Source organism: Streptomyces sp. B8-7 (genome assembly GCF_058833805.1).
In genome coordinates this window covers 977,128-1,207,813 of the sequence record NZ_JBYRRL010000001.1, presented here as the reverse complement: position 1 = coordinate 1,207,813, position 230,686 = coordinate 977,128, and the positions used below count along the sequence as shown (strand labels likewise).

The following is a 230,686-nucleotide window of genomic DNA, read 5'->3' as shown; positions in this document are numbered from 1 at the left end:
TCCGGCCGCCGGTCAGCCGGCCCGGGTGAAGACCGCCACGGTGCGGGCCGGGACGGTGAAGGTGCCCGACCGCTCCGCGTAGGCGGAGGTCTTCACGACGGTGTCCGAGCCGCACGCCTGCACCGGGTGCAGGCGGTAGCCGGTGCCGGCGAGGCCCGCGATGCGCTGCTGCTGCTCGCCGGGGGTCGCGTTGAAGACGACGACCAGGTCGCCGAGGCGCATGGTGATCACGCCCGGGGTCTCGTCCGTGCCGGACAGCGGGAAGGTCAGCCGGGCCTGGACCTGCTCGGCGGTGCCGAGGGAGAAGGCCCGCTCCGTCGTGCGGATCCTCAGCAGGTCCCGGTAGGCGGCCGAGGCTCCCCGGATCTGCTCGCAGCCGACCTTCACCGTGCCCAGCAGGGGTGTGGCGTAGGGCCATTTGGCGGCGTTGTCGGCGGCCGGGGGCAGGCCGCGTCCGAAGCCGTTGCCGTCGGCGCAGTCCCAGTGGACGGCGTTGAACCAGTCGCCGCTGTCGTAGGAGTTGCGGTCCAGGGACTTCGAGCGCAGCAGGTCGGTGCCGGCCTGGGAGAGCGCCGGGCCCTGCGAGAGGGCGGCGGTCGCCATGGCGAGGACCTGCATCCGGGCCCGGTCGTCGGCGCTCACCGTGGCGGGCAGCTTGAACGCGAGGGCGTCGAAGAGGCTCTCGTTGTCGTGCGCGTCGGCGTAGGCGAGGGCGTCGCCGGGGGCGTCGGCGTAGCCGGCCGGGGAGCCGTTGTAGTCGACCTCGGAGCCCTTGACGTGCCGTCCGGCGGTGTCGGTGAAGCGGTAGCCGGCGAGGTTGCCGGACAGTCCGACCTTGATCAGGTCCTGGTAGTGCAGGAGCCGGGTCCGCTGCTCCGCCTCGGTGCCGTTGGCGGTGGAGGAGTTGGGTTCGTTGTACAGGCCGGAGGCGAAGCCCTGGACGCCGGGGTCGGCGTCGAAGGGGCCGCCGCCGCGCACCGCGTCCCGGGCCCGGTCGGAGAAGGTGGCGATGCCGGTGCCGGCCATGTTGCGCTGCGTGGCCTGGACGAAGCGGGCGTCGTCGGCGACCTCGCCGAAGTTCCAGCCCTCGCCGTACAGGACGATCTTCCTGCCGTCGACACCGTCCTCGGCCGGGGTCAGGGCGTCCAGGGCCTTGCGGACGGCCAGGATGTTGGCCTTCGGGTGGTGGCCCATCAGGTCGAAGCGGAAGCCGTCGACCTTGTACTGGCGGGCCCAGGTGACCACGGAGTCGACGACGAGCTTGCCCATCATGGCGTTCTCGGTGGCGGTGTTGGCGCAGCAGGTGCTGCTGGCGACCGAGCCGTCGGCGAGCAGGCGCTGGTAGTAGCCGGGCACGATGCGGTCCAGGACGGAGGTGCCGGCCTGGCCGGCGGCCGCGGTGTGGTTGTAGACGACGTCCATGACGACGCGCAGGCCGTCGTCGTTGAGGGCCTTGACCATCCGGCGGAACTCGACGGTGCGGGCGGTGCCGTCGGGGTCGGTGGCGTAGGAGCCTTCGGGGACCGTGTAGTGGTAGGGGTCGTAGCCCCAGTTGTAGGCGTCCTGGGCGGCGGTCCTCGCCACGCACTCCTGCTGCCGGTCGGAGTCGGCGGCGTAGGAGGCCGGGTCGCAGTCGGGGGTGGCCTGGTCGGCCTTCTTCTCAGGGATCGTGGCGATGTCGAAGGCGGGCAGCAGGTGCACGTAGGAGGTGCCGGCGCGGGCCAGCTCGCGCAGGTGCCTGGTGCCGGCGCTGCCGCGGTCGGTGAAGGCCAGGTAGGTGCCCGGGTGCCGGGCGGTGCGGTCCTCGACGGAGAAGTCGCGGATGTGCAGTTCCTGGATCTGGGCGTCCTTCAGGGGGACGGCCTTCGGTTTGGTGTACGTGGTCCAGCCGCGCGGGGCGAGCGACCGGTCGGCGAGGTCGACGGCCAGGCTGCGCTCGGAGTCCGCGGTGAGGGCGACCGAGTACGGGTCGGTGACCTTGTTGGTGACGACCCTGGCGACGCTGGGCGCCCACACCGTCACCACGTACCGGTAGGGCTTGTTCCGCCACGAGCGGGGGCCGGTGACGGACCAGACGCCGGTGCCGGCGTCGCGCCGCATGGCGACGGTGCGGCCGCCGATCTCCAGGGCGACGCGCTGCGCGGTCGGCGCCCACACCGACAGGGTGGGCCGGCCGTGGTGGAAGACCGGGCCGAGCGCGGCGCGGGTCGCGTCGTACAGGTCGTCCAGGACGCCCGCGGTCTGCACGCCGGTGGCGGCGAGTACGGCGCCGCCCGCAGCGCGCTGGCTGACCACGAGCTGGCCGCGCAGGGCCGCGCGGACCCGGTCGCGGTCGCGGGGGTCGACGGACCAGGCGGTGTAGTCCCCCAGGTGCGGGAACCTCTCCTTCTGCGCGTCGGTGAGGCCGGTCCGCGCAAGGCGCAGCCAGCGCTCGTCGGTGCTGGTCAGGGTCCCGTTCTCCACCCTGATGGAGCCGGTGCGGGAGAACAGCAGCTGGGTGGAGGCGGCGGCGTCGGAGCCGTTGAACACGAGGGTGTCCCGGTCGATCCAGACCGCCTTGGCCGAGGCCGGGTCGAGCGCGGCCGCGGAGCCCTCGGGCTGCGGCAGCAGGTGGTCCTCCACGCCGCTCAGCAGCCACACCTCGTGGCCGCTCGCCGTGAGGTCCAGCGACTGGTCGGCGGGCAGGTCCTTCTCGTCGCCCTTGTGGACGATGTAGCTGAGGCTGGTGGCACCCTCGGTGAGCGGCACCTCGAAGACCGCGCCGTACGCGTCGGTCGTCACCGGCTCCAGGGGGTTCGACCACTCGGTGGGCCGGGCTGCGCCGGTCCAGGTGTGCAGGCCCCAGCCGTCGTAGTCGCCGTCGGCGCGGTGGTAGTGCAGCACGGCCCGGGAGGTGTCGGGGGGCGGGTAGGCGTCGGCCGGGCGTTCGGTGCGGACCGTCTCCTCGCCCTGCTCGACCCAGATCTCGCCGGTGGTGGTGACGTCGATCGAGCGGTCGGCGGAGACGTCCTTGCCGCCGTCCTTGTCGATCACCAGGAAGCCGACGTCCGAGGCGCCCGGCTTGAGCCTGACCCAGGCGAAGGCGCCGTAGGCGTCGCGGCCGGTGAAGGGGTGGCTGTCCGGCCAGTTCGTGCCCTCGCCGTCGGCGAGGTCGCCCCAGGCGTACAGGCCCCAGTCGGTGTAGTCGCCGTCCGGACGGTGGTAGTGGACGACGGCGTGGTCGCGGGACGAGGCGGTGGGGACCTCCTCGGCGGGCGGGGTGCCGGTGGTGGAGGCGGCGGTGGCGGAGGCCGTGCGCCCGGCGGCGTCGATCACGACGGCCTTGTAGCGCAGGGCGGTGCCGGGCGGCACGTCCGCGCCGATGGTCTGGGTGACCCGGTAGGGGGCGTGGTCGGCGGAGCCGAGGGTGCGCCACGTTCCGTTGCCGACCTGCGCGGCGAACACGACACGGCTGAGCTGCCCGCCGGCCCCGGCGCCGGGCACGCCGGCGGTGATGTCCACGGTGCCGGTGGCGCCGGCGGCGGGCGCGGTCAGCGTGAGGGACGGGCCGGCGGCGGGCCGGGCGGGGCGGCCGGCGGCCCGGTAGACCACCGCGGAGCCGGCGGGCACGGTGACGGTGACCTCGCGGGCGGCGTCGGAGCGCAGCGAGCCGTCGGTCCCGTACACCGCGTCGAAGCGCATGTCCGCGGAGCCGGTGGCGAAGGTCGCCGACCGGTCCCCGGCGGCGTTGTTGACGGCGACGACGTACTCGGTGCCGGTCCGGGTGTCCGTGCGGGAGAAGGCGTACACGCCGGGCCCGTCGTCGGCGTGGCGCTCGGTCTGGACGCCGTCGGCGAGCGCCGGGTGGGCCTTGCGGAGCCTGGCCAGGGAGCTGATCAGCCGGTAGAGCGGGGCGCCGGTGTCGTACGCGTCCTCGGCGTGGGTGCGGTCGGTGCCGAGCTGGTCGTCGTCGAGGTAGTCGGCGGTGCGGGAGGCGAACATCGTCTGCCGGGCGTCCTTGTCGCCGCCGGAACCGGTGAAGCCCTGCTCGTCGCCGTAGTAGACGACCGGGTTGCCGCGGCTGAGGAACATCAGCTCGTGCGCGAGGCGGTCCTTCTTCAGCAGTTCCGCGTCCGAGGCGCCGGGGTTGTCCTGTTTCAGGAAGGTGCCGATGCGGCCCATGTCGTGGTTGCCGAGGAAGCTGACCTGCTCGTAGGCGTTGGCCTTGTCGGTGGTGTACTTGTAGTCGTCGCCGAAGACCGCGGCGAGCCTGCGGGCGCTGCCGCCCTGGGAGGCGTACCGGCGGGCCGCCTCCTGGAACGGGAAGTCGAGGGTGGCGTCGAGGCGGCCCCGGGTGACGTACGGGGCGGTGACGGAGGTGTCGGCGGAGTAGACCTCGCCGAACATGAAGAAGTCGTCCCGGCCGTGGCGGGCCGCGTAGGCGTCCAGGGCGGTGGCCCACTGGGTCCAGAACTCCATGTCGACGTGCTTGACCGTGTCGATGCGGAAGCCGTCGACGTCGAAGTCGCGGACCCAGCGCTGGTATATGCGCTCCATGCCGCGGACGACCTCGGGCCGTTCGGTCCACAGGTCGTCGAGGCCGGAGAAGTCGCCGTAGGTGGAGTTCTCCCCGGCGAAGGTGGAGTCGCCGCGGTTGTGGTACATGCGCGGGTCGTTGAGCCAGGACGGCACCTTGAGGTGCTTCTTCGCGGCGGGCACGGTGGGGGTGCGCGGGAAGGAGTCGGTGTCCACGGCGGGGAAGCGCCGGCCGCCCGCCGCGTAGTCGGCGTCGTCGAAGGGCGTGCCGTTCTTCGTCAGGTAGGGGAAGGCGCCCTTGGAGAGGTAGCCGTAGGACTTCTCCTCGTAGTCGACGACGTCGGCGGTGTGGTTGGTGATGACGTCGAAGAAGACCTTCATCCCCTTGGCGTGCGCCTTGTCGATGAGGGTCTCGAGGTCCTTGTTGGTGCCGAAGTGCGGGTCGACCCGGGTGAAGTCGGTGATCCAGTAGCCGTGGTAGCCGGCCGAGGCGTCGGCGCCGGTGCCCTGCACGGGCTGGTTCTTGAAGAGGGGCGCCATCCAGATGGCGGTGGTGCCCAGTCCCTTGATGTAGTCGAGCCTGCGGGTCAGGCCCTTGAGGTCGCCGCCCTGGTAGAAGCCCTTGTCGGTGGGGTCGTAGCCGGTGGTGAGGCGGGAACCGGTGAGCCCGCCGCGGTCGTTGCCCCGGTCGCCGTTGGCGAAGCGGTCCGGGAGCACGAAGTAGAACTGCTCTCGGGTGAGGTCGTGCCGTGCGGGCGCCGAGGCGAGGGCCTTGTCGGACGGGGGCGGCGGCGGGGCCGCGGCCGCCGCGACGGGCAGGGCGGGCACGAGGGCCGCGCACAGGGCGGCGGCCGTGACGGCCGCCGTTCTCTTGCGTATCACGTGGGTGCTCCCAGGGGTACGGGAAGAGGGGCCGCCCCGGCGGGGCGGCCCGGTGACGCCGCGGGGCGTCGCCGGTGCAGCGGCTCCGACTGCGGAGCCGGCCACGGCACGGGCCGCGGACTCAGCTGCGGAAGGTGTCGTCGAGCACGACCGTCCCGGAGGCGGGAACGGTCGCCGTGCGGTTGGCTCCGGACTCCCAGGTGACGTTGCCCGCGGAGTCCTTGCGGAGGTACTTGTAGGCGAAGGAGGTGCCGGCCGGCAGGGTCACGTCGAGCTTCCACACGGGGTAGGCGGCCGGGTCCAGTCCCAGTGCCGCGGACGGCGACCAGCTGCCGAGCTCGGGGCGGTCGCCGGTGACGTAGATGTTCTGGCCCCAGCTCGTGGTGGCGTCGACGTTGAACGAGGCCGCCGCGGTCTGCTGCCCTGCGCCGCAGGTGGTGGCGTTCACGTGCAGGGCGATCGCGGTGTCCGCGCCGAGGGTGGCGGTGAAGCGGCCGGCGGAGTCCACCGTGACGGGGGTGTCCTTCTGCACGTCGCAGTAGGTGCCGCCGGGCAGCGAGGTCTGGAAGGTGCGGGTGAGGGCCGAGCCTTCGTGGTTGATCGCGACGTACGCCTTGGTGCCGCGGCCGAAGGCGATGGCGTCGTTGCCGTTGTCCCACCAGTCGGTGACGCCCTGGCCGCGGGCGGTGTTGCGGAAGGCGACCATGGAGGAGATCTCACGCCAGGCGTGCTGGCACTTCCAGCCGTCGGTGTAACAGGCGCCGACCTGGTGGTTGCCGGGCGCGCCGGCGTCCTTGTCGCTCCACTCGTAGCCGGAGTGGACGTCCGGGGAGCCGTAGGGCCAGGCCAGCATGAAGACGGAGGCCAGGGTGTAGTCCGCGCCGTTCTTGTAGTTGAGGGTGTCGCCGCCGCGCTCGGTGTCGTGGTTGTCGACGAACACGGCCGACGCGCCGGAGGGCATGTACCCCCAGCCCTCCCCGAAGTTGCCCAGGTAGGCGAGCTTCTCGTTCTGGAAGACCCGCTTGAGGTCACGGGCGTAGCGGAACTCCTGGACGTCGCCGTTGCCGAGGTACTCGCTCGGGGAGACGGCCTCGCCGGCGCCGTGGATGACCTCCTGCTTCCAGTAGATGCCGGGGTCGGTCAGCCGTGACCTGACGGCGGCGAGGTCGGCGGCGGGGATGTGCTTGGCCGCGTCGATGCGGAAGCCGTCCACGCCGAGGGAGAGCAGGTCGTTGAGGTAGCCGGCGATCCGGCCGCGTACGTGGTCCTCGCCGGTGTCGAGGTCGGGCAGGCCGACGAGTTCGCAGTTCTGGACGTCGGCCCGGTTGTGGTAGTCGGAGACGACGGACCGGCAGTCGTCCATGTCGGCCCCCGAGTAGAGGCCGGGGTAGTCGTACTTGGAGAACGTGGTGCCGCCCGTTCCGGTGCCGGAGGCGTTGGCCATGTGGTTGATGACGCTGTCGACGACCACCTTCACACCGGCCGCGTGGCAGGTGTTCACCATGGCGGCGAAGGCGGCGCGGTCGCCGAGCGGTCCCGCGATCCGGTAGCTGACGGGCTGGTAGGCGGTCCACCACGCGGAGCCCTGGATCCGCTCCTGGGGCGGGGAGACCTGCACGTAGCCGTAGCCGGCCGGGCCGAGCCGGGTGGTGCAGGCGCCTGCCACCGACGCGAAGTTCCACTCGAACATCACGGCGGTGACGTCCTTCGTGCCGGGCGGGGAGGCGTGCGCCGAGCCGGGTATGAGGAACGCTGCCGCCGCGGCGAGCGCCAGGGCGCCCGAGGCGGTTCTGCTGCTGGGCATGGGGGAGTTCCTTCTCCGTTGAAGGCGGTGCGGGGAGCCGCTGAAAGTTCTTGCTGAAATCCGACGGAAACCTTGCGGCAGCGCAGATGTTAAATGCTGCACGTCCGAAAGGGCAGGGGTCGGGCGGAAGTTGCAGCAAGAGATTGCACCCGCCCCAGCCGCCGGAGAACCGCGCGACCAGCCACCCACCCGAGGGCGCGGGGAACCGCGCGACCAGCCACACCCAGCCCGCACCCGACCACCCCGACCCACCCCCGAGGGGCGCGGAGAACCGCGCGACCAGCCACCCACCCGAGGGCGCGGGGAACTGCGCGACCAGCCACCCACAACCCGCACCCGACCACGCACACCCGACCACCCCCGAAGGGGCGCGGGGAACTGCGCACGCCCTCCCGGCACCCCGCACCCCGCACCCCGCACCCCGCACCCCGCACCCCGCACCCCGCACCCCGCACCCCGCAGGGAATACCGCAGGGAATACCGCAGGGCCCGCCCCCCGGAAGACCGGGGAACGGGCCCTGAGGACGCCTCGATCCGATGCTCAGGCCGAGGTGAACCACACCGTGGTGTCGGAGGGCACCTTCACCTCGCCGTCCGCCTCCTCCACGCCCCCACTGGCGATCAGCACCCGCCCGTACAGCGGAGTCGCCACCGCCTCCCCGCTCGTGTTGGCGACGCAGACGAACTCACCGCGGCGCAGCGCGAGGACGCCCTCGGGCGCCCGCAGCCACTCCACCGAGTCACCCGCGCCGAGGTCGGGCTGCTCCCGGCGGACCGCGAGAGCGGCCCGGTACAGCTCCAGGGTGGAGCCGGCCTCACCGGTCTGCGCCTCCACGCTGAGCTCGGCCCAGCTGTCGGGCTGGGGCAGCCAGCTGCCGCCGCTGCCGAAGCCGTACGAGGAGCCCTCGCGGGTCCAGGGGATCGGCACCCGGCAGCCGTCGCGGAAGCCGTCCTGCCCGGCGCCGCGGAGGTACGCCGGGTCCTGGCGGACCTCGTCGGGCAGGTCGACGACGTCCGGCAGGCCGAGTTCCTCGCCCTGGTACAGATACGCGGACCCGGGCAGGGCCAGCATCAGCAGGGTGGCGGCGCGGGCACGGCGCAGGCCCAGGGCGCGGTCACCGGCGGTGCGGATCTGCGTGCCCAGGCCGGGCGGGTTGGCGAAGCGGGTGGCGTGCCGGGTCACGTCGTGGTTGGACAGCACCCAGGTCGCGGGGGCGCCCACCGGGCGCATCGCCGCGAGCGTGCGGTCGACGACCTCGCGGAGCTGCCCGGCGTCCCATTCGGTGCCCAGGTACTGGAAGTTGAACGCCTGGTGCAGTTCGTCGGGGCGGACGTAGTTCGCGGTGCGCTCGACGGTCGGGGTCCAGGCCTCGGCGACGAAGATGCGCCCGCCGGCGTCCCGCCCCCGCCCGCCCGAGGCGGCCCGCGCCCCGGGCGCCGCCGCGGCGGATCCGCGCGTGGCGGATCCCTCCGCGCCCGGTCCGTCGGGGCCGAGGGCGTCGGCGTACTCGTCGAGGATGAGCCGCCACTGCCGGTAGATGTCGTGCACACCGTCCTGGTCGAAGAACGGCATGACGTCGCTGCCCAGCAGCTTCAGCTGGTCGTGGGAGCCGAGGTCGGGCAGTCCGGCGGCCTTGACCATGCCGTGGGCGACGTCGACACGGAAGCCGTCGACGCCCATGTCGAGCCAGAACCGCAGGATCGAGCGGAACTCGTCGCCGACGGCGGGGTGCTCCCAGTTGAAGTCGGGCTGCTCGGGGGCGAACAGGTGCAGGTACCACTCGCCGGGGGTGCCGTCGGGTTCGGTGACCCGGGTCCAGGCCGGGCCGCCGAAGATGGACTCCCAGTCGTTGGGCGGGAGTTCGCCGTCGGTGCCCTTTCCGGGGCGGAAGTGGTAGCGGTCGCGCAGCGGGGATCCGGGGCCCTCGGCGAGGGCGCGCTTGAACCACTCGTGCTGGTCGGAGGAGTGGTTGGGCACCAGGTCGACGATGATGCGCAGGCCGAGCGCGTGCGCGTCGCGGATCAGCGCGTCGGCGTCCAGCAGGTTGCCGAACATCGGGTCGACGGCGCGGTAGTCGGCGACGTCGTAGCCGGCGTCGGCCTGCGGGGAGGCGTAGAAGGGGCTCAGCCACACGGCGTCGACACCGAGGTCGCGCAGATAGGGCAGACGGGAGCGTACACCTTCCAGATCGCCCATGCCGTCGCCGTTGCTGTCGGCGAAGCTGCGCGGATAGACCTGGTAGATCACCGCGTCACGCCACCAGTCGCCGCGCCGTGCGACGGTGGCGAGGGCGGAGTGCGGTGCCGGGTCGGCGGAATGCTGGCTCATGGCGTCCTTGGCTAACTGGGTCGATGTCATGGGGGCTTCGGGTCCGGGTACCGGGGCGGCCGCGGGGCAGCGGGGTCGGATGGCCACCGCGGCCGCCCGCCCGCGCGGTGCCGCGCGGGAGTCCGGTCGGGGGCGGGTGTCCGCACACCGGCCGGGTGCGGACACCGGGGCGGTCAGCCCTTGGTGCCGCCCGCGGTGAGTCCGGTGACCAGGTTCTTCTGCACGAGGTAGAAGAACGCGGACACGGGTATCGCGATCAGCACCGCGGTGGCGGCCATCAGGTTGCGCTGGGCGTCGTGCTCGCTGACGAAGCTCTGCAGACCGACCGCGAAGGTGTACTTGGTGTCGCTCAGCATGAACGTCGAGGCGAAGGCGACCTCGCCGAAGGCCGTGATGAAGCTGTAGAAGGCGGCGACCGCGAGGCCGGGCTTGGCCAGCGGCAGGATCAGCCGGAAGAACGTGCCGAACGGGCTCAGCCCGTCGACCCGGCCGGCCTCGTCGATCTCGAACGGGATGGTGTCGAAGTAGCCCTTGAGCAGCCAGGCGCAGTACGGCACCGCGGTCGAGCAGTAGACCAGGACCAGACCGAGGTAGGTGTCCACGAGCTGGAGGCCGGACAGGATCTGGTACATCGGCACGATCAGCACGGCGATCGGGAACATCTGGGTGACCAGGAGCACCCACATGAACTTCTTGTAGCCGGGGAAGCGCATGCGCGAGACGGCGTAGCCGGTGGTGGCGGCGATCATCACGCCGATCACCGTGGTGCCGAGCGAGACGATGAGCGAACTCTTCATCCAGTCGAAGAAGTTGGTCTCGGTCAGGACGAACGAGTAGTTCTCGAACGTCATCTTCCCCCAGATCCGGCCGGGGTGCAGGTAGTCGTCCTTGTCCGGGCCGAGGGAGAGGAAGACCAGCCAGGCGATCGGGAACAGCGCGATCAGGCTGCCCGCGACGAGGACGCCGTGGGAGGCGAGCGAGGCCGTCAGGCCGCGGTCGCCGCGGCGGCGGGCGCCGGACGGGGCGCCGGTCGCGGGCCCGTCCTCGGCCGGGCGGGCGGAGGTCTCGACGGTGGTGGTACTCATGGGGCTCCTGCCTCAGATCGCGAGCTGCTGCTCGTTGCGGTTGAGCCAGCGGCGGTAGAAGGAGGTGAAGACGATCAGGATGGCCAGCAGCAGGATGCCGTAGGCCGCGGACTGCGCGAAGTCGCGCGGCTGCTGCCCGAAGCCCAGGTAGTAGGCCCAGGTGACGAGGATCTGCGCGTCCGGGGCGGTGTCACCGAACAGCAGGAAGATCACCGCGAACTGGTTGAACGTCCAGATCACGCCGAGCAGCACCACGGTGGAGCTGACCGAGCGCAGGCCGGGCAGGGTGACGTAGCGGAAGCGCTGCCAGGCGTTGGCGCCGTCCATCTCGGCGGCCTCGTAGAGCGAGGAGTCGATGGACTGCAGGCCGCCGAGCAGGGAGACCATCATGAACGGCACACCGCACCAGGTGTTGACCATGATCGCGGCGAAGCGCTGCCAGAAGGTGTCCTCCAGCCACAGCGGCGCCGGCAGGTGCAGGGCCTCCAGGGCGGAGTTGACGACGCCGCCGTCGGCGAGCATGAACCGCCAGCCGAAGACCGTGACGAACGTCGGCACCGCCCACGGCAGGATCAGGACGAGCCGGTAGAAGGTGCGGCCGCGCAGCTTCTGGTTGAGCAGCAGGGCGAGACCGAGGCCGATGGAGTAGTGCAGCGCGACGCAGACGGCCGTCCACACGATCGTCCAGAGGAAGTGCGACCAGAAGCGGTCGTACGCCGTCGGACCCCACAGGATGTCGGCGTAGTTGTCGAGACCGATGAACTTGTACGTCGCCGCGATCTCGTTGGCGCCGATGGTGCGCGCGGTGTTGAGGCTGTTGGCGTCGGTGAGCGTGAGATACAGGCCGTACGCCAGCGGGTACAGCACGAGCACGCCGAGCACGACCGCCACCGGCGTGATCATGGCGTAGGCGTACCAGTGCTTCTGGTAGGCGTGCTTCAGGCGCTGGCCGGGGCCGCGCCCTGGTGCGCGGTCACCTCGGCGCTTGCCGGTCGCTCGGTCGATGGCGACTGTCATGGTTCGGCACCTTCTGGAGGTTCAAGGCTGGAGGTTCGAAGCTGGGGGTTCGAGGCTGGAGGTCGAGCCGGGGGGTTCGAGCCGGGGGTCAGGCCGGGGGTCCAGACCGCGGGTGCGGGCGGAGGGCGGTGCACAGGCCGGTGGCCGCCGGAGCGCTCCCGGTCACGACGAGGTCGTGACCGGGAGGCTCCGGCGGCCGCGGACGGTCACTTGCTGAAGTCCGGCACCAGCTTGGCGATGGCGGTCTCGGCGCTGCTCAGACCCTTGTCCAGGGACTTCTTGCCGCCGGCGATGGCGGGCAGCTCGGTGTCCAGCGGGCCCCACAGGGAGCTGTACTCGGGCAGGGCCGGGCGCGGCTGGGCGGCGGCGAGGACCGTCTGGTAGCCGGCGATGCCCGGGTCGGCCTTGACCTGGTCGGTGTAGGCGTCGTCGCGCGTGGGCAGCGTGGAGTTCTTCAGCGCGATGGTCTCCTGTGCCTTGGCCGAGGTCATGAAGTTCACGAACTTCAGCGCGGCCTTCTGGTGGGCCTCGTCGGAGCCGGCGTACACCGAGAGGTTGTGGCCGCCGGTGGGGGCGCCGGCCTTGCCGGAGGAGCCGGCCGGGACGGTGGCGATGCCGAGGTTGTCCTTGTCGGCGAACGCGGAGCCCTGGTAGAAGTTGGTGATCTCCCACGGGCCCTGGATGATCGCGGCGACCTTGCCGTTGACGAACGCGTCCTGGATGTGGGCGTAGGCGTCGGCGGTGGTGTCGGCCTTGTGCAGGCCCTTGCCGTCGAAGAGGTCCAGCCAGGTGCCGTAGGCCTTCTTCGCCTCGGCGGAGTTGACCGTGATCTTCTGGGCGGAGGCGTCGACGGTGTCGGTGCCCTCGCCGTAGAGGAAGGACTGGGCGTAGTAGGCGCTGGTGGAGCCCCAGTAGCCGTCGACGCCGGTCTTCGCCTTGATCGTGGCGGCGGCCTTCTTCAGGTCGTCCCAGGTCTGCGGGGCCTCGACCCCGGCCTTCTCGAAGAGCTCCTTGTTGTAGACCAGGGCGAGGGTGTCCGTGGTGAAGGGGACGCCGTAGGTCTTGCCCTCGTACTTGGCCTGCTCCAGCAGGTTGCTCTTGAAGGCGGCCTGGTCGGCGAGGGCGTCGGTGCCGTCCAGCGGCAGGAAGAAGCCCTTCTTGGCGAAGGCGGGGGTCCAGCCGACCTCCGAGCGCAGCACGTCCGGCGCGCCCTTGGAGCCGGCGGCGGTGTCGAACTTGTTCTGCGCCTGGTCGAAGGGGACGTTGACGTACTTGACCTTGATGTCCTTGTTGGCCGCCTGGAACTCCTCGACCAGGGCCTTGTACGTCGGCGCCTCGTTGGTCGCGTTGGAGGTGTCCCACCAGGTGATGGTGACCGGGCCGGAGGCCTTGTCGCCGTCTGAGCCGTCACTGCCGCCGCAGGCCGTCGCCGCGAGGGCGAGGGACGCCACCAGCGCGCTGGCCGCTATGCCACGCCGCATGAGTTCTCCTTGAGGGTGAAAGCCCGTGTGGTGCAGGGGGCGGTCCCGTCCGCTCCTGCTCGCCGACTGCGCCGTTGCGGCGGCCGGGCGACTGGAACGTAACAGCGATGTAAGCGGCTGGAAAGACCTTGCAGAAAAAAAATGCAAGACATCTCAGGCGTTACCCCGGCGTGACGTGTTCTCGATGCTCCCGAGACCCGGTATTGCCTGCGATCGGCGGGCGGAGGAACACTTGTGCAAGACTCTGCAAGGTCTTGCCGCACGCTCACGAGGGGACCCCATGCCGCAGCAACCACCGGTGCGCCGGTCAATCGCCCGCACCCGGCGTCCGGTTGGTGTGCAAGGCGACATTCGACCGGTACAGTCCACTGCCGTGACCACACGGCTTGCGGACATCGCTGCGCAGGCGGGGGTGAGCGAAGCGACCGTCAGCCGGGTCCTCAACGGGAAGCCGGGCGTCGCCGCCACCACCCGCCAGTCCGTGCTGGCCGCCCTCGACGTCCTCGGCTACGAGCGCCCGGTCCGGCTGCGCCAGCGCAGCGCCGGCCTCGTCGGGCTGATCACGCCGGAGCTGGAGAACCCGATATTCCCGGCCCTGGCGCAGGTCATCGGGCAGGCACTGACCCGCCAGGGCTACACCCCCGTGCTGGCCACCCAGACCCCGGGCGGCTCCACCGAGGACGAGCTGACCGAGATGCTCGTCGACCGCGGCGTCGCCGGCATCATCTACGTCTCCGGCCTGCACGCCGACACCACCGCCGACACCCAGCGCTACGAGCAGCTGCGCGGGCAGGGCGTGCCGTTCGTGCTCGTGGACGGTTTCTCGCCACAGGTGCAGGCGCCGTTCATCTCCCCCGACGACCGGGCCGCGATGCAGCTGGCGGTCACGCACCTGGTCTCGCTGGGGCACACCCGGATCGGTCTCGCGCTCGGCCCGAAGCGGTTCGTGCCGGTGCAGCGCAAGATCGAGGGGTTCGTGCGCAGCATGCAGGACCAGCTCGGCCTGCCCGCCGAGACGGTCGAGACGGAGCTGATCCAGCACTCGCTGTACACGCTGGAGGGCGGCCAGGCCGCGGCGACCGCGCTGATCGGCCGCGACTGCACGGCGGTCGTGTGCGCCAGCGACATGATGGCGCTCGGCGCGATACGGGCCGCCCGCCAGCTCGGGCTGGACGTGCCGCAGGACGTCTCGGTGGTCGGCTTCGACGACTCCCCGCTGATAGCGTTCACCGACCCGCCGCTGACCACGGTCCGCAAGCCGGTTCCCGCCATGGGCCAGGCCGCGGTGCGCACCCTGCTGGAGGAGATCGGCGGGACGCCCGCCCCGCACAGCGAGTTCGTCTTCATGCCGGAACTGGTGGTGCGCGGTTCGACCGCTTCCGCCCCGGGGGACCGCGTACGCCCCTGAGACGGCGAAGCCGGGCGAGGGCACCGACGACCCGACCGGTATCCGATCGGTATGCTGCCGGTATCCGACCGATACCGGAGGTGCGCTCGTCACCCGTCCGAGGGATGATCGGTGGGGTGAGGATTGTCTGGCAAACTCTCCTGCCATGGGATTGCCGTGGGTGCAGTGGGGGCCATCGATGCCATGGACACCATGGGTGAGATGACCGTGACGACGACGGAAGGCCGCGACGAGGCCGCTTCGCGGGCGGTCACGGACGCCACCGGGCAGAGCCTCCTGCACCGCATGCGCACCCCCGGGCGGCCCCGGCTCTGGTTCGAGATCCTGCTGATCGCGGTGAGTTACTGGACGTACTCACTGATCCGCAACGCGGTCCCGGAGCAGCGTGCCGAGGCACTGCGCAACACCGACTGGCTGTGGAAGCTGGAGCAGCATCTCGGCATCGCCGTCGAGCAGTCGGTGAACCACGCGGTCAACGGCGTGACTTGGCTCATCGTCGGGATGAACTACTACTACGCCACGTTGCACTTCGTGGTCACGCTGGGTGTTCTGGTGTGGCTGTACCGCAGTCACCCCGGCCGGTACGCGGCGAACCGGCTGGTGCTGTTCGCGACCACCGCGGCGGCCCTGGTCGGTTACTACCTGTATCCGCTGGCGCCGCCCCGGCTGATGAACGGCACCGGCTTCGTCGACACCGTGCTGGTGCACCAGACGTGGGGCTCGATGGCCTCCGGCGACCTGAAGAACATGTCGAACCAGTACGCGGCCATGCCGTCGATGCACATCGGCTGGTCCGTGTGGTGCGGCCTGACGATCGTCGCGCTGGCCTCCGCGCCGTGGGCGCGCGTCCTCGGCCTGCTCTACCCGGCCGCGACGCTCGTCGTCATCGTCGCCACCGCGAACCACTTCTGGCTGGACGCGGTGGGCGGCCTGCTCTGCCTCGCCTTCGGCTACGCGGTGGCCCGGCTCTGGTACGGCACGCTGCCGTGGCGGCTGCCCCGGCAGCCGGCGGCTAGGGGTTCCCGTAGAACCGCTCGTCCACGACCGCACGAGCCAGCCGCGTAGTACGCCGGTAGGCGTCCAGCATGTCGCCCACGTGCCCCGGCCCGTACCCGAGGTAGCGGCCCACCGCGGCCAGTTCCCGCGCGTCCGCGGGAAAGGTGTCCCCGGCCCGCCCGCGCACCAGCATCACGGCGTTGCGCACCCGCGTCGCCAGCACCCACGCCTCGTCCAGCACGACCGCGTCGTCCTCGGTGAGCAGGCCCGCCGCCCGGGCGGCCGCGAGCGCCGCGCGGGTGCGGGGGGTGCGCAGCCCGGGCAGTTCCGCACCGTGCCGCAGCTGGAGCAGCTGCACGGTCCACTCCACGTCGGACAGGCCGCCGGGGCCCAGTTTGGTGTGCAGCCTGGGGTCGGCGCCGCGCGGCAGCCGCTCGGACTCCATCCGCGCCTTCAGCCGCCGGATCTCCCGTACGGCGTCGTCGGCCAGGCCCCCGGCCGGATAGCGCAGCGGATCGACGAGCTCGACGAAGCGCCGCGCCAGGTCCGGGTCCCCGGCGACCGGCTCGGCGCGCAGCAGCGCCTGCGACTCCCACACCAGGGACCACCGGCGGTAGTACGCCTCGTACGACTTCAGGGTGCGCACCAGCGGACCCGTCTTGCCCTCGGGGCGCAGGTCGGCGTCGATCAGCAGCGGCGGGTCGGCGCTCGGCACCTGCAGCAGGCGCCGCATCTCGGCGACCACCCGGTGCGCGGCCTCGGAGGCCTCCCGCTCGCTCACCCCGTCGCGCGGCTCGTGCACGAAGACGACGTCGGCGTCGGAGCCGTAGCCCAGTTCGTGCCCGCCGAAACGTCCCATGCCGATGATCGCGAAGCGGGTGGGCAGGGTGTCGCCCCAGCCCGCGCGGACCACGGCCCGCAGGGTGCCCGCCAGCGTCGCCGCGGTGAGGTCGGAGACGGCACCGCCGACCAGGTCGACCAGGGTGCCCGGATCGGGTTCGGCGGGCTGCGCCTCCGTGCCGTAGGAGCTGACGATGTCCGCGGCGGCCGTCCGGAACAGCTCCCGGCGGCGCACCCCGCGTGCGGCGGTGACGGCCTGCTCGCCGCTGCCGGCCCGCCCGACCGCGGCGAGGATCTCCTGCTCCAGGTGTGCGCGGCCGCGCGGGGCGAGCCCGCCGTCGCCGTCGCCGAGCAGGGCGACCGCCTCGGGGGCCCGCATCAGCAGGTCGGGGGCGAGCCGGCCGGCCGACAGCACCCGGGCGAGGTTCTGCGCGGCCGCGCCCTCGTCCCGCAGCAGCCTGAGGTACCAGGGCGTCTTGCCGAGCGCGTCGGACACCTTGCGGAAGTTCAGCAGGCCCGCGTCCGGGTCGGCGGAGTCCGCGAACCAGCCCAGCAGCACCGGCAGCAGGGTGCGCTGGATCGCGGCCTTGCGGGAGACGCCGGAGGCGAGGGCCTCCAGGTGGCGCAGGGCGGCCGCGGGGTCGGCGTAGCCCAGGGCGACGAGCCGTTCGCGGGCCGCCTCGGGACGGAGCCGGGCCTCGCCGGGGGCGAGCTGCGCGAAGGCGTCGAGAAGCGGCCGGTAGAAGATCTTCTCGTGCAGCCTGCGCACCACCCCGCTGTGCCGGCGCCAGGCGCGGTGCAGCTCGCCGACCGGCTCGGTGCGCAGCCCCAGCGAGCGGCCCAGGCGCCGCTGGTCGGCCTCCTCGGAGGGCACCAGGTGGGTGCGGCGCAGCCGGTGCAGCTGGATGCGGTGCTCCATGGAGCGCAGGAAGCGGTAGGCCTCCCCCAGCTGGACGGCGTCCGCGCGGCCGACGTAACCGCCGGCGGCGAGGGCCTGCAGGGCGTCCAGGGTGGAACCGCTGCGCAGGGACGCGTCGGACCGCCCGTGCACGAGCTGCAGCAGCTGCACGGCGAACTCGACGTCGCGCAGTCCGCCGGGACCGAGCTTGAGCTCGCGGTCGATCTCGGCGGCGGGGATGTTCTCCACCACCCGGCGGCGCATCCGCTGCACGTCGGCGACGAAGTTCTCCCGCTCGGCGGCCTGCCACACCAGCGGGGCCACCGCGGCGACGTACTCCTCGCCCAGCTCCGGGTCGCCGGCCACCGCGCGGGCCTTGAGCAGGGCCTGGAACTCCCAGGTCTTGGCCCAGCGCTGGTAGTAGGCGAGGTGGCTGCTGAGGGTGCGGACGAGCGGGCCGTTGCGGCCCTCGGGGCGCAGGTTGGCGTCGACGGGCCAGATCGAGCCCTCGACGGTCGTCTCGGAACACACCCGCATCAGGTGCGAGGCGAGCCGGGTCGCGGCCCGCAGCGCCTTCGCCTCGTCCGCCCCGTCGGCGGCCTCGGCGACGAAGATGACGTCGACGTCGGAGACGTAGTTCAGCTCGTGCCCGCCGCACTTGCCCATCGCGATCACCGCGAGGCGGCACAGTTCCGCCTCGGCGGGTTCGGCGGCGCGGGCGAGGGCGAGCGCGGCACGCAGCGTGGCCGTGGCGAGGTCGGCGAGTTCGGCGGCGGTCTGCGCGACGTCGGTCGTGCCGCACACGTCGCGGGCGGCGATGGACAGCAGGCAGCGCCGGTACGCCACCCGCAGCGCGACCGGGTCGTCGGCGGCGGCCAGGCACCGCTCGAACTCCTCCACGCCCGGGTGCAGGTCCCGCGGCTCGTACGTGACCAGCTCCTGCCAGTCGGCCGGGTGCCGTACGAGGTGCTCGCCGAGGGCGGCGGAGGCGCCGAGCACACCGAGCAGGCGGTCGCGCAGCGGCTTGGCCGAGATCAGCGTGTCGAGCAGTTCGCGGCGGTCGGTGGGGGCCGGCTGCGCCTCCAGCAGCCGGACCAGGCCGTGCAGGGCGAGGTCGGGGTCGGCGGTGCCGCCGAGCGCCTCCAGCAGGACGGGGTCGCTGCGCACGGCCGACAGCTCGGCGCTGTCCAGGAGCCGTTCGGCCGCGGAGGGGTCGGTGAAGCCGTGCCGCAGCAGCCGTGTGAAGGTACTGCTCCTGCGCCCCGGCGCCGTCATACCCGGCCTCCCTGTCCGCTGCGGTGTGCACTTCTCGTGGCGGTCTGCGTAACGGTCCTCGTGGCGGTCCGTACGGTCCTCGTGGCGGTCCGTCCCGGTCCGGACCGAGGTCGTCCGTTCGAGCCTAGCCGCTGATCGCGCGGCGGGCGCCGGTGACTTCCCCGCACGGCCGGGTCCGGGCGGGGAGGACCGGCCCCGTCCCACGCGCGTCCGCCGGCGGGCGCCGGGCACTCGCCCCCGGGGGCGCCCGGCACGGTCCCGGGGTCCGGTACGGCAGTCCCGCCGCGAGCACCGCCGTCGCCGCGCCCGATCCGGGCGGCACGGTGCGGCCCGGCCAGCACCGGCAGCGGGGCGGGGCGGGGCGGACGCGGAGTCGCACGCCGCGGGAGCCACCGGGACGACGGGTCACCCGACGCGGGCGCAACCCGGAGCAGCGGGGTCACCGGAGCGGCGGCGTCACACGACGCGCGGGCGTGACCGAGGCGGCGGGGCGTGACGTTTCCCACGCGGCCGGACGCCCAAGGAGCCGACACGCCGGACAACCGGGCATCGGAAACCCGGAGAGCCGGGCCCCTGGAATCGGGACAGTCCATAGGGATGCCGACGTAACTCCCCCGCCCGGCCGCGACGGTGCGACCGCGATGCCGTGGGCCACGGGTCCGGCTGAGGTAGCGTCGGCCGTCCACCTCCGGAGTGATCAGCGCCGTCGGCCGGTCACCGGCCCCGACGGTGCCGGACCGCGTGCCGACGGCGGGCCCCGGGCCGGGGCGGGCACACGTGCGTGCCCCGGCGACACGCACGTCGAAGGAGAGACCCACGCTCCCCGTCCGCCGCATCACAGCCCCGCCCCGTTCCACCGAGCCGACCCCGCCGGCCCCGGAGTCCGCGGCGGGCGGCACCGCCGCCGGGCCGGCGGCCGGGACCGGCAGACCGGGCCTGCGACCGGACATCCAGGGGCTGCGGGCGGTCGCCGTCACCCTCGTGGCGCTCTCCCATGCGGGAGTGACCCAGGTGAGCGGCGGCTATGTGGGCGTGGACGTCTTCTTCGTCATCTCCGGCTTCCTCATCACCTCCCTGATGCTCCGCGAGCACGCCCGCTCCGGGCGGATCGCGCTGGGCCGGTTCTACGCCCGCCGCGCACTGCGCCTGCTGCCCGCCTCCACACTGGTCGTGCTGGCGACCCTCGCCGGCTCCTGGCTGTTCCTGGGCCCGCTCCGCTTCGCGGACTACGCCGAGGACGCTGCCGCCTCCGCCTGGTACCTCGTGAACTTCCGGCTGGCCGAGGCCGGCACCGACTACTTCCACGCGGACGTGCCGCCCTCGCCGTTCCAGCACTTCTGGTCGCTGGCCGTCGAGGAGCAGTTCTACCTGGTCTGGCCCGTCCTGCTGATCGTCGCGCTGAAGCTGTTCCGGCGCCGGGCCCTGCTGGGCGTCCCGCTGCTCGCGCTGGCCGCGGGCTCCTTCGCGGTGAACCTCCACCTCACCGAGACCTCTCCGTCCTGGGCGTACTTCGCCTCCCAGGGCCGGGTCTGGGAACTGGCCGTCGGCGCCCTGCTCGCCCTGGCGGCGCACCGCCTGCCCGACATCCCGCGGCCGGCCGCCGCGGTGCTGAGCTGGGCCGGTCTGGGCGCCATCGCCTGCGCGGCCGTGGTCTTCGACGAGAGCACCCGCTTCCCCGGCCACCACGCCGTCGTCCCCGTGTTCGGCGCCGCCGCCGTCCTCGCCTGCGGCGCGGCGGGCGGGCGCCACGGCGCGGGCGCGCTGCTGTCGCTGCGGCCCGCGGTCTGGGCCGGCGGCATCTCCTACGCCTGGTACCTGTGGCACTGGCCGCTGATCCTGATCGTCCCGGCGGCCGCCGGGTTCGGCGGGCACGACGGCCCGCTGCGGCTGATCGCCGCGCTGTGCGGCATCCCGCTGGCCTGGCTGACCCTGCGCCTGGTCGAGAACCCGATGCGCTTCCACCGGGCGTTCAGGGCCCGCGCGGGCCGCGGTCTCGCGTTCGGGCTGGGCCTGTCGGCGGTCACCGCGCTGACCGCGGTCGTCGCCGCGCAGTTCCCGCCGGGCCTCGCCTCGGGCTCGGCCCGCCCGGACACCCGGGACACCCTGCACGGCGTGTCCGACCCGGGCGCCGCGCTGACCCGGCTGCTGGAGCAGCGCGTCGACAAGCTGCCCTCCAACCTCGAACCCAGCATGCGGGACGTGGCGTACCGGCGGTCGGAGGTCTACACCGACGACTGCGCCCTGACCACGACCGACACCGTGCAGACACAGCCCTGCCTGTACGGCGACACCGACGCCGAACGCACCGTGGTCCTGTTCGGCGACTCGCACGTCGCCCAGTGGTTCCCGGCGCTCGACGCGATCGCCCGCGAACGCCACTGGCGGCTGTACTCCTTCACCAAGAACGCCTGCAAAAGCTCCCGGATCACCACCGAGTACAACGGCGGCCCGTACGACACGTGCGACACCTGGCGGGCCGTCACGCTGGACAGGATCCGGGCGATCGGGCCGGAGCTCGTCATCACCTCCAACTCCAACTCCGCGAAGCTGTGGGGCGGCGGCGACACCGCGAAGGCCTGGGGCAAGGGCCAGGCCGAGACCTACCGCGCGCTCCAGCGGGACGGCACCCGGGTGCTGACACTGCTGGACACCCCCTGGCCGAAGAACAACGCCGTCGACTGCGCCGTCGCCCACCCGGACGACCTGGGCGCCTGCGCCCGCGACCGCTCCGAGGCCGATCCCAGGCCCGACGTCACCCGGGCGATCCGCGCCGCGGCGAAGGCGGAGAACGTGACGACCATCGACCCCTACGACTGGGTCTGCGCGCCCTCCGGAACCTGCCCGGTCGTGGTCGGGAACACCATGGTCTACCGCGACTACGGGCACCTCGCCGACGCCTACGTCGAGGCCCTCACCCCGGTCGTCGAGGACGAACTGCTCCGCCTCGTCGGCGCCGACCTCGCGGGGCGCCGCTGAGCCGGCGCCCCGCGCAAAGGGGCCGGCGGCCCTCCCGGCCGCCGGCCCCCTCCGTACCCGCTCGCCGATCCGCTCGCCGTACCCGCGCCGCGCCCGCCCGGGATCACTCCCGCGGCTCGGCGCGCCCGCCGGCTCACAGCACCGGCAGGTTCTTCCGCAGTTCGAAGGCGGTGACCTCGGAGCGGTACTCCTCCCACTCGCTCCGCTTGTTGCGCAGGAAGAAGTCGAAGACGTGCTCGCCGAGGGTCTCGGCGACGAGGTCGCTGCGCTCCATCAGGGTCAGGGCCTCGCCGAGGTTCTGGGGCAGGGGCTCGATGCCCATCGCGCGGCGCTCGGCGTCGGACAGGGCCCAGACGTCGTCCTCGGCGCCGGGCGGCAGTTCGTAGCCCTCCTCGATGCCCTTGAGGCCCGCCGCGAGCAGCACGGCGTAGGACAGGTAGGGGTTCGCGCCGGAGTCCAGGGAGCGGACCTCCACCCGGGCCGAGCCGGTCTTGCCCGGCTTGTACATCGGGACGCGGACCAGGGCCGAGCGGTTGTTGTGGCCCCAGCAGATGTAGGAGGGGGCCTCGCCGCCGGCGCCCGCGGTGCGTTCGGAGCCGCCCCAGATGCGCTTGTAGGAGTTGACCCACTGGTTGGTCACGGCCGAGATCTCCGCCGCGTGGCGCAGCAGGCCCGCGATGAAGGAGCGGCCCACCTTGGACAGCTGGTACTCGGAGCCGGACTCGTAGAACGCGTTGCGGTCGCCCTCGAACAGCGACAGGTGGGTGTGCATACCGCTGCCGGGGTGTTCGGAGAACGGCTTGGGCATGAAGGTGGCGTGCACGCCCTGCTCCAGCGCGACCTGCTTCATGACCAGCCGGAACGTCATGATGTTGTCGGCCGTGGAGAGGGCGTCGGCGTAGCGCAGGTCGATCTCCTGCTGGCCCGGGGCGCCCTCGTGGTGGGAGAACTCCACCGAGATGCCCATCGACTCCAGCATGGTGATGGCCTGGCGGCGGAAGTCCATGCCGACGTTGGTCGGGGTGTGGTCGAAGTAGCCGGAGTTGTCGGCGGGGACGGGCCGGGAGCCGTCCAGCGGGCGGTCCTTCAGCAGGAAGAACTCGATCTCCGGGTGGGTGTAGAAGGTGAAGCCCAGGTCGGAGGTGCGGGCGAGGGCGCGCTTGAGGACGTAGCGGGGGTCGGCGAAGGACGGGGAGCCGTCGGGCATCAGGATGTCGCAGAACATGCGGGCCGTGCCGGGGGTCTCCGCGCGCCAGGGCAGCACCTGGAAGGTGGACGGGTCCGGCTTGGCGATCATGTCGGACTCGTAGACCCGGGCGAAGCCCTCGATGGCGGAGCCGTCGAAGCCGATGCCCTCGTCGAAGGCCTGCTCCAGCTCGGCGGGGGCCACGGCGACGGACTTGAGGAAGCCCAGCACGTCCGTGAACCACAGGCGTACGAACCGGATGTCGCGCTCCTCCAAGGTCCGGAGCACGAACTCCTGCTGCTTGTCCATCTTCCGCTTCCCCATCCTTGCTGGTCAGGCCGCCTGCTTCCGCGCCACGAGCGGCGGTCGGGCACCTGAGCATCCCACCACAACACCATTTCATGCGCGTTGCGGCACATGATCGTCCGGCCGGCGCCGGACTGAACGCCGCAGGACGCCGGACGGACGGCACACGACCCATCCTGCCTGCTCGGACGGGCCCGCGTCAGCGCCTGCGGCATGCCGCGCGAGCGGCCGCTCCGGCCGGTCGCTCCGGCCGGCCGCGGAGCTTCCCTACGAACAGACTGTCGCATCCCCTGGCGATCAGGCGACCCGACCGTCCTCCGAAGGTGCCGGCGGACCCGCCGATGGCCTGGACGGGCAGGGGCGGCGCGCCCTCCGCGGGCGAGGGCCCGCTGATGCGCGGCATGACCGCGGACGCGGAACCGGGCAGGCTCCGCACGCTGGCCGGGCGTGCGGCGGAGGTCTCCTTCCCGCGGCTGACGACCGCGCGTCACCGGGGGGGCGTCGCAGGGGCCGAGGGATGCCTGGAGGGGCGGACGGCGGCCGTGGAGCGGCACCTCGGGCAGGGCATGGCGGGGAGCCGGAGGCCGGGGACGGACCTGACGGCGGCCTGCCTGCTCACCCGGCCGCGGGGCCGCGGCCGGGTGGCAGGCCGGCCGCCGCACCGCGGGCCCCGCCCCGGCCCTGCCCCGGCCCGGCCCCGCACCGGCCCGGCCGCGCCCCGGCCCCGACCCCGGCTCGGCCCTGCCCCGGTCCCGGTCGGAGCGCGTAGGGCGGGTGGGGTGGGCCACACTCCACCGGACCCCCATCGCGTCGGTCTGACGATTACACTGGGCGCGTGCCTCAACTTCGCCTCGCCCTGAACCAGATCGACTCCCGCGTCGGCGACCTCGCCCGGAACGCCGAGTCGATCCTCACCTGGACCCGCCGCTCCGCCGAGCGGGGCGCGCATCTGGTGGCCTTCCCGGAGATGGTGCTGACCGGCTATCCGGTCGAGGACCTGGCCCTGCGCTCGTCCTTCGTCGAGGCGTCCCGCACGGCCCTGCGCGCGCTCGCCGCCCGCCTCGCCGAGGAGGGCCTCGGGGAGCTGCCGGTGATCGTCGGCTACCTCGACCGCAGCGAGCAGGCGCAGCCGAGGTACGGGCAGCCGGCCGGCGCTCCGAGGAACGCGGCGGCGGTGCTGCACGGCGGCGAGGTGGTCCTCGTCCTCGCCAAGCACCACCTGCCGAACTACGGCGTCTTCGACGAGTTCCGCTACTTCGTGCCGGGCGACACGATGCCCGTGCTGCGGGTGCGGGGCGTGGACGTGGCGCTCGCGATCTGCGAGGACCTGTGGCAGGACGGCGGCCGGGTGCCCGCCGCCCGGTCCGCGGGGGCCGGCCTGCTGCTGTCGGTCAACGCCTCCCCCTACGAGCGGGACAAGGACGACACCCGCCTGGACCTGGTCCGCAAGCGGGCCCAGGAGGCGGGCTGCACCACGGCCTACCTCGCCATGGTCGGCGGTCAGGACGAGCTGGTCTTCGACGGCGACTCGATCGTCGTGGACGCCGCCGGCGAGGTGATCGCGCGGGCCCCGCAGTTCGCGGAGGAGTGCCTGGTCCTGGACCTGGAGCTGCCCGCCGCCGCGGCCGGCGCGCCGGAGGGCGTGGTCGACGACGGGCTGCGCATCGACCGCGTGGTGCTGTCCGAGGAGCCGGTGCCCGCGTACGAGCCGCAGTACACCGGCACCTACGCCGACCGCCTGGACGACACCGAGGAGGTCTACTCGGCGCTGGTCACCGGCCTGCGCGCGTACGTCGCGAAGAACGGCTTCCGTTCGGTGCTGGTCGGTCTGTCCGGCGGCATCGACTCCGCGCTCGTCGCGGCGATCGCCTGCGACGCGGTCGGCGCGGAGAACGTGTACGGCATCTCGATGCCGTCGAAGTACTCCTCCGAGCACTCCCGGGGCGACGCCGCCGAGCTGGCCCGCCGCACCGGCCTGAACTTCCGTACCGTCCCGATCGAGCCGATGTTCGACGCGTACATGGGCTCCCTCGGGCTCACCGGTCTCGCCGAGGAGAACCTCCAGTCCCGGCTGCGCGGCACGCTGCTGATGGCGGTCTCCAACCAGGAGGGCCACATCGTCCTCGCGCCCGGCAACAAGTCGGAGCTGGCGGTCGGCTACTCGACGCTGTACGGCGACTCGGTGGGCGCCTACGGCCCCATCAAGGACGTCTACAAGACCTCGGTGTTCCGCCTGGCCCGCTGGCGCAACCGGGCCGCCGCGGAGCGCGGCGAGACCCCGCCGATCCCCGAGAACTCGATCAGCAAGCCGCCGAGCGCCGAGCTGCGGCCCGGCCAGGTCGACACCGACTCGCTGCCCGACTACCCGGTCCTGGACGCGATCCTGGAGCGCTACGTCGACCACGACGAGGGCGCCGACCGGATCGTCGCGGCCGGCTACGACCGCGCGCTGGTGACGAAGACCCTCCGCATGGTCGACACCGCCGAGTACAAGCGCCGCCAGTACCCCCCGGGCACCAAGATCTCCCCGAAGGGCTTCGGGAAGGACCGCCGCCTCCCCATCACCAACGCCTGGCGCGAAACCACGTAACCACGCACCCCACCCCAGGCACCCCCACCCCAGGCACCCCCACCCAACCGGTGTGCGGAGGATTCCGGCCATGGCACAGGGCGGAGCGGCCCGATCCGTGGCCGGAATCCTCCGCACACTTCCCACCCGGGGCCCGGGCCCGGGGCCCGGGTCAGGTTGCGGGGGCCAGGCGGAGGCGGGCGGCTACCGGGAGGTGGTCGCTGCCGGTGTCGGGGAGGGTCCAGGAGCTGACGGGCTCGATCCCGCGGACCATGATCTGGTCGATCCGGGCCATCGGGAACGACGCCGGCCAGCTGAAGCCGAACCCGCTGCCCGCCGCGCCCTGCGTGGAGCGCAGCTGCGAGGTGACCGCGTTGAGGGAGCGGTCGTTCATCGTGCCGTTGAGGTCGCCCAGGAGCATCACCCGGTCGAGCGGCTCGTCGGCGATCGCCTCGCCCAGCGCGTCGGCGCTCTTGTCACGCTGCCGGGCCGTGAACCCGGCCTCCAGCTTCACCCGCACCGACGGCAGGTGGGCCACGTACACCGCGGCCTGGCCCGCCGGGGCGGCGACCGTGGCGCGCAGCGCGCGGGTCCAGCCCAGCTGGATGTCGACCGGCGTGACCGAGCTCAGCGGATACTTGCTCCACAGTCCGACCGTGCCCTGCACCGAGTGGTACCTGAAGGCCGACGCGAGCGCCTTCTCGTACACCGGGACCGCCGCCGAGGTCAGCTCCTGCAGCGCGACGACGTCCGCGCCGGAGGCGGCGACCTCCCGGGCGGTGCCCGCGGGGTCGGGGTTGTCGGCGTTGACGTTGTGCGTGGCCACCGTGAGGTCGCCGCCCGCCGCGGACTTGTCGCTGAGCAGCCCGCCGAAGAGGTTCAGCCAGATCACCGACGGCAGCAGCAGCGCGATCAGTGCCGTCGCCGACCGGCGCACCAGGGCGAGCGCCAGCAGCACCGGCACGAACACCCCGCACCACGGCAGGAACGTCTCGCCGAGGCTGCCCAGGTTGCCGATCGCGTTGGGGATCCGCGCGTGCAGCACCATCACCAGGGCCAGCAGCACCGCGAGGGTGGCGACGACGACGCCCCGGCGCCAGATCCGCGGGTCGCCGCGCCAGCCGTCGACGAGCCGGTGGGTCAGGCGCCGGAGCCGAGAGCTCTGACGGCCGGAGTCCGAGCCGCCGTTGTCCGTCTCCGTTGCGTACGCCTGCTGCGCCATACTGTCGCCTCGCTACCTGCCGTGCACACCGTCGTCCCCCGCGTCTACGACCCTAGGGGATGATCGGCTCCGTCCTTGCTGTGCAGGACGGGTGCACGGGCCGGGGGAGTTCCCCTTGTAACGAAACGCGCACATTCGCGCCCGGCGGAGGACGGCGCCCGCGGTGCCGCGGCTCTCCGCGGAGCGGTCTGGCCGTGGCGGGGGCGAGGTGCCACCATGGAGGTGATCCGGGGACGCCGTCAGGGCGCCTCGAGATGACGTAAGGAGCTGTTGCGATGACGCAGCTTTCGGCTGCCCGGCCCGTGCCGAAACCTTCCGGCGCCGGCAACGCGCTGTACGGCGGCAAGAGCACCCGCCGCATCACCGTCCGTGACATCGCCCTCGCCAAGGAGCGGGGCGAGAAGTGGCCCATGCTGACCGCCTACGACGCGATGACGGCGTCCGTCTTCGACGAGGCGGGCATCCCGGTGATCCTGGTCGGCGACTCGGCCGGCAACTGCCACCTGGGCTACGACACCACCGTGCCGGTCACCCTGGACCAGATGGCCATGCTGTCCGCCGCGGTGGTGCGCGGCACCCGGCGTCCTCTGGTCGTCGGCGACCTGCCGTTCGGCTCGTACCAGGAGGGCCCGGTGCAGGCGCTGCGCTCGGCGACCCGGCTGGTGAAGGAGGCCGGGGTCGGCGCGGTGAAGCTGGAGGGCGGTGAGCGGTCGCACGAGCAGATCCGGCTGCTGGTGGAGTCCGGCATCCCGGTGATGGCGCACATCGGCCTGACCCCGCAGTCCGTCCACGCCATGGGCTACCGGGTGCAGGGGCGCGGTGAGGAGGCGGCGCAGCAGCTGCTGCGGGACGCGAAGGCCGTGCAGGACGCGGGCGCGTTCGCGGTGGTGCTGGAGCTGGTTCCGGCGGAGCTGGCCGCCGAGGTGACGCGCACGCTGCACATCCCGACGGTCGGGATCGGCGCCGGGCCGGAGACGGACGCGCAGGTCCTGGTGTGGACCGACATGCTCGGGCTGACCGACGGCCGGGTGCCGAAGTTCGTGAAGCAGTACGCCGACCTGCGCACCGTGATGGGTGACGCGGCGCGGGCGTTCGCCGAGGACGTCGTCGGCGGTGCGTTCCCGCTGGAGGAGCACTCCGTCCACTGAGCCCGGGCGAGGCGTGGCCGGGCCCGGGTATCCCACGAGCCCGGGGCCGGCCCCCGCCTCCGTGAGCCATGACCCTCCGTGAGCCGTGACCCTCCGGGTCTCGTCCTCCGAGCCACTGCGGCACGCCGCGGCCCCGCCGATCGTCCCCCGTCGGCGGGGCCGCTGCCGTGTCCGGCCTCCGGCCGCTGCCGACCGCCGGTGGCCGACGGCCGGGGGCCGACGGCCGGGGGCCGACGGCCGGTGGCCGACGGCCGGGGGCCGGGGGCCGGGGGCCGGGGGCCGACGGCCGGTGGCCGACGGCCGGGGGCCGGGGGCCGGGGGCCGGGGGCCGACGGCCGGTGGCCGACGGCCGGGGGCCGGGGGCCGGGGGCCGGGGGCCGGGGGCCGACGGCCGGGGGCATGCGGCCCGTGGGGCGGCGGGCGGCGGGCGGCGGACGGACGGAGGGTGGCGCGCGGCGCGCGGCGGACGGACGGAGGGTGGCGCGCGGCGGGCGGCGGACGGACGGAGGGTGGCGGGCGGAGGGCGGAGGGCGGGGCGCGGGCGGACGGGGCGCGGGCGGACGGGCGGCGCGCTGTCGGTGGCCGGTCGGTCCGGCCGCCGGCCGACCCCCGACTCCCGACTCCCGGCTGCCGACTGCCGACTGCCGACTGCCGACTCCCGACTGCCGGTCGGCTGTCGGTCGGCTGTCGGTCGGCTGTCGGTCGGCTGTCGGTGGCGTGTCGGTGGCGTGTCGGCGGGGCCTGGCACCGTCGTGGCCATGACGCGAACCGAGACCACGCCCGGAGGGCCGGGCGCCGCCGTCACCGTGCGGGGGCTGATGAAGCACTACGGCGAGACCAAGGCGCTGGACGGCGTCGACCTTCAGGTGCGCGAGGGGACCGTGATGGGGGTGCTCGGCCCGAACGGCGCCGGCAAGACCACGCTGGTGCGCATCCTGTCGACGCTGCTGAAGCCGGACGCCGGACAGGCGACGGTGGCCGGCTACGACGTCGTACGGCAGCCACGCCAGCTGCGCCGGGTGATCGGCCTGACGGGGCAGTACGCCTCCGTGGACGAGAAGCTGCCCGGCTGGGAGAACCTCTACCTGATCGGCCGGCTGCTGGACCTGTCCCGCAAGGACGCCCGGTCCCGCGCGGACGAGCTGCTGGAGCGGTTCTCCCTGACGGACGCGGCCAAGCGCCCCGCGTCGACGTACTCCGGCGGGATGCGGCGCCGCCTCGACCTCGCCGCCTCCATGATCGGCCGGCCGGCCGTGCTGTTCCTGGACGAACCGACCACCGGCCTGGACCCGCGCACCCGCAACGAGGTGTGGGACGAGGTGAAGTCCATGGTGGGCGACGGAGTGACCGTGCTGCTCACCACCCAGTACATGGAGGAGGCCGAGCAGCTCGCCTCCGAGCTGACGGTCGTCGACCGGGGGCGGGTGATCGCGGGCGGCGCCATCGACGAGCTGAAGTCCACGGTCGGCGGGCGCCGGCTGCGGATCCGGCCGGCCGACCCGCTGCGGGCGCGGCAGCTGGCGTCCGCGCTGGACGGGCTCGGCATCACCGGTCTGGCGAGCACCGAGGTCGACACGCACGGCGGCTCCGTGCTGGTGCCGGTGCTCAGCGACGAGCAGCTCACCGCCGCGGTGGGCGCGGCCGTCGCGCTCGGCATCACCCTCACCTCCGTCACCACCGAACTGCCCAGCCTGGACGAGGTGTTCCTGAGCCTCACCGGCAAGCGGGCGAGCGTCCCGCCGTCCGCCGAGTCCGCCGACGCCCGCGAGGAGGTCGCCGTATGAGCGCCGCCACAGCCACCACCACCCCCGCCGGCTCCGCCGCGCCCCCGGCCGACACCCGCATCACGCTGCGCGGGCACCTGCGGCACACCGGGGCCCTGGTGCGGCGCAACCTGCTGTGGATCCGCCAGGACCCGGAGTCGATGTTCGACGCGCTGCTGATGCCGGTGGTGTTCACGCTGCTGTTCGTGTACGTCTTCGGCGGCTCGATCGGGCAGGCGCTGGGCGGCGGTCAGGACCAGTACGTGCAGTACGTGATCCCCGGCATGGTCGCGATGATGAGCATGACGCTGTCGCAGGGCGTCGGCACCGGCTTCAGCCAGGACTTCAACAGCGGCGTCATGGACCGCTTCCGGTCCCTGCCCATCGGCCGCGGCTCCGTGCTGTTCGCGAAGATCGCGGTGGAGCTGGCGCGGATGCTGTTCGCGACGGCGGTGCTGATGCTGGTCGCCGTGCTGGTCGGGTTCGAGATCACCAGCTGGCCGGGCACCCTCGCGGCGGTCGGCCTGGCCTCGCTGTTCGCCTCGTCGATCATGTGGGTGTTCCTCACCCTGGGCGTCACGCTGAAGAACGCGCAGTCCGTGCAGGCGATGGGCTTCCTGGTGCTGTTCCCGCTCCAGTTCGGCTCGTCGATCTTCGCGCCGACCCGGTCGATGCCGGGCTGGCTGCAGTCCTTCACCGACTACAACCCGCTGTCCACGCTCGCCGACGCGGCCCGCGGCCTGATGATCGGCGGACCGGTGGCCCACGCCCTGTGGATGACGGTGGGCTGGTCGGTGGCGATCACCGCCGTGATGGCGCCGGTCGCCATCCACAAGTTCCGTACCAAGAGCTGACGGAGCCGGAGCACGGGGCCTGAGCCGGCCGGCCCGGTGCGCTCACAGCAGGGCGGCGGCCTCCTCGGGGGAGAGGCCGCCGCCCTGCGCGTACGCCGCGGCGTAGGCGGCGTCGTCCACCACGGCCCGTACGGCGGACTCGGCGCGCTCGCCGACGGCACGCTCCACCAGGGACGGCACGTGCCCCGGCGGCATCGCGGCGTCGGCGGCGCCCAGGCAGCGGGCGGCGTCGGCGCCGCGGAGGCCCTGCTCGTGCCCGGCCAGGGCGAGCGCGGCGACCCGCAGATAGCCGGCCCGCATGCTGGGCTGCATGGCCTCCGACAGCGGGTCGGCGGCCTTCTCCAGCGCCTCTCGGATGCGGTCCAGGCTCTCCGTGTGGCGGCCCTCCAGGGCGTCCAGCCAGGCTTCGGCGCCCAGGATGAACGCGTCGAAGACGACGAACCGGGCCAGCCGGAACTCCTCGCGCAGCAGCCGCAGTTGCTCCCGCGCCTCGGCGGTACGGCCGGTCACCGACAGCCACGAGGACAGGAACAGCCGGGCGGCGGGCATGCCCTCGTTGAGGGAGCCGTCGTCGGCGTCGATCACCTCGCGCAGGATGCGCTCCCCGCGCTCGGTGTCCCCGGCCTCCAGCAGGGCGCTGCCGAGCCGGGCGGAGAGCACCGCCATGTGGGTGTGGGCGCCGAGCTGCTCGGCGTAGCCGGCGGCCTCCCGGTAGTCGGCGGCGGCCTGTTCGAACTCGCCCCGGCGCTCGCGGGTCTCGCCGCGGGCGGAGAGCGCTTCGGCGTAGCCCCAGTCGTCGCCGAGCCGCCGGAAGATCGCCAGCGCCTCGTCGGCGTCGCGTTCGGCGCCGGCGGCCCATTCGCTGCGGTTGGCACGGAAGTTGGCGCGCATCTGGAGACCGGCCGCGAGTTCCCACTCGTAGCCGGGCGTGCTGCGGCAGGTGTCCACGCAGGCGTCGAGGAGCGAGTACACGCGCTCCACGTCGCCGCTGAGCATCACCGCGTAGAACCACAGCATGCCGGGCAGCCGGCAGGTCTGCGGCTGGCCCGGCTCGTAGGCGGCGGCGATCAGCCGCAGCTTGGCCTGCGCGGGCGGGCTCTGCCAGAAGTCCAGCTCGGTCTCCATGCAGGACAGGTGCGCCAGGTGCACGCCGCGCCGGGCCTCGGTGAGCGCCTCCCCGGCGAGCGGCGGCGGCGTGGCCGTCAGGCGCTCCCACACGGGTGCGGCGCGCCGCAGTGGCTCGGCGAAGGGGTCCGGGCCGAGCGGCATGACCTCGGTGCACCAGTGGCGGATCTCGTGCCGCAGGTCGCGCATCTGCCAGTACATCACCAGCGACAGCACCAGGCTGAGCGCCTCCTGCTCGTCGCGTTCGGCGACGGCGTGCCGCAGCGCGGTGCGCAGGTTCTCGTACTCCAGCTCCAGCAGGGCGATCGCGGCGCGCTGGCCGGAGCCGCGCAGCAGCGGGTCGGTGGTGCGGGCGAGTTCGCGGTAGTGGACGAGGTGGGCGCGGGCGGCGGCCGCGCGCTGCCCGGCCTCCTCCAGCCGCTGGCGGGCGTACTCGGCGACGGTCTCCAGCAGCCGGTAGCGCATCCCGCCCGGGCCCGAGGGCGCGGCGACGACGAGGGACTTGTCGACGAGCTGGCCGAGCACGTCGAGGGCGGCGGGGCCGCACACGGCCTCGGCGGCGGCGAGGTCGCAGCCGCCCGCGAACACCGACAGGCGGCCGAGGACGTCGCGTTCGCGGGCGTCGAGGAGTTCCCAGGACCAGTCGACGACGGCCCGCAGGGTCTGCTGGCGGGGCAGGGCGGTGCGGCTGCCGGTGGTCAGCAGCCGGAAGCGGTCGTCGAGGCGGTCGGCGATCTGCCGCAGGCTGAGCATGCGCAGCCGGGCGGCGGCCAGTTCGATGGCGAGCGGCAGGCCGTCCAGGCGGCGGCAGATCTCGGCGGCGGCCTCCGGGTCGTCGTCGGGCCGGAAGCCGGGGCGGGCGGCCGCGCCGCGGTCGGCGAGCAGCCGCAGCGCGTACGGCTCGGGCAGCGGCTCCAGGGGCCGCAGCCGCTCCCCGGGCACGCCGAGCGGCTCGCGGCTGGTGGCGAGCACGGTCAGGCCGGGGCAGCGGGCGAGCAGGTCGACGGCGAGCCGGGCGGCGGCGTCGACGACGTGCTCGCAGTTGTCGAGGACGATGAGCATGCGGCGTCTGCCGCAGTGCTCGGCCAGCCGGTGGACGGCGTCGTCGTGGTGGTCGGACACGGCGGCGCGGATGGTCTCGGCTCCGGCGCCGTACAGCACGGTCTCGCGGGCGCCGATCGCGGTGAGCACGGCCTCGGGTACGGCGGCCGGGTCGTCGACGGGTGCCAGCTCGGCCAGCCACACCCCGTCCGGCGCCAGGTCGGCCGTGCCCTCGGCGGCCTCCTGGGACAGCCGGGTCTTGCCGGCGCCGCCGGGCCCGAGCAGGGTGACCAGCCGGTGCTCGGCGAGGTCCTCGCGCAGCGCGGCGATGTCGTCGGCGCGGCCCACGAACGAGGTGAGCCGGGCCCGCAGGTTGCCGCGCGGGCGGGCCGCGGCGGGGGCGGCGGGGGCAGCCGGGGCAGCCGGGGCGGCCAGGGCGGGGGACGAAGAAGGCGGGGCCGGCGGGGGCGGCGGGGCGTCCGTGGTGAGCAGCTCCTGGTGCAGGGCGCGCAGTTCGGGTCCCGGGTCGGAGCCGAGGGACGTGGCGAGCAGCCGTCGTACGGCGTCGTAGGCGGCCAGTGCTTCGGCGGGGCGGCCGGTGTCGCGCAGCGCGCGCAGCCGCAGCGCCTGGAGCGGTTCGTCGAGCGGGTGGGTGTCACACAGGGCGGTCAGCTCCGGCAGCGCCGCGTCGGCGTCGCCGAGCGCGAGGGCGGCGCCGAGCCGGGCGCGGACCGCGTCGAGGTGCAGTCGGTCGCAGCGGGCCGCGCGCGCGGTGCGGTCGGGCAGGTCGGCGAGGGCGGGGCCGCGCCACAGGGCGAGGGCGTCGTCGAGGACGGCGGCGGCCTTGGCGGGGTCGCCGTCGGTGAGGGCGCGCCGGCCCTCGCCGACCAGCCGTTCGAAGCGGTGCAGGTCGATGTCGTCGGCGGCGGCCGCCAGCCGGTAGCCGCCGTCGGCCGAGACGACGGCACCGGCGCCGAGGGTCCGCCGCAGCCGCCCCACGAGTGCCTGGAGTGCTCCGGGCGCGTCGGCGGGCGGGTCGTCCTCCCACACCTCCTCCACCAGCAGCCCGGCCGGGGCCACGCGGTCCGGCCGCAGCGCGAGCACGGTCAGCAGGGCGCGCAGCCGCACCCCGCCGACCGGGACGGGGGTGCCGTCGGGACGGATCGCCTGGGTGGTGCCGAGGATGCGGTAGCGCACGAGGCCCATTCTCCCCGGTCGGCCACTCCGCTCGGCACGGGGTTTTCCGGGTCCGCCGCCTCCGGGCGGGGCCCTGCGGGTGCGAGTGAGGCTTCCGCGGGTGCGGGTGAGGCGTCCCGCGGCCGCGAGCGGGTCGGGGCGGCAGGCGCGAGGCAGGAGGGGCGAGGCAGGCGAGGCAGGCGGCGCGAGGCGGGCGGCACGAGGCAGGCGGGGCGGGCGGCGCGAGGTAGGCGAGGCGGCCGCGGGACGCCTGGCGGGCAGCGCGAGGCAGGCGAGGCAGGCAGCGCGAGGTGGGCGAGGCAGGAGGGGCGAGGCAGGCGAGGCAGGCGGCACGAGGCAGGCGAGGCGGGCAGCGCGAGGTAGGCGAGGCGGCCGCGGGACGCCTGGCGGGCAGCGCGAGGCAGGCGAGGCAGGCAGCGCGAGGCAGGCGAGGTGGGCGGCGCGAGGCAGGCGGGGCGGCCACGGGACGCCTGGCGAGCGGCGCGAGGCAGGCGGGGCGAGGTGGGCGGGGCGGGGCAGGCGGGGCGAGGTGGGCGGGGCCTTCCCGGAGGGGCCGGGCGCCGGGTGGAGGCCCGCAGAGCCCGGGGCCGGGGACGGGCCCGGGCGGGCCGGGCGGTGGGCCCGGTGGCGGCGGACGGGCAGGCGGCGGGCCCTGCCGCTCGGCGGACGGGCGGGGCCGGCCGGGGCCCGGAGGCTCGCGCACCGAGAGACGGACGGGCGGGTTCCGGGGGACGGGGCGGGAACCCCGTTCCGAGGGGTGGGGCGGGGAACCCTTCGCCGTTCGTGTGACGTTGTCACGGTGCGGCCGGTACGGTCGGGCAGGCCCGCCGCCCGGGCGTGCCACCCGAGCACGAGAGGTTCCCCCGCCATGACGACCGCCACCAGCCGGCACAGCGACCGGAGGATCAGTCCCGTCTTCATCGGGATCGCGGCCGTGACGGCGGTGACCGGGTGGGCCACCTGGACCGGCTTCGCGGAGCAGCCGGGCGTCGCCGTGTTCCTGTTCGTGACGGCGGCGTGGATCATGTCGCTGTGCCTGCACGAGTACGCGCACGCGCGCACCGCGCTGCACAGCGGGGACATCTCGGTGGGTGCCAAGGGCTATCTGACGCTCAACCCGCTGAAGTACACGCACGCGCTGCTCAGCATCGTGCTGCCGGTGCTGTTCGTCATCATGGGCGGGATCGGTCTGCCCGGCGGCGCGGTCTTCATCGAGCGGGGCCGGATCCAAGGCCGGTGGCGGCACAGCCTGATCTCCGCGGCGGGCCCGCTGACGAACGTGCTGTTCGCCGTGGTGTGCACGGCCCCGTTCTGGCTGGACGCGCTGGACGGGGTGCCGCGCGACTTCCGGTTCGCGCTGGCCTTCCTCGCGCTGCTCCAGGTGACCGCGGCGATCCTGAACTTCCTGCCGGTGCCGGGCCTCGACGGCTACGGCGTGGTCGAGCCCTGGCTGTCGTACAGCGTGCGCCGGCAGGTGGAGCCGCTGGCTCCGTTCGGTCTGCTGATCGTGTTCGCGCTGCTGTGGATCCCGTCGCTGAACGGCGTGTTCTTCGACATGGTCGACGCGATCCTGCGCGGGCTCGGCATCAGCGACTTCGACACCTACTGCGGCTACGACCTGTACCGGTTCTGGCGCGGCTCGCAGGAGCTGTGCTCGGTCGGCCCCTGACGGCCGGCCTCTGACACTCCGGGGCCGGCGGTCAGTCCGTGACGGGCTTCCCGGCCGCCCGCCCGCGCCGGAAGTAGTACCAGGTCATGTTGGACGACAGGCCCGCGATCAGCACCCAGACGATCCCGAGCAGGCTGCCCTGCAAGAAGGAGACGACGGCGGCGGCCACGGCGAGGACGCAGACGGCGAGGGCGTAGTAGGCCAGACGCCGGGCCGGGGCGGCCGGGAGCAAGCGGGGCATGGGGGTCGGCTCCTGTCGGGGGACACTGCTGCTGTCCACCAGTGTCCCCCATCGGCTCAGACGTCCGTGACGCGGAGTCCCGCGTGCGCCTTGTAGCGGCGGTTGACGGAGATCAGGTTGGCGACCAGCGACTCCACCTGGTGGGCGTTGCGCAGCCGGCCCGCGAAGACCCCGCGCATGCCAGGGATGCGGCCGGCCAGCGCCTGGACGGTCTCCACGTCGGCGCGCTCCTCGCCGAGCACCATCACATCGGTGTCGATGCGCTCGGTGTCCGGGTCCTGGAGCAGCACCGCGGACAGGTGGTGGAACGCGGCGGTGACCCGGGAGTCCGGCAGCAGCGCGGCGGCCTGCTCGGCGGCGCTGCCCTCCTCGGGCCGCAGCGCGTAGGCGCCCTTCTTGTCGAAGCCGAGCGGGTTGACGCAGTCGACGACGAGCTTCCCGGCCAGCTCCGCCCGCAGGGACTGAAGGGTCGCGCCGTGGCCGTCCCAGGGCACGGCGACGATCACGATGTCGCTGCGCCGGGCGGTCTCGGCGTTGTCGGCGCCCTCGACGCCGAGGCCGATGTCGTCCGCGGCCGACCGGGCGCGCTCCGCGGCGCGCGAGCCGATGATCACCTTCTGGCCGGCGCGGGCGAGCCGCAGGGCCAGGCCCTTGCCCTGCGGGCCGGTCCCGCCGAGCACGCCGACGACCAGCCCGGAGACGTCGGGCAGGTCCCAGGGGTCCTTGGCGGGCGCCTTCTGTACAGCACTGTCGGTAGAGGTCATGGGCCGACTCTACGTCCGGTAGCGCGGCACCCCGCCGGTCGGGCGGGGCCGGTCCGCGGGCGGCCGGGCACGGGCGGGCCCGGCCCGGCCGGGGGTGCCCGGTCCGGGCGAAGGAACGGCGAACCGGGTGTCGCGGGCGGCCGGTTGCGGCAGGATGCGGGCGCATGGACGCCGTACGGGTCGCGCTGCTGCGCGACGTGCTCGCCGGGACGGAGTGGCCGGCCGCCACCCGCGGTTTCGCCGGGGTGCTGCGCGGGTCGGTGGTGGCGCACGGGGGCGGTCTGCTGCTCGTGGGCACGCCGTCGTACGAGCCGTGGCACCTCGCCGCGCATCTGGCGGACGAGTCCGCCTGGTCGGGCACTCCGGAGCTGGCCCCGACGCTGGTCCGGCACGGGGCGCGCCCGACGGATCCGGCGCACCTGGCGGTGGGGCTCGGCCGGATCGAGGCGGCCGGGCGGGGTCAGACGCTGCTGGTGGTGGCGCCGGAGACGGAGCCTTCGCTGCTGGAGCGGGTCCACGGGGCCCGGCGGGCGGGGGCGACGGTGCTCGCACTGGGGCCGGGCGGCGGGGGCGAGCTGGCGGCGACGGCCCACGAGTGGCTGCCGGTGCCCGAGGGGGCGGAGCTCGATCTGGACAGTGTGCAGCACCTGGTGAGCGCGGCGGCCGGGGAGAACGCCGGGCCGCCGCAGCGGGGCCGCCGCTTCCGGGACCGGCTGTCCCGGCTCGCGGATCTGCTCACCGCACCGCCGCCGTCGCTGTGGTGAGGACGGGGCCCCGTGTGACCCGGTCCTGAGCGGCCGGACGGGAGACGGCGCGCGGACGGCCGCACAGCCACGTACGGCCGCGCCACGGACGCGCAGCCACGGACCCGGTGCCACGGACGCGGTGGCACGGACGGCCGCGCAGCCCGGACGCGGTGCCACAGACGCGCACGGACCCGGTGCCACGGACCCGGTGCCACGGACGGCCGCGCAGCCCGGACGCGGTGCCGGGAGAAACCGGTTGCACCGGTCGCCGCGCCCCGCAGATCATGACCGGTCGTGACCGACGACTCCCCCGCCTCCGCGGGCGGCGGCAGGGTGTGCTCAGCGTGGTGCTGCTGGTCAACGCGCTGACGCCGGAGCCGGCGGTGTGGCCGCTGTACCTGGTGGCCGCGCTCTCCTCGGCGCTGGGGTCCGTGCAGCGGCCCGCGCTGGACTCGCTGTGGCCGCGGATCGTGGCGCACGAGCACCTGCCGGCCGCGGCCTCGCTGAACTCGCTGCGCTGGACCGTGGGCGGGGTGGCGGGACCGGCCGTGGCCGGTGTGGTCGTGGCGTACGCCGGGCTGGGCTGGGCGTATGCGGCGGACCTGGCGACGTTCGTGGTGTCGGTCGCCCTCGTCGTGCCGCTGGCCGCCTCCCCCGCCGCCCACGAGGCCGCGAAGCCGTCGCTGAGGGCCGTCGCGGAGGGCGCCCGGTACGCCTGGAGCCGCAAGGAGCTGCTCGGCACCTATGCCGTCGACCTGGCCGCGATGTTCCTGGCGATGCCGCTGGCGGTGCTGCCGTTCCTCGCGGACGAGCTGGGGGCACCGTGGGCGCTGGGCCTGATGTACGCAGCCGTACCACTGGGCTCCCTGCTGGTCAGCGTGACCAGCGGCTGGACCGGACGGATCCACCGGCACGGGCGGATGGTGGTGCTGTCGGCGGCTCTGTGGGGCGTGTCGGTCGCGGCGGCTGGCCTGTGCGGGAACGTGTGGCTGGTGCTGCTGTTCCTGACCGCCGCAGGAGCCTGCGACATGGTCAGCGGCATCTTCCGCGGGGTGATGTGGAACCAGACGATCCCCGACGAGCTGCGCGGCCGGCTGGCCGGGATCGAGCTGCTGTCGTACTCGGTCGGGCCGACGCTGGGCCAGGTCCGGTCGGGCGGCTTCGCCGCCTGGTGGGGGGTGCGGGCGTCGGTGTGGAGCGGCGGCCTGCTGTGCGCGGGCGCGGTGGGCCTGCTGGCGCTGTGCCTGCCGAAGCTGATGACGTACGACGCCCGCACGGACCCGCACGCGGCGCGAGTGCGGGAGCAGCGGGCGGCCGCGGCAGCCGCCCGGACCGGGCGCGCGGCTCGCGACGCGGCGGACACCGGACCGCGGGAGGGCGACCAGCCGCTGGCCCAGGCCTGAAGAGCGGGGTCTGAAGAGCGGGGTCTGAAGGGCGGGGTCTGAAGGGCGGGGTCTGAAGGGCGGGGTCTGAAGGGCGGGGTCTGAAGGGCGCGGGCCCGAGGGGCGGTCGCCGTCACGGCGGCCGGTCCTCGGTGCGGGAGCCGATTCCCTGGCTCGGAGAGCGGTGCTCGGCACGGAGAGCAGTGCTCGGCGCAGAGAGCAGTGCTCAGTACGGAGAGCGGCGCTCGGCACGGAGATCAGTGCTCAGCGCGGAGAGCGGTGTTCGGGCCGTGGCCCGGACGATCTGGCCGCGTCGCGGAGTTCAGGCCGCGACCCGGACGTCCGGGCCGCGTCGCGGGGGTCCGGGCCGCGTCGCGGGGGTCAGTCCTCTTCGCGGGCGGGCGCGTCGTGCCAGCGCGGGTCGTTCTCCCACTCCAGGTTCCGCTCGCGGGCGGTCGCCATCGCGTGCTCGGCCTCCGCGCGGGTGGCGTAGGGGCCGAAGCGGTCCTTGGCGGGGCACTCGGGCCCCTCCTCGACCTTCTTGTGCTCCAGGCAGTAGTACCACTCGCCCGGTTTGCCGACGGTGCGCTTCTTGAACAGGGCCATGGTCCGGCTCCTTTCGCCACGGACATGGTCCCCCATGACCGCTGTCTTAGACTCGCTGGCATGTCTGGCCAGTCGCTGCTCGTACCAGGGGAGCTCTCTCCCACCCGTTCCGTGCCCGGAAACATCCGCCGGCCCGAGTACGTCGGCAAGCCGGCGCCGACGCCGTACACCGGTCCGGAGGTGCAGACACCCGAGACGGTCGAGGCGATGCGCGTCGCGGGCCGGATCGCGGCCCGTGCGATGGCCGAGGCCGCGAAGATCATCGCACCCGGTGTGACCACGGACGAACTCGACCGGGTGGCGCACACCTACCTCTGCGACCACGGCGCCTACCCCTCCACACTGGGCTACCGGGGTTTCCCGAAGTCGCTGTGCACCAGCGTCAACGAGGTGATCTGCCACGGCATCCCGGACTCGACGGTGCTGCGCGACGGCGACATCGTCAACCTGGACGTGACGGCGTACATCGGCGGGGTGCACGGCGACAACAACGCCACCTATCTCGTCGGTGACGTCGACGAGGAGAGCCGGCTGCTGGTGGAGCGCACCCGCACGGCGCTCGACCGCGCGATCAAGGCGGTCAAGCCGGGCCGGCAGATCAACGTGATCGGCCGGGTGATCGAGTCGTACGCCAAGCGGTTCGGCTACGGCGTGGTGCGGGACTTCACCGGGCACGGCATCAACAGCTCGTTCCACTCCGGCCTGGTGGTCCCGCACTACGACAGCCCGCACGCGACGACCGTGATGCAGCCGGGCATGACGTTCACCATCGAGCCGATGCTGACGCTCGGCACGCACGAGTACGACCTGTGGGAGGACGGCTGGACGGTCGTCACCAAGGACCGCAGGCGCACCGCCCAGTTCGAGCACACGCTGGTGGTCACCGAGACCGGGGCGGACATCCTCACCCTGCCGTGACGGCGGCCGGACGGCGCCCCCGCCGGGCCCGGGGCGGCGAACCCGCCGGGCCCGGGGCGGCGAACCCGCCGGGCCCGGGGCGGCGCAGGGCCGCTCCGGGACGGCATCGGCCGTCAGCGGGTCAGCGGGTCAGCGCTCCAGGACGACCCGTCCGCCGATCTCCACCCAGCCGTGCGGCTGGGGCGCGGTGAGGATCTGGGAGCCCCTGCCCTGGGCGACGTTCAGGGCGCGGCCCAGCCGTGCGGTGAGCAGCAGCGCGGCCGCGCCGGTCGCCTCGTCCTCGTCGATGCCGTCGTCGCGGCCGGGGAAGGCCCGGGCCCGGACGCGGCCCGCGGCCTCGTCCTCCCACGCCCAGGCGTAGATCCACTCGCCCTTCGGCGGTACCGGCAGGGCGTCCACCTCGGCGGCCGAGGCGTACTGGCGCAGGGTGCGCGGCGGCGCCCATTCGGCGCGGGCCTCGATCCAGCTGAACTCGCCGTCCTGCCGGGCACCCACCTCTCCGGCGGGGGTGCGCAGTTCGGGCACGTCCAGCAGCCAGGCGGTGCCGACGCAGGGGTGACCGGCGAACGGCAGCCGCAGGGTGGGGGTGTAGATGTCGACGGCGCCGCGCTCGGGGTCGTCGACGAACACGGTCTCGCTGAAGCCGAGTCCGGCGGCGAGGGCCTGCCGGTCCGCGCGCCCGGGCAGCAGGGAGCCGTCGCGGACGACGCCGAGTTCGTTGCCGTATCCGCCGTTCGGCGCGCAGAAGACGCGCAGCACGTCGTAGTCAGTCACCGGGGCATTGAACCACCGGGCCGGGCCGCCCGCTCCGGGACCACCCCCCAGACGCGCTTTACCTCCCCTTGACCATTGCTTGAGATCGGCTTGAAAGTGCCGTGATCGGCCCGTGCCCGCACGCCGTCGATGAGAGCTGAATCACCATCCGCGTGGGTAGCACTCAGGTAAGCCTCAGATAAGTTAGGCAAGCCTACTCATGGCCCGTGACCCCGGTCACGGCCATTTTCCGCCACCTCATGGAGCCTGTATGCGTGCCGCCCGCCTCACCGTCGTGACCGCCGTCGCCACCGCGGCAGCCCTGACCGCCGTCACGGGCTGCACCGAGAAAAGCGAGGACGGCGAGAGCTCGGACCGCGTCATCGGCGTCACCGCGAAGGACGACGCCTGCGAGCTGTCGACGAACGAGGTGCCCGCCGGACACATAGAACTCGCCATCGAGAACAAGGGCTCGAAGGTCACCGAGGTCTACGTCCTCTTCCCCGACGACCGGGTGGTCACCGAGCGCGAGAACATCGGCCCCGGCACCAAGCAGCGGGTCACCGCCGAGGTGAAGGCCGGCGAGTACGAGATCGCCTGCAAGCCCGGCATGAAGGGCGACGGCATCCGCCAGTCCCTGAAGGTCACCGGCGGCGGCGCGGCCGCCCCGCGCGACGCACGCCTGGACAAGGCCGTCGCCGACTACCGCGCCTACGTCCGGGCCCAGGCCGACGAGACGCTGCCCGAGGCGGAGAAGTTCGCCCAGGCGGTCAAGGACGGCGACCTGGACGCCGCCCGCAAGGCCTACGCCCTCTCCCGTATCGGCTGGGAGCGCACCGAACCGGTCGCGGAGTCCTTCGGCGACATCGACCCCAAGGTCGACGTGCGCGAGGACGGCCTGGAGGACGGCCAGGACCCCGCCACCGACTGGACCGGCTGGCACCGCCTGGAGAAGGCCCTGTGGCAGGACAAGAAGATCGGCGACCGTGAGAAGGAGCTCGCCGACCTGCTCATCAAGGACCTCAAGGAATGGCAGGAGCGCGTCGGCGAGGCCGAGATCACCCCGACCTCGATGGCCAACGGCGCCAAGGAGCTGCTCGACGAGGTGGCCACCGGCAAGGTCACCGGTGAGGAGGAGCGCTACTCGCACACCGACCTCGTCGACTTCAAGGCCAACGTCGAGGGCGCCCAGAAGGCCTACGAGCTGCTCAAGCCGGTCGCCCAGGAGAACGACAAGGACCTCACCGCCGAACTGGACAAGCAGTTCGCCGCGCTGAACACCTTGCTGGACGACTACCGCACGGACAAGGCGTCGTACGAGTTCACCTCGTACGAGAAGGTCGGCAAGGCGGACCGCAAGAAGCTGTCGGACGCGGTGAACGCGCTCGCCGAGCCGCTGTCGCAGCTCGCCGCCGCCGTCGTCGTCAAGTGAGCGAGGGGGAAGCAGCCATGACCGACACCACCGACACCACCGACACGAACAGCACCCAGCCCGCCCCGTCCCGGCGGTCGCTGCTCGGCTGGGGCGGCGCCGGACTCGCGCTCGGCGCCGCCGCGGCGGGCGGGGCGGTCGCCGCGGCCCGCGGCGGCGGCGACCCGGCCGACGACGCCTCCCCGGCCGCCGCCGACATGGGCGCCGCCATCCCCTTCCACGGCGCGCACCAGGCCGGCATCTCCACCCCCGTCCAGGACCGGCTGCACTTCGCCGCGTTCGACGTCACCACCGACGACCGCGAGGCGTTCGTCCAACTGCTGAAGGACTGGACCGAGGCCGCCCGCCGGATGACCGCCGGCCAGCCCGTCGGCGACGGCGGCTACGGCGGCCTGCCCGAGGCTCCCCCGGACGACACCGGCGAGGCCCTCGGCCTCAAGCCCTCCCGGCTCACCCTCACCATCGGCTTCGGCCCGTCGCTGTTCGAGAAGTTCGGCCTCGCCGGCCGGCGCCCCGAAGCCCTGGTCGACCTGCCGAAGTTCGCCGGCGACAATCTCGACCGGAACCGCAGCGACGGCGACCTGTGCATCCAGGCCTGCTCGGACGACCCCCAGGTCGCCGTGCACGCGGTCCGCAACCTGGCCCGCATCGGCTTCGGCAAGGTCGTCGTCAAGTGGTCCCAGCTCGGCTTCGGCAAGACCTCCTCCACCACCCCCGAGGCGCAGACCCCGCGCAACCTGATGGGCTTCAAGGACGGCACCCGTAACATCGCGGGCACCGAGACCGACCGCCTGGACGAGTTCGTGTGGGTCGGCCCGAAGGACGGCAGCGACTGGATGACGGGCGGTTCCTACCTCGTGGCCCGCCGCATCCGGATGCACATCGAGACCTGGGACCGCACCTCCCTGCAGGAGCAGGAGGACATCTTCGGCCGCGACAAGGGCGAGGGCGCCCCGGTCGGCAAGGCCAAGGAGCGCGACGAGCCGTTCCTGAAGGCGATGAAGCCCGACGCGCACGTGCGGCTCGCCCACCCCGACAGCAACGGCGGGGCGACCCTGTTGCGCCGCGGCTACTCCTTCACCGACGGCACCGACGGCCTCGGCCGCCTCGACGCGGGCCTGTTCTTCCTTGCCTACCAGCGCGACGTGCGCAAGGGCTTCATCCCCGTCCAGCGCAACCTCGCCGGCGACAGCCTCAACGAATACATCCAGCACGTGGGTTCGGCCGTGTTCGCCGTCCCGCCCGGCGTCCGCGACAAGGACGACTGGTGGGGCCGGACGCTGTTCGCCAAGGAGGCGTGAGCGGTGTTCTCCAACTACCTCATCGGCCTGCGCGAGGGCCTGGAGGCCAGCCTCGTCGTCTGCATCCTCATCGCCTACCTCGTCAAGACCGGCCGCCGGGACGCCCTCAGGCCGGTCTGGGGCGGCATCGCCATCGCGGTCGCCATCGCCCTCGCCTTCGGCTGCGCCCTCGAGTTCGGCTCCCAGGAGCTGACGTTCGAGGCGCAGGAGACGCTCGGCGGCTCGCTGTCCATCGTCGCGGTCGGCCTGGTGACGTGGATGGTGTTCTGGATGCGGCGCACCGCCCGGCACCTGCGGTCCGAACTGCACGGCAGACTCGACTCCGCGCTCCGGACGGGCACGGCCGCACTGGTCGCCACCGCGTTCCTCGCCGTCGGCCGCGAGGGCCTGGAGACCGCCCTGTTCGTGTGGGCGTCCGTGCGCGCCGCCGGCGACGGCACTCCGCGCCCGCTGGTCGGCGTCGGACTCGGCCTCGCCACCGCGGTGTTCCTCGGCTGGCTGTTCTACCGCGGCGCCCTGCGCATCAACCTGGCGAAGTTCTTCACCTGGACCGGCGGCATGCTGGTCGTGGTCGCCGCCGGCGTCCTCGCCTACGGCGTCCACGACCTCCAGGAGGCCGACATCCTGCCGGGCCTGACCAACAAGGCGTTCGACGTCTCCGGCGCCGTCCCGCCCGACAGCTGGTACGGCACCCTGCTCAAGGGCGTGTTCAACTTCCAGCCCGACCCGACCGTCCTCCAGGTCACGGTGTGGCTGCTGTACCTGATCCCCACGCTCGCACTGTTCCTCGCCCCGGTAGGGTTCGCCTCCGGGAAGGGGAAGGTGAAGGAGCCCGATGACCAGGGATCGCAGCCGTCCACGGCGTCGTAGCCGCGGCCGGAGCACGCTCACGGCGACGCTGGCCGCGCTGTCGCTGACCGCCGCCGGCGGCTGCGTCGTGGTGCACGGCGAACGCGAGGTGCTCCCCGCGGCCACCGAGTCCGAGGCCGCGAAGGCGCTGCGGGACTTCACCGCCGCGTACAACGCCGCCGACCGGTCCTACGACGGCTCACGCGACGCCGGCCACGTCACCGGCGCGCTCGCCGACATCGACGCGGCCCGTCTGCAGGCGGGCCGCGCCAACCACCCCGGCGGCAACCCGGCGCACACCCCGCTGGAGCTGACGGACGCGAGGTTCACCGTCGTGGCGAAGGCCGGCTGGCCCCGCTGGTTCGTCGCCGACGCCCGGGGCAACAAGGGCGGTGACGCCCGCTGGCTGCTGGTCTTCACCCGCGAGCACCGGGACGCGCCGTGGGCGGTGGCCTACCTGACCCTCGTCGCGCCCGGCAAGGTCCCCGAGTTCGAGACGGACCCGGACGGCCACGCCCAGCCCGTCCCCGCCGACTCCGCCGAACTGGCCGTCGCCCCCAAGGACCTGAGCCGCGCCTACGTCACCTACCTGGAGGAGGGCGGCCGCACCTTCGCCGACGGCACCCACACCTCCGGCTGGCGGGAGCTGCGCGAGGGCAACGCCCGCCGCCCCGGCCTCGTACGCCAGTACATCGACGAGCCGCTCACCGGGGGCGCCTACGCCCCGCTCGCGCTGCGCACGGCCGGCGGCGGGGCCCTGGTGTTCTTCGCCTCCCGTCACTTCGAGAAGCAGACCGCCGCGGCGGGCGCGTCCGTGCCCGCCCCCGACGACGACGTGCTCGCCCTCACCACCGGGGAGATCAAGCAGTCGCTGACGATGGAGTTCGTGTCGAACGGTGCCGTCCTGGACCCGGTCGGCGGCACGGACACACCGCTGGAGATGCTGGGGCGCATCCAGGGACTGACCACCGCGAAGGGCGAGTAGCGCGGCGGAGCGCCCCGGTGGGCGCCGCACGGCTCGCGGGGCGGCGCCGGGCTGGGGAGCCGGGTGGCCGGGAGCCTTTCGCGCAGGCCTGTCGAGGGGCTCGGCGCGCGCGGCACAGGGCTCGGCGCGGCCCGGCCGGAGGGTCAGTGGTGCAGGGGCCAGGCGGAGGTCTGGTGGCCGCCGCCCGGTTCGCCGGCCGCGTGGCGGGCGCACGCGTCCGTGAGGTGCTCCAGCAGGGTCAGCGGCTCCGGCGGGGCGTGCTCCGGGCCGCGCACCCAGTGCACGGTCCGGCCGTCGTCACCGGGCAGCCTGGCGGGCGGGACGAGCACGTAGGAGCCGCGGCAGTGCCAGCGCAGGCCCGGATGCTCGTCCATGGTCTCCGGATGGCAGTCCAGCTCGCACGGCCACCACTCGTCCTCGTCCTCGGGCGTGCCGCGGGTGAGGGTGAAGAAGTACATGCGGCCGTCGTCGCTCTCGGCGACCGGGCCGACCTCGACCCCGTCGGCGAGCAGCCCCGCGAGGGCCTCCCGGCCGGCCTCCAGCGGCACGTCCAGGACGTCGTGCGTCATACCGGTGGCGGTGACGAAGTTGGCCTGCGGCTGGTGCCGGGCCCAGCGCTCGACCTGGGCGCGGTCGGTGGTGGACTGCGTCTGCCAGGCGAACGACACCGGGTGCCGCGCGGGCGTGGGGCAGCCGACGCGGTCGCACGAGCAGCGGTAGCCGGGCGCGGGGTGCGCGGCCGGCGCCAGCGCCAGGCCGGCCTCGGCGGCGGCGAGCAGCAGGGCCTCACGGCCGCCGTCGCCGGCGGTCCCGTCCGGGCCGCCTCTGCGCAGCCACTGGGAGAGTCTGCCCCGCAGGCCGGTACGGCCACCGGATTCCGCGCTCATCTATCCCCTCGCCTCGCTGTGGTGCGGACAGCATGCCTCATGGTCCCACCATCCTGCGCGGCGGGGGGCCGGAGCCGACAACCGGGCGGGGAACGGGCGAGACCTACCCCACACCGGGATCGGCGTCGATGGCATGCTTTGCCGGGTTTTCCATGACGTGTCCGGCGACGGCGGGGAAGGCCGCGCCGGGGAGGTTCGAGGGGCGGGAGGTTCGAGCGGTGGGAGGTTCGAGGGGCGGGACGTTCGAGGGGTGGGACGTTCGAGGGGCGGGACGTTCGAGGGGCGGGAGGGCATCACGTGCCGCGCCGGGTGGTGCGGCCGGATGCCGCGGGGGCGCGGGGAGGCGTGACGCGGCCGGCGGTGGCGGGCAGGGCAGAGGAGTCGCGTGACGCGGGCGGGCGGGGTTGGGTGCGGCGGCGTGGGGCGGGCGGTGTGGGGTGGGCGGCGGGGTGATGCTGGGCGGCGTGATGGGGCCGGGCGGAGGATCGTTCACCACGGTGTCGTTCATCACACTGTTCGAGCTGAGAGCATAGGCCGGTGGAGTACGGCTCGAAGCAGAACCAGAGGCAGAACCAGAGGCAGGACCAGAGGCGGTACCAGAGGCAGGGTCGCGGGCAGGTTCCCCGGCAGACTCCCGGGCGGATTCGCCGCAGCACGGAGGCGGGGACGGAGGCGGGGACGGAGGCCAGGACGGAGGCGGGGACGGAGGCCAGGACGGAGGCGGCGGACAGCGAGGGGCGCATGGCCGAGGGGGGAGCCTCGACACCCGGTCCGCCACGGGCGGCCGCGCCGGCGACGCGGCCGCCCGCCCGTACCGCGCGCCGCACCGGACTGCTGGTCACCTTCATCCTCGGCGGGCTGACGGCCACTCCCCCGCTGGCGATGGACATGTACCTGCCGTCGCTGCCGGAGGTCACCCGCAGCCTGCACGCGCCGGCCGCGACCGTGCAGCTGACGCTCACCGCGTGCCTGGCCGGCATGGCGCTCGGACAGCTCGTGGTCGGCCCGATGAGCGACCGCTGGGGCCGTCGCCGCCCGCTGCTCGCCGGACTCGTGGTCTACGTCGTCGCCACCGCGCTGTGCGCGGTGGCGCCCACCGTGGAGACGCTGGTCGCCTTCCGGCTGGCGCAGGGTCTCGCGGGCGCCGCCGGGATCGTCGTCGCGCGGGCGGTGGTGCGGGACCTGTACGACGGCATGGCCATGGCCCGCTTCTTCTCCACGCTGATGCTGATATCAGGCGCGGCCCCGATCATCGCGCCGCTGATCGGCGGGCAGGTCCTGCGCGTCACCGACTGGCGGGGCGTGTTCGTCGTCCTCACCGTGATCGGCGTCCTGCTGCTGGGGCTGGTGTGGACGCGGCTGCCGGAGACGCTTCCGCCCGGGGGACGGCACAGCGGCGGCGTCTCCGAGACGCTCCACGCCGTCCGCGGACTGCTGGCCGACGGGCCCTTCACCCGCTACATGCTCGCCGGGTCCTTCGCCTTCTCCGCCCTGTTCGCCTACATCGCGGCCTCGCCGTTCGTGGTGCAGGAGATCCACGGCGCCTCGGCGCAGACCTTCAGCCTGCTGTTCGGGCTGAACTCGGTCGGCCTGGTCGCCGCCGGGCAGTTCAACGGCAAGGTGCTGGTCGGACGGGTGCGGCTGGAACGCGTGGTGGGTGCCGGCCTCGCGGTCGTCGTGCTCGCCGCGACCGCACTGCTGCTGATGGCGCTGGGCGCGTTCGGCGAGACCGGGCTCGCGCCGGTCGCCGCGGCCCTGTTCGTGCTGATGACGGCGATGGGCTTCGTGCTGCCCAACACCCAGTCGCTGGCACTGATGCGCACCCGGCACGCGGCCGGGTCGGCGTCCGCGCTGCTCGGTACGTCCTCCTTCCTCGTCGGCGCGGTCGCCTCGCCGCTGGTCGGCATCGCCGGGGAGGACACGGCCGTACCGATGGCCGTCGTCCAGCTGACCGCGGCGCTGGTCGCGGTGGGCTGCGTCGCGGGCCTGTCCTGGCGGAAGGGCACGGCCGACACCCCCGGGGAGGAGAGCTGAGCACGCCGAGACTCCGCACGGGCACGCCGCAGCGGGCCGGGCTCGACCCGGCGCAGACCGACCGGCTCGTCCGCGAGGTCCGCGACCTCACCACCGGGGAACGCCCCTGGGCCGCGGGCGCCGTGGTCGTCGCCGGACGCGGCCCGGTACTCGCGGTGGCCGAGGCCGCGGGCTGGGCCGTCCGGTACGCGGGCTGGGACCCGGTGGCCGGCCGGGCCGTCGAACTGCCACCGCAGCAGCGGGTCGCGATGACCGTGGACACACCGTTCGATCTGGCCTCACTGACGAAGCTGTTCACCTCGGTGGCGGCGGTGCAGCAGATCGAACGCGGCACCCTGGGCATCGACGCGCTCGTCGGGGCGTATCTGCCGGAGTTCCGCGGGGCGGCCCGGCACGGCGTCACCGTGCGGCAGCTGCTCACCCACACCTCGGGGCTGCGGCCGGAGCTGCCGCTGTACGACTGCGCGGACCGGGAGGAGCGGCTGGCGCTGCTGCGGGCCGAGGAGCCGACGGCCGCGCCGGGCGACCACCGGTACTCCGACCTCAACATGCTGCTGCTCCAGCACGTCCTGGAGCGCATCACCGGGCGCGGCCTGGACGTCCTCGTCCACGACGGCATCACCCGGCCGCTCGGCATGACCGCGACACGTTTCGGGCCGTGCCCGGATGCGGCGGCCACGGAGGACCAGCGGCGGCCCTGGGCGAAGGCGGACCGCGGGATGCTGCGCGGCGAGGTCCACGACGAGAACGCGTGGGCCCTGGGCGGCGTCGCCGGCCACGCGGGCCTGTTCTCCACGGGCGGCGACCTGGCGGTGTTCTGCCGGGCCCTGCTCGCGGGCGGCTCGCACGGCCCCGCGCGCATCCTCGGCCCGGATTTCGTGGAACTCCTGCTGGCCCCGCCCGGACTGGGCTTCGCCCTGGACCAGCCGTGGTTCATGGGCGAACTCGCGGGCCGGGGCGCGGCCGGGCACACGGGGTTCACGGGGACGTCCCTGGTCCTCGACCCGACGACGGACACCTTCCTGGTGCTGCTGGCCAACACGGTGCACCCCCGCCGCCGTCCCCCGGACAGCGCCCCCCGCGCCGCGGCGGGGACGCGGGTGGCACGGGCGGTGCGAGGGGTGTGACGGGCCGGCGGGGCCGGCACGAGGCAGCACGCGGCGCCCATGTCGGGGAGCGGCGCTCGCGTTGGGGAGCGGCGCTCGCGTCGGCGTGTGACGCTCGTGTTGGGGTGCGGCGCTCGCATCGGAGAGCACTGCTCGCGTTGAGGAGCGTCGCTCGCATTAGAGAGCGGTACTCGCGCTGCAGAGCCGCGCCCACACCAGAGAGCGGTGCTCGTATCGGAGAGCGGCGCTCACACTAGAGAGCGGCATTCGCGCGAGAGCAGTGCTCACACTGGAGGGCAGTGCTCGCGCCGGAGAGCAGTGCTCGCGCCGGAGAGCAGGGTTCACCTCTCAGAGCGATGCTCACACCAGAGAGCGGTACTCGCTTTATGGAGCGGCGCACACCCTTGCGAGCGGTGCTCGCGACCGAGAGCACCGCCCCGCTTGGCAAGGAATGCTCGCGCAGCGCAGCGGCGCTCGCGTTGAGGAGCGGCGCTCGCACAGCCGAGCCGCGCTCGCGCAGCCGAGCAGTGTTCACACACCCGGGCTCGTTCGCGGCGCCGGGAGCGGCGCGCCCGCACAGCAGGCTCAGCCCGCACAGCAGCCTCCACCCGCACAGCAGCCTCAGCCCGCGCAGCATCCTCCACCCGCACAGCGGCCTCAGCCCGCACGCACTCCGTCGCCCGCCGCTCCCCCGCCGGCCTCGTAGAATCGCCGGGTGAACGCCCTCGCAAGCCCCGCCGAAACCCTGCGCGCCTCGCTCGCCGGGCTGCTCGACGGTCTTCCGCCCCGACAGGCCGCGCAGGCGGTCGAGCGGCTGATCGCTAACTACCGGGGGGCCACCCCCACCGACGCGCCGATCCTGCGGGACCGGGCCGACGTGGCGGCCTACGCGGCCTACCGCATGCCGGCGACCTTCGAGGCGGTGGTGTCGGCGCTGGAGGCGTTCGCGGCGGCCGTGCCCGGCTGGGTGCCCGGCAGCCACGTGGACGTGGGCGGCGGCACCGGTTCCGCGACCTGGGCGGTGAGCGCGACCTGGGACGGGCCGCGCGAGGTGACCGTGCTGGACTGGGCCGAGCCCGCGCTGGTGCTCGGCCGGGAGATCGCCGCGGCCAACCCGGCGCTGCAGCAGGTGCGTTGGCAGCGCTCTCGGATCGGAGCAGCGCTCACCATCGAGAGCACTGATCTCGTCACGGTCTCCTACGTCCTCAACGAGCTCGCCGCGGCCGACCGTACGGCGCTGGTGGACGCGGCCGCCGAGGCCGCGCGGGCCGTGGTGATCGTCGAGCCCGGCACTCCCGACGGCTACGCCCGCGTCATCGAGGCCCGCGACCGTCTGGTCTCCGCGGGCTTCCGGGTCGCGGCGCCCTGCCCGCACAGCGCACCCTGCCCGATCGTGCCCGGCACGGACTGGTGCCACTTCTCGGCGCGGGTCAGCCGTTCCTCCCTGCACCGGCAGGTCAAGGGCGGCTCGCTCGCGTACGAGGACGAGAAGTTCGCCTATGTCGCCGCGACCCGGCTCCCCGCGTCCCCGGCGCCGGCCCGCGTCGTGCGGCGGCCGCAGATCCGCAAGGGCCAGGTACTGCTCGACCTGTGCGAGGCCGAGGGGCAGCTGCGCCGCACCACGGTCACCAAGCGCCACGGCGACCTCTACAGGGCGGCCCGCGACGCCGGCTGGGGCGACGCCTGGCCCCCCGCGGGCTGACCTCCACCACAGCGACACCACCACAACGACACCACCACACCGACGCCACCACACCGACGCCACCACACCGACACCGCCGCGCCCACACCCCGCGCCGGCCCCCTCGCACCGAAGCCGCCGCCGTTGCAGCTCCGCCCCCGGCCCCTCCGCCCTCACCGCGTCCACGCGGTACACCCGGTCCACGGGGTACGCCCGGTCCACGGGGTACGCCCGACGCATCCCTCCACCCTCCGTCCTGCGCCCTCCACCCTCCACCCTCCACCCTCCGCCCTCATCCAGCCCATCCGCTCCATCCGCTCCATCCGCTCCATCCGCCGCATCCGGGCTCCGGTCCGCCCCGGCCCGGTCCGCCCCGCCCCGCCCCGGCCCGGTCCGCCCTGCCCCGGTCCGGCCGCCGCAAGCCGTCCGTACGGTGAGCGACACGGTCCCGCATTCCGGACCCTCACGTACGCTGCGGAGCCATGAACGCTGTGGAGACGGGCAAGGCGCCGGCGCGGACGGCGGTGGTGACGGGCGCGGGTTCCGGGATCGGGCGCGCGGTCGCCGTGGAACTGCTGGCGGCGGGCTGGTCGGTGGCGCTGGCGGGCCGCAGCCCCGGCACGCTCCAGGAGACGGCGGCCCTCGCCCCCGACGGGGGCCCCTGCCTCACGGTCCGTACGGACGTGTCGGAACCGCAGGACGTGGCGGCACTGTTCGCCGCGACGGTCGAGCGGTTCGGGCGGGTGGACCTGCTGTTCAACAACGCGGGGACGTTCGGACCGGGCGGCGTGCCCGTGGAGGACCTGCCGTACGAGGCGTGGCGGCACGTGGTGGACACCAATCTCAACGGGGCGTTCCTGTGCGCGCAGGCGGCGTACCGGCAGATGAAGGAGCAGGACCCGCAGGGCGGCAGGATCATCAACAACGGCTCGGTCTCCGCACACGCCCCGCGCCCGCACTCGGTCGCCTACACGGCCACCAAGCACGCGCTGACCGGACTGACCAAGTCGCTGTCGCTGGACGGGCGGCCGTACGGCATCGCGGTCGGACAGATCGACATCGGCAACGCGGCGACGGACATGACGGCCCGCATGCAGACGGGGGCGCTCCAGGCGGACGGCCGGGTCGTGCCGGAGCCGGTGATGGACGTGGCCGATGTGGCGCGCACGGTGCGGCACATGGCGGAGCTGCCTCTGGCGGCGAACGTGCAGTTCGCGACGGTACTGGCCACCGCGATGCCGTACGTGGGCCGCGGCTGAGCCGTCGGGGGGAGCGCTCGGCGCATCGCGGAGCGCACGGCCGGCGCACTCACGGAGCGCGCCCGCTCCGCGCATCTCCCAACCGGATTTTGAAACTCCGCCCCGTTGCGGCCGGTAGGAGACATATGCTCAACTCTCCTCCACACGAGCTTCACAGTTGGGGCTCGGTGCCTCCGGCCAACGCGAGGGGGGAGGCGGCAGCTGTTCCACGGCGCCGGGTGGGGGTGGACCCCGTCCGGGACGACGGGGTACGCACGGGCCCGTGGAACGGCTGCCGCACCGACCGGCCCCTGCGGCATGCAGGGCCCGGGGCCATCAGGGATCCGGGGCTCCCGGGGCTCAGGCCTGGCCGGTCTCGAAGCGGGAGATCCGGCCGTCGCCGGTGACCTCGAAGTGCCAGCGGGTGCGCATCTCGCCCCAGGTGTCGTTGCGGTAGCTGGCGAGAAGGTCGCGGCCCTCGTTCGACTCGCGGTCGACGTCCAGGTGGCCGTGGGAGGTGAAGATCTCCCGGTCGATCCACTCGGTGAGGTCCCGGTCGGAGCCGTCGTCGGACATGGTCGCGTCGGGCGTGAGCAGGTCCATGAACCTCGCGCGGTCGCGCGAGTTGACGGCGGTGACGAACGCGCGGACGGCCGGGTCGCTGAGCTTGGCGGGCTGAATCGTCATGCGGTCACCCTCACACCGGGCCGTCGGTCCCGCCACCGGAAGACCGCGCCGGCACCCGCGCTCCCCGCACCGGCGCCACCCGAACGGCCGTGCGGACCGGCCGGAGTGCGGGCCCGGTGGGACGGTGGAGGGACGACACCGCAGCGGGGGGCCGTCTCTCGGGAGTCATCGTGATCTGTTTCGACCGACGTGATCTGGGACTGCTGCTGTTGCGCCTGGGCGCCGGCGGGGTGCTCGCCGCGCACGGCGCGCAGAAGCTGTTCGGCTGGTTCGGCGGCCACGGCATCGAGGGCACGGGCCGGTTCATGGAGTCCGTCGGCTACCGGCCGGGCCGGGCCAGCGCCACGGCGGCCGGGATGGCGGAGGCGGGCGGCGGCACGCTGCTGATGCTCGGCCTGGCCACCCCCGCCGCGGGCGCCGCGGCGGCCGGGGCGATGGCCGGAGCGGCCACCGTGCACGCCCCCAACGGCTTCTTCAACCAGAGCGGCGGCTACGAGTACGCGGCCACGCTCGGCCTGGCCGCCACCGGGCTGGCCGTCGCCGGCCCGGGCCGCCTCTCCGTGGACCACATGCTCGGCCACGTCGTCGACCGCGGCTGGATGGTCCCTACGGCCCTCGCCGTGACGGCGGCGGCCACGGCGATCGTGGTCGGCGGCCGCAACCGGCAGCTCCGCAAGGACGAACAGGCCGAACAGGAGGCGCTGTTCGACGAGCAGGAGGCCCTCTTCGGGCCGTGACCCAGGCCCTCGGCGCGCCCCCCGGCACCCCCTCTCCCCCTCGGCGCGCCCCCCGGCACCCCCTCCCCCCTCGGCACCACACTCTCGCCCCTCGGCACCCCCTCCCCCCTCGGCACCACACTCTCGCCCCTCGGCACCGCCCCGCGCCCCTCGGCTGACCTCTTTCGCCTGCCGGGCGCGGCCCGGTGCGGCCCGAGGTCCTCAGGCGTCCAGGGAGCGGCCCGCGACCCGCGCCAGATGCCGGGCGAAGGTCCGCCCGGTGTCGGGGGTCAGCGTCCGCAGCGCCACCATCGCCGTGATCACCACGTCGCACAGCTCCGCGCTCACGTCGTCCCAGGTGTGGGTGACGCCCTTGCGGGGGTTCTGCCCGGTCACCCCGATCACCGCCTGCGCGACCTCGCCCACCTCCTCCTGGAGCTTCAGCAGCCGCAGCAGCAGCCCCTCCTGCCCACCGTGCGCCGAGTTCCGCTCCAGCCAGGCCCAGAGGGCGTCGATGGTGTCCCACAGCTCCGCGACGGCGGGGTCCTCGTGTGTCATGACGGGCAGCCTGCCACGGCCGGGGCACCGGCACGCCCCCGCGCGGGCGGCGGTGGTCCCGTCCGGTCGCGGTCCGGCTCCCGCCCCCGCAGGCCGCCTCCCCGGGGCGTGCCGGACAGCAGGGCCCGACGCTGAGCGCGGCGGGGCGTCCGGTCGCCCGCCGGCCAACCTGGCACCCGGCCTTGAATAGACGCGACGACTGGTCTAGTTTTCTTGCTTAGACGCAACGGGCAGTCTCGTCTCGCGTCCGTCCCACCTCACGCCCCGCCTCCCCGGGTCGCACCCTCCGCATCACTGACACCACGTGCCGCACCGGCACCCGCAGCCACCGCCACCGCCACCGCCCCACTCACCCCACCCGCACCCTCCGCATCACACCCACCTCGACCAACTCCTCCAACTTCCTCCAACTCGTCCGCCTCACCCGCCTCACCCGCCTCACCCACCCGCATCGCTCTGCCCGATCGGCTCCCTCGGCTCGATCGGCTCGCTGCGCCTTCACCCTTCAGCCCGAACAGCCAAGAGAGGCCACTTCCGTGGGCAATTCAACAGTCAGCGCCGCCGCCCCGCCGGGCACTCGCGTACGGGGGAACGGCCTGGCCGTGTTCAGCGTCGCCTTCGCCTTCTGGATCGTCATGGCGGGCACCACGGCGCCGACCCCCCTCTACCCGCTGTACGGCGAGTCCTTCGGCTTCACGCCGTTCACGGTCACCGTCGTCTTCGCGGTCTACGCGCTGGGCGTCGTCCTCGGCCTGCTGGTCTTCGGGCGCCTCTCCGACCAGGTCGGACGCCGTCCGGTCCTGCTGGCGGCAACGCTCCTGTCGGCTCTGGCCGCGGCGGTGTTCATCCTGGCGGAGAACGTCGGGGTCATGCTGGCGGCCCGGGTCGTCTCGGGCTTCTCCGCCGCGCTCGTGACGGGGGCGGCCACCGCCTCGCTCGCCGAACGGCTCGGCCCGGACAGCCGCGTCAAGCCCGCCACCGTCGCCCTGTTCGCCAACATGGGCGGCCTCGCCTGCGGCACCCTGCTCGCCGGGGTGCTGGCCGACGTCGCCCCCTCCCCGCTGCGCACGCCGTGGGTGGTCATGCTCGTCCTCGCGGCCGTCGGGGTCCTCGGGGTCGCCCTGCAGGGGGAGAGCTCCACGCACCGGGCCGGCCTCACCCTGCGGCTGCAGCCGCTGCACATCCCCGGCGAGATCCGCTCCGACTTCCTGCGCTCGGCGATGGCCGCCGGGGCCGGGTTCGCGGTGCTGGGCGTGCTGACGGCCGTGACCGGCCTGTTCCTCGGCGGCGTACTGGAGATGACGAGCCATTCGCTGACCGGCTTCGTGGTCTTCCTCGCCTTCGCCTGCACGGCGTTCGGGCAGTTGCTCGTCAAGCGCCTGTCGCCGGGCTCCGCGCTGCCCGCGGCCTGCGCCGGGCTGATCGCCGCGGCCGGGCTGATCGCCACCGCCATGGCCACCGAGACCCTGACCCCGCTGATCGCGGGCGCCGCGGTGAACGGCCTGGCCACGGGCATCGCCGTCGGCCACGGCATCGGCAGCATCACCACCCGCAGCGCGCCGCAGCACCGGGGAGCGTCGGTGTCGACGTTCTTCGCGATCCTGTACTCGATGCTGGCCGTCCCGGCGATCGGCGTCGGGGTGCTGATCCGTCAGACGAGCCTGCGGCCGGCCGGGGAGACCTTCAGCGCCGTCGTCGCGGCGCTCTCCCTGGGCGTCCTGCTGAGCCTGGTCCGGACGAGGAAACCCGCCTGAAGGGCGGTCCGGCGCACGCGGCCGGCGCCGGGACCGCTGTGCCAGAATCGGTGCCCTGAGGAAGTGAAGGGTGAAGAACCATCGATACCACGCGTAAGCCCGCCCCGGACCGCGGGCAGCGGCCCGTCGTCAGCCGGACGGGTCCGCGCCGCAGCGAGAGCGTCCGGCTCGCCGTCCTGCACGCCGCGGACGACCTTCTGGTGGAGCGCGGTTTCGCCGCGCTGACCATCGAGGGCATCGCCCAGCGGGCCGGAGTGGCCAAGCAGACGATCTACCGCTGGTGGAAGTCGAAGGTCGAGATCCTGCTGGACACCCTGATCGACGACGCCCGCGAGGCCCTGGCCTGGCAGGAGGGCGGGGCGGGCGCCGAGGAGGACCTCGCGTCGCACCTGCGGCGGGTGGCCGACTTCTTCCAGGAGCCGTCCGGCCAGGTGCTGCAGGCCCTGCTGGGACAGGCCCAGCTGGACAAGGACACCGCGGCCGCCCTGCGGGACGGGTTCCTGCGCGAGCAGCGCGAGCACGACATCGCCGGCCTGCGCGCACTGCTCGACCGGGCCGGCCTCCCGGCCCGGGACGACCGGACCGTCGGCCACCTCGTGGACGTCCTGCTCGGTCCGCTCTACTACCGCGTGCTCGTGTTCGGCGGCGCGATCGACAAGGACCTCGTGGACGCGACCGCACGGCTCGTCCTGGCGCTCGCGCAGGACGAGCCGAACTGAACTGCTCCACTGTTCAACGAGAATACGGTGACGAAAGCGGGAGTGGCCCCCGGCCGAATCAGGCCGGGGGCCACTCCCGCTTCCAGAATCAATGCAGTGTGATGCAACCGAGCCGAATCCCCGAAATGACGGCTTCGGTACGCGAAGCGGCACCAAGCTTGATGAAGATGGAGTGCAGGTGCACCTTGACGGTCCGTTCGGAGATTCCGAGCGCACGTCCCACCATCCTGTTGGAGTGGCCCTCCTTTATGCCATCGAGAACCTGACACTCCCTCGGCGTCAACAAAGAAACCGGAGACTCGCCACCCAGACCCGGAACAGCCGCAGTCCCCTCTGAAGCCTTCCGGTGATCACGAGAATCCTTTAAGGACATCATTCCCCCAGTGCATGCAGGACGATTGCGTCTTGCGAAATCATCGTATCCCTCGAACGGAAAGCGAATCCAGCTGTGTGACATAAATCATGCAGCCTGGTTTCGCCCTGGTCGCCCGCTCTTCTTTCGGTGAACGAAAGTGTACGTTGCACAGACGTAACTGGATCCGAGATGGCAGAGGCAATGGAGTCGGGGCGGGGAGAGGTCCGGGCAGCCCTCGGCGCCGCCCATTCCTCTCGGGGAGGCGCACCGCAATGACTTTGCAGTGCAAACCAAGAGGCCGCAGCTCCCGCTCCCGCCCGGCGAGACCCCTCTCCCTTCTTGCGGCGCCCGCGTCGCCGGGGCCGCACCCTCGGCGCGACCCCGGCGACGGGCCGCACCCTCGGCACCCACCCGCCCCCGGCCCGCGGCCGGCCCCGCCCGGCCTCCTTCCGGCCCCCTCCCGGCCGGCCTCGCCCCGACGTGCACTCCCGCCGCGGCCCCACCCTGGCACACAGCGTCGAACCGGCGCACCCGGCGACCGCCCACCTCGCGCGCGGAAGCAGAGGATCTTCCCCCTGTCACCTTCGCGATCTGCGACGACGTCATCGCCCAGGCACGTCGGCAGGAGGCCGCGCGGTGGCCGAAAACCACCTCAGGAACGGCGCCCGGCACGCCGTCCCGCACGGGCCGCGAGCGGGGCGACGCCCTGGGCACCCACAGGCCCGCACCGGCACCGGGCCCGCGAACCCCCTGCGGACCGTCCGGGGCGAGGGCCGCCCCGAGGGGGGGAACAGCGGCGACCGGGGTGCTTCTCGCGGCGTTCCGAATTCCAGGACACGGATCACCGAAACAGGATGCCGCACCTTTCCCCACGGCCGGGGATTTACCGATACCATCGTTCCCAGTAGTGAACTCAAGATTGTTTGAGCATTCATTCAGAAGCTTCCGTGACCGTCGCCTGAATCTTTGGAGTCAGGCACAGAGAACACCCGGGAACAGGCGCGGACAGAAAATTGAAGAAGAGAGCAGATGTCTTCCCTCCACTCATCACCCAAACATCCGAAACCTTTCGGCCGCGACATCGGAGAACAATGGCCCAGTGATTCAACAGGCAAGCCGGAACATCTCCTCGCGGCCGGGCGGCACACCGCCCGGAAGACTCCGCGGGCACAGTCGCACCGCCGCCGTGGTCACCGCACAACGCTTGCCGGATTCGCATGCCTCCCGCACCCGCGCTACCACATCCCGCATTCGGGTCGTGCGCCGGAGTTCACCACCCCGCCCGCATCCCGTGCGGCGCGTGTCAAACCGGCGCTCCGGGACGGCGGTGCGAGTGATCCGTGCGGGGACGGCATGACACGGGGAAAGCGTGCCGTGACTCCGGCATATCCCGGGACGGCCGACGTCTCCGAACACGCACCCGCAATTCCGGACGAAGCGGCGAAAAGGACGTCCGGTTTACCGTGGTGGACCGACTTTCTCGGACAGGGCGGCCGGGAGCGACGCCTGCGCACGGCACGTGTCGAATGGTGTCTCGATTCACGCCCCGAAGCGCGCCGCTACGCGGACGGCGGTTTCTGCCCCGGCCCCCGCGCCGATATGCTGAGGGCCGCCGGACCGTACCTGCCCGGCGGCGTCCCGACGCACGCGTACGGCAGCGGGACGTGTACAGCCGGTGCCCGGCCGTCCCCGGCGGGAGCACGCGATCCCGCCATCCCGCCGACGCTGCCGCCGCACGCCGCCCCGGGCGCGGCGTGCCCGCGGACGCACGAGCCGGATGGCACGCCGACCGCGGAGACCACGCCCGGGGGGACGCATTGAGTGACACCGACGCCGCCCACGGCAGCCCCGCACGCCGCGAGCTGCCCGAGGACGAGGAACCCGTGCCGCTCCCGCCCCACGTCGACGTGCGGCTGCTGCCCGCCCTGGACGCCCTGCTGGTGGAAGGGAGCGTCACCGGCGCCGCCGAACGCCTCGCGCTGTCCCCGCCGGCGATGAGCCGTGCCCTGTCCAAGATCCGGCGGGCCCTCGGGGATCCGCTCCTGGTACGTGCCGGGCGCGGCCTCGTGCCCACCCCCAGGGCCGTGGAACTCCGGCCGAAAGTAAGGGCGTTGATGCGAGAGGTGGAGACACTGCTCGCGCCGCCGCGGTCCACCGCGCTCTCCGAGGTGGACCGGACCCTGACGATCGTCGCGGACGAGGCGTACGCCGCGGTCCTCGCGCCGCGGCTGCTGGAGCGGGCGAGCGCGCACGTCCCGCTCGCCCGCTTCATGTTCACGGCGGAGAACGCGCGCGGCAGCCAGCCGCTGCGGGAGGGGACGGTGGACCTGGAGGTGGGCATCATCGACGAGGCCTCGGTGGAGCTGTGCATCGAACCGCTGTTCCAGGACCGGTTCGTGGGTGTGGCGCGCAAGGGGCATCCGCTGCTCGACACCCCGGTGACGGCCCGGTCGTACGCGGCCGAGCGGCACATCAGCGTCTCCCGCAAGGGCCGGATGGCCGGCCCGATCGACGGGGGGCTGCGCGGACTCGGTCTGTCCCGCTGCGTCGTGGCCGCGGTCGCGGACTACGGCGAAGCCCTGCTGATGCTCCCGCTGAGCGACCTCGTGACCGCGATCCCTCACTCCCTCGCCGAGAACGCGCGGAAGTCCGTCGGCATCGCCGTCTTCGAGCTGCCCGTCGAGACCGCGCCCATCAGCATCTGCCAGGCCTGGCACCCGCGTCACGAGGCCGAGCCCGTGCACATGTGGCTGCGGCAGACCGTGCGCGAGGTCCTCTGCGGTCCGTCACAGCCCGTCTGACCCGGCCGGGACCGCGCCCCGCCGGAGGGCCGGGCCGCCGAGCAGCACCTCGACGGCCCGGTCCACCGGCGTCGGTTCTCCTCCGCCGGCTCCCGTGGACGCCGCGCCCGCACCGCTCACACGGCCGGCGCCACCGTTGCCGCTCAAGTCCTTCCCGTTCAAGTCCTCGCCGCTCAAGTCCTCGCCGCTCAAGTCCTCGCCGCTCAAGTCCTCGCCGCTCAAGTCCTTGCCGCACATGCCGTTGCCGCACATGCCGTTGCCGTTCGTGCCGGCGCCGTTCACGTCGATGTCCAGGACGGCGCCCAGCAGCAGCCGGGCGACCAGGGCCGGCGGCAGGTCGTCACGGACGTCCCCCTCGTCGGCGGCCCGCGCCAGCAGGTTCGCGAGGCGCCCGAGCACCTCCTCGCGGCCGGTGTCCCCGGCGCCGCCCGCGGTCCGCCACACCAGCGCCCGGCCGCCGCCACGCGCGGTGAACCGGACCAGGGAAGCCAGCAGTTCGGCCAGCCGCTCCACAGCACGCGCCCCCGGCCGCCCGCTGCGGGCCAGCAGTCCGTCCAGTTCCGTGCGCGCGGACCGGGTGACGGCACTCAGCACGTCCTGCTTGCCGCTCACGTGGCGGTACAGGGCGGCCTTGGTGATGCCGAGGCGATCGGCGATGTGCCGCATGCTCGTGGCGTCGTACCCGCGCTCCACGAACAACGCCGTCGCGGCCGTGAGGACGTCCTCACGGCCGCGACGGCGGCGGGGCGCGGCCGGTGACGGCCGGTCACGCACCGGTGCCCCGGCACAGCTCCAGCAGGGCGTCGGCCATCGCGCCGCCGTGCGCGCCGAAGGCCCGCGCGTAGCGGTCGCGGACCCCCACCTCGCGCCCCGGGTCGACGCGGGAGCCGCCGTCGCCGGTGCGGATGCCCTGAATCGTGCGGGACACCTCCAGTCGCTTGCGGAGCGTGTCGATGAGGGAGGCGTCCAGGGCGTCGATCTGCTCGCGCAGGGACGCGATGGGGCTGTCGTCGGGCTGGGTCATGTCACTCCGTTCGTACGGGAGGGCCGGGGCGTTCGAGGGGTGCGGAGGGTGCGAGGTGCGCGGGGCGTTCGAGGGGTGCGGAGGGTGCGAGGTGTGCGGGGCGTGCGAGGTGTGCGAGGTGTGCGAGAGGTGCGGGGTGTACGCGGTGCGGGAGGTGTACGAGCCCAGGAACCGCAGTCCCGGCAGGCGCAGGCGGAGCCCGCCGAGGGCGCGGGCGACCGCGGGCCGGTCGGCGGGGCCCGGGAGGTCGGCCCACACGATCGTGCTGTGGTCGTCGTAGGGCGTCAGGTGCAGTGCGGCCCCGGCCGGTGCCGCCCAGTCGGCCAGTGCCGGCAGCGACGCCCGGCCCGTGCCGTCGTCGAACCGGCCGATCAGTGCGGTGTACCGGGCCGCGGGGTGCGCGCCGCCGTCCGGCCCGGTGCACGGGTGCGGGAGGTCGGCGCGGACGTGCGGGGCGCAGGTGCACAGTAGGAACCGGGTGAGGGCCCCGCCGGGTGCGTCGTGCAGCCGGGTGGCGGCGGCGTGCAGGCCGTAGCGTCCGGCGGTGAACTCGGCGGCGACGGCGGCGTCGCAGCCGCCGTCGCGCACCTGGCGGGCCCCCTCCGCGGTGGAGGAGGCCGTCCGGAGCCGGGCGCCCGGCAGCCGGGCGGCGAGCCAGTCCCGGACCTGGCGCAGGGCGTGCGGATGTCCGGCCACGCTGCGGATGCCCGTCAGCCGTGTGCCGGGACGGACCAGGAGGGCGAACTCGACCGGGAGCCGCACCTCCCCCAGCACCCTCGCCGACGGCGCCGCGACCAGCGCGCGCAGCGTGTCCGGCACCGGGCCCGCGACCGAGTTGTGCAGCGGCAGCATCACCGCGTCGGCTGCACCGGAGCGGGTGTGCTCCAGACCCTGCGCCGCGGAGGCGACCGGCAGCAGGCGGGCCCCCGCGGACCGGGGCAGAGCACGCAGGGCCTGCTCGGTGAAGGTCCCTGCGGGCCCGAGGTAGGCGAGGCGCGCCTGGCGCGGCGGGGTCGGCGCGGCGGACGGCGGACGCGTCCGCGTCGCGGACAACGGCGCAGGCACGGACGCGGACGCAGGCACAGGCACGGACGCAGACGCAGGCACGGACGCAGGCACAGGCACAGACGCAGACGCAGACGCAGACGCAGACGCAGACGCAGGCAGGGTCACGTCACGCCGTGGCGACGGCCGCGTCGACACTGGCCGCGAGGGCGCTCTTGGCCCGCCGCAGCTCCTTGTCCTCCAGGAGACCGGGCGCGAACGCCGCGGCGTCGACGGTGACGGTCGCCGCCGGACGGCCCGCCTGCTCGACGACGACGGTGGTGCGGACCGGGATCCGGGCGGGGTCCGACAGGTCGGACGAGTCGACGGTGAGCCGCAGGACGGCCGGCACGGGGAAGAGGAAGTTCGAGAACGTGGTGTTCATGGAGTTCAGGACGATGTAGTAGCGCTGCTGCGGCCAGCGCGCCGTGACGTAGCGCTCGATGACCGCGAGGAACATCTGGCGGGCCGCCTCGACGGCCACCATGCCCTGCACATGCACGCGGTCCTGCACGTCGACGAGGAGTTCGTTGTGGTCGTGCAGGCGCAGCTGCGCCTCGTAGGTGACGTCGTCGAGCCGGCTGAGGCCGGCCACCAGGACGTTGTCCTCGCGGGCCTTGTGCAGTTCCTGGCGGGCCGCGACCGGGCCCGTGGTGTGCACCAGCGTGACGCGGTCGGCCAGCTGCCGCCGTGCGACGGCGTCCTGGAGATAGGAGACCTCGTACGCGCCGATCCCCTGCCCGGTGACGATGCGCACCGGGCCGTCGACGGTGTCGAGGTCGCCGGCGTCGAGGGCGCGGGAGAGCTGCGAGAAGGTGTCGGCCCCGGCGGCCTCGGCGAAGTCACGGAACCGGTCGCCGACGACAAGGCGGGAGGTGACTGCAGTGCTCATGGGATATGCCTCCAGGTTGGGACACCGCGGTCTCGCCGTCGCCGCGGATGTCCCCTCAGCGTGGGGTCGGCCCCCGGGTGCCGGTAGTCGCCTGTTGGGCATAGGACCGCACGCCTAGGACCGGGCGTCTAGGACCGGGCGTCTAGGACCGCGTGTCTAGTACCGGGGGCTTAGCCGTATCGGCCGACTGCCGCGCCCGCCGCGACCCGCGAATCCTGGAGCGCACACGCATGTCCCGGGGACGCGCCGTCCCCCACGCCCCGGCCGAAGGAGCCCTCCGCCCATGACAGTTCTCGATCCGCCCGGCGTCGGCGGGGACCCCGCGGCGGCGATGCTGCCCGCGGCGTCGCCGCTGACCCTCCTGGACGACGAGTCGGCCTCCGGGGCCGTCGACGACACGACACTGCTGGAGCTGTACCGGCAGCTGGTCCTCGGCCGGCGCTACAACCGGCAGGCGACGGCGCTGACGAAGCAGGGGCGGCTCGCCGTCTACCCGTCGACCACCGGCCAGGAGGCCTGCGAGGCCGGCGCCGTGCTGGCCCTGGACCGGCAGGACTGGATCTTCCCCACCTACCGGGACACGCTGGCCCTGCTGGTGCGGGGCGTCGACCCGGTCGAGGCGCTGACCCTGCTGCGCGGCGACTGGCACAGCGGCTACGACCCGGTGGTCCACCGGGTCGCCCCGCTGAGCACCCCGCTCGCCACCCAGACCCTGCACGCGGTGGGCCTGGCCCGGGCGGCGCGGCTGAGCGGCGACGACGTGGTGGCGCTCGCGATGGTCGGCGACGGCGGCACCAGTGAGGGGGACTTCCACGAGGCGCTGAACTTCGCCGCCGTGCAGCGCGCCCCGGTGGTGTTCTTCGTGCAGAACAACGGGTACGCGATCTCGGTCCCGCTCAGCAAGCAGACCGCGGCCGCGAGCCTGGCCCACAAGGGCGTCGGATACGGCATGCCGGGTGTCCTGGTCGACGGCAACGACGTGGTGGCGGTGTACGAGACGGTGCGCCGGGCCGCCGAGCGCGCCCGGTCCGGCGGCGGCCCCACCCTGGTGGAGGCGGTGACGTACCGGCTGGACGCCCACACCAACGCGGACGACGCCACCCGCTACCGCGACGCCGCCGAGGTCGAGCACTGGCGCCGCCGTGACCCGGTCGACCGGATGGAGCGCCATCTGCGGCTGCGCGGACTGCTCGACGACACGGGTCAGGAGCGGATCGCGCAGGAGGCGGAGGACATGGCCGCAGGGCTCCGCGCCCGGCTGGCCGGGGAACCCGCTCCCGACGCCCTGGATCTGTTCGAGCACGTCTACGCCCGCAGGACCCCACAGCTGGAGGAGCAGCGCTCGCTGCTGATCCAGGAGTTGAACGCCGAGACCGAGGCCCGGGGCCCCGTCGCGTCCGCCGCCCCGGCCGCGGGCGAGGACACCGCCGCCCCGGGCGAGGACACCGCCGCCGCAACCGTCGAGGAGACCGGACCGTGACCACCACCGTGGGCCCAGCGCCCTCACCGGCCGCCGCCGCCCGCCCGGCGACGACCCTGTCCCGCGCCCTGAACCGGGCTCTCGGCGACGCGCTCGCGGCGGACCCCCGGGTGCACCTGCTGGGCGAGGACATCGGCACGCTGGGCGGTGTGTTCCGGGTGACCGACGGGCTCGCCGCCCGGTTCGGCGACGAGCGGGTCGCGGACACGCCGCTCGCCGAGGCGGGCATCCTCGGCACCGCCGTCGGCATGGCCATGTACGGGTTCCGCCCGGTCGTGGAGATGCAGTTCGACGCGTTCGCGTACCCGGCGTTCGAGCAACTCGTCAGCCATGTGGCCAAGATGCGCAACCGGACCCGCGGTGCGCTGCCGATGCCGCTGACCGTCCGGATCCCCTACGGAGGCGGCATCGGCGGTGTGGAGCACCACAGCGACGCCTCCGAGGCGTACTACGCGCACACACCGGGTCTGCACGTCGTGACACCCGCCACCGCGTCGGACGCCTACGGGCTGCTGCGCGCGGCGATCGCCTCCGACGACCCGGTCGTCTTCCTCGAACCCAAGCGGCTGTACTGGGCCAAGGGCGAGGTGGACCCGACGGCGCCCCTGCCGGAGCTGGGCCGGGCCGCGGTGCGGCGGGCCGGGACGTCGGCCACTCTCATCTCCTACGGTCCTTCACTGCCGGTGTGCCTGGAGGCGGCCGAGGCGGCGCGGGCGGAGGGCTGGGATCTCGAAGTGGTGGATCTGCGCACGCTGGTGCCCTTCGACGACGCGACGGTGTGCGCGAGCGTCAGGCGTACCGGCCGCGCGGTCGTCGTCCACGAGGCCCAGGGGTTCGCCGGTTTCGGCGCGGAGGTCGCCGCCCGGGTCACCGAGCGCTGCTTCCACTGGCTGGCCGCTCCCGTACTGCGCGTGACCGGTTTCGACATCCCGTATCCGCCGCCGATGCTGGAGCGCCACCATCTCCCGGACGTCGACCGCATCCTGGACACGGTCGCGCGCCTGCAGTGGGACGACGGCGACGACGAGGGGCGTGGGACCCGGTGACCGCAGCGGCCGCACGTACCGAACGCGCCGAACACGCCGAACACACCGAGCACGTCGAGCACGTCGAACGCATGGAGCGCATGGAGCACATGGAGCACATGGAGCACATGGAGCGCGCGGAGCCCACCGAGCGCACCGAGGCCACCGAGCCCTCCGAGCACGTCCGGGAGTTCGCCCTTCCCGACCTGGGCGAGGGACTCACCGAGGCGGAGATCGTACGGTGGCTGGTCGCCACCGGTGACCGGGTCGGAGTGGACCAGCCGGTGGTGGAGGTGGAGACGGCGAAGGCGGTCGTCGAGGTGCCCTGTCCCTACGCCGGCGTCGTGACCCGGCTGTGGGCCGCGCCGGGCGAACTGCTCGACGTGGGGCGTCCGCTGCTGTCGGTGGCCCCGGCGGCGGACGGCACCCGTACCGGGGCGGACGCCTCGCCTCCGGAGGCGGACGCGCAGGCTCCCGCAACCGGTCAGGCCTCCCCCGCGTCGGAGAACTCCGGCAACGTGCTGGTCGGTTACGGGACGTCGGCACCCGCCGCGCGCCGCCGCCGACGGCGTCCGGGCGCTCCCGCGGCACCGGCTCCGGCGGACGGCGCGTCGGCCCCGGTCGCGTCGGCCCCGGTCGCGTCGGCCCCGTCGCCCGCGCCGGCTCCGGGGGCCTCTCCGGGCGGGCCGGTGCCGGTGATCTCCCCGCTGGTGCGCAGGCTCGCCCGGGAGCGGGACGTGGACCTGCGCGGGGTGCGGGGCAGCGGCCCCGGCGGACTCGTCCTGCGCGGGGACGTCGAGCGCCACGCGGCGGAGGCCGGCCGGCCCGCGGGCACGCCCGCCGCCCCGCGGTCCGCGACGCCTGAGCCCGAGGCCAGGGGCACCTCCGGTGCCGCCCGGGCCGCAGGCGCCCTGCCGTCCGCCGCCGTGCCCCGGCACGGCGCCCCGGCCGCGCCCGAGCCCGTACGCATCCCGCTGCGGGGGCTGCGGCGGACGGTCGCCGAGAAGCTCGCGCGCAGCCGCCGCGAGATACCCGACGCGAGCACCTGGGTGGACGTGGACGCCACCCTGCTCCTGGACGCCAAGCGGCAGTTGGCGCCCCGCCCCGGCGGGTCCGAGGAGCCCGTTTCGCTGCTCGCCCTCCTCGCCAGGATCTGCGTCGTCGCGCTGCGCCGGTACCCGGAGCTGAACGCGACCGTGGACACCGGGCGCCAGGAGATCGTCCGGCTTCCCTCGGTGCACCTCGGCTTCGCCGCCCAGAGCGAGCGCGGCCTGGTCGTGCCCGTCGTCCGGGACGCGGACCGGATGGGACTGGCCGAGCTGTCGGCGGAGCTGAGGCGGCTGACGGCCGCCGCACGCACGGGCACGCTGGCCCCCGGCGAGCTCACCGGGGGAACGTTCACGCTCAACAACTACGGGGTGTTCGGCGTCGACGGGTCCACGCCGATCATCAACCACCCCGAGGCGGCCATGCTCGGCGTGGGCCGCATCCTGCCGCGGCCCTGGGTGTGCGAGGGGGCGCTGGCCGTCCGGCAGCTGTGCCAGGTCTCGTTCACCTTCGACCACCGCGTGTGCGACGGCGGCTCGGCGGGCGGGTTCCTGCGTCTGGTGGCCGACCTGATGGAACAGCCGCTGCGCCTGCTGGACTCTGTCTGAACGGAGCCGGGCCGGGGCCCTCGGTCGTGCACTCCCGGTGGGACCGGACGACCCCGGGGACGGGCCGGCGGCCATGTCCCCGGGGTCGTGCGGTCTCACCGGTTGCGGAACTCGTGCAGGGTGACGTGTTCGGGCTCGGCGGCGGCGATGTGCCGGGCGTCCGCCGGGTCGCTCAGGGGCTGTGCGGGGGTGAGACCGGTGAGGCTGCGCCGGGCCAGTTTCTGGTAGGTGGCGGTGCCGTTGCCCTTCCAGGTGATCTCGTCCGCGGTCAGTTCGCGTACGACCTTGGCGGGGCTGCCCGCCACCAGGTGGCGCTCGGGCACGTGGAAGCGGGACTTGACGAAGCTGCCCGCGCCGACGAAGGCCCTGGGGCCGACGACGACGCCGTCCATCAGGACGGACTTCATGCCGATGAGGCTGTCGCGGCCGACCCGGCAGCCGTGCAGGACGCTGCCGTGGCCGACGTGGCCGTCCTCCTCGACGATCGTGTCGGCGCCGGGGAAGCAGTGCAGGACGCAGCAGTCCTGGACGTTGGAGCCGGCCCGCAGTTCGATGCGGCCGAAGTCGGCGCGCAGGCTGGCGAGCGGTCCGACGTAGACGTCGGGGCCGATCACGACGGACCCGATCAGCACGGCGTCCGGATGGACGAAGGCCGTCGGGTGCACGACGGGAACGGCTCCCTCGAAGGAGTAGACCCTTGCCATGGTCTGTCTGTCACCTCTCGTTCGGGTCGGTGTCCGTGCGGGCGGCGGCGGGGCGCACCGGTCAGGCGGACAGGGTGGGGGTGTCGGGGGACGGTGCCGCCCCGGCCGTACCACCGTCGCCGCTGCCACCGCCGTCACCGCTGCCACCACCGTCACCGCTGCCACCGCCGTCGGTGCGGCCGGCACCGTCCAGGCCGTGCAGCGGGTCGTGTCCGTGGATCCAGGCCAGGTCGTCGGGCAGCCCGGCCAGCCGCTCGTTGCGGGCGTCGGCCGCCGGCCCGTCGGGCAGCTGGAAGCAGTCGGCGTTCTTGCGGGAGCCGGACTGCAGCAGGCGGGTACGGGGCCGGCGCAGCCGCTCGTAGGCGCGCAGCGCGTCCCGGGCGGTGTCCGCGCCGGCCTCGCCGAGCAGCCGGGCCAGCACGACGGCGTCCTCCAGGCTCTGGTTGGCGCCCTGCCCGTGGTGCGGGAGCATCGCGTGGGCGGCGTCGCCCAGCAGGGTGACGGCGCCTGCCGTCCAGGTGCGCTGCGGTTCACGGTCGTACAGGGCCCAGCGGCCCGGCCGGTCGCAGGCGGCGAGCACCTCGGTGACGAAGGGGTGCCAGGACGCGAAGGCGGCGACGAGTTCCGTGGTGCTGCCCTCGGTCGACCAGGACTCGACGGTCCAGTCCCGGTCGGGCACGACGGCGAGGAAGTTCAGGGCGCTGCCGTCGGCGACGGGGTAGGCGATGAAGTGCCGTCCGGGGCCGAGCCACAGCCACAGGACGGGTTCGGCGAGTTCGGGGATGTGGCGCAGCCGGTCCATCGGGACCAGGGCGCGGTATCCGCTGGTTCCCGAGAACACCGCCTCGTCGGGGCCGAAGAGGCTGTGCCGGACGGCGGAGTGGATGCCGTCCGCGCCGACGACCGCGTCGGCCTCCGTCCCGGTGCCGTCCGCGAAGTGCACCACGGCGCCGTCGGCGGTGTGCTCGACTCCGGTGCAGCGCTCGCCCAGGCGGACGGCCCGCGGGTCGAGTTCGTGCAGGACGTCGAGCAGGGCCTGCTGGACGGCGGCGCGTTCCACCGTCCAGAACGGGGCGCCGAAGCGCTTCTCGTAGCTGTCCGCCAGCTCGTGCACCACCATCGGCCGGCCGGTGCGCCAGTGCCGGAAGTCGGCGCGGACCGGCCGCGCCGCGCGGCCGGTGAGCCGCGCGGCGGCGCCCAGGTGCCTAAGCGCCTTGTGGCCGTTGGCGCCGATGGCGACGCCCGCGCCCTGGTGGGTCAGGGTCTGGGTCTGCTCGTGGACGGTGACCTCGGCGCCTTGGCGGCTCAGTCCGATGGCGGTGGCCAGACCGCCGATCCCGCCGCCTACGACGGCCACCCGCGGGCGTCGCCTGCCGGCCATGTCATCTCCTCGTTTCCGGGTCGGGGGGTGTGCGTGAGTGGTCAGAGGGGTGTGTGAGGGTGGTCAGGGGTGGTCAGGGGTGGTCAGGGGTGATCGCGAGGGTGATCGCGAGGGTGCTGGGGGGCCGGGCGCCGGCCGTCACGGCGCGGGGACGACCTCGGTGAAGGAGCCGCGGTGGAAGACCAGCGGCTCGTGGTCGCGGTAGGCGGCCCCGAGGACCCGGCCGACGACGAGGACGTGGTCGCCGAGCGTCTGCGTGAGATGCAGCTCGCACTCCAGGCTGCCCGGCCCGTCCGGCAGCACCAGACAGCCGGTGTGCTCGCCGGTCCCCCAGGCGGCCGCCTCCTCGACGGCGGGCCGCCGGCCGGCGGGCGCCGTCAGGGTGTCGACGAGTGAGCGGGCCCGGTGTCCGAGGAACGACACGGCCCACTGTCCGCTGGACTCCAGGCGGCGCAGGAAGGTGGAGTCGTCGCGCAGGCACATGGACACCAGCGGCGGCTGGAGCGACACGGAGGTGAAGGAGTTCACCGCGATCGCGTCGTGCCGCACCCCGTCGGGGGTGTCGTACCGGGTGGCCACCGCGCACACCCCGGTGACGAACTGCCCCAGGATGCGCCGGAGTTGACGGTCGTCCAGGGAGGCGGCCGCCGGGTGCGGTTGCCGGGCGTCCATCAGGACACCTCACGACCCGGCCGGGGGTTTCCGATGACGGTGGTGTCCTTCGGGTTGATCAGGTCGGGGGCGGTCCAGCCGTGCTCGTCGTACTCGGACAGGCACTGGTCCACCAGCTGCTTGTACTGGTCGAACCGGCCGGACGCCTGCTGGGCGTGCAGCGCCTCGAAGCGGATCTGCTCGTGGTTGCCGGCGTAGTTCATCTCGTACAGCTCCCAGCGGGCGCCGAACTCGGTGCCGACGGCGTCCCAGGCGAGCTTCATCAGCTTGACCCGGTCGATCGCCTCGACGCCGAGACCGCGGACGTACTGGTCGAGGTAGGGGCGCACCTCCGGGTTGGACCAGTCCGTGGCGTGCGAGTTGTTGTAGATCAGGGCGCTGCCGAGGTCGCGGAGGAAGATCTCGCGGACCTTGGGGAAGATCGAGGAGGACAGCACCCGGAAGGCCAGCGCGGTCTCGCCGTTGGGGGTGACGGTGCCGTCGGACCACTTCGTCGGGTTCTCCGCCATGGAGTCCACCAGAGCCCAGAACATGTTGCGGTAGGCGAGCACCTCGCCGAGCCGGCTCTGCACGCCGCGGAACTCGGAGGTCCCGGTGGTCTCCAGCCCCTTGGCGAGGAGTCCGGTCATGAAGTCCATCTTGACCGCGAAGCGCACACAGGCGTGGAACATGGCCCGGTAGAAGAACCCGGAGCCGTAGAAGAAGTTGTTCGCCTTGTCGACGTCGTAGCAGAAGACGTTCTCCCAGGGGATGAGCACCTTGTCGAAGACGAGGATGCCGTCGTTCTCGTCGAGGCGGCTGCTCAGCGGCTGGTCGAAGGGGCTGCTGACGGTGGCGGCGGCGTACTCGTACGACGGCCGGGAGATGATCTTCAGGCCGGGGCTGTTGGTCGGGACGATGAAGTAGGCGGAGAACTCCTTGGCGCCGTCCGGGATGCGGCCGTAGGAGCCGATGAAGATGTGCTGGGTGAGCGCCGCGCCGGTGCCGACGACCTTGGCCCCGGAGACGACGAGGCCGGCGTCGGTCTCCTTGTCGACGGTGAGCATCACGTCCTTGAGCTCGGTCAGGCCGCGGTTGCGGTCGATCGGCGGGTTGACGATGCCGTGGCCGATGAACAGCACGTTCTCCTGCGCCTTGCGGTACCAGGCGGAGGCGTTGTCCTCGAAGGGCGCGTAGTGCTCCCGGTTGGAGCCGAGCGTGGACAGGAACGCGGCCTTGAAGTCGGGGGTGCGGCCCAGCCAGCCGTACGTCATGCGCGCCCACTCCTCCATGGCGCGCGCGGACGCCCGCAGGTCGCCCGAGGTGTAGGGGGCCTTGAAGTAGGGGTGCGTGAAGCCGCCGTTGCCGGTGTCGGTGGGCACGACGAGTTTGCTGTTGCGCTCCGGGTCGTGCAGGGCGTCGAAGAGCCGGGCCACCATGCGGGCGTTGTTGCGGAAGGCGGGGTGGTCCGCGACGTCGGTGACCTTCTCCCCGTAGATCCTCACCTCGCGGCCGTCGCGCAGACTCTCCAGGTACTCGTCCCCGGTCTGCGGGCGGGAGACGGAACCGGGCGGGTTGGCGGGGCTGTTCATGACGTGTCACCTCTCGGGGCCGGCTTGCTGGGCAGGCGCGGATGCGGCATCTCGGTCACAAGTGCCCTGCGCCGAGGGGAATCCTTCAGCAGGAAGCCGCGCCCCGGCAGTCGGCCACTGGGGCTAGTGCCGGGGTATTAGGCCGGTCCTTCTAGGGCGGCCCTTCTAGACCCGTTCTGCTACGCCGAAGGCCCACTGCAGGCGCGCGGCCGTCCCGTGCCAGGCTGCGCTCCAGTCCGCTCCGGCCTGATGTCCCTGCCTCTGGAAGGCGTTGAGTCCCCATGGAGAGCTCCGTGGCACGCGACACGAACCGTCCCGGCCGCCCCCGTACCCCGTCGTGGCGGTCGCTGCCCGCGGCGCAGCAGCCCGAATGGCCCGACCGGGCGGCGCTGGAGGCCACCGTACGGACCCTGTCCCAGGCGCCGCCCCTGGTGTTCGCGCGGGAGTGCGACACCCTGCGCGAACGGCTCGGCGAGGTCGCGCTCGGCAAGGCGTTCCTGCTCCAGGGCGGCGACTGCGCCGAGACCCTGGACAAGGTGAGCGCGCAGTCCGTGCGGGGCAAGCTGGAGATCCTGCTGCAGATGTCCGCGGTGCTCACCTACGCCGCCGCGGTGCCGGTGGTGAAGGTGGGGCGCCTGGCGGGCCAGTACGCCAAGCCGCGCTCCCAGCCGACCGAGACCCGCGACGGCGTCACCCTGCCCTCGTACCGCGGGGACGCGGTCAACGGCCTGGAGTTCACCCCCGAGTCCCGCACCCCCGACCCCGCTCGCCTCGAACGCGTCTACCACGCCAGCGCCGCCACGCTGAACCTGCTGCGCGCCCTGGCCTCCGGCGGCCACGCCGACCTCGACCGGGTGCACGAGTGGAACCGCGACTTCGTGGCCCTGTCCGCGGCGGGGCGCCGCTACGAGCGGCTGTCCGACGAGATCGACGCGGCGCTCGCCTTCATCCGCGCCTGCGGCATGGCCACCACGACGACCCGCACCACCGAGGTGTTCGCCAGCCACGAGGCGCTGCTGCTCGACTACGAGTCCGCGCTGGCCCGCACGGACTCCGACACGGGACGCCGGTACGCGCTGTCCGCCCACATGATCTGGATCGGTGAGCGCACCCGCGGGCTGGACGGCGCGCACGTCGAGTTCGCGTCCCGGGTCAGCAATCCGGTCGGCGTCAAGCTCGGTCCGGACGTGGCCGTGGACGACGTGCGCGCCCTGCTGGACCGGCTCGACCCGCAGCGCACGCCGGGCCGGCTGACCTTCATCTCCCGGATGGGCCGCGGCCGGGTACGGGACGCGCTGCCGGCGCTGGTGGAGGCGGTGCGGGCGGAGGGCGGCCGGCCCGTGTGGGCCTGCGACCCGATGCACGGCAACACCTACACCGCGCTCAGCGGCCACAAGACGCGGCGCTTCGACGACATCGTCGACGAGATCACCGGCTTCTTCGAGGTGCACCGCTCGCTGGGCACCCACCCCGGCGGCATCCATGTGGAGCTGACCGGCGAGGACGTCACGGAGTGCGTGGGCGGCGGCGACGCACTCGGCCACGAGGACCTGCACCTGCGCTACGAGACGGCGTGCGACCCGCGTCTGAACCGGGGCCAGTCGATGGACCTCGCCTTCCGGGTGGCGGAGTGGTACGGCGCCGAGCGGCGCCGCCTGGCCGGCCGTCCCGTCGGGCAGCGGCCCGCCCGCCCGGTGCTCGCCCCGGCGTGACCCGCCCGGCCGGTGCCGGCCGGGCGGCACCGGCCGGGCGGTCGGCCCGGAGCCCGGCCGTGGCGGGCCCCACCACCGCTCGCCGCTCACGCCGGCGGCACCCCGCGCGCCCAGGACACCGGACCGGACACCCGACACCCGACTCCCGGCATGCGACACCCGACACCCGACACCCGACACCCGACATGTGACCAACGGACCAAAGGACCGACGCCGTGCGCCACTTCGAGGACTTCCCCGCAGGCAGCACCCACGAGTTGGGGGCCACCCGGCTCACCAGCGAGGACATCATCGGCTACGCCCGGGTCTACGACCCGATGCCCTTCCACCTGGACCCGGTCGCGGCACGCGAGTCACCCTTCGGCGGCCTGGTGGCCAGCGGCTGGCACACCGGAGCCGTGGTCATGGGCCAGTTCGTCCGCACCCTGCTCGCGGACTCCGCCTGCCAGGGCTCGTACGGCATGGACGAGGTGCGCTTCCTCGCTCCGGTGCGGCCCGGCGACGAGCTGAGCGGCCGGGCCACCGTGGAGACGGCCTCACCTCACCCGCGGCGCCCGGGGACCGGCACGGTCACCTTCGCCGTCGAGGCCCGCAACCAGGAGGGAACGGCCGTGTACCGGATGCGTACCCGGCTGCTGTTCGGCGCGCGCAGCACCGCGGACGCGACGGCCTGACGAGCGACCGGCGCCCGGGCGACCGGCACCGGGCGACCGGCGACCGGGCGACGGACGGACCACGAGCGGGATGCCACGCCACGGGCCACGAGGTACGAGCCGAGCTACCAGCCACCAGCCACCAGCCACGAGCCACGAGCCACGAGGGGGACGCGACAGGACAAGCCACGGGCAGACCGGACCGGATGCCGGGAGCAGGTGACCGGGACCAGGGCCCGGGACCGGTGAACGGGACGGGCTGACCGGCAGGACCCCCGCTTCCCCGTGACCATCCCCCGCTGCGGGGAAGCGGGTCGAACGCCCCGGCGGTGCACCGCCGGGGCGTTCCGCGGCGCAGGGCGGGAGGAGCCGGGGGCGGGGCATCGCCTTGATCATACGCACCGTTGCGTCTAATCTTTGACGGGCACCCTCTCCACGGCACGACAGCACAAGGAGAACGGCCATCAACGGGCAGCAGGACAGGGGCGAACAGCCCACGGCGCCCCCCACCCACCGCACCAGAAGGGGTCCGCGCCGCAGCGAGGCGGCGCGCGCCGCCGTACTGCGCGCCGCGGACGACCTGCTGGTCGATGTGGGGTTCCAGGCGATGACGGTGAGCGCCATCGCCGAGCGCGCCAACGTCGCCAAGCAGACGATCTACCGGTGGTGGCGGTCGAAGGCGGACATCCTGCTGGACGTGCTGGCGGAGGACCTGCGGGACGGCGCCGCATGGCCGGCAGCCGGCACCGAGGACGCCCGCGGCGCCCTGGAGAAGCACCTGGTCCACATGAACACGCTCTTCCCGCACTCCGCCACCGGCCAGGTGCTGTTCGCGCTGATCGGGCACGCCCAGCAGGACGCCGCTACGGCCGACGCCCTGCGCGGCGACGTGCTCAGCCGGCAGCGGGCGCACGACGTGGCCCGGCTCCGCACCGTCCTGGAGCGGCCCTCGGCGCCGGGGTCCGCCCCGGAGGAACCCGAGGCCGACCGGATCCTCGACCTGACCGTCGGCCCCCTGTTCCACCGCGCGTTCATGACCGGAACCCCGTTCGCCCCGAACCTGCTGACGCGCCTGGCCGCGGCGACCCTGCCGCCGCCGGACGCCGCCGAAGCCCCCGACCCGCCCGGCACCGCCGGCACCGCTCCCGAAAGGGCCCTGTGATGTTCCGTGCCCGCCGCACCCGCTACACCGCCACCGTGCAGTCCGTCTCCCGGATCGCCCCCCGCATGACCCGCGTCACGCTGGGCGGCACGGGGATGTCGGCCTTCCGGTGCGAGGCGCCCACACAGTGGGTGAAGCTCTTCGTCCCCGACCCCCGTGACGGGCAGCAGGTCGGGCGTGCCTACACGGTGCGCCGCCACTCCCCCGCCGAGCAGAGCATCGAGATCGACATCGTGCTGCACGGCAACGGGCCGGTCGCCCGCTGGGCCGAGACGGCCCGCCCCGGCGAGGAGGTCTCGTTCGGCGGGCCCAAGGGCTCCTACGATCCGCCGCAGGGGGCCGGGTTCCACCTGCTGGCCGGCGACGAGAGCGCCCAGCCCGCGGTGCTCACCATCGCCGAGAGCCTCCCGGCCGGCGCGCGCGGCGCCGTCTACCTGGAGGTCGAGGGCCCGGAGGCGGAGACCGCGGTCGGCTCCCCGGCCGACCTGGACGTGGTCTGGGTGCACCGCGCCCCCGGGCAGCCCAAGGGGCGGGCGCTACGGGACGCCGTGCTCAAGGCACCCGTGCCGGACGACCGCGGTCGTGTCGCGGCCTGGGCGGCGGGCGAGTCCGGCGCCGTCCGCGACATCCGCCGCCACTTCGCGGACGGCCTCGGCCTGGACCGCCGCCAGGCGTACGCGAAGGGCTACTGGAAACTCGACGAGCCCGACCACCGCGACCCCCAGGCCTCGGACTGACCGGCCCGGGGCCGCGGGCCGGCCCTCCCCGCACCGCCCCTGCGGGACCGCCGTGCGGTCCTCGCGGGCCGGACGGGCCACGGCTCACGCGCCCCGTTCCCCCTCCGCGCGGTGCCGCCGGGGTGCTGCCGGGCGCCGACCGCACTCGGCCCAGACCGTCTTCCCGCCGGGGTGGTGGGGCTCGCACCCCCAGGCGTTGGCGAGTGAGCCGACCAGGAGCAGACCGCGCCCGGACTCGCCGTCCCCGCCGCCCGGTGCCGGTTCGGGCAGGCGGTCGCCGCGGGCGTCCGTGACCTCGATGCGCAGGGTGCCGGCCGTGAGGGTCAGGACGAGGCGGGCGTCGCGGCCCCGGACGCGGCCGTGCAGGACGGCGTTCGCGGTCAGCTCCGCGATGAGCAGCGAGGCGGTGGCCGCCTCGTCCCCGTCGGTGCCGGTCCTCGGACAGCCCCACTGAGCGGCGAGCCAGCGCTCGGCGGCGTGGCGGGCGGCGTGCGCTCCGCGCCTGCCGGCGGGGAACACGAGCCGGAAGTGGTGGGTGGTGGCGTTCGGTTCACCGGTGACGGTGGCGGTTTCCTGGATCACCTCACCGAGGGTGACGGAGTGGCTCTACCGTGTGGAGGACGTGGGGCGGTACCGCGGGCGGCTGTCCCGGTTCGACGGGCGGGACGTACGGGCGTACGGCCGTGACCTGGCCGGGCGTTCGCCGGTTCGCCCCTGGTGCGACGGAAGTGGGCGGTGGTACGGGATGGCGGCACAGGCGGGTGGTTCGGGCGTTCCCACCGGGGCCGAAGCGGACGGCACGGACGAGGTCGCGGATCTGTTCCGGGCCCTCGGGCGGCAGATCAGGGTCGCGCGGTTGCGGGCCGGGATGAGTCAGAGGGAGCTGGGCGACCGGCTCGGGTACAGCGAGGAGACGATCTCCTCCGTGGAACGGGGGCGGCGCACCCCGCAGCCTGAACTACTGCTCGCAGTGGACGAGTTGCTGGGATGCGGCGGGCTGCTGGCAGCCGCGGCGGAGGACGTGGAACGGGCGCTGGCGAGGAGGAGGGTACGGCACCCGGAGTGGTTCCGGGACTACGCGCGGCTGGAGGCGGAGGCGGTCGAGCTCCACGACTACAGCGCCCTCGCCGTCCCCGGGCTCCTGCAGACCAAGGCCCACGCGCAGGTGGTGTTCCGGACACGGCGACCCCTGCTGGACGTCGAGACCGTCGAGCAGCGCGTGGCGGCACGGTTGGGCCGCCAGGAGATCTTCAAGTGCTGGCCGCCGCCGTTCACGACGTTCACCATCGAGGAATCGGTGTTGCGCCGCCCCCTCGGCGGGTGGGACGTTCATTACGAGCAACTGGAAGCGCTGCTCAGGTTCGGCAGGCTGCGCAGTGTCGAACTCCAGGTGCTGCCGATGGCACGCAAGGAACACCCTAGTCTGGGCGGGCCGTTCATCCTGCTCACGCCGAAAAGCAAGCCACAGGTGGCCTATCTGAAGGTCCAGCACATCAGCCGGCTGATCACCGACCCGGACGAGGTCCGTATCCTTGCCGCACGCTACGGCAGCATCAGGGCGCAGGCGCTCACGCCGGAAGAGTCACTGACCCTGATCGAGAAGATGCTGGGAGACCGATGAACGCCGAACAGCCCGCAAGGCTGGACTGGTTCAAGAGCAGCTACAGCAGCGGCGAAGGGGGCGCCTGCGTCGAGGTCGCCGCCGACGGGGCGGCCGTCCGGGTACGGGACTCCAAGGAACGGGGCGGTCCGCAGCTCGCGTTCACCCGGGCGTCGTGGGCCGGGTTCGTCACGGACCTCGGGCGGGACTCGGCCGTCTCCGCCTCGGTCCGGCACAGCGCCTGGTAGTCGGCCGGCTGCGCCGGGGCGGACGCCGGTCGCCTCGGAGACGGAGCGCGGCAGGCGTGCGCCGGGAGGTTGCCTGCCACGGCGTCAGGTGTGCTGTCCGGCGGATCAGGGCGGGCCGTCCGCCGGCCGGCCTCGACGACCGGTTGCCTCACCGTCCGGGCCGGTTCGGGGCGCAGGCTTCGCCCTGCACCGGCCGGGGGCCGGTGCAGGACCCCGGCCGTGCCTTGCGGGCCCGGGTGGTGGTGTTCGCGTCGTCGCGCGACGCCGCCACGGTGCCACGCCACACCTGCCGGGCAGGCTCTCCGAGGCTCCATCCGGGTGTTGCTGACGCCGTGCAAGGTTGGTCGGAGTGCGTCCGCCATCCCCCCGGTGGATGGTGGAGGCATGCGCCCCCGCCATCAGCCCGAGCACACCGTCTCGCGCGAAGACCGGCTCGTCACGACAGGGAAGCCTTCTCGACGGCCGTGCCGCCCTTCTCGGGCCGCCGCGATCGGCGGCGGAAAGCGCTGAGCGCTTGATTCCTTCTTCGCAGAGAGGCAGCAGGTGAATGTCAGTCGCCGAGAAGGGACCCGCGAACGCGTCACCCCCCGATCCCCTCGCGATCCTGCGGAGCCGCCAGTACGCGGCCCTTCTGGTGATGGCCGCACTGATCGGCGTGCCGGTGTCCGTGGCGGCGTTCGGATTCCTCGCCCTGGTCGGCGAACTCAAACCGCTGGTCTACACGGATCTGCCCGAGGCGCTCGGGCTGGACGGGACGCCTGCGTGGTGGCCGCTGCCGCTGCTCGCCGTCGGGGGACTGCTGGCGGGCCTGAGCATCCGGTACCTGCCGGGACGCGGAGGCCATGAGCCGACCGGCGGGCTCTCGGTGGCGGGACCTCCCCCGCTCCTCGAACTTCCCGGCGTGGTGTTCGCCGCTCTGGCGACCCTCGTCTTCGGGGCGGTCCTCGGGCCGGAGGCGCCACTGATCGCCCTGGGCAGCGGGCTGGGCGCGGCCGCCGTACGCCTCGTCAGACGGGGCGCACCGGACCAGGCGCTGGCGGTGATGGGCGCGGCGGGCAGTGCCGCGGCCATCAGCGCCCTGCTGGGATCGCCCCTGCTCGCCGCGTTCCTGTTGATGGAGGCCTCGGGTCTCGGAGGGGCGATGCTGGGCCTCATCCTGGTGCCCGGCCTGCTCGCCTCGGGCATCGGGGCGCTGATCTTCATCGGTCTGGGATCCTGGACCGGGCTGGGGACCTACTCGCTGGCGCTGCTCGACGTGCCGGAGGCGACGAGCCCCACCGCCGCCGAGTTCGGCTGGGCACTGGTGGTCGGGCTGTCGTCCGCCTGCGCGGGCGTCGCGATCCGGTGGCTCGCCGTCCGGCTGAGAGGACACGTCGCCGGCCGGCGGGTGACGGTCACGGTGCTGCTGGGCCTCCTCGTCGCGGGGCTGGCGATCGCATACGCGGAAGGCACCGGCAAGCCGGCCACCGACGTGCTGTACTCGGGCGAGACCGCGCTTGATCCGCTCCTCAGACACAGCGCCGCGTACTCGGTGGGAGCGTTGTCGCTGCTGGTGCTGTGCAAGGGTCTTGCCTACTGCGCGTCGCTCAGCTGCTTCAGAGGGGGTCCGATCTTTCCCGCGATGTTCGTGGGAGGTGCGGGCGGCATCCTGCTGTCCCATCTGCCCGGACTGACGCTGGTCGCGGGATTCGCCATGGGCATCGGTGCGATGTGCGCGGCCATGCTCAGGCTTCCGCTCACCTCGGTCCTGCTGGCCACCTTGCTGCTCGGGGCGCAGGGACTCACCGTCATGCCGCTGGTGATCGTCGCGGTCGTCGTCTCGCACGTCATGTCGGCCAGACTCACCCCGCCCGTCCCGGAGCCGAGCGGGGGCGAGGCACCGGGCGGACGGCAGTCCTGAGCGGGAGGGCGCCCCGCGCACCGCGCGAGACGGTGGCGGAGCTTCCCCCCGGACCGCTGGTGCTACTCGTCCTCGGTACTGAGTTCGAGCCCGAAGGCCTCGCCGATGCTGCGGGCCGCGGAGACCACCCGGGCGCTGCCCACCACGGGGGCGATCGCCACGAGCGTCCCCTGGATCTTCTCCAGGGGCACGCCGAGTTCCGCTGCGGTGCCGATGTTGAGGAGGTACGAGGGAGCGGAGGCGTCCATCGCCACCAGGGCAGCGATGCGGGCCAGCAGATACGTCTCCTGGTCCAGCCCTGAACGCTCGAACGTGTCGAGGTTCATCTGGATGAGCGTCTCGAACACGGGTGCGTCCGCCTCGGCGAGGGCGGTGACGCCTTCTGCCCCTGTCTTTCCGTCCGACATGGCCGGGTCTCCTTTCCGGGCGGTGTGACGGCCCCTTCAGAACACCCTGGTTCGTCGGGGACGGCCTCACCCGGGAGGGGTGATCGGCCGGCCGTCGGCGCGGGGCGCCTTCCCGGGAAGCGGCGGCGCGGAGCGGGGCTGCGACGGCGAGGCCCGGGCGCTGCCGTGGGCCGGCGAGGTGACGGTCGTCCGCTGCCGGCCCACGGCCTGCCCGGCCGACCGCCGATCACCGGGCAGGCCGCCGCCCGTGCGCGCCGGTGCCCGTGGCGAGCCGGTGCCCTCACAGGACCGGGACCACCAGAACGGACGAGAGCACGTCAGGACGGATCAGGACGGATCAGGACGGACGACGGAACCGGCCCGGACCGCGGTCCCCGGCTCGGACCTCCCCCGGAGCGGGTGATGCCCGTGCGGGGAGACCCGTACCCCGTACCCCGGCCGCGCGGATCCCGAAGTGAACCGTCTGATCACCCATTCCGTTGTTGCGGAACGGGAATCGGCGATCCCGGTTCCGCAGCTGCGTCCGGCAGGTCCCTGCCGGCCTCCCACTCGGGCGGCCCGGCACTCCGGCGCCGCGATCCGGTGCGTTCTCCCCCGGGACCGGGGACGTTCCGGCGGGCGGTCCCGTGCCGCCGAGCAGGCGCGTGCCGTGCGGTCCCGCGCCGGCCGGCGGGGCGACGGTGCCGCCCTTCCATGACCGCAGAAACGACCCAGGTGACCTCCATGCCTTCTCCCGAAACCCTCGGAAACCCCGAAACCCTCGAAACCCTTGGAAGCCTCGAAACCCTTGGAAGCCTCGAAACCCTTGGAAGCCTTGAAAGCCTTGAAAGCCTTGAACACCTCGAAACCATCGACGCCGTGCGCCGCCGCTTCTTTCCCGTGCGGCTCCCCGGCGCGCGCAGCGGGGTCGGCCGGTGCGTCGACGAAGCGACGTTCCGGGAGGCGGTCGGACGGATCTACGCGACCGTCTTCCCCGACAGGGACGCCTACCCGTACCGCCCCAGGTCGGAGGAACTGGTCGGGGAGTACCGGAGGCTCCACCAGGAACGGATCCTCATCGAGGACGCGGACGGGACGTTGATGGGATGGCTGAAGGGCCGGATGGCCGACCCCGACACCTTCTACCTGGGCACGAGCGGAATGCTGCCCGAGTACCGCTCGCAGCGCGTTGCGGCCCTCTGCTACAGCAGGCTGCTGGAGTACCTGCGGGCGCTCGGCTACGAGCGTGTGACGTCCGAGCACCACCCGAGCAACCGCACTGCGATGATCTTCCAGCTCAAGCACGGGTTCAGCATCGAGGGCATGAGCCTGGACGAGCGCTGGGGACCGATGGTCAGGATGGTGCGCTTCTTCGACGAGGACCGTCAGGACGAGTTCGACCGGCGGTTCGGCTTCGAGCAGTACCCGAAGGGCGTCTGACGGTGCTCTCCGCCCCGCACGGCGCACCTCTGCCTCATGGCCGGAACCCGAGCCGCCGGCAGGACGTCCGCCGCCGCCCGTGAACGGGCGGCGCCCCCGGTACGGGAGTCCGCACCCCGGCGCGCCCGGCACCAGGCGCCCGCCCACTCCCCCCACACACTCAGCAACCCGATGAGGAAGCGTGCACATCACCTACCTGCTCGCCACCGGCAGCAACGCCGTCTACGACGGGAAGTACAGCCAGCGCGGCCGCTACAGCACCTACGGCCAGCAGAGCTTCGTCCTCGACCTGGTGGGGACGATGAGCAGAGCGGGCCACACCGTGCGGCTCGTCGTCGACGCTCCCTCCCGGTTCGCACTGACCTCGACCCTACGCGGCATGGACTCCGTCACCTTGACGCAGGAGGTCGACCCGGCGGGCAAGACCGATCTGATCCTGGTCGACGACGTGCCCGACGAGATGCTGATGCAGTTCGACGAGCACATACCGGCGTTCAGGATCGTCCACCACGCGGGACGCCGCTCGTCCGACTACCTCGTCTCGCGCTGCGCGCGCTTCCTGTGCATGACGGAGAACGCGCTGTCGTTGCAGGGCAGGTACCTCCCCCGCGACCAGGTGGTCCTCGCTCACCAGGGCGTCGACCTGGAACGCTTCCCCGCCGTCCTCGCCAAGAGCCCGGGGAGGCGGCCGCGGGTCCTGCTCTACTGCCGGCTGGACTCGGGGCGCGAGGCCCTCCTCGGCCGGATCATCGAGAACATCGACCGTGAGGAGGTCCTCCTGTACGTGGCGGGCGACGGTCCGGGGTTCTGGGAGACCAGCGACCGCTTCGGCAGCGAGATCATCCTCATGAACCACGTGCCGTGCGCGTCGATACCCAACCTGCTCGGGGAGATGGACGTGGTCATCTCCCTCGGCCGCGGTGCGATGGAGGCCATGGCGACGGGGATACCCACCCTCTGCGCGGGCCACCGCTACGCCGGTCTCATCACGGCGGACAACATCGCCTCCCTCATGCGGTACAACCTCACCGGCATCGCCGGCGAGCGAGACCCGTCCCTCGTCATGACGGACATCCGCGAGGCGCTGGACAGTGACCGGCACGGCGTGCGGGCGCTGGCGGAGGCTCGGCTGTCGGCCGACGCCTTCGTGGAGAGCGTGTCCGAGCTGTACGCACAGGTCGGCGGATGACGGACGGAGCAACGGGCGGGACGGCGGACGCGGCGGGCAGGACGGCGGACACGGCGGGCAGGACGGCGGACGCGGCGGGCGGGACGGCGGGCGGGACGGCAGACGCGGCGGGCAGGACGGCGGGCGGGACGGCGGGCAGGACGGCGGACGCGGCGGGCGGGGAACGCACGCCGGGTCTGCTGGCGTCCCGCGGCCCACGGCTCTACTACGCCGGGTTGACCGTCTCCCAGGTCGGCACGAACACACAGCTTGTGGCGGTGGGCTGGTTCACGTACCAGCTCAGCCACGACGCGCTCGTGCTCGGCGTCGTCACCGCGGCACCGATCTTCACGATGCTGCTGCTCAGCCAGGTGGGCGGCCTGGCCGCCGACCGCTTTCCGCCGCGCCGGGTCCTGATGTGCACGCACTCCCTGCTCGCCCTGCTCACCCTGCCGCTCGGCCTGTTGGCGCACAGTGGCTCGCTGGCGGTGTGGCACCTCGTCGTCAGCGCGCTGTGCGTCGGCGGCATCAACGCGGTCGGTCTGCCGGCGGAGCAGGTCTTCGTCTCGGAAGTCGCGGGGGACGCGCTGCTCAGCAAGGCGGTGACGCTCAACAACGTCGTCCTGAACCTGTCGTTGGTCGTCGGCTCCGCAGCGGCGGGACCCCTCATGAGGGCGGTGGGCCTGGGCGGGGTGGTCCTGCTGAACACGCTCTCCTACCTGACGATGCTCACGGTGCTCCTCCTCGTCCGCCCGTCGCACCCGCGCGTCCGTCCCCGACGGCCGGGCAGACACCTGCGGGTGCGGGCCGCCTGGGAGTACGTGTGGCACAGTCCCGGCCTCACGCTCCTGCTCCTCGTCATCGGCGTCGTCGGCCTCTTCGGCACGAGTCTCCCCTCGCTGCTGCTCGTGCTGTGTTCCGGCGAACTCACGGCGCAGGCCGGGGCGTACGGCATCCTGCTCGCCGTCCTTTCGGTCGGTTCCCTCGTCGGTGCCTGGCCGGCCTGGCGCACCAGGGCCGCGCTGGGCACGGTCCTGGTGTGCAGCCTGCTGCTCGGGATCCTGGAACTCGCCACGGCCGCCATGCCGTCACTGCCGGCCCTCGCCGTGGTGCTGCTGCCGGTGGGAGCGGTCTCCCTCGTCCTGCGGGCGGGCCTGCTCAGCCTGGCGCAGCTCCAGACACTGCCGGAGTTCCGTGGCCGGGTGCTGGCGGTCTTCCAACTCGTCTACCGCGCGGGCTGGTTCCTCGGCACGCTGATCACGAGCTGGCTGGCGCAGACGCTGGGCCCCCGTGCGGCGATCGCGCTGGGCGGGGCCGCGGTGACGCTGCTCGTCGCGGTGGTGGTCCTGGTGATGGCGGCGTTCCGCGCCCTGTCGGTGTCGCTGGTCGCACGGAGCGTTCCCCGCATCAGCATCGCCCTCGTGCCGGTGCCCGAGGGCCGCCACCGGCGTCCTCCCCGCCACCTGACCGCGGACTCGTCATGATCCTGGCCCAGTCGGCAGATATATTTCGTGGCTCGATATATGCTCGTTGCGTGACACGACAGAATCCGTCCTTGACGGAACCGCAGTACTTCATCCTTGCCGCGCTCCTGGACGGCCCGTTGCACGGCTACGGCATCATCAAGGCAGCCGAGCAGGCCACCGACGGGCGGCTCCGGATCGCTGTCGGCACCCTCTACGGCGCGCTGGAGCGGATGGAGCGGGCCGGGCTGGTGACCGCCGACCACGAGGAGATCGTGGACGGGCGGGCGCGGCGCTACTACCGGCTCACCGAGGACGGCGCCGAGGCACTCGGCCGGGAGGCCCTGCGGATGCAGCAGGCGGCGGCCCTCGTCATCGGACGCTCGCGGGATGTCGGAGTGGCCCCGGCATGAACCGTCTGCTCCTTGCGGCCTACCCGAGGTCCTACCGTTCCCGGCAGGGAGAAGAGGTGCTGGCCTGCCTGGCCGAGGCGTATCCCGGCCGCTCCTGGCCCCCGCCGCGAGAGGTCGCCGCCCTGGCGCGCGCCGGGGTGCAGGCCCGTGCCCGTGCCGTCGTCGACGACACGGCCCGGCCGTGGTGGCTCGACGGCATCCATCTGACCGCGCTCGTCCTCGCCGCACTGGCGCTGGTCCCGTACCTGCAGGACGTGTGGCACTGGGCTCTGCACATCGATCCCGGCCGGCATGCCATCGCCTTCCGCTTCTCCGGCTGGTACCCCTGGGCGCAGGGTCCCGGCACACGGACACGGCTCCTGCCCTACGGGCTGCTTCCGCTGGTCTGCCTGATCGCCCTGCTGCGCGGCAGGCCCTGGATCGCGCTGCCGCCCGCGGCAGCGATGATCTACGCCGGTGCCACGTTCGGCAGCACCACGCTCTTCGGCGACGAGGGCAAGGCGGGTCTGGGCTACTACGGGCTGGGCGCCCCGATAACGGCCCACGACCTGGTGCTGTCGGGGGTCCTGTGCACCGCCTGCGCCGTGCTGGCGGTCTGCCGTCCCAGCCGGCTGCGGCGCCGCTCGTACCGCTGGCTGGCACCCCTCGTGCTCGCCATGTCCGTGGCCGGGGGCCTGCACGTCATCTCCGTCAGTCCGGTCTTCCAGCGCGGCCTGTTCGCCCTCGAAGTCGCCGCACTGTTCGCCGCATGGGTGGCGACGGCCGCCACCGGGGACCACCGGTGGCTGATCCCCGTCGCGGCGTTCGCGTTCATCCACACACAGGCGATCGTCACCCGGCCGAACGGGTTCATGCAGTCCCTGCCGGACCTGGTGGTCCTCCTCCTTCTGATCGCGCCCCTCCCGGCCCTGGCGATCACCGCGCAGCGCCGGCAGAGCCGGGCACTCCTGGAGTAGGAGCGGATCCCCGCCGAACGGCCGGGCCCGTCGGCCCACCGCACGCGGCGACAGACGCGTGACCGGACTCCCCACGGAAGAAAGCAAGCGATGACTCAGCGAGATCCCTCGACCCTGCCCACGCACCGGCCGGACGGCCCCGGCCCGGCCCCACAGGCCCCGGCCGGCCCCGGCCCCTCGGGGACGACCCGGCCGTGGACCCCGGCTCTGCTGTGTTTCCCGGGGCTTCTGGCGGTCTACCTGCTGGCCGTCTGCACCCCGTTCGGGCAACGGGCGGAGAACGCCCTGTTCGATCTCGGTGAGAGCGACCGGAGGAGGGCATGGATCTATCCCCTGTCGGGGTCGGCCTACGGCTCGACGCCTCTGCCACCGCTGGAATGGAGCCACGTCAGCACCCTGATCGCGGGCCTGGGCGTCATCGCGGTCGTGACCGTGGTGCGCAGGTGCTGGTGGCAGGGGTGTGCGGCGGTCGGGACCGTGGTGGTCACCATCGGGGGCAAGGGGGTGCTCAAGACGGTCCTTCCCCGCCCGGACCTGGTGAACGCGAGAGAGTCACTCATCGAGGGGAGCTTCCCCAGCGGGCACGCGGCCATCCCCGCCGCACTGACCCTCGCCGTCGTCCTCGTCGCGTCCCCCCGCATCCGCCCCTACGTCACCGCGATCGGCGTGCTGTGGCTCGCCTGCATCGCCGCCGCCGTCCAGGCCCTCGGTCATCACCGGCCCAGTGACGTGCTGGGGTCGACGCTGCTGGCCTGCGTCTGCTACATCCTCGCGGTCCGGCTGCTGCCCACCGCCGCCGCACCGGGCATCGTGCGCAGCCCCCGCGCGCTGCCGCCCGTCGCTCTGACGCTGTCCGCGGCCGTCGCGCTCGCCGCCGGCGCACGCAGCGACTCCCTCGTGCTCTCACTGGTCGACGCGGCCGCGGCCTTCGTGTGCGCAGCCCTTCTCTGGTACGTCGCGACGCAGGGGCCCGTGCCCGCACCCCGCCGCGCACACCCCCGCTAGCCGGTCGGACCCGGCCGGCCGGACCGGACCGCTCCTGCCGTCACGGTGCGGTGGCGTCGCGGACCGCGGGAAGTCCGCCGTCAGTGCGGGAAGTCCGCTGTCAGTGGGGTGTGCCAGAGTCTGCGCATGCTCGAGATCGTGGTGAAGACGGAGAACCGGGAGCGGCACGTCCGTGTGTCCGCCGAGGAACTGGCCGGTCTGGTCCGGCGGATCGGCGCTGACGGTGACCGGTTCCTGGTGTTGCAGCGGATACCCGACCTGCCCGACGTCTTCGCCCAGGTCTGGCACCAGGCCGGCGGCGACTACACGCTGGAGCACCGCGACGGTGCCGCCGACCGGCACGTCCATACGCGGGCCGACGGTCCGGAAGCCGTGACTGCGGCGATCAGCGGCTGGGCCCGCCAGGCACCCGGCTGGGACGCCGGCCTGGCCTGGTCGCCGCTGGACATGGGTCCCACCCGCGAGGTGCCGCCGCTCGACCTCGACGAGGACGAGCGCGCGGAGTTGGAGAACCGCGTCCGCGAGGTACTGGTCGGCGGGTACGCCTCCCGCGCCGGACTGGCCGAGATCGCTGAGGAGTATCTGGTCACCCAGGACCGCCGGCCCGTCTCGCGCGAGCAGGCGGAGGCGCTGGCCGACCGGATGTGGCTGGAGCGGGTCGCGGAGCAGGCCAGGTGGCAGGGCGAGACCGACCCTGAGCGGCTCACCCGCGCCTTCACCGCCCTGCGGGAGGCCGGCATCACGGCCCGCGAGAACTTCACCTGCTGCCGCAGCTGCGGCCAGTCCGAGATCGGCGATGAGGGCGAGCCCGACGCCCGCGGCTACGTCTACTTCCACACCCAGTGCACGGATGCCGCCGCAGCCGGCCACGGACTGACGCTCCTCTACGGCGGCTTCGACGGCTCGGCCCGGACCACCGCGGCCATCGGCCACGAGGTCGTGACCGCCCTCGAAGCAGCCGGCCTGCAGTTCGAATGGGACCATGACCCCGGCCGGGCCATCACCGTCACCCCCCTGGACTGGCGCCGCCGCCTGGTCGGCTGAGCCTGGTCCCATCACCGCCGGTTGACAGCGAGGTCCGTTCCGAAACTCCGTGGCCGGCCCGCCGCAGGGCGCGTCATCGTCGTCCGGCCTTGCGCGGCGCTCGCGTCGGGGTGGGCTGAACCGGGCTCCGCGCGACCGCGGAGCCGGGGCGTGCATCGCTCGGGCCCGGGGAGCCGGGAGAAGGCGAGGTCCGGGCAAGGAGGGCACGCCCTTCGGAGCCGATCGGGGAGACAGGTGGGGAAACGGCCGAGTCCCGCCTGGAGCCGGCCGGCGTGGACAACGGGCTCACCTGGCCTGACGGATGCAGCCAGGCGGCTGCCGCTCCGTGGTCGTGTCCGGTCTCGCGCGGCCCGGGCCCCTCCGGCCCGACCGTGTGCGACGCCTCGGCGGCCGGCGCCGGCCGGCCCGTCACCGAGACGCGTGCTGCCCCGCTCTCCAGGAGCGACCTGAGGAACTCGTCCCGAACCGCCGAGCCCGTCTGCCGCATCTCCGGCACTGCTTGTCGCGTGTCGGACGTCAGGGCGGCTCGGGCCGTACCGCGGTGGTACTCCGCCGGCCCTCCGCTCATGTCGGCTCTCATCCCAGCGGCCGGCCCCGACGCGCCTCTCCCCAGGGAGCCCTGCTCCCCCTGCGGCCCGCGGGCGAAGCGCGACGATGCCTCGGAGGAGGGCCTCGCCGCCGAGCCGGCCTGTTGCGCGGCGGACCTCTGCAGTTCCCGCTCGTACGCGTTGCCGGCGTAGTCTCCGGCTATCGGCAGCAAGCCCTTGTCGTACGCCCACCGCAGACCGCTGCTCTTCCTGATCTCGCGGAGAACCGCGTCCTCGAAGGCCTTGCGGTCGTCTTCCGACAGGGCGCCGATCCGAAATTCGAGCCTGCTGAGCCTTTCTCCCCTCTTCCTCTCACGTGCGGAGTCCCTGTTCGCCGGCCCCGCGGAGACGGGCGGCATCTGCTGCTGAGGCGTCGTCGGCCAGCCGGGCACCCACCCGTTTCCGGCCGGACCGGGGCCGGCGGTCTCCAACCCTGCGGCGGACGAGGTGTCCTGGCCACGCCGCAGCGACCGCAACCACGCCCTGAAGCGACGCATCAGGTCCAGCATTCTCCGCCGGGTGCCGCGTTCCGTCCCGAGCAGCTCCCGCGCCAGTTTCCCCGGCGCGGTCAGCCGGTTCCTGCCGTCCTGGCGACGCGGGCCGGCATCGGCCATGATGCCCCTCTTTCAGGGTCGGAAGTGCTGACGCGGTGGACAACGGGCCGCCGGGACGAACGGTTCAACGCCCGGCGCTCCCCGCGTCGCCCGCATGCGCCGTGTCGGCGGGCCCGTTTCACCGGCGGCGCGGGCCGGCCGCTCCGGCCGCGTCCACGGGACAGCCGCGTACGCGACGTGCGACGGAGGACTGCCCGCACCGCCCGGCCGACCGCACCGGCAGCGCGCCGCGCTCATGGGCGGCGGGAGACGCCGTGCTCACGGCGGATGACGCTGCGGGGCTGCAGTGGTCACACCGGCTCGGTGGTCACACCGGCTCGGTGGTCACACCGGCTCGGTGGCCCGCCGTCGCCCGTCCGGGCCGTCGGCGTCCTCGGCATCCAGGTCCCGCAGGCTCGCGCGCACGTCGCCGGCCTCCGGATGGGCGGCCTCCTCCAGCAGCACGAGCGCCCCGCGCCAGGCGGCGCGGGCCGCGTCGCGGTCGCCTGCGGCCCGGTGCGAAACTCCGAGGTGCCGCAGGACGTCGGCCTCCAGATAGCGGTCCCCGATCTCCCGGAACAGCCGCAACGACACCTCGAAACACGCGATGGCCGCCTCGTACCGGCCGAGGTGGTGATGGGCGCAGCCCGTGGTGTCCTGCGTCGACGCCTCGCCGTAGTCCTCGCCGATCTCCCGGCAGAGGGCTATGCCCTGCTCGCAGTGCTCCAGGGCCCGGTCGTACTCGCCCATCAGGATGTACGTCCAGGCGACCTGGTTGAGGACGCCGGCCTCACCGCTGAGGTCCGCCAGGGCCCGGTACAGCTCGCGGGCCCGGTCGTAGTGATCGAGCGCGACCGTGTGCGCTCCCGTCTTGTTGGCGCGGTGGGCGAGGGCGCGATGGGTGTGGGCCCGGCCGTGCGCGTCACCGGTCTCCTGGAACAGCTCCAGTGCGCGCGCCTGGTACTGCAGTGCCTGATCGGTGTGGTTGAGCTGCGCGTGGGCCATGCCCAGCCCGCACAGGGCGTACGCCTGGCCGACACGGTCGCCGACGGCCCGCGCGGCTCTCAGCGCGACGCTGTTGATCTCCACGAGGTCGTGCCAGAAGCCGAGACGGTTGAAGTACACGTCCAGGGCGTGGGCGGTGCGCCAGGCGTGGTCGTCGAAGCCGTGGGCGGCGGCGTGCTCGACGATCGCCCGCAGGACATACCGTTCGGTGCGCAGCCACGAGGTGGCGTCCTTCCGGTCGTCGAACCGGAGGGGCGCGCTGCCCTGTGCGGCCGGCTGCGGGGAGAGGGCCTGGCGGAAGGGGCCGAGGACCGAGGCGCAGTGGTGGGCCGTGTGCAGATAGTGGTCATGCAGTCTGAGCAGTGCCTGACGGCGTTCGCCCTCGGTGTCCTCGGTCCCGGCGAGTTCGGCGGCGTAGGCGCACAGCAGGTCGTGGAAGGCGAAGCGGCCGGGCTCCCGTTCGGTGAGCAGGCTGGCCCCGGTGAGCTCGGCGAGCAGGGCGCGGGCCCGGCGTGGGGGGACACCGGCCAGGGCCGCCGCCGCGGCGGTGCTGATGTCGGGGCCGGGATGCAGGGACAGCCGGCGGAAGAGTTCCGCCGCCTCGGGCCGCAGCGCGTCGTAGGACCACGAGAAGACGGCCCGGACGTCGGTGCCGACATCGCCGCCGGTGAACGCGTCCAGGCTGCCGTGACTCTCCCGGAGTTCCCCGGCGATGTCCGCGAGCCGGAAGCCGGGGTGGTGGGCGGCGCGGGCCGCCACGATGGCCAGGCTCAGCGGCAACCGGGCGCACAGGCTGACGATGTCGTCAACGGCAGCCGGCTCCGCCTCGATCCGCTCGGCGCCCAGCCGCCGGGCCAGCATCTCGCGGGCCTCCCCGGCCGTGGGCAGGCTCAGCGTGAGCGAACGGGCGCCGTGCCCGGCCACCAGACCGCTCAGCCGTCTGCGGCTGGTGATGACGACCAGGCAGCCCGAAGGGCCGGGCAGCAGCGGCCGTATCTGTTCGGCGTCACGGGCGTTGTCCAGCACGATCAGGACGCGGCGGTCGGCGAGGACGCTGCGATAGAGAGCGGCCTGTGCGTCGAGGCCGTCCGGGACGGCGTGCTGGGCGACGCCGAGCGCGACCAGGAACGCGCTGATCGCGTCGGTGGGGTCCATCACGGAGCCCCTCCGGTCGTATCCGCACAGGTTCACGTAGAGAGTGCCGTCGGGGAAGCGGTGCGCGATCCGGTGGGCCCAGTGCACGGCCAGGGTGGTCTTCCCGGCCCCGGCCATCCCGTCGATGAGGGTGATCACTGTGGTGTGCGGCTGGCCCTCGTCGGGCAGGAACTCCGCCACACGCTCCAGTTCGGCGCAGCGTCCGGTGAACGTGGGCAGATCGGAGGGAAGTTGGGAGAGACACACCGCCGTCCCCGCCGGGCGCACCGGCTGCTGGTCCCCTGGTTCCCCGAGACCGGCCCCGGCACCGCCGGCAGCGTGGACGTCCGCGGCGGCGATACCGGACGCCGGGGCGTCCGTGGCCCCGGCGCCCGCCGCCGGCCCCTGCCTCGCCGGCCGGGCGGGGGACGGATCCCCGGCCAGCAGCCGTGCGTGCACGGCCTGCAGGGACGGGCCCGGTTCGATGCCCAGTTCCTCCACGAGAGTGCGGCGGGTGCCCGCGTAGACCTCCAGCGCCTCGGCCCGCCGCCCGCACCGGTACAGGGCGATCAGCAGCAGCTCGCACACGTCCTCGCGCAACGGGTGGGCGTCGCGCAGTGCCACCAGCTCCGGCAACACGTCCGTATGGTGGCCGAGTTCGAGCTCCGCGCGGAGCCAGGACTCCCGGGCGCCCAGTCGCAGCCCCTCCAGGCGTGTGCGCTCGGCCTCGGCGTACGGCCCGGGGATCCCGACCAGCGGAGGGCCCTGCCAGAGGGCCAGCGCGGTGCGCAGCAGCCGGGCGGCGGCGGGGTGGTCGTCCGCGGCGCGCCGGTGTTCGGCCCGGCGCACGTGGTCCTCGAACTGGTGGAGATCGATGGAGACCGAGTCGCTCCTCAGGACGTATCCGTCCCCTACGGACACCACGATCCGGGGTGTCTCCCCCGGGGCCCGGTCGGGCTCCAGCAGCTTGCGCAGGCGCGAGACGTAGGTGCGCAGCACCGAGACCGCGCCGGGCGGAGGCTCGGTACCCCACAGGCCGTCGACCAGGTCGTCGAGGCCGGCCACCCGTCCGCGGGACGTCAACAACACAGCGAGAACGGCTCGCTGTTGGGGTGCTCCCAGCGCCAGCTCCGTGTCACCGAGCCAGGCCCGCAGCGGTCCGAGCAGCGAGAAGCGCAGGGAGTGCGCAACCGATGGGTCTGTGGCCTCCACGGCACGGACCATAGCCACCGGCGCGCTCGGGTGTCAGCCGGAGCGGGCTCGCTCCCGGTCGCCTCGCACCTCGGCATGCACCGGAACGTCGTGGTCAGCAGGGGTTCCGGCGGTTTGCTCACCCGGGGGACGTGACGGAACACACGAATCCGCAACGGGTGCACCTGCGGCATGCCCGGGTGCCGCCGCCGCGTCCGTCCCGGCCCCGTTCATGACGTTCCGCACCGCCCATGAGGTCGTCTCGGCCTCATGGACGGTGCCGGGCGGGCGGCGGCGTCGAGGCCGTCGGTCAGTAGAGTCCCAGGAGTGAACACCCCCTACGAAGACTCCCTGCGATTCGATGTGCTGGGGCCTGTCCGCGCATGGCACGGCGAGCAGGAGCTGGACCTCGGTTCGCCGCAGCAGCAGGTGGTGCTGACGGCACTGCTGCTCCGACGCGGGCGCCCCGTCACGACCGGAGAACTCGTCGACGCCGTCTGGGGTGAGGAGCCACCGACGGCTGCCCTGTCCGTCCTGCGCACCTACGTGTCGCGGTTGCGCAAGACGCTGGAGCCCGGTCGTGACGCGGCCGGGTCCCCGCGCGTGGTCGTCTCGGTCGCGGGCGGATACCTGGCCCGCGTCGCCGACGGCGCCATGGACCTGGGCCTGTTCGAGCGGCGGGTCGCCGAGGCGGAGACGTTGCGCGCCGCGGGCGAGGAGGCCGCCGCCGCGGACCTGCTGCACGCGGCGCTCGGCGGATGGCAGGGAACTCCGCTGGCCGGACTGCCGGGGCCGCTGGCCGAGGCCGAGCGTTCCCGGTTGGCCGAGGTGCGGCTGACCGCGCTGGAGACCCGCCTGGAGCTCGACGTCCGGCTGGGGCGCCACCGTGATGTGATCGCCGAGCTCACCTTGCTGACGGGGGAGCATCCGCTGCGGGAGCGGCTGTGCCGGCTGCTCATGCTGGCGCTGTACCGATCGGGGCGTCAGGCCGAGGCGCTGGCGCTCTACCGCAGGACACGCGCCACCCTGGCGGCCGAGCTGGGTGTCGAGCCCGGCGCGCCGCTGAGGGAGTTGCACGACCTCATTCTGGCGGCCGACGTGTCGCTGGCGGCCGACGTGCCGCGGGAACGGGCGGACGCGCCGCGGGAGCGGGCGGACGCGCCGCCGGCCGTCGCGGGTCCTCAGCCCACCGTGCACGCGGTCCGCCCTGCGCAACTGCCCGCCGGTCTGCCCACGTTCACCGGCCGGCGCGACGAACTCGACCGGACCCGCGCCCTGCTGCCCCCCGACGGCGTCCCTCCGGCGACCGTGGTGATCAGCGCGATCGGCGGCATGGCCGGCGTCGGCAAGACAACGTTTGCCGTGCACTGGGCCAACGAGATCGCCGACCGCTTCCCCGACGGACAGCTCTACGTCAACCTGCGCGGTTTCGACCCGGCCGGCGCGATCACGCCGCCCGGGAAGGCCGTCCGCATCTTCCTCGACGCGCTCGGTGTCCCCCCGCAGCGGATACCCGCCGGCATCGACGCCCAGGCGGCGCTGTACCGCAGTCTGCTCGCCGGCCGGCGGGTGCTGATCGTTCTCGACAACGCCCGCGACACCGACCAGGTCCGCCCGCTGCTGCCCGGCTCCCCCGGCTGCCTGGTCATCGTCACCAGCCGCAACCAGCTCACCGGCCTGGTCGTCAACGACGGGGCACATCCTCTGACGCTGAACCCGCTGACGCCCGCCGAGGCACACGACTTCCTGGTCCGCCGCCTCGGTGCCGCACGGGTGACGGCGGAACCACGGGCGGCGGACGAGATCGTCGCGCACTGCGCCCGGCTGCCCCTGGCGCTGGCCGTCGTCGCCGCCCGGGCCGCCACCAATCCCGGCTTCTCCCTCAGCGCCATCGCCGGAGAACTGCGTGACAGCCACGGCAGCCTCGACGCCTTCGCGAGCACCGACCTCAGCACCGACGCGCGGGCCGTCTTCTCCTGGTCGTACCACTGCCTGTCCGCCCCGGCCGCCCGGCTGTTCCACCTGCTGGGCCTGCACTTCGGCCCGGACATCTCCACGCCCGCCGCGGCCGCCCTCGCCGGGCTGTCCCTGCGGGAGACCCGCAGCCTGCTCGTCGAACTCACCCGCGCCCACCTGGTTACCGAGCACCGGCCCGGCCGCTACACGCTGCACGATCTGCTGCGCGTCCACGCCGCCGAACGCGTCCTCACCGAGGAGACACCGCAGGAGCGGGACCGGGCCGTCGACCGGCTCCTCGCCTGGTGTCTGCACACCGCGGACGCCGCCACCCCGCTTCTCATTCCCCACGTCGTGCGGCAGGCTCTCGAACCGATGCCCGCCTCCTGCCGGCCTCTGGAGTTCACGACGCGCGAGCAGGCCCTGGACTGGTTCGAGACCGAACGCCAGAACCTCGTCGCCGCGGTGCACCAGGCGGCCGACTCCGGGCGGCTGAACACCACGTGGCAGCTGTCCGCCGCCCTGCAGGGGTTCTTCCACCTCCGCAGCCATCTGCACGACTGGCTCGACACCAGCCAGGCGGGCCTGACCGCCGCACGCAGTGCCCTCGACCGCGAGAGTGAGGCCTGGCTCCTCTCGAACGTGGCCAGCGCTCTGACCGGCCTGGGCCGGTCCGGCGAGGCGTTCGACCACTACCAGCAGGCTGCGGTCCTCTGCCAGGAACTCGGGGACACGTACGGCACGGCCAGGACCGTGGCCCGACTGGGCAAGGTCTACCTGGAGACCGGCCAGCTCGACAAGGCCGTCCGGTACAGCCGCCGAGCGCTGGCCGCCTTCCGGGCCAACGGCAGCGCCTGGGGGGAGGGAGTCGCCCTGGTCAACCTGGGCGACGCCTACCAGCAGCTCGGCCGGTTCGACGACGCCATCGGCTGCCTGGAGCAGGCGCTGCCCGTCGTGCGCGCCATCGGAGGCCGCTGGGTCGAAGGCATCGCGCTCGACGTGCTCGGCACGGTCAACCACCGGCTGCACCGGCACGAGGAGGCGATCGCCCGCTACCACCAGGCCCTCGCAGCACATCGGGACGTGCGCAACCGGTCGGGAGAGGGCAGCACCCTCGCCGGCCTCGGCGACGTCCTTCTGGCGGCCGGCGAGCCGGAGGCGGCACGCGCCGGCTGGCGGCAGGCCCTCGCCCTCTTCGAGGAGTTCGGCCATCCGGACGCCGGGAGTGTCCGGGAGAGACTCCGCCGCCTGGACGAGTGAACGCCCGGCGGGCGGCCGGATCCGGCATCCGGCCGGATCCGGCCGGATGCCACGACCGGACCACGAGTCCGGCCGCGCCCCTGCGCGGTCACCGCGAGAACCTGCCGCCGTGGACACCCCGGCCGGGAACCCGCCGTGACCCCGACCGGTCACGGCGCGTCCGGCCCGCGGACGGCCGCGGGTTCTCCACCTCCGCTCCCCGTGTGCCTCTTCACGCCGCTGTGACGGGGCGTCAGCCCGCCTCGCGGTAGGCGCGGCCGCGGGCGTTCGCGGTCGTGCCGTCGTAGAGGCCGGTCGGACTGGTCCGGGTGGACAGGGTGAACCACGCGTAGCGCTCCACGAAGTCCAGGCTCTCCAGCATGGTCGTCGACGCCTCGATGAACGCGGTCTGCTCCTGCTCGCCGGGGTAGCGCGGGGTGCCCTGGGAGAAGTCGACGAGGCCGTACTCGGTCAGCCACACCGGCTTCCGGTAGCGGTCGTGGACGGCCTGGAGGTAGCCGCGCAGGTGCTCGGTGGCGTCGGGGCCGAAGTCGGCGCCGTACCAGTGCACGGGGATGAAGTCGACGCGCAGACCGCGCTCGGCGGCCCCCTGCATGAACCGGTCCAGCCAGCCGCCCTCGACATCGCCGTCGGCTGCGACCGCCGGGGCGCCCAGGCGCAGGCCGGTCCGCTCCAGCCGGGGCCACAGATCCAGCGCCTGCTCGGGGCTGATGCCGGCCTGGGCGGGTGAGTCGGGCTCGTTGAAGCCGAGGAGGTGCGTGCCCTCCGCGGCGGCGCGGCCCAGCTCGTCGTCGGTGACCGAACCGGGTCCCCAGATCATCGGGACGTACTCGACGCCTTCCGGCCTGGCGACCTCGCCGGTGGAGGAGGTCCAGTTGAAGTACCAGGAAGCACCGGAGTCGGCCAGCGCCTGGGCGGCGCCGTCGACGGGGTTGAGGCTGACGCCCTTGCCGCTGTCCAGCACGGGGGCGGCGGGGTCGGGTCCGGGGCCTTCGACGGTGGAGGCGGGTCCGGGGGTGGGCGTGACGGAGGGGTCCGCCGCTCCCTGGAAGGTGACGGTCATACCGGTGCACCGGCCGCACTGGCGTACCACCTCGTTGCCCGGCTCGGCGTCGTGCCTGGACCATGCGTACGCCTTGGGGCACTCCTGCGTGAGCGCCTCGCTGTAGGCGGTCTTCGCGTCCCGGTCCGGGTTGACGCACACCAGCGGCCTGCCCGTCGCCTGGTCCGTGGTCAGGTTCCCGGGCGGGCAGACGGCCAGCAGGTCGCCGGGGCAGCCCACCGCGGTGCACTCGCCGCCGCTTACGGGCGGTGTCACGCCGTCAGGGACGATCGTGACGGTCGACGAGACGGCGTTGACGTAGCTGACGTTGTACCAGGGGGCCTGGGCGTCGGCCGGATCGAAGTTGAACTCGGCGAGGCTGACCGGCTGTTCCCCGGTGGAGCACCGGTCGGCGTACGGCCCGCAGTCGCCGACGGCACAGTGGAAGGTACTCCCTTCCTCACCACTGCACCCCTGACGGGCGAAGAACTTGCCGCGCCAGTGCCCTGCGCCCTGCTTCTCCGGGACGGTGACGGTGGCGGACCCTCCCGGGTCCAGCACCGGCAGCCCGGTGAGCGGGGCGGAACCGTCGGCGTTGACCGTGGCACCGATCCAGATGCGTTCGGACATCTCGTTCCGGAAGGTGAGGGTTCGCTCACCGGTGGCCGCGACCCCGGTGATGTGGTCGCTTCGTTCCGGGCGGCCGTCGAACGGGGCGAGGACGGCTGCGGCCACGGCCGTCACACCGGCGACCACGAGCAGGGTCAGAACCAGCAGGAGCGGACGTCTGGACATGGGCGTACGCATGGGCATGGGCATGGGCATCCAACGCGCCTCTCGGTCGGGCTTGTACGTGATCGGTGAAACGGGAACCGGCGATCAGGGACCGCGGGATCGCCTGCGGGGCCACGACGGACGGGCGCGGCGGACGGTTCACCGGGTGGCCCGGGGGAGCCACCGCCTTCGGCGCCGCACCTGCGGCCGGCGCCGGCCGGCCGCAGGTGCGGCCGGAGCGGTCCGCGGGTCGTCACCGCCCCCTCGGCAACCCGTCACAGCTGCCGCGAACAGGAGGATTCTGAACTGTTTCCCTCCGCTGTCCGTTGCGGTGCGCGGGGACCGTCGTGACACCCGTCCCGTGCCCTTCGAGCCACGGCGGGCCCGACGACCCGACGGCCCGACGAGACCGAGCAGTCGACACCACAGGAGCAGGAGCGGGAGAGGGATGGACATGAACCGGGGTGAAGAGGCGGACCGGCCGGCGGCAGAGGACACACGCCCCTGGTCCGGGGAACCGGCGGATCCGGGCCGGCCGGGCTCCGAGGAGAAGGCCGCGGAGCCGTCGCGCTCTCCCCTGCCTGTGGTCATCTCCGGTGACGGCTCCGTCGAGATCGACGGTGTGGCCGTGCCGGTGGTGGCGGGTGAGCCGGTCGACGTCGCCGTCCTCGACACGCTGCACGGCTACGCGCGCAGCCGGGACGCCCCCGTGACGGCGGCCGTCTCCGACCCGTCCGCGGGGTACGTGGCGATCGTCGAGGTCGCGCCGGACGGCTCCAGCAGGCTTCTGGAACAGCATCACGCGCACGAGCCGGCCGGGCCCGCCGGACCCGGCCGGCGGCAGGAACAGCACGAGCCTGCCGGGCCGTTCGCAGCAGCCGGGCCCTTCGACCTCGACCAGGACGGCGAGGGCGAGGCCGCCGTGCTGCCGCAGCCCGCGGGGCCGCGGGTCACGACCCCCGCCCCGAGGCCGGACACCGGCCGGGACGCGCGCCGCACGAGGGCACCGTCCCAGTCCGACGACGAGTACGAGGGACCCGGACTGCTCCAGAGGCCCCTGGTCGTCGGGGCGACGGGAGTCGTCGTGGCGGCACTCGTCATCGGCTCGCTGGTGGCCCTGGGCAGCGGCGGTTCAGGGGACGGGCAGAACCAGGCCGCGGGTGCGGGGACCGAGGCGGACAGGTCGCCGGTGAACCTCCAGCCCCTGCCGAGCCATTCACCGTCGGTCTGGCACCTTCCCCCGGTCTCGCCCCCCGCCTCGCCCTCCGCCTCGCCGTCCGCCTCGAAGCCGGCCTCGCCGTCCGCCTCGCAGAAACCGAAGCCGAAGCCGAAACCGAAGCCGAAGGGGACACCGAAGTCGGAGTCGGCCCCAGCCCCAACCCCTGCAGACAAGACGTCGCGGAAGACCGGTGATGCCGGCTTCCCGACCGGCCCGGTCCTGATCAAGAACAAGAAGTACGGCTTCTGCGTCGACCTTCCCGGCACGGGCAGGGGCAAGCCGGACGCCAGGGTCCAGGACGGCGTCTGCAAGGCGTCCGGCGGCGACAACCAGCGCTGGACCCTGGAGCGGCGCTCGAAGGGCGGCGGCACCCGCGGCGCCGACCTGTACCTGATCCGCAACGCCAAGGACGACCTCTGCTTCGACCTGCCGAACTACGGCCCCGCCCAGGCGAGGACACCGGTGACCGAGTACCACTGCGACGGCACCGGCAACGACAACCAGCTCTGGTGGTTCGACGAACGTCCGGACGGCACGTACTGGATCCGCAACCAGAAGAGCGGGGACATCTGCCTGGACGTGGCGCGGACCGACAGGGAGACCGCGCACGCCATCGCCACGGTGTACGGATGCAACGACCTCGACGACCACGAGTGGAGCTTCATCGAGACCTGACCGGGTGGGCGCGGCGAGGCCGCCGGACAGCCCCGGCCAGGCGAACGCCCCGGACCTCCCCGTCACCCTGCCCCCGGGTGACGGGGAGGTCCGTTCAGCGGAGCCTGATCTTCACCCTCGTGCTCTCACGGGGCTGGGGCCTTCGCCGTGCGGGGCGAACGGGTCCTTGGCGTCGACGGGAGGGGTCTCCTTCGCACGGTGGTTGCCGGGCTTGCAGCCGGCGAAGGGCCCCGTCGGGTCGCGCAGGGCGTTCATCGCCGGAACCAGATGGTCCCGGTGCCAGTCGGCGGGGCCGCACATTCCGGAACCGGGACCGGTCAGTTCCCCCCAGGCGAGCCACAGGCCGTGGAGCTGGGCGACCGCTTCCGGATGCTCCCACCAGCGGGAGCACCAGGGGGCCGTGGAGGTGACCTCTCTGCCGTAGACCGGCAGCAGCACATGGTGCGTCCACAGGGTCAGCTGCCGCAGGGCCCGCCCGTACTCGTGCCCCTGCAGGTAGAGGATGAACCTCGGTGCGGGGGGTGGTTCAGCGGGCGGCGGCTCTGCCGGGGAGGGTTCCCGGGGCTCTTCGGAGGAGGGCTCCGGGGACACCTCGGTCCCTTGTTCCTGCTCGGCGCCGGGGACATCGACCGTCATGGTGCTCCTGAACGGGTGTGCGTCGGAGACTGCCTCGAACGCTTGCCCGCATCGTGGTGGGTGATCGGGGACAGCGGCTCGTCAAGGGCCGCGCGGGACAGCGCTGACACAAACGTGCACGGGCCCCGCACGGTTCAAAGCCGGCGGGGCGGCCGCACGCGTGAACCGGTACGGCCCGATCCGCGTAGTGCTGTCCGGCAACCCTGGACACCAGGGCGGAGAAGAGAGGGTGAGATGGATACCATCAGGGACATTCTGAGCCTGAACAGTGAACCCGAGTCGGCTTCTCAGGCTCGTGCGACATCCGAGACGTTCATCGCCGACACGCTCAGGCAGTACGGCATGGAGAACGAGTCGACCGTGGGCCACGGCGTCATGGCCGCCATCAACACCATCCGGGTGTCCGCCGGAGAGCACGGCGCCCGCGCGGTCGATCAGGTGTTCACCAATCCGGACATGGTGCCCTACTACCTGGTCCGCTCGGACGACCCGAACGCGGCGCAGGCCCACCAGACGATCGCCCAGGCGGAGCTCTCCTACTGGCAGCAGGAGCACCGGAACAACCCCACGAACGGCACCAGGATCGCCACCAGGTTCGGGGTGGCGGAACGCGTCAGGTTTCAGGAGACCTTCGGCCAGCTGAGGGACGCGACACAGCAGTTCCAGAGCAACTACGCCGCGCAGCAGGACTTCGCGCAGCCGCAGAACCCCACCGCGTACTACGCCCAGTCCAGCAGTCCCGCCCCCGGGCAGTCCTCCTCCGCAGCAGCCCCGTCGGCCTCGGGCAGTACACACCGCAACAGGCACCAGCAGCACCAGCAGCAGGGCAGCTCGGGGCAGAAGAAGCGCCGCAAGTAGGGCGACTGGCAAGGGCTCGGGCATGGGCGGGTTCGTCGAGGCACGCGCCCGCCGGCACGCTGTGGCCGCGCCGGTGGCAAGGGGCCGCCTCGACCCGCCGTGGGAACACGCGAACGCGGACAGACTTCCGCCGCCCCGGACGCAGGGGCGGCGGAAGTCTGCGCCGGTTCCTTCGCCTTCGCGGTCGGCCGGGTCAGCCGCAGACGCCGTCCTCGCGCCACACCGCCCAGGAAGCCGGGTCGTCCGGTACGGCGCCGGTGGAGTAGAAGGTCGCGGTGTACGGGCGGCCCGCGAAGGAGACCACGTCACCGGGGGCGTACGACGAGGTGGAGCTCCACTCGGACGGGCAGGTACCGCTCTCCGCACCGCCCTCTCCTCCTCCGCCGCCCTCTCCCCCGCCCGTGCCGTCTCCCCCGCCGCCGCCGTCTCCCCCGCCGGTGCTGCCGGAGGCGCCGGGGTCGCCGGTGCCGCCGGAGGCGCCGGCGCCGCCAGTGCTGCCGGTGCCGCCGGCACTGTTCCCTCCGTCGCCGGTGTCCACGAACCTCCAGGTGATGCCGTCGACGACGCCCACGTCCAGGTCGGCGAGTCTCCGGAAGGCGGGCTTGCTCAGGTCGATGTGCTCCGCCGAGCACTGGTGGCACTTGTCCCTGACCGGCACGGTGATCGTGCTGCCGTGGTAGGTGACCTCGACGAGCACGCCCTTGCAGAGGTCGTCTTCGTTCGGGTTGGCGGCCGTCCACAACTGGGCGGACACCGCGACGAGTTCCTCGGTGGACGCGTCGACGTCGGTGCCGCAGGCGCCCGTTCCCACGTTGTCGTACCAGGTCATCCTGCCGGTTCCGGACTCGCTGACGGGGATCGCGGACAAGTCGCGGCCGAAGCCGAACAGCCCGACCCCGGCGGCGCCGAGCAGGGCACCGGCCGACAGACCGGTCGTGACGGCGCGTTTCAGAGCATGCTGCATACATCTTCCTCGGGACGTGGGAACAGGGGAACAGAGGAACAGGGGACAACCGCGCGTCGGGAGCCGGCGGGACAGCGCGGGCGAGAACGGGCACGCACCCCGTACGGTTCACCGCACGAACCCCGTACGGTTCACCGCACGAGCTCCGTACGGTTCGACGTCCGAGTTGCGCGGCGCCACCGCGCGGACGGGCGGCGGCCGGGGCCGCCGCCCGGGGAATCGTGGGCGCGCCGGGGCGGACGGGCGGGCTTCGCGGTGCGGCCGGTGCCGCCCGGGGGAAGGGTACGGGCGAGGGGACCGGGCCCGAGGCGCGCCGGGTCCGGCATCCCCCGGGCGTCCGAGCGGCCGCTTCGCCATGGAGGCCGCCCGGGGGCCGGGCGTGGCAGCCCGGCAGGGTTCCGCCCCGGGCCGCCGCCGGGCCTCAGCCCCAGGTGGCGCTGAACTTGGCTCCGTAGCCCTGGTGGTAGCCCGCCACGTTGGGGTGGAAGGTCACGGTCGGGTCGGACGGGTCCACACCGTTGATCCACGGGTCGTCGCCGCACGCCTCGTGCCCCTCGAACTGCTCGCGCATGTCGACGAAGTGGACGCCCGCGTCGACGGTCGCGGCCCGGGTGCCCTCCGCCAGCGCGTCGGCGAGCGCGTTCATGTCGGTCCGCTTGGCGGCGCTGAGGTCGACCGGACCGCACGAACCGGTGTCGGCGAGCACCCGCGGATAGCCGAACACGAGGACCAGGGCCCGCGGCGCGCGGGCCCTGATGTCGGTGTACAGGGCGGTCAGTTCCCCCACCATCTGGTTCTTGGCGTAGTACGACATCCACTGCGTCGCCGTCTTGCAGTAGCTGTCGTCCTTGGTGAGGCACGCCTCCGCCACGGAGGCGAACTGGGCGTCGTTGCCGCCGACCGTGACCGTGACGAGGTTGGTCTCCTCGCTCAGGGCGGGCAGCTGCTTCTTCTGCACGTCGGCGATGGTCGCACCGCTGCAGGTGACGTCCCTCAGAACGTAGTCGGGGTGCGTGAACGCGTACTGGTTGGGATAGTTGCTCGGACTGCGCAGGCAGTCGTTGCTGAGAGGGGTGTACGGGCCCGCGCCGACGCCGGACGCGTACGAGTCCCCGAGCGCGACGTACCGGCCCATGGGCCGCTCCGGGGCGGAGGTGCTGGCCGCGGTCTTCGTGGCCCCCATGGGAACGCTGACCGCGGCTCCCGTGGCGGCGACCACCACCGCCGCGGCGACGGCCGACTTCAGTTTGCTCATGGCTTCCTTCTCGATCGTCGAGCCTGAGTCAGGCTCGGCAGCGGCCGGACCTGGGAGGTGCTGTGCTCCGCGCCGCTGTCCGCGGACCCGCCGGGAGACATCCGTCGGTGCCGGTCCCGGCGAGGAGGCCGCCCGGAGGAGAGGAAGTGGTGCGGCCTCGCCACCTCAACGGGATGAGCGGCCCGTCGGTTCACTGCACGGACGCGGCCAACTCGGCCTGGAGCACGTCTACTTGTGCCACCTGCGGTTGGTGTCGTTGACCTCCAGCTCCGCCGCCGTCAGGTCCACGTGCAGGGGGATTCCGGGGCGGCTGCCGACCTTGATCAGGAAGTTGCCGAGTCCGGGCGGGTCGGCGCGGCGGCCGCCCGCGGCATCCCATGCGGGTGGGGTGGACCAGTCGGCCAGCAGGCGTTTCTCCGCCTCCGTCAGCTCCACGACCTGGGCCAGCTGCGGCATCTCGGCCGGGGGCAGGCCCGCGCAGACCACCATGCCGGCGCGTTCGACGAAGCCCTTGGCCTTGGTGCGGTCCTCCTCGGCGGACAGGGCGAGGAGGTCGTCGATGCTGTGCGTGACCATGGCCAGGCCGACGCCGCGCTGCCGGTCGAGGCGGGTGAGGGCGTTGACGCGGTCGACGAGGCCCCGGCCGGCCTGGAGGACGCGCCACAGCTCGTCCATGACGAGGAAGTAGTTGCGCTGTGGCTCCAGACCGGCGTCCGCGAGCGCGTGTGCCGCGAAGACGCCGCCGAAGCCGTAGGACCAGCAGGACAGCAGGGCCGCCGCCTGGAGCAGGACCTCGCTGTCGTCGATGCCGCTGACGTCGAAGCAGACCGGGCGGTCCAGCTTCATCGCCTCGGTCGTCGGGCGGGCGAAGGTGCCGCCCAGGCGCCCGTCGCCCAGCAGGGCGGTGAGCGACGCCTCCAGGTTGTCCGTGATGTCCCGGTAGCGCGTGATGTCACCCCGGTCCAGGGCGACCGAACGCACCGCCTCAGGGGCGTCCTTGATGACCTGGAGCAGGTCGCCGAGCACGGGTGCGCCCCGCCCCGAGCCGACGGCGTGGCGGTCGTCCAGGACGTTCAGCGCCGCCGAGAGGATCGTCTCCTCGCGGTCCGTCGGCGGCGCCGAGCGCAGGATGGTCACCAGGGCCGAGACCATGTGGAGGCGGCGGCCGTGGATGTCGGCGAGGAGGCGGTGGCGGGCGTCGCCGGTGAGCCGCGCCGCGGCCTGGACGGACTCGCCGGGGTCGAGGACGTTGAGGTTGCCGCGGCCCCGGCCCAGGCTGATGACCTGGCCGCCGATCGCCCGGATCAGGTCCGCGTAGTCGGGCTTGAGGTCGCCGAAGATCAGGGGGTGGACGCCGTAGCCGGAGAGGCCGAGTGCCATGCGCCGTACGATCGTCGACTTGCCGAGGCCGGGGCGGCCCAGCACGAACATGGACGGGTTGGCCAGCAGGCCGGTGCGCATGAACCATGACACGGGGTCGCAGCACACCGTGGCCCCGGAGTCCAGGTCGCGGCCCAGCGGCACTCCGACCATGGGGGTTCCGGCTCCGGCGCCGAACGGCCACAGGCCGCAGACCTGGACGGTGGTGCCGCGCCATTCGGGTGCGGGGTCGACGTAGCCGACCATGCCGCCGCCCGGGCCGGGCCAGCCCCTGGGCGTCGGGCGCGGCCGACGGGGTTCCCTGGTCGTGCGTGCCATCGAGTCGGTGCTCCTCTGTATCCGTGGTGTCCGTGGTATCCGTGGTGTCCGTGGTATCCGTTGCGTCCATCGGGTCCGTTGCGTCCATCGGGTCCGTCGGTCCGTCGGTCCGTCGGGTCCGTCGGGTCCGTCGCCCTGCGTTCTGCGTTCTGCCTCCGCCGCCCTACATGGCGTCCCGCACGGTCTGGGGCAGCGCCGTGTGCAGCGGCAGTACCAGCCCCAGCGGCAGCGCCGCCGCGAACGCCGCCGCCTGGGAGCCGTAGACGGGCCGTACGGCGATCCGCGCGGCCGGCGCCAGGTTGTCCACGGCCGCGGCCGCCGTCGTCAGCTCCTCGGCGGAGTTGACGGTCGCCGTGACCAGCAGGCCGAAGCGGATGACCCCGTGCCCCTGGGCCTGTTCCTCGGTCGTCCGGCGCGCGGCCGTGACCTCCGCGTCGTCGCGGGCCTGGCCGATCTGTGACTGCTGGGCGGTGAACAGGGCGTTCTTGTAGTCCTGTTGGACGACGCGGGCGCTCTCGGCGCGGGTGTGCGGGCGGAAGAGGAGGGTGACGCGCTTGCGGGCGATGTCGCGGCTGGGCTGGACCAGGCCGGTCAGGACGTTGGAGAAGACCTCGCCCTGCGGGGCCTCGGTCATGGCCCAGGTCATGCTGAACGCGCCGTCGTGGCGGTAGTGGTCCCAGGCCTCCTGGGCCGCCATGGGACCGGCCTCGTCCCAGGTCAGGCCGGTGCCGCCGGTGGCCCGTGCCTCCTCGACCAGGGACGCCACCGTCGGGTCGTAGGCGACGCGTACCGCCTCGGCGAGCTCGGTCGCGGTCATCGGTACGGCCGTGCCGGCGCCGGTCATGGCCAGCCCGGCGGTCAGGCCGGGCAGACGGGTGCCGATGTGGACCGCCATGTCCTCGGCACTGCGGCGGGGTGAGCCGGGACGGGCCGCGCCGGAGTACGTCAGCGCGATCCGTGTGGCGATCTGCGCCGAACCGGCGGGATAGGCGGCCAGTACGTCCCGGAGCATCGATCTGGCCAGGTCCGGGGCCCCGGCGACGGAGTTCGCGGCGATCTCCTGCTGCAGCCGGACTCCGGAGTCGGGGGCGGTCTCCACGGTGACGCTCACGGCGACGAGGCCCGGCTCGGCGCCCAGGGTGGAGAGCCACTGGCCCCAGTGGGCCACCCAGGTGTCGACCTGCTGCTCGTCGACGAGGGCGGCTCCGTCGGCGTCGCAGGAGATGACGACGGCGTGGTGTCCGGTCGCCGGGATCGTGAGCACGGCGAACGGGCGTCCGTAGCCGTCCTGCGCCTCCGTCAGTGCGGACTCGGCGGCCAGACCGGGCAGTGTGCAGGTGCCGTGGCCGGCCCGGCCCGTCGGGCCCGAGCGGTACAGGTGACCTCCGGAGGAGACGGTGCGCCACCAGGCCAGGCGGACGGCGCCGCGCTGCATCAGCGTGCGGCCGTGCCGGTCCCGTACCGCGAGCGGGGCCGTGAGCACCGCCAGCGCCGAAGCCAGGCCCAGCGCCGCCCACAGGGAGATCAGCGTGGCCAGGACCACGGCGATCAGCCCGGCGAACAGCAGCAGGGTCGCCCCGAGGGACAGGCCTCGCAGGCCGGAGGTCCGGGGCTTGCGGAAGTTTCCGTAGGTGCGGGGCCGGGGTGCTTCAGTGACTGCCACGGGGCTTCTCCTGATGGTCGTCGGCTGGGTGACGGGCCGGCACCGGCACGGGGGCCGCCGACTCCTCCTGGTCGTGCGGGTTCGGCTGACCGGCGTCCTCCGGGTGCGCCGGCCGGGCGGGGCCGCCCGGGACGCGCTCGGCGTCCGGTGCGCCGCGGGGCCCGTCGGCGCCCCGCGCCGGGCCCGGACCGCGGGCGGTGCGTACGCCGGCGGTTCCCGCCCCGTCCGGGCTCAGCGCGGCGCCGGACACCGACCGGCCGGCGGCCAGGCTCCGCAGGTGCGGTACGGGCAGCGCCCCGGTGGCCGCCACCGGGGCGCCGGCCGCGGCGGACGCCCTGGTCGCGCGGCCCGTCCCGGATGCCGCGGCCTGGACGACGGGGGCGGCGAACCGCATCAGCGCGGGCAGCGTCAGGCAGGCCAGCGTGATCAGTACGACGCCGGAGACCATGGAGACGATCTCGTTTCCACGAGTCCGGCCGTTCATCGAGAACGCGGCCGCGTACACGACGGCCGCGGCCGGTTTGTACAGCACGAAGGCGAGCAGCCAGCCCACGGACCGGCGGAACCAGACCCGGCCGCCGGCGGTGCCGCTGGCCGCCGCCGCGAGGGGCAGTGTGCCGGTGAGGATCACCAGCATGGCGATCCGTGCGATCATCAGCGCGATCTGCGCCACGCTCCCGGCGATCACCAGCACGGCCATGACCAGGACGAGGAACGACGTATCCGTGCCGCCCAGCGCCAGCATGGCCGAGGTGCGTCTGTCGAACTCGGCGACGCAGCTCGCCACCGGATCGCCGGTGGCGCTGATCTGCTCGCAGCCGGTGGACCTGTCGATGATCCAGACGCTGAACCGGTCGCCCGCCACGGTCAGCAGACTGACCGTGGCGACCCCGGCCGAGGAGACCACCACCAGGTTGAGCAGCCCCTGGAGTGCCTGCCGGGCGGGCTCGCCACGGCGCTGCCAGGCGATGTGTCCGGCCGCGACGAGCAGGCAGAGCACGGCTGCGAAGGAGGTGAACCAGAGGGTGGATCCGCGCAGGAACGCCACCGGGCCGCCGGTGTCGCTCAGGTCGGGCGTGCCCAGGTTCATCCAGACGCCGCCGAGTGCCTTGACGATGGTGCTCGCCGCCTGTGCGGCGCTCTCGGCGATGTCGTCGAACGCGCTGTCGCCGAGGTCCTTCGGGGCTGTGCCCGCCCCGTCCCCCACGCAGTAGCCGCCGATCGTCGGGGCCACCCAGCCGAAGTCGCAGCCGGCCATCACACGCCTCCCCACTCGGCGTATCCGGCGAGGGAGCCGACCGGGGTGGGGGCGGCCGGGTCGGCCGGGTACTCCAGCTTCCAGTCGCCGTCCTGCCACAACACGGTGGTGGTGGCGGCCTGCATCCGGCCGTCCGGGAACCGCCACACGGTCTGGATCACCGCCGTCGTGTCGTTGTACGTGACGAATCTGAAGCCGGCGATCTGCCCGTGCACGGCACCGCCCTCCTCGTCCGGGGACGCCGTCCGTTCCGCCTCGGTCCGGTCGGCGATGTAGGTGTCGCGGCCCGCGCCGACGGTCTGGGTGCGGGTCACCTTCAGCCAGTCGTCGGCGGCCAGATAGCGCACGCTGATCTGGCTGGTGGCCAGCAGGGCGCCGACGGGGGTGTGCGCGTAGCAACGCGCCGCGTCCCCGTCGGCCGCGGCCGGGCCGGCCGCCTCCGAGGAGGGAAGGGCCACGGCTTCGTACAGGGTCCAGGTCACGCCCGCGGGCGCGGAGGTGGGCACGTCCTCGCGTTCGTCGGCGAGTCGGGGGCACTCGGCGCCGTCGGCGGCGGGCGTGGACCGCGGCGCACCGGCCGTGGGGGTGCCCGGTGCCCGCGCCGTGGTGGAGCCGTCGTTGCCCGAGGTGTCCGATCCGACGGCTATGGCCGCCCCGATGACGGCGACGAAGCCGATGAACGCGGCGGCGAGGACGAAGCCGCTGCGCAGCCACGGGCTGCGCGGCTCGTCGGCCGCCGCGCGGTTGCCGGGTTCTGCCATGTTCCTCCCCCATCCTCGTGAGTTGTCAGGAGACGAGACGTCCGGTGGGACGTCCGGTGGATCTCGGGGCCGGGCCGCGAAAGCGGCGTCGTCCGCCGGAGGGCGGGGCGGGGCTCCCGCAACTCGCCCTAGACGAGCGCCCCGACGATCCCGGACGCGGAGCCGACGAGCAGGCACGCCCCGAGGACGAACCCGAGGCCGCGGGCGTGCTCGCGGCCGCCGCCCCGCGAGTGGTCGATCGCCATCCTGGCGGCGACGCCGAAGATGCCCGCGACACACAGGGCGGTGACGCTCCAGGCCACCCACTTCAGCACCGTCAGCAGCCCGTCGGCGCCGGGCGGCGCCTCTCCCCCGCCGACGTCCGGCACGCCCGAGGGTCCGGCGGACGCCGCGGCGAGGTCGGCGAGGTCGGCGAGAGCGGTCATGTGGGGTGAGGCGTCCAGAGCGGCCGCCAGCAAGCTGGACAACGGGGTTCCTCCCGGTAACGGAAACGGGCCTATACGGGCCGGGTGAGTCGGGTCAGGTCGCGGGCCAGCGGGGCGCACTCCCCGGGAAGGTGGGCCGTGGGCGACTCGCCGAGCCGCCAGGGCTCCACCCACGGGATCTCCCACAGCCGGGGCACCGCGCCGGAGACCAGCCGCACCAGGTTCCGCAGGACCTTGGGGCGTCGGCCGGGGGCGTCGGCGACGACGACCAGGCCGAGCAGATCGATGCCGGTGACCATGCCCGAGGCCCACTGCTGCGCCGCGTTCTGCGCGGCCCTGACGCCGTTCGCGCTGGAGCGGGCGACGAGCACGACCGACCGGGAGCCCCCGGACACCGGCCAGGCACGGCCCGCGTCCCGGCCACCGGGCACGGCCCGCTCCAGGGTGCTGACCCCCGCGCCGCCGTGCACCCCGACCCACCACCAGGCGTGTCCGGCGTCCGACCGCGGTCGGGCGACGGGCAGCACCTGGTCGGGCCGCGGCACTCCGGCACCCTGCGGTGCCGCCGGGCCGGTGAGGTCCGCCGACACCTCCTGAACCGATCGCCGGGGTTTCCCGTTGAGGCCCCCGGAGGGGCGCGGCTGCGGCAACCAGGGATTGACATCCGGCACATCCCCCGCCACGGCATCTCCTTCACCTACTGACGCAACAGCCCAAACTTATACACACGTTGCCAATAGTACGCAAGTAGTGATTTTTCAGAAACACCGCATACAGGGCGCGTTGCACACGTTCCGGGTGCACGGTTCTCCGAAACGCATGGATTCCTGGGGGGTTGGACATGAGCGGCCGGGCCGCACAGGCGAGAACGGCGATGCTGGTGACGGGCTGCGCCCTGTTCGGGCTGCTCGGCTCCGTGATCGGTCTGTCGGTGCTGGGGGCCGCGGAGCAGGAACAGGACGCGGCCCCCGTAGGCTTCGCCACCACGCTCGACTCCGGGCGCGTCCCGGCCGGGTTCGTGCCGTGGATCGAACGCGCGGCCCGGCAGTGCGCGGAGGTCAGCGCTCCGCTGCTGGCCGCCCAGATCAAGGCGGAGTCCGGCTGGAACCCCTCCGCGGTGAGCCCGGCCGGCGCGCGGGGCCTGAGCCAGTTCGTCCCCGGCACCTGGGCCACGTGGGGCGTGGACGCGGCCGGCAGGGACGGCAGCCCCCGGCCGGACGGCGTGGCCGACCCGTTCACCCCGGGCGACGCCATCATGACCCAGGCCCGCTACGACTGCTGGCTCGCGGACAGGGTCAGGAGGACGAACGCCGGCGGCGATCCCACCCGGCTGATGCTCGCCGCCTACAACGCGGGGCCCGGCGCGGTCGAGCAGTTCGGCGGCGTTCCTCCGTACCCGGAGACCCAGGCCTACGTCGCCTCGATCATCGCGTCGATGGCCGACCACACCGGCGGCGAACCGGCCCGGACCGGCACCGCGTTCGGCGAACGGGTGGTGGCGGCCGCCAGGAAGTGGCTCGGCACCCCCTACTCGTGGGGCGGCGGCGGGCCGGAGGGCCCCGGGCGCGGGGTCGCGCAGGGTGCGAACACGGTCGGCTTCGACTGCTCCAGCCTCGTGCAGTACGCGGTCTACCAGGCAGGCGGCGGCGGAATACTCCTGCCGCGGGTCTCCCAGCTCCAGGTCACCGCGGGCACCCCGGTGTCCCGCGACGAGATGCGGCCCGGTGACGTGATCGGGTTCAACCTGCACGGCAGTTACGACCATGTCGGCATCTACATCGGCCGCGGGCAGTTCGTCCACGCGCCGAAGACCGGCGACGTGGTGAGGATCAGCAGCCTCGGCGAGCCCTACTACGCCGGCCGGCCCCAGAAGGTGCGGCGCTTCGGATGACCCGCAGGGACTGCCTCGGCCTGTCCGCTCCTCCCCGGCCCGTCCGCGGTCCGACACCGCGATGCGCAGTGCCCGGTCACACGCTCCGTCCCGGCCGACGCGTCACGCCGTCAGCCGGGAACCGGACACCACGACGAGCGGCCCACCCGCGCAGACCGGTCGGAGGACGCTGGAAGCGCGCAGCTCACAGCCGTCCGGCCGGACAAGAGAAGGGAGACCTGCAATGACCCTCTCCGGTACGCGAGGTGCACCGGGCACCACCGCGGTGGTCGCGGCGACGCTCGCGTTCGTCCTCGCCGTGGGCGGCTGCGGCTCCGGCGGCGGGCGGCGCGACGCGGCCACGACGCCGTCGGCTCCCGACGCCACCGGCACCGGCCCGTATCCGGCCCCGTCCGGCCCCGGCGAGGCCTCGCCCCTGCCGACGGGCCCCGGGGGCACCCCCCGGGGAAGCACCACCCGGCCCGGCGACGTCGACCAGAAGGACGCCGACGCGGTCGGCCGGGGCGCGCTCACGGTGATGTGGACGTTCGACACCGTCGTCGACGGCGGCCCCCACGACGCCGGTGTGCGCGCCGCGGACGCGGGCTGGCTGACCCCGGCGTACGCAGCGCGGCTGCGTGCGCACCGGCCCCGCTCGGTGCCCGGCGCCCGGTGGCGGGAGTGGGCCGGTCACCGTGCCTCCACCGTCGTCACGCTGAAAGAGGCCGAGGACGCCGCGATACCTCCCGACACCGGCACGGAGGCATGGCGGCAGTGGGCCGTGACCGCCACCCCGCGCGGCCGCGACCGGTGGACGGGCGAGCCCGCCACCGTCGTCGCGTATGTGCGGCTCACCCGCGCGGCAGCCGGCCGCGCGTGGCGGGTCGCCGACGTCACCGTCCGCTGAGCGGTCCCGGGCAGCGAGGCACGTCCCCGCGCCGCTCGACGGCCCGGCCCCGACCGCCCGACGGCCCGCGCCTCACCGGCACCCCGGACCGCCGCCCGACGGCCCGGCCCCGACGGCCCGGCCCCGACACCCGGAGACAGTTCATGCACACGCCGCACGAGTCCACCGACGTGCCCGCCTGGCCGGTCTACACCCTCGCCGTGCACGACGACGGCCGGGTCGTCGCCTCCGGCCCGCTGGTCCCCGTCACCAGGCACCCCAGCCGTACCTCGGCCGTCGGCACGGTGGCCGCCGCGGCCACCAGGCTCGGCCGTCCGGTGCGGGCCAGGGCCACCGAGCCGGACGGCACCGTATGGCACCTGGCCGTGTCGCCCGACGGCGCGGTGAGCGAGCTCCCGGGCGGCGGACAGCGTGCGAGGGCGCCGAAGAGAGGCGACGGCAGGCCTCCGGCCCACCCGGCGAGGGCCGCCACCGCCCCGGCCGGAGCACCCGGGGTGGCCGAACCGGATCCGCGCACCGGGCCCGACGCGTACGCCGAGTCGCTGGCCCTGATCACGGAGCACCTTCAGGCCGGCCGTGTCGACCGGGCCGCGGAGCTCGCCGCGCTGCTCGACGAACAGGCGGCCGGCGCTCTCGGTGTCTCCCACCCCGACGCCCTGGGCATCCGCGAGGTGCGGGCCCGCGTCGCCGTCCTGGCCGGAGACGCCGGCGGCGGCGTGCGGCTGTTCCGCGACGTCGCCGAGCGCTGGCACTACCGGGGGGACGGCGAGCGGGCCGAGGCCGCGGCGGCTCGCGCCGAGACGGTCTGGCTGCAGATCACCGACCTGGACACGGCGCTGTCGGCCGGGATCGGCGTGGTCCGCCTGCGCAACCAGATCCCGGGTGAGGACGGCAGCGCGCTCACCGCCGTCCTGGAACACCAGGCATGGCTGGCAGCGGCCCGCGCGGCGGGCGGCGAGCCGCTGCCGCGCGCGCACCCCGCGGAACCGCTGCCCCGAGCGCTTCCCGCGGCGGACCGGTCCGCCGCGGCGCGGGGACGGCGCCCGATGCCGTCCTGGGAGCGCCCCGCACAGGACGCCGAGGCGGCGAGATGAGTCCGCGGCGCCTCACGCCGCGGGCGTGGACCACCACGCGGGCTTCACGCCGACCTCCTCGTCGGGAGCCGCGACGACGCCCAGGGCCATCCGCAGGGCCCGCACCGCGTGGTACAGGCGTGACTTGACGGTGCCCGGCGGGATACCGAGCACGTGGGCCGCCTCGCGCGTCGACCTGCCGGTGTAGTAGGTCTCGTACAGCACCTCGCGGTGCTTGGGTGACAGCGCCTTGAACGCGTCCCTGAGCACCACCGAGGACAGCAGCCGGTCGACGTCGTCGCGCTTCGCCAGCAGTTCGTCCAGCCAGACGGTGCCGTCGACCTCCTGGGGGCGGGCCATGCGCAGCCGGTACTCGTCGACGACGAGATTGCGGGCCACCCGGAACAGCCACGGCCGCAGGGGCTCGCCGCTCTCCAGGTCCTGGGTGCGCCAGCAGCGCAGGAACGTCTCCTGCACCACGTCCTCCGCTCTGTGCTGATCGCCTCCCAGCAGCCGCAGCACAAACTTGTACAGATCCCCGGCCTGCCGGTCGTACAACGTGCGCATCGCTCGTTCCCGGGCGGTGACCGCTCCCGTGGAACCCATGACGGTCCAGCTCAAGGTCGCACTCCCTCGTCCTGTGACCTCGTGACGGAGGTCGGGTTTCGAGGCCGTGGTCAGCGGCCTCGATTCGCGGGGAGTCTTGCGAGGGGAGTTCCACGTCGTGTTGACGGGCGATTGACGGCACGAGCGGCTCATGGCGGCGCGATGCCGGGCCGCACAGGGTGGCGGCGGGGCCGCACACGCCGTGGCACTGGGCCACCGCCGCCCTGCCGAGCTGGGGTTTCCCGCTCAGACGGCTCCGTTGACGTGGGGGGCCGGCGCGGCGGTCAGGGCGTGCATACGGCGATTGACGAGGTGCGGCACCGCGGTGTCCGTCACGGCCGGCCCGTCCTGGTGCGGGTGCACGGGCCACACGGCGAGCAGGGTGGCGAGCAGGGCCCGGCCGTGGTCGACGGCGGACGGCACGTCGTCGTTCAGCAGCCACGCCGCGACCGCGCGCGTCAGCTCCTCACGGGCCCGGGGGTCGCCCTGCCGGTGGCGGATCCGGGCGAGTTCGATGCAGGTGGCCGTGGCGAGGCGGTGGTTGTCGCTCCGGTGTGCGACGAACGCCTCCAGGGCGTGCGCCTCCAGCGTGTGGGGGTGCGAGGGGCCGAAGGCGCGTGCGGTGTGCTCCCGCAGCCGGAAGGCGAGCGCCGCCGCCCGTTCCCGTGCGCCGCTGTCCAGGGACCGGCGCACGAGCGCGACGAGTTCGGCGAGCTCGGCCGGGATCTGCGCGTCCCCGGTGACGGGTCGTGGCCCGGCCGGGTGCGCGGGCCCGGCCGGAGCGGCACCGGCGGGCGAGGACGGTCCGGCGGCGGACGGCGCTCCGCCCGCGGACAGCGGCTCACCGGCGTGCGCCGGCCCGGCCGCGGACGCCGGCCCGGCCGCGGGCGGTGGCGGTCCGGCGGCGGGACGGGGCTCCGCCTCGGGCCTCTCGTCGCGCTGCTCGTGGCGGAGGACCCGGCTCGAACCGTCGGGGGCGACCTCGACTCGGGTGGTGCAGCCCTCCTGCCGGTCGAGGATCGCCGCCTCCACGGGCGCGCCCAGAGCCTGCGCCCGACGGTGCATCGCATCGAGCACGGCCACGTGAACGGGCCGGCCGTCCGGTACGGGCAGGGGTGCGCCGTTGACCAGCGCACTGCCGTCCGGGCGTATCAGCACCTCGACCGCAGCGGAGGAGGCCGGCGGCCGCGCAGCCGGGCCGTCGTGTGCGTCCTGGTCCCGTCGGGTGCGTGTGCGCCACACTGGCCGGCTCCTTGCTGGGCTGGTCACGACGAGGGCGTGGGCCGCGGGCTGAGAGAGGGGTACGGCGACTCGTACGGCATGTCGACGGAGTTGGAGTACAGGACGAAGCCCGACCTGACGCCGATGACGTAGCTCTGCGCCCGGTCGTTGTCCGGTACGCCCTTCGCCTGCCTGACCGCGTCCAGGCCACTGTCGTACGCCGCCAGGGTCAGGTCCAGGGGATCCCCCTCGGCCTCGTTGCCGGCGACGAGCGTGTCGATCTCCGCGGCCAGTGAGCACATGTACCGGGACTGCGCCTTGATCGAGTCCGCGGCGTCCAGGCCCGAGGTCTTGCCGTTGTCGTCCGCGTCCTCGCCGAACTCCTTGAACTTGTCCGGGGGCACCTGGGAGATGCCCTCGGCCCCGTCGGGGCCGACCAGCTTCTCGTTCCACCCCGACTCCAGCTGGATCTGCGCGGCGACGACGATGGAGCCGATCTGCGGGCACTCGTTCCCGGCCTCCTCGACGAGCGTGACGTACGCGGAGGGCACGGTGGCGGAGTTCAGCTGCCCCTTGCCGTCGCTCCTGAACGCGGCGACGACCTGGTCGTTGTCCAGCCCCCCTCCGTCGCTGTCGTCGCCGCAGGGCAGGAGGTTGATCTTGCAGAGAAGCATCAGCGGCCAGAACACGAACCCGAGGAGGCACGCGACCAGCGTCCCGATGGCGAGGACGACGAGGAGGACGAAGGCGATGCACCCCAGGACCGGCGCTCCGGCCAGTCCGGCGAAGAGCACCGTGTTCCTGGTCCTGTCCTTCTGGGCCTGCTCGTCCTCGCCGGCAGCTGCGCTCACGTCCCGTCACACCCCTTGCGTTCGCCCGCACGACCCGGGTCCCCGGCGGCCTTGAACCAGGTCACCGGTTTTCCCGTAGTGGCTGCCCGACGGATCACCGCGAGCACCGCACGCCGCAACGGACACGGCGCTCCATCAGTTCAATCCGGGATCCGCCGCAGTACGCGAACGAGGGGAAACGAGGGAAGGGGTGGACGCGCATGGGCGTCCCTTCGGCGACGTCCGCCGGCTCGCAGATGTGGGTCCGCGGACCGGTCGCACAACAGGCCGCGCCGCCACCGGCCGCACCGGCGCGTACGGCACCGGCCGCACCGTCGCGCCCCGCGGCCCGGACCGCGCTGCCCGGGCCCCCCGCGCCGGCCGGAGGAGCGCCGTCGGCGTCCCCGGGCCACCAGGTCGCCTGGGTCACCGCGCACGGGGGCTCCGGGGCGAGCACGCTCGCCCGGGTCCTGGGCGGCGCGGACCTCGGCCGTCGGTGGCCCGACCCGGCCAGGGGTGAGCCCGGCCGGGTGCTGGTGGTGGCACGCACCCACACCGCGGGCATGAGGGCGGCGTCCCAGGCACTGAACGCACTGCGCAAGGGGGAGCATCCCGCGGGAGTGCAGCTCCTGGCCGTCGTGCTGGTCGCCGACGCGCCGGGACGGCTGCCGCGCCCGCTGGGCCGACGCGTGCGGGTGCTGCGTTCGGCGGCCGAGGTCCACCGCGTTCCGTGGGTCCCGGCCTGGCGCCTCGGCGAGGAGGCCGGCCAACTGCCCAGGGCGGTGCGCGTGCTGGCCCGAAGCATCGCGGCTCGGGCCGGGCAGGCGGGGAGGGCGAGGTGAAGCCGTCGGCCGGCTGGATCACCAGGGCGGGCATCAACCCCGACGACTTCGGCCCTCACGGACCCTTCGACCCGCAGCCCCAGGCCGGCGAACTGCTCGGCTACCTCTCCTGGATGGTGTCGGCCGCCTCCGTGGGGGGCCTGGTGGTCGTGGGCACCCAGATGGCCCTGCAGCTGCGCCGCGGCGAAATGGGCGAAGGGGCGACCTATTTCAGAGGGGGCTTCTTCGTCATCGGCGCCTGCGTCCTCGGCACCTCCGCCGCACCGATCGTCAATTTCCTGCTGTAGCCGGCTCCCAGCCGGCCGGACAAGCCCCTGCTCGCTTCCTGCAACACCTTACGGAGAATCCCATGAAGGACACCCTGCACCTCCTCCACCTGGCCGGCGGGAACCATCTGGCGAACGGTGACGTCCCGCAGCCGACGAAGAACGCCCCGGGTGTACTCACCGAGAAGGTGAACCTCGTTCTGGGCATCGCGGCGTGGGCGGGTACCGCCGCCGGTGTGGCGGGTGTCCTCATCACGGGAATCATGATGGCCGTGTCCATGAAGCGCGGTGAGGGGTCGGAGCACCTCAGCCGCCTCGGCATGGTGGCGGGCGGCTGCGTCCTCGTGGCCACCGCGGGGCCCGTCGTCGAGTTCCTCTTCGCCTAGGGCGTGTCTCGCCCCAGAACCCGACCGCAGGAGAGGCCCGTCGACATGTTCGGCACAAAACGAAAAAGAGGTCCGGTGGACGGGCCTTTCTACAAGGAGCAGGGCTGGATCAATGCGGCCCTGTTCCTGGGATTCATCGTGGTCATGTCGCTGATGGCCTTCGTGAACGACACCATGGGTCCGGACAGCGGCACGGGCGAGGACGGCTCGGCCGGAAGCCGGGAGACGCTCGCCGGGCTCGGCGGTCCGCTGTCTCCCGGCGACCCGCAGCGGGTCCGGCAGGGTCCGGGTGGCCGCGCGGAGAACTGCCGTACCGACGACCGGGACACCGCGCGTCCCACCGCCGCGCCGACGGACGTGCGGTGGCGCAAGCTCGTCGCCGTCATGGTGCCCACCTCGCCGTCGGCCGGCCCGCTGCGCACCGAGGCCACCATGTGGTGGTGCTTCGCCCACACGCCCACGGGGGCGGTGCTGGCGGCCCACGTCATTCCCGTCGAGTTGAGCGGCGCCGCCTGGCGCATGGTCACGGAGCAGCAGGTGGTGCCCGGCGAGCCGCGCGACGCGTTCGTCGACGGCAAGGCGAGGGCCGACGAGACGGACCTGGAGGAGCGCGCCATCGGGCGGTTCGCGGGCTACTCCCTGGCGTCGTACTCGGGCGACTCCGCGACCGTACGGCTGCTCCTCACCAGTCCCACCGGCGGCTACCTGTCGACGTCGGTGTCCGTGCGCTGGCGGGAGGGCGACTGGAAGGTGGCGCTGCGGCCCGACGCGTCCCTCTACTCGGCCGTGAGACGGACAGCGGATCCCGACGGCTTCGTCATGTGGGGAGGGTGACATGCTGCTGGCTGCTCAGGGCGAAGGGTGCGACGGCGGACTCGATCTCCTCGGCATGTTCGACGATCCCATCGGCGAGATGATCGAAATGGTCGCCAAGATCGTGATCAAGGGCGCCATCGGGATCTTCAGCGCCGTCGGAGACATCGATTCCATCAACAAGGGCGCGTCGAACAAGATCGGCGGCGCGACACAGTGGATCGTCGTGTACCTCGCGTGCGGCTCGCTGCTCGTCGCCGCCGTCAAGATGGCGCTGGAGCGGCGCGGAGAACCGGGCACGACCGCGATGAAGGGCGTCCTGCGCGTCGTCGTGGTCTCCGCGGCCGCGACCGCTCTGATCGACTCGTTCGTCGGGCTCACCGAGCGGTACCACGACTACTTGTTCGACAGCACCCTCGCCGCCCTGATGTCCGGGGTCAACTGCCCCGGCAGTGCGGTCATCCCGGACATGCTGCTGCTGGTCATCGGGTGTCTGCTGATCCTTGCCGGCATCGTCCACGCGATCCTGATGTGGGTCCGGCTCGGCGTGATGATCATGCTGATGGGCACGCTGCCCCTGGCGGCCGCCGCCTCCATCACGGACTGGGGCGGTACCTGGTGGCGCAAGCACATCGGCTGGATGATCGCCTGGCTGCTGTACAAGCCCACGGTCGCTCTCATCATGTACTCGGGGGCCGTCATGGTCGACAAGTCGGAGGGGTACAGCAACGCCGACACACAGCTCGCGGGAATGGCCACCCTGCTGTTGTCGGCCGTCGCCCTGCCGGCGCTCATGAGACTGGTCGTCCCGGCGACGGCCGCCCTCGGCGGCGACTCGGCCGGGTCCGCCGCCATGGGCCTGGCCGGCGGCCTCGCCTCCGGAGCGGTGGCGCTGGCCGACTCGGGCGGCCGCAGCGGCAGCGGCGGCGCCGGCGGTGCCTCCGGGTCCCGCGGCCCCTCGGGGGCGAGCGGCGGTGACGGCGCGCCCGGCGGAGCGGGCCGCCGTGGCGCAGGCGGCGGGACCTCGTCAGCGGGCACGTCCGCAGAGGCGGGAGCCGCGGCGAACCCCGCCCTCGCCGCGATGACCGTGGTGGGGAAGATCGCCAAGGGTTCCGTGAACGTCGCCCGGAGCGGGATCGAGGGCGCCGACGGGGAACAGGGCAGCGGCGGCGGCAGCAGTGGCGGCAGCGGCGGCCGCTGAGCGTCACCGGACCGGGCGGGGCGGGGCCTTCCTCCGCGCCCGGCCCGCCGCCCGGCCCCCGGTCCACGGCTGAGGCCGCGCCCCCGGACTGATCGACGGGCGCGGCCGGGCCCTCCCCGGCCGTCCTCGCGTTCCATCCAACGGAAGGGAAACACGTACAGCCATGTCCACCGAAACCGCCACCGCTGACCCGACGTACGGGAACTGGCGCAGGCCGAGGCGGCCCGGCCTCGGTCCGTTCGGGCTCGTCGGCACCATCGGGCTGTTCGGCGGGCTCGTCCTCGACCTGTTGGTGTCGCTGATCTCACTGCACGTCACCCTGGTCGTGCTCGTCATCCAGTGCGTGTTCCTGCTCCCGCTGGCCGTGCGCACCCAGGACGGGCGCAACGTCTACCAGCTCACCGCCCTGCGCATCGGCTGGTTCCGGCGCAGGGCCAAGGGGGTGACCACCTATGTCTCCGGTCCGCTGTCGCAGCGGCCGGGCGGCAGGTTCCGCCCGCCGGGACTGCTCAGCCGGGTCAGGGTGACGGAGGGCAGGGACGCCTACGACCAGCCGTTCGGCGTGCTGCACCACCCCGGCAGGAACCTGTACACCATCGTGCTCGGCTGCGAACCCGACGGCGGATCCCTGGTCGACCCCGACCAGGTCGACAACTGGGTCGCGGCATGGGGCCACTGGCTGGCCCGGCTGTCCGGCGAGCCGAACCTGCGCGGGGCCTCGGTGATCGTGGAGACAGCCCCCGACACCGGAACCCGGCTGGCCAACGAGGTGCTGCCGCGCATCGACCCGGGCGCCCCGGCGGCGGCGCGGGCCGTGATGGAGGAGGTGGTGCAGCGCTATCCGACCGCCTCCTCGGAGATGCACACCTACCTCGCGCTGACCTACGGGATGCCGGCCGGGCAGAAACGCAGGAGCGAGGACATCATCGCCGACCTGGCCGTCCGCATTCCCGGCCTGCTGGACGGAGTGGTGAGGGCGGGCGGTGGGCCCGCCGCCCCCTTGTCGGCCGAGAACATCGCCGAGGTCGTCCGGGTGGCCTACGACCCGGCCGTGGCGGCCGACGTCCTCGAAGCCCGTGCCGTCCACGGCGGCACCGGCCTGGACTGGGACGACGCCGGTCCCGCGGCGGCCGTCGAGAAGGTCAACGCGTACCAGCACGACTCGGGGGTGTCACGGACCTGGATGCTCACTCTGGCACCGCGCGGCACGGTGCGCGCCCAGGTGCTGCGCGGCCTGCTGGAGGACGCGCCCGGCACCCGCCGCAAGCGGGTGGCCCTGCTGTACCGGCCCATCGACCCGGCGACCTCGGCGCGCATCGTCGAGGCCGACCGGCGGGCGGCCCAGTTCATGGCCACCTCCCGGCGCGGCATGGTGCAGGCGCGCGCCGTCAACGAGGTGCGCGCCGCCGAGCAGACGGCGGTGGAGGAGGCCACCGGGGCCGGCCTGGTGGAGTTCTCGCTGATGGTCACGGTGACGGTCGACTCCGACGCCGAGCTGACGGAGGCGAACATGACGGTGCGCAATCTGCTCGCCGGAGCACGGCTGTTGATGCGCCCGGCCGACCGGATGCAGGCGGCGGCCTTCAGCTGCACACTGCCGGTCGGGATCCTGCCGTGGGAGCACACGCTGATGCCGCGCGAGCTGAAGGAAGCGCTGTGAGGACCGAGGAGACGGGCGGCAGGGGCAGGGGCGCGCACCAGGACGACCTCGCCCCGGTCGGGTACCGGGACGAGGACCCGGACCACAGGTCCCCGAGGAGCGGGAAGAAGAAGAGCGGGAAGAACAGCGGGAAGAACAGCGGGAAGAACAGCGGGAAGAAGAACAAGCCCGGCCGGCCGGCCGGGGAGCCGCTCGCTCCCGTCCGCGGCTGGTCCGGCCCCGGCGGCGGGCAGGTCGCCCACCTGGACCCGCCGTCGATGTGGCGGGCCACCACCGTGCAGGCCTGCGGGCTGTGGCCGTTCGCGGCGGGCTCCGGCGCGCCCATGACCGGCGTCCCGCTGGGACAGCACCTGTTCACCGGAGCCACCGTGTGCGGCGACCCGATGTCGTGGTTCACCCGCGCCCACTACATCTCCAATCCGTCGCTGTTCATGCTCGGCATGCCGGGCCTGGGCAAGTCCACCCTGGTCAACCGTATGCTCATCGGTCTGGCCGCCACCGGCGTGGTGCCGCTGGTGCTGGGCGACCTGAAGCCCGACTACGCCGACACCGTGCGCGCCCTGGGCGGCCAGGTCATCTCCATCGGCCGCGGCGTGGGCGGTGTCAACGTCCTCGATCCCGGTGCCATGGGAGCGGCCGCCCGGAGGATCGGCGGCGAGGCGGGAAGGGTGCTGGACGCGGAGACCCACGGCCGTGTGCTCAACATGGTCGCCGCACTCGTCACCATCGTGCGCGACCGCGCCATGGACGACCACGAGCAGTCCGTGCTGTCCGCCGCCCTGCACCATCTGCGCGAACGCACACCGCCGGGCCGCGCGCCGCTGCTGCCCGACCTGGTGCGGGTCATCGCCGAAGGCCCCGACCGGGTGCGGGCGGTGACCCTGGACCGCGGGGAGGAGACCCGCTACCGCGACGCGGTGGATCCGCTGCACCGTTCGCTGCTCGGCATCCTGGACGGGCCGTTGGGGGACACGTTCGCCTCCGAGACCTCCACCCGCATCGACCTCGGCTCGACCGCGGTGTGCATGGACATCTCCCGGATCGGGGAGGCGGACACCCAGCTCACGGCGGCGGCGATGCTCGCGGCCTGGTCCGACGGCCTGGGCACGGTGGCCGCCTCGCACGCGCTGGCGGACGCCGGACTCACGCCCCGGCGCTGGTTCTTCACCGTGCTCGACGAGCTGTGGCGGCCGCTGCGCGCGGCCTCCGGCATCGTGGACCGCATCGACGCGCTGACCCGCCTCAACCGCACCCTCGGCCTCGGCGACGCCAAGATCACACACACCCTGAAGGACGCCGAGGCGCTGGGCACCGACGCCGACCGGGTCAAGGCGCGCGGCTTCGTCGAGCGCGCCGGCATGGTGGTGTGCGCGGGGCTGCCCCGCCAGGAGATGGAGGAGCTCGGGCATGTCGTGGGCCTGTCCCGCCGGGAGATCGAACTGGTCTCCTCCTGGTCCTCGCCGCCGGGCTGGGCCGCGAGCGGGGACCGCGAGGAACCGCCCGGACGCGGCCGATTCCTGATCAAGGTCGGTGGCCGGCCCGGCATCCCGATCCAGGTCGCCATCACCGACACCGAGCGGCGTCTGCACGACACCAACAAGCGGTGGGCGGCGAACAGGCCCGCCGACGGCTCCCGGCACGTCGGCTTCTCCGAGTGACCCGTGGCGGACGACAAGAGGTGAACCACGTGAACGCAAGTGCGGCCGGTGCCGGAAGGCGCACCCGGTGAGCGGCAACGCGGCCAAGGGCCGCATGTACGGCGGCGAACTCGTGCCGTGGGCGGTCGTGTCGGTGTCCGGCGTGCTCCTCGTGCTCTTCGGGAGCGTCTGGCTGGGCGGGACGCTGGGCGCCGCGGTGACCGGGGCGGGCTGGCACCCGCCCGAGTTCGGCCTGTCCTCGTTCGGCACCCTGCTGACCGAGGGCCCGGGCACCCTCTGGCCGGGGGCGTCGTCGGTCGGCGTGACGGCCGGGATCGTCCTGCTCCTCTGCGCCGTCGTCGCACTGTGCGTCGTGGCCGCGCTCAGGGTGATGAGCCACCTCTCGCGGCCCAGGGGACTGGCCGGCCGCCGTGAGCTGGCCGCCCTCGCCCCGGCCGGCGTCGCGGCCCGCGCCCGCGACCTGCGCCCCTCGCTCAAGGGCCGGAAGGAGCTCCACCCCGACGAGACGGGCAACCTCCTCGGCGACCTCTCACCCGGCGGCCCCGAACTGCGCTCCTCCTTCGAGGACGTGGAGCTCGACCTGATGGCGCCGCGGGCCGGCAAGTCCACCGGTATCGCCGTCCCCCGCGTGCTGCGCGCGCAGGGTGCGGTGCTGCTGACCTCCAACAAGTCCGACGTGTACGCCGTGACCCGCGCCGCACGCGAGAAGGCCGGCCGGGTGTGGACGTTCGACCCGCAGGGCATCGCCCACGCCCCCCGCGAGATGTGGTGGGACATCCTCGCCGACTGCCACACCATCGAGGGCGCCCGCCGGCTGGCCGGGCACTTCGTGGCGTCCGTCAACGACGACCAGTCCAAGAAGGACTTCTGGATCTCCGCGGCGCAGAACACCCTCACGGCGCTGTTCCTCGCCGCCGCCCGCGGCAGGGCGTCCGTGCTCGACCTGCTCGCCTGGCTCGCCGACCCGGCCGACCGCACGCCGGTCGATCTGCTGCGGGACGTCGGCATGGTCGCCATGGCGGAGCAGTTGCAGGGCACGGTCCGCGGTGCGGTGGAGACCCGCGACGGCATCTACGAGACCGCCCGGCAGTGCGTGGCCTGTCTGCTCGACCCGGAGATCGTGGCCTGGGTGACACCCGACCCGCGTCTGCCGCAGTTCAGGCCGCACGAGCACGTGCTCGGCCGGGACACCCTCTATCTGCTGTCCAAGGACGGCGGCGGCTCGGCCGCGGGCGTGATCGCGGGCCTCGCCGACGCGACCATGAGGGCGGGCGTGGTCGCCGCCGAGCGCATGGGCGGCCGGCTCGATCCGCCGATGACGGCGGTCCTCGACGAGGCCGCCAACGTCTGCCGCATCTCCGACCTGCCGGACCTGTACAGCCACTTCGGCTCGCGCGGCATCAACGTCGTCACCCTGCTGCAGAGTTACCGCCAGGGCAGCCGCGTGTGGGGCGAGGCGGGCATGGACGCGATGTGGAGCGCGGCCACGGTCAAACTGCTCGGCGCGGGCCTGGACGACGCCGACTTCGTGGAGAAGATCTCCAAGCTCGTCGGCAACCACGACGTGCGCACCCCGTCGGTCTCCAGGAGCAAGGAGGGGACGTCGCGGTCGTACTCCTACCGCCTGGACCCGGTCCTGCCCGCGGACCGCATCCGCGCCCTGCCCAAGGGCACGGCCCTGTTGCTGGCCACCGGTGTGCGCCCCGCCCTGATACGGCTGCGCCCCTGGTACAAGGAGCCGGACGCCGGCACGGTCTCGGCAGCGGCCAGGGCGGAGACGGCCGCCATCACCGAACGGGCCGCCCGCTCCTGGTCCGGCGGCCCGGCCGCGGCGGTCGAGGACTCGGCGCGCAGATGGCAGCGGGAGGCGGTCACCCCGCCGAGGCCGTACGGAGGGTAGGGGCACCGCGCGGCTTCAGGGCCGCCGCGCCAGCGTCGCCGTACGCAGCAGCCACTCGGCCGGGCCGTGTCGTACGCGGCGCAGCAGGCGGCTGCTGACGGTGAGTTGTGCCGCGTACAGGACGACGGCCCCGGCCAGGACCGCCGCCGTGCCGTGGCGGCCGTACCGGGCCAGGCCGTAGCCGGTGAAGACGAACGCCCCCACCAGTGACTGGGTGAGGTAGTGGGTCAGGGCCATCCGCCCGGCCGGCGCCAGGACGTCCCCGAGCCGCCGGCCGGGGCCGGTGCGCAGCAGAAGCAGCAGGCCGCAGGCGTACGCGGCGGTCAGGGCCGGGGCGGTCAGGACGCCGACGGCCGATCCGACGTCGTACCAGCGCGCGTCGAGCGGGCCGTTGCGGCACACCGCCGTGAAGACGCCGCCGGCCAGCCCGGCCGGCAGTCCGCAGCGGAGGATCCGCGTCATCCACGGGCGGTACCGGTCCGTCTCGGCGAGCACCCTGCGGCGGCCTGCGGCCAGTCCGGCGAGGAGTGCGGCCAGCATGTCGGCTCCGTAGAGGATGTTCCAGCCCAGCGCGTCGCGCAGCGACCGCAGGCGGGCCCCGACGACCGCACCGGGCTCGCCCCGGTGGGCCGTCACCCACTCGTGCACCACGGCCGTGACGTCCTGCGGACGCAGCGGCTGGGCGTAGGCGACCGTGAGCCAGCCCCAGGCCAGCAGGCAGGCCGCGGTGCCGGCGACGAGCCAGGCCGCGGTCCGGAGCAGGGTGGGTGACGCGGTGTCCCGGACGGCGAACAGTACGAGACTCAGCACCGCGTACACCGTCAGGACGTCGCCGGAGAACAGCAGCACGCCGTGGGCGAGGCCCAGCAGGAACAGGCAGCTCAGCCGACGCAGATGCCGGGGCGCGAAGGGGGCGCCGGCGTGCTCGGCCGCGGCCCGTTGCAGGGTGAAGCTGTATCCGAACACGAACGAGAACAGCAGGTAGAACTTGCCCGAGGCCAGAGCCGTGACCAGCCACGCGGCCACCTGGTCGACCTGTGACAGGACCGGCTCCCCGCCCGCCCCCACCCGCGGCCCGGCCATCGCCTGCACATTGACCAGCAGGATGCCCAGCAGCGCGAACCCCCGCAGGACGTCGACCTCCCGGAGACGGCTCGGCGACGGCGCTGCGGCCGGGGAGCGGGCGGGTGTGCGGGACGAGAAGAGCATGCGGGCCTCCCTGACCGGCGACTACGGCTCAGGGGGGCACGACGGCACGTGCCCGGGGACGGTTCAGTCGGGGACGTGACGTCGAGAGCATGACATCGGGGGTGTGACATCGCGAGCACGACGTCGGGAGCGTGACATCGGGGGCACGACGTCGGGGGTGTGACACCGCGAGCACGACGTCGGGAGCGTGGCGTCGGGAGCGCCCGGTGCCGCGTGACGGAACTGAACCCTCCGGCCACTTCGCACGTTGCGGCCTGGCAGCAGGGACCCGATCACCGCCGTCGATCCGACCGGATCCGACCGGAAAGGCTGCCGCATGCGGATCTTCCACCGTCCGCCGGGACGTGCCCGGCACGACGCCCCCCACGAGACCGGCACGCTCCACTCCGGCGGGGTGGGCGTCCGCACGCAACCCCCGGCCGGCCCGGACCGTGCCGCGGCCGTCCGCAGCAGCGCCGCGCGCGGGCGCAGAACGTGGTCCCGTGCGATCCGCGACCACGTCGGCCGTGTGCTGCAGACGGCGGACGGACCGCCCCCGGCGGAGTTCCTCGCCGCCGAGCGGCTTCTCGCCCGGCTGCGTCCCTGGGTGGTCACCCGGGACAGCATCGAGCCCGACATCCGCTGGTACACCCACGCCCGTGTCGTCGCGCCCGGCCTGTGCGAGGTCCTCGCCCTGGATCTGGACGACAGTGTGCTGCCGCTGACCGACGACGCGCTGGCACCCCTGGGCGGCGTCGTCGATCTGCGGACGCAGGCGCTGGACAGCCTCCGCGCGCTTCCGGTGGACGGCCGCACGACCCTGCACGGCCCGGAGGGCCTTCGCTTCCACGTGGTGACGGGCGGCTCCTTCTTCACCTCCAGCCGTGTCCTGACGGCGGACGAACTCGCCCACCACCTCACCGGGCGCGGCCTCGGTCCGGACGGCGCTCTGGTGGCCATGCCGAACCGTCACCAGCTGGCCCTCTGTCCCGTCGACACCGTCCACGGCACCGATCTGCTCCCGGCGCTCCGCTGCATGGCCGCCTTCACCACCGACCGTTTCGAGGACGCGGTCGGCCGGGTCAGCCCGGACGTCTACTGGTGGCACCGGGGTACGCTCACCCGGCTCGTCCGGCAGGACGGCGGGGAGCCGGAGTTCACGCGGAACGCGGAGTTCGAGGTGCTGCTGATGCGGCTCGCCGGCAACGGCGCCACGGGGCGCCTGTGATGCCGGCCGGGAAGGTGCCATGCCTCGGGACGGGTGCCGGGAGAGCGGACGGTCAGGAGCGGACGGTCAGGAGCGGACGGTGGCGGACTCCTCCCCGGGACGCGTCGTGGGACGGGCGCCGGTCCGTCCCTTCGAGGCGAACGCGGAGCCCGGCAGGGCAAGAGGCACGAGCAGCCGGGCGACGGCCGGGATGCGGGCCGCGCCGTGAAGGACCACGCAGCCGAGGAATCCGCCGAGCGTGTTGACGAGGAGGTCGGTGGTGTCCGTCAGACGGGCGTTGTTGCACACGACGTACATGAGGAGCTGGGTCAGCTCGATGGAGAGGCTCACCGCGGCCGTGACGGCGGTGACCCGCCCCACGGAGCCGACCCGGGCGGACATCACGGGCAGCAGCATGCCGAGCGGGACCATGAGGATCACGTTGGCGAGGATGCTGGGGTCGGGGCCGGGCGCCGGTGTCCAGTTGATCTGGTCGGTCCACGGCATGAGGTTGGCGTACGGGCCGTAGGTCACCGTGACCGGGAAGAGCGTGAGGGCGAGGACGCCGGCGGCGTACGCGGCGGCCAGCAGGCGGGTCACCGCGTGCCTTCCGGTCCAGCCGGCCCGGCCCTGCCGTGCGCGGACGGCCACCAGCACGCCGAACGCGGCCAGCAGCGGCCCCAGCACGGTGGGGGCGGCGATCTCGAAGTTGATGTCGTCCATGGGAGTCACTCCTCGGTGTGGCGGACGGGGGTGCCGGCGACGTCCGGCGGCCGGCCGTCTCTCGCCCGCCGCACCCGCCCCGCCTCGACGGCCTGGAGGCGGGGCGTGCCTCATCGAAGCGGAGGTCGCCGCCGGACTGCCGGTCTCCGTGGGCACGGTGAAGACTCGTCCGGGCCGTGTCCGGTGCAAGCGCCCCGCCCGCAGTCGCGTCGGGATCGCCGCGTGGGCCCGGCGGCCGGGCATCGTCGATCCGCGGGGGCTCGGCCTGCTTCGACCAGGCTGACGGAGAACAGGGATCCCCCGGGGGCCCCCGGCGGTTTCCGGCGGTCGGGCACCACGGGGATCGACCGGCTGCGGCCGGGAGCTCAGCGAGGCGCCCGGCCGCAGTCCGCGGGTCAGCGTGCGACATCGAAGGTGGCGGCGCGCGGCACGAACGTCGTGTCCCCGTCCGCCGCCGTCGCCAGAGCCGAGACGTACCAGGTGCCGTGGGCCAGTTCGGCCGCCTCCTGCTTCGTGGCCTTCAGCGTGTAGGTGCAGTGGGCCGTCTCGTCCGAGGTGCTCTCGCACCTGGCGGTCTCCGCCGAGCGCAGCTCCGCCTCGGTCGGGTCCAGCTTCGAACTCGCGGGCCAGACGAGGACCTTGAGGTTTCGGATGCCGGAGTCGTCGCTCACGTCCACGGTGTAGGTGAACGAGCCCGCGCCGTCGTCGGACGGAGCCGCGTAGCGGGCCGAGCCGTTCTCCATGGTCGGCTCCGTGGAGGACGAGGCCAGTGCGAGACCGCCGGCGGTCACTCCGGCGAGGGCCGCGGCGCCGATGAGCGAAGAGATGAGAATGCGCTTGGGCATGGAAGATCCCCTTGGGTTCGGTGAAGAGGCGGAGAGGTGAAGAGGTGGAGAGGCGGAGAGGTGAAGAGGCGGAGAGGTGAAGGTGCGGAACGGCGTGGAGGCGCTGACAGCTCGTGGGAACCGCTGTCGGAACCGGTCTTGGAGGTGGTCGTTCAGGCGGTGGCCGACCGCGCCGTCGATGGGATCGAGCCTATGGCCGCGGACGTGGCGCCGTCCTCACGCTGCGGGACGATCGGCGCCTCGAACCACGGCTGCAGGCTCTGCACCCCAGGTAAGAGACCGGAATCCGCCTTCAGCCGGAGTCGGGCCGCTCACCTGCGGCCTTAGCCTTGATCCGGCATGAATCGAACCGATGACCGGCTGCTCCCGGTCCTGCTGATCTGCGCCCAGGCCGTGGTGTGGCCCGGGTCGTCCCTGGTGCGCGGGGCCGTTCCGCCCGCGTCCGCCCTCTTCGTGGCGGCCCTGGTCGCCGGAGTGGTGACGGCCGCGCTCGCCCTCCGCCGTGTCCGCCCGGTGGCCGCCCTCGTCGCGGTCGCCGCGGCCTGTGCGCTGGGTGCCGGGCCCCTGCCCGCCGGGGCGACGGCGGTACTCGGCACCGCGGGTGTCGCGCTGGGCCTGTTCACCGTGGCGACCGGACGCGACGGCTTCACCGCCGTGCTGTGCGTGGTGGCGCTGTCCGCCTGGCAGCTCCTGCAGGGCATCAGCCTGCACGGACTCAGCGACCGGGACGGACTCGACGTCGCCCTGACCGCGGTGCTGTACGCCGCCGCGTGCGGCGCCGGCCTTCTCGTACGGCGCAGAGGGCTCGCCCGGAGCGCGGGCGAACAGCTGCTGAAGCGGGCCGAGTCCGAGCGCCACCGGCTCCCGCTGGCCGAACGGCGCCGTATGGAAAGGGAGTTGCACGACGTCAGCGCCCACCATCTGACGGCCGTCGTGGTCACGGCGGGGGCGGCCCTCGGGCTGCGCGAACGTCGTCCGCACCTTGCCCGGGAAGCCCTTGGGTTCGCGATCGAGAAGGGCGGCGAGGTCACTCGGGCGCTGGGCGCGGTGCGGGCCCCGGCACCCTCCCGAGACGCCCTGCCGTCGGCGGAGGAACGGCTGCTGGACCTGGTCGCGGGGTTCCGGCGCCTGGGCCACCGGACGGACTGCGGGATCGACCCCCTGCCGGACGGCGCCGTCGCCGACGCGGCGTACGGCATCGTGCGCGAGGCCCTGACCAACGTGGCACGGCACGCACCCGGAGCGCGGACCAGGGTGCGGGTCCGGTACGGCGACACCCGCACCGATGTGGTGGTGACGAGCGCGGCACCGCCGGCCGGTGCCGCGGCGCACGGTGCGGGGCTCGGCGGGGGCCGCGGCCAGGGACTGCTGCGGTCCCGGGCCCGGGAGGCGGGCGGCACCCTCACCACCGGCGCGACGGCGGACGGCGGCTGGGAGGTCCGTGCGGTCCTGCCGGGCAGGACCGCCGGCCCGGTGGGCCGTCCCGTTCCGCGAAGGCACCGCCTGGCGCAACTGACGGTCGCCGTCGGTCTGGTCGTACAGCCGCTGCTCCCGGCGCTGGTCATCCGGGCGCAGGACGCGTCGAGCGGGACGCCGGTGTCCGCGGGCGCGCTCTTCGCCCTGCTGACCGCGGCGCAGACGGTCGCACTGCTGTGGCTGCGCCGGGCACCCCGCGCGGCCCACGGCGTGCTGCTCGGTCTGCCCCTGCTGTGGCCGGTGGCGATGGCCGTGGGCGACTACACCGGTCCGGTGGCCCTGCCGCCCGCACTGAGCCTGCTGGCGACCTGTGCGGCGCTCGCGGCGGACGCGGCCCGTACGGCCGCCGGTCCGTCCCGTGCCGCCGAGCACCCGCGCGTGCTCCTTCCGGCCCGCCCGCCCCGGCCGCGGTCGGCCCTCCCGGGCGCCGCCGTGGCGGCGCATGCGGCGGCCGCGTCGGCAGCCGTCCTGGACCGGGGTACGACCGTCCCCGTCTGGGCCGTCGCAGCGTGGGCGACGGGCGCCGCGTTCCTCGCGGTGGGCGCGGCCCGCTGGGCGGGGAGCCTGCACGGGCGGGGCGCCCGGGCCGGCCTGGCCACGCGGAACGAGCGCCTCGCCGCCTTCACCGAGGAGGCCGTCCGGGACGCGTGGGCCGAGCGGCGCAGGATCGCCGCCGGACTGGAGAGCACCGTGCTCGCCCGCACCGCCGACATGGTCGCGGAGGCGGAGGCGGGCCGGCTCGACGCGACCGCCGACCGCGCCCGGGAGGCCCTGGCCGCGATGCGCGCTCTGCTCGACACGGTCCAGAAGAGCGAGAACGGGCCCGAGCTGCGCCCGCAGCCCACCCTGCAGGCGCTCGACCTGCTCGCCCACCAACTCCGGGCCACCGGCCGTGACGTCGAGATACGACTGACCGACCGGGTACCGGGACGACTGCCCACCGCCGTCGACCTGGCCGCCTACCACGCCGCCGAGACGGTGCTCACGGCCGGCGGCGCGGAGCCGGCGGTGCTCGAACTCGACGCGGACGCGGACACGTTGACACTCACCGCCACCGGGGTTCCCCGAGTCGCCGACCCCGCCGTCTCCCAGCGGCTGGCCACGCGGGTCTCGGCACTCGGCGGCACCCTGACCACCGGCCCGCGGGGCACGGTCCACCTCCGGCTGCCGCTCGCGCCGGACAACCGGGACGACGAGGAGAGAGAACGATGAGCCTCAAGGTGCTGGTCGCCGACGACCAGGGCATCGTACGGGCGGGGTTCGCCGCCGTGATCGACGCCGAGGAGGACATGACGGTCGTCGGCGAGGCCGCGGACGGCGCCGCCGCGGTGCGGCTCGCCGAAGAGCTGGCACCCGACGTGGTCGTCATGGACGTACGCATGCCCGAACTGGACGGTATCGCCGCCACCCGCATCATCACCGGCCGCCGGGACGCGCCCAGGGTCCTCGTCCTGACCACCTTCGACCTCGACGCGTACGTCCTCGAAGCGCTGCGCGCCGGCGCCTCGGGCTTTCTCCTCAAGGACGTGCACCCCTCGGAACTGCTGCAGGGCATCCGGGTGGTGGCGGCCGGCGAGAGCGTGCTCGCCCCGTCCACGACCCGCCGCCTCATCGGCCACTACGTGTCCCGGCCGGGTACGGGGGTCCCGGCCGGGAGCACCCCCGAGCTGGACAGCCTGACCGGCAGCCAGCGGGGCGTCCTCACCCTGGTGGCGTCCGGCCTCACCAACGCGGAGATCGCCGAGCAACTCGGCATCACCGTGGGCACCGTGAAGTCCCATGTGAACGCGGTGCTCCGCAAGCTCGGCCTGCGCGACCGCGTACAGGCGACGATCCTCGCCTACGACCTCGGGCTGGCCCGCCCGAACCCACCCGGCACCCACCTCTGACCACCTCGACGCAGCCAAGGAGCCCCACCCCATGACCGGCCGGTCCTTCTCCCGCAGCCTGCGCCGCACCCACGGCGAGGCCGCCGTCCTCGTCTATCTGGCGCTCTGTGCCGTCCTGCTCGGGTGGGCGCTCGTGGTGACCCTGGGCGACGACTCGGGTGAGTCCATGGCGGGCGTCGTCCCGCTGCTCGCCACCGCCCCGGGCAGCCTCGTCCTCCTCGTGCTGCCGGACGGCCCCGTGTGGTTCGTCGCTGCCGTCGCCGTCGGGGCGGAGGCCAACGCCGCGGTCATCGGCTGGTGCGCCCGCACCCTGCGCCGCGACGACCGTCCGGACCCCGGGGCCTAGGTGTATTGCCCTGTGAGGTTGGGGACGCGGCTGGCGGGTGGTTTGCCCTTCAGCGCGGTGTGTCCGCGGTGGTGATTGTAGGTGTGCAGCCACTGGGGGAAGGCGTCGCGTCGTTCCTGTTCTGAGCGGTAGGGGCGGGCGTAGGCCCATTCGTCGAGCAGGGTGCGGTTGAGGCGTTCGACCTTGCCGTTGGTCTGGGGCCGGTAGGGCCGGGTTCGTTTGTGGGTGATCCCGGCCGCTGCCGGCGTGTCGCGCCAGGCGTGGGACTTGTAGCAGGAGCCGTTGTCGGTCAGGACGCGCTCGACGGTGATCCCGACGCCGGTGAAGTAGGCGTGGGCCCGGGTCCAGAAGGCGGTGGCGGTTTCTTTCTTCTCGTCGGTGAGGATCTCGCTGTAGGCGAGGCGGGAGTGGTCGTCGACGGCGGTGTGGATGTAGCTGTAGCCGGCGTTCCGGCGGTTCTTGCGGCCGGCCTGGCGGCCCAGGGTCTTGTGGCCGCCGCCGTCGGGGATGTTGCCGAGCTTCTTGATGTCCACGTGCACCAGTTCGCCGGGACGTTCGCGTTCGTAGCGGCGTATGTTCCGGCCGGTGGCCCGGTCCAGGTGCGTGAGGCGGGCCAGGCCGTAGCGGGTCAGGACCCGGTGGACGGTGGAGGGCACCAGGTCCAGCAGGTGCGCGATGCGGGCCGGTCCCCACCGGCGCAGGAGCCGGATCTTGATGATCCGGCGTTCGGTGCGGGTCGGCGTCCGCCGGGGGCTGTGGTGCGGGCGGGAGGAGTGGTCGGCCATTCCGGCCTCGCCCAGGGCCCGGTAGCGGGCGGCCCACCGCTGGGCGGTGGTGGGCGAGACCTGGAACCGCTCGGCGGCCCGCCGCAGCGGCCAGCCGTCCTCGACCACACAGCGGGCCAGGCGCAGGCGTCCGGTCTCGGTCAGGGGTGCATTACGGTGGGGCACGAGGGCCTTTCTGGTCGGTGTAGACGTCGCAATCCACACCGAACCCGGAAGGCCCTCACCCGTTCAAGCAGTCCCAGCCGAGACCTCCATCACCCGTCCACAACCTCCCGGGGCGATACACCTAGGGCCGCGGCGCCAGGTCCCGGCACCACCTGCGGGAGGCTGCTCGTCCTGCCGGGCCGGGCAGGCGTCACGCCGATCGGCCTGCCCGGGCGGGGAGACCCGTACCCCGCGCCCCGGCCGCGCGGACCTGCGGGACGAGCGCCCCGCCACGCCGAAGGGGGACGGCTGACCGGCTCAGGACTTCGGGCACGTGGAGCCTTGGACGGACTCCGGGATGTACACGCCGTTCTTGCACGGCACGACCTGGAAGATGAAGAGAGAACCCTGGGTGCCCATCATGTAGACGCGTCCGCCGTACCCGATGTTGATGAGGCTTCCGGTGGTCGTGGCGGAGTGCTGGGTGCTTTCGGCGAGGGTCTTTCCGGTCTTCTCGTCCAGCCACACCAGGGTCTCCTCGTAGTTGGAGTCCTCGGCGAGGGCCTTCGCGGGGCTGTTGTCGATGACGTTCTGCGTGAGCAGGACCCGCTGGCCGGCCGGCCCGACGGCGGCGAAGTAGTCGCCCATGGTGATGTCGTCCCGTTGCCACTTCACCTTCATCTTGCCGGTGTCCTGGTCGATCTGGACGGCGAAGATGCCCGGCACGAGCCAGTCCTGCATGAAGAACAGGCCGTTCTCCGGGTCGGTGGAGAAGGCGGCGGCGGACGTACTCGTGCTCATGCCACGAGCGGGCAGTTTCTCGCCCCACGGGCACAGGCGGCTGGAGTCGTTCGGATCGTCCTGGCTGACCGCGAACGCGCAGATCGGCACCTGAGTCGAGGGTGCGGCGTTGGCGTTGGAGATGATCCACTTTCCCACGACCGCGGGAGCGTCACCCGCGCCCTGGCCGTCGAGCAGATACTTCGGCGCCCAGGAGGTGTCCTCGGTGAGTTTCCGGGTCTGCGGGTCCCAGCGCAGGCGGATGATGGTCTCGGTCCCGTCGAGGTAGGCGTAGATGTTGTCCCGCCAGGTCGTCACGATCGGACGGGCCACGACCGCCTGGCTCAGCTCGGTCGTGGTGACGACGTCCAGAGTCTCCGGGTCGAGGACGGCGGCCGTGGTCTTCGGGTTGGCTTCGGTCGCCCCCGGGCACGACGACAGGGCGTAGTTGCCGTAGGTGTCGCAACCGGACGCGCGGTTCTGCGACTTCAGCAGGATGTGGCCCTTCTCGTCGGGCAGGAAGTGGAAGCCGTCGAAGTTGGCGTCCTTCTGTGCGCCGTCGAGCATCGTCACTTCCCGGTGGGCGAGCATCGCGCCGGACGTGGGGTTGAGCCGGTAGACGTGCGGGCCGAACGCCGCGTAGACGCCTTCCTTCCCGACGGCCATGCTCGGAGCCGGGTTGAACTGGCCGTTGGTGTTGATGTTCCACAGCGGCTGGCGCCAGATCTCCCGGCCGGTCGAGGGGTTGAACTTCGACACGTACGGTCCGGGAGCGTACGTCTCCAGTCCGGAGGTTCCACCGATGAGGTAGGCGTCGTCGGGTCCTCCGAAGGTGACGAAGACGATGCCGCCGGGGTAGTTCGTCTCGGACTTGTACATGAAGACCTGGTTGGGCCCCTTGGAGTCACCGGTCCATGTGGCACACGGATAGACGCCGCTGTGGATCGAGTCGGTGTGCTCCGGTGCGCCGATCACGGGCGGGTAGTTCACCATGTGGTTGGCGGGGTCGGCCGCATAGCTCTTCATGCAGTCGACTTCCCTGGGGATGGCGTTCAGGTCCCCGACGAGCGGCCCGGTGTTGGCGAGGGGGCTCTCCGGGAACCCGCTCAGGTTGTTGGCGATCTGCGGCGTGGCCCCCTTGAGCAGCGGCACGAGGATCAGCACGAGCAGTACGGCCACCGCCACGACGAGTTCCAGGACCGGCTTGATGACGCGCCAGACACGGTGCAGGAAGCGCTTCACTTGCCCACCCCTTCCGTCACCGTCGGGACTGGCCCGACGTTCTCGGACCGCTCTGCCGTGACCGGGTGACGCCTGCGGAAGACGAGGACGAGGCTCGCGAGCAGCAGCCACACGACGAACGCCGCCCACCACGTCCACTGCCCGAGCGCCCCGGTCGCCGGGTTGAGGACGCCGCTCACCCAGAAGGGACTGGTGAAGGTGAGCACGGACGGAACGGCGGCCACCAGGGCCAGCCAGCCGAGCCAGCGGCCCATGACGCGGGTCTCCAGGATGACCTTGCCCACGGCGAGGAAGAACAGCGAGAACAGGCCGCCGCCGAGTGTGAACAGCACGGTCGCGGCGGTGAACAGCGCCGGTACCGTGTCGGCCTGCGCGGGGCTGGTCGTGAGCAGAATCGAGTAGGTCAGCGCGTACCCCACCATCAGCAAGCCCGAACCGGCGCTCGCGGCGACGAGCGTGACCGCCGAACCCCGTACCGCCCCGCCCTCCGCCTCCCGCAGGACCTTCCACAGCGCCCCCAGGAACCACAGGAACAGTGCGATTCCCAAGGTGTTGAACAGCACCTGAGCCCTCATCCCGTTCACGTTCTGGGAGAAGAAGTCATTCGCCGTCTGCGCGTTCTCGATCGACGGGTAGGACGGGGCCCCGGAAGGGTCGGTCGTCATGAACGCGATGAAGGCGGCCACGAACATCAGCACCGCGAGCACCCCGCTCGCGGCACCCATCTCTTCCCAACTACGTCGCTCGTCCAAGACCGTTCCTCCCGGCATCGTCATGGCCAGCCCTGAATGGCCACCATCGGGCAGCCCCGGATCTGGAGTCCGGGCCCGAACGATGCAGCCGTCACCACCGCTACAGAATGTACGCAGGTCATCACTGACGGGCATATTCGCTGATGCGTACGGGTGACATGGAAGGGTAGGGGCCGGAGAGAGACGGGCACCGAGCCTCGACCGGAGGCCGGGGATCCGGCGCACCCGGGTGGCGAAACGGCGGGACTGCGCCGGAGCGGGCGCGCCGGGGAGTCTGCCCGGCGCAGCACCCGGGTGCGGGTGTCTCCTGGCGGGGTGGGGTCAGCGGGCGGAGGCGGTGGCGAAGGTCTCGCGGACCGTCGCTCCGTCGGCGCCCCGGGCGAGCAGGGCCTGCAGGAGGATCCGGGCCTGGTACGGGCCGAGGTCTCCGGCGCCGATGAGTCCTCGTCCGAGGAGGTCCTTCTCGGAGCCGGGGAAGCCGTACGTGTCGGACAGGACGGGTCCGTTGCCGATGCGCGAGGCGAGGACCACGGGGATGCGGGACGCGAGCTCGGTGAGCCCTTCGACGAGACGCTCCGGGACGTGGCCGACGCCGAAGGCCGCGACCACGAGCCCGTCGCGGCTGCCGTCCCACAGGCCGAGCAGGGTGCCGTCGTCGCCGAGGGTGACGGTGCGGAGCCCGACGCGCGCCTCGCGGGTGGGGGCGCCGACGAGCGGTCCGCGGCGAGGCAGCCCGCCCACCCCTCCGCACCCGGTGCTCCGCGATCCGCGCGATCGGGCCAGGAGTTGCGTCAGTCGGTCATCATGGCCGTGCAACGAACCGCACGGGTTCAGACAGCACGCGCGCTGCCGACTCCAGGTCCGCCAGCCGCCTTGCCAGCGTCGACTCGGCGAGCCTGGGCGGCAGCGCATCCGCGAACTTCAGTCCTTTGACCGCCCGCTCGTCGACCTCCGGCAGGCACAGATGGTCCGAGGCGGCGACCGAGACCTGTTTCCAGGCGTCCGGGCTGAGGTCCTCACGCAGCCGGATCCAGCAGTCGTTGATCTGCTGGGCAGGTACGGCGACCTCAGCGAGCGTCGCTGCGAGTGTGGCGTTCGCCCGATGGCCGGCCCATGTCCACCACCTCACGTGTCCTCCGGGACCGCGGGTGATCACCGTGCCTCCGGGGTGCACCCCTTCCATGACGTGCTCCCGTGCTTCGACCAGGTACTTCTCGGCTCGTGCCGTGAGGTCCACCGGCGGGTTCGCCCCGAGAAGCACGTCCCGTACGGCGCGCGTCAGTTCGAAGGAGATGCCGAGGCCGAGCCCGGCTCCGCTCCACTTCGCCCGGCCACCGCCGTCGACGGGTTCGACGAAGCACCGCTTGCGCTTCCAGTCGATGTACGTGACCTGCCAGCTCCGCCCGGCCAGGAGCAACCGACGTGGCCCGTCGATCCGTTCGGTGAGCAGGCTGGGATCCGTTCTGCCGATCTCCCGACGCCCTTGCACCACGGTGAACTGGGGAGGCGCGGTGAACACCGCTGTGAGGTTCATGAAGTGCCGGTGCCCGAAGCGCCGTTCCGCCTCGGGGCCGATGAACAGGAGTCCGCCGTCCTGGTCCAGGTAGCCGTTGTCGACCAGGTGCCGGACGATCGGCTCGGCGGACTGCCCGAACGGGCCGAGGCCGTTCCACCACTCCTGCCAGAGACGGTCCCCGACCTGCGATTCCTGCAGGCACAGCGCGAGAAGCTGCTGGGCCACGATGTGCCGCGGCTCCGGCGGGGCGACGACGGGCTCCACCCAGCCGCGGGACCACTGCAGGAGGAGGGCCGAAGCACCGAGGAGTCCGTCGCGGTCCAGTGCGAGGAAGAGGCAGTTGCGTGACGTGCCGGGTCTGCGTCCGGTGCGGCCCAGCCGTTGCAGGAAGGAGGCGACGGTGAGCGGGGAGTCGATCTGGATGACCCGGTCCAGATCGCCGACGTCGATGCCGAGTTCGAGGGTGCTCGTGGAGACGATGACGCAGTCGCGGGCCTCGGCGAAGGCGTGTTCCGCGCGTCGGCGTTCGTCGACGGAGAGGGAGGCGTGGGAGAGGAAGGCGGTCACGCCCTTGGCGCGCAGCTTTTCGCCCAGTTCCTCGACGAGCCTGCGGGACTCGCAGAAGACGAGACGTTTCTCGCCGCGGTGCAGGGCCGCGATCATGGTGGCGGCGTTGTCGACGGAACCCACGTAGTCGAGCTGGATGTCCGGGGGTGGTGGCGCCGCTCCCGATGTCCCCGGCTCCGGGTCGGCCAGGTGCGGTGCCACCACCGCGGACGGCTGCTTCCCCGCTCCGGATCCCTGCAGCCACAGCAGCAGCTCGTCCGGGTTTCCCACGGTGGCGGACAGTCCGACTCGCTGGACGGGACGTCCGACCACGCGCTGGAGCCGCTCCAGGACGGCCAGAAGGTGCCAGCCCCGGTCGTCCCCGGCGAAGGCGTGCACCTCGTCGACGACCACGGTGCGCAATCCGGAGAAGAAGGAGGTGTGGTCGACGTTCGCGCTCACCAGCATCGCCTCCAGCGACTCCGGCGTGGTGAGCAGGATGTCGGGACGCGCCGCCAGGATCCGTTTGCGCGCGCCGGAGGTGACGTCCCCGTGCCACAGGGCGACCGTGCGTCCGAGCCACGAGGTGTACGTCTCCAGCCGGGGCAGCAGGTTGTTGAGCAGCGCCTTGAGCGGACACACGTAGAGGACGGACGTCCCTGACCACGTCTGCTGCACCATCTTCGACAGCAGCGGGAACGACGCGGCCTCCGTCTTGCCTCCGGCGGTGGGCGCCAGGAGGATCGCGTCGTCGCCCGCGAGCAGCGGCTCGATGGCCTCCTCCTGCAGGGGGCGCAGTCCGGGCCAGCCGAGCGTGTTGACGATGTGGTGGACGAGTGCGGGTTCGAGATCGTCGATGCCGCTCACGGCATCTCCAGGTCGATGTCGTCCGCGCGTGCGGCGGCCGCGTTGCGTTCGGCCTCGGTCAGCTCGCCGTCCGAGAGGGTGAGCGCGTAGTGCCTGCGTGGATCGAAGTCCTGGAACTCGTCCACCCGGTCGAGCACGTCGGCGACGAGTTTGCGGAGGAACACGCGGGGCGCGACGCCGACCTTGCCCCCGAGTCCGCCGGTGACGGCGGTGGCGAGCTCCATGAGATACGCGTCGTCCACCTGCTGTCCGACGCGTTCCGGATGCCGGGCGGCACCCGCGTACAGGTCGCGCACGCGCCTGCCCAACGCGCCGAGCCGCTCCAGGTCGAAACCGGCGAGGCGTAGTTGGACCGCCCTCGGAGAGTCGAAGCGTGGGTCGGTGGTGAAGTCGGTCGCCAGTCGCTGCGCGAGCGGCGGAAGCCGCTGCGCGCCCTGCCGGCCGTCGAAGAAGGCCGGTGTCCCCGTGATGACGAGAAACAGCCCGGGGAAGCGTCCGGCATCGATCTCGTCGAGCAGCTGCCGCAGCGCGTTGAGTCCCTTCTCCCGTACGTCACCGCGCACCCGCTGAAGGGTCTCGATCTCGTCGAGGACGACCAGCAGCCCCGGGTGGCCGCAGTCCCGCAGCACGGTGAGCAGTCCCTGCAGGAAGCCGAGTGCCGCGAAGTGGTCGAGGTCGCCCCGCACCCCGGCGGCCCGGCGTGCGGACGCGGCGACGGACTTCTGACCGCCGAGCCAGGCGATGAGGGCTTCCGCGGTCACCGCGTCGTCGGCTGCGACCGCGCGCCGGTACCCGCGCAGGGCTGCGGCGAACGCCGGTGTGGTGCGGGCCACCTCGGCGAGCCGACGCTCCATCAGCGCGTCGACGGCTTCGCCCAGCGCCGCTTCGTCGTCCTCGTCCACGTCCCCGTTGTCGAGGACCTCCTCCTCCAGTGTGTAGAACCAGGAGTCGACGATCGCGCGCAGCGCACTGGGCTGGTGGGTCGCCGTGGACAGCCGCTCGGTCAGCCGGCGGTACACCGTCTCCAGCCGGTGCAGAGGTGTCTCCGTCTCGGAGATCTGCACCTCGGCCGTGGCGAGCCCGGCGCGCTTGGCCCGCTCGGCGAGCCAGCGTGCGAAGAAGGTCTTGCCGGATCCGTACTCTCCGCGGATGGCGTGGAAGGCGGCCCCGCCGCGCGCCACGGTGGCCACGTCCTCGTCGAGGGCGCCGGTGAACCGGTCGAGGCCGACCGCGAAGAGGTCGAGCCCGGAGTGCGGCACGGTGCCCCGGCGCAGTGCGTCGACGACCTCCTGCCGCCGGACCGCGCTCACGTCGGGCGACGGCGTCTTCGGCGTCACGTCGGCTCCTTCGGGAAGAACTGGTCGCGCAGCAGGGTCACATCGAGTTTCACCGTGTGCCCGGCGTCGATGAAGCCGAGGACGGGATAGCCCTCGATGTTGAGCAGCCGCTGCAGGGTGGCGATGAACCCGTCGATGTTGCGCCGTACCCGCCCGGTCGCCGAGATGGCGCCGGCGAGCGCGGCCGGTGACATGGTGCCGCCCGCCCCGGCCAGTGCGTCGACGACGGCCGCCACGACCTTGCTCTCGGGGGCCTTGCGGACGTACTCCTTCTGCGCCGCGTACACCTCGCTGGCGACCACGCGCTCGCCCAGGGTGGCGGGGGCGGCTCCGTCCGCGGCCGCCGCTGCGACGTCGGCGGCGGCGAAGAGCCCTTCGCCCGCGTGCTGCTCCTTCGGCTTTCCCCGCTTCGGCTTGCGCGGTGCCTCCTGGGCTGCCACGGCCTCGGACTGCCCGCCCTTGTGGGGGGCCCACCATCGAGGCACGGCCTGTTCCCGGGGCAGGGCCTCCCATCCCTTCGGCACCTGGTCCCGGTCGGGCACCAGGACGAGCAGCGGCACGGTGACCTCCGCGAGTGCGGCTCCGCCGTGGTACCCGGCCCGGCGGCCGGTGTAGCGGATGTCCTCCCGCCAGGGCACGACGACGGTGCCGCCGCCCTCCAGTACGCGCGGTCCCGACAGCTGGACCTCGCCGTCCTTCGCCGCGCCGGTACGCCATCGGGCCGAGCCGGGTGTCGCGCGCTCGTCGCCCGCGGGCCCTTCGCTCGCGCCCCTCTCCAGCACATGGCCGTGGTCGGCGACGAGCACGACCGGGCGCCCGTACCCCTTGGCCGCCGACAGCAGTTCCCGCAGGTAGGTGACGTCGCCCAGGCTCCACTGGGTACGCCGCCCCTGCTGTCCCTTGTCGAGGGCGTCGTCGATGGTGTTCAGTACGACGCCGACGACCGCGTCCGAGGCGAGCGCGGCCATGAGCTCCTCGGAGAGGAACCTTCCCGCTCCTCCCTCTATCCCGGCCTTGTGGAAGAGCAGTGCGTCGAGTCGCCGTTGCTTCCAGAAGGCGGCGAAGCCCGCACTCTCCTTCGCCTGCCCGCCCTTGACCGCCGTTCCGGTGAGCAGGGAGGCACGGCTGACCTCGGTGACCGAGGGGATCATGGACACCGCGGCCATCCGACGCGGCTGTTCTGCCGAGCCCGTCCTGCCGGGCACGGCCTCGGTCCAGCCCTCGCGCTCGGCCTCCTCGCCCAGTTGGGCGGCGACGGCGCAGCTCATGCCGTCCAGTACCAGCACGAGCGGAGCCGTGTCGCCGGCCAGCGGCCTGACGGCTTCGGCCAGTACGTTCTCGACGACCAGGCAGCCGCCGGGGTGGAGCGCGGTGGCGTTCGGCGTCCAGGACGCCAGCCGCCGGGCGAACTCCTCGTCCAGCCCCTCGCGTCGCTGACGAGCCGCCTCGTACAGGGCACGGAGGTCCTCGCCCGCGGCGGTGTCACCCTCGGGGTCGCCGGCCCACAGCACGGCGAGCGCCCGGTCCGCCCAGCCCCAGTCCCCTGCCTGGTCCCTGACTCCGGCCGCCACCGACGCCACCGTGGGCCGTGGAAGGGCCAGCCAGCGGGCGATCCGTACGGCCATCTCGGCCACGCCGACGCGGTCCGTGTCCAGGCGGGCCAGCATGTGCGCGTTCAGCTCGGACAGGGCCGCCTCCCCCGCTTGTGGGGAGGTACGGGCCGCCGCCGTCACGTGCCGCAGCTGGGCCGTGAAGCTGGAGGGCAGGAAGCGGTTGGATTCGAGGGCGACGGTGAGTCCGGCGTCCTCGGCGAGCTTGTCGGCACGCTTGAGGACGGCGGTGACCCGCTCCAGTGCGTCGGCGTTGTGCCGGGCCTCCCCGATCCAGCGGATGAGGGCGCCCTCGACGGCTTCGGTGAAGGACTGCAGTTCCGTCCGGCGCGGCATCACCTGGCCGAACAGTCCACCGACGGCGAGCACCACGTCCGGGCTCGCGGCCTGGTCGCGCAGGACGGCTCCCAGCAGACCGAGCGGCATCGCGTCCGGTCCGCGCCCGGTCTCGGCCAGGGACATCAGGACCGGTGCGGCCGGCCCCGTGGTCTCACCGAGCCACTTCTTCAGCTCGTCCCGTTCCGTCTGGTCCAGCTCGGCGAAGCGCAGGGGCCCCGCAGGTGTACGGGACCAGGTGAGCAGGGCGTCCAGATCGACGACGGTCCCCGCCGCCGGGGTCGCCCCGTCGGTGCCGTCATCCAGCCCGAGCCGGGCCACGACCAGGGCGCGCAGCGCCGCGTCCCGCGTCAGGACGGAGCCCGCGCGCTTCCACCCCTGGGGCGGCTCGGCGTCGAGCAGCGCCTCCAGCAGCCATGCCTCGTCGTACATGCGCGGGTCGAGTCCGGCGGCGCCGAAGCGCTGCATGACGATCTCGGCGTTCTCCACCGTGAGCGTCTGCCGCCGTACCGCCTGCCCGCGCAGGTCCCAGCCGATCTGACCGTCGTCGACGCCGGTGGTGACGACGAGGAGGTCCGCACCGGCAGCCCTGTCCCGGTGCTTCGTCCACTCCTCGAGGATGCCCAGGACGGACGTTTGATGGCTGACGCGGACGCGCCGCGTGTCCTGCCCCGTCCGCACGGTGAACTCCTCGGGCGCGCCGGCCGTGTAGCGCCCGTGCACCAGGACGAGACGCCTCTCTCCGAGCCCGGAGGCGTGCGTGGCGAGCAGAGCCTCGATGGTGCGACGGCCCACCTGGGGCAGAGCGGCGCCCATCAGCGTCCGGTCTCCTGGCCGTCGGCGGGCACCGGGCGCCAGGTGACCTGGATGCGGGTGCCCGGATGCGCGGCGAGGTACGACCTGATCTCCTCCTCCACGTCGGCGACCGTGGCGGCGAGGGACGCTTCGAGCCGGGTGGGCTCGACGAGATGCGGAGCCCCCGGGCGTACGGCGGGGGCGGGTACGTCGGCCGGCCGCCCGCCGCCGTCGGCCGGCTGCGGCGTGTCCTCCGGCACGACCGGCGCCGACTGGATCACCGGCCTGCCGTGTTCCGTGAAGCTGATGTCGTCCGCGGTCGGCTGCGGTTGCGGCTGCGGTTGCGGCTGCGGTTGCGGCTGCGGCTGCGGCGGCACGGGCTGGGCGACCTGCGCGAGGCGGGCGACCTCGTTGACGAGGGCCAGCGCCCGGTCCTGGAGCTGTTCGAGTACGGGGACGAGCGAGCGGGCCTGCTCGTGGTCGTTCGCGGTCTCCTCGACGACCTGGATCAGCCGTGCGGCCCGGTCGCCCACGCCGTCGTCCCGTCCGGCGAAGCCGCGCACGCTGCCCAGCAGCTTCCAGTTGGTGTCGTCGAGCGCGTCCAGCACCTCGGGGGCCTGCTTGAGGGCTGCCCCGATCTCCTGGTCGGTCACGTCGTACGCCACGGCCGCGAGCTCGCGCACCACCACGGCCGCGTCGTCGGTGCGGGCGAGCCGGGCCACCAGGTCCGCCGCGGCCTTCATGGACCTCATCCGCGGGGCGTCCGCTCCCTGCGGCCCCTGCAGGCCCAGCTCCCCGGCCCGCTTCTGCAGCACGGACCGGACCCCGCTCACGGCATCCCGGTGGTTCTCGGCGACTTCCTTCACACCGGTGGCGAGTCTGGCGACGTTCAGCGCGATGAGCGCGGACGGTACGTGCACCCCGAAGATGCGTCCGGCCCGTTCACGCGCGGTCGCGAACTCCTCGTCGGTCGGCTTCTCGACGGCGCGCAGCCCGTAACCGGGACCGATCTTGTCCAGCTCGGGCGCCTGCCGCAGCGGCGAGGTCTGGTACACCCACGTCCGGTCGTCGAGCAGCGCGTAGGTGGCGATGATCAGGTTGCCGACGTTCTTCTCCAGGCCGGTGAACCCGAGCTGGCCGATCCACCTGCGGATGTCCTCGACGGACAGGTCCGTCCCGGCGTGGGCGTCGGCGGCCTTCTGGTTGATCCGCAGCCGCCACTCACGGCTGACGTTGAGCGGACCGTCGTGCACCTCGCCCAGTCCCAGCGGGTGCACGATCTTCTTCACCGTGGCCAGCTGGTGGCTGTCGACGACGACGCGTCGCTCACCGCTCTCCATGGCCCGGCCGATCCATTCGAGCGCCGTCTTCAGCTCGCGCAGGGTGACCGGCTTGCGGGTGAGGGCGGGGTCGAAGTCGGGGTGCTTCGGGTGGAGCACGGCGAACATCTCGTCCGCGAGGGCGTAGAGGTTCTTCTCGAAGCCGATCCCGGGCTCGGGCTTCTTCCGTGTGAAGCCGGGCCGCAGCGACCACACGTGCTGGTCCGCCGGGACCTCGGCCCCCACGTTCGCGGTCTCCGCCTTGCTGATCCCGTACAACTGCTCCAGTACGGCGGAGAGTTGCGTGGTGAGGTTGTCGCTCTGCGCCTTGAGCTGGTGGCGGATCTGGATCCGTTCCTCGGCCGGGCGGGTGGCGGTGACGTCGTCGAGGCGGTCGCGCTCCAGCAGATAGTTGATCTTCAGGAGCCGTCCGAGCTGCCGGGCCCGCTGCTCGGAGAAGAAGTCGGGCAGCCAGACGACGGTGTTCCCGGTCCGCCCCGACCGCTTCAGGGCTTCGATCCGGTGGACGTCCTCGATGGGCGAGCGCTGCGGCTCGTCGAAGGGGTAGTCCAGCACGAAACGGATGTTGCCGTCCGTCTGCGGTTCGAACTGCTCGTCGGGCAGATGGGGATCCCGTACGTTCCCGAAGACGAACTCGGCGGTCCGCCTGGTGCCCCGCCAGACGATCTCGCGCTCGCACACGAACGCCTGCGTGTCCTTGATGCCGAAGGCCGCCCACAGCTGGTCCTTGACCCACTGCCGCCGGTGTCCGCCCTTGTCCGCGACCCCCTGGACCTCTTCGAGCAGCGGCTCGACGTCCAGGTCGGACAGGTGCAGATGGAAGACCGGGTCGGCGTCGCCCTCGCTCCTCAGCTCCCCGAAGCCCTGGGCCTGGAGGTCTCGCAGCGCCTTCACCGCGATCGATCCGGCCGACCCCACCCGGGCCCTGATCGTGCCGTGGTTGAGGGCGGCGAGCCGTCCACCGGTCAGCCGGGCCAGGGCCGGGACGTTGGGGGCGAGCGCGGCGAGCAGCAGCGTCTTGACGAGCCGGTCGTCCCGCCGGTAGCGCGGATCGTCGACGGACCCGTACTTCTCCAGCAGATGGGCCCGTACGCGTGCGTGGAAGCGGTGCGCGATCTCGGACTCGCGGCGCAGCTTGGCGGTGAACGCCTCACCGGTGCCCGACGCTATGACGTCCCACAGGTCGCCGATCGGGATCAGCTCCCCCATCCTCAGGTCGTCCCGCCGGCGCCTCAGCAGTTCCTGGACGAGCTTGAGGCCGGTGCGTTCGCGCTGGAGCGCTCCGGAGAGGTCCACGAGGACGTTGAGCAGCGCGGGCGAGAGCGGGTAGAGGGTGCGGAAGTCGTCCCAGCTTGCCTCGGTCCGCCCGTGGGCGTCGAGCAGCACCTGGCGGACCTCGTCCTTGGACGACTCGACGAGCGTGAAGGCCTCGTCGCGGGCCGCTTCCATCCCCGGCCTCGGTTCCAGCACCCGGCGCTTGATGATCTCGACGAGGTTGCTGTCCTCCAGGTTGACGACGTCGATGCGTCCGGCCAGGTACTCGATCTGCTGTTCCAGGTTCTGCACCTCGGCGCCGGCCACGTCGGAGCCGATCAGCTGCGACAGGTCGCGCTGACGCGAGATGAAGGACACGATCGGCACGGGCCGGTCGGTGTCCCCGGACTCGATCAGCTTGACCAGCCGCTGCACCTGGTCGCGCACGAAGTCCTGCTCGCCCATGTGCGCCTGGAGCCAGAGGATCAGCTCGTCGAGGAAGAGCACGATGCCGTCGTAGCCGAGGGACTTCGCGTGGCGGGAGATGACGGACAGCCCGTTCTCCAGCGGCACGAAGGCGTCCTTGTCGCCGCGCGCTCCCTGCGCGTACGCCGCCATGGGCCCGGAGAGCAGGGCGGACACGAGCGCCTCGCGGTACGGGTCCCCGGCGGGCGCGCCGAAGGCACGGTCCAGGTCGGCGGAGGTCCAGCTGCCGGCGGCCGGGGCGGCGTCGTCCGCGTCCAGCATGTCGAGGTCGTCGTCATCGCCGTCCGTGCCGACGGCACCGCCACCGGGGGCCACCGCGGCGGCCCCGTCCCCGAGCCACTGCACGAACTTGGTGTCGTCGGCCAGGAACTCCCGCTGCCTGCGCGCGTCCGCGAGCGCGGAGTCGGCCCGGTAGACGGCGGGGGTCGGCTTGTTCCCTTCCAGGGACCGCACGGCGTGCACGTAGCCGCCGAGGATGGCCGAGTCCAGGTCGGTGGAGCCCACGAGGTGGTAGGGCACCATGAGGAACCTGCTGCCGCGCAGCCAGTCGTCGTGCTCGGCGATGACCTCCTGCAGCCGCGGCTTGGAGCGGGCCGCGGCACTGTTGTTCAGCACGGCGTGCAGCACGGTCAGGAAGTGGCTCTTACCGGCGCCGAACGATCCGTGCAGGTAGGCGGCGTGCGAGTTCCCCGACCTGACCGCCGCCCCGACCAGCCCGAGCGCGCTGCGGAAGGCCCCCTGCAGCTGCTCGGTGACCACGTACTCCGCGACGCGGGCATCGGTTTCGGTGAACCCGCCGGACAGCTCGACCTTGAAATCGCCGGCATGGACGTCTTCCTTGATGTCGATGACATCCCGCAGGAAGAGTTCGCTGGTGGGCATCCGGCTCTCGTTCCCTCACTCGGCAGCAGTCGGGGCGCGCCGATCTCCCGGATCTCACGCGCGACATCCAATCTTGCCAGTCCTGCCATGCCTTGTGCCCAGGCCAGACGCAAGTCGCGTGATGCTCGGGTCACGTTCGGCGACGGCCGGCCGGACGGCAGTTGCCGTGCGTGACGAAACAGGCGCATACAGAGAAAGTGGCAGCCTGGATGGACATCTGTATCGTCGGGGTCCGGGTGACCCGTGGCAGATCGAGATCGAACAGGAGTTCGACACTGGCTGGAACTCCTCCCGGACCAGGAGTACGACAGGGCCGAGCGTGCCGCCGACACGCTTGCCGATCAGCCGACGACGCTCGGTGAGCCGTATGCGCGCCACCTCGGCGGCAAGCTCCGCCCCGAGGGGGCGGGTGCCTGTCCGGCACCCGCCCCCGGACGGCATCGGTCGCGGGCAACCGGCAGATGTCACGCCGAGACGATCACGCCGCCGACCGGCTCCGGGCATCCCGCCCTCCCCTCGCACCAGACCTGCGACCCGCGACCTCGGGTCGGAATGCGCCCAGCGAGGAACGTCGCCTCGGTGGCGGCGCGGCCGAGGCGGATTCAGTGATCGATCTCGGCCCAGACGACCTTGCCGGGCCCCTGGCGGTCGGCGACGCCCCAGCGGGAGGAGAGGGCGCCGACGATGACGAGGCCCCGGCCGTGGTCTTGATCGGTGGTCGCGTCCGTGGCACCGGTCGAGGGCGGCTGCGCGGTGAGCGGGCGGTCGCCCCGGGCATCGGCGACCTCGACGCGGAGCGTGTCCGTACGGTGCTCAAGGCGGAGGGCGAAGTCGCGGCCGGGTACGCGCGCGTGGAGTACGGCGTTGGAGGCCAGCTCGGCGACGACGAGGGCCACGGTGTCGGAGAGGTCCGAGCCGAACGGGATGCCCCAGGCGTCGAGTTGGTGCGTGGCGAGCTGGCGGGCGAGGCGGGCGCCGCGACGGGTCGCGCTGAGCCGCCGGGAGAACACACGTACGGTGACGGCCGGTTGAGTCTGAGGTGCGGTCATGCGGTCAGCGTTGTGGGAGGCAGAGCGGTTCAACAGGCACGGAACTGGTACAGCGGCGGCTGGGTGGGTTCACCCGGTGGACAGGGCGGGTGACGCCCCGTAACCATGGGTGGGTTGATGTCCCGGTGGGGTACGTGGGAGGTGGGCCGGGCGTGATGGACGGCGTCGCGAGCAGTGAACCGGAAGTGTCGGACGGCCTCAAGAGCTTCGGCGCGGTCCTGAAGGCGTTACGGGAGGAAGCGGGCCTGACGCAGGAGGAGTTCGCACCGCAGGTGCGGTACTCGGTGCATGCGGTGGCCAAGCTGGAGCAGGGGAAACGCTTCCCGTCGGTGAGGTTCATCGAGCGGGCCGGGGTGGTTCTCCAGGCGCCCAGGGTGCTCAAGGCGGCGGCACGGCATCTGACACGGAGGCAGGGGCTGGCCTCGTGGTTCGTGCAGTGGGCCGGGATCGAGGAGGAGGCGATCTCGCTCTACGCGTATGAGTGCCGGGCGATTCCTGGGTTGTTGCAGCCGGAGGCGTACATCCGGGCGATCTTTGATCGACGGTTGCCGCCGGTGACCGAGGAGCAAGTGGAACGTGAGACTGCGGCACGACTTGAGCGACAGCAACTCCTGACGCAGAAGCCGAACACGGCCTTCAGCTTCGTCATCGAACAGGCGCTGTTGGAACGGCGGGTGGGTGGAGCAAGCGTCACAGAAGCCCTCATCAACCACCTCCTGGAGGTCGGGAAGCTGCGCAACGTGGAGATCCAGCTCATGCCACTGCAGCAGGAAGACCACGCAGGCGTTGACGGCCAGATGTACCTGGCAGAGACTCCTGACAACCAGTGGATCGGCTACACCGAGGGTCAGCGTTCCAGCACCCTGATCACGTCATCGAAGGACGTCAGCGTCCTGCTCCAACGCTATGGCAAGCTGCGTGCGCAGGCCCTCGACTGCAGGGCCACGGTGAGCCTGCTGGAACACATGCGAGGAGCGCTATGAGCACTACGGAACCGGCGTGGTTCAAGAGCAGCTACAGCGGTAGCGAGGGCGACAACTGCGTCGAAGTCGCTGACTGCCCTGAAGCCGTCCACGTCCGGGACTCCAAGGACAAGGAGGGCGGCCGGCTGGCCCTCTCCCGCACCACGTGGTCGACCTTCGTCGCATACGCGGCAGACGCCCGACTCTGACAGCCACCCAACGCCCGTGGGGCTGCCGGTGTACTGAACTCCGGCAGCCCCACCGCCACGTACCGCCTACTCGACGTCGAGGGCGGACTGCTCCGGGGCACTCGCCTTCTTCGAGGCAGCAGCCTTACGCCCCCGCGCCCGCTTGACCGGCCGCCATGCCTTGAGATCCGCCGCACTGAGCCGATGCTTGCCCATCTGCTCGTCCAGGAAGGCATCACAGTCCTCCGCCGGCACGGACTCCCACTCGGGGTCGTACTCACCGTGCCACTGCCGTACCCAGGGCATGACCTCATGCAGCCCGGCGATCAACGGGGTCAACCGCTCGGTACCCCAACCGCTCTGCTCCGTACGGTCCTCGATGAGGTTGATGAGCGCCTGGGCCTGATCCTTGTGATCCCACCCGGCCCACCCGAGCAGTGTGGTCGGATCGGCGTCGGGCCCGGCCTCCAGATAGGAGACGAACCGCTCCTTGGGCACGTCGAGCTTGCCGCGGTGGGACCAGTAGGAGTGCTTGAGGAAGTCGGCGGACGAGTACTTCGGCGGTACGGGGATGTCGAGCCGCTGCCCGGTCCGGTCCTCCTCCCGCTGCTGCTCCCAGACCTCCTCCCACTGCGCACGCTTACGCAGGCCGGGGTCCTTGTAGCGCATGGCAGCGAGGTACGGCACGTGCTCGTCGGCGATGACTTCGGCGAGCACCTGCCCGAGCGGGAGGTCCGGCTTGGTGAGGTGGTCGGCGGCGTAGAGCGCGGCGACGGAGGTGAAGTCGGCGTCGGAACCCAGGGCGTCGGCAAGCTGGTTGACAGTGAGCGGACGCGGCTGCTTCACACCCTCGCGGAGGCTGAACCACAACGCGGGGTCTTCACACCGGTCGAGCAGCCAGGTGCGCAGGGCAGCCTTCTCCTTCTTCTCCCAGGGCTCGGAGGCCCATCGCCGCTTGCACTCGGGCCGCTCGATGAGCGCGATGTCCTTGCGCCGCTCGATGATGTCGATACGGGCCTGCACGATGTCTCGATACCAGTCGGGCCAGCGCCCTGGAATCTCGGTAACGGGCGTCGACCCGTGCCGCTCGAACCACGCGGTGTCGACCTCACCACTCGCACACTTCCGAGCCAGCACAATCTCAAACGCCCGCTCTCCGAGCCGCACTTCGGGGGTGTTCTCTCGATCAGGTGACTGAACGGTGGTCCGCGCCACCTCGGCGTCGGACAGCAGCGCGTACAACCCGTACACCTGCCAGTCCAGCTCTTCTTGGAGACCAATCATGCTCAGGCGGATGCGCGTGTACTGGGCGCGAGCATCATCAAGGGCTCGACGAGTAGGAGCGGAATCCTCAATGAGAGCGGACGGCTCCACCATGGCTAGCTCCTGAGCCATGGAATCCAGTGCGCGCGCGATGGCAAGAGGCAGCCGCTCGGGCAGCGGGAAGTCCTGGAGCTTGGTTCCTGTGAACTCGTACCGCTCCTCCCATTCCTCATCCTGAAGCCCTCGCCCAAGACCGCTGCCGCCTTTGCCCTGACTCACTTGCTTCAGCCAGAAACAAGCTGTCGAAGAGTTGAGCACCCCCATAAGATGCAAGTGCTCTTCTTCCCCTGCACCCTCCGGCAATTTAATCACCGGGGCGGAACGGTTGAACACCTTCCCGCCCCGGTCCAGCACGAAGTGGTTATTGGTCGCGACGAACGCAAACACAATCGACAAAGGAGTCTTGTAGGCGGAAGCAGTGTGTTGCATGTACTCCCACCACTCCAGACCCGCAGCTGCCATGTCGCCCTGAAACGTCCGGCGAGCAGCAAGTACGGTCCGCCACTGCCAGAGTTCTTCGACGAGCCCGCCGTCGGCAACCGTCGGGTCATAGGGGTACCAGATCCCTACCTCTGGCGCACCACCCCAGTCTCGAACAACCTCGCCCAGGAATAGCGGCCGCAAGCCGCGTCGATCTGCGCGTGTACGGTAAGTGGGCCTCAGAGGTCGCATGAACGCCTCATCCGCCCCTGCCCGAATTGCGCGTCCGATCGGCGGATCAATCTTCTTGCTTAGTACCGAGCGATTGGCGGCCACGCGGTCAAGCAGTGCTCCTGCCCCTCCGCCACTCACCGACCACGGATGAGCGGCGAAGACCTCCGCCCCTGCATCCTCGGCTGATACCCAATCTGACTCGCTCCCCGGCCGACTCACCTGCTCAACGATTGCCCGCCAGACCCGAGCTTCCTCCGCATCAGCTGGCTGCGTCGGTTCTCCCCGAACACCGAGCACCGCCCGGACTGTCCGCCCAGGGTTCGGCACCCGGTTCCGCCCCACGAGAATCACCGTCGGCGTACCGTGTCCGGGAATGAACGCCCCAGACGTATCAATCACATGCGAAAGCTCAACCCGGTTCCGGAAGACCACCTCGATCAGCTTCTTCCCGAACTCCCGCTTCATAAAAGAGTTCGCGGTGATCTGCCCGACGAAGCCTCCCCCACCCGTCGAACCACCGGCACCTTTCACAGCCAACTCAAACAGGCGCTGCGCGAACGGAACCGACAAAGCATACGTACCCGCGCAAGCATCATACGCCGCCCGATAATTCTCGTTCTCCCGCTTATCCTTCACCGTAATGTACGGCGGATTCCCCACCACAACGTGATAAGACCCCCGCCCCAGCAAGTCCACCTCCCCCGCGAACTCCCCCACATCCTCCGTAGAGTAGACAAAGGCGCCCCCACTCCCAGAGCCGCCCTCCTCCACCTCATCAAACAACGTACCCAAATCCGTCTGAATACCCGCCGCACCCCGCCCGTGCAGCAACGAATCCCCCACCGCCACGTTGATGGGAAACACCGGCGCGACCGCCAACCGCTCAGCCCCCGCAGCCCGCATGGCCGCGACCAGCAACCGGAACCGGGCGATGCTCACCGCAAACGGGTTCTTGTCGCACCCGTGGACGGACTCCAGAGCCCTCCGCACCACCGACCACTCGTCCGCGCCGGGCTCCGCCTCCCGCCACTTCTCCACAAGCCGCGCGAAGATGCCCAGCAAGAAGTGCCCGGACCCGCACGCGGGGTCGATCGTCCGCAGCCCCCGTCGCTCGACACCCCCCGGCCCCTCCACCACGGGATCCAGCCCGAACTCCTCGATGGCCGGCTCCAGCGTCAGATCGAGGATGAACTCCTCGACGAACTCCGGTGTCTGCAGCAGCGCGTACGTCTTCCGGGCATGGTCACTCAGGTCCTGGTACAGGTCACCGAGGAACCGCGTATCCCACTCCAGATGCGAGAAGTCGTAGACGATCCGCCCGTCCGCGTCCCACCGCCGCCAGAACCGCAACAACTCCGTCGCGGCCTCATAGCCAGGCATCAGCTCCCACAGCGGGTTGTGCGCCCGGTCGAAGAGACCGGCCACGGTCTCGTGGGCCCCCGCAAGATGCTCGAACGCGGCAAGCAGCCAGTCCCGGTCGTTGTGGTCGGGATGCTCGCGGAAGTGCGCCTCGTGCCGCTCCTCCGCCTCGACCAGCCGCTCCCCGGGCCCGGCGATGAACGGCGCCTCGATCAGCCCGTGGTCCTCACAGAACCGTACGAAGACGCAGGCCAGCACCCAGGCCACCGCGGCCTGGGTCACCCGCTCGTCCCGCCACGCCCCGTACGTCGCCGCCGTACGCTGCGCCTCCCGGGCCCGCCGGTACTCGGACTCCAGCCGGACGCGGTACTCCTCCACGGACTCACTGCGCGCACGCAGATCGTCCTCAAGGATCACGACCTGCCGCCGCAGATCCTTCAGCAACGCCGCCTGGTCCAGCCCTGCCCGCGCGTCCTGGCCCGTGACCGTCACTCTTCGCATCCCTCTCGCAGCACCACGTCGCCCACCGCACATCGCCATACGGTTTCGCATCCCAATCCTGCCAGCACCGCCGCCCGAAACAGATCCCGCAGGAGTCACGGCAAAGTACTCTCATCTGCCGTGATCACGCCGCTAAGGTGATCAGCGTGACGGCTCAGACACCCCCTCCGGTCCCGGCGGCCTCGACCCCGCCCGCAGCCCCGGCACCCGCAGCGCCTACGCCGACACCCACACCCGCTCACCCGCACTCCTTCCTGGAAGCGGGCCACTGCCACTACAACGCGGCAACGCAGCTCGCCAGGTCGCCGCAGCATTTCGGCCCCGCCGACCACCTGGCCGGTATCGCCGCCGAGTGCGCCATCAAGGCGATGCTGCTCGACTTCTTCGGTTCCGTACAGGACACGCCGCACGGGATTCCGTACAGCCCGGCGATCAGGAACCGGCCGACACAGAGCCGGCGGCAGGCGGACAGAGCGCGGAAGGACTCCCAGCACGGCCACCTCCCCCACGTCTGGGACCAACTCCTCCTCCTCGCGAACGGCCACCGCGGCGCCACCGTGCTCGCGCAGATCTCCCAGCAGAACCCCTTCCGGGAATCCGCCGACGAGTGGGACGTGGCCCACCGCTACCGTGACAGCAGCCAGATATCGGATCAGCGCGTGAAACGTCACCTCGCCGCGGCCCGTACCGTGATCGCCGCCTACCAACAGGCGAAGTAGCACAGAGCACAAACGCAGTCGAAGCCAAGCCGAAGCCGAAGTGGAACAGCAGGCGCCCGTCCCATGAACCCCATCCGATTCGACGCCGCGTGGCACGCCGCCCTGGGCCACGCCCGCCGGGCCGCCGAAACCGGCCGGGACACCGTCCTCGTACGCGACCTGTTCGGGCGTGCGTCGCTCCTCATCGACGACGAGTCCGAGCCGCTGCCCGCCGAGGAGCTGGAAGCACTCGCGGAGGCGTTCCGACGCGACACCCAGGCCTTCGCAGGCGCCCAGCCCGTCCAGACCACGTCCACGATGTTCGCGCCGGAGATGTTCTTCGCCTCCCCCGAACTCATCGTGCAGGACGAGGGCGACCCGGGACAGCGAGGCAGGGTCGCCGTGCTCGAACGGACGGTCGTGGGCGCCGACTGGGCCCGGGAGGCCGCACCGGGCGCTTCGCCGCAGCCCGAGGTGCGGGAGCGGCGGGTCGCCCTGTACGGCTTCAAGGGCGGCGTCGGGCGCTCCACCGCCACCGCCGTCCTCGCCCGGCACTTCGCCGACAAGGGCAGGTGCGTCCTCGTCGTCGACCTCGACCTGGAGTCCCCGGGAGTCTCCACGCTCCTGCACGGCCTCGCCGAGCTGCCCGAGCACGGCATCGTGGACCACCTGGTCGAAGCCGGCGTCGGCAACGCCGAAGGGCTGGAGCTGGTCACCCAGAGCTCGTTCTTCACGCCCGCCCAGGGCAACGGCGAGATCTGGCTGGCCCCCGCCGGAGGCCGCCCCCGCGACGACTACGACTACCTCGCGAAGCTGAACCGCATATACAGCGACCTTCCGGCCGCCGAACCGGGCGGCGCGCCCAAGCCGTTCTGCGTGCGGCTGGAGGAGGCCATCGCCGCCTGCGAGGCGCAGGTGGCGGGGATCTCGCGGCAGCCGGACGTCGTCCTGCTCGACAGCCGCGCCGGCATCCACGACATCGCCGCCGTCACCCTCACCCGGCTCAGCGGGCTCTCCCTGCTCTTCACCGTCGACAACCCGTCCACCTGGTACGGCTACGGCATGCTGCTCTCCCAGTGGAAGCAGCGCCCGGACCAGGCCGTCGACCTGCGTGAGCGCCTCCGGATCGTGGCCGCCATGTTCCGGTCCGCCGGGGACGTACAGCGCCTGCACAAGCTCCGCGACAACGCCCAGAAGATGTTCGCCGACACGCTCTACGACGACGCCGAGGGCGCGGACCTGGACGCGTACCACCCGGCCCTGGAGGACGACCAGGCCCCGCACGCGCCCATCCCGGTCCTCTTCAGCCACGACCTGATCGGCCTCGACCCGCTCCAGGATCGCGACTGGCCCGAACTGCCCTTCGTGGAGGCCGCGTACAAGAGGTTCCTCGACGAGGTCCACCAACTCGTCTTCCCGAGCGAGGAGCCGTCATGACGGACCGGGACCTGCTGTCCACCGACGAGTACCGGACGCTGCTCGCCACCGCGCCCGGCAGCGCGTTCGACGCCGACACCGTGAGCCCCGACGTCACACGGCTGTTCACGCCGTCGAGCCACCGGCGTGCGCTGGATCCCGACGTGACGGTGGTGCGCGGCGCACGCGGTTCCGGCAAGACCGTGTGGACCAAGGTCCTCGGCGACGACAGGATGCGCGAGATCGCGGCGGCCTCGTACATGATGCCCCGGCTGCAACGGATGACGGTCGCCACCGGCCACGCGAAGGGTGGCGAGCCGAACCTGCACCATCCCGGCAAGAACGTCATCAGCAAGCTCCTGGAAGACGGCGTCAAGCCCCAGCACCTCTGGTCTGCCGTGGTCCTGACCGGACTCGGGGCCCCGGAGACCCTGCGCATCGAAGGCTGGGACAAGCGGGTCCGCTGGGTCGCCGAGCACCCGGAGTCCTGCGAACGGGCTCTGTGGACGATCGACCAGGAGGCCCGCAAGAGCGGCCGCACCCGCCTGCTGATCTTCGATGCCCTGGAGCACCTGCACAACGAACGGCCGGTCGTCGACCGGCTGGTGTCCGGCCTCTTCGAGGCGGCGCTGGATCTCCGCATGAGCACCAGCGCGATCCGGGCGAAGATCTTCGTCCGCCCGGACATGTACGAGAGCGCCCCGAAGCACTTCCCGGACGCCTCCAAACTCGGCGCCAACGCCACCGACCTGACCTGGACCACGGAGAACCTGTACGGCCTCCTCTACCACCAGCTCGGCAACCACCCGAGCCCCGAGGCGGAGAAGTTCCGTTCGTGGACCGGCAGTTGGCGCAGTGAGGGCCAAGGCAGGTGCATCGCACCCGTCGACGTCATCGCCACCCCGAAACGGCAGCAGGAACTGTTCGTCACCATGGCCGGCCCGTACATGGGCGCGAGCCACCGCCGCGGCCACACGTACACCTGGCTTCCCAACCACCTGCAGGACGGCAAGGGCCAGGTCAGTCCGCGCACCCTCCTCCAGGCCGTCTCCACGGCGGCGACCATCAGCCGGGACCGCTACCCCGCACACGAACACGCCCTTCACTACGACGCCATCCGCGCGTCCGTGAGTACCGCCTCCCAGATCCGCGTGGACGAGATCAAGGAGGACATCAGCTGGGCGGCGGTCGCCGTCGAGCAGCTGCGGGGCGGCCAGGTGCCGATGCAGCCGTCCGTGGTCCTCGCCTACTGGCGGGACGCCGCCCTCTCCGCGAAGCTGCGCGAGGTCCTGGCGAACGGGTCGCAGGGCAGCGGGCCGGAGGACGTGGACAACCACCGCGAGCTGATCGACGAGCTGGAACGGCTCGGCGTGATGACACGGCGCGCGGCGGGCGCCACCGACCTGCGCGACTACGCGGTCGACATCCCCGACGTCTACCGCCTGGCCTTCGGCATCGGCCGCAAGGGGGGCGTCTCCCGGCGCGCGCACTGACGACAGGCAGATCCCCGCGTGCCTCCGTAAGGGGCGCGGGGAACTGCGCGACCAGCCACGACGGCACCGCGGACGGCAGGCGGCGCATCGCGACACTTCCACGCGGCACCTCCGGCGGAGCGCTCACGCCGCCGCGGTCACCGCCGTCAGGAAGTCGCCGTCGAGGTAGGCCCGTTCCCCGTCGCCGCCGATCACCTCGACCGTGCGCCCGTCCAGGTGCGGGACCTGCGTCCGTGTGTCCACGGGGCAGAGCAGCCACAGCCCGTGCGGGTCGTCGGCGGGTCGTCGGGCCGCCGTCTGCAGCCGGACCAGGAGGTCGTGGCCGCCTTCGTCCCAGTACCGGGCGAGCAGCCCCGCATCATGCAGGAAGAGGACCGTACGGGGGGTCGCGGCCCGCTCCAGCAGGGCGGCCTCCAGACGTACCCACACCGCGCGGACGAACGAGGCCAGACCTCGCTTGATGTGCCCCGGCGCGGAGCCCGCGTCGGCGCGCAGGACCTTCTCCCAGTCCTGCCCCTTCTCCGCCGCCAGCGCGCGGAACTCGGCGAGGAACTCCCGCCCCAGGTCGACGGGTTCGACGGGGAACGCCGCGGCCACCGCCTCGGCCGCACCCGGCAGCCGGCTGCCCTTGACGGTCAGCGCGAGGAACCCGCCGCGCTGAGCACGGGACGCGAGCCTGGCACGGGTGGCGGCGTGCGGATCCCCGTCCACCTCCGCGACCGCCGGGATGCCGTGGCCGGGTGACAGGTAGCTGGTACCCGTCCCGGTGGACGTCCACGGGCCGCCCCTCTCCAGGGCCGGCGGGAAGAACCGCTCCAGCTTGGTGTCGTACCGGAGCTCGAAGCGCGCCTCCCTGAGCGGGTCCTCCAGCTCGACGTACGTCGGCTCTCGCTCCGGGGAGAGCGCGTCGAGCACGGGGAAGCGTGCGCGCAGCCGCGCCAGCAGCTCGGCGACGGTGATGCCGCGGTCCCGTCGGACTCCCGCCCCTGCCTGCGAGATCCGCAGGGCGCGGTCCAGGCCGAGGTCACGGGGATACAGCTCAAGGCGCGGAGTGACCTCGGTCCCCACGGCGACGGCGGCCGCCAGGTCGACCAGCCGGGTGTCCGCGAGCGGGGCGAAGCCCTCCGGGGCGGGCACCGCGCGCAGGTCCCGGACCACCGCGGCTCGTCCCGGCAACGGCTCCTGACGCGCCAGACGCTCCGCCACCGACCCCAACTCGGATGCGTAGTCGGCCAGTTCACGGGGGCTCGGGTCGTCGGTCCCGGGCAACGACTCCGCGGCGACCAGTACGGTGTCGCCTCGCCGGTGCACGGCCAGGCGCGGCTCGTGCTGTTCCGCGCCCTCGCCGTCCCACAGCTCGGCCTCGGTGGCGGCCCGTACGACGGCCAGCGCCCTCGCGAGCGTCCGCTCGGGCGTGTCGTCGCCCGCGCCGTGCCGGACGCGCAGCTCGGCGGCGGCCTCCTGCGCGGTCATGACCCGCCCGGCCGCGGAAACCATCTCGACCAGCTCTTCGCGCACCCGCCGCAGCCAGTCCGCCTCGGCCCACTGCTTGATCTCGATGCGGTGATGACGGGAGACCGGCGGCTGCTTGATCCTGAGATGGTCGGCGATGCGGGCCTGGACCGGCCAGGGGCCCAGCGGCGACAGCCCGCCCTCCTCGGGTGGCAGACCGAGGGTGAGCCGGACCACCGGCGCACGGTGGGAGCCCTTGCGGCCGGGTTCGGGGGTGAGCCTGGCGGCCATGTCCTCTATCGACAGGAGCAGCGGTCCGTCCGGCTCGGGGTCACCGTCCGTGCGCGCGGCCGGTGCCGCCGGCCGGACGTCGGCACCGGCGGGCTGCCGCAGGGCGACCGCCCACTGCTTGCGGCGCCGGTTGAGTTCCTTGCGCACGAGCGCTCCCGCGCCCCGCGCCTTCGAGATCGCGTAGGGCTGGACGTCGAGCAGCTCTCCCACCTTGGTGGCACCCAGCCCGTGCGCGACGGACACGGCCCGGGGCGAAAGACCCGCGGCGTCCAGCAGGGTCTCGGCGTCCGCGGCCGCGGCCGCGGCGTCGCGGGCCTCCTCCGCGTCCTCGGCCTGGGCGCCGACCGTGGCCGGGGTGGTCGCCGGCCTGGTCGCGTCGGCCGCCCGGAACACCTCGCGCCACTCGTCGTGCATCTGCCGCAGCGTGTCGAAGCGGTGCTCGGTGTCGCGGTGCAGGGCCCGTCGGAAGAAGGACGTGAGGCCGTCGCTGAGAGCCGGCTCGAACAGCTCGGAGGCGACATACAGTTCGGCGGACTCGTTGGTGAGCGGGTCCAGCTGTCCGTCGCCCCACATGGGTCGCTCACCGCAGGCCATCTCGTGCAGGGTGACGGCCGCCGCGTACCGCTCGGCGTGGTCGTCGTAGTACGGCCGCCGCAGGGAGCCGAGGAAGGGGTCGAGGTAGCCGCGCGTGCCCGCCTTGATGTCACGCTCGGAGGCGTCGGCGAGGGAGAAGTCGAACAGCTTCAGACGCCAGATCCGGTCCTTGCTGTGGTGGATGCCGAAGTTGTCGGGCTTCAGGTCGCGGTGCAGGACTCCGTTGGCGGCGAGCTGGTCGAGCGCCCTGAACAGGTCGTCGCCGAAGCGCTCCAGCTCGTGGTAGGTCAGCTTGCCCTTGCCGCGCAGCCGGGCACCCAGGGACTGCTCACCGGCGTACTCCAGCTGCAGGACGGTCCGCCCGCCGATCTCGTGCAGCCCTTCTCCCCGCAGTTGTACGACCGCGCCGCCGCCGACCTCCTTGAGAACGCCCGCCTCGGCACGCAGCCGTTCGGCCTTCTGCTCGTCCAGAGCGACCTTGAAGACCCGTTCGTCGGTCTGCGTCCGGCCGTCCTCGTCCTCGACCACGCGCTCCACGAGCAGGGCGCGGGCCGTGGCGCCGGTGCCGAGGACGCGGCGTACGGACCATTCCGCGTCGAGCGACTGGCCGGGCAGCGCCTCCAGCGGATCGACCCCCACGGCCGTGGGCGCCTCGGGCAGCACGCCGGCGCGCTCCGCCTTGTCCAGCAGGTCGAGGAACTCCTCGGCGGAGCCGAGGCGTTCGGTCACGTCGGAGCGAGTGGCCTGGAAGACCAGGTCGTCGAGGGCGTCCGAGAAGCCGTCGGCGACGGCGTACAGATGCAGCCCCGCATCGGTGCGCAGGCGCTCGCTCAGCGCGCTGCGCTGCGTGGCGGGAGGCTGACCGGTGAGGATCAGGTAGGCGACCGCGCCGAGCCCGAACATGTCCAGGTCGGCCGGATCCGCGTACGGCTGGTCGGTCTCGGGGGCGAGATAGAGGCGGGCCGCGTCCTCGATCAGAGCGGCGTCGAGCGCCGAGCCGCCGATCGAACGGAAGAAGGTGGCGTTGCTGTCGAAGTCGCGGGCCGCGGTCTGCCAGTCGGTGATGCGCAGCTCGGGGTGCGTCCCGTCGGACCGGAAGGAGACGTAGACGGAGCCGGCCGCCAGGGCCCGGTGGTAGAGGGCGCGGTGGTGCGCGTAGCGGACGGCTTCGGCGAGCTGGCGGACGAGATCGAGGCGGATCTCCGGGGTGAGCTTGCCCCCGTAGGTGGCCAGGTACTGGTCGAGACGCAGATCCGTGTGCCGGTGCCGGAAGAGGATCGCGGGTCCGCCCTGGTGCTCGCGGATCTCGACGGCCTCGACGATGCCGCGGTGCGTGATGCCCTGCAGAACCTGGTACTCGCGGCGGGCCGCGCGATCGGTCGACTTCTTCGCCGCCTCGGTGGCCATATGGCCGACCAGATAGATGCGGACCCGGCCCTCCCCCTGCACGAGTCCGTCGTCGCGCGTGGCCAGACGGTCCTCCCAGGAGTGCCCACGGTCCAGGGGGTGCGGCTGCAGCTTCCAGGCGTCGCCGAACCTGAGATGGGCCGTGGACTGCTGGACTCCGATGGCCTTCAGCAGGCGCGGCAGGGTGTTCCGGGAGAAGTCGGGCGTGATGCGGCGGTCGGGGCGGTCCGGCGGCAGGCCGAGGAAGTCCTGCCAGATGCGCTTCAGGCCGGTGGGGCGGTCGTCACGACCGTAGACCTTGACCTTCTGGACATCGTCGAGACGGCTCTCGAGATCCGGAGCCGAGAGGAAGATCGCCGGTTCCACGCGCGGCACGGAACGCTCCGGGATGCCCAGCTTGCGCGCCGCCCACAAGAGCCTGCTCTTGAGGTCCTTGGACTTGGCGTCGTTGAAGTGGAGCGGGTTGTTGATCGTCCGGGTGCGGTCGGAGCCTCGGAAGTTCCAGGTGGATCCGTTGTTCTCCAGGCGCCCTGGATGGCTCTTGATCTCGACCAGGTAAAGGCCGGCGGGTACCGCGATCAGCAGGTCGCACTCGTTGATACGGCCCGACTGCGCGGTGAAGGAGAACGTGGCCCAGGCGCGATACGGCTCGGCGGCCGGCATCAGGCGGCGTACATGGTCGAGAGCGTCCTGCTCCCAGGGGTACGGGGAGGGCCGATCCTGGAACCACTGCTGCGCCGGACGCGGTGGTCCCGGCTTGGGCACCGGACGCGGGCCTCCTGCCGTCACCGTTCGACCTCCGCTGTCTCCTCACGCCCTTTCGGGCCGAAATCCCCGGTCGACCTTACCGCGCCCCGCTGACAGGCAGCATCCGTTCGGCTTGCTCCCAAAGCCCACCATCTCACCCGAGGGCCCGGCGTTCCTCGAACGGCTGGATCTCCGTGGAGCTTGCTGGCGTCGTCGGCCACATCGGCGACGGCGTCAACCGGCGGCTCGGGTCAGCAACGCTTCTGTGCGGGAGCGGATGGACCTGGCCCGGGGGTCGGTATAGGGGGTCAGGTGGGTCAGGGCCTCGATCCAGTGGCCACGGGCAGTCTCGGGGTCCTCCGGGTGAACGGCCGCGGCCAGGTGGTCGAGTTCCAGGGCGAGCTGCCATGTGTCCCCTAGGTCGCGGTGAACGGCCGCGGCCCGGCGGTGGAAGGTGGTGGCCTCGCCGTGGCGGTCCATCGCGGCATACGTCTGGCCCGTGCCGCGCCAGGCCAGGGCCTCGCGGCTGCGGTCGCCGAGGCGTCGGTGGAGCATGGCGGAGCGCCGGTAGGAGGTCAGGGCGTCGCCGTGCTGGGCGGCGGTGCGAACTCCACGAACGCCGCCCAGGACGACGGCAGGAAGGTCAGGGTTCCGCCGTCGCGGTCCTTCGTGTCGCGGACCATGACGTTCGTCGGGTCGTTGTCGGCCACTTCAACACAGCTGTCCGACTTCGTGTAGGTGCTGGTGCGCCAGTTCGGGGTCATGGACTGCATGATGCGCTCTCCTAATCGCTCGGCATCTGATCGAAGTGCTGGATCGCTGTGAAGATGAGGTCTCGGACAGCGGTGCCGTAGACCGCTGACTGCTTCAAGAGGGCGAACGCCTTGGTATACAGCTCGATCTCTCGGGGCTGGGAAACGGACAGCTCTGCCGAGTAGGTCTCGACGAGGACCAGCCGGTCATCGAACATCGAGAACGAGTTGCCCGGCCATATCGAGGCCGACGCGGACCTGGGGACAATGCCCAGGCTGAGGCGAGGGAGCCTCATCACAGCCAGCAGGCGGTCGAGCTGCCCCTTCACCACTTCCGGGCCCCCAAAGTTGGTGTACAGGGCCTGTTCGCCGAGCAGTACGTTGAAGATCCGATCGCCCTTGTAGAGGTACTGCTGACGCTCAAGCCGCTTCGCCACAGCCGAATCGGCGTCGTTGGGGATCTCGTAGTAGCTGACAACCTGCTTGAAGACTTCGGCAGCGTACTCCGTCGTCTGAAGGGTCCCCCAGACGACGGTGGGGTGCCAGATGCGGAACACCTTGGTCTTGCCGTACACCGGAAGGGCCTGTTGTTGGCGCTTCTCTGCTCCGGTCTGGAGCAGTCGGCGCATCTCCATCCACAGCTCGTCGACGTGGCGGACGATCGCGATCAAGTCGCCCATCTGGTCGCCCTGGCCCGTGGCCTCGCACCAGACGCGAATGTCCTCATCGCTGGGGCGCTGCTTGCCGTTCTCGATGCGGGAGACCTTCGACTCCTGCCACGAGGTGGCACGCGCGAACGCCCGGCCGCTGACGAATCCCGCGTCCTTGCGGAAGCCACGCAGCCGGGCACCCAGCGCTTGCAGCGCCTCTTCTACTTGCACGCTCATGGAACGGTCAGGGCTTGTACTCGGGGTGTGGTACAGCGACGGCCCACAGCAGATCCCGCAGGCGTACGCACTCAGCAACGATGTCCGGGTCCTCGACGATCTCGGACCCAAGGACTCTGCCGTCGGAGTCGAAGTGGCCCACTGCCAGAAGGCGGTCGTCGAACAACCACCAGTCGTCACCCCCCACGGGGAAGGTGACGCTCTCCGGCAAGCGATGCCGAGGCAGCCAGCGAATGTCCTCGCCCGCTTCCTCGTTGAGACCGGTCGTGGCGTGCTCCCACTGAATGTAGGGAGCATGCGGCTCCGTCACCACGCGGACGCGTCGGACGGTCTTCCCTTCCCCGGTAACGCGCCTCATGAGCTGCGTCCACGGCTCCATATAGGAGTAGTCGACAGTCTCACCGCGGAGCCAGCTCGTGAACGGACTCTCCTCGTCGGGGACGGAGTAGTCGTCCCTCAGCTCCAGGTGGAATGCATCCTGCCCGAAGCTCTCAAAGAGCTGGTTGCGCTCGGCGCTGGAGATCAGCTCCACGCGGTTCCTCCAGTAGGGCGGTGATCGCGGCCTTGGGGACCTCGACCACGGTCTCGTAGTCCGGAATCTCCATCTGGGACAGGGCCTCGGGGTCGGTCACCTCGCGGCCCTGAACGACTGGAGTACGCCGCTGACGTACTACCCCGTGGGGTCGACGTGTCCTGGGTGCACTACACCGCGTCGAAGAACCTCTGGTCGGTCAACGTGGTCTGCTGCCCCAACCGCTTCCATCCGGACATCCCCTGCCCGCTCCCGCCGTCGTAAGGAGTCGACGCCGTGTCGCTGCACCTCTTACTGCCCGAGGAGGGCGTAACCGATCTACTGGCCTCCTGGCCGGATGAGCCTCGCGTCTACGAGCGAGGAAAGTCGTCCCTCGACGAGACCGTCACGGCGGAGACCATCCGGAGCTACGTCTTCAGGGGATGCGTCCCTGCCGACGAGATCGCCGTGGTCAAGGCCCCTAACCCTTCGCTGAACCCGACGGCGTACACGACCAGCGGCCGCACCGACCGTGCGAAGCTGGCCCGGTTGTACGAGAGCGGCCACACCATCCGCCTCGGCAACCTCCAGCGCGTCGTTCCCGACCTGGCCCGGGTCTCCCACAGCATCCAGGCCGAAACCGGCTACTCGAACTACATCCACGCCTTCCTGACCCCGCCCGGCAACCAGGGGCTACGCCATCACTGGGATCAGCAGATGGCCGTGATCGTCCAGATGGCCGGCACCAAGCGGTGGCAGCTCTGGAGCCCGCCCGTCGAGTCCCCCATGAGGGAGTACAACGAGTCCTTCCGTGTGTGGAGGGATCACTTCATCCCCGAGTGGGAATCTGCGGGCCCAGACCTCGAAGTCGACCTTCGGGCAGGGCAGTCGCTTCTTCTCCCGAGGGGCTGGGTTCACAACCCGCACGTAACCGACCTGGATATGGACAGCGTTCATCTGACGTTCGCGATCCGTGAGCGCACCCCCCTGTGGCTGGCCGAGAAGCTGGTCGCCGAAGCGATCGAGGACCCGGAGTTCCGCCGAATCCTCCTGCCCGGTGACATCACCGGACCGGCGCTGCTGGAGCGGATGCACGAGGTCCGCCAGGCGCTTCGCGCTCACCTGGACGGGCTCGACCTGCAAAGCCTCGCCGCAGCCGTGCGCCAGACCGCCCTGACCGAGCTGGAGTACACCACCTGACATCAGTCCCTGGCCCCGGCACGTTCGCATATCCCGTTGCGGACGGGCCGGGGTCCTCGTTCACTCCAGTCGCCGTCGCGGCGACAAGTACGCCTTCTGGCGCCTCGGCGCGACGACACGGCATGACTCATGGATGCAGCACGAAAGCCCGCCGAAAGAGCGCGGCTGCGGCCCGCTCACGATCGGCTCAGCGGGGCGTCGTCACCGCCACAGGATCGCCGCACAGCATCGAGAAACACCCAGAAACAGTCACAGAGAGTGAGCAATGAACACTCGGCTGCGGAGGCGTAAAGGTAGCCCCTGACCAGGCAAAACACCTGACCAGGGGCCTACCGTCGAAGGGGTGGCAGACGAGTCGGGCTGTACGCCGGGTTCTGTTCCCCGGGTCCCTCGCGGGGGCCGGGGCGACGGCCATCCATCTAGGGCCGGCGTTGCCGCCGGCCTCGTGCGGTCTACCCGCGGACTCGGGCGGGCAGCCCTCGAACGTCCGCGCAGAGCGCGCCTTGCGGCGGCTCCTCTTGACCTTGCTCCGGGTGGGGTTTACCTAGCTGCCCAGGTCACCCTGGGCACTGGTGGTCTCTTACACCACCGTTTCACCCTTACCGAGGGCCGTACGGATACGGTCCCCGGCGGTCTGCTTTCTGTGGCACTGTCCCGCGGGTCACCCCGGGTGGCCGTTAGCCACCACCCTGCCCTGTGGAGCCCGGACGTTCCTCGAAGGGCCCCCTCAAGGGGACTCCTCGCGGCCGCCCGCCCGGCTCGTCTGCCGTGCCGACCATGGTACCGGCCCCGGCCGGCCCCCGTGGCCGCGCCCGGGTCGGGGGAGGCCGGGCCGTACGCTGTCCCGGAGTCCGAGTGAAGGAGATGTCGTGCTGGTCCTGCTTCCGCCCTCCGAGGGCAAGGCCCCCTCCGGCCGCGGTACGCCGCTGAAGCCGGAGGCGTTGTCGCTGCCGGGGCTGGGCGGGGCGCGGGCGGCCGTGCTGGAGGAGCTGGCCGGGCTGTGCGCGGGCGACGAGGGCAAGGCCCGTGAGGTGCTCGGGCTCAGCGAGGGCCTGCGCGGCGAGGTGGCGAAGAACGCCGGACTGCGTACGGCGGGCACCCGGCCGGCCGGGGAGATCTACACCGGTGTCCTGTACGACGCGCTCGGCCTGGCCACCCTGGACACCGCGGCCAAGCGGCGGGCGGCCCGCTCGCTGCTGGTGTTCTCCGGGCTGTGGGGTGCCGTGCGGGTCACCGACCGCATCCCCTCCTACCGCTGCTCGATGGGCGTGCGGCTGCCCGGCCTCGGGGCGCTGGCCGCGCACTGGCGGGCCCCGATGGCCTCGGTGATGCCGGAGGCCGCCGGGTCGGGGCTGGTGCTCGATCTGCGGTCGGCCGCCTACGCCGCGGCGTGGAGGCCCCAGGGCGACCTCGCCGCCCGGACGGCCTCGGTCCGGGTGCTGCACGCACCCACCCGGAAGGTCGTCAGCCACTTCAACAAGGCCACCAAGGGCCGGATCGTGCGCGGCCTCCTCCAGTCCGGGGCCGCGCCGCGCACCCCCGCCGAACTGGTGGACACCCTGCGCGAGCTGGGGTACGTCGTCGAGGCGGAGGCCCCGGCCCGCGCGGGCACGGCCTGGTCGCTGGATGTCCTGGTGGAGGACGTCCACTGACCCCGCCCCGGCGCGGGCGGGCTCCCGGCCGCCCGTGAACCCCTGCGTGCGTTGCAGTGTGCGCAACACTCGTTGCGCGTGGTGAGGGGCGTCGGCAGGATGACCGTATGGTGTCCTCCGTACTCGGCCTCTCGCGCGTCCTGCCCGTCGTGGTCGTGGACGACCCCGCCGACGCCGTGCCGCTCACGTCCGCCCTGCTCGCCGGAGGGCTTCCGGCCGTCGAGGTGACCCTGCGGACGCCGGCCGCGCTGGAGGCGGTCGCGGCGATCGCCCGTGAGGTGCCGGACGCGGTCGTCGGGGCGGGTACGGTCATCGCGCCCCGGCAGGCCGAGGCCGCGGTCGCGGCCGGAGCGCGCTTCCTGGTCAGCCCCGGCTGGACGGACGCGCTGCTGGCGGCGCTGCGCGGCACGGGGGTGCCGTTCCTGCCCGGAGTGTCCACGGCGACCGAGGTCGTGGCGCTGCTGGAGCGCGGCGTGCGGGAGATGAAGTTCTTCCCCGCCCAGGCCGCGGGCGGCACCGCGTATCTGCGGTCGCTGGCCGGACCGCTCCCCCAGGCCCGGTTCTGCCCCACCGGCGGGGTCGGGCCGGAGAACGCCCCCGGCTATCTCGCCCTGCCCAACGTGCCCTGCGTGGGGGGAAGCTGGATGCTCCCGCCGCAGGCGGTCGCGGACCGCGACTGGGCGCGGATCGAGTCGCTGGCCCGGCGGGCGGCGGAGCTCAGCGCAGGTGCGACGTGTCGTTGAACAGGCGGACGCTGGCGTTGCCGTCGGCGTAGTAGGCGACCGCGGACAGCGAGGCCGCCGACAGCTCCATCCGGAACAGCGCCCGTGCCGGGGCGTCCAGCGCCAGCCGCACCAGCGTCTTGATCGGCGTCACATGCGTCACCAGCAGCACCGTACGGCCGGCGTGGGCCGCGACCAGCCGGTCCCGGGCGGCGGCCACCCGCTCCGCGGTCTCCTCGAAGCTCTCCCCGCCCCCGGTGGGCCGGGCCCCCGGGTCGGCGAGCCAGGCGTCGAGGTCCTCGGGGTGGCGCTCCCGCACCTCCCCGAACGTCAGCCCCTCCCAGGCGCCGAAGTCCGTCTCGCGCAGCCCGTCGTCGACGGTGACCTCCAGGCCGAGGCGGGCCGCGACGATGCCCGCCGTCTCCCGGGTCCGGGCCAGCGGGGACGCCACGACGTCCTGCACCGTGCCCCGCCGGGCCAGCGCGGCGGCGACCCGCTCGGCCTGTTCCCGGCCGGCCCCGGACAGCGAGGGGTCGCTCCCGCCGCTCCCCGAGAACCGCTTCTGCGGGGTCAGCGGCGTCTCCCCGTGCCGCAGCAGCACGAACGTCGCGGGCGGCCCCATGTCGGCCGGCCCCCACCCCTGCGCCGCCACGGGCCGGGCGGCGGGGACGGAACGGGCCGCGGGACGCGCCGCGGAACGGGCCGCGGGACGGGCCGCGGGACGGGCCGCGGGACGGGCCGCGGGCTGCGGCGTCGCCTCCCGCGCCGCCACGGTTCCCGCTGTCCCGGTTCCGGCCGTCGCAGTTCCGGCCGTCGCAGTTCCGGCCGTCCCGGTTCCGGCCGTCCCGGTTCCGGCCGTCGCAGTTCCGGCCGTCGCAGTTCCGGCCGTCCCGGTTCCGGCCGTCCCGGTTCCGGCCGTCGCGGCTCCCGCCGTCGCGTTCGCCGCCGCCGCGTCGTGGGCCGCCGCGTCGTGGGCCGCCGCGTCGTGGGCGGCCGCGTCGTGGGTGGCTACGTTGCGGGTGGCTCGTAGGTCGTCCCCCGACGACCTCGGGCCCTCGTCCGCGGGCCGCACCTCCCCCGCGGCGTGCTCCACGGCGCCCCCGGCCGTCGCACCCGCGCCGGCGGCCGCAGTGCCGGCGGCCGCAGTGCCGGCGGCCGCGATGCAGCCCGCCGCGGTGTCGCCCGCCGAGGCGTCGGCGGGCGGGGGTTCCGCGGCCGCCGTGCCCGCGTCCATGGCCTCGTTGGCCAGGCGGTCGGCGTGCTTGTTCCGCTCGCGCGGGATCCACTCGTAGGTCACCCGGTCGGCGGGGAACACCCGTCCCGCCGCCAGAGCGAGCGGCTTCATGTCGGGATGCCTGATCTTCCAGCGGCCCGACATCTGCTCGACGACGAGCTTGGAGTCCATCCGGACGTGCACGGCGGCGTCCGGGTCCAGGGCGTGGGCCGCGCGCAGGCCGGCGAGCAGGCCGCGGTACTCGGCGACGTTGTTGGTGACGACGCCGAGGTACGCGGACTCCTGGGCCAGGGTCTCCCCGGTGGCGGCGTCGGTGACGACCGCCCCGTAGCCGGCCGGGCCGGGGTTGCCCCGGGATCCGCCGTCCGCCTCGACGATGAACTCCCGCACCGCGAGGACTCCCTACAGCCCGGACTCGGCCGTACGCACGAGGATGCGGCGGCAGTTCTCGCAGCGCACCACCGCGTCGGGGGCGGCCTGGCGGATCTCGTTGAGCTCGGTGATGGCGAGCTCCTGGCGGCAGCCCTGGCAGGAGCGTGCGTACAGCTTGGCCGCGCCGATCCCGCCCTGCTGCTCGCGCAGCTTCTCGTAGAGCTTGAGGAGGTCGGCGGGGACGGAGCCGGCGACGACCTCGCGCTCCTTGGTCACCCCGGCCGTCTCGCCGTCGATCTCCTCGAAGGCGGCGTCCCGGCGGGAGGTCGCGTCGTCGATCTTCGACTGGACGGAGGAGACCCGCTCGGTGAGCTCGGCGACCCGCTCCTGGACGGACTCGCGGCGCTCCATGACCTCCAGGACGACGTCCTCCAGGTCGCCCTGCCGCTTGGCGAGCGAGGCGATCTCGCGCTGGAGGTTCTCCAGGTCCTTGGGGGAGGTGACGGCGCCGGAGTCGAGGCGCTGCTGGTCGCGGGCCGCGCGCTGGCGGACCTGGTCGACGTCCTGCTCGGCCTTGGTCTGCTCGCGGGCGGTGTCGCTCTCCTCGGTCTGCGCGGCCACCAGCAGGTCGCGCAGCTGGGTGAGGTCCCGGCCCAGCGACTCGATCTCGGCGTGCTCGGGCAGCGACCTGCGCCGGTGGGCGAGCTGCTGGAGGCGTACGTCGAGGTCCTGGACGTCGAGGAGGCGGATCTGGTCGGCGGGCGCGGCGTTCAGTTGGGGGCTCCAAGGGAAGGGGTGTGGATGGTCCAGGGGTCGGTGACCGTCGTCGAGACGTGGACGCGCAGGTCCCAGCCGTGGCGGTCGGAGATCTCGTCGAGCTGGGCGGCGGCCAGCTCGCACCAGGGCCACTCGGTGGCCCAGTGGGCGGCGTCGAGCAGGGCGAGGGGGCTGTGGGCCCGCGCCTCGGACACGGGGTGGTGGCGCAGGTCCGCGGTGAGGAAGGCGTCGACGCCGGCCGCGCGGACCTGGTCGAAGAGGCTGTCGCCGGAGCCGCCGCTGACGGCGACGGTGCGCACGGGGGCGTCGGGGTCGCCGGCGACGCGGATGCCCTGCGCGGTGGCGGGCAGCCGGGCGGCGGCCCGGCCGGCGAGTTCGCGGACGGTCAGCGGCTGGTCGAGTTCGCAGATCCGGCCGAGGCCGCGGCGCCCGGCGGGGTCGGCCGGGTCCGGCACGAGGGGGCGTACGACGCGCAGGTCCAGGGCGCCGGCCAGGGCGTCGGAGACGCCGGGGTCGGCGGTGTCGGCGTTGGTGTGGGCGACGTGCAGCGCGATGTCGTGCTTGATCAGCGTGTGCACGACGCGGCCCTTGAAGTGGGAGGCCGCGACGGTGGTGGTACCGCGGAGGTAGAGCGGGTGATGGGTGACCAGCAGGTCCGCGTCCAGTTTCACCGCCTCGTCGACGATCTCCTGGACGGGGTCGACGGCGAACAGGACCCGGCCGACCTCCTGGCCGGGATCGCCCGCGACCGTGCCGACCGCGTCCCAGGACTCGGCCCGCTCGGCGGGCCACAGGGTCTCCAGCTCGGCGATGACTTCAGACAGACGGGGCACGGGGAAAGGCTACCTGGCCGTTTCCCGCCGCCGCACCGGTGCGGGCGTCGCGGACGCGCGGCGCATCCCGCACCGCACGCCGGGCGGCGGTCCGGCCCGCACGCCGGACAGCACACCCGTCTCCGTTTCCTCAGGCGAACCGGCGGGCGACCACCTTTATGTGTGAAGCGGCAGCCTGCCGGTCCTCCGTCTGTGCGTGCGAAAACTAGCTTCGTCGCCGGAGGTGACCGAACCATGACGGCCTGTGCGATCGAAACGGCCGCCGCGGGCGCGGAGGACCGCGAACCGGCGACGGGGTGTGTCATCACGGTGGACGGCACGTACGCCGCCCGTCTGGCCCGCAGCGGCGACTCCTGGTTCCCGGAGCGGTGGACGCTGGACGGCCCGGAGCCGTACGCGGTGCCGCTGCCCGGCAACCAGCCGGAGGAGCCCGGCACCGAGGTGCAGCCGCTGGCCGACGGGCGGGTGCTGATCAGCCGGTCCGCCGACGGCCGGCAGGTCTTCTCGCTGCTGTATCCGGCGGGGGCCGGCACCGGCGAGCTGCCGCTGGGCGCGGTCGAGGGCGGGCCGCGGCTGCTGCCTCCGGCGCCGGGCGGCGAGCGGGTGTACGCCCTGGCGTCCGGACCCGGTTCCAGCGCGGTGTGGCTGGTGGCGGGCGGGGCGTCCGGGCCGGAGCGGGTCGCCGAGGTGCCGGGGCGCTGCTCCGGCGGGGTGTGGCTGGACGCGGCCGGGCAGCTGCTGGCGGTGGACCGGGAGGGCGCCGACGGCACCAAGACGGTCGTGGTGGACCTGGCCCGCGGCGGCGCGGTGTCGCCCCTGCTGCAGATCGCGGCCGGCAGCGACGACCGGCTGCTGTGCGCCGACCCGGACTCCGGGCTGCTGCTGATCCGCTCCGACGCGCCCTCACCGGGGCGGCCCCGGCTGGGCTGGGGGGTGCTGGGCAGCATGCTGCCGGTGCGCTTCCCGGAGTGCCTGCGCCTGGAGGGGTGCGAGGTGGTGCCGTTCGCCGTCCAGCCGGGGCAGGTGCTGACGCCGGAGCGCTGTGCGGTGGCCCTGCGGGTGGCGGGCCCGGCGGGCGACTGGGTGGGGGTGTGGCGGCCGGCCGACCGGCAGGTGCGCCATCTGGCCGCGCCGCCGGGGTGGCTCGCGGGGTCCGGCCTGTGGAGCCCGCAGGGCACCCTGCGGCTGCCCTGCGCCACCGGGGACGTCCCCTGCGGCATGACCGAATGGGCCGCGCCCTGGCAGGAGTTCACGGCGGCGGACCGCGCGGGCGAGGCGCGTGCAGCGGGCGGGGCGGGCGGCGGTACGGGCGGTACGGCCGGCCCGGGTGACGCCGCGCCCACGGTGCCCGCCGAGGAAGCGGGCCTCTCGGGTACGCCCGCGGAGGGGGCGGGCATCCGGTGGCTGCCGCCGGAGGCGCTGGACGCTCCGGGGGTGCCCCCTAAGGCGGGAGGCGCCCGAGGAGGCCCCGCGGACACGGGAGGCGTCGCCGCGCCGTCCGCGCCGTCCGCGCCGTCCGCGCCGTCCGCGCCGTCCGCGCCGTCCGGGCACCTGCCGGGCGGGGCCGCCGGAGCCGGCCTCTCCGCTTCCCCGGCGCCCTCCGCTCCCCCGGCGCCCTCCGCTCCCCCGGCGCCCTCCGCTTCCCCGGCGCCCTCCGCTCCCCGCCCCGTTCCGCTGCGGGAGGCCCCCCTGGGCCGTCCGGTAACAAAGTAGACGCGGTTGGCGTGACCGCCTGGATTCGACCCGAGGTGTGCCGGTTAGACTCCCCCGGCTGTAAGAAGATCATGTATGACGGGGTGAATCCTTCGATGAGTGACGCCAGCACGTCCCAGCAGCTGCCGGCCGACGCCCGTGCGGCGGCCGGTCACGGCAAGCACCGGGGGCCGGTCTCGGCACACGACGCCGAGACGGCTCCGCGCGGCCGCCACCGCAAGCCGGTGGAGCAGCCGACCGAGAAGGCTGCCTGACGGCGGCCCACGGACCCGGGCCTCGGCCGTTCCCCCCTTCCGGAGGAGGTCCGGGCCTCCCGGCCCCGGCGCACGGGGTACGTCCGTCCCCGGGCCGGAGTGCGGGCGCCCCGGACCTCCCCGTACGCGGCCGGGCGCACCACGCGCTACGCCCGGCCGAGTCCGAGCACCTCCGTCGCCGCGAAGGTCTCCCCGGGCGGGCGGCCCGCGAAGTACGGGGTGAGCAGCGCGTCGAGTTCGCCGTGGCTGAAGGTGTCCTGCTTGCTGTCGAACCGGGCCTGGACCCGCGGGCGTTCGACGACCGCGACCATGCCGCCGTGCACGACGAGGAGCTGCCCGTTGACGCGGGCGGCGGCGGGTGAGGCCAGATAGCCGACGAGGGGGGCGACATGTTCGGGGGCGAGCGGGTCGGGGCCCTGCTCCGGGGCGGCGAGGCCGGCGAAGACGTCCTCGGTCATCCGGGTGCGGGCGCGCGGGCAGATGGCGTTCACGGTGACGCCGTACCGGGCCAGCGCGAGCGCGGTCGACGTGGTCAGGCCGACGATCCCGCCCTTCGCGGCGGCGTAGTTGGGCTGTCCGGCGGAGCCCGCGAGGAACGCCTCGGAGGAGGTGTTGACGATCCTCCCGTACACCGGTCCGCCCGCCGCCTTGGACCGCTGCCGCCAGTGCGCGGCGGCGAACCGGATGGTGTTGAAGTGGCCCTTGAGGTGGACCCGGATGACGGCGTCCCAGTCGTCCTCCGTCAGGGAGAAGACCATGCGGTCGCGGAGGATGCCCGCGTTGTTGACGAGGATGTCCAGCCTGCCGAACGCGTCGGTGGCCAGCCCGACGAGGGCGCGGGCCTGCGCGAAGTCGGAGACGTCGCCGGTGTGGGCGAGGGCCGTGCCGCCGGCCGCGCGGATCTCGGCGGCGACCTCCTCGGCGGGGCCAGGCGAGGCGGCACCGGAGCCGTCCCGGCCGGGCTGCCCGTAGTCGTTGACGACGACGGCCGCGCCGAGCCGCGCCAGTTCGAGCGCCTCGGCCCGTCCCAGTCCGCGCCCGGCGCCGGTGACCACGGCCGACAGGCCGTCCAGCGGCGCGCCCATCACACCTCCACGCAGGTGCGCAGGGCGCTGCCGGCGCGCATCCGGTCGAGTGCCTCGTTGATCTCCGCGAGGGGCACCCGGTGGGTGATCAGGCCGGCCAGGTCGATCCGGCCGGCCCGCCACAGGGCGATCGCCCGGTCGTAGGAGCGGAGCACGTCCCCGCCCCCGTACAGGGAGGGGAGGATGCGCTTCTCGTCGAAGAACAGCTCGAACATACTGAGGTGCAGATGGTCGTCGACGGCGCCCGCGCCGACGACGACGAGGGTGCCGCCGCGCCGGGTGGCCTCGTAGGCGGTGCGGGCGGTGGCGGAGCGGCCGACCACCTCGAAGACGCAGTCGAAGCCCTCCCCGCCGGTGAGCCGCTGCTTGGCGTCGGCGAGTTCCCCGGGTGCCACGGCCTCGGTGGCGCCGAAGCCGAGCGCGGCCTCGCGGCGCGCCGCGACCGGGTCCACCGCGACGACGGCCGCCGCCCCGCGCAGCCGGGCGCCCTGGATGACGCTGACGCCCACGCCGCCGCAGCCGATCACGGCGACCGACGAACCGGGTTCCAGGCCCGCCGTGTTGAGGGCGGCGCCGAGTCCGGTCGTCACCCCGCAGCCGAGGAGGGCGGCGATGTCGAAGGGCACGTCGTCGGGGATCGGCACGGCGCAGCGCGCGTCGACGACGACCTCCTCGGCGAAGGTGCCGGTCCCGGCGAAGCCGAAGACGTCGCCGCCGGCCCGCCGGAAGTTGGGGATGCCCGCGTTCATGAACCCGGCCAGGCACAGCTGGCTCTGGCCGCGCCGGCAGGCGGGGCAGGCGCCGCAGGCGGGCAGCCAGCACACCAGGACGCGGTCGCCGGGCTTCACCCGGGTGACGCCCTCGCCCGCCTCCAGCACCTCGCCCGCTCCCTCGTGGCCGGGCACGAACGGGGCGGGCTGCGGCAGGACACCGCTCATCGCGGACAGGTCCGAGTGGCACAGGCCCGAGGCCCGTATCCGGATCCGGACCCGGCCGGGCCCGAAGCCCACCGCCGCGACGTCGTCGAGGACCTCCAGTTTCTCCTGGCCTGTCTCGTGCAGTACGGCTGCGCGCATGGTGCGGCTCCCCTCGGGTCGTACGGGGCTCGGTGGGCGTACCGGGCTCGGTGGGCGTACCGGGCTGAGTGATGTGGGCTCGGTGCGGGGCTCGGGGGCGGGGCGGGGCGGGTTCCGGGGCGGGGCCGGGGTTGCGGGGGTCCGGGCCCCGCGCCCCGGGGTGCGGAGGCGCGGGGTGCGGAGGCGCGGGAGGCCCGGATCAGGAGTGGTGCAGGACCGTGTCGGTGAGGACCGGCGCGTCCGCGCGTCCGACGGCGCCGACGTCCGCCCGTACGACGCCGGGCCCGTGCCGCCACAGGCGGATGCGCAGGGTCTCGCCGGGGAAGACGACCCCGGCGAAGCGGGTGGCGTAGGAGCGCACGCGGCTCACCTCGCCGTCGAGCAGGGCGTCCACGGCGGCCTTCAGGGTCATGCCGTAGGTGCACAGCCCGTGCAGGATGGGCCGGTCGAAGCCGGCGCTCTTGGCGAAGTCGGGGTCGGCGTGCAGGGGGTTCCAGTCGCCGGAGAGGCGGTAGAGCAGGGCCTGGTCCTCGCGGACCGTACGGTGCAGGGTGCGGTCGGGCGGACCGGCGGGCTCCTCCAGGCGGGTGTCCGGGCCGCGGTCGCCGCCGAAGCCGCCCTCGCCGCGGACGTAGATCTGGGCGTCGTTCGTCCAGAGCGGGCCGTCGCGGTCCGCCACGTCGGTGCGCAGCACGAGGATCGCGGCCTTGCCCTTGTCGTACACGGCGGCCAGGCGCGAGGTGGCGGTGGCGTTGCCGGTGGCCGGGATCGGCCGGTGCACGGTGAGGGACTGCCCGCCGTGCAGGACGCTCGCCAGGTCGGCCTCGACGCCGGGCAGGGACAGGCCGCTGATCACGCCGGGCGCACCGGCCCCGGCGACGGTGGCGAAGCTCGGCAGCACGTGCAGCCGGGTCTCCAGGGTGTAGCGCAGTTCGTCGGGGTCGGTTGCGGGCACACCGGCGCCGATGCCGAGGTGGTAGAGCAGGACGTCCCTCGGGGTCCAGGAGATCTCTCCGGACCGGGGCCGGGCGGCGAGCGCCTTGGCGGCGTCGATGGGCATGGGGCTCCTGACGGGTCGGGGTCCGAGACCTCGGCGCGGACGTCCGCACCGTCGGCCGCACCGAGGTCGCCTTGGGGACAGCCGGTGCCGCGGCCGGAGGGATACACCGGCCCGGCGGACCCTTCCGGCCGCAGCGCTAGGGCGTGTTTCGAAAGTAGCGTCGTCTGCCCGAAGGGCAGGCCTGGCGGCGTCTGGTGCGTGCGATCGCAAGGCGGAGGGTCGCCCCGGTACTGGATGTATCGGGGCGAGCCCGACAACGCGGCGAGCGTGCGTGCCAGACGCCGCCAGGCAGGCGGGACTTTCGAAACACGCCCTAGAACACGTTTCAGTCCGGCGGTCTCGTGTATAGCCCAGGCGCGCGCACTTGTGAAGGCTCCTGACATGATGTCAGATCCCGGAGTCGGGCAGCGGGCCGGGCGCAGGCCGCCCGCCGACCGTGCACCGCCGCCGGGGGCCCGGACACCAGAGCCTCGCACCGCCGCCGGGGCCCGGACACCAGAGCCGCGCACCGCCGCCGGGGCCCGGACACCAGAGCCTCGCACCGCCGCCGGGGCCCGGACGGCGGGGCCGCGGGCGGGGCACCCCGGGCGGGCCTGCGGGCAGGGCGCCGTCACCCCCGGCTCGCCCTCCGGGCGGGGGTGCGGCAGCATATGCGGCCTGACCTGTCCGTCCGACCGAAAGGGACCGGCATGCCCGCGGCCCCCCAGCCCGAGATCCTCGCCGCCTTCGAGGCCGCGAAGGGGTTCCTGCCCGTGGACGAGGGGCTCGCGCTGTACGCGGCCGCCGTGGAGGCGGGTGCGCTCGGGCTGCCGCTGCTGGAGGTCGGCACGTACTGCGGGCGTTCCACGGTCCTGCTGGCCGACGCCGCCCGGGCGGCCGGGGTGACCGCGCTCACGGTCGACCACCACCGGGGCAGCGAGGAGCAGCAGCCGGGCTGGGAGTACCACGACCCCGAGACGGTCGACCCGCGCCTCGGTGTGATGGACACGATGCCCGAGTTCCGCCGGACGCTGTTCCGCGCCGGACTGGAGGAGCACGTGGTCGCGCTGGTGGGCCGGTCTCCGCAGATCGCGGCCCTCTGGAACGCCCCGCTCGGCTTCGTCTTCGTCGACGGCGGGCACACCGACGAGCACGCGGGCGCGGACTACGAGGGCTGGGCCCCGCATGTGGCGGAGGGCGGGCTGCTGGTCATCCACGACGTGTTCCCGGACCCGGTGGACGAGTTCACCGGCCAGGCACCGTACCGGATCTACCTGCGCGCCCTGGCCTCCGGTGCGTTCACCGAGGTCTCGGCGACGGGCTCGCTGCGGGTGCTGCGCCGCACCGGCCCGGGTCTCTGACGACGGCCGGTCCCGGGGCGCACCGGCGCCGCGCTCGCGGCCGGGGCGGCCCGCGCCCGGCTCACGGGTCCGGGTGACACGCGCCGTGCTCGCGGCCCGGGGCGACACCCGCCGCGCTCACGCCCCGCCGGAGGGCGGCGGGTAGCGCCCCGGGGCGGACGGCACCCGCACCACGCGCCGCCCACGGCGGCACACCTCCTGCTCACACCCCGGGACCGCACCCGTCTACCGCACCCGCCGACCGCACGACCCGAGCGACACGCGCCGCGCTCACGCCCCCGGCGCACGCTCCCCGCCGAACAGGGGGCGGCGCTCCCGGCGCAGGGCCGGTGCGGCGGCTAGGGTGGCGGGCGTGTCGTACCCGCACCAGGACCCCGAACCCCTCTCTCCGCGCCGCCGGCGCCGCCTGCCGGCGGTCGCGGTCGCGGCGCTCGTGCCCGGCGCTCTGCTGGGCTGGCTGGTGTACGAGACGGCGGGCCCCGGCGGCGGCGCACCGGAACGGGCCGCGGCCTCCGCCGGCCCGTCCGCCTCCGCCGGCAGCCCGCGCCCCGCCTCCGGCGCGGCGGGCTCCGGCGCGGCGGGGGACGCCGGGAAGCCGGGCCCGTCCACGCCGGGCTCCCCCACCGATGCGGGCCCCCTGGCGGGCAGGGTGGTCGTCATCGACCCCGGCCACAACCCGGGCAACTTCGCGCACACCGCGGAGATCAACCGCACGGTGGACATCGGCACCCAGCGCAAGGAGTGCGACACCACCGGCACCGCCACCGGCTCCGGTTACCGGGAGGCCGACTTCACCCTCGACGTGGCGCACCGGCTGCGCACGCTGCTGCAGGAGCAGGGCGCGACGGTGAGGCTGACGCACGACGCGGACCGCCCGTACGGCCCCTGCATCGACGAGCGCGCCCGGATCGGCAACGCGGCGGGCGCGGACGCGGTGGTGTCGGTGCACGCGGACGGTTCGGCGGCCGGCAACCGGGGGTTCCATGTGATCCTCCCCGGGGCCGTGCACTCCGGCGCCGCCGACACCCGCCCGGTCGTCCTGCCCTCCCGGGACCTCGGCGAGCACATCGCGGACGCCTTCGCGCGCGAGACCGGCAGCGCGCCCGCGAACTACGTCGGCGGGGGCACCGGTCTCGTCACACGTCGGGACCTGGGCGGTCTCAATCTCTCAACAGTTCCCAAGGTGTTCGTCGAGTGCGGCAACATGCGGGACGGCAAGGACGCGGCGCTGCTCACCAGCGGCGCCTGGCGGCAGCGGGCCGCGCGGGGGATCTCCGAGGGAGTCGCGGGATTCCTGCGGGAGTGACGACCGCCTCGTGATCCGGGCGGACACCCTGATCGTTCGGACGATAAGGTCATCGCTGCCGATGACGAGACGACTGACGAAGGACAATCAGTGAATATCCGCTCCCTCACTCGGGGCGACGGCGTGGTGATCGGGGCAGCACTCTTGCTCTTCATCGCGTCGTTGCTCGACGTGGCCGGCTGCGACGCACCGGATGCGGTGTGCGAGGCGGCCGACATCCCGAACGCCTGGGACAACCTCGGACTCGGCCTCGGCACCTACATGGTGGGCGTGGCCGGTGCCGCCCTCGTGGTGGTGACCCGCCTGCTCCCGCAGCCCCGCAAGGTCGCCGGACTGGACCTCGGTCCGGTCGGCGTGGCCCTGACCGTCGCCTGCGCCTGGTCGCTGCTGTGGTGGACGATCGACATCGACAACGCCGGAGCGGGCCTGATCATCGGTCTGCTCGCCTCGCTGGTGCTGGCGGGCGGGGCGATCGCCGGCCCGATGGTGCCCGCGCTGCACCACGCGCTGCTGCCCGCCCCGGGTCCGTCGTCGTCCCCGCAGCCGTACAACGGCGGCCAGCCCCCCGGCGGCTACGGCTACCCGGGCGCGCAGCAGCCGCAGCAGCCGCAGCCGTTCGGCGGCCAGCCCCAGCAGCCCTACGGCGGTCAGCCGCAGGCGCCGCAGCCGGCGGGCGACTTCTCGCCGTTCTGGTTCGCGGTGCCGGTGCCGCGCACCCTGTTCGCGGAGGACGGCACGCAGTCGCCGGTCGCCGAACTCGCCCCGGGCACCTGGTACCTGGCCGTCGAGCAGCGCGGCGCGGCCCTGGTCGCCCAGACGCAGGACGGCCGTCGCGGTGTCCTCCAGGACACCAGCGGCATCCAGCGCGGCTGACCCGGCCCCTCCGGCACGCACGGCCCCCCGCCCTTCCGGGCGGGGGGCCGCTGTCGTACAGTCGCAGCCCCGGCCACATCTGACGTTTCGTCAGAAAGGGAGAGCGGCATGCGACTCGGTCTCGCGCTCGGCTACTGGGGCCGCGGCCCCGACCCGCGCCACGTCCCGCTCGCCCAGGAGGCGGAACGGCTCGGCTACGACTCCGTGTGGACGGCGGAGAGCTGGGGCTCGGACGCGTTCACCCCGCTGACCTGGATCGCCGCGCACACCACCCGTATCCGGCTCGGCACGGCGGTCGCGCAGATGGCGGCCCGCTCCCCCACCACGACGGCCATGCACGCCCTGACGCTCGATCACCTGTCGGGCGGGCGGCTGCTGCTGGGGCTGGGTTTGTCCGGCCCGCAGGTCGTGGAGGGCTGGTACGGGCGTCCGTTCCCGGCCTCGCCGCTGACCGCGACCCGGGAGTACGTCGACGTGGTACGGCAGGTGCTGCGGCGCCAGGCGCCGGTGAGGCTGGACGGACGGCACCACGCGCTGCCGTACCGCGGCCCGGACGGCACGGGCCTCGGCAGGGCCCTCAAGCCGGTCACCCACGCCCCGCGCCCCGGCCTGCCCGTCCTGCTGGGGGCGGAGGGGCCGCGGAACATCGCCCAGACGGCCCGGATCGCGGACGGCTGGCTTCCGCTGTACTGGTCGCCGGTGCGGGCTCCGCACCTGTACGGGAAGGTCCTCGCCGAGGCGCCCGAGGGGTTCCGGGTGGCCCCCATGGCGCAGGTGCGGGTGTGCGAGGACGTCGCCGAGGGGCTGCTGCCGGTGAAGGCGATGCTCGGCTTCTACATCGGCGGGATGGGCCACGCGGCCCGCAACTTCCACGCCGAGCTGATGGCCCGCATGGGCTACGAGGGCGCGGCCCGCCGCATCCAGACACTGTTCCTCGCCGGGCGGCGCACCGAGGCCGTGCAGGCCGTGCCGGACGCCTTCGCGGACGAGATCTCGCTCGTCGGGCCGCGTGAACGCATCGCTGAGCGGCTGGAGTCGTGGCGGGCGGGCCCGGTGACCGACCTGCTCGCACTCGCCCCGGACCGGCACTCGCTGCGGGTGCTGGCCGAACTGAACCCGCCGGAGCGGGCCGGGTAGCCGTCCCGGCCGCGGCGGACGCGGGCCCCGCGGACACTCCGGCCGGACGGCCCCGGGCGGTCCGCCCGCGGCCCGCGGCTCACTCGCCGCCGGCCCGCGGCGGTCCGGCCGGACGCCTCCCGCCGGCGGTCCCGGCGACGGTCACGGCGACGGTCACGGCGACGGTCACGCCGGCGGCCCGTCACGGGGCGGGGCGGCAGCAGTCCGGGTCCAGGCCCGCCGGCAGGTGCTCGCCGGAGAACACCGCGCAGGTGGCCTCGTGGCCGCCCAGCGCGGCCACCGCGAGCAGCAGGGACCCGGCGGTCCAGGTGGTGAGCTCGCGGGGCCATATCGCGCCGTCGTCGAAGACGTACCCGGTCCAGTAGAGCCCGCTGTCCGGATCGCGCAGGTGCTGCACGGACTTGAGCACCTCCAGCGCCCGGTCGGACTCGCCGGTGACCCACAGGGTCAGGGCCAGTTCGCAGGACTCGCCGCCGGTGACCCAGGGGTTGGGGACGACGCACCGCACCCCGAGGCCGGGCACCACGAACCGGTCCCAGCCCTCCCGCACCCGGTCCCGGGCCTCCGCGCCGGTCAGCGCACCGCCCAGCACGGGGTAGTACCAGTCCATGGAGTAGCGGCTCTTGTCCAGGAACCGCTCGGGGTGCCGGCGGATGGCGTGCCGCAGCGCGCCGACCGCGAGTTCCCAGTCCGGCTGGGGCTCCTCGCGCTGCTCGGCGATCGCCAGCGCGCAGCGCAGCGCCTGGTGGACCGAGGAGGAGCCGGTGAGCAGGGCGTCGGTGGTGGGCGTGCCGTCGGCGTCGCGGCGCCAGCCGATCTGGCCGCCCGGCTGCTGGAGGGCCAGCACGAACTCGACCGCCGCGTACACGGTCGGCCACATCCGGTCCAGGAAGACGTCGTCGCCGGTGGAGAGGTAGTGGTGCCACACCCCTACGGCGACGTAGGCGACGAAGTTGGTCTCCCGGCCGGGGTCGGTGACGTCGTCGGCCGCGCCGTCCGCGTAGGCGGCGTACCAGGACCCGTCGTCGTTCTGGTGGCGGGCGAGCCAGTCGTAGGCGCGGGCCGCGGCCTCGTGTTCGCCGGCGGTGTCCAGGGCCATGGCGGCCTCGGTGTGGTCCCAGGGGTCGAGGTGGTGGCCGCGGAACCACGGGATCGCCCCGTCCTCGCGCTGCACGGCGAGGATGCCGGCGACGGTCGCGGCGGCCTGCCCGGCGGTGAGGACTCCGGGCAGGACGAGGTGTTCCGTCCTGGGCGTCGTCACCGGGCGGCCGCCTCGCCGCCGGTCGCGGCGTCGGCGGCGGTGGCCCCGCCGGCGGCTTCGGCAGCGGATGCGCGACCGGCTCCGGCGCCGGACAGCCGGGGCAGGTGCGGCTTGGTCGCGTACGCCACGAAGCTCTTGCCGATCAGCGGGTTCAGCGCCTGCTCGGCGACCCGGGTGGCGAGCGGCTTCTTCATGATGTCCCAGACCAGCAGCTTGTGGTACGCCCGCACCGGCAGCGCCCTGTCGTTGTCCACGCCGAACGCGCACTTCAGCCACCAGTAGGGCGAGTGCAGGGCGTGCGCGTGGTGCGTGCCGTACGGGCGCAGGCCCGCCTCGCGGATCTTCGTCAGGAGTTCGCCGGCCCGGTAGATGCGGATGTGGCCGCCCTCGACCTCGTGGTAGGCGTCGGAGAGGGTCCAGCAGACCTTCTCGGGGCCGTAGCGGGGGACGGTGACGGCTATCCGGCCGCCGGGCCTGAGGACGCGCACCATCTCGGCGAGGACGCCCTTGTCGTCGGGGATGTGCTCCATCACCTCGGAGATGATGACGACGTCGAAGGACTCGTCGGGGAAGGGCAGGGCGAGGGCGTCGCCCTCCATCGCGGTGGCCGTGGCGCCCTCGGGTGCCTCACCGGCCTCCTTCATCGCCGCGAACCACTTGGCGACCTCGCGGATCTCCTCGGCGTTTTGGTCGAGGGCCACGACCCGGGCGCCGCGCCGGTAGCACTCGAACGCGTGCCGGCCGGCGCCGCAGCCGAGATCCAGGACGCGGTCGCCCGCAGCGAGCGGGAACCGGGAGAAGTCGACGGTCAGCACGTGGCCCTGCTTTCGTTGAATTCCTCTGAGGCGGGAGCGGCGGTGGCGTCCGAGGGCGCGGCTGCGGCGGCGGCCGGGCGGGCGGCGGGGTGCGGCGCTCCGGCGGCGGGGCGGGAGGCGCCGGCACCGGTCGGTGCCGCGGCGCGGGCCATGGCCTCGCGGTAGTGGGCGACGGTGCCCTCCGCCGCCCGCGCCCAGGTGAACCGGGCGAGCACGCGTTCGCGCCCGGCGGCGCCGAGGCGGGCCCGCAGCGCGGCGTCCCCCAGCAGCCGGGCCAGGGCGGCGGCCAGCGCGCCCGCGTCGCCGGGCGGGACGGCGAGGCAGGTCTCCCCGTCCGGGCCGGCGACCTCCGGGATGGCCCCGCCGGTGGTGGCCACCAGCGGGGTCGCGGTGGCCATGGCCTCGGCGGCCGGCAGGGAGAAGCCCTCGTACAGCGACGGCACGCAGGCCGCTTCGGCGGAGCGGACGAGGTCGACGAGTTCGGCGTCGGAGATGCCCTTGACGAACTCGACCGCGCCGTCGAGGCCGTAGCGCTCGATCGCCTGGGCGACCGGTCCGTCGGCGGGGCGCTTGCCGACGACGACGAGATGGGCGGCCGGGTGCTCGGTACGGATCTTCGCCAGCGCCTCGACGAGGAACACCAGTCCCTTGAGCGGAACGTCGGCGCTGGAGGTGGTGACGATCCGGCCGGGGACCCGCGCCACGGACGGGTCGGGTGAGAACAGGTCGGTGTCCGCGCCGATGTGCACGACGTGGACGCGGTCCCGCCGCACGCCGAGGTGCTCGACGATCTCCGCGCGGGAGGTGCCGGACACGGTCAGCACGGAGGGCAGCCGGCGCGCGACGCGCTTCTGCATGCGGGTGAAGGCGTACCAGCGGCGCACCGACCAGCGCCGGCGGCGGCCCCCGGCCGCGTCGAGCTCCAACTGCCGGTCGACGGTGATGGGGTGGTGGATCGTGGTGACCAGCGGCGCGCCGACGTCGCCCAGCAGCCCGTAGCCGAGGGTCTGGTTGTCGTGCACGACGTCGAACTCGCCGCGTCGGGCGCGCAGATGGCGGCGGGCGCGCAGCGAGAAGGTGAGCGGCTCGGGGAAGCCGCCGGTCCACATGGTGGCGACCTCCAGGGCGTCGACCCAGTCCCGGTACTCGTCGCGGCCGGGCGTGCGGAAGGGGTCGGGCTGGCGGTAGAGGTCGAGGCTGGGCAGTTCGGTCAGCGACAGGCCGTCGAAGCCCTCGTCGAGGACGGGGTAGGGCTGGGCGCCGATGACCTCGACGGTGTGGCCGAGGCGGGCGAGTTCGCGCGAGAGGTGGCGGACGTAGACGCCCTGGCCGCCGCAGAACGGGTTTCCCTTGTAGGTGAGGAGTGCGATACGGAGCGGTCGCTCGCCGTCTGCGGCCGGGCCCGCCAAGTGGCCCGCCCGACTGGCCTCAGCGGTCACTCTGGGCCCCCTTCTGCCTGCGCTGTCCCGCGAGCCTACGCGGGGACGCTAATCTAGAACAAGTTACAGACTTGATCGTTCAAGAGGCTCCGAATCTACCGGCAGGTAGCCCCGGCGGAAGAAGTGGATCAGGTGATTCACGCCACGGCAGGCCGAAGCCTGGCATGCTCGGTCCGCGCACCCCTTCCCCCCTCGGCTTCCCCCCTCGGCTTCCCCCCTCGGCCCTTCCGGCCTCCTCGCCCCTCCTCGCCCCCCGTCCCCCGCCCCGGCCCCATCCCTTCCCATCCCTTCCCATCCCTTCCCGCCCCCGTCTCCACCCACCTCCGCCCGCCTCACCCCGCCCCACCCGTCTCGCCCCTTCCCCCCTCACCCCTCTCCCCCTCCCCTCCCCCCTCTCCCCCCTCTCCCCCCTCCTTCCTTCTCACCGACTGTCACGGAACGGGATCCATGCCTGCGGAAACCAAGCCGGCCGCGTCGGAGGCCGGTGACCCACGAGCGGCGTCGGCGCCGCTGACCGAGCGGCAGCAGGCGCGCCGGCGGCGCATCCTGCACGCCAGCGCGCAGCTGGCCGGGCAGGGCGGCTTCGACGCGGTACAGATGCGGGAGGTGGCGGAGTCCTCGCAGGTGGCGCTGGGCACGCTGTACCGCTACTTCCCCTCGAAGGTGCACCTGCTGGTGGCCACCATGCAGGACCAGCTGGAGCATCTGCACTCCACGCTGCGCAAGAAGCCGCCGACCGGCGAGACGGCGGCGGAGCGGGTCGCCCAGACGCTGATGCGGGCCTTCCGCGCGCTCCAGCGCGAGCCGCACCTGGCGGACGCGATGGTCCGCGCCCTGACCTTCGCGGACCGCAGCGTCTCGCCCGAGGTGGACCAGGTGTCCCGGCAGACGACGGCGATCATCCTGGACGCGACGGGCCTGGAGTCCCCGACGCCCGCCCAGCTCTCCGCGGTCCGGGTCATCGAGCACACCTGGCACTCGGCGCTGATCACCTGGCTGTCCGGACGTGCCTCCATCGCGCAGGTCCGCGTCGACATCGAGACGGTGTGCCGGTTGATCGACGTCACGACCGCGGAGCCGGACGGCTGAGGGCCGCGTCCCTTCCGGGCGGAGGCCGGGAGGGGCGCCGGCCGCGGCCCTCACTCCTCGGGCGGGAACACGGCCTCGCCGGTGTCGGCCAGGGTGAGGGTGATCGCCTCCACGGGGCAGTTCTCGGCGGCCGCCAGAACCTGTTCGTCGGCGTCGGTGTCGGGGGCGAGGGGGCGTGACTGGCGGGCGGTGTCCAGCCGGAAGGCCCCGGCCGCGCGGTGGACGCAGCCCGCCGAGCCGATGCACAGGGCGCGGTCGACCTCGATGTGCCAGCGGTCGCCCACGGCTCACGCCCCCGCCGGGAGGTGGATGGTCTTGTGCTCCAGGTAGGCGCCGTAGCCCTCGGGGCCGAACTCGCGCCCGAGGCCGCTGTTCTTGTAGCCGCCGAAGGGGCCGAGCATGTCGAGGCTGAAGGTGTTGACGGAGTAGGTGCCGGTGCGGACCCGGCGGGCGATGTCGATGCCGTGCCCGGTGTCCGCGGTCCACACGCTGCCGCTGAGCCCGTACTCCGAGTCGTTGGCGATGCGCACGGCGTCGGCCTCGTCGGTGTAGGGGATCAGGCAGATCACGGGGCCGAAGATCTCCTCGCGGGCGATGCGCATGGCGGGGGTGACGTCTCCGAAGAGGGTGGGCTCCACGTACCAGCCGCGCTCCAGGCCCGGAGGGCGTCCGCCGCCGGTGAGGATCTTGGCGCCCTCCTCCTGCCCGAGGCGGATGTAGTCCAGGCTCCTGCGCTGCTGGCGGCGGGCGACGAGCGGGCCGACCTCGGTCGCCGGGTCGAGCGGGTCGCCGACGGTGAGGGCGCCCGCGGCGGCGGCGAAGGCCTCGGCGAAGTCGTCGTAGCGGGAGCGGGGCAGCAGGATGCGGGTCTGGGCCACGCACGCCTGCCCGTTGTTCATCCAGGCGGCGGGGACGATGCCGGCCACGGCCGTGTCGACGTCCGCGTCGGGCAGGACGACCGCGGCGGACTTCCCGCCGAGCTCCAGGGTCACCCGGGTCAGGTTCCGCGCGGCGACCTCCATGACACGCCGGCCCGCCGCGACCGACCCGGTGAAGGAGACCTTGTCCACCCCGGGGTGCCCGACCAGGTACTCGCTCACCTCCCGGTCGGCGGGCAGGATCGACAGCACGCCCTCCGGCAGTCCGGCGTCCCGGGCGATCTCCCCGAGCAGACAGGCGTCCAGCGGTGTCTCCGGCGAGGGCTTGAGGACCGCCGTGCAGCCGGTGAGCAGGGCGGGGGCGAGCTTGGCGGCGGCGACGAACTGGGGGACGTTCCAGGGGACCACCGCGGCGACCACCCCGACCGGCTCACGCCGCACCAGGAGGGGCCCGAGGACGCCGGCCCGCCGCTCCTCGCAGGGGACGTCGCGGGCGACCCTGATCGCCGCGTCCCACACCATGACCGCGCCGAGCGCCTGCGCCAGGACGCTCCAGGACAGCGGCGAGCCGTTCTGCGCGGAGATGACGCGCGCGATCTCCTCGTGCCGGGCGGCGATGCCGTCCTTGACACGGGCGACGACCTCGATCCGTTCCCGGAGCGGCAGCCGCGGCCAGGGCCCCTCGTCGAACGCCCGCCGGGCCGCCGCGACCGCCCGGTCCACGTCCCGGCCACAGGCGTGCGGCACCCGTCCCACGAGCCGTTCGGTGTGCGGCGACACCACCTCGATGACGTCCGGGCCGAGCGGGTCGGTCCACTCCCCGCCGATGAACAGCTGTTCCCGCTCCATGAGCTCCGACACGGCCGAACGCCTCCCCGGATCACCCGATCTGACGATGTATCAGCTCTGTTGCTCTGATACCAGGTCCGGCCGCACGGCGCCAGGGATCCGCCGTCCGGGAGGTGCCACCGGCCGGGGGTCGCACCTCCCGGACGGCGGCCCCGCCCCTGGCCGGCCCTCCGCCCCGCCACGCGGGCACCGCCTCCGGCCGGGCCTTCCCGGCGCCCCGCCAACCGGCCCCGGGAAGGCCCGGCCGGAGGCGCCTCGCAGGCCCGGGCCCCACGGGCACCCCGAGGGCCACGCCGGGGGTGCCTCGCAGGCCCGGCCGGGCGCGGTTCCGGTCCGCGCACACACCGGGCGCCCGGGCGCGGGACCTCTCGGCCAAACGGTGGAGCTGAGGAACGGTTGAGGAATGTCGGACACGGATTGTCGGATATCCCTTCGTACGATCCCTTCGTACGGTCATCGTGTTTTCCCGAGAGCTGGTCTCATCCCTCTCACTTCAGGCCCCGCCTGCACGGAAAGGGAGGCGCGCGGCTCTCCCGACCTCGTTACCCGGAGTTACCGGAGTTACCCGGAGAAATGCATGCGCGTTGTCGTGACCGGTGGCAGTGGATTCCTGGGCTCGCATCTCTGTGAGGCTCTGCTGAGACGCGGAGATCACGTGGTATGCCTGGACGACTGCTCGACCGGCGATCCCAGAAACACCGAGCACCTGCTGTCCGACCCCGCCTTCACCTTCTCGCGGACCGACGTGAGCGTCACCGCCGAGGTCCCCGGCCCGGTCGACGCCGTCGCCCACCTGGCAAGCCCCGCCTCGCCCCCCGACTATCTGCGCCGGCCGCTGCAGACCCTCGCCGTCGGCAGCCGGGGCACGGAGAACGCGCTGCGGCTGGCCCGGCAGAAGGGCGCCCGCTTCGTGCTGGCCTCGACGAGCGAGGTCTACGGCGATCCCGCGGTCCACCCTCAGACCGAGGATTACTGGGGCCATGTGAACCCGGTCGGCCCACGCAGCGTCTATGACGAGGCAAAACGTTTCGCCGAAGCACTCTCCATGGCCTATCACCGCACCCACGGCGTCGATGTGGGAATCGCCCGCATCTTCAACACCTACGGACCGCGGATGCGCCCGCACGACGGCCGCGTCGTGTCGAGTTTCCTCACCCAGGCCCTGCTGGGCGAGCCGCTGACCGTCTACGGCGACGGAAGGCAGACGCGCAGTTTCTGCTACGTCGACGACCTGGTCCGCGGGCTCCTCGCACTGATCGACTCCCGCGAACCCGGGCCCTTCAACCTCGGCAACCCGCGGGAGCAGACCGTCGCGGAACTGGCCGCGGCGGTCCTCGCGCTGACCGGCTCGTCCTCGCCCGTCGAGTACCACCCGCTGCCGGTCGACGACCCCTGCCGCCGCCGTCCGGTGATCACCCGGGCGCGCGACGCGCTGGGATGGGCGCCCGAGGTGGGCCTGGAAGAGGGGCTGCGCAGGACCGTCGACTGGTTCGACGGCCGCCGCACCGAACTGTCCGCCGCGGCCGCCGCGCTCCGCGGCGGACAGGACCAGGGCGCCCCGCCGCCGGACGGGAGCACCCGGCTCCCGGGCGCCCCGAGCACCCCCGTGCCCGCCCTCCGCGGCCCCGGCCCGGCCGCCACACTCTGCGAGGCCCGCGGCGAGCTGACGCCGGAGCCCCGGTCGGACGCTCCCGCGCCCGCCTCAGCACCGGCCGCAGCACCGTTCTGAGAACCGCCGGGGCGACAGCCGCCGGCCCCGCCCCACCCCCGCCCCTCCCCCACCCCTGCTCCTCCTCCGGCGGCACCCGGCCCGGCATCCCGCGGCCGGGCCGCCGGCTGCCTCCCGACCGGGCGGCCGTGCGGACGTCGCGGCGCCCCCGACTCCCCGGAGCGCGCCCCATGTCCCCGACGGAGCCCGACCTCGCCGCCCACGGCGCCGGGACCGGCCTGCTCACTCCCGGCAGGCCCCGGCCCGAGGACCCGCCCAAGGACCAGATCCGTGAGCTCTCCCGCGGCAGTGTCGCCGACATCCCGCCCGACGGACCGGTCTTCGCCCGTCCGCGCCGTGCCCTGCACACCCGCCCCGACAGCTTCGTCTTCCGGCTCCGCCGGGGCGACCGGCTGAAGATCGCCCTCCTGACGCTCGCCTGGACGGCCGCACTGGTCTGGTTCTGGGTCTGGTGGCTGCGGCCCGAGCACCGGGTCGGCTGGGTGGGCCTGACCGTCAACAGCGCACTGCTGCTGTATCTGGTGCTGCTCCCGCTGTACTTCTTCCTCGCGGTCGTCCGCATGCGCCGCTTCGACCCACGCGTCCCCGTGCCCCGGCTGCGCACCGCGTTCGTGGTCACCCGGGCCCCCTCGGAACCCTGGGCCGTCGCGCGCGCCACCCTGGAGGCGATGCTCGCCCAGGACTTCCCGTACGGCTACGACGTGTGGCTGTGCGACGAGGACCCCGGCGACGAGATCCTGCGCTGGTGCGCCGACCGGGGCGTCGGCGTCACCTGCCGCCGGGACCGGCCGGACTACCACCGCGCGACCTGGCCCCGCCGCACCCGCTGCAAGGAGGGCAACCTCGCCTTCTTCTACGACCACTGCGGCTACGAGCGCTACGACGTCGTCGCCCAGCTCGACTGCGACCACGTGCCCGCCCGCGGCTACCTCACCGCGGTGGTGCGCCCGTTCTCCGACCCGGCCATCGGCTACGTGGCGGCCCCCAGCGTGTGCGACTCCAACGCCGAGGTGTCCTGGTCCGTCCGCGGCCGGCTGTACCGCGAGGCCGTCTTCCACGGGGCGGTGCAACTGGGCCACAGCGCCGGCCTCGCGCCGATGTGCATCGGCTCGCACTACGCGGTGCGCACCGAGGCGCTGCGCGACATCGGCGGGATCGGACCCGAGCTGGCCGAGGACTTCTCCACCACCTTCCTCATGAACTCGGCCGGCTGGCACGGCGCGTTCGCCATCGACGCCGAGGCGCACGGCGAGGGCCCCAGCACCTTCGCGGCGATGGCCACCCAGGAGTTCCAGTGGTCCCGCAGCCTCGCCGTGATGCTGCTCGGGCTGCTGCCGCGCCACCTGGGCCGGATGCCCGGCGCGCTGCGGCTGCGCTTCGCGTTCGCGCTGTCGTACTACCCGCTGCTCGCCGTGAGCACGGTCGCCGGGATCGCCCTGCCGCCCATCGCCGCGGTCACCGGTCTGCCGTGGATGAACGTGAACTACCTGTCCTTCCTCGCGCACTACTGGGCGCTGTCCGTCTGCATGATGCTGCTGCTGGTGCTGATCCGCCGCCGCGGCCTGCTGCGCCCGGCGCAGGCGCCCGTACTGAGCTGGGAGAGCTGGCTGTTCAGCCTGTCGCGCTGGCCGTTCGTCGCCTGGGGCGTGGGCGCGGCGGTGCTGCAGAAGCTGCGCCCCCGGCCGGTGGTGTTCAAGGTGACGCCCAAGTCCGCGGACGGCCTGCAGCGGCTGCCGCTGCGGCTGGTGGCGCCCTACCTGGCCATCACGGTCACCCTGTCCTGCTGCGCCGTGATCGGCGAACTCACCGGGCCCGCCGCGGGATACGTGTTCCTGTGCATCCTGGGCTCGCTGTCGTACGCCCTGGTGACCCTGGCCGTGACCCTGCTGCACGTGGGCGCGATGGCCCGCACCGCCCGGGTGTCCCGGTTCCGGGCCCTGGCGACGGCCCGGCTGCCGCTCCTGACGGGACTGCTCGCGCTGCTGCCGCTGGCCGTGGCCGTCTCCCTGTTCCCCGTCTACGCCTCCGGCCTGTTCGGCTGGTGACCGGCCGCCGCGCCGCCGCCGCCCGGCCCGCCGCCCCTCCCCTCCTTCCGGCGCCCGGGGCCGCGGCCCTCCCGGCGCCCCCGGCTCCCCCGGCTCCCCCTCCCTGTTCCCTCCCCGCATCCGGCTCTCCCGCGAAGGAATCCCCATGCCCCCCACAACGGTTCTGGTCACCGGCGGTGCCGGTTTCATCGGCAGTCACACCTGTGTCGACCTGCTGGAGAACGGCTACGAGGTGGTCGTCGTGGACGACCACTCCAACAGCGCCCCCGAGGCACTGGAGCGGGTGGCGAAGGTCGCCGGCCGGCCGGTCGCCGCCGCCTACCGCGCCGATCTGCGGGACCGGCGGGCCCTGGACGCCGTGTTCGCGGCACACCCCGTCGACGCGGTGGTCCACTTCGCGGCGAAGAAGGCGGTGGGCGAGTCCGTCGAGATCCCGGTGGCCTACTACGACATCAACGTCGGCGGGACGACCGCCCTGCTGTCCGCCATGCGGGCGCACGGCGTGCACCGGCTGGTGTTCTCCTCGTCCTGCTCGGTCTACGGCGACGCCACCCGGGTGCCCCTGGCGGAGGGCGATCCGGTCGCGCCGGCCAACCCGTACGCCGCGACGAAACTGCTCTGCGAGCAGGTGCTGGCGGACGTGTGCCGGCGCCTGCCGGAGTTCCGCGTGCTGGCCCTGCGGTACTTCAACCCCGCCGGCGCCCATCCCGGCGGTCTGCTCGGCGAGGACCCCCGGGGCGTCCCGGACAACCTCATGCCGTACCTGGCGCAGGTCGCCGTGGGCCGCCGCGAGCGGCTCAGCGTCTTCGGCGACGACTACCCGACGCCGGACGGCACCGGCATCCGCGACTACCTCCATGTGATGGACGTGGCCGAGGGCCACCGCTGCGCGCTGGAGCACCTCGACGACGCGCCCGGGATGCGCGTGCTCAACCTCGGTACCGGCGTGGGGTCGTCGGTCCTCGACCTGGTCCGCGCGTTCGAGCGGGCCTGCGGCCGCCCGATCCCGTACGAGGTGACCGGACGGCGGCCGGGGGACGTCGCCGAACTGGTCGCGGACCCCGGTGCGGTGGCCGCCGCCTGGGGCTGGCGGGCCCGGCGGGACCTCGCGGCGATGTGTGCGGACGCCTGGCGCTTCCAGCAGCTCAACCCCTCCGGCTACGCCCCGCGCTGACCCCGCGGGAGGGGCCGCCGCCCGCCCCGCCACCGAGGACGCCCGGACTCCGGAACTCCGGGACTCCCGAACTCCCGGACTCCGGGACTCCCGAACTCCCGAACTCCGGTCCGGCGGACCGCGGGACCGCGGGACCGCGGGACCGCGGGACCGCCGTTCCGCGGGACCTCCGGACGCCTCGCATCACCCCGGCACCGCACGACAGGAGAACCTCACATGCGCATGACCGTCATCGGAACGGGCTACCTCGGTGCCGTGCACGCCGCCTGCATGGCGGACATCGGGCACGAGGTGCTCGGCGTCGACGTGGACGCGGAGAAGATCAGAGCCCTCGCCGAGGGCCGGCCGCCCTTCTTCGAACCGGGCCTCGACGAGGTGCTCGCGCGCGCCCTGGCCTCGAAGCGGCTGCGGTTCAGCAGCCGGCTCGCCGAGGCGGCCCGGTTCGGCGAGGTGCACTTCGTCTGTGTGGGCACCCCGCAGCAGGACGGCTCCGGCGCCGCGGACCTGCGGTACGTCGACGCCGCGGTCGACGGCCTCGCCGCCGGCCCGACGGGACCCGGCCTGGTCGTGGGCAAGTCGACGGTGCCGGTGGGGACGACCGCGCGGCTCGCGGACCGGCTGCGCGCCCTCGCACCGCAGCGGGACGCCGAGATCGCCTGGAACCCCGAGTTCCTGCGGGAGGGCTTCGCGGTGGAGGACACCCTGCGGCCCGACCGGATCGTCGTGGGCACCGCCTCGGAGCGCGCGGACCGGGTGCTGCGCCAGGTGTACGCCCCGATGCTGACGGCCGGGGTCCCGTACCTGAGCACCGACCCGGCCACCGCCGAACTGGTCAAGGTCGCGGCCAACTCCTTCCTCGCCACGAAGATCTCGTTCATCAACGCGATGGCGGAGGTCTGCGACGCGGCGGGAGCCGACGTGGTGACCCTGGCCGACGCGCTCGGCCACGACTCCCGCATCGGACGCCGCTTCCTGCGGGCGGGGCTCGGCTTCGGCGGCGGCTGCCTGCCCAAGGACATCCGGGCGTTCGCCGCCCGCGCCCGGGAACTCGGCGTCGGGGACGCGGTGGGCCTCCTCGACCAGGTCGACGCCATCAACCTGCGCCAGCGGCGCCGTACGGCGGACATCGCCCGCGAGATGGCCGGCGGGTCCTTCCACGGGCGGCGGATCGCCGTGCTGGGCGCCACCTTCAAGCCGGGCAGCGACGACGTACGGGACTCGCCGGCGCTCGCCGTGGCCGCGGCCGTGCACGCCGAGGGCGCGGAGGTCCGGGTGCACGACCCGGAGGGCCTCCACAACGCCCGGCTGGCCCGCCCCGAGCTGCGTTACGAGAGCGAGCCGGCCGCGGCGTGCGCGGGCGCGGACGTGGTGCTGCACCTGACCGAGTGGAGCGACTACCGGGAGCTCGACCCGGACAAGGTCGCACGGGTGGTGCGCACGCGCCGGCTGCTGGACGCCCGCAACCACCTCGACGCCGGCCTGTGGCGGTCGGCCGGCTGGACCGTCCGGGTGCTCGGCCGGCCGTCGGGGCCGGACGCGGATCAGTGCGCCGGGCGCGGCGGGGCGGCGGCGCCCACCAGCGGCCTGGCACCCAGCCGCGCGCCGAAGTAGTCGACGGGGCCCGGGTCGACGCCGACGGCGCCCAGCGGCACGGCCCCCGTCTGCGAGCCCGCGCAGGTCGCGACGAGGTTCACGGCCGCCGCCCGGTCGGTGAAGGGGGCGGCCGCGTCGACGAGACAGGGGTCGGCGGTCGTGCCGGTCGGGGTGTCGCCGTGCAGCTCCTGCCCGGCGGCCGCACGCCATTCGGCCAGCCCGGCGAAGGGCGCCTGGCCCCAGACCAGGTTCCAGCGGCCCGTGCTGTAGTAGTCGTTGCCCTGGAACCGCACCTTGTCCTGGGTGAACGGGGTGTCGGAGTCCACCACCGCGGCGCCGTCGGTGACCAGGATGTTGTTGCGGACGGTCACGTAGCTGATGCCCTGCCGCAGCCGCAGGGCGGGAGGCCGCTCGGAGCCGCCGGGGGACCGCTGGAGCACGGTGTTGTTGTAGATGTCCAGGTTCCGCAGGTGGGTCCCGTAGGCGACGATGCCGCCGTAGACGGACAGTTTGCGGGCGTCGTTCCAGCTGTAGTTGAAGCGGATCACGTTGTCCCGGTGCGCGCCGGTCGGCTCGCCGGAGTACACCAGGAAGCCGGGTCCGTCGTTGCCGTAGGACAGGTTGTACTGGACGACGGAGTCGGACACGTTGTTGTCGAGCCCGAAGCCGCCGCCGTCGACCTGCGACCCGGTGCGGTTGCGGTAGGCGGTGTTGTTCTGGATGGTCACCCGGGTCGAGTCGTACGTCCAGATCCCCTCGGGGCCCTCCAGGGCGCGGGCGGAGGACTTCGCCCCGTTGTCGTAGGCGGCCGAGCGCTGGACGACGGCCCCCTTGAGGCTGCCCAGCACGATCCCGCTGCCGGTGTTGCGGTCGTGCTCGCGGGGATCGCCGGAGTTCGCGTACGCCCGTACGTCGGTGACCGTGAGGCCCTGGTGGGCGTAGTCGGGGCGGGCGGCGTCGAAGCGCGGCCCGACGGTGACGAGGCCGGCGTTCTGGTTGTGGTGGGTCGCGGAGTCGGTGACGTCGACGTCGCGGAACCCGAGGGAGCCCGCGGCGGCGGCGATGCTGATGCCGTTCCGGAACCGGGAGACGTCGACGCCGGAGATCCGCACGTGCGCCAGGCGCTTCTTCTTCCTGCCCTTGAGGTCGTTGAAGAACCGGATGCCGTCCTCGCTGCGGCGGGAGGCGGCGTCCCCGGTGATCGCCAGGTTCCGGATCTCCACCCCGCCGGTGTTGTGCACGGCGATGCCCGCCGTCCCGCGCGTGGCGATCGTGGCTCTTCCGGTGCCGTACGAGTCGATCACGACGGGCTTGCGGGCGCTGCCGGCCTCCTCGGGCCCGATGGCCAGCTCGCCCACCAGGCGCCGCCCGCCGTGCAGGCGCAGCCGGTCACCCGGCTGGAACCGCACCTCGTCCGCGTGCTTCAGCGTGCGCCAGGCGGTCTTCGGCGACAGGCCGTCGTGGTCGTCGTCGCCGTCGGGGCTCACGTAGAAGGTGACGGGATCGTCCGTCACCGGCCTCGGTGGCGTGTACGGCTTCAGCACGCCGCATCCGGAGAGCAGCACGACGACGGCCAGGGCGGCCCCGGCGGTGCGCGCGGGGCCGGGCGGGCGTCCGGCCCGACGGCCCGCCCTGACGATTCGACGTTCCTGCAGCCCCATCACATCGCCCCTGTCTGCCGCGATTCATCACTTTTCGACCAAGATGCCAGAATTCACCGAAGGCGCCGACGGGGGCGCGCGGACACCCGGACCCGGCCCGTCCCGGCGGCACACCGGCACCGCGCCCGCCGCCCCGGCACCGCCTCCGGCCTGACGTGGCGTCAGTTCTGGCTATAGTGGGCGGGCACGCCGGGCTGCGGCGGCACGGCACCGGCCCGGTGCGCCACACGGCACGGTGCGGTGGGTGCGGTGCGGTGCAGTGCGCCACACGGCACGGACGGCACGGCACGGCACGGCACGGCACGGCACGGCACGGACGGCACGGTGCGGGTGCGGTGGGTGCGGTGCGGCACACGGCACGGTGCAGTGCGGTGCGGCACACGGCACGGACGGCAACGGCGGTCGACCACGGCGGGGGTGCCGGATGGGGAGGACGTTCGACCACGGCGGCGGCGTGCGGGGGATCGAGGTGCCGATCCCCGACAATCCGCTGGGGCACACGCTGGTGTACGTCCTGGACACCGACCGCGGCCCCGTCCTGCTCGACACCGGCTGGGACGACCCCGCGTCCTGGGACGCGCTCACCGAGGGGCTCCGCGCGTGCGGCACGTCCGTGGCCGACGTGCACGGCGTCGTCGTCACCCACCACCACCCCGACCACCACGGCCTGTCCGGCCGTGTCCGCGAGGCCTCCGGCGCGTGGGTGGCCATGCACGCGGCCGACGCGGCGGTGGTGCGCCGCGCCCGCGCCGGCCGCCCCGAGCAGTGGTACGCCCACCTGGCGGCCAGGCTCACCGCGGCCGGCGCCCCGGACGCGCATGTGGCCCCGCTGCGCACCGCCCGCGGTCCGGCCCCCGGCCTCTCCCCCGCGCTCCCCGACCGCGGCATCGCCCCCGGCGGCCTGCTCCCGCTGCCCGGCCGCAGGCTCCGCGCCCTCTGGACGCCGGGCCACACCCCCGGTCACGTCTGCCTGCACCTGGAGGAGCGGCATCCGGCCCGGCTCACCGGCCGCGGCCGCCTGTTCTCCGGCGACCACCTGCTGCCCGGGATCTCCCCGCACATCGGCCTGTACCAGGACCCCGGCGGCGGCACACCGGCAGGCGACGCCGCCACCGACCCCCTCGGCGACTACCTCGGCTCCCTGGCCCGGCTCTCCTCCCTCGCCCCCGCCGAGGTCCTCCCGGCCCATCAGCATCCCTTCACCGGGGCGGCCGCCCGCGTGCGGGAGCTGCTCGCCCATCACGAGGCCCGCCTGACCGGGCTGCTCGCGCTGCTCACCGAGCCCCGCACGCCGTGGCAACTCGCCGAGCGCATGGACTGGAACCGGCCCTGGGCGCGGCTGCCCCCCACCTCCCGCTCGATCGCCGTCTCGGAGGCCGAGGCACACCTGCGCCACCTGGTCCGGCGGGGCCGCGCGGAGCCGGTCGCGGGCAGCGACCCGGTGTCCTACCTCGCCCGGTGACGGGCGGCCCCGCCCGGTACCCCCGTGGACGCCGTCACGGGGGCCGGTACAGTGTCGGCGTCGTCATCACGTCCGTGCAGGGGGAAGCCGGTGCGAATCCGGCGCTGACCCGCAACCGTGAGCAGACCGCCTCTGCGAGCCGGAACGCCCTGCACGGATGATGAACGGCTCGTGTGCGCCGGCCGCCCGCCGCCGCACGGCACCGTCGAGGTCTACGGAGCCGAGCCGCCCGGGGTCGTCCCGCGCTGCCCGGCTCCCTCTAGGGGAGAGGCACCCAACCCGTCATGATCGTCCGTCGCAGCACCGCCGTGCTGGCCGCCGCCGTCCTGGGTGCCGCCGTACCCGCGACCGCCGTGCTGGCCGCCGCCGTACCCGCCGTCGCCGCCCCCTCCCCGTCGCCGTCGGCGTCGGCGAAGCTGCCGGACGGGCTGTACGGCACCGGCGACCCGACGTACGACGGGGTGTGGCGGCAGTCGCTGGCCCTGGTCGCACAGACCGGGCAGGGCGTGACGCCGGCCGCGCAGGCCGTCGACTGGCTGGCCGGGCAGCAGTGCGCGGACGGCGGCTTCGCCTCCTACCGCCCCGACCCGGCGACCGCGTGCGACGCCAAGACCATGCGCGACTCCAACTCCACGGCCGTCGCCGTCCAGGCCCTCACCGCGACCGGCGGCCACGACGAGGCCGCAGACAAGGCCGTCGGCTGGCTGAAGTCGGTGCAGAACGAGGACGGCGGCTGGGGCTACACCCCGGGCGGCCCCAGCGACGCCAACTCCACCTCCGTCGTCGTCGGCGCCCTCGCCGCCGCCGGTGAGCAGCCCGGGAAGGTCCTCAAGGGCGGCAAGTCGCCCTACGACGCGCTGCTCGCGCTCGCGCTGCCCTGCAAGGGCAAGGACGCCGGGGCCTTCGCCTACCAGCCCGGCGAGGACGGCGAGCTGGCCGCGAACGCGGACGCCACCGCCGCCTCCGTGCTCGGTGCCCTCGGCGCGGCGATGACCGCGGAGCCGGCCGGGGGCGAGCAGGCCTCGGCGTCCTGCGCCGCGCCCGGCGACCGCGAGCAGGCCGCCCACAACGGCGCCTCCTGGCTGGTCGGCGCCCTCGCGAAGGACCAGCACCTGACGTCGGCGCTGCCCGGCTCCGAGGACCAGCCCGACTACGGCAACACCGCCGACGCGGTCGTCGCCCTGGCCGTCGCCGGGTTCGGCGAGCAGGCGGGCGCCTCCGCCCGCTGGCTGGAGTCCAACGCCCTGGCCTGGGCCGGGCAGAGCGGCCCCGCCGCCTACGCCCAGCTGGTCCTCGCCGCACAGGCCTCCGGCCTCGACCCGCGCGACTTCGGCGGCAAGGACCTGGTCTCGCTGCTCGGTGCCACGGGCCCGGCCCCGGAGCGGACCGCGGACAGCGCCGGGGACGCGAAGGACGCCAAGGACACCAAGGCGGCCCGGGCCGCCGAGGACGAGGACGACAACGACGGCGTCGCCGTCTGGTGGATCGTGGGCGTCGGCCTCGTCGGCGGCATCGGTGTCGGCCTGCTGATCAGCGCCCGCCGGAAGAACCGGCCGTGACCCGGCGGGCCCGCCCCGCCCCGGCGGCCGGGGCGCTCCGGCCCGGGCGGGCGTCGCGGCCGGCACGGGCTCCGCGGGCGTGGCGGGCCGGACAGCCGTCCCGACCCGGACAGCCGTCCCGACCCGCACGGACGCCGTGGGCCGCACGGGCCGCACGGGCCGCACGGGCCTGGCGGGCCGTGCTCGCCACCGTGCCGATCGCGGTGCTGCTGGTGCTCGTGGGCGGGGCCCCGGCCGCGCACGCCTCCGGCTACCGCTACTGGTCGTTCTGGGAGCGCGACGGCGGCCGCTGGATCTACGCCACCCAGGGCCCGGCCACCGCCCGCCCCGCCGACGGCGACGTGCACGGCTTCCGGTTCGCGGTCAGCGAGGACTCGCAGGACGCCGAGAAGCCGCGCGGCAGGGCCGACTTCGCGGCCATCTGCGCGGACACGCCCGAGCGGGACGGCAGGAAGCGCGTCGCGCTGGTCGTCGACTTCGGCACGGCCGCCGACGCCCCGTCGGGCGAGAGCCCGCCGCGCGCCCGCACGGTGTGCGCGAGCGTCGCCCCGGACGCGAGCACCGCCGAGGCCCTGGCCGCCGTGGCGAAGCCCCTGCGCTACGACGCCGACGCCCTGCTCTGCGCCATCTCCGGCTACCCCCGGCACGGCTGCGCCGAGCAGGTGTCGACGGACCAGCACCCCGCCCCGGCCACGGGCGGCACGGACGCCGGGCCGGGGACGCCGGGGAAGACCGACCCGGGCGACCAGGACGGCCAGGACGGCAACGGTGACAAGGGCTCCGGCCCCTCCCTCGGTCTGATCGCCGGGATCGGTGTGGTCGTGCTGCTCGGCGCGGCCGGGATCCGGCAGGCCCGCCGCCGTGCGTGACGGCACCCCGGTGCACCCCGGTGCGTGGTGGCTGTGGGCCCTGGGACTGGGCACCGCGGCCACCCGCACCACCAATCCGCTCCTGCTCGGCCTGCTCGTCGCGGTCTCCGGCTACGTCGTCGCGGCGCGCCGCCCCGACGCGCCCTGGGCCCGCTCCTACGGCGCGTTCGTGCGGCTCGCGCTCGCCGTCATCGTCGTCCGGCTGCTGTTCGTGGTGGTGCTGGGCTCGCCCGTGCCGGGCACGCACGTGCTGCTGGAGCTGCCCGAGGTGCCGCTGCCGGACTGGGCGCGGGGTTTCCGCCTCGGCGGTGAGGTCACCGCCGAGGCCCTGCTGTTCGCCTTCTACGACGCGCTGCGCCTGGCCGCGCTGCTCATCTGCGTCGGCGCCGCGAACGCCCTCGCGAACCCGTCCCGGCTGCTGAAGTCGCTGCCGGGCGCGCTGTACGAGACGGGGGTGGCGGTGGTCGTCGCGCTCACCTTCGCCCCGAACCTGATCGCGGACGTGCGGCGGCTGCGCGCGGCGCGCCGGCTGCGCGGCCGCCCCGACCGGGGGGTGCGGGGGCTGCTCCAGGTCGGACTGCCGGTGCTGGAAGGCGCGTTGGAGCGCTCGGTCGGTCTCGCCGCCGCGATGGACTCGCGCGGGTACGGCCGTACGGCGCGGGTGCCCGCCGCGGTCCGCCGGACGACGGCGGCGCTCACGGTGGCCGGTCTGCTGGGGGTGTGCGCGGGCACGTACGGGCTGTTGACGGCGGAGGGCGGCACGTACGGGGTTCCGGTGCTGCTCGGCGGGGCCGGGGCCGCGGTCGCCGGGCTGTGGCTGGGCGGCCGCCGCTCCCTGCGCACCCGCTACCGGCCCGACCGGTGGGACGTACGGGCCTGGCTGGTGGCGGCGTCGGGTGCGGCACCGGCCGCGCTGCTGGCGCTCGCGGCGGCCCGGGATCCGGAGGCGCTGGCACCCGGGGTGATTCCGCCGGTCGCGCCCGGACTGCCCCTGTGGCCCGCGGCGGCGTGTCTGCTGGGGCTGCTGCCCGTGCTCGCCGCCCCGCCGCCCCTCTCCGGGGAGCCCCGGACGGCGGCCCCGCGGTCGGAACGGGCCGAGAGGGCCCGGAAGGTTTCGAAGGAGTCGCCGTGATCCGCTTCGAGGATGTCTCCGTGACGTACGAGGGGGCGGCCGGACCGAGTGTGCGCGGTGTCGGCTTCGAGGTCCCCGAGGGCGAACTCGTGCTGGTGGTGGGCCCGTCGGGGGTCGGCAAGTCGACGCTGCTCGGCGCGGTGGGCGGGCTGGTCCCGCACTTCACCGGCGGTACCCTGCGCGGCCGGGTGACGGTCGCGGGCCGCGACACGCGCACGCACCGGCCGCGCGATCTCGCGGACGTGGTCGGCACGGTGGGCCAGGACCCGTCGGCCCACTTCGTGACGGACACCGTCGAGGAGGAACTGGCCTACGGCATGGAGTCGTTGGGCCTGCCCCCGGAGGTGATGCGGCGCCGCGTGGAGGAGACGCTGGACCTGCTGGGGCTGGCCCCGCTGCGGGACCGCCCGCTGGCCACCCTGTCCGGCGGCCAGCGGCAGCGGGTGGCGATCGGCTCGGTCCTCACGCCCCACCCGAGTGTGCTGGTCCTGGACGAACCGACCTCGGCGCTGGACCCGGCCGCGGCGGAGGAGGTGCTGGCGGTCCTCCAGCGGCTGGTCCACGACCTCGGGACGACGGTCCTGATGGCCGAACACCGCCTGGAGCGGGTCGTGCACCACGCCGACCGGATTCTGCTGCTGCCGTCCCCGGGGGCCGCGCCGGTGCTGGGCACCCCGGCGGAGGTCATGGCGGTGTCCCCGGTGTTCCCGCCGGTCGTCGCGCTGGGCCGGGCGGCCGGCTGGAGCCCGCTGCCCCTGACGGTCCGCGACGCCCGCCGCAGCGCGGCCGGCCTGCGCGACCGGCTGCGCGACCGGCAGCCGGACACGGCGCGGCAGTCCGGAGCGGCGCCGGAGCCGGACACCGCCCGGGAGCCCGGAGCCGCCCGGGAGACCGGCGCGGCGTCCGCCGCTGGCCCGGCCCCGGACCCCTCCACGGGCCCGGCGGCCCCGCACGCGGGCCAGGCACCGGCCGCCCCCGCAACGCCCGGCGGCCCGGGCACCCCATACACCCCATACACCCCAAACACCGCGGACACCGCGGACGCCGCGGACACCGCGGACACCGCGGACACCGCGGACACCGCGAACGGGGCGGCACCGGCCGCCGCCGCACCCCTCGCACCGGCGCCCTCGCCGGCCGCCGCCACGAACCCTCCGGCAACGGGTGAAGCGGGCCCGGCCCGGCCCCCGCGTCCGGACTCGGGCGCGGACGCGGGCCGGCGCCCCCGCCGCCGTCTGCCCTTCGGCAGGCGCCGCACCCCGGCCGGTCCGGGCGGCCCCGCCACGGCGGGCAGCCCGGCGGCCCCGGTCGGCGCCGTCGTCGCCGAGGCGCGCTCCCTCACGGTCCGCCGGGGCCGGGCGACCGCGCTGCGCTCGGTGGACCTCACGGTCGCCGCCGGGGAGGCGGTGGCGCTGATGGGCCGCAACGGCGCCGGGAAGTCGACCCTGCTGTCGGCCCTGTCCGGCCTGGTCGAGCCCGCCTCGGGCACCGTCCTGACCGGCGGGGCCGTCCCGCACCGGACGGCGCCGCGCGCGCTGGTCCGCCGGGTGGGCCTGGTCCCGCAGGAGCCGCGCGACCTGCTGTACGCGGACACGGTCGCGGCCGAGTGCGCGCAGGCGGACCGGGACGCGGGGGCGGAGCCGGGCACCTGCCGGGCGCTGGTGTCGGAGCTGCTGCCGGGTGTCGCGGACGGCACCCACCCGCGGGACCTGTCGGAGGGCCAGCGGCTCTCCCTGGCCCTGGCGGTGGTGCTGGCGGCCCGGCCTCCCCTGCTGCTGCTCGACGAGCCCACCCGCGGGCTGGACTACGCGGCCAAGGCGCGCCTGGTCGCCCGTCTGCGCGGGCTGACCGCGGCGGGCCACGCGGTGGTGCTGGCGACGCACGACGTGGAGCTGGCGGCGGAGCTGGCCGACCGGGTGGTGCTGCTGGCGGAGGGCGAGGTGATCGCGGACGGCCCGGCGGCCGACGTGGTGGTGTCCTCGCCGTCCTACGCCCCCCAGGTGGCGAAGATCCTCGCCCCGCAGAAGTGGCTCACCGTGTCCCAGGTGAGGAGGGCCCTGACATGACCTCCGACGCACGCGTCCGCACCAGGGCGGGCACCGGCTCCCGCCCGGGCGCCCCGCCGGACCGGCAGGCCCGGGCGGTCCGGCTGGGCCCGCGTTCCTGGGCGGCCCTCGCCCTGGTGAGCGCGGTCGGGCTGGCCGCGCTGACGTGGCCGTTCTTCGCTCCGCCCGGGTCGGCGGCGGTGGCCCACGCCCAGGACGCCCCGTGGCTGTTCGCGGGTCTGCTGGTGCTGCTGGTGGCCGTGGTGTCGGCGACGATCGCGGAGTCGGGGCTGGGCCCGAAGGCGGTGGCCATGCTGGGCGTGCTGGCGGCGGCGGGCGCGGCCCTGCGGCCGATCGGCGCGGGCACCGCGGGCATCGAGCCGATGTTCTTCCTGCTGGTGCTCAGCGGACGGGTGCTGGGGCCGGGATTCGGCTTCGTGCTGGGCGGCGTGACGATGTTCGCCTCGGCCCTGCTGACCGGCGGGGTGGGGCCGTGGATGCCGTACCAGATGCTGACGGCGGGCTGGGTGACGATGGGGGCGGGGCTGCTGCCGGGGCCCAACCGGCTGCGCGGCCGCGCCGAGATCCTGCTGCTGTCGGCGTACGGCTTCACCGCCGCCTTCGGCTACGGCTTCTTCATGAACATGGCCGGCTGGGCCTTCATGAGCCCCGACACCGCGGTCGTCGCCATGGACCCCGAAGCGGGACCGGCCGGGAACCTGGTGCGCTTCCTCGCCTACTGCCTGGCCACGTCGATGGGCTGGGACCTGGGCCGGGCCCTGTGCATCGTCGTCCTGACCGTGGCGCTCGGACCGACCGTCCTGAAGGCGCTGCGCCGGGCGACCCGGCGGGCGGCCTTCGAGGCGCCGGTGGCGTTCGAGGCCGGGGCACCGCAGCCCGACACTCCGTAAATGGCATCAAATCTTCCATTTCGGACATTTCGCGCATTCGCGCCTTCGAAAGCCAGGTCCGAGATGCCGGTCACACGACATCCCCACCCCAGCGTGCGGCCCCGCACACCCGCCGCGACCGGCCCGGTGAAGCACCCCACATGACACACGTCACTCACGAGGGGGCATAGTAGTCACATCGGATGTCATGGGCGCGGCAAAACAGCCCCTGACCTGCGCCGTGCGAGCCACGTCACACGGGCGACCTTCCCGGCGGATGCGAACACAACTAGTAAAAGGGGTCATTGCGGACGCCTGCCGAGCCTGTTTCTCTGGATGACGTCGCACGGCGCCGACGAGCCCCACGGGCCTCGGCGCCGACGTACGCCCCGGACGTCTCCGGACGTACAGCGGCCCCGACGCTCCCGAAGAAAAGGTTCTGCTTTGTCTCTCGCCCGCATTCGCCGCGCCCTGTCCCCGAAGAAGGCCCTCACCACCGCCGCCGTGGCCTCCGCGGTCGCCGGTATCGCGATCTCCGCGGCTCCCGCGCAGGCCGCCCCCTCGGTCTCCTCCGCGTCCCAGGCCCAGGCGATCGCGAAGAAGATGATCCCGAACAGCGCGCAGTACAAGGCCTTCTCGAACATCGTCCAGCACGAGAGCGGCTGGGACGTGGACGCCACGAACCCCTCCTCCGGCGCGTACGGCCTGGTCCAGGCCCTGCCCGGCTCCAAGATGGCCGCGGCCGGCTCCGACTGGAAGACCAACGCCGCCACCCAGATCGAGTGGGGTCTGGACTACATGAAGTCCCGCTACGGCTCCCCCGTCGGCGCCTGGAACTTCTGGCAGGCCAACGGCTGGTACTGAGCCACCCCCGGCCGCCGACCGGCAGCCACCCCCGCGCTCCCGCGACAGCGGCGGCCCCCGACCCCCGGGGCCGCCGCTTCCGCGTTTCCGGCCGGGGCCCGCCTCCGCGCCGCGGACGTCCCGGGTCAGTCCGCGGTGACGCGGAGTTCCTTCACGCCGTTGATCCATGCCGAGCGCAGCCGGCGGGGCTCGCCCGTCAGGCGCAGGCCCGGCATCGCGTCGGCGAGGGCGTGGAAGATCAGGTCGATCTCCAGCACGGCGAGGGACTTGCCGAGGCAGAAGTGCGGCCCTCCGCCGCCGAAGCCGAGGTGGGGGTTGGGGTCCCGGGTGATGTCGAAGGCGTCGGGGCGGTCGAAGACCTCGGGGTCGTGGTTGGCGGAGGAGTAGAAGACGCCGACCCGGTCGCCCTTCCTGATCGTCCGCCCGCCCAGCTCCGTGTCCCGGGTCGCGGTCCGCTGGAACGCCACCACCGGCGTCGCCCAGCGCACGATCTCCTCGGCCGCGGTCGACGGCCGCTCCCGCACGAACAGCTCCCACTGCCCGGGGTGGGTGAGGAAGGCGTGCATGCCGTGCGTGATGGCGTTGCGCGTGGTCTCGTTGCCCGCCACCGCCAGCATCAGCACGAAGAACCCGAACTCGTCCGACGCCAGGTTCCCCTCGTCCTCCGCCGCGACCAGCGTGGACACGATGTCCCGCGCCGGGCACCGCTTGCGCTCCGCGGCCATGTTCATGGCGTACGCGATGATCTCGGCGGCCGATCGGGCGCCCACCTCCTCCGTGACCGCGTACTCGGGGTCGTCGTAGGCGATCATCCGGTTCGACCAGTCGAAGATCTTCGCCCGGTCCTCCTGCGGCACCCCGATCAGCTCGGCGATCGCCTGCAGGGGCAGCTCACACGCGACCTCGGTGACGAAGTCGAACTCCCCGTCCTTCTCCCGGGCCCCGGCCACGATCGCCCTCGCCCGCTCCCGCAGCCGCCCCTCCAGCGCCCGGATCGACCGGGGCGTGAACCCGCGCTGCACGATCTGCCGGACCCGGGTGTGCTCGGGCGGGTCCATGTTCAGCAGGATCAGCCGCTGGGCGTCGATCCGCTCCCGCTCGATGTGCGCGTTGAAGCGGATGATCGCCGTGTTGAGGGTGGAGGAGAACAGCTCCGGGTGCGTGGACACGTAGCGGACGTCGGCGTGCCGGGTCACCGCCCAGTAGCCCGCGTCCTGGAAGCCCGCCACCCGGTCCCGCTGCGGGATCCAGCAGACCGGTTCCGCGCGGCGCAGCGCGGCGAACTCCGGCAGCGGCACCCCGCGGTGCAGCAGGTCCGGGTCGGTGAAGTCGAAACCCTCGGGAAGCGCTGGACAGGACATCGGCAGCTCCCAGCCGTACGACGGCCGGGCGCCGGCCGCACACCGCACGCCCTGACATGCCGTCAGATAAAGACGCCCAGAAGGTAGTTCGATCCCCTACAACCTGCAAGACCCTTGCGGTGACCGGCATCACATCCGCAGACTGCTCACAGAACTAGAACACGTACTAGTTCCTGTCCCCGAGGAGACGCGCCCCAGCCACCCCCCGCCCCTCCCGCGAGAGGACCCGCACCCATGGCCGCCGAACCCGTCATCGTGGAAGCCGTCCGCACGCCCATCGGCAAGCGCGGCGGCGCGCTCGCCAACCTCCACCCCGCCTACCTCCTCGGCGAGACCTACCGCGAGCTCCTCGGCCGCACCGGCATCCCCGCCGACTGCGTCGAGCAGATCGTCGGCGGCACGGTGACCCACGCCGGCGAGCAGACCATGAACCCGGCCCGCACCGCCTGGCTGACCATGGGCCTGCCCTACGAGACGGCGGCCACCACCGTCGACGCCCAGTGCGGCTCCTCCCAGCAGGCCTGCCACATGACGGCCAACATGATCGCGGCGGGCGTCATCGACGTGGGCATCGCCTGCGGCGTCGAGTCCATGTCCCGCGTCCCCCTCGGCTCCGCCTCCAAGCACGGCCCCGGCAAGCCCTTCCCCGACGAGTGGAACGTCGACCTGCCCAACCAGTTCCAGGCCGCCGAGCGCATCGCCCACCGCCGCCGCCTCACCCGCACCGACGTCGACCGCCTCGGCCTGCTCTCCCAGCAGCGGGCCGCCACCGCCTGGGCCGAGGAACGCTTCAAGCGCGAGACCTTCGCCGTGCAGGTCCCCACCACCGAGGAGGAACAGCTCGCCGGTCAGGGCATGTGGCGCCTCGTCGACCGGGACGAAGGCCTGCGCGACACCTCCATGGAGGCCCTGGCCGGCCTGAAGCCGGTCATGCCGACCGCCGTGCACACCGCCGGGAACTCCGCCCAGATCTCCGACGGCGCCGCCGCCCTCATGTGGGCGTCCAAGCGCATGGCCCGCGCCCTCAAACTCAGGCCGCGCGCCCGCGTCGTCGCCCAGGCCCTCGTCGGCGCCGACCCGCACTTCCACCTCGACGGCCCCGTCGACGCCACCAAGGCCGTCCTCGGCAAGGCCGGCATGACCCTCCACGACATCGACGTCGTCGAGATCAACGAGGCCTTCGCCTCGGTCGTGCTGAGCTGGGCCCAGGTCTTCGAACAGGACCTGGACAAGGTCAACGTCAACGGCGGCGGCATCGCCCTCGGCCACCCCGTCGGCGCGACCGGCGCCCGCCTCGTCACCACCGCCCTCCACGAACTGGAGCGCGCCGACAAGGAGTTCGCCCTGATCACCATGTGCGCGGGCGGTGCGCTGGCGACCGGCACCATCATCCAGCGTCTGTGACCGCCGCCCACCCCGCGAACGCCGCGAACGCCGCGGGCCCGGGCGTGAGCACCGGGCCCGCGGGGTTCCTGCTGTCCCGGACGGCCACGGCGGTGGGGCAGTCAGCAGCGACTTCGAGGCAGTCGCCGCCCTGATCACCGCTGTACGAACCGCACACTGCCGGTCCTGCGGCGGCCGGACGGCGTCCGCGTGGAGGTCACGGACGGCAGCCCGGGCCCGCCCGTGCCGCTGCCGCGCATCCCGCCGGGCGCGGAGTCCGGACCGGGGCTGCACCTGGTGGGGGCGGTGACGGACAATCGGACAAGTGGGGCGTGTGCCCGGGCACCGGGCCCCGGCGAGGCGGTCCGGTTCAAGTGCCACCACGCTCCGGCGTCGGACGAAGAGGGCGGGCTCACCCCGGGGCGCCGTCCCTGACCAGTTCCCGGTCGGCGGCCGGGGCCGGGACGGGCGTCCGGCCGCGCGGGCCCTGGAACAGGTAGGCCAGTGCGAAGCCCGCGAGGACGACGGCCGCGCCGCCGGCCGCGTCCAGCACCCAGTGGTTGCCGGTCGCCACGATCGCGGAGACGGTGAACAGCGGGTGGAGCAGGCCGAGGGCCTTCATCCAGGCCTTCGGGGCGACGACCGCGATGACCAGGCCGCACCACAGGGACCAGCCGAAGTGCAGCGACGGCATCGCCGCGTACTGGTTGGTGAGGGCGGTCAGGGTGCCGTAGTCGGGCTGGGAGAAGTCCTGGACGCCGTGCACGGTGTCGATGATGCCGAGCGAGGGCATCAGGCGCGGCGGGGCGAGCGGGTAGAGCCAGAAGCCGACCAGGGCGAGGAGCGTGGTCAGACCGAGGGTGGAGCGGGCCCAGCGGTAGTCGGCCGGGCGGCGCCAGTACAGGACGCCGAGCACGGTCAGCGGGACCGCGAAGTGGAACGACGTGTAGTAGAAGTCGAAGAACCCGCGCAGCCAGTCGACCTTGACCACGGCGTGGTTCACGGCGTGCTCGATGTCGAGGTGGAGGAGGCGTTCGAGGGAGAGGACCTGGTCGCCGTGGTGCTCGGCACGGGCCCGGCCGGCCTCGTTGCTGCCCCCGGTGGCGGCGAGCCGGACCTGCTGGTAGGCGGCGTAGGTGACGCGGATGAGCAGCAGCTCCAGCAGCAGGTTCGGCCGGGTCAGCACGCGGCGCAGGAACGGCAGCAGCGGCACCCGGGCGAAACGGGCCGGCGGCTGGACGGCGTACCGGGTGGGGACCGGCTCCTGGTAGTACGGCGAGGTCCGGGACAGGAACGGGATGAAGGTGGCCGCCGCGAGCGCCGCCAGCAGCACCAGGTTGTCCCGCAGCGGGAACAGCACGGCCATGTTCGGCAGCATCATCTTCGCCGGGAGCGTCATCACCAGCACGACGGCGACCGGCCACAGGAACCGGTCCGAGGCCCGCCTGCCGACCCGGCCGACCAGCGTGAGCAGCACCCACAGCAGCTGGTGCTGCCAGGCGGTCGGGGCGGCCGCGATGGCCGCGCAGCCGGTGACGGCCACCGCGAGCAGCAGCTGGCCGTCGCGGGCGTAGCGCACGGCCCGGCGCACGCCGAGGACGGCGACGGCGGCGCCGAGGGCCAGGAAGAGGGCGATCTCCAGCGGGCCGGACAGTCCGAGCCGGAGCAGGGCGCCGTGCAGGGACTGGTTGGCGAGGGCGTCGGCCCGGCCGCCCAGCCCCACCCCGGCCACGTGGTGCACCCAGTACGTGTACGAGTCGTGCGGCATCGCCGCCCAGGCGAGCGCGGTCACGGCGGCGAAGGTGGCCCCCGCGGAGGCGGCTGCCCGGCGGCGCTCGGTGAGCCAGAGCAGCGGCGCGAACAGCAGCAGGGTCGGCTGGAGGGCGGCCGCGAGACCGATCAGGACGCCGCCCGCCCGCTGCCCGCGCACGGCGAAGCAGCCCAGCAGCACGAACAGCACCGGGATGATGCTGGTCTGCCCCAGCCAGAGCGTGTTGCGCACCGGCAGGGACAGCATGAGCAGGCAGATCGCGACGGGCGCGGCGAACAGCGAGGTCCGCCGTCCGGTCGGCTGCGGCAGCGCGCGGGCGGCGACCAGGCCGAGCGCGGCGACCAGCAGCAGCGTGCCGAAGGTCCAGCCCCAGCCGAGGGCCTGTTCCGCCGAACGGGTGAGGGGTTTCAGGACGAGGCCGCCGAAGGGGGTGCCGGTGAAGCGCGTGGAGTCGTAGAGCGAGCCCTCGACGTGCAGCACGCCGTTCGGGCCGACCCAGGTCTCCAGGTCGGTCAGCCGCTCCCCGCGCGGCGAGCCGAGGACCACGGCCATCTCCCGGACCGCGAGGACGGCGGCGGCCAGCCAGAGGCCGAGCCGGGCCGCGCGCACGCGTGTCCGGGCCGTCCCGGCGGCTGTCGCTCCGAAGGCTTCCACCGGTCGCCCGCTGTGCTCCGCATTCGCCACGCCTCGTCGGCCTCCCGCCCCGTTCGCCCCACGCGTCGCGCGCGCGGGCTGCCTCTGCGAACCTTATGAGCTCGCACCACCCCCTGGAGAGACGCAGGCCATCCCCGCTTCACCTGACATCCCTCTCCATGTGCCCCGATGACGATAGTCGGGCGGAGGTTGCGTCGCCTCCGGGGGAGGGACGGGGATCACAGGGGGCGATCACGCCGCCGGCGGCGGCCGGCCACCGGCAAACCGGCTGCCGACCCGCGGCTGCCGGCCGACGTCGGTGCCGGCGGCCGCGCCGACTGACGGTTGTCGCCGTCGGCTACCGACTGCCGGCTTGTCGGCTGGCGGCTGCCGACTGCCGGCTTGCGGCTGGCGGCCGGCGACTGTCGGCCGACGTCGGTGCCGGCGGCCGCGCCGACTGACGGTTGTCGCCGTCGGCTGTCGGCTGTCGGCTTGCGGCTTGCGGCTTGCGGCTTGCGGCTTGCGGCTTGCGGCTTGCGGCTGCCGACTGTCGGCTTGTCGGCTTGTCGGCTTGCGACTGTCGGCCGCCGTCGGTGCCGGCGGCCGCGCCGACTGACGGTTGTCGCCGTCGGCTGCCGACTGCCGGCTTGTCGGCTGGCGGCTTGCGGCTGCCGACTGTCGGCTTGTCGGCTTGCGACTGTCGGCCGCCGGTTGTCGGCTCGCGGCCGCCGGTTGTCGGCTTGCGGCCCCCGGTTGCCGGGCTGCGGCCGGCGGCCGGGAAACGCCCGGTGGCGAAAATCAGCGGCGGGCGGGGGGCGGCGGCACTAGATTCACGCACACGACTCATCCGCTCCGCCAACGGTGACCCGAAAGGTCAGGTGCATGAGCCAGTCAGAGCACTGGGAAGCGGTCGACGCCTACTTCACCGCTCAGCTCTCGCCCGACGACGACGCGCTCAGAGCGGCCCTGCGGGACAGCGAGGCGGCCGGGCTGCCGGAGATCGCGGTGTCCGCGCCGCAGGGCAAGCTGCTCCACCTCCTCGCCCGCATCCAGGGCGCCCGCACCGTCCTGGAGATCGGCACCCTGGGCGGCTACAGCACCATCTGGCTGGCCCGCGCCCTGCCCGAGGACGGCAGGCTGGTCTCGCTGGAGTACGACCCGCTGCGCGCCGAGGTCGCCACCCGCAATCTCGCCCGCGCCGGACTCGACAAGATCGCCGAGGTCCGGACCGGTGCGGCCCTGGACTCCCTGCCCCTGCTCGCCGACGAGAACCCGCCGCCCTTCGACCTGGTGTTCATCGACGCCGACAAGGCCAACAACGCGCACTACGTGGAGTGGGCGCTGAAGCTCACGAGCGCGGGCAGCCTGATCGTGCTGGACAACGTCGTCCGCGGCGGCCGCGTCCTCGACACCGACAGCGGCGCCCCGGACGTCCAGGGCACCCGCGCCGCCCTCGACCTCATCTCCACCCACCCGAGGCTGGACGGCACGGCCGTGCAGACCGTGGGCACCAAGGGCTGGGACGGCTTCGCGCTGGCCCGCGTCCTCGCGTAGGCCCGGGCCCGTCGGCGCACGCCGGCGGGGGCCGCCCCTACCGAACCGGGCGGTCCCCGCCGCTGCGCCCTCCTCCGGTGCACGCCGGCCCAGGACCCGGGTGAGGCCCTGAGCGGCCGCGGCCGCTCAGACCTCGTGGAAGAAGCCGACGTTGACGCTGCGCGGCGCCGTACGGTCCTGGACGACGATCTCGCCGCTGCCGCCGCGCGGGAGCCGCACGCTGCCGCCGTACGGGATGGTCTGCGCGTACTCGCCGACCGCGAGGCGGACCTCCGAGGACGGCTCCGCCTGCGAACCGCGCAGCCAGGTCACCTGCCACACACCGTCGGGGCCGCACAGGAACTCCAGGTGCGCCCGGGAGACGAACAGCCAGTCGTCCGGCGTCGCCAGCCGGCACAGGGACGTGTCCCGGCCCACCCTCAGCACGGCACCGGGCTCCGTGGGCGCGTCGGCCATCAGCATGCCGGCCGTGGCGCCCGCTTCCTCCCCCGAGACGGTGGCCATGGTCAGTTCGAGCACGTGCGCTCTCCTTGGAAGGTCCTTGAACAGCGGCCCGGTTGGGGCGCCGCCGCCGCATAGTAGAACGCCCGGCCGTACGGCGTCCGGCACAATGGGTACATGACCGAGCGAAAGCCACCGGGCCTCAGCTTCGAGTCCTGGACCGACAAGCAGATCCGCGACGCGGAGGCGCGCGGCGAGTTCGCGCGGCTGCCCGGCGCGGGCAAGCCCCTGCCGGGCGACGTGGAGCAGCCCTACGACGAACTGTGGTGGATCAAGCGGAAGATGGCCCGCGAGGGCCTCGCCGTCCTCCCACCCGCCCTCGCCCTCCGCAAGGAGGCCGAGGACGCTCTCGCCGCCGCGCTGCGGGCACCCTCCGAGCAGAGCGCGCGCCGCCTCGTCGAGGAGGTGAACACCAAGATCCGCGCCATGATGTTCCGTCCGCCGCCGGGCCCTCCGCTGGGCCTGAAGCCCTACGACGTGGACGACGTCCTCAGACGGCGGCGTGCGGCCCGCTCCGAGGACGCGGAGGCGTCCTGACCACGCCCCGACCACGCCCCGACCGTGTACTGACCACGTCCTGACCGTGTACTGACCGTGTACTGACCACGTCCTGACCGTCCGCTGACCGTACGCGCCGGCTCACGGCCGGAGCCGGAGAGCTGCGAGCCGAAGGGCTGCAAGGCGAAGGGCGAAGGGCGCGAGGCGAAGGGCGCGAGCGGCACGAACGGAGACGCGGGCCGTACGGAGGCTCGGGACGCGGGCCGTACGGAGGCTCGGGACGCGGAGACGCGGGCCGTACGGAGGCTCGGGACGCGGAGACTCGGGCCGTACGGAGGCTGCGGCCGTGCCCGGTGCACCGGGCCGGGCACGCTGCACCGGGCCGCCCGGGCCGAAATCGGTTGCGGTGGCAGGCCGCCCTCTCCGCAGAATGGCCCCGTGACCGCCTCCGACTCACCCTCCGCACCCGCCCCGCCCCCCACCGCCGCCGCCGCGCCATCGGGCCGCTCGGGCCGCTCGGGCCCGGCTCCCGCCCCCGGCTGGACGGTGGCCGCGGAACCGGTCGGCTCCCCCGACGCCGTAGCGCTCTGGCGGGCCTACTACACCGAGGTCAGCGACCGCTGGTACCTCCTGCACGAGGGACGGCGCACCGACCCCGCGGAGCTGGAGCGGGAGATCGCCGCCGGGGCGGCGGGCGGTCTGCTGCCGCCGGACGGCGTGCTGTTCGTCGCGCGCCTCCACGGCGAACCGGCGGGCACCGCGGGCGTGCGCCGGGCCGGACCCCGGGCCGCGGAGCTGACACGGGTGTTCCTGCGGGAGGGCATGCGCGGCAGAGGCGGCGCGGCCCTGCTGGTGGGCGCCGCCGAGGACGCCGCCCGGTCGATGGGCGCGGACCGGATCCTCCTGGACACCCGCAGCGACCTCGTGGAGGCCCGCACGCTGTACGCGCGGCTCGGCTACCGCGAGACGGCGCGCCACAACGACAGCCCGTACGCGGAGCACTGGTTCACCAAGCACCTGGCGTGAGCCGGGCTCCGGTCAGGCCAGGCGGCGGGCCGGACCCTCGTCGAGCGGCTCCTCGCTCTGCGCCCCGCACAGCTCACGGTTCAGCTCCCCGACGAGCTGCACCAGGTCGGTGGGCCGGTCCGGGCCCCACCAGTCGCCGAGCATCGCCGCCAGCGACTCCTCACGGGCCCGCGCCAGCCGCTCGGCGGCCTCCGCGCCCTGCGCGGTGAGCGTGAGGTCCAGCCCCTGCCGTACGGCGAGTCCCCGCCCCTCCACCTGGCGGGAGGCCTCCATGATCACCGTCAGCGGTACGGGGCCGCGCTCCGCGAGCACGGCCGGCTCCACGGAGCCGTACCGCCTGATCCGCAGCAGCAGCCAGCTCGCCGCGGGCAGCAGGTCGTAGCCCGCCCGCTCGGTGATCGTCCGGTAGATCTCGCGCCGGCCCTCGCGCGTGCCCAGCACCGACAGCGCCCGGCACACCTCGTCGTACGAGGTGCGCTCGACCGGGTTGCTGGCGAGCGTCTCCGTGCCGTCCGGGGCGGTCACCGAGGCCCGCAGCCGGTCCTCCTTCAGGAACCACGCGAGGACGAAGCCGGCCACGGCCACCGGGGCCGCGTACAGGAACACGTCGGTGATGGCGGACGAGTAGGCGTGCAGCGCGGCCGGGCGCAGCGACGCCGGGAGCAGCTGGATGCCGCGCGGGTCGGCGCCGAGCGAGTCGGCGGAGACCCCGGCGGGCAGCTGCACGCCGCGGAAGGCGTCGTCGAGCTGGCCGGCGAGGCGGCCCGAGAAGACCGAGCCGAACACGGCGACGCCGAACGAGGCTCCGATGGAGCGGAAGAAGGTCGCGCCGGACGTGGCGACGCCGAGGTCCTCGTAGCCGACGGCGTTCTGCACGATCAGCACCAGCACCTGCATGACCAGGCCGAGGCCCGTGCCGAAGACGAAGAAGGACAGGCTCATCACGGCGGTGGAGCTGAACTCGTCGAGGCCGTGCAGCAGGAGCAGACCCACGGCGGTGACCGCGGTCCCGGCGACCGGGAAGACCTTCCAGCGGCCGGTGCGGCTGACGATCTGCCCGGACAGCGTCGAGGCCAGCAGCAGGCCGAGCACCATCGGCAGCATGTACACGCCGGACATGGTCGGGGTGATGCCGTGCACCACCTGGAGGAAGGTCGGCAGGAAGGTCAGGGCGCCGAACATGGCGAAGCCGACGATGAAGCTGATCACGGTGGACAGGGTGAAGGTGCGGATGCGGAACAGCTTCAGCGGCAGGACGGGTTCCGCGGCCCGCCGTTCCACCGCCACGAACGCCACCGCGAGCACCGCGCCGAGTACCGCGAGCCCGATGATCTGCGGCGAGTTCCACGCCCAGGTGGTGCCGCCGAGGGAGGCGACGAGCACCAGGCAGGTGGCGACCGAGGCGATGAGGAAGGTGCCGAGGTAGTCGATGACGTGCCGGGTGGACTTGGGCGGCAGCCGCAGCACGGCGGCGATCACGACGAGGGCGACCGCGCCGACGGGCAGGTTGACGTAGAACACCCAGCGCCAGCTCAGATGCTGGGTGAACAGTCCGCCCAGCAGCGGCCCGAGGACGCTGGTGGCACCGAACACCGCGCCGAACAGGCCCTGGTAGCGGCCGCGTTCCCGGGGCGACACGAGGTCGCCGACGATCGCCATCGACAGCACCATGAGCCCGCCGCCGCCGAGCCCCTGCACGGCGCGGAAGGCGATCAGCTCCGGCATGTTCTGCGCGAGCCCGCACAGCGCGGAGCCGGCCAGGAAGATGACGATGGCGGCCTGGAACAGCCGCTTGCGCCCGTACTGGTCGCCGAGCTTGCCCCACAGCGGGGTGGCCGCCGTCGCGGCCAGCATGTACGCGGTGACGACCCAGGACAGGTGCTCCAGCCCGCCCAGGTCGCTGACGATGGTCGGCAGCGCCGTCGAGACGATGGTCTGGTCCAGCGCGGCCAGCAGCATCCCCAGGAGCAGCGCGCCGATCGAGACGAGGACGTTGCCGGGAACATGCTCCTCGGCCGGAGCGCCCCGCCCGGGCGGCAGCACTTCGGCGGCGACCCCACCCGCGTCGTCGGCCATGCGGACCTCCTCGTGCTCGCGGTGTCCCTCCATCGTGGTGTCTGCGCGGGGTTGCGGCCTCCCGGGAACGCACCCCCTCCGGCTGATCCGCTGCGGGCGGACCGGCCGGAGGGGGCGCCGAAAGGGGGGCCGCCGAAGGGGAAGGCGAGGGGGCCGCCGGAGGGGGAGGCGGTGGCACGGCAGAGGGGGCGCGAGCGGGAGGCCGGGACCTGGGACGGCAAAGGAGGCGCGAGCGGGAGGCCGGGACCTGGGACGGCTTCCTGAAGGAAGGAAAAGGAAGGCAGGAGCGTCGTCCGCCCGGCGGGCGGGGCCCGCGTCGTGCGGTGCGGTGCGTCCCGGGCCGGAGGGCGGAGAGCGGAGAGCGGAGAGCGGAGGGCGGTCCGCGTACCGGGCGTACGCGGACGATCCCGGCCACGCGGGAAGGCGCCGCGCCAGGCGTCGCGGGCCGGGCGGGACTTCGAAACACGCCCTGGAGGCGGCCGTGGCGGACGGGGTCTGCATAATCACGTGTGCTCGCAAGGGGAGGGGACGGACAGGTGGCAGACCGACAGGGGCATCCATGCCCGGAATGCGGGGCCTCGCGCGGCGCGGACAACACCCCGTCCTGCATCTGCGGCCGCCGCGCCGCCGACGCACTCGCCCGGAAACGCACCGCGCAGGCGGCGGCCGTGGAGGACTTCGACCCGCTGCGGATCCGGCCGTACGTCGACCTGGAGGCGGCCGGAATCCTCCGGACACCGGACTCCACGGAGGACCCGTCCCTTGGCGGGGCCCCGGGAACGGGGACGGGACAGCCGGCGCGGACGGCTGGTGGAGGAAACGAGCCAACGGCCCCGCCCGGTGGGGCCGCTCCGGAGGGAGGCGGCCTCCCCGGCGGCGCCGCACCGGACACCGCGACGGCGGCACGGCCGGACCGCGTCCCCGACGCCGAGGCGACCATGCGGCTCGGCGCCGTACCGGCCGCGGACGCGACCATGCAGCTCGGCGCCGTACGGGACGCCGCACCGGACACCTCGCCGGCCCCCGGGGCGGGCGTCGCACCGGACGCGGCACCGCACGCCGGGGCGGCACCGCAGCCAAGCACCCCACCGGACGCCGGGGCGGCCGCACAGCCGGGCGCCGCACCGGACACCGCGACGGCCGCACAGCCGGACCGCGTCCCCGACGCCGAGGCGACCATGCGGCTCGGCGCCGTACCGGACGCGGAAGCGACCATGCAGCTCGGCGCCGTACCGGACGCGGAAGCGACCATGCAGCTCGGTGCCGTACCGCAGGCCGGAAAGACCACTCGGTCGCAGGGCGTACCGCGAAAGAGGTCCGGGCGGCGTGCCGACGGGGTGCTGCCGACCCCGCTGGCACCGTCGGGGGCCCGGCCCAGCGACCAGGACCTGCGGCTCTTCGAGCCGGGCGAGGAGGGCGGTGCTCCGGCCGGGCGCGCGGCGTCGGGGCGGGGTGCGAAGCGGCGCGGCCGGCCCGTGCTGCTCGCCTCCGCCGGGGCCGCGGTCGCCGTCCTGGCGGGCGCCGGCCTGGCGAGCGGACTGTTCGCGTACGACACGCCGTCCCGGGACACCGCACGGGTCGGGGACGCGCGGGAGGCCGCCTCGGCGGAGCCGGACGGCGAGGCGGCCTCGCTCACGGCGTCCCCCGTCCGGAGCACCTCCCCCTCCCCCTCGGCGTCCCCCTCGCCGTCCGTGTCGGCCTCGCCGTCGGCGAGCGCGAGCACCTCGCCGTCGCCGTCCCCGTCGAGCGCGTCGCCCTCCGCGCCGGCGTCTGCGTCCGCGTCCGCGTCGGAGCCGGCCTCGCCGTCCTCGTCGGCGGCGTCCCCGTCGGCTTCCGAGGAGCCTCAGCCGGATCCGGTGACCGACACCGTGCTGCGCCGGGGCGACCGCGGTGCGGAGGTCGTCGAGCTCCAGCTCCGCCTGCAGCAGCTGCGCCTCTACACCGGCTCCGTCAACGGCACGTTCAACCGGTCCGTGGAGAACGCCCTGTTCAACTACCAGTGGGCGCGCGGCCTGTGGAACGTGTCCGAGCCGGGCGCGTACGACCAGGCGACCCGGGCCGTGCTGGAGTCCGAGACCTCCGAGCCGTAGGCACGCCCCCGGGCGGGCGGCAGCCGGAGGGCACGCCTCCGCCGCGAGGGCCGGCGCCCCCGGAGGGGCTGCCGCCGTACGACCGGGCGGGGGCTTCAGGGCGTGGCGGTCTGCGGCTCGTCGATGTGCAGCCGGATCGTGCCGTCGGGCTCGGCCGCGACCCGCACCCGGGTGAGGTCGCGGACGTGCGCGTCCGGCGCGTGGAAGCCCGCGCGGGGGCCGACCCCGAGGACGCGCATGCCCGCCGCGCGGCCCGCCTCGATTCCGGCGGAGGAGTCCTCCAGGACGACGCAGTCGGCGGGGGCGACACCGAGTTCGGCGGCGCCCTTGAGGAAGCCCTCGGGGTCGGGCTTGCTGGCTCCGACGGACTCGGCGGTGACGCGGACCTCGGGCAGCGGGAGCCCGGCGGCGGCCATCCGCGCGGTGGACAGGGCGACGTCGGCGGAGGTGACGAGCGCGTGCGGCAGGCCGCGCAGGGCGGCGAGGAATCCGGGGGCACCGGGTACGGCGACGACGCCGTCCGTGTCGGCGGTCTCCTCGGCGAGCATCCGCGCGTTGTCCGCGTGGTTGGCCTCCATGGGCCGGTGCGGCAGCAGCACGGCCATGGAGGCGTAGCCCTGGCGGCCGTGGACGACCTTCATGACCTCGCCGCCGTCGAGCCCGTGCCGGTCGGCCCAGCGCCGCCAGATGCGCTCCACGACGGCGTCGGAGTTGACGAGGGTGCCGTCCATGTCGAGCAGGAGGGCGCGGGCGGTGAGCACGGTGGTGGCCGTCATCTACAGAGCTCCAAGCAGGGTTCAGGGGCTCCGGACGGTCCCCTGGAGAGGGACGGGTGACCCCGCCCGCCGGTCAGGTGAACGAGCGGAGCCACTTTGTTCCCCAACGATACAAAACACTCCGGCCTCCGGCCAGCGCCCGCGCAGAAAGGTTCATCCTGCGTTCAGCATGCGCAACGGTGCCGCCTCTCACACCCGCCGGCCACCACGGGCCACCGCCCACACCCGTCGACCACCACGGACCACCGCCCACACCCGTCGACCGCTTTGGGCCACCGCTCACACTCGCCGGCCACAACGGTGCCGCCCCTCATCCCGCCGACCGCACCGGGTCCCCGCCACCGGGCCCGGGTGCCGTCGGCTACGCGGCGGGGGTGAGTTCGGCGCGGCCGAACAGCAGCGCGTAGCCGGAGGGGAGCTGCCGCAGTATGCGGGTCAGCAGGTCGGGGCCGGCACAGGCCGCGACGGCGGAGAAGACGGACCCGGTGTCCCAGCGGGTGGTACCCAGGGAGGCCCCGCTGCGGGCGGCGAGGTCCTTGACGAAGGCCCAGCCGCCCAGCGGCCGGACGTCCGGGACCTGGGCGGTGAGGATGCGGGCGGCTTCGAGGGGCAGGCGGGAGGCCAGTTCGACGCGTTCGTCGCCGGTCAGCTGGCGCCCCAGTCCCGCGAGGACGAGGCGGACGGCCTCCTCGGCCCTCTCGCGGGTCGGGTAGGCGCCTTCGTGGCGGACCTGCTCCAGCAGGTGCTCGTACGCCCTCCCGTAGGGCTGCTGGAGCGGCGCACTCTGCTCGGACATCACTGCGGTGGTTGCCTTTCTGTCACCAGGGTCGTGGTGACCGGTGAGCGGTCACCGGGGGTCGTGGTGACCGGCACGCGGTCACCGGGGGTCGTGGTGACCGGCACGCGGTCACCAGAGTCGTGCCGGCCGACGTACGGCCACCGGGGTCGTGGCGACCGGCCTGCGGCCACCGGGACAAGCCGGTTGACCGGCCTGCGACCACCCAGGGCGGGCAGCCGCACCGACGTACGGCCACCGGGGTCGTGGTGACCAGCCTGCGGCCACCGGGACAAGCCGGTTGACCGGCCTGCGGCCACCCGGGGCGGGCAGCCGCACCGGCCTGCGGCCACCAGTGTCGTGGTGACCAGCCTGCGGCCACCGGGACAAGCCGGTTGACCGGCCTGCGACCACCCAGGGCGGGCAGCCGCACCGGCCTGCGGCCGCCGGGGTCGTGGTGACCAGCCTGCGGCCACCGGGACAGGCCGGTTGGCCGGTGCGCGGTCACTCGGGGCGGGCGGCCGGACCGGTGGGCTGGGGCCGGCCGAAGAGGAGGTCGTAGCCCGCGGGGAGCTGGAGCAGGATCTCCCGGAGGAGGTCGTCGCCGACGGCGTCGGCGGCCGTGGACAGGACGGCACCGACATCCCAGGCCGCGGTCTGTTCGGTGGCTCCCTCGATCCAGGCCGCGGTCGCCCGCACGAACCGCTCCGGGGGCAGCGGTTCGGCGCTCTGCAGCGGGTTGAGCAGGATCAGCGCGAAGCCCTCCGGCAGACGCGCCGCCAGCCGGGCACGCACCTGGCCGACCAGGTGTGCGCCCAGCAGGGCGAGCACCACCCGGGCCGCGCGTTCGGCCTCCTGCAGGGTCGCGTACTCGCCGCGCTCCTTCACCTGGTCGAGGAACGCCTCGCGCCGCACCGTCATGACGACCGCCACCCTCCTCGGGTCCACGGGCGCGGAGGACGGGCGTGGGGGGAGTTCACCCGCCCTCCGTCGCCGCTCAGCCCTCGTCCGTCCGGCTCAGCCGGAGATCTCCTTGCGGCCGGCTCCGACGCCGATGGCGATCTTGCGGGGCTTGGCGCGCTCGGCGATCGGGATGCGCAGGGTGAGCACGCCCGCCTCGTAGTCGGCCTGGATGTGCTCGGTGTCCAGCGTGTCGGCCAGCACGATCTGGCGGGAGAAGACGCCCAGCGGCCGTTCCGACAGTTCCATCTGCACGTCGTCGGCCTTCGCCAGGGGGCGGCGCTCGGCCTTGACGGTCAGCATGTTGCGCTCGACGTCGATGTCGATCGCGTCCGCGCTGACGCCGGGGATGTCGAAGGCCACCACGTACTGGTCGCCCTCGCGGTAGGCGTCCATCGGCATCGGGGACGGCCTGGACCAGGTACCCGGTCCCATCAGCTGCTGGGCCAGCCGGTCCAGCTCACGGAAGGGGTCGGTGCGCATCAACATCGGAAAACACCTCCAGTGGGTTCGGGCAGTTGCTGCCAATGCGCCTCACTGCAACCGTTGTAACATGTCATCCAGTGGATGACAAACAAGGAGTCGTCCAAAGGATGACTCCGGGACGACTCCAGGAGGAAGGTGCCCATGACCCCGGCCGACCAGCCGGCATCGTCCAGCGCCGACGCACACAGCCCGGCGTCGTTCCTCGCCGCCGCGGCGGCCCTCCGGGCCATAGACGACGCCCTGCACACGGCCCGGCACGAGGACCCCGGCCCTCCCGGGACGCACGACGTCGGCCCGGAGCAGGCCCTGGCCTCGCTGCTGCTGCTGCGGCAGGTGCGCGAGCAGCTCGCCGGGTGGGAGACCGGCCTGATCGAGACCGCCCGCCACGCGGGCGCCAGCTGGGCCGACCTCGCCCACCCCCTCGGCGTGGCCAGCCGCCAGGCCGCCGAACGCCGCTACCTGCGCGGCCGCCCCGGTCCCGCCGGAACCACCGGCGAACAGCGCGTCCAGGCCACCCGGGAACGCCGCGCCGCCGAACGCCGCGCCTCCATCCGGGCCCGGCGCAACGCCGCCGACCTGCGCCGTGTGGCCGGCCAGATCACCGCCCTGACGGACCTGCCCGCCGCGGCCCGCCTTCCGCTCAGCCGGCTCCACGCGGCCCTCGCCGAGGACGACCCCGCCGAGCTCGTGCGCCCCCTCGACGCCACCCGCCCCTACCTGGCCGACGCCCACCCCGGCCTCGCCGCACAACTCGACGCCCTCACCCGCTGACCCGCACCCCGCGCCGGGCCCGTCGGCGCCGCCGTGCCGGGCAGGTCAGCCCGCGACCGCCTCCACGAGGCTCCACAGGCCGAGGCCCAGCATCAGCAGGGCGGCGACCTGGGTGACGAGCCGCAGCGGGACGCGCCGCATGAGGGCCCGCCCGCCGACGATGCCGAGCCCCGCGACGGCCCACAGGGCGAGGACCGCACCGAGGCCGACCGAGAGGGGGTCGTCGTAGCGGGCGGCGAGGTTGGCGGTCATGATCTGCGTGAGGTCGCCGAACTCGGCGATCAGCACGATCATGAACCCGGTCCCGGCGACCTTCGCGAAGGACTGGTTCTCCGGCCGGCGCACCTCCTCCTCGTCCTCACCCCTCTTCATCAGCAGCACGGCGGCGCCGCCCAGGAAGAGCACGCCGGTGAGGGCGGACAGGATCCGCGCGGGCAGCAGGGTGAGCACGCTGCCGGCCGCGACGGCGAGCGCGACGTGCAGCACGAAGGCGGCGGCGACACCGGCGAAGACGTACGAGGCGCGGTAGCGGGTGCCGAGGACGAGGCCGGCGAGCGCGGTCTTGTCGGGAAGCTCGGCCAGGAGGACGACGCCGAAGACAAGCGCCGTGACAGTGGGACTGATCAACGTTCCGCAATCGGTCGGGGCCGTCCCACCGGGCCGGCAGCACCGCCCCTGCGGGCACGACCTCGGCAAGAGCGGCACACGTCACCCCTGCCGGACGGCACGGGTGTGCACTGCTTGCCGAAGGTCTCGCTGACCGGTCCTCGACGAGGTCCGGCTCCGGGCGCCGGCCCAGCTGAGCTGAGCAGTATGTCGACGGTCCCGGCGAGGAGCTACTCCCCTTCTGCGCGGCCCATCGTACGCGCGGAAAGTTCAGTGCTGCACCTTGTCGTGTCATGAACACGTCATTAGCTTCTCATCTCGCGCACATCCGTACGCAACGCGGTACCGCGAGCATTCCCACGCTCGCCCACCAACACCCCCACACCGCCAGGGAGTTCGCATGTCCAGGTGCTACGCGCGTCGACGGCTGGGCACGCTCGCCGCGCTCACCGCCCTCATAGCCTCGGCCGCCCTCGTGAACGGCCCCTCCGCCTCCGCCGCGCTCCCCACCCCGGTCAGCGGCGCCACCGCCCACGGCTACCTCGCCGCGCTCACCGTCGCCGCCGAGAACCGCACCGGCTACAACCGCGACCTCTTCCCGCACTGGATCACCGTCTCCGGCACCTGCAACACCCGGGAGACGGTCCTCAAGCGCGACGGCTCCGACGTCGTCACCAACTCCTCCTGCGCCGCCACGAGCGGCAGCTGGTACTCCCCCTACGACGGCGCCACCTGGTACGCCGCCTCCGACGTCGACATCGACCACCTCGTCCCGCTCGCCGAGGCCTGGGACTCGGGCGCGGGAAACTGGACCACGTCCAAGCGGCGGGCCTTCGCCAACGACCTCACCCGCCCCCAGCTCATCGCCGTCACCGACAACGTCAACCAGTCCAAGGGCGACCGGGACCCGGCCACCTGGATGCCCTCCCGCACCGCCTACCGCTGCACCTACGTACGCGCCTGGGTCCAGGTGAAGTACTACTACGGCCTCTCCGTCGACCCCGCCGAGAAGGCCGCCCTGCAGAACCACCTCGCCTCCTGCTGAGCCCGGCCGGACCGCCGCCGGCCCGCGCCCCGGCCGGGGGCTCCCGCCACGCCGGGAGTTCCTCCGCGGGGGAACTCCTCCGCCCGGGATCCCCCCTCCGGCCTCCGTCGTTCCCGTACCGTTACGGGGCGACGGGGAGGGGCGTGGAAAGGGTGGAGAGGGGCGTGACGTGGCGGGACTCCGGCTCGGACCACTGCTGAGGTACACCGGCGGCTCGTCCGCGACCGTCTGGGTCGAGACGAGCCGCCCCTGCACCGCCGAGGTGCGCTGCGCCGACGGCTCCGGCGGCAGCACCCGCACCTTCCAGATCGCCGGGCACCACTACGCCCTGGTCGAGGTGAACGGCCTCACCCCCGGCAGGTCCACGCCGTACGAGGTGTACCTCGACGGCACGCGCGCCTGGCCGTCGGCCGGCTCCCCCTTCCCGCCGTCCGAGATCCGCACCAGGAGGATCCACCGGGACGCGGCCGGGGCGGCGGGAGCGCAGGCGGCCGCAGCGGGGGCCTCCGGCGGGGCGGCCTCCGGCGCGGGGGCCGGCGACGGGGACACGGCCGGGCCGCTGCGCATCGCCTTCGGCTCCTGCCGGTGGGCCGCTCCCCCGGCCGGCGGGAGCGACCCGGCCGGACCCGACGCCCTGGACGCGCTCGCCGCGCGCCTGGCGGCCGGCCGTATGTCCGAGCGGCCCGACGTCCTGCTGCTGCTCGGCGACCAGGTGTACGCCGACGAGACCTCCCGGGCCACCCGCCGCTGGCTGGCCGCCCGCCGCGACCTGTCGGAACCTCCGGGCAGCGAGGTCGCGGACTTCGAGGAGTACACCCGCCTGTACCACGAGTCCTGGCTCGACCCGGAGGTGCGCTGGCTGCTGTCCACCGTGCCCACGTGCATGATCTTCGACGACCACGACGTCATCGACGACTGGAACACCTCCGCCGCCTGGCTCGCCGACATGCGGGCCACGCCCTGGTGGCGGGAGCGGGTGCTCAGCGGCCTCATGTCGTACTGGGTGCACCAGCACCTCGGCAATCTCACCCCCGCCGACCTGGCCGCCGACCCGCTCTACGCCGCCGTGCGCGAAACCCCCGACGGCACCGAGGCGTTGCGTGCCTTCGCCTGCCGCGCGGACACCGACCCGGCCTCGGTGCGCTGGAGCTACCGCCGCGACTTCGGGCGCGTCCGGGTGCTGATGGTGGACAGCCGGGCGGGCCGCGTCCTGGCCGAGCCCGAGCGCGCCATGCTCGACCCGGGCGAGGCACGGTGGCTGCGCGCACAGGCCCTGGACACCCCGGACGAGTGCGACCACCTCCTGATCGGCACCTCCCTGCCCTGGCTGCTGCCACAGCTCGTGCACGACGCCGAGGGCTGGAGCGCCGCGCTGTGCCGGGGGGAGAAGGGGCCGCGCTGGGCGCGGTTCGGGGAGCGGCTGCGGCGGGCGGCGGACCTGGAGCACTGGGCGGCGTTCCCCGAGTCCTTCGAGGCGCTGACCGCCCTGGTCGCCGAGGCAGGGTCCGGGCCGCGGGCCCCCGCGACCGTGCTGGTGCTGTCCGGCGACGTCCACCACGCCTACCTCGCCGAACCGGCCTGGCCCCGGCACAGCGGCCGTCCCGCCGCCCGGGTCCTCCAGCTGACCTGCTCCCCGGTGCGCAACGCCGTGCCGCTGTCCATGCGGCTCGGCTTCCGGTTCGGCTGGAGCCGGCTCGCCCGGGCGCTGGGCCGCCGGTTCGCGGGGCACGGGCGGGTGCCGAAGCCTTCGGTCGACTGGCACCGGCGGGGCGGGCCGTGGTTCGGGAACCAGCTGATGACCCTCACCCTCCACGGCCGCGAGGCCACCCTGCGCCTGGACCAGGCCCGCGCCGTCCGCCCCGGCCGAGGCGGGAGCGGGGCCGCGGGCGAGGGCAAGGGCCAGGCACGGCTGGCGACGGTGGCGGAGACGCCGCTCACCCCGCCCTGACACCGGGCGGCGGTCCAAGCGGCGGTCCGGGCGGCGGCACCGCGGGCCGCGGACCGGGCCGGACGGGGCGGCGCGGGGCGCACCCGGGCGAGGCGGGAGAAGGCGGCCGCCACCGCAAGACGACGGCAGGGGACCGGGACGGCACGACCCGCGACCGCACGGCACGGCACACGACCGGCACGGCACGCGACCGGGGCGGCACGGCACGTGACCGGGGCGCGGGCGGCACGTGACCGGGGCGCGGGCGGCACTGTCCTCCGGAGCGGCACCGGACCGCTCCGGGACCGGCGTCGGCCCCGGCTCCTCGGCCGGCCGTCAGTCCGCGACCCAGCCGAAGGGCACGGTGAAGCAGGCCACCCGGGCGCCCTTGCTGCCGGGTTCGTCGTGGAGGACGACGGAGGACGCCTCCCCCTGCCGGAAGCCCCAGTCGTGGTGGGCGACCGCCCGCCCGGCGCCGTCCGCACCGGGAGTGACGTCCAGCCAGACCTCGTTGCCTTCGCTGACGTGGTGTTCGCCGGCACCCGGCTCGTGCTGGTAGTGCCCCCCGGCCGCGGCGGGGTCGGCGGTGCAGGGCTTCTGGTGGACGTGGACGCCGTAGGCGTGTCCCGGCCTCAGACCCGCCACCCGCAGCCTCACGGTCGTGTCGCCCCGGGGCGCCGTGTGCTGGCTGACCCCGATCCAGGCGGCGGCCGGGACGAGGTCCGTGTCATACGTCAGCGCCGCCGAGCGGACGAGCGCGCCGGGTGGCGCGAACCGCGCCTCCGTACGCATCCGGTACCCGGCCGTACGGTCCCCCCGACCGGGCGGGTAGGCGGCGACGGCGGGGCGGGCGGGGCCGTCCGCCCGGGCGGTCGTACGAGCGGCCTCGGGGGTGGACGCGGAGATGGACGCGGGGGTGGACGCGGGGGTCGCGGCCGTTCCGTCGGTCGCGGCGGACGGGGCGACCCCGGCCGCGAGCAGAACGGCGGCGAGGGCTCCGGTGCCTATACCTGCCAGCATGATCTGTACCGTTCCTCACATTTAGTGATGTTCATGCCGATCTCCGGCACATACCCCTCTACCGTTGCCGCGGGACGCCCGTCGCCGCCCCTCCGCCGTGGCAGCCGGGTGAAACCCGCCTGAGGGCGAGGCACCCGGCCGGGCCGCAGGAGGGTCGTGCGGGCGGCGACGGCGGGCGCGGGGCAGCGACCGGCGCGACGCCGCACACGTCGCACGAACCCCCTGTGCCTCTTCCGTCACATCGCGGGCGTACGCTGTACGGCTGTCGAGGCTCCCTTCGCCGCAGCCCGCGCACCGACGCGGCGGGGCCGGGCCAACGGGGGGAATGACGGGGAGTCTTCGTGTTCGAGAGTCTGGGCCTGCTGGCCGGAACGCCATGGATCTACGCCCTGGTGGGCGCGTCGGTCCTGCTCGACGTGTTCCTGCCGGTGCTGCCGAGCGGCGTACTGGTGATCATGGGCGCCACGGCGGCCGCGGCCGGTTCGGGCGCGGCGACCGGGCGCGTCCCCGACGACGTCCCCGACATCCTGGCCCTGACCCTGTGTGCCGCGACCGCCTCCGTGCTCGGCGATCTCGTGGCGTACCGGCTGGCCTGGCGCGACGGCAGCCGGGTGGCCCGCACCATCGCCCGCTCGCGCCGCCTGTCCCGCGCGCAGGAACGGCTCGGCTCGGCTCTCGCCCGCGGCGGCGGGGTGCTCGTCGTCCTCGCCCGGTTCGCCCCGGCCGGCCGCTCCGTGGTCTCCCTCGGCGCGGGCGCCGCCCACAGCCGCGCCCGCGACTTCCTGCCCTGGTCGGCCCTGGCGGGCCTGTCCTGGGCCGCGTACAGCGTGGCCCTCGGCTACTTCGGCGCGCACTGGCTGGGCGCGGGGTGGCTGGCGACCGGCGTGTCCGTCCTCGCCCTGTTCGGAGCCGGTTCCGGTGCCGCCTACCTGATGCGCCGCCCCGCCCCGTCGACGGAAGCGGCGTAGCACCGGAACGGCGTCGGCGGAACGGCACCGGCGGGGGAACCGGTGGCGGGCGGGGGCCGGACGGCGCCGGCAGAGGCGGGAACCGGGCGGCGTCGGCAGGGGCGGGGGCCGGGCGGCGTCGGCAGGGGGCCGGCCGGCGAGTGGAGGATCCGGGCCGGCCGGGGCGCCGGGCAGGCCGGCGGTCCCCCTCTTCACCTCGCCGTCAGCTCGCCCGGCGGGCGGGGGTGTGGCCCCGAACCTCCAGTCCGGCGAGGAGTTCGGCCGTGGCCTGGGTGACGGCGTCCACCGCGCGGTCGAAGACCTCGCGGTTGTGGGCGGCCGGGGCGCGGAAGCCCGACACCTTGCGGACGTACTGGAGAGCGGCGGCCCGGATCTCCTCCGGCGTCGCCTCCTCGGGCAGCGCGGGCGGGCGAAGCGTCTTGATGCTGCGGCACATGTCTCAAGTCTCCCGCCGGCGCCCGGCGCGCGCAGTCGAAGACGCCAACCCGCCCCGTGGGCGGCCGGCGGGCGGCCGGGGCCCGCGTCCCGCCCCGCGCCGGACGCGCGGCGGCCGCCCTCGGCCCCGGCGACGCCCCCCTTCGCCTCCCCCTTCGCCTCCCCCTTCCCTCCCCCCTTCCCCTCCGCCTCCGCCGCCTGTGATGATCAACGTCGAGGCGGCCACCGCACCGGGGCCGACCGACGACAAGGAGCCACACCTCATGGCACACGACGAACTCACCGTCGCCGTACTGGGTCCGGGCGGCGTGGGAGGCCTGCTCGCGGCCCTGCTGTCCCGCCGGGGACACCGGGTGATCTGCCTGGCGGGCGAGGGGACGGCCGACGCGCTGCGCACGTCGGGCATCCGGGTGCGCAGCACCGTCCACGGCGACTTCCACGCCCGCGTGGAGGCCGGGACGGAGCTGCGCGAACCGGTGGACGCCTGCCTGGTCGCGGTGAAGGCCACCGCCCTGGACGCGGCACTCGCGCGCGTGCCGGCCGAGACGCTGGACAAGGGCCTGCTGGTGCCCTTCCTGAACGGCGTGGAGCACCCGGCCGCACTGCGGGAACGGTACGGCGCGGAGCGCGTCGCACCCGCGGTGATCCGGGTGGAGTCGACGCGGGTGGCACCGGGAGAGATCGCGCACACCAGCCCCTTCACCGAGATCGACCTGGCCGGCGACGCGGTACCCGGGGAGCGGCTCTCCGCCCTCGCGGCGGCCCTGGACGCAGCCGGCCCGGCCACCCGGGTCGCGGCCGACGAGGCGGCGGCCCTGTGGGCGAAGATGGCCTTCCTCGCCCCCTTCGCGCTCCTCACCACGCGCTACGGCCTCCCGCTGGGCGAGATCCGTACCGAGCACCGGACGGAACTGGCCGCGCTGGTGGCGGAGACCGCCGCGGTCAGCGGCGCGGACGGCGGCCCCGCGGACCCCGAGGGCGCACTCGCCCGCTACGACGCCTTCCCGCCGTCCGCCAAGTCCTCCATGCAGCGCGACGCGGAGGCGGGCAGACCCCTCGAACTGGACGCGATCGGCGGGGCGTTGCTGCGAGCGGCGGACCGCCACGGGGTGCCGGTGCCGGTGGCGCGGCGGCTCATGGAGGAACTCCGCTCCGCACAGGACTGAGCCCCGGGCCCACCGGGCACCGTCGCCCCCTCAGGGCCCCTCGGAGCGCCTTGGAGCGCCTTGGAGCGCCTTGGAGCGCCGGAAGCGGGGTGGTCGTCGCGGCGACCACCCCGCTTCCGGCCCGACGGGCACCCCCGTCCCTCCCCGCCGACGCCGACGAGCGACCCGACGGCGACCGCCACGACCCGGCACCCGACGGCGACCGCCACGACCCGGCACCCGACGGCGACCGCCACGGCCCGGCACCCGACGGCGATCGCCACGGCCCGGCACCCGACGGTGATCGTCAGGGTCGAGGACCCGAAGGCGCTCCTCACCGCGGGCACCTGCCGGCGATCGGCCAGCCACGTCGGCGACCAGCCCACGACCGCATGCGAACACCCAACCGGAACACCCGTTCGCGTGAACCGCACGCGGTAACTCGCCGCACGAAATCGAACAGGCGTAGCATTGTCGTGTGGCAACGACCTATGACTTCCCTAGCGACCTCCTCGCCGGTCAGGAGGAGCTGCATCAGGTCCGGTCCGAGCTGTCGGCCCTGCTGAAAAGACTCCCCTGGTCGGTCGAACCGTCCGAAGGCTTCAGCGACACCGGCGGCTGGCGCCGGGTCGAGCGCCCGGCGTCCCCCGGCTGGACACAGGACGAGCAGGCCGAGGTGGAGAAGCTGCGGCGCCGGGAACACGAGCTGGCGGTGTTCGTCACCACCCACCGCTACTGGTCGGAGATCACCGGTCCGGACCGGGTGGCGGCCCGCTCCCAGCTCAAGCACGCCCGCCCGGCCGCCGGAGAGGGCTGACCGCCGGGCAAGCGGCGCACAGCCTTCCCGGAGCGCCGCCCCGTGAGGGCGCGGCTCCAGCCCGGTCACCGGCTCGCCCTCATCCGCGACGGCGAGATCCGGGATGGCCGTCGGCCGTCCGCAGACGACCCTGTCTCCTCCGCGTCTCCTCCGCGTCTCCTCCACAGCGCCCTGCGGCCGCCCAACGGCGGCACACAGGCTCCCTCTTGACGGGTGATCCGCGATAACTCGTTCGAGATCCGGCACCCCTCTGCCCTACGGTGGGGCGCAGCCCAGGTGCGCAGGCAACGGCTACTTCGACTGCTGATCGAGTGGTTGCAGGTTCGAGTCCTGTCACCGGCTCCGGCCGGTGTAGCTCAACCGGAAGAGCGCTACGTACCGTCGCCGACTCGACCTCTGGGCCCACAACTTCACATCGCACCTCCCGGTGCGCAGGCAACGGCTACTTCTCCTCTCAAGAGAGAAACGCGGGTTCGAATCCCGTCGCCGGTTCACGGCCGGTGTCGTCCAGCGGCCCAGGACACCACGTACCGTCGCCGACTTGATCTCGGGAGGCACAAGCGCCGGGGCGCCCGGTGCGCAGGCGACGGCTACTTCGATTCGGGATCGAGCGGTCAAGGTTCAAGTCCTGGCGGCCGACCAGAGGTCGGCTGTGGTGCAACGGCAGCACGCTACGTACCGTCGCCGCTCTGATCTCGGGCGCCCCCGCTCACCGCCTCCTCCAGCCCAGCAGAGGAGGCTTCCTCATGTCCCGCTTGTCCCGCTTCAACACCCGCACCTCTCGTCCGGTCGCACGCGGCCCGGTCACCACGACCGGCGAGCGCACCACCACCCACGAGGGCGGCGCCGCCCATGTCCGCGACGCGAAGAGCGACCTGTTCCTCCTCGCGGTGACCAACATGGCCGGACAGGACACCTTCTACGAGAAGGCCGGCGAGCGGGACGGCCGGTTCCGCGGTCTGGTCCGCCGGCTTGCCGTGGAGGACCCCGCTTGGACGGCCGGCCTGCTCGGATGGCTGCGGGGCTCGGCGAACATGCGCACGGCCGCCGCGGTCGGCGCGGCGGAGTTCGTGCAGGCGCGGCTCGCCGCCGGGGCCCGCGAGGAGCCGGCGCCGGACGCCCGGGCCGCGAACGCCGGGGCCGCGAACGCCGGGGGCGGCGGCTGGAACCGGCGCGTCATCGCGTCCGTCCTCCAGCGCGCCGACGAGCCCGGCGAGCTGCTCGGCTACTGGACGTCCCGTTACGGCCGCCGCCTGCCGAAGCCCGTGAAGCGGGGTGTCGCCGACGCCGTCCAGCGCCTCTACAGCGGCAGGGCGCTGCTCAAGTACGACACGGCGTCGAAGGGCTACCGCTTCGGCGACGTGCTGAACCTGGTGCACGCCGCACCGGACCCCGCCAAGCCGTGGCAGGGTGAGCTGTTCCGCTACGCCCTGGACCGGCGGCATCACCCGGACACCGCGGAGGCCCCCGGCTCGAACCGGACGCTGACCGCGCACCGCGAGCTGATGGCGCTGCCCGTCGCCGAGCGGCGGGCCATGGTGACCGGGCCGGGCGGAGCGGACCGGCTGAAGGCGGCCGGGATGACGTGGGAGGCTCTGGCGGGCTGGCTCCAGGGGCCCATGGACGCCGCCGCCTGGGAGGCCGTCATCCCCTCCATGGGGCTGATGGCGCTGACCCGCAACCTGCGCAACTTCGACGCGGCCGGAGTCTCGGACGCCGTCGCCGCGCAGGTGTGTGCGCGCCTGGCGGACCCGGAGGAGGTGCGCCGGTCCCGGCAGTTCCCGTTCCGGTTCCTGTCCGCGTACCGGGCCGCGCCGTCGCTGCGCTGGGGCCACGCCCTGGAGCAGGCGCTGACCGCGTCCACAGCGAACGTCCCGGCCCTGCCGGGCCGCACCCTGGTCCTGGTCGACACCTCGGCGTCCATGCGCGGCAGCGTGTCGGCGAGGAGCGAGATCCGGCACGTGGACGTCGGAGCCCTGTTCGCGGTAGCCCTGGCCGCGCGTGGCTGCCACGTCGACCTGGTCGGCTACGCGGACCGCACGTTCCGGCACCCGCTGGTCGAGGGCGGCAGCGTGCTGCGGCAGGCCGACGCGTTCTGCCGGCGGATCGGGAAGGTCGGCCACGGCACCGAGACCGTCGCGGCCCTGCGGTCGGCGTTCGACCGGCACGACCGGGTCGTCATCGTGTCGGACATGCAGGCCTTCGCCCACCCGGGCCATGGTGGCCTCGGCTTCGGTTCCGGCTGGTTCGGGGCGGGCCGGGCGGCGTCGCAGACGTCGGTGTCCGAGGCGGTCCCGGCCGACGTGCCGATGATCGGGATCAACACGACCGGCTATGCGAAGGCCTCGGTCGACACCGGCGCGCCGCACCGGTACGAGGTCGGAGGGTTCTCCGACAAGCTGTTCACGACCGTGGACCTGCTCTCCCGGGGCCGGGACGCGGGATGGCCCTGGGAGCAGTGACCGCACGCCACACCCCGCCCCGTATCGACGGCAGGCGCCGGTCACAGAGCCCCGGCCGACGCCTGTGCCCGCGGCCGCATCGTGGTGCCCGGCGGGCGCGCGGGAGCCGATCCCAACCCCTGGGCGAGGACCCCTCTCGGGCCCTGCCGCGCGCTGCGATGCGGCAGGGCCCCTTCGTCATGCCTGGGCCCAGCGAGGACCGAGCGCACGACGGGCCCGGCCGATGACGAGCTGCGCGTCCGCGCCGTACACCGCCGACTCACTGAGCGTCTGCCACACCCGCAGGTACGTCGCCACCGAGTCGGCATCGTCGAGCCATACCTCCGCGTGCCAGTCCTCCGCGATGACCAGCCGCTCATCGAGAACCCAGAACCCGTTCGCAGCGGGGATCTTCAGGGACGCCCCCAGCGGCACGACGCCGAGCTCGACGGTGTCCAGACCGACAGTGCCCGCGAGCCGGTCGAGCTGCGCAGCAAGCACAGCCGGCGAACAGACCAGCGCGTGCAAGGCCGCCTCCCAGACCAGCGCGCGGAACTGACGGCCCGCCTCGTACAGCCACGCCTGCCTCTGAAGGCGGGCCCGTACCGCGTCTTCGGTGTCTCGCTTGGTCCCGTGCAGATCGGCATAGCGCAGGAACATGGAGCGCGCGTAGTCGGCGGTCTGGAGCATGCCGGGGACGACGGCCTCTTCCCAGGCGTGGATGACCGTGGTGCGGCTGACGGCAAGGTTCCAGCCGTCCTGGACGGGCCGGTGCCCTGACGCGAGCTGGCGCCGCCAGGAGCGGATGTGGGACTCGAATCCCCTGAGCCGCGACAGCAGTTCCTCAGCTACTTCCGGCTGGCCGACTGCCTCGGCCCATGCCTGCACGTCGTCGGCCGTTGCGGTCTGCCGGCCGCCCTCCAGCTTGTACACCTTGGAGTGCGGCCAGCTCAGCCGCGCGGCAAGCTCCGTCCCGGTGAGCCGACCGCCAGAGGCCGAGAGGCGGAGTTCCCTCAGGCGCAGGCCGAGCGCCTCGCGTGCCTGCTGGTAGTCGGTGCTCACCGGTGCCGGGTCAGCCGTTCATCTGCGCGGTGAAAGCGTCGTAGGGCAGGGACGCGTGCACGGCTGCGTCGCGGACCTGGCAGTAGCGCAGCACCTCGCCGGGCTCGGTGACGATCTCCACGTCGTGGAAGACGTCCTGGTCGTCGAAGCGGAGGATGGCGACCAGCCGCGAGTCGAAGAGCCAGAAGTCTTCGGCGGGCAGGTGCACCTGGTCAGCCGTGTCGCGCCACAGGTTGCGGACGTCCTCGCCAGTGGCGGCGTTGCACCGGGCGTAGCTGAGGAGGAACAGCTGTCCGTCGGTCGGCGGACTGTCGACGACG

At 73.5% G+C, this 230,686-nt stretch carries 180 protein-coding genes, 1 tRNA gene, 1 other RNA gene, 1 pseudogene and 1 riboswitch (1 of these 184 cut by a window edge); of the genes and pseudogenes, 97 read left to right on the top strand and 86 right to left on the bottom strand.

What is annotated here, in order from left to right; genetic code table 11:
* Positions 1–12: 12 nt before the first annotated feature.
* The 6 genes from pulA to AC5K6T_RS04960 form a co-directional block, all read right to left on the bottom strand.
* On the bottom strand, positions 13–5,397 hold the full coding sequence (gene pulA, locus AC5K6T_RS04985; RefSeq protein WP_493205981.1) for a pullulanase-type alpha-1,6-glucosidase: 5,385 nt from the start codon (positions 5,395–5,397) through the stop codon (positions 13–15).
* A 121-nt stretch (positions 5,398–5,518) separates the two neighbouring features.
* Positions 5,519–7,201 (bottom strand): carbohydrate-binding module family 20 domain-containing protein, encoded by a 1,683-nt coding sequence (locus AC5K6T_RS04980; RefSeq protein WP_493205979.1) that lies wholly within the window; start codon positions 7,199–7,201, stop codon positions 5,519–5,521.
* A gap of 541 nt (positions 7,202–7,742) precedes the next feature.
* Positions 7,743–9,530, bottom strand: a complete 1,788-nt coding sequence (locus AC5K6T_RS04975; RefSeq protein WP_493205978.1) for a glycoside hydrolase family 13 protein — start codon at positions 9,528–9,530, stop codon at positions 7,743–7,745.
* A 173-nt stretch (positions 9,531–9,703) separates the two neighbouring features.
* On the bottom strand, positions 9,704–10,615 hold the full coding sequence (locus AC5K6T_RS04970) for a sugar ABC transporter permease (protein WP_493205976.1): 912 nt from the start codon (positions 10,613–10,615) through the stop codon (positions 9,704–9,706).
* Positions 10,616–10,627: 12 nt separating this feature from the next.
* Positions 10,628–11,632: a carbohydrate ABC transporter permease gene (locus AC5K6T_RS04965; RefSeq protein WP_493205975.1), complete on the bottom strand. Its 1,005-nt coding sequence runs from the start codon at positions 11,630–11,632 to the stop codon at positions 10,628–10,630.
* Positions 11,633–11,838: 206 nt separating this feature from the next.
* Positions 11,839–13,113, bottom strand: coding sequence for an extracellular solute-binding protein (locus AC5K6T_RS04960; protein WP_493205973.1), 1,275 nt, complete (start codon positions 13,111–13,113; stop codon positions 11,839–11,841).
* Positions 13,114–13,486: 373 nt separating this feature from the next.
* Here AC5K6T_RS04960 and AC5K6T_RS04955 point away from each other — a divergent pair, with 373 nt between their 5' ends.
* Entirely contained in the window at positions 13,487–14,521 is a 1,035-nt protein-coding gene (locus tag AC5K6T_RS04955; RefSeq protein ID WP_493205971.1) for a LacI family DNA-binding transcriptional regulator, read from the top strand.
* Between the two features lie 192 nt (positions 14,522–14,713).
* Positions 14,714–15,586: a phosphatase PAP2 family protein gene (locus AC5K6T_RS04950; protein WP_493207345.1), complete on the top strand. Its 873-nt coding sequence runs from the start codon at positions 14,714–14,716 to the stop codon at positions 15,584–15,586.
* Here the strand turns inward: AC5K6T_RS04950 and AC5K6T_RS04945 are convergent.
* Positions 15,534–18,530, bottom strand: a complete 2,997-nt coding sequence (locus AC5K6T_RS04945; protein WP_493205969.1) for a bifunctional [glutamine synthetase] adenylyltransferase/[glutamine synthetase]-adenylyl-L-tyrosine phosphorylase — start codon at positions 18,528–18,530, stop codon at positions 15,534–15,536. The two genes, AC5K6T_RS04950 and AC5K6T_RS04945, sit on opposite strands and share 53 nt — an antisense overlap.
* 834 nt (positions 18,531–19,364) lie before the next feature.
* On the opposite strand from AC5K6T_RS04945, the gene AC5K6T_RS04940 reads away from it, so the two are divergent.
* The gene (locus AC5K6T_RS04940) at positions 19,365–21,506 is read left to right on the top strand and encodes an acyltransferase family protein (protein WP_493207343.1); all 2,142 of its coding nucleotides are present in this window, start codon (positions 19,365–19,367) and stop codon (positions 21,504–21,506) included.
* Positions 21,507–21,639: 133 nt separating this feature from the next.
* Here AC5K6T_RS04940 and glnA read toward each other — a convergent pair whose 3' ends face one another.
* Positions 21,640–23,001, bottom strand: coding sequence for a type I glutamate--ammonia ligase (gene glnA / locus AC5K6T_RS04935; RefSeq protein ID WP_493205967.1), 1,362 nt, complete (start codon positions 22,999–23,001; stop codon positions 21,640–21,642).
* An 832-nt stretch (positions 23,002–23,833) separates the two neighbouring features.
* On the opposite strand from glnA, the gene AC5K6T_RS04930 reads away from it, so the two are divergent.
* Positions 23,834–25,588 (top strand): NAD+ synthase, encoded by a 1,755-nt coding sequence (locus tag AC5K6T_RS04930; protein WP_493205965.1) that lies wholly within the window; start codon positions 23,834–23,836, stop codon positions 25,586–25,588.
* 151 nt (positions 25,589–25,739) lie between these two features.
* Here AC5K6T_RS04930 and AC5K6T_RS04925 read toward each other — a convergent pair whose 3' ends face one another.
* The gene (locus AC5K6T_RS04925) at positions 25,740–26,789 is read right to left on the bottom strand and encodes an endonuclease/exonuclease/phosphatase family protein (RefSeq protein ID WP_493205964.1); all 1,050 of its coding nucleotides are present in this window, start codon (positions 26,787–26,789) and stop codon (positions 25,740–25,742) included.
* 275 nt (positions 26,790–27,064) lie between these two features.
* On the opposite strand from AC5K6T_RS04925, the gene panB reads away from it, so the two are divergent.
* The 3 genes from panB to AC5K6T_RS04910 all read left to right on the top strand — a co-directional run bounded on the left by panB (position 27,065) and on the right by AC5K6T_RS04910 (position 30,554).
* On the top strand, positions 27,065–27,937 hold the full coding sequence (gene panB, locus AC5K6T_RS04920; protein ID WP_493205962.1) for a 3-methyl-2-oxobutanoate hydroxymethyltransferase: 873 nt from the start codon (positions 27,065–27,067) through the stop codon (positions 27,935–27,937).
* 758 nt (positions 27,938–28,695) lie between these two features.
* Complete coding sequence (locus AC5K6T_RS04915) at positions 28,696–29,721, top strand: ATP-binding cassette domain-containing protein (RefSeq protein WP_493205960.1); 1,026 nt, start codon at positions 28,696–28,698, stop codon at positions 29,719–29,721.
* Entirely contained in the window at positions 29,718–30,554 is an 837-nt protein-coding gene (locus AC5K6T_RS04910; RefSeq protein ID WP_493205958.1) for an ABC transporter permease, read from the top strand. The genes AC5K6T_RS04915 and AC5K6T_RS04910 overlap by 4 nt, the downstream gene beginning before the upstream one ends.
* A 42-nt stretch (positions 30,555–30,596) precedes the next feature.
* Here AC5K6T_RS04910 and AC5K6T_RS04905 read toward each other — a convergent pair whose 3' ends face one another.
* Positions 30,597–33,926 (bottom strand): AfsR/SARP family transcriptional regulator, encoded by a 3,330-nt coding sequence (locus tag AC5K6T_RS04905; protein WP_493205957.1) that lies wholly within the window; start codon positions 33,924–33,926, stop codon positions 30,597–30,599.
* A gap of 859 nt (positions 33,927–34,785) precedes the next feature.
* Between AC5K6T_RS04905 and AC5K6T_RS04900 the strand changes: the two genes are divergently transcribed.
* Positions 34,786–35,586, top strand: a complete 801-nt coding sequence (locus tag AC5K6T_RS04900; RefSeq protein ID WP_493205955.1) for a site-2 protease family protein — start codon at positions 34,786–34,788, stop codon at positions 35,584–35,586.
* Between the two features lie 31 nt (positions 35,587–35,617).
* Here AC5K6T_RS04900 and AC5K6T_RS04895 read toward each other — a convergent pair whose 3' ends face one another.
* Positions 35,618–35,827 carry a hypothetical protein gene (locus AC5K6T_RS04895; protein WP_493205953.1) on the bottom strand — a complete coding sequence of 70 codons (210 nt, stop codon included), beginning with the start codon at positions 35,825–35,827 and terminating at the stop codon, positions 35,618–35,620.
* 56 nt (positions 35,828–35,883) lie between these two features.
* Complete coding sequence (gene npdG / locus AC5K6T_RS04890; RefSeq protein ID WP_493205951.1) at positions 35,884–36,591, bottom strand: NADPH-dependent F420 reductase; 708 nt, start codon at positions 36,589–36,591, stop codon at positions 35,884–35,886.
* A gap of 164 nt (positions 36,592–36,755) precedes the next feature.
* Here npdG and AC5K6T_RS04885 point away from each other — a divergent pair, with 164 nt between their 5' ends.
* Complete coding sequence (locus AC5K6T_RS04885) at positions 36,756–37,355, top strand: hypothetical protein (RefSeq protein WP_493205949.1); 600 nt, start codon at positions 36,756–36,758, stop codon at positions 37,353–37,355.
* 311 nt (positions 37,356–37,666) lie between these two features.
* A pseudogene (locus AC5K6T_RS04880) lies at positions 37,667–38,740 on the top strand (MFS transporter); the annotation flags it as partial.
* Positions 38,741–39,100: 360 nt separating this feature from the next.
* On the opposite strand, the gene AC5K6T_RS04875 reads toward AC5K6T_RS04880, so the two are convergent.
* On the bottom strand, positions 39,101–39,325 hold the full coding sequence (locus AC5K6T_RS04875; RefSeq protein ID WP_493205948.1) for a hypothetical protein: 225 nt from the start codon (positions 39,323–39,325) through the stop codon (positions 39,101–39,103).
* Between the two features lie 60 nt (positions 39,326–39,385).
* Between AC5K6T_RS04875 and map the strand changes: the two genes are divergently transcribed.
* Entirely contained in the window at positions 39,386–40,243 is an 858-nt protein-coding gene (map, locus tag AC5K6T_RS04870) for a type I methionyl aminopeptidase (protein WP_493205946.1), read from the top strand.
* 129 nt (positions 40,244–40,372) lie between these two features.
* On the opposite strand, the gene AC5K6T_RS04865 is transcribed toward map, so the two are convergent.
* Positions 40,373–41,017, bottom strand: coding sequence for a PhzF family phenazine biosynthesis protein (locus AC5K6T_RS04865; RefSeq protein WP_493205945.1), 645 nt, complete (start codon positions 41,015–41,017; stop codon positions 40,373–40,375).
* A 250-nt stretch (positions 41,018–41,267) separates the two neighbouring features.
* On the opposite strand from AC5K6T_RS04865, the gene efeO reads away from it, so the two are divergent.
* The 4 genes from efeO to AC5K6T_RS04845 are packed head-to-tail and all read left to right on the top strand — an operon-like array spanning position 41,268 to position 45,563.
* Entirely contained in the window at positions 41,268–42,428 is a 1,161-nt protein-coding gene (gene efeO / locus AC5K6T_RS04860) for an iron uptake system protein EfeO (RefSeq protein ID WP_493205943.1), read from the top strand.
* A gap of 17 nt (positions 42,429–42,445) precedes the next feature.
* On the top strand, positions 42,446–43,729 hold the full coding sequence (efeB, locus tag AC5K6T_RS04855) for an iron uptake transporter deferrochelatase/peroxidase subunit (protein WP_493205941.1): 1,284 nt from the start codon (positions 42,446–42,448) through the stop codon (positions 43,727–43,729).
* 3 nt (positions 43,730–43,732) lie between these two features.
* Positions 43,733–44,599, top strand: coding sequence for an iron uptake transporter permease EfeU (gene efeU, locus AC5K6T_RS04850; RefSeq protein WP_493205939.1), 867 nt, complete (start codon positions 43,733–43,735; stop codon positions 44,597–44,599).
* Positions 44,565–45,563 carry an SCO2278 family lipoprotein gene (locus tag AC5K6T_RS04845; protein ID WP_493205938.1) on the top strand — a complete coding sequence of 333 codons (999 nt, stop codon included), beginning with the start codon at positions 44,565–44,567 and terminating at the stop codon, positions 45,561–45,563. The genes efeU and AC5K6T_RS04845 overlap by 35 nt, the downstream gene beginning before the upstream one ends.
* Before the next feature lie 143 nt (positions 45,564–45,706).
* On the opposite strand, the gene AC5K6T_RS04840 is transcribed toward AC5K6T_RS04845, so the two are convergent.
* Positions 45,707–46,450, bottom strand: coding sequence for a bifunctional DNA primase/polymerase (locus AC5K6T_RS04840; RefSeq protein WP_493205936.1), 744 nt, complete (start codon positions 46,448–46,450; stop codon positions 45,707–45,709).
* Between the two features lie 741 nt (positions 46,451–47,191).
* Here AC5K6T_RS04840 and AC5K6T_RS04835 point away from each other — a divergent pair.
* The 4 genes from AC5K6T_RS04835 (at position 47,192) to AC5K6T_RS04820 (ending at position 52,530) form a co-directional block, all read left to right on the top strand.
* Positions 47,192–48,484, top strand: coding sequence for a multidrug effflux MFS transporter (locus AC5K6T_RS04835; protein WP_493205935.1), 1,293 nt, complete (start codon positions 47,192–47,194; stop codon positions 48,482–48,484).
* Positions 48,424–49,611 (top strand): serine hydrolase domain-containing protein, encoded by a 1,188-nt coding sequence (locus AC5K6T_RS04830; RefSeq protein ID WP_493207341.1) that lies wholly within the window; start codon positions 48,424–48,426, stop codon positions 49,609–49,611. Before AC5K6T_RS04835 ends, AC5K6T_RS04830 begins: the two co-directional genes overlap by 61 nt.
* A 694-nt stretch (positions 49,612–50,305) precedes the next feature.
* On the top strand, positions 50,306–51,292 hold the full coding sequence (locus AC5K6T_RS04825; RefSeq protein WP_493205933.1) for a small ribosomal subunit Rsm22 family protein: 987 nt from the start codon (positions 50,306–50,308) through the stop codon (positions 51,290–51,292).
* A 461-nt stretch (positions 51,293–51,753) separates the two neighbouring features.
* Complete coding sequence (locus AC5K6T_RS04820; protein ID WP_493205931.1) at positions 51,754–52,530, top strand: SDR family oxidoreductase; 777 nt, start codon at positions 51,754–51,756, stop codon at positions 52,528–52,530.
* A gap of 339 nt (positions 52,531–52,869) precedes the next feature.
* Here AC5K6T_RS04820 and AC5K6T_RS04815 read toward each other — a convergent pair whose 3' ends face one another.
* Entirely contained in the window at positions 52,870–53,196 is a 327-nt protein-coding gene (locus tag AC5K6T_RS04815; protein ID WP_493205929.1) for a nuclear transport factor 2 family protein, read from the bottom strand.
* Positions 53,197–53,366: 170 nt separating this feature from the next.
* On the opposite strand from AC5K6T_RS04815, the gene AC5K6T_RS04810 reads away from it, so the two are divergent.
* On the top strand, positions 53,367–53,933 hold the full coding sequence (locus tag AC5K6T_RS04810; protein WP_493205927.1) for a DoxX family protein: 567 nt from the start codon (positions 53,367–53,369) through the stop codon (positions 53,931–53,933).
* A 201-nt stretch (positions 53,934–54,134) separates the two neighbouring features.
* On the opposite strand, the gene AC5K6T_RS04805 is transcribed toward AC5K6T_RS04810, so the two are convergent.
* Positions 54,135–54,470: a MazG-like family protein gene (locus AC5K6T_RS04805; RefSeq protein WP_493205925.1), complete on the bottom strand. Its 336-nt coding sequence runs from the start codon at positions 54,468–54,470 to the stop codon at positions 54,135–54,137.
* A 536-nt stretch (positions 54,471–55,006) separates the two neighbouring features.
* Here AC5K6T_RS04805 and AC5K6T_RS04800 point away from each other — a divergent pair.
* Both AC5K6T_RS04800 and AC5K6T_RS04795 read left to right on the top strand, forming a co-directional pair.
* Positions 55,007–56,224, top strand: a complete 1,218-nt coding sequence (locus AC5K6T_RS04800) for an MFS transporter (protein WP_493205923.1) — start codon at positions 55,007–55,009, stop codon at positions 56,222–56,224.
* A gap of 80 nt (positions 56,225–56,304) precedes the next feature.
* A complete protein-coding gene (locus AC5K6T_RS04795; RefSeq protein ID WP_493207339.1) occupies positions 56,305–56,943 on the top strand; it encodes a TetR/AcrR family transcriptional regulator in 639 nt (212 codons plus the stop codon).
* An 88-nt stretch (positions 56,944–57,031) separates the two neighbouring features.
* Here AC5K6T_RS04795 and AC5K6T_RS04790 read toward each other — a convergent pair whose 3' ends face one another.
* Complete coding sequence (locus AC5K6T_RS04790; protein WP_493207338.1) at positions 57,032–57,316, bottom strand: response regulator transcription factor; 285 nt, start codon at positions 57,314–57,316, stop codon at positions 57,032–57,034.
* A 1,799-nt stretch (positions 57,317–59,115) separates the two neighbouring features.
* Between AC5K6T_RS04790 and AC5K6T_RS04785 the strand changes: the two genes are divergently transcribed.
* The gene (locus AC5K6T_RS04785; protein WP_493205921.1) at positions 59,116–60,099 is read left to right on the top strand and encodes a LysR substrate-binding domain-containing protein; all 984 of its coding nucleotides are present in this window, start codon (positions 59,116–59,118) and stop codon (positions 60,097–60,099) included.
* Here AC5K6T_RS04785 and AC5K6T_RS04780 read toward each other — a convergent pair.
* The 3 genes from AC5K6T_RS04780 to AC5K6T_RS04770 form a co-directional block, all read right to left on the bottom strand.
* The gene (locus AC5K6T_RS04780; RefSeq protein WP_493205920.1) at positions 60,085–60,873 is read right to left on the bottom strand and encodes a TetR/AcrR family transcriptional regulator; all 789 of its coding nucleotides are present in this window, start codon (positions 60,871–60,873) and stop codon (positions 60,085–60,087) included. The two genes, AC5K6T_RS04785 and AC5K6T_RS04780, sit on opposite strands and share 15 nt — an antisense overlap.
* Positions 60,866–62,176, bottom strand: coding sequence for a chorismate mutase (locus AC5K6T_RS04775; protein ID WP_493205918.1), 1,311 nt, complete (start codon positions 62,174–62,176; stop codon positions 60,866–60,868). The genes AC5K6T_RS04780 and AC5K6T_RS04775 overlap by 8 nt, the downstream gene beginning before the upstream one ends.
* A gap of 121 nt (positions 62,177–62,297) precedes the next feature.
* Positions 62,298–63,059: an AfsA-related hotdog domain-containing protein gene (locus AC5K6T_RS04770; RefSeq protein ID WP_493205917.1), complete on the bottom strand. Its 762-nt coding sequence runs from the start codon at positions 63,057–63,059 to the stop codon at positions 62,298–62,300.
* A 283-nt stretch (positions 63,060–63,342) separates the two neighbouring features.
* Here AC5K6T_RS04770 and pdhA point away from each other — a divergent pair, with 283 nt between their 5' ends.
* From pdhA to AC5K6T_RS04755, 3 genes are all read left to right on the top strand, one after another.
* The gene (pdhA, locus tag AC5K6T_RS04765; RefSeq protein ID WP_493205915.1) at positions 63,343–64,539 is read left to right on the top strand and encodes a pyruvate dehydrogenase (acetyl-transferring) E1 component subunit alpha; all 1,197 of its coding nucleotides are present in this window, start codon (positions 63,343–63,345) and stop codon (positions 64,537–64,539) included.
* Positions 64,536–65,585, top strand: coding sequence for an alpha-ketoacid dehydrogenase subunit beta (locus AC5K6T_RS04760; protein ID WP_493205913.1), 1,050 nt, complete (start codon positions 64,536–64,538; stop codon positions 65,583–65,585). The genes pdhA and AC5K6T_RS04760 overlap by 4 nt, the downstream gene beginning before the upstream one ends.
* A 107-nt stretch (positions 65,586–65,692) precedes the next feature.
* Positions 65,693–67,219, top strand: a complete 1,527-nt coding sequence (locus tag AC5K6T_RS04755) for a dihydrolipoamide acetyltransferase family protein (protein ID WP_493207337.1) — start codon at positions 65,693–65,695, stop codon at positions 67,217–67,219.
* 95 nt (positions 67,220–67,314) lie between these two features.
* Here AC5K6T_RS04755 and AC5K6T_RS04750 read toward each other — a convergent pair whose 3' ends face one another.
* From AC5K6T_RS04750 to AC5K6T_RS04735, 4 genes are all read right to left on the bottom strand, one after another.
* Positions 67,315–67,923, bottom strand: a complete 609-nt coding sequence (locus AC5K6T_RS04750) for an acyltransferase (RefSeq protein WP_493205911.1) — start codon at positions 67,921–67,923, stop codon at positions 67,315–67,317.
* A gap of 61 nt (positions 67,924–67,984) precedes the next feature.
* A complete protein-coding gene (locus AC5K6T_RS04745; protein WP_493205909.1) occupies positions 67,985–69,304 on the bottom strand; it encodes an FAD-dependent monooxygenase in 1,320 nt (439 codons plus the stop codon).
* Positions 69,305–69,442: 138 nt separating this feature from the next.
* Positions 69,443–69,976 (bottom strand): flavin reductase family protein, encoded by a 534-nt coding sequence (locus AC5K6T_RS04740; protein WP_493205908.1) that lies wholly within the window; start codon positions 69,974–69,976, stop codon positions 69,443–69,445.
* Positions 69,976–71,547: a 4-hydroxyphenylacetate 3-hydroxylase family protein gene (locus AC5K6T_RS04735; RefSeq protein ID WP_493205906.1), complete on the bottom strand. Its 1,572-nt coding sequence runs from the start codon at positions 71,545–71,547 to the stop codon at positions 69,976–69,978. Before AC5K6T_RS04735 ends, AC5K6T_RS04740 begins: the two co-directional genes overlap by 1 nt.
* A gap of 293 nt (positions 71,548–71,840) precedes the next feature.
* Here AC5K6T_RS04735 and AC5K6T_RS04730 point away from each other — a divergent pair, with 293 nt between their 5' ends.
* The 4 genes from AC5K6T_RS04730 (at position 71,841) to AC5K6T_RS04715 (ending at position 75,811) form a co-directional block, all read left to right on the top strand.
* Positions 71,841–73,259: a class II 3-deoxy-7-phosphoheptulonate synthase gene (locus tag AC5K6T_RS04730; RefSeq protein ID WP_493205904.1), complete on the top strand. Its 1,419-nt coding sequence runs from the start codon at positions 71,841–71,843 to the stop codon at positions 73,257–73,259.
* Positions 73,260–73,474: 215 nt separating this feature from the next.
* Positions 73,475–73,933, top strand: coding sequence for a MaoC family dehydratase (locus AC5K6T_RS04725; protein ID WP_493205902.1), 459 nt, complete (start codon positions 73,475–73,477; stop codon positions 73,931–73,933).
* 586 nt (positions 73,934–74,519) lie between these two features.
* Positions 74,520–75,074 (top strand): TetR/AcrR family transcriptional regulator, encoded by a 555-nt coding sequence (locus AC5K6T_RS04720; RefSeq protein WP_493205900.1) that lies wholly within the window; start codon positions 74,520–74,522, stop codon positions 75,072–75,074.
* A complete protein-coding gene (locus AC5K6T_RS04715; RefSeq protein WP_493205898.1) occupies positions 75,074–75,811 on the top strand; it encodes a siderophore-interacting protein in 738 nt (245 codons plus the stop codon). Before AC5K6T_RS04720 ends, AC5K6T_RS04715 begins: the two co-directional genes overlap by 1 nt.
* An 84-nt stretch (positions 75,812–75,895) precedes the next feature.
* On the opposite strand, the gene AC5K6T_RS04710 is transcribed toward AC5K6T_RS04715, so the two are convergent.
* Positions 75,896–76,393, bottom strand: a complete 498-nt coding sequence (locus AC5K6T_RS04710; protein WP_493205897.1) for an ATP-binding protein — start codon at positions 76,391–76,393, stop codon at positions 75,896–75,898.
* Between the two features lie 163 nt (positions 76,394–76,556).
* On the opposite strand from AC5K6T_RS04710, the gene AC5K6T_RS04705 reads away from it, so the two are divergent.
* The 3 genes from AC5K6T_RS04705 to AC5K6T_RS04695 all read left to right on the top strand — a co-directional run bounded on the left by AC5K6T_RS04705 (position 76,557) and on the right by AC5K6T_RS04695 (position 79,559).
* On the top strand, positions 76,557–77,432 hold the full coding sequence (locus AC5K6T_RS04705; RefSeq protein WP_493207336.1) for a helix-turn-helix domain-containing protein: 876 nt from the start codon (positions 76,557–76,559) through the stop codon (positions 77,430–77,432).
* On the top strand, positions 77,429–77,659 hold the full coding sequence (locus AC5K6T_RS04700) for a DUF397 domain-containing protein (protein WP_493205895.1): 231 nt from the start codon (positions 77,429–77,431) through the stop codon (positions 77,657–77,659). Before AC5K6T_RS04705 ends, AC5K6T_RS04700 begins: the two co-directional genes overlap by 4 nt.
* Before the next feature lie 547 nt (positions 77,660–78,206).
* Complete coding sequence (locus AC5K6T_RS04695; RefSeq protein ID WP_493205893.1) at positions 78,207–79,559, top strand: chloride channel protein; 1,353 nt, start codon at positions 78,207–78,209, stop codon at positions 79,557–79,559.
* A gap of 62 nt (positions 79,560–79,621) precedes the next feature.
* On the opposite strand, the gene AC5K6T_RS04690 is transcribed toward AC5K6T_RS04695, so the two are convergent.
* Positions 79,622–79,966, bottom strand: coding sequence for a carboxymuconolactone decarboxylase family protein (locus tag AC5K6T_RS04690; RefSeq protein WP_493205892.1), 345 nt, complete (start codon positions 79,964–79,966; stop codon positions 79,622–79,624).
* Between the two features lie 693 nt (positions 79,967–80,659).
* Here AC5K6T_RS04690 and AC5K6T_RS04685 point away from each other — a divergent pair.
* The 7 genes from AC5K6T_RS04685 (at position 80,660) to AC5K6T_RS04655 (ending at position 87,434) form a co-directional block, all read left to right on the top strand.
* The gene (locus AC5K6T_RS04685) at positions 80,660–81,385 is read left to right on the top strand and encodes a GNAT family N-acetyltransferase (RefSeq protein ID WP_493205890.1); all 726 of its coding nucleotides are present in this window, start codon (positions 80,660–80,662) and stop codon (positions 81,383–81,385) included.
* Positions 81,386–81,566: 181 nt separating this feature from the next.
* Positions 81,567–82,574 carry a glycosyltransferase family protein gene (locus tag AC5K6T_RS04680; RefSeq protein WP_493205889.1) on the top strand — a complete coding sequence of 336 codons (1,008 nt, stop codon included), beginning with the start codon at positions 81,567–81,569 and terminating at the stop codon, positions 82,572–82,574.
* Positions 82,571–84,037 (top strand): MFS transporter, encoded by a 1,467-nt coding sequence (locus AC5K6T_RS04675; RefSeq protein ID WP_493205887.1) that lies wholly within the window; start codon positions 82,571–82,573, stop codon positions 84,035–84,037. The genes AC5K6T_RS04680 and AC5K6T_RS04675 overlap by 4 nt, the downstream gene beginning before the upstream one ends.
* 50 nt (positions 84,038–84,087) lie before the next feature.
* Positions 84,088–84,429 carry a PadR family transcriptional regulator gene (locus AC5K6T_RS04670; RefSeq protein WP_493205885.1) on the top strand — a complete coding sequence of 114 codons (342 nt, stop codon included), beginning with the start codon at positions 84,088–84,090 and terminating at the stop codon, positions 84,427–84,429.
* Positions 84,426–85,385, top strand: a complete 960-nt coding sequence (locus AC5K6T_RS04665; RefSeq protein WP_493205884.1) for a hypothetical protein — start codon at positions 84,426–84,428, stop codon at positions 85,383–85,385. Before AC5K6T_RS04670 ends, AC5K6T_RS04665 begins: the two co-directional genes overlap by 4 nt.
* 90 nt (positions 85,386–85,475) lie before the next feature.
* Positions 85,476–86,390, top strand: coding sequence for a phosphatase PAP2 family protein (locus AC5K6T_RS04660; protein WP_493205883.1), 915 nt, complete (start codon positions 85,476–85,478; stop codon positions 86,388–86,390).
* Positions 86,391–86,516: 126 nt separating this feature from the next.
* The gene (locus tag AC5K6T_RS04655) at positions 86,517–87,434 is read left to right on the top strand and encodes a DUF6891 domain-containing protein (RefSeq protein ID WP_493205881.1); all 918 of its coding nucleotides are present in this window, start codon (positions 86,517–86,519) and stop codon (positions 87,432–87,434) included.
* A 1,525-nt stretch (positions 87,435–88,959) separates the two neighbouring features.
* Here AC5K6T_RS04655 and AC5K6T_RS04650 read toward each other — a convergent pair.
* A complete protein-coding gene (locus AC5K6T_RS04650; RefSeq protein WP_493205879.1) occupies positions 88,960–91,965 on the bottom strand; it encodes an AfsR/SARP family transcriptional regulator in 3,006 nt (1,001 codons plus the stop codon).
* A gap of 306 nt (positions 91,966–92,271) precedes the next feature.
* Between AC5K6T_RS04650 and AC5K6T_RS04645 the strand changes: the two genes are divergently transcribed.
* Positions 92,272–95,160 (top strand): AfsR/SARP family transcriptional regulator, encoded by a 2,889-nt coding sequence (locus AC5K6T_RS04645; protein WP_493205877.1) that lies wholly within the window; start codon positions 92,272–92,274, stop codon positions 95,158–95,160.
* A 232-nt stretch (positions 95,161–95,392) separates the two neighbouring features.
* Here AC5K6T_RS04645 and AC5K6T_RS04640 read toward each other — a convergent pair whose 3' ends face one another.
* A complete protein-coding gene (locus AC5K6T_RS04640; RefSeq protein ID WP_493205876.1) occupies positions 95,393–96,997 on the bottom strand; it encodes a glycosyl hydrolase in 1,605 nt (534 codons plus the stop codon).
* A gap of 427 nt (positions 96,998–97,424) precedes the next feature.
* Here AC5K6T_RS04640 and AC5K6T_RS04635 point away from each other — a divergent pair, with 427 nt between their 5' ends.
* The gene (locus AC5K6T_RS04635) at positions 97,425–98,870 is read left to right on the top strand and encodes an RICIN domain-containing protein (RefSeq protein WP_493205874.1); all 1,446 of its coding nucleotides are present in this window, start codon (positions 97,425–97,427) and stop codon (positions 98,868–98,870) included.
* A 111-nt stretch (positions 98,871–98,981) separates the two neighbouring features.
* On the opposite strand, the gene AC5K6T_RS04630 is transcribed toward AC5K6T_RS04635, so the two are convergent.
* Positions 98,982–99,506 (bottom strand): DUF4913 domain-containing protein, encoded by a 525-nt coding sequence (locus AC5K6T_RS04630; protein WP_493205872.1) that lies wholly within the window; start codon positions 99,504–99,506, stop codon positions 98,982–98,984.
* A 234-nt stretch (positions 99,507–99,740) separates the two neighbouring features.
* Here AC5K6T_RS04630 and AC5K6T_RS04625 point away from each other — a divergent pair, with 234 nt between their 5' ends.
* On the top strand, positions 99,741–100,364 hold the full coding sequence (locus AC5K6T_RS04625; protein ID WP_493205871.1) for a hypothetical protein: 624 nt from the start codon (positions 99,741–99,743) through the stop codon (positions 100,362–100,364).
* Positions 100,365–100,557: 193 nt separating this feature from the next.
* On the opposite strand, the gene AC5K6T_RS04620 is transcribed toward AC5K6T_RS04625, so the two are convergent.
* The 8 genes from AC5K6T_RS04620 to AC5K6T_RS04585 form a co-directional block, all read right to left on the bottom strand.
* Complete coding sequence (locus AC5K6T_RS04620; RefSeq protein ID WP_493205869.1) at positions 100,558–101,328, bottom strand: cysteine/serine endopeptidase inhibitor; 771 nt, start codon at positions 101,326–101,328, stop codon at positions 100,558–100,560.
* Between the two features lie 421 nt (positions 101,329–101,749).
* Positions 101,750–102,583 carry an SGNH/GDSL hydrolase family protein gene (locus AC5K6T_RS04615; RefSeq protein WP_493205867.1) on the bottom strand — a complete coding sequence of 278 codons (834 nt, stop codon included), beginning with the start codon at positions 102,581–102,583 and terminating at the stop codon, positions 101,750–101,752.
* Positions 102,584–102,811: 228 nt separating this feature from the next.
* Positions 102,812–104,281: a putative type IV secretion/conjugal transfer ATPase gene (locus AC5K6T_RS04610; RefSeq protein ID WP_493205865.1), complete on the bottom strand. Its 1,470-nt coding sequence runs from the start codon at positions 104,279–104,281 to the stop codon at positions 102,812–102,814.
* Positions 104,282–104,444: 163 nt separating this feature from the next.
* A complete protein-coding gene (locus AC5K6T_RS04605; RefSeq protein WP_493205863.1) occupies positions 104,445–105,944 on the bottom strand; it encodes an SCO6880 family protein in 1,500 nt (499 codons plus the stop codon).
* Positions 105,931–107,202, bottom strand: coding sequence for a hypothetical protein (locus tag AC5K6T_RS04600; RefSeq protein WP_493205861.1), 1,272 nt, complete (start codon positions 107,200–107,202; stop codon positions 105,931–105,933). Before AC5K6T_RS04600 ends, AC5K6T_RS04605 begins: the two co-directional genes overlap by 14 nt.
* Positions 107,202–107,963: a DUF8175 domain-containg protein gene (locus AC5K6T_RS04595; RefSeq protein WP_493205859.1), complete on the bottom strand. Its 762-nt coding sequence runs from the start codon at positions 107,961–107,963 to the stop codon at positions 107,202–107,204. Before AC5K6T_RS04595 ends, AC5K6T_RS04600 begins: the two co-directional genes overlap by 1 nt.
* A 128-nt stretch (positions 107,964–108,091) precedes the next feature.
* Complete coding sequence (locus AC5K6T_RS04590) at positions 108,092–108,430, bottom strand: hypothetical protein (protein WP_493205857.1); 339 nt, start codon at positions 108,428–108,430, stop codon at positions 108,092–108,094.
* Between the two features lie 29 nt (positions 108,431–108,459).
* A complete protein-coding gene (locus AC5K6T_RS04585; protein ID WP_493205855.1) occupies positions 108,460–108,933 on the bottom strand; it encodes a DUF6668 family protein in 474 nt (157 codons plus the stop codon).
* 296 nt (positions 108,934–109,229) lie between these two features.
* Between AC5K6T_RS04585 and AC5K6T_RS04580 the strand changes: the two genes are divergently transcribed.
* The 3 genes from AC5K6T_RS04580 (at position 109,230) to AC5K6T_RS04570 (ending at position 112,259) form a co-directional block, all read left to right on the top strand.
* On the top strand, positions 109,230–110,279 hold the full coding sequence (locus tag AC5K6T_RS04580; RefSeq protein ID WP_493205853.1) for a bifunctional lytic transglycosylase/C40 family peptidase: 1,050 nt from the start codon (positions 109,230–109,232) through the stop codon (positions 110,277–110,279).
* 223 nt (positions 110,280–110,502) lie between these two features.
* Entirely contained in the window at positions 110,503–111,165 is a 663-nt protein-coding gene (locus AC5K6T_RS04575) for a hypothetical protein (RefSeq protein WP_493205852.1), read from the top strand.
* A gap of 143 nt (positions 111,166–111,308) precedes the next feature.
* The gene (locus tag AC5K6T_RS04570) at positions 111,309–112,259 is read left to right on the top strand and encodes a hypothetical protein (protein ID WP_493205850.1); all 951 of its coding nucleotides are present in this window, start codon (positions 111,309–111,311) and stop codon (positions 112,257–112,259) included.
* A 12-nt stretch (positions 112,260–112,271) separates the two neighbouring features.
* Here AC5K6T_RS04570 and AC5K6T_RS04565 read toward each other — a convergent pair whose 3' ends face one another.
* From AC5K6T_RS04565 to AC5K6T_RS04555, 3 genes are all read right to left on the bottom strand, one after another.
* On the bottom strand, positions 112,272–112,859 hold the full coding sequence (locus AC5K6T_RS04565) for a sigma-70 family RNA polymerase sigma factor (protein ID WP_493205848.1): 588 nt from the start codon (positions 112,857–112,859) through the stop codon (positions 112,272–112,274).
* A gap of 231 nt (positions 112,860–113,090) precedes the next feature.
* A complete protein-coding gene (locus AC5K6T_RS04560; protein ID WP_493205846.1) occupies positions 113,091–114,086 on the bottom strand; it encodes a hypothetical protein in 996 nt (331 codons plus the stop codon).
* Between the two features lie 23 nt (positions 114,087–114,109).
* Positions 114,110–114,916: a lytic transglycosylase domain-containing protein gene (locus AC5K6T_RS04555; protein WP_493205844.1), complete on the bottom strand. Its 807-nt coding sequence runs from the start codon at positions 114,914–114,916 to the stop codon at positions 114,110–114,112.
* A 200-nt stretch (positions 114,917–115,116) separates the two neighbouring features.
* Here AC5K6T_RS04555 and AC5K6T_RS04550 point away from each other — a divergent pair, with 200 nt between their 5' ends.
* The 8 genes from AC5K6T_RS04550 (at position 115,117) to AC5K6T_RS04515 (ending at position 123,621) form a co-directional block, all read left to right on the top strand.
* Positions 115,117–115,737, top strand: coding sequence for a DUF6668 family protein (locus AC5K6T_RS04550; protein WP_493205842.1), 621 nt, complete (start codon positions 115,117–115,119; stop codon positions 115,735–115,737).
* On the top strand, positions 115,734–116,024 hold the full coding sequence (locus AC5K6T_RS04545; protein ID WP_493205840.1) for a hypothetical protein: 291 nt from the start codon (positions 115,734–115,736) through the stop codon (positions 116,022–116,024). Before AC5K6T_RS04550 ends, AC5K6T_RS04545 begins: the two co-directional genes overlap by 4 nt.
* 62 nt (positions 116,025–116,086) lie before the next feature.
* On the top strand, positions 116,087–116,389 hold the full coding sequence (locus AC5K6T_RS04540) for a hypothetical protein (RefSeq protein ID WP_493205838.1): 303 nt from the start codon (positions 116,087–116,089) through the stop codon (positions 116,387–116,389).
* 75 nt (positions 116,390–116,464) lie between these two features.
* Complete coding sequence (locus AC5K6T_RS04535) at positions 116,465–117,223, top strand: DUF8175 domain-containg protein (protein WP_493205836.1); 759 nt, start codon at positions 116,465–116,467, stop codon at positions 117,221–117,223.
* Between the two features lies 1 nt (position 117,224).
* Positions 117,225–118,403 (top strand): hypothetical protein, encoded by a 1,179-nt coding sequence (locus AC5K6T_RS04530; protein WP_493205834.1) that lies wholly within the window; start codon positions 117,225–117,227, stop codon positions 118,401–118,403.
* 163 nt (positions 118,404–118,566) lie between these two features.
* The gene (locus AC5K6T_RS04525) at positions 118,567–120,063 is read left to right on the top strand and encodes an SCO6880 family protein (protein WP_493205833.1); all 1,497 of its coding nucleotides are present in this window, start codon (positions 118,567–118,569) and stop codon (positions 120,061–120,063) included.
* Positions 120,064–120,305: 242 nt separating this feature from the next.
* Positions 120,306–121,721, top strand: coding sequence for a putative type IV secretion/conjugal transfer ATPase (locus AC5K6T_RS04520; RefSeq protein ID WP_493207334.1), 1,416 nt, complete (start codon positions 120,306–120,308; stop codon positions 121,719–121,721).
* A gap of 94 nt (positions 121,722–121,815) precedes the next feature.
* Positions 121,816–123,621 carry a type IV secretory system conjugative DNA transfer family protein gene (locus AC5K6T_RS04515; protein WP_493207332.1) on the top strand — a complete coding sequence of 602 codons (1,806 nt, stop codon included), beginning with the start codon at positions 121,816–121,818 and terminating at the stop codon, positions 123,619–123,621.
* A 15-nt stretch (positions 123,622–123,636) separates the two neighbouring features.
* Here AC5K6T_RS04515 and AC5K6T_RS04510 read toward each other — a convergent pair whose 3' ends face one another.
* On the bottom strand, positions 123,637–124,830 hold the full coding sequence (locus AC5K6T_RS04510; RefSeq protein WP_493205832.1) for a DUF418 domain-containing protein: 1,194 nt from the start codon (positions 124,828–124,830) through the stop codon (positions 123,637–123,639).
* 316 nt (positions 124,831–125,146) lie between these two features.
* Here AC5K6T_RS04510 and AC5K6T_RS04505 point away from each other — a divergent pair, with 316 nt between their 5' ends.
* Positions 125,147–126,037: a hypothetical protein gene (locus AC5K6T_RS04505; RefSeq protein WP_493205830.1), complete on the top strand. Its 891-nt coding sequence runs from the start codon at positions 125,147–125,149 to the stop codon at positions 126,035–126,037.
* A gap of 66 nt (positions 126,038–126,103) precedes the next feature.
* On the opposite strand, the gene AC5K6T_RS04500 is transcribed toward AC5K6T_RS04505, so the two are convergent.
* Together AC5K6T_RS04500 and AC5K6T_RS04495 are read right to left on the bottom strand one after the other, a co-directional pair.
* Positions 126,104–126,739, bottom strand: a complete 636-nt coding sequence (locus AC5K6T_RS04500) for a VanZ family protein (protein WP_493205829.1) — start codon at positions 126,737–126,739, stop codon at positions 126,104–126,106.
* A 395-nt stretch (positions 126,740–127,134) separates the two neighbouring features.
* A complete protein-coding gene (locus tag AC5K6T_RS04495; RefSeq protein WP_493205828.1) occupies positions 127,135–127,584 on the bottom strand; it encodes a DUF5707 domain-containing protein in 450 nt (149 codons plus the stop codon).
* A gap of 339 nt (positions 127,585–127,923) precedes the next feature.
* Between AC5K6T_RS04495 and AC5K6T_RS04490 the strand changes: the two genes are divergently transcribed.
* From AC5K6T_RS04490 to AC5K6T_RS04480, 3 genes are read left to right on the top strand one after another with little or no spacing between them, the layout of a single operon-like run.
* On the top strand, positions 127,924–130,272 hold the full coding sequence (locus AC5K6T_RS04490) for a histidine kinase (protein WP_493205826.1): 2,349 nt from the start codon (positions 127,924–127,926) through the stop codon (positions 130,270–130,272).
* Positions 130,269–130,949 carry a response regulator gene (locus AC5K6T_RS04485; protein ID WP_493205825.1) on the top strand — a complete coding sequence of 227 codons (681 nt, stop codon included), beginning with the start codon at positions 130,269–130,271 and terminating at the stop codon, positions 130,947–130,949. The genes AC5K6T_RS04490 and AC5K6T_RS04485 overlap by 4 nt, the downstream gene beginning before the upstream one ends.
* 31 nt (positions 130,950–130,980) lie before the next feature.
* Positions 130,981–131,295: an SCO4225 family membrane protein gene (locus tag AC5K6T_RS04480; protein ID WP_493205823.1), complete on the top strand. Its 315-nt coding sequence runs from the start codon at positions 130,981–130,983 to the stop codon at positions 131,293–131,295.
* On the opposite strand, the gene AC5K6T_RS04475 is transcribed toward AC5K6T_RS04480, so the two are convergent.
* The 9 genes from AC5K6T_RS04475 to AC5K6T_RS04435 all read right to left on the bottom strand — a co-directional run bounded on the left by AC5K6T_RS04475 (position 131,292) and on the right by AC5K6T_RS04435 (position 147,016).
* Positions 131,292–132,245 carry an IS481 family transposase gene (locus AC5K6T_RS04475; RefSeq protein ID WP_493205821.1) on the bottom strand — a complete coding sequence of 318 codons (954 nt, stop codon included), beginning with the start codon at positions 132,243–132,245 and terminating at the stop codon, positions 131,292–131,294. The genes AC5K6T_RS04480 and AC5K6T_RS04475 overlap by 4 nt on opposite strands.
* Before the next feature lie 297 nt (positions 132,246–132,542).
* Positions 132,543–134,246, bottom strand: coding sequence for a hypothetical protein (locus AC5K6T_RS04470; protein WP_493205819.1), 1,704 nt, complete (start codon positions 134,244–134,246; stop codon positions 132,543–132,545).
* Positions 134,243–134,998, bottom strand: a complete 756-nt coding sequence (locus tag AC5K6T_RS04465) for a DUF4386 family protein (protein ID WP_493205818.1) — start codon at positions 134,996–134,998, stop codon at positions 134,243–134,245. The genes AC5K6T_RS04470 and AC5K6T_RS04465 overlap by 4 nt, the downstream gene beginning before the upstream one ends.
* Positions 134,999–135,319: 321 nt before the next feature.
* Positions 135,320–135,739 (bottom strand): L-asparaginase family protein, encoded by a 420-nt coding sequence (locus AC5K6T_RS04460; protein ID WP_493205816.1) that lies wholly within the window; start codon positions 135,737–135,739, stop codon positions 135,320–135,322.
* A 61-nt stretch (positions 135,740–135,800) separates the two neighbouring features.
* Positions 135,801–137,927 carry a DEAD/DEAH box helicase gene (locus tag AC5K6T_RS04455; protein ID WP_493205814.1) on the bottom strand — a complete coding sequence of 709 codons (2,127 nt, stop codon included), beginning with the start codon at positions 137,925–137,927 and terminating at the stop codon, positions 135,801–135,803.
* Positions 137,924–139,264: a BREX system ATP-binding protein BrxD gene (gene brxD, locus AC5K6T_RS04450; protein ID WP_493205812.1), complete on the bottom strand. Its 1,341-nt coding sequence runs from the start codon at positions 139,262–139,264 to the stop codon at positions 137,924–137,926. The genes AC5K6T_RS04455 and brxD overlap by 4 nt, the downstream gene beginning before the upstream one ends.
* Positions 139,261–142,026, bottom strand: a complete 2,766-nt coding sequence (pglZ, locus tag AC5K6T_RS04445) for a BREX-2 system phosphatase PglZ (protein ID WP_493205810.1) — start codon at positions 142,024–142,026, stop codon at positions 139,261–139,263. The genes brxD and pglZ overlap by 4 nt, the downstream gene beginning before the upstream one ends.
* Entirely contained in the window at positions 142,026–145,967 is a 3,942-nt protein-coding gene (locus AC5K6T_RS04440; RefSeq protein ID WP_493205808.1) for a DUF6079 family protein, read from the bottom strand. The genes pglZ and AC5K6T_RS04440 overlap by 1 nt, the downstream gene beginning before the upstream one ends.
* Positions 145,968–146,569: 602 nt before the next feature.
* Entirely contained in the window at positions 146,570–147,016 is a 447-nt protein-coding gene (locus AC5K6T_RS04435; RefSeq protein ID WP_493205806.1) for an ATP-binding protein, read from the bottom strand.
* 155 nt (positions 147,017–147,171) lie between these two features.
* On the opposite strand from AC5K6T_RS04435, the gene AC5K6T_RS04430 reads away from it, so the two are divergent.
* Both AC5K6T_RS04430 and AC5K6T_RS04425 read left to right on the top strand, forming a co-directional pair.
* A complete protein-coding gene (locus tag AC5K6T_RS04430) occupies positions 147,172–147,999 on the top strand; it encodes a helix-turn-helix domain-containing protein (protein ID WP_493207330.1) in 828 nt (275 codons plus the stop codon).
* Positions 147,996–148,187 carry a DUF397 domain-containing protein gene (locus AC5K6T_RS04425; RefSeq protein WP_493205804.1) on the top strand — a complete coding sequence of 64 codons (192 nt, stop codon included), beginning with the start codon at positions 147,996–147,998 and terminating at the stop codon, positions 148,185–148,187. Before AC5K6T_RS04430 ends, AC5K6T_RS04425 begins: the two co-directional genes overlap by 4 nt.
* A 66-nt stretch (positions 148,188–148,253) precedes the next feature.
* On the opposite strand, the gene pglX is transcribed toward AC5K6T_RS04425, so the two are convergent.
* The gene (pglX, locus tag AC5K6T_RS04420; protein ID WP_493205802.1) at positions 148,254–152,003 is read right to left on the bottom strand and encodes a BREX-2 system adenine-specific DNA-methyltransferase PglX; all 3,750 of its coding nucleotides are present in this window, start codon (positions 152,001–152,003) and stop codon (positions 148,254–148,256) included.
* A 146-nt stretch (positions 152,004–152,149) separates the two neighbouring features.
* Between pglX and AC5K6T_RS04415 the strand changes: the two genes are divergently transcribed.
* The 3 genes from AC5K6T_RS04415 (at position 152,150) to AC5K6T_RS04405 (ending at position 155,610) form a co-directional block, all read left to right on the top strand.
* Positions 152,150–152,722 (top strand): hypothetical protein, encoded by a 573-nt coding sequence (locus tag AC5K6T_RS04415; RefSeq protein ID WP_493205800.1) that lies wholly within the window; start codon positions 152,150–152,152, stop codon positions 152,720–152,722.
* A gap of 63 nt (positions 152,723–152,785) precedes the next feature.
* Positions 152,786–154,138, top strand: coding sequence for a ParA family protein (locus AC5K6T_RS04410; protein WP_493205798.1), 1,353 nt, complete (start codon positions 152,786–152,788; stop codon positions 154,136–154,138).
* Positions 154,135–155,610 (top strand): hypothetical protein, encoded by a 1,476-nt coding sequence (locus tag AC5K6T_RS04405; protein ID WP_493205796.1) that lies wholly within the window; start codon positions 154,135–154,137, stop codon positions 155,608–155,610. The genes AC5K6T_RS04410 and AC5K6T_RS04405 overlap by 4 nt, the downstream gene beginning before the upstream one ends.
* A gap of 123 nt (positions 155,611–155,733) precedes the next feature.
* Here the strand turns inward: AC5K6T_RS04405 and pglW are convergent, their stop codons facing one another.
* The 5 genes from pglW to AC5K6T_RS04380 form a co-directional block, all read right to left on the bottom strand.
* Positions 155,734–160,119, bottom strand: coding sequence for a BREX system serine/threonine kinase PglW (gene pglW, locus AC5K6T_RS04400; protein WP_493205794.1), 4,386 nt, complete (start codon positions 160,117–160,119; stop codon positions 155,734–155,736).
* A 216-nt stretch (positions 160,120–160,335) separates the two neighbouring features.
* A complete protein-coding gene (locus tag AC5K6T_RS04395; RefSeq protein WP_493205792.1) occupies positions 160,336–160,656 on the bottom strand; it encodes a hypothetical protein in 321 nt (106 codons plus the stop codon).
* A gap of 20 nt (positions 160,657–160,676) precedes the next feature.
* The gene (locus AC5K6T_RS04390) at positions 160,677–160,874 is read right to left on the bottom strand and encodes a DUF397 domain-containing protein (protein WP_493205790.1); all 198 of its coding nucleotides are present in this window, start codon (positions 160,872–160,874) and stop codon (positions 160,677–160,679) included.
* A gap of 11 nt (positions 160,875–160,885) precedes the next feature.
* Complete coding sequence (locus AC5K6T_RS04385) at positions 160,886–161,740, bottom strand: helix-turn-helix domain-containing protein (protein WP_493205788.1); 855 nt, start codon at positions 161,738–161,740, stop codon at positions 160,886–160,888.
* 7 nt (positions 161,741–161,747) lie between these two features.
* On the bottom strand, positions 161,748–162,272 hold the full coding sequence (locus tag AC5K6T_RS04380) for a DUF6879 family protein (RefSeq protein ID WP_493205786.1): 525 nt from the start codon (positions 162,270–162,272) through the stop codon (positions 161,748–161,750).
* A gap of 276 nt (positions 162,273–162,548) precedes the next feature.
* On the opposite strand from AC5K6T_RS04380, the gene AC5K6T_RS04375 reads away from it, so the two are divergent.
* Positions 162,549–163,451 carry a JmjC domain-containing protein gene (locus AC5K6T_RS04375; RefSeq protein ID WP_493205784.1) on the top strand — a complete coding sequence of 301 codons (903 nt, stop codon included), beginning with the start codon at positions 162,549–162,551 and terminating at the stop codon, positions 163,449–163,451.
* A 347-nt stretch (positions 163,452–163,798) separates the two neighbouring features.
* Here AC5K6T_RS04375 and rnpB read toward each other — a convergent pair.
* Positions 163,799–164,213: RNase P RNA component class A (gene rnpB / locus AC5K6T_RS04370), an RNA gene on the bottom strand.
* A gap of 107 nt (positions 164,214–164,320) precedes the next feature.
* Here rnpB and yaaA point away from each other — a divergent pair.
* Complete coding sequence (gene yaaA / locus AC5K6T_RS04365) at positions 164,321–165,103, top strand: peroxide stress protein YaaA (protein ID WP_493205782.1); 783 nt, start codon at positions 164,321–164,323, stop codon at positions 165,101–165,103.
* A gap of 107 nt (positions 165,104–165,210) precedes the next feature.
* The gene (eda, locus tag AC5K6T_RS04360) at positions 165,211–165,846 is read left to right on the top strand and encodes a bifunctional 4-hydroxy-2-oxoglutarate aldolase/2-dehydro-3-deoxy-phosphogluconate aldolase (RefSeq protein WP_493205780.1); all 636 of its coding nucleotides are present in this window, start codon (positions 165,211–165,213) and stop codon (positions 165,844–165,846) included.
* Here eda and AC5K6T_RS04355 read toward each other — a convergent pair.
* From AC5K6T_RS04355 to AC5K6T_RS04345, 3 genes are read right to left on the bottom strand one after another with little or no spacing between them, the layout of a single operon-like run.
* Positions 165,821–167,449, bottom strand: coding sequence for a bifunctional RNase H/acid phosphatase (locus AC5K6T_RS04355; protein WP_493205779.1), 1,629 nt, complete (start codon positions 167,447–167,449; stop codon positions 165,821–165,823). The two genes, eda and AC5K6T_RS04355, sit on opposite strands and share 26 nt — an antisense overlap.
* A 12-nt stretch (positions 167,450–167,461) precedes the next feature.
* Positions 167,462–168,205, bottom strand: coding sequence for a zinc ribbon domain-containing protein (locus tag AC5K6T_RS04350; RefSeq protein ID WP_493207328.1), 744 nt, complete (start codon positions 168,203–168,205; stop codon positions 167,462–167,464).
* Positions 168,202–169,041, bottom strand: a complete 840-nt coding sequence (locus AC5K6T_RS04345) for a Nif3-like dinuclear metal center hexameric protein (protein ID WP_493205777.1) — start codon at positions 169,039–169,041, stop codon at positions 168,202–168,204. Before AC5K6T_RS04345 ends, AC5K6T_RS04350 begins: the two co-directional genes overlap by 4 nt.
* Before the next feature lie 234 nt (positions 169,042–169,275).
* Between AC5K6T_RS04345 and AC5K6T_RS04340 the strand changes: the two genes are divergently transcribed.
* Positions 169,276–170,754, top strand: a complete 1,479-nt coding sequence (locus tag AC5K6T_RS04340) for a hypothetical protein (protein WP_493205775.1) — start codon at positions 169,276–169,278, stop codon at positions 170,752–170,754.
* A 95-nt stretch (positions 170,755–170,849) separates the two neighbouring features.
* Complete coding sequence (locus AC5K6T_RS04335; protein WP_493205774.1) at positions 170,850–171,008, top strand: hypothetical protein; 159 nt, start codon at positions 170,850–170,852, stop codon at positions 171,006–171,008.
* A gap of 146 nt (positions 171,009–171,154) precedes the next feature.
* On the opposite strand, the gene AC5K6T_RS04330 is transcribed toward AC5K6T_RS04335, so the two are convergent.
* The 3 genes from AC5K6T_RS04330 to AC5K6T_RS04320 form a co-directional block, all read right to left on the bottom strand.
* A complete protein-coding gene (locus AC5K6T_RS04330) occupies positions 171,155–172,093 on the bottom strand; it encodes a 3-oxoacyl-ACP reductase (RefSeq protein ID WP_493205772.1) in 939 nt (312 codons plus the stop codon).
* Positions 172,093–173,169, bottom strand: a complete 1,077-nt coding sequence (locus tag AC5K6T_RS04325; RefSeq protein WP_493205770.1) for a Zn-dependent alcohol dehydrogenase — start codon at positions 173,167–173,169, stop codon at positions 172,093–172,095. Before AC5K6T_RS04325 ends, AC5K6T_RS04330 begins: the two co-directional genes overlap by 1 nt.
* 199 nt (positions 173,170–173,368) lie before the next feature.
* Entirely contained in the window at positions 173,369–174,229 is an 861-nt protein-coding gene (locus tag AC5K6T_RS04320) for a MaoC/PaaZ C-terminal domain-containing protein (protein ID WP_493205768.1), read from the bottom strand.
* Between the two features lie 689 nt (positions 174,230–174,918).
* On the opposite strand from AC5K6T_RS04320, the gene AC5K6T_RS04315 reads away from it, so the two are divergent.
* The 4 genes from AC5K6T_RS04315 to AC5K6T_RS04300 all read left to right on the top strand — a co-directional run bounded on the left by AC5K6T_RS04315 (position 174,919) and on the right by AC5K6T_RS04300 (position 178,885).
* The gene (locus tag AC5K6T_RS04315; RefSeq protein ID WP_493205767.1) at positions 174,919–175,569 is read left to right on the top strand and encodes a class I SAM-dependent methyltransferase; all 651 of its coding nucleotides are present in this window, start codon (positions 174,919–174,921) and stop codon (positions 175,567–175,569) included.
* A 352-nt stretch (positions 175,570–175,921) separates the two neighbouring features.
* Entirely contained in the window at positions 175,922–176,875 is a 954-nt protein-coding gene (locus AC5K6T_RS04310; protein ID WP_493205766.1) for an N-acetylmuramoyl-L-alanine amidase, read from the top strand.
* Positions 176,876–176,965: 90 nt separating this feature from the next.
* Positions 176,966–177,748: a DUF5336 domain-containing protein gene (locus AC5K6T_RS04305; protein ID WP_493205765.1), complete on the top strand. Its 783-nt coding sequence runs from the start codon at positions 176,966–176,968 to the stop codon at positions 177,746–177,748.
* Positions 177,749–177,856: 108 nt separating this feature from the next.
* Positions 177,857–178,885 (top strand): LLM class F420-dependent oxidoreductase, encoded by a 1,029-nt coding sequence (locus AC5K6T_RS04300; RefSeq protein ID WP_493205764.1) that lies wholly within the window; start codon positions 177,857–177,859, stop codon positions 178,883–178,885.
* A 181-nt stretch (positions 178,886–179,066) separates the two neighbouring features.
* Here AC5K6T_RS04300 and AC5K6T_RS04295 read toward each other — a convergent pair whose 3' ends face one another.
* From AC5K6T_RS04295 to AC5K6T_RS04285, 3 genes are read right to left on the bottom strand one after another with little or no spacing between them, the layout of a single operon-like run.
* A complete protein-coding gene (locus AC5K6T_RS04295; RefSeq protein WP_493205763.1) occupies positions 179,067–180,146 on the bottom strand; it encodes a prenyltransferase/squalene oxidase repeat-containing protein in 1,080 nt (359 codons plus the stop codon).
* Positions 180,143–180,961, bottom strand: coding sequence for a class I SAM-dependent methyltransferase (locus AC5K6T_RS04290; protein WP_493205762.1), 819 nt, complete (start codon positions 180,959–180,961; stop codon positions 180,143–180,145). The genes AC5K6T_RS04295 and AC5K6T_RS04290 overlap by 4 nt, the downstream gene beginning before the upstream one ends.
* The gene (locus AC5K6T_RS04285; RefSeq protein ID WP_493205761.1) at positions 180,955–182,400 is read right to left on the bottom strand and encodes a glycosyltransferase family 4 protein; all 1,446 of its coding nucleotides are present in this window, start codon (positions 182,398–182,400) and stop codon (positions 180,955–180,957) included. The genes AC5K6T_RS04290 and AC5K6T_RS04285 overlap by 7 nt, the downstream gene beginning before the upstream one ends.
* A 447-nt stretch (positions 182,401–182,847) precedes the next feature.
* Between AC5K6T_RS04285 and AC5K6T_RS04280 the strand changes: the two genes are divergently transcribed.
* On the top strand, positions 182,848–183,489 hold the full coding sequence (locus tag AC5K6T_RS04280) for a TetR family transcriptional regulator (RefSeq protein WP_493205760.1): 642 nt from the start codon (positions 182,848–182,850) through the stop codon (positions 183,487–183,489).
* 50 nt (positions 183,490–183,539) lie between these two features.
* Here the strand turns inward: AC5K6T_RS04280 and AC5K6T_RS04275 are convergent, their stop codons facing one another.
* Positions 183,540–183,773, bottom strand: coding sequence for a ferredoxin (locus AC5K6T_RS04275; RefSeq protein ID WP_493205758.1), 234 nt, complete (start codon positions 183,771–183,773; stop codon positions 183,540–183,542).
* A 3-nt stretch (positions 183,774–183,776) separates the two neighbouring features.
* Entirely contained in the window at positions 183,777–185,228 is a 1,452-nt protein-coding gene (locus AC5K6T_RS04270; protein ID WP_493205756.1) for an aldehyde dehydrogenase, read from the bottom strand.
* 565 nt (positions 185,229–185,793) lie between these two features.
* Between AC5K6T_RS04270 and AC5K6T_RS04265 the strand changes: the two genes are divergently transcribed.
* The 4 genes from AC5K6T_RS04265 (at position 185,794) to AC5K6T_RS04250 (ending at position 191,775) form a co-directional block, all read left to right on the top strand.
* Positions 185,794–186,945 carry a UDP-glucuronic acid decarboxylase family protein gene (locus tag AC5K6T_RS04265; protein WP_493205754.1) on the top strand — a complete coding sequence of 384 codons (1,152 nt, stop codon included), beginning with the start codon at positions 185,794–185,796 and terminating at the stop codon, positions 186,943–186,945.
* Between the two features lie 170 nt (positions 186,946–187,115).
* A complete protein-coding gene (locus AC5K6T_RS04260; RefSeq protein WP_493205752.1) occupies positions 187,116–188,990 on the top strand; it encodes a glycosyltransferase family 2 protein in 1,875 nt (624 codons plus the stop codon).
* A gap of 145 nt (positions 188,991–189,135) precedes the next feature.
* Positions 189,136–190,164, top strand: coding sequence for a UDP-glucose 4-epimerase GalE (gene galE / locus AC5K6T_RS04255; RefSeq protein ID WP_493205750.1), 1,029 nt, complete (start codon positions 189,136–189,138; stop codon positions 190,162–190,164).
* Between the two features lie 216 nt (positions 190,165–190,380).
* Complete coding sequence (locus AC5K6T_RS04250; protein ID WP_493205748.1) at positions 190,381–191,775, top strand: UDP-glucose dehydrogenase family protein; 1,395 nt, start codon at positions 190,381–190,383, stop codon at positions 191,773–191,775.
* Here AC5K6T_RS04250 and AC5K6T_RS04245 read toward each other — a convergent pair.
* Positions 191,706–193,418 (bottom strand): right-handed parallel beta-helix repeat-containing protein, encoded by a 1,713-nt coding sequence (locus tag AC5K6T_RS04245; protein WP_493205746.1) that lies wholly within the window; start codon positions 193,416–193,418, stop codon positions 191,706–191,708. The genes AC5K6T_RS04250 and AC5K6T_RS04245 overlap by 70 nt on opposite strands.
* Positions 193,419–193,842: 424 nt before the next feature.
* On the opposite strand from AC5K6T_RS04245, the gene AC5K6T_RS04240 reads away from it, so the two are divergent.
* From AC5K6T_RS04240 to AC5K6T_RS04210, 7 genes are all read left to right on the top strand, one after another.
* Entirely contained in the window at positions 193,843–194,880 is a 1,038-nt protein-coding gene (locus AC5K6T_RS04240; protein WP_493205744.1) for a Strvi_7410 family MBL fold metallo-hydrolase, read from the top strand.
* Positions 194,881–194,913: 33 nt separating this feature from the next.
* Positions 194,914–195,028: riboswitch (cobalamin riboswitch) on the top strand.
* Between the two features lie 136 nt (positions 195,029–195,164).
* On the top strand, positions 195,165–196,439 hold the full coding sequence (locus AC5K6T_RS04235) for an SCO2321 family membrane protein (RefSeq protein ID WP_493205742.1): 1,275 nt from the start codon (positions 195,165–195,167) through the stop codon (positions 196,437–196,439).
* A gap of 179 nt (positions 196,440–196,618) precedes the next feature.
* Positions 196,619–197,308 (top strand): SCO2322 family protein, encoded by a 690-nt coding sequence (locus AC5K6T_RS04230; protein WP_493205740.1) that lies wholly within the window; start codon positions 196,619–196,621, stop codon positions 197,306–197,308.
* Entirely contained in the window at positions 197,301–198,440 is a 1,140-nt protein-coding gene (locus AC5K6T_RS04225) for an energy-coupling factor transporter transmembrane component T (RefSeq protein ID WP_493205739.1), read from the top strand. The genes AC5K6T_RS04230 and AC5K6T_RS04225 overlap by 8 nt, the downstream gene beginning before the upstream one ends.
* Entirely contained in the window at positions 198,437–200,506 is a 2,070-nt protein-coding gene (locus AC5K6T_RS04220) for an ABC transporter ATP-binding protein (RefSeq protein ID WP_493205737.1), read from the top strand. The genes AC5K6T_RS04225 and AC5K6T_RS04220 overlap by 4 nt, the downstream gene beginning before the upstream one ends.
* A complete protein-coding gene (locus AC5K6T_RS04215; RefSeq protein WP_493205735.1) occupies positions 200,503–201,396 on the top strand; it encodes an ECF transporter S component in 894 nt (297 codons plus the stop codon). The genes AC5K6T_RS04220 and AC5K6T_RS04215 overlap by 4 nt, the downstream gene beginning before the upstream one ends.
* A 423-nt stretch (positions 201,397–201,819) precedes the next feature.
* Complete coding sequence (locus AC5K6T_RS04210; RefSeq protein ID WP_493205733.1) at positions 201,820–202,239, top strand: aggregation-promoting factor C-terminal-like domain-containing protein; 420 nt, start codon at positions 201,820–201,822, stop codon at positions 202,237–202,239.
* Positions 202,240–202,364: 125 nt separating this feature from the next.
* Here the strand turns inward: AC5K6T_RS04210 and AC5K6T_RS04205 are convergent, their stop codons facing one another.
* Positions 202,365–203,600, bottom strand: coding sequence for a cytochrome P450 (locus AC5K6T_RS04205; protein WP_493205731.1), 1,236 nt, complete (start codon positions 203,598–203,600; stop codon positions 202,365–202,367).
* 234 nt (positions 203,601–203,834) lie between these two features.
* On the opposite strand from AC5K6T_RS04205, the gene AC5K6T_RS04200 reads away from it, so the two are divergent.
* Positions 203,835–205,004, top strand: a complete 1,170-nt coding sequence (locus tag AC5K6T_RS04200; protein ID WP_493205729.1) for a steroid 3-ketoacyl-CoA thiolase — start codon at positions 203,835–203,837, stop codon at positions 205,002–205,004.
* Here AC5K6T_RS04200 and AC5K6T_RS04195 read toward each other — a convergent pair.
* Positions 204,988–205,161 carry a DUF397 domain-containing protein gene (locus AC5K6T_RS04195; RefSeq protein WP_493205728.1) on the bottom strand — a complete coding sequence of 58 codons (174 nt, stop codon included), beginning with the start codon at positions 205,159–205,161 and terminating at the stop codon, positions 204,988–204,990. The genes AC5K6T_RS04200 and AC5K6T_RS04195 overlap by 17 nt on opposite strands.
* 234 nt (positions 205,162–205,395) lie before the next feature.
* The gene (locus tag AC5K6T_RS04190) at positions 205,396–207,438 is read right to left on the bottom strand and encodes a bifunctional glycosyltransferase 87/phosphatase PAP2 family protein (protein ID WP_493205726.1); all 2,043 of its coding nucleotides are present in this window, start codon (positions 207,436–207,438) and stop codon (positions 205,396–205,398) included.
* An 831-nt stretch (positions 207,439–208,269) separates the two neighbouring features.
* On the opposite strand from AC5K6T_RS04190, the gene AC5K6T_RS04185 reads away from it, so the two are divergent.
* Positions 208,270–208,941: an O-methyltransferase gene (locus AC5K6T_RS04185; protein ID WP_493205724.1), complete on the top strand. Its 672-nt coding sequence runs from the start codon at positions 208,270–208,272 to the stop codon at positions 208,939–208,941.
* Between the two features lie 126 nt (positions 208,942–209,067).
* Here AC5K6T_RS04185 and AC5K6T_RS04180 read toward each other — a convergent pair whose 3' ends face one another.
* A complete protein-coding gene (locus AC5K6T_RS04180; protein ID WP_493205723.1) occupies positions 209,068–209,460 on the bottom strand; it encodes a hypothetical protein in 393 nt (130 codons plus the stop codon).
* Positions 209,461–209,559: 99 nt separating this feature from the next.
* Between AC5K6T_RS04180 and AC5K6T_RS04175 the strand changes: the two genes are divergently transcribed.
* Together AC5K6T_RS04175 and AC5K6T_RS04170 are read left to right on the top strand one after the other, a co-directional pair.
* A complete protein-coding gene (locus AC5K6T_RS04175) occupies positions 209,560–209,979 on the top strand; it encodes a DnaJ family domain-containing protein (protein ID WP_493205721.1) in 420 nt (139 codons plus the stop codon).
* Between the two features lie 507 nt (positions 209,980–210,486).
* Positions 210,487–210,966: a GNAT family N-acetyltransferase gene (locus AC5K6T_RS04170; RefSeq protein ID WP_493207326.1), complete on the top strand. Its 480-nt coding sequence runs from the start codon at positions 210,487–210,489 to the stop codon at positions 210,964–210,966.
* 12 nt (positions 210,967–210,978) lie between these two features.
* On the opposite strand, the gene AC5K6T_RS04165 is transcribed toward AC5K6T_RS04170, so the two are convergent.
* Complete coding sequence (locus AC5K6T_RS04165; protein WP_493205719.1) at positions 210,979–213,042, bottom strand: MDR family MFS transporter; 2,064 nt, start codon at positions 213,040–213,042, stop codon at positions 210,979–210,981.
* A gap of 536 nt (positions 213,043–213,578) precedes the next feature.
* Here AC5K6T_RS04165 and AC5K6T_RS04160 point away from each other — a divergent pair.
* Positions 213,579–215,132 carry a peptidoglycan-binding protein gene (locus AC5K6T_RS04160; RefSeq protein WP_493205717.1) on the top strand — a complete coding sequence of 518 codons (1,554 nt, stop codon included), beginning with the start codon at positions 213,579–213,581 and terminating at the stop codon, positions 215,130–215,132.
* A gap of 95 nt (positions 215,133–215,227) precedes the next feature.
* Here AC5K6T_RS04160 and AC5K6T_RS04155 read toward each other — a convergent pair whose 3' ends face one another.
* The 4 genes from AC5K6T_RS04155 to AC5K6T_RS04140 form a co-directional block, all read right to left on the bottom strand.
* Positions 215,228–215,908: an HAD family hydrolase gene (locus tag AC5K6T_RS04155; RefSeq protein WP_493205715.1), complete on the bottom strand. Its 681-nt coding sequence runs from the start codon at positions 215,906–215,908 to the stop codon at positions 215,228–215,230.
* Between the two features lie 361 nt (positions 215,909–216,269).
* Positions 216,270–216,704: a DUF2267 domain-containing protein gene (locus AC5K6T_RS04150; RefSeq protein ID WP_493205713.1), complete on the bottom strand. Its 435-nt coding sequence runs from the start codon at positions 216,702–216,704 to the stop codon at positions 216,270–216,272.
* Positions 216,705–217,187: 483 nt separating this feature from the next.
* Positions 217,188–217,604, bottom strand: a complete 417-nt coding sequence (locus tag AC5K6T_RS04145; protein ID WP_493205712.1) for a DUF2267 domain-containing protein — start codon at positions 217,602–217,604, stop codon at positions 217,188–217,190.
* 96 nt (positions 217,605–217,700) lie between these two features.
* Complete coding sequence (locus AC5K6T_RS04140; RefSeq protein WP_493205710.1) at positions 217,701–218,132, bottom strand: Hsp20/alpha crystallin family protein; 432 nt, start codon at positions 218,130–218,132, stop codon at positions 217,701–217,703.
* A gap of 138 nt (positions 218,133–218,270) precedes the next feature.
* On the opposite strand from AC5K6T_RS04140, the gene AC5K6T_RS04135 reads away from it, so the two are divergent.
* Positions 218,271–218,900, top strand: coding sequence for a type III effector protein (locus tag AC5K6T_RS04135; RefSeq protein ID WP_493205708.1), 630 nt, complete (start codon positions 218,271–218,273; stop codon positions 218,898–218,900).
* Positions 218,901–218,945: 45 nt separating this feature from the next.
* Here AC5K6T_RS04135 and AC5K6T_RS04130 read toward each other — a convergent pair whose 3' ends face one another.
* Complete coding sequence (locus tag AC5K6T_RS04130) at positions 218,946–219,527, bottom strand: TMEM165/GDT1 family protein (protein ID WP_493205707.1); 582 nt, start codon at positions 219,525–219,527, stop codon at positions 218,946–218,948.
* Between the two features lie 379 nt (positions 219,528–219,906).
* On the opposite strand from AC5K6T_RS04130, the gene AC5K6T_RS04125 reads away from it, so the two are divergent.
* Both AC5K6T_RS04125 and AC5K6T_RS04120 read left to right on the top strand, forming a co-directional pair.
* Positions 219,907–220,551 (top strand): HNH endonuclease family protein, encoded by a 645-nt coding sequence (locus tag AC5K6T_RS04125; protein ID WP_493205705.1) that lies wholly within the window; start codon positions 219,907–219,909, stop codon positions 220,549–220,551.
* A gap of 169 nt (positions 220,552–220,720) precedes the next feature.
* Positions 220,721–222,499, top strand: coding sequence for an alkaline phosphatase D family protein (locus tag AC5K6T_RS04120; protein WP_493205703.1), 1,779 nt, complete (start codon positions 220,721–220,723; stop codon positions 222,497–222,499).
* A 315-nt stretch (positions 222,500–222,814) separates the two neighbouring features.
* Here AC5K6T_RS04120 and AC5K6T_RS04115 read toward each other — a convergent pair whose 3' ends face one another.
* Entirely contained in the window at positions 222,815–223,498 is a 684-nt protein-coding gene (locus AC5K6T_RS04115; protein ID WP_493205702.1) for a superoxide dismutase family protein, read from the bottom strand.
* A 341-nt stretch (positions 223,499–223,839) separates the two neighbouring features.
* Between AC5K6T_RS04115 and AC5K6T_RS04110 the strand changes: the two genes are divergently transcribed.
* Complete coding sequence (locus tag AC5K6T_RS04110; RefSeq protein ID WP_493205700.1) at positions 223,840–224,466, top strand: DedA family protein; 627 nt, start codon at positions 223,840–223,842, stop codon at positions 224,464–224,466.
* A 202-nt stretch (positions 224,467–224,668) separates the two neighbouring features.
* Here AC5K6T_RS04110 and AC5K6T_RS04105 read toward each other — a convergent pair whose 3' ends face one another.
* Positions 224,669–224,902: a DUF2277 domain-containing protein gene (locus AC5K6T_RS04105; RefSeq protein ID WP_493205698.1), complete on the bottom strand. Its 234-nt coding sequence runs from the start codon at positions 224,900–224,902 to the stop codon at positions 224,669–224,671.
* Positions 224,903–225,164: 262 nt separating this feature from the next.
* Between AC5K6T_RS04105 and AC5K6T_RS04100 the strand changes: the two genes are divergently transcribed.
* The 4 genes from AC5K6T_RS04100 to AC5K6T_RS04085 all read left to right on the top strand — a co-directional run bounded on the left by AC5K6T_RS04100 (position 225,165) and on the right by AC5K6T_RS04085 (position 229,325).
* The gene (locus AC5K6T_RS04100) at positions 225,165–226,067 is read left to right on the top strand and encodes a ketopantoate reductase family protein (RefSeq protein ID WP_493205696.1); all 903 of its coding nucleotides are present in this window, start codon (positions 225,165–225,167) and stop codon (positions 226,065–226,067) included.
* A 457-nt stretch (positions 226,068–226,524) separates the two neighbouring features.
* Positions 226,525–226,863: a DUF8825 domain-containing protein gene (locus tag AC5K6T_RS04095; protein ID WP_493205694.1), complete on the top strand. Its 339-nt coding sequence runs from the start codon at positions 226,525–226,527 to the stop codon at positions 226,861–226,863.
* Between the two features lie 345 nt (positions 226,864–227,208).
* Positions 227,209–227,355 (top strand) — tRNA-OTHER (locus AC5K6T_RS04090).
* 263 nt (positions 227,356–227,618) lie between these two features.
* The gene (locus AC5K6T_RS04085) at positions 227,619–229,325 is read left to right on the top strand and encodes a TROVE domain-containing protein (protein WP_493207325.1); all 1,707 of its coding nucleotides are present in this window, start codon (positions 227,619–227,621) and stop codon (positions 229,323–229,325) included.
* 177 nt (positions 229,326–229,502) lie between these two features.
* Here AC5K6T_RS04085 and AC5K6T_RS04080 read toward each other — a convergent pair whose 3' ends face one another.
* Together AC5K6T_RS04080 and AC5K6T_RS04075 are read right to left on the bottom strand one after the other, a co-directional pair.
* Positions 229,503–230,366 carry a DUF5753 domain-containing protein gene (locus tag AC5K6T_RS04080; protein WP_493205692.1) on the bottom strand — a complete coding sequence of 288 codons (864 nt, stop codon included), beginning with the start codon at positions 230,364–230,366 and terminating at the stop codon, positions 229,503–229,505.
* A gap of 10 nt (positions 230,367–230,376) precedes the next feature.
* On the bottom strand, positions 230,377–230,686 hold the final stretch of the coding sequence (locus tag AC5K6T_RS04075; protein ID WP_493205690.1) for a DUF6879 family protein. The gene runs 437 nt beyond the window's last position; the window shows 310 of its 747 coding nt (coding positions 438–747); the start codon falls outside the window, past its right edge; it ends in the stop codon at positions 230,377–230,379.

Excerpts from the sequence above, each read along its gene's own strand:
- AC5K6T_RS04715 (WP_493205898.1), top strand. The coding sequence starts at position 75,074 with ATGTTCCGTGCCCGCCGCACCCGCTACACCGCCACCGTGCAGTCCGTC.
- AC5K6T_RS04320 (WP_493205768.1), bottom strand. The coding sequence starts at position 174,229 with ATGCCCATCGACGCCGCCAAGGCGCTCGCCGCCCGGCCCCGGTCCGGA.
- eda (WP_493205780.1), top strand. The coding sequence starts at position 165,211 with ATGGTGTCCTCCGTACTCGGCCTCTCGCGCGTCCTGCCCGTCGTGGTC.
- npdG (WP_493205951.1), bottom strand. The coding sequence starts at position 36,591 with ATGACCTCTACCGACAGTGCTGTACAGAAGGCGCCCGCCAAGGACCCC.
- AC5K6T_RS04330 (WP_493205772.1), bottom strand. The coding sequence starts at position 172,093 with ATGGGCGCGCCGCTGGACGGCCTGTCGGCCGTGGTCACCGGCGCCGGG.
- AC5K6T_RS04440 (WP_493205808.1), bottom strand. The coding sequence starts at position 145,967 with ATGCCCACCAGCGAACTCTTCCTGCGGGATGTCATCGACATCAAGGAA.
- pglX (WP_493205802.1), bottom strand. The coding sequence starts at position 152,003 with ATGCGAAGAGTGACGGTCACGGGCCAGGACGCGCGGGCAGGGCTGGAC.
- glnA (WP_493205967.1), bottom strand. The coding sequence starts at position 23,001 with ATGGACAAGCAGCAGGAGTTCGTGCTCCGGACCTTGGAGGAGCGCGAC.
- AC5K6T_RS04895 (WP_493205953.1), bottom strand. The coding sequence starts at position 35,827 with ATGCCCCGCTTGCTCCCGGCCGCCCCGGCCCGGCGTCTGGCCTACTAC.
- AC5K6T_RS04505 (WP_493205830.1), top strand. The coding sequence starts at position 125,147 with ATGCGGATCTTCCACCGTCCGCCGGGACGTGCCCGGCACGACGCCCCC.
- AC5K6T_RS04875 (WP_493205948.1), bottom strand. The coding sequence starts at position 39,325 with ATGGCCCTGTTCAAGAAGCGCACCGTCGGCAAACCGGGCGAGTGGTAC.
- AC5K6T_RS04280 (WP_493205760.1), top strand. The coding sequence starts at position 182,848 with ATGCCTGCGGAAACCAAGCCGGCCGCGTCGGAGGCCGGTGACCCACGA.
- AC5K6T_RS04820 (WP_493205931.1), top strand. The coding sequence starts at position 51,754 with ATGAACGCTGTGGAGACGGGCAAGGCGCCGGCGCGGACGGCGGTGGTG.
- AC5K6T_RS04155 (WP_493205715.1), bottom strand. The coding sequence starts at position 215,908 with ATGACGGCCACCACCGTGCTCACCGCCCGCGCCCTCCTGCTCGACATG.
- AC5K6T_RS04625 (WP_493205871.1), top strand. The coding sequence starts at position 99,741 with ATGGATACCATCAGGGACATTCTGAGCCTGAACAGTGAACCCGAGTCG.
- AC5K6T_RS04575 (WP_493205852.1), top strand. The coding sequence starts at position 110,503 with ATGACCCTCTCCGGTACGCGAGGTGCACCGGGCACCACCGCGGTGGTC.
- AC5K6T_RS04925 (WP_493205964.1), bottom strand. The coding sequence starts at position 26,789 with ATGGCGCAGCAGGCGTACGCAACGGAGACGGACAACGGCGGCTCGGAC.
- AC5K6T_RS04550 (WP_493205842.1), top strand. The coding sequence starts at position 115,117 with ATGGGCGTCCCTTCGGCGACGTCCGCCGGCTCGCAGATGTGGGTCCGC.
- AC5K6T_RS04340 (WP_493205775.1), top strand. The coding sequence starts at position 169,276 with ATGACGGCCTGTGCGATCGAAACGGCCGCCGCGGGCGCGGAGGACCGC.
- efeO (WP_493205943.1), top strand. The coding sequence starts at position 41,268 with ATGCGTGCCGCCCGCCTCACCGTCGTGACCGCCGTCGCCACCGCGGCA.
- AC5K6T_RS04405 (WP_493205796.1), top strand. The coding sequence starts at position 154,135 with ATGACGGACCGGGACCTGCTGTCCACCGACGAGTACCGGACGCTGCTC.
- AC5K6T_RS04970 (WP_493205976.1), bottom strand. The coding sequence starts at position 10,615 with ATGAGTACCACCACCGTCGAGACCTCCGCCCGCCCGGCCGAGGACGGG.
- AC5K6T_RS04140 (WP_493205710.1), bottom strand. The coding sequence starts at position 218,132 with ATGTTGATGCGCACCGACCCCTTCCGTGAGCTGGACCGGCTGGCCCAG.
- AC5K6T_RS04905 (WP_493205957.1), bottom strand. The coding sequence starts at position 33,926 with ATGGGCCTCGTGCGCTACCGCATCCTCGGCACCACCCAGGCGATCCGT.
- AC5K6T_RS04315 (WP_493205767.1), top strand. The coding sequence starts at position 174,919 with ATGCCCGCGGCCCCCCAGCCCGAGATCCTCGCCGCCTTCGAGGCCGCG.
- AC5K6T_RS04495 (WP_493205828.1), bottom strand. The coding sequence starts at position 127,584 with ATGCCCAAGCGCATTCTCATCTCTTCGCTCATCGGCGCCGCGGCCCTC.
- AC5K6T_RS04770 (WP_493205917.1), bottom strand. The coding sequence starts at position 63,059 with ATGAGCACTGCAGTCACCTCCCGCCTTGTCGTCGGCGACCGGTTCCGT.
- pglZ (WP_493205810.1), bottom strand. The coding sequence starts at position 142,026 with ATGGGCGCCGCTCTGCCCCAGGTGGGCCGTCGCACCATCGAGGCTCTG.
- AC5K6T_RS04250 (WP_493205748.1), top strand. The coding sequence starts at position 190,381 with ATGCGCATGACCGTCATCGGAACGGGCTACCTCGGTGCCGTGCACGCC.
- AC5K6T_RS04530 (WP_493205834.1), top strand. The coding sequence starts at position 117,225 with ATGCTGCTGGCTGCTCAGGGCGAAGGGTGCGACGGCGGACTCGATCTC.
- AC5K6T_RS04185 (WP_493205724.1), top strand. The coding sequence starts at position 208,270 with ATGAGCCAGTCAGAGCACTGGGAAGCGGTCGACGCCTACTTCACCGCT.
- AC5K6T_RS04975 (WP_493205978.1), bottom strand. The coding sequence starts at position 9,530 with ATGAGCCAGCATTCCGCCGACCCGGCACCGCACTCCGCCCTCGCCACC.
- AC5K6T_RS04950 (WP_493207345.1), top strand. The coding sequence starts at position 14,714 with ATGGGTGAGATGACCGTGACGACGACGGAAGGCCGCGACGAGGCCGCT.
- AC5K6T_RS04540 (WP_493205838.1), top strand. The coding sequence starts at position 116,087 with ATGAAGGACACCCTGCACCTCCTCCACCTGGCCGGCGGGAACCATCTG.
- AC5K6T_RS04805 (WP_493205925.1), bottom strand. The coding sequence starts at position 54,470 with ATGACACACGAGGACCCCGCCGTCGCGGAGCTGTGGGACACCATCGAC.
- AC5K6T_RS04840 (WP_493205936.1), bottom strand. The coding sequence starts at position 46,450 with ATGAGCGCGGAATCCGGTGGCCGTACCGGCCTGCGGGGCAGACTCTCC.
- efeB (WP_493205941.1), top strand. The coding sequence starts at position 42,446 with ATGACCGACACCACCGACACCACCGACACGAACAGCACCCAGCCCGCC.
- map (WP_493205946.1), top strand. The coding sequence starts at position 39,386 with ATGTCTGGCCAGTCGCTGCTCGTACCAGGGGAGCTCTCTCCCACCCGT.
- AC5K6T_RS04175 (WP_493205721.1), top strand. The coding sequence starts at position 209,560 with ATGACCGAGCGAAAGCCACCGGGCCTCAGCTTCGAGTCCTGGACCGAC.
- AC5K6T_RS04595 (WP_493205859.1), bottom strand. The coding sequence starts at position 107,963 with ATGGCAGAACCCGGCAACCGCGCGGCGGCCGACGAGCCGCGCAGCCCG.
- AC5K6T_RS04695 (WP_493205893.1), top strand. The coding sequence starts at position 78,207 with ATGTCAGTCGCCGAGAAGGGACCCGCGAACGCGTCACCCCCCGATCCC.
- AC5K6T_RS04100 (WP_493205696.1), top strand. The coding sequence starts at position 225,165 with ATGGCACACGACGAACTCACCGTCGCCGTACTGGGTCCGGGCGGCGTG.
- AC5K6T_RS04700 (WP_493205895.1), top strand. The coding sequence starts at position 77,429 with ATGAACGCCGAACAGCCCGCAAGGCTGGACTGGTTCAAGAGCAGCTAC.
- AC5K6T_RS04235 (WP_493205742.1), top strand. The coding sequence starts at position 195,165 with ATGATCGTCCGTCGCAGCACCGCCGTGCTGGCCGCCGCCGTCCTGGGT.
- AC5K6T_RS04150 (WP_493205713.1), bottom strand. The coding sequence starts at position 216,704 with ATGTCCGAGCAGAGTGCGCCGCTCCAGCAGCCCTACGGGAGGGCGTAC.
- AC5K6T_RS04660 (WP_493205883.1), top strand. The coding sequence starts at position 85,476 with ATGACTCAGCGAGATCCCTCGACCCTGCCCACGCACCGGCCGGACGGC.
- AC5K6T_RS04910 (WP_493205958.1), top strand. The coding sequence starts at position 29,718 with ATGAGCGCCGCCACAGCCACCACCACCCCCGCCGGCTCCGCCGCGCCC.
- AC5K6T_RS04500 (WP_493205829.1), bottom strand. The coding sequence starts at position 126,739 with ATGGACGACATCAACTTCGAGATCGCCGCCCCCACCGTGCTGGGGCCG.
- pdhA (WP_493205915.1), top strand. The coding sequence starts at position 63,343 with ATGACAGTTCTCGATCCGCCCGGCGTCGGCGGGGACCCCGCGGCGGCG.
- AC5K6T_RS04480 (WP_493205823.1), top strand. The coding sequence starts at position 130,981 with ATGACCGGCCGGTCCTTCTCCCGCAGCCTGCGCCGCACCCACGGCGAG.
- AC5K6T_RS04410 (WP_493205798.1), top strand. The coding sequence starts at position 152,786 with ATGAACCCCATCCGATTCGACGCCGCGTGGCACGCCGCCCTGGGCCAC.
- AC5K6T_RS04485 (WP_493205825.1), top strand. The coding sequence starts at position 130,269 with ATGAGCCTCAAGGTGCTGGTCGCCGACGACCAGGGCATCGTACGGGCG.
- AC5K6T_RS04335 (WP_493205774.1), top strand. The coding sequence starts at position 170,850 with ATGAGTGACGCCAGCACGTCCCAGCAGCTGCCGGCCGACGCCCGTGCG.
- AC5K6T_RS04430 (WP_493207330.1), top strand. The coding sequence starts at position 147,172 with ATGGACGGCGTCGCGAGCAGTGAACCGGAAGTGTCGGACGGCCTCAAG.
- AC5K6T_RS04205 (WP_493205731.1), bottom strand. The coding sequence starts at position 203,600 with ATGTCCTGTCCAGCGCTTCCCGAGGGTTTCGACTTCACCGACCCGGAC.
- AC5K6T_RS04265 (WP_493205754.1), top strand. The coding sequence starts at position 185,794 with ATGCGCGTTGTCGTGACCGGTGGCAGTGGATTCCTGGGCTCGCATCTC.
- AC5K6T_RS04395 (WP_493205792.1), bottom strand. The coding sequence starts at position 160,656 with ATGCTCCACCGACGCCTCGGCGACCGCAGCCGCGAGGCCCTGGCCTGG.
- AC5K6T_RS04915 (WP_493205960.1), top strand. The coding sequence starts at position 28,696 with ATGACGCGAACCGAGACCACGCCCGGAGGGCCGGGCGCCGCCGTCACC.
- AC5K6T_RS04580 (WP_493205853.1), top strand. The coding sequence starts at position 109,230 with ATGAGCGGCCGGGCCGCACAGGCGAGAACGGCGATGCTGGTGACGGGC.
- AC5K6T_RS04435 (WP_493205806.1), bottom strand. The coding sequence starts at position 147,016 with ATGACCGCACCTCAGACTCAACCGGCCGTCACCGTACGTGTGTTCTCC.
- AC5K6T_RS04690 (WP_493205892.1), bottom strand. The coding sequence starts at position 79,966 with ATGTCGGACGGAAAGACAGGGGCAGAAGGCGTCACCGCCCTCGCCGAG.
- galE (WP_493205750.1), top strand. The coding sequence starts at position 189,136 with ATGCCCCCCACAACGGTTCTGGTCACCGGCGGTGCCGGTTTCATCGGC.
- AC5K6T_RS04115 (WP_493205702.1), bottom strand. The coding sequence starts at position 223,498 with ATGCTGGCAGGTATAGGCACCGGAGCCCTCGCCGCCGTTCTGCTCGCG.
- AC5K6T_RS04685 (WP_493205890.1), top strand. The coding sequence starts at position 80,660 with ATGACCGCAGAAACGACCCAGGTGACCTCCATGCCTTCTCCCGAAACC.
- AC5K6T_RS04885 (WP_493205949.1), top strand. The coding sequence starts at position 36,756 with ATGGACGCCGTACGGGTCGCGCTGCTGCGCGACGTGCTCGCCGGGACG.
- AC5K6T_RS04260 (WP_493205752.1), top strand. The coding sequence starts at position 187,116 with ATGTCCCCGACGGAGCCCGACCTCGCCGCCCACGGCGCCGGGACCGGC.
- AC5K6T_RS04655 (WP_493205881.1), top strand. The coding sequence starts at position 86,517 with ATGCTCGAGATCGTGGTGAAGACGGAGAACCGGGAGCGGCACGTCCGT.
- AC5K6T_RS04735 (WP_493205906.1), bottom strand. The coding sequence starts at position 71,547 with ATGAACAGCCCCGCCAACCCGCCCGGTTCCGTCTCCCGCCCGCAGACC.
- AC5K6T_RS04135 (WP_493205708.1), top strand. The coding sequence starts at position 218,271 with ATGACCCCGGCCGACCAGCCGGCATCGTCCAGCGCCGACGCACACAGC.
- AC5K6T_RS04105 (WP_493205698.1), bottom strand. The coding sequence starts at position 224,902 with ATGTGCCGCAGCATCAAGACGCTTCGCCCGCCCGCGCTGCCCGAGGAG.
- AC5K6T_RS04615 (WP_493205867.1), bottom strand. The coding sequence starts at position 102,583 with ATGAGCAAACTGAAGTCGGCCGTCGCCGCGGCGGTGGTGGTCGCCGCC.
- AC5K6T_RS04600 (WP_493205861.1), bottom strand. The coding sequence starts at position 107,202 with ATGGCCGGCTGCGACTTCGGCTGGGTGGCCCCGACGATCGGCGGCTAC.
- AC5K6T_RS04635 (WP_493205874.1), top strand. The coding sequence starts at position 97,425 with ATGGACATGAACCGGGGTGAAGAGGCGGACCGGCCGGCGGCAGAGGAC.
- AC5K6T_RS04620 (WP_493205869.1), bottom strand. The coding sequence starts at position 101,328 with ATGCAGCATGCTCTGAAACGCGCCGTCACGACCGGTCTGTCGGCCGGT.
- AC5K6T_RS04945 (WP_493205969.1), bottom strand. The coding sequence starts at position 18,530 with ATGACGGCGCCGGGGCGCAGGAGCAGTACCTTCACACGGCTGCTGCGG.
- AC5K6T_RS04740 (WP_493205908.1), bottom strand. The coding sequence starts at position 69,976 with ATGGACGCCCGGCAACCGCACCCGGCGGCCGCCTCCCTGGACGACCGT.
- AC5K6T_RS04385 (WP_493205788.1), bottom strand. The coding sequence starts at position 161,740 with ATGAGCGTGCAAGTAGAAGAGGCGCTGCAAGCGCTGGGTGCCCGGCTG.
- AC5K6T_RS04755 (WP_493207337.1), top strand. The coding sequence starts at position 65,693 with ATGGAGCGCGCGGAGCCCACCGAGCGCACCGAGGCCACCGAGCCCTCC.
- AC5K6T_RS04960 (WP_493205973.1), bottom strand. The coding sequence starts at position 13,113 with ATGCGGCGTGGCATAGCGGCCAGCGCGCTGGTGGCGTCCCTCGCCCTC.
- AC5K6T_RS04325 (WP_493205770.1), bottom strand. The coding sequence starts at position 173,169 with ATGCGCGCAGCCGTACTGCACGAGACAGGCCAGGAGAAACTGGAGGTC.
- AC5K6T_RS04240 (WP_493205744.1), top strand. The coding sequence starts at position 193,843 with ATGGGGAGGACGTTCGACCACGGCGGCGGCGTGCGGGGGATCGAGGTG.
- AC5K6T_RS04705 (WP_493207336.1), top strand. The coding sequence starts at position 76,557 with ATGGCGGCACAGGCGGGTGGTTCGGGCGTTCCCACCGGGGCCGAAGCG.
- AC5K6T_RS04610 (WP_493205865.1), bottom strand. The coding sequence starts at position 104,281 with ATGGCACGCACGACCAGGGAACCCCGTCGGCCGCGCCCGACGCCCAGG.
- AC5K6T_RS04425 (WP_493205804.1), top strand. The coding sequence starts at position 147,996 with ATGAGCACTACGGAACCGGCGTGGTTCAAGAGCAGCTACAGCGGTAGC.
- AC5K6T_RS04515 (WP_493207332.1), top strand. The coding sequence starts at position 121,816 with ATGTACGGCGGCGAACTCGTGCCGTGGGCGGTCGTGTCGGTGTCCGGC.
- AC5K6T_RS04165 (WP_493205719.1), bottom strand. The coding sequence starts at position 213,042 with ATGGCCGACGACGCGGGTGGGGTCGCCGCCGAAGTGCTGCCGCCCGGG.
- AC5K6T_RS04570 (WP_493205850.1), top strand. The coding sequence starts at position 111,309 with ATGCACACGCCGCACGAGTCCACCGACGTGCCCGCCTGGCCGGTCTAC.
- AC5K6T_RS04815 (WP_493205929.1), bottom strand. The coding sequence starts at position 53,196 with ATGACGATTCAGCCCGCCAAGCTCAGCGACCCGGCCGTCCGCGCGTTC.
- AC5K6T_RS04215 (WP_493205735.1), top strand. The coding sequence starts at position 200,503 with ATGACCTCCGACGCACGCGTCCGCACCAGGGCGGGCACCGGCTCCCGC.
- AC5K6T_RS04720 (WP_493205900.1), top strand. The coding sequence starts at position 74,520 with ATGACGGTGAGCGCCATCGCCGAGCGCGCCAACGTCGCCAAGCAGACG.
- AC5K6T_RS04300 (WP_493205764.1), top strand. The coding sequence starts at position 177,857 with ATGCGACTCGGTCTCGCGCTCGGCTACTGGGGCCGCGGCCCCGACCCG.
- AC5K6T_RS04790 (WP_493207338.1), bottom strand. The coding sequence starts at position 57,316 with ATGTCCTTAAAGGATTCTCGTGATCACCGGAAGGCTTCAGAGGGGACT.
- AC5K6T_RS04965 (WP_493205975.1), bottom strand. The coding sequence starts at position 11,632 with ATGACAGTCGCCATCGACCGAGCGACCGGCAAGCGCCGAGGTGACCGC.
- AC5K6T_RS04745 (WP_493205909.1), bottom strand. The coding sequence starts at position 69,304 with ATGGCCGGCAGGCGACGCCCGCGGGTGGCCGTCGTAGGCGGCGGGATC.
- AC5K6T_RS04845 (WP_493205938.1), top strand. The coding sequence starts at position 44,565 with ATGACCAGGGATCGCAGCCGTCCACGGCGTCGTAGCCGCGGCCGGAGC.
- AC5K6T_RS04200 (WP_493205729.1), top strand. The coding sequence starts at position 203,835 with ATGGCCGCCGAACCCGTCATCGTGGAAGCCGTCCGCACGCCCATCGGC.
- AC5K6T_RS04390 (WP_493205790.1), bottom strand. The coding sequence starts at position 160,874 with ATGCAGTCCATGACCCCGAACTGGCGCACCAGCACCTACACGAAGTCG.
- AC5K6T_RS04245 (WP_493205746.1), bottom strand. The coding sequence starts at position 193,418 with ATGGGGCTGCAGGAACGTCGAATCGTCAGGGCGGGCCGTCGGGCCGGA.
- AC5K6T_RS04145 (WP_493205712.1), bottom strand. The coding sequence starts at position 217,604 with ATGACGGTGCGGCGCGAGGCGTTCCTCGACCAGGTGAAGGAGCGCGGC.
- AC5K6T_RS04125 (WP_493205705.1), top strand. The coding sequence starts at position 219,907 with ATGTCCAGGTGCTACGCGCGTCGACGGCTGGGCACGCTCGCCGCGCTC.
- AC5K6T_RS04640 (WP_493205876.1), bottom strand. The coding sequence starts at position 96,997 with ATGTCCAGACGTCCGCTCCTGCTGGTTCTGACCCTGCTCGTGGTCGCC.
- AC5K6T_RS04835 (WP_493205935.1), top strand. The coding sequence starts at position 47,192 with ATGGCCGAGGGGGGAGCCTCGACACCCGGTCCGCCACGGGCGGCCGCG.
- AC5K6T_RS04900 (WP_493205955.1), top strand. The coding sequence starts at position 34,786 with ATGACGACCGCCACCAGCCGGCACAGCGACCGGAGGATCAGTCCCGTC.
- panB (WP_493205962.1), top strand. The coding sequence starts at position 27,065 with ATGACGCAGCTTTCGGCTGCCCGGCCCGTGCCGAAACCTTCCGGCGCC.
- AC5K6T_RS04525 (WP_493205833.1), top strand. The coding sequence starts at position 118,567 with ATGTCCACCGAAACCGCCACCGCTGACCCGACGTACGGGAACTGGCGC.
- AC5K6T_RS04630 (WP_493205872.1), bottom strand. The coding sequence starts at position 99,506 with ATGACGGTCGATGTCCCCGGCGCCGAGCAGGAACAAGGGACCGAGGTG.
- AC5K6T_RS04665 (WP_493205884.1), top strand. The coding sequence starts at position 84,426 with ATGAACCGTCTGCTCCTTGCGGCCTACCCGAGGTCCTACCGTTCCCGG.
- AC5K6T_RS04675 (WP_493205887.1), top strand. The coding sequence starts at position 82,571 with ATGACGGACGGAGCAACGGGCGGGACGGCGGACGCGGCGGGCAGGACG.
- AC5K6T_RS04510 (WP_493205832.1), bottom strand. The coding sequence starts at position 124,830 with ATGCTCTTCTCGTCCCGCACACCCGCCCGCTCCCCGGCCGCAGCGCCG.
- AC5K6T_RS04490 (WP_493205826.1), top strand. The coding sequence starts at position 127,924 with ATGAATCGAACCGATGACCGGCTGCTCCCGGTCCTGCTGATCTGCGCC.
- AC5K6T_RS04980 (WP_493205979.1), bottom strand. The coding sequence starts at position 7,201 with ATGCCCAGCAGCAGAACCGCCTCGGGCGCCCTGGCGCTCGCCGCGGCG.
- AC5K6T_RS04750 (WP_493205911.1), bottom strand. The coding sequence starts at position 67,923 with ATGGCAAGGGTCTACTCCTTCGAGGGAGCCGTTCCCGTCGTGCACCCG.